Here is a 230,686-nt window from a genome sequence, read left to right on the forward strand (position 1 = left end):
ATACTTACAAGACCAATAATTGCAAAAAATGGAACTTCAGTCTTAGTTGAATAAAATTTAACAATTTGTGCAAATGCTGCTTGCCCTACGGCGTCACATAAGAACCATAAACTCATCATCTGTGAACTAAAGGCCTTAGGTGCTAAACGACTAGTTGCAGCTAATCCAATAGGTGAAATGAGCATTTCCGCAATTTCAACAATGAACCATGATCCTACAAGCCAGAATGGACTTACTCGACCTGCTGGATGCAAAAGACCTGGAAGGGTCATAAATAAGTATGAAAGACCAGCAAACACCAAACCAGCTGCAAATTTACCTGCTGCAGATGGCTGATTCTTCCAAGTATCCCATAGCCAAACGAAGAATGGTGTCAAGATCATGATAAATAATGGGTTCAAAGTTTGGAAGTTGGCAGCTTCAAAGTGCCATGCACCAATGTGAAGCACTGTTCTATTTTGAGCAAATAACGCTAAAACAGTAGAACCTGATTCTTCAATTCCCCAAAAGATTGCACCAGCAATAAACAAAGGAATATAAGCCAAAACTTGTTTGTGTTCCTTCTTAGTAACTTTAGGGCTACGTAACATAATTACAAAGTAGTAAATTGGAAAAGCAATGGCTAAGATAGTTATGATATTAATAATATTTTCAATATTTAAAGAATTGAAAACAGCCATAATTCCAAAAATTATTCCTACTAAGATAATAATTAGAAGCGTTTTCCAAACAATTGAACGTAACTTATCAGCAGGAATTGGATCAGCAGGATGCAAACTCTTTTCTGAAAGAGTCTTCTTTCCACCAAAATAATACACAACCAAACCAATAAACATTCCAATTGCCGCAAGTGAAAAACCAGCATGGAAGTTAGCTACTTTACCAAAAGCATGAAAACCAAAACCATCTTTAGCCCATGGAACTAAAATAGGCGCGATTGCTGCTCCTAAATTAACCCCAAAAACGTAAATACTGAATCCAGCATCACGTCGATTATCATTCGGACCATAAAGATGTCCAACCATATCAGAAACGTTTGGCTTCAAAAGGCCAGTACCCAAAACAATAAATACAATTGAAGTATATAAAGCACCGACACCCATTGGGAATGAAAGGACAATATGGCCAATCATAATTAAGACACCACCATAAAACACAGTTTTACGTGGTCCCCAAATACGGTCAGAAACCCACCCACCGAGAATTGATGCCAACATTACTGATGAACCATAAATTGACATAATAGATGCGGCGGTGGTTTGATTCATTCCTAATCCACCCTGACTAATTGCATAGTACATGTAGAATAGAAGAATGGCACGCATTCCATAATAACTGAATCTTTCCCATAATTCAGTCTGGAATAAGACGGACAGTCCTTGAGGTTGTCCGAAGAATGTCTTTTCTTTTTTTGTATTTTCCATTAAATTTTAACCTAACTTTCTTTAACTTTAATAAATTATAAAGTAAGATTGTTATATTTTATAACTTTATCAAGGTTTTAGTCAAGTTTATTACTATTCACGTATATAATAATTATGGTGCTATTTTAATATTTATCTCACAAAAAAGAGATTAAGTAACCAACTCAAACTCTTTTAATTTAGGCTTTTACAGGTAATTTTATCTTTGCTTTTTCCAAAATATGGCCTTCAGCTTTTTCTAAAAATTCGTTGAGCCAATATCCTGAAGGTAGCGCCAGCTTTTTATCCAAGGCGTAAACAGTCAAAGTATAATTATGGGTACCATCTGGTGGTTGTGGCCCAGTATATCCAAGCTTGGGTCCAGTTTCGCCACTCAAAAACTTGCTTGCATTACTATTTCTGCCCTGAACTAAATCAAATTGCGGATCTAAACTGGTATTTTCAGGAATCAAATGATGGCTAGGATCTATATTAGCCGCTAACCAATGAATCCACACAAAGCCACACACAGGGACAGAATCAAAATCATCTAAGTAAATTGCTAGAGATTTAACACCTTCCGGAACATCAATAATTTCAATTGGAAAAGAAACAGCTGGTTTGCCATCAACCTTCAAATTTTCAGGCGCATGCTTAGTATATTTATCAGGTAAATATCCCTCACTATTTAAATTTACTTTTACTTTCATTTGTTTCACCTAAATAAGTTTAAAACTATCTAATTTTTCCTTAGTCATATCACGAATAATTGCAGTAGCCAGATCCACTGAAGCCTTAAAATCGCTATAAGCACTAAAACAATATGGAGAGTGCTCATAACGTACTGGAATTCCAATTACAATAGTTGGAGCTCCATATTCATAATAGATAGCCGCCCCATCTTGACCACCACCCGTTCTTACTGAACGAGTGTAAGGAATATGATTTTTATCTGCTAAATCACACGCATACTGTTGAAACTTAGGATTTGGTAAAAATGTTGTATCCATGTCTCGTAGCATTGGACCACGTTTCAACCCAGTTTGAGATAACCATTCTGGCTCAAATGTATCATCTGCTGGACAACTTTCTAAAACAATACAAAGATCCGGCTTAACTTTTCTACCAGTAACATAGGCTCCACGTAAGCCAACTTCTTCTTGAGCAGATAAAGCAGATACAACATCAAAGTTAGTCTCTTCATTCTTTAAGTTATCCAAGACATCTATCATCGCTCCTGCTCCAAACCGATCATCAAAATCTTTACCAAAAAATAGTCCTGATTTTTCATGATATTCACATTTTACATCTACAAAAATTGGACAACCGGTATCAATTTGATAATCATTGATAGTTTCTTGACGACTAGAGGATCCTACATCAATCGACATTTCTGCTATATCCGGAATTGAATTTCTTTCAGCTGCAGTCATAAAATGTGGTGGCTTAGTTGCTACCACGCCTGAAATATAGTCACCTGCACGGTTTCTAATCTTTACCTTAAGAGCAGGAATATTATATTTTACCCAACCTCCAAGTGGAACAAACTTAATTAATCCATTTGGTCTTACTGCTTGAGTAATAAAACCAACTGCATCAGAATGAGCATCCATTTGAATAACTGGGCGATCTCCCTTATTTTCCTTCCTGGAAGCATAAACATTTAACATTCCATCAGTCTCAATATTAGCTGTACCTTTAGCATAACTTGAAAAAAGCTTAACAAATTCTTCTTCAAAACCTGATGTTGAATTAGCATCAGAAAATTCTTTTAACATTTCTATTTCTTGCTCTTTTTTCATGACGACTCCTATTACAAAATACCTATTTTTACCTTTATTCTAATCATCTATTAGAAATTAATCTATAAAATAATCCCTAAAATTACCCTTAGCTAAACTAAAAAATAAGCGTAAAATAGAATTCAGTTTTAAAAGAGGAAGTGGAGTACGTGAAAAAAGAGAAGCCCATTTGGAAACGAAACCTTTTTGTACTATCAATCGCTGTCTTTATCGCAGGAATTGCGTTTTCAGAAGTCATGCCTTTCTTGCCCTTATATATTAAGACTTTAGGTGAATTTTCTAAGCAGCAATTAAATTTCTGGTCTGGTTTAGTTTTTTCTGGAACCTACTTTGTTTCAGCCATTGTTTCTCCTTGGTGGGGGAAACTTGCTGATAAAAAAGGGCGTAAGTTAATGATTTTACGTGCCTCTATTGGAATGGCTATTGTTATGGCAGCCATGGGATTAGTTCAAAATGTCTGGGAATTGTTTGGTTTAAGAATGTTCCAAGGAGTATTCTCTGGCTATGTTTCTAATTCAAATGCTTTAGTAGCAACTGAAACACCAAAGGAGAAATCAGGACAAGCCTTAGGTACAATGGCTTCATCATTTACTGCAGGCAACTTATTAGGACCATTTGTTGGTGGTGCCTTAGCTTCTATTTTTAGTTATCGAATTACCTTCTTTATTACTGGTGGACTTTTAACGCTTATCTTTTTCCTTTCACTTTTCTTTGTTCATGAAGATGACTTTAAGCCGATCGAAGACAAAAAACTAGAAAGCACCAAAGGTGTAATTCAGGCATTGCGCTCTCCTGCTTTGATTTTTGGTCTGCTATTAACTACTTTAATTATTCAAGCTGCTAACAATTCTATCAACCCGATTGTCTCCCTCTACGTTGCCCAGTTGATGCAGAATCATGGTAATATTGTATTTATTTCCGGGGTAATAGCTGCATTACCAGGAATTGCTACTTTTTTAGTTGCATCTCGTTTTGGTGTTTGGGGTGACCGGATTGGGACTCATAAAATTATTGTTGGTGGTTTTATTGCTGCAACTATTTTTTTCTTTTTAACTGCTTTTGTCCAAAATACTATCCAACTAGGAGTTTTAAGATTTTTAGTAGGATTTTCTGATGCTTGTCTAATTCCACAAGTCCAAACTTTATTAACCAAAAATTCACCTGCACAAGTTACTGGAAGAATTTTTTCTTGGAACCAAAGTGCGATGTACATTGGAAATATTGTCGGACCTTTATTAGGTTCAACTGTTGCTGGTATTTCGAGTTATAGTATGGTTTTCCTTGTTACTGCAGGCATTGTGGTTCTAAATTTAAGTCTCTTCCAACTAAACGTCATTCATAATTTGGATCGTTAAAATTTAAGCTAACTAAAAAATGGTATGGATAAATTGATTTGTCCATACCATTTTATTTTGTCATTATTTAAAGCTACTTTTTTCTTTATTATAGTTAAAGTAAAAATTAAAGATCACTGCTAAAATCAACAAAATCAAAGATACTAACATAATTTGATGGATCCCCTTATGAAAGATTTCACGCATCAATGGTAATAAATGTTGCGGCAATAATTTAGCAGTTTTAGCATCACTTAATTCATTCAACATTTTCATCGTAATATTATGATGTTGCTTGATTCCATTTCCTAAAGCAAAGTTCATAATAACTCCATAAACCGCGGCCATAATCGTTTGAGCCAAGATTCTAATTAAATATGAAGTAGAAGTTGCAGTAGCCATGTTTTTGCTGCCAGCATCCATCTGTACTTTAACTTGAAGGGCAACGAAAATAAAACCTACTCCTATTCCAGAAAAAGTACCAATAATTACCAGCATATATAAAGGCGTTTGAAGAGTTGAGAAAAATAGTCCTGCTACTGAGATTACCATTGTAATTAATCCAATCAAGACCAAAGCAAAAGTTCGCAAGTGCTCTTGAATCGTAGCCACCATCTGGGAAGCAATAATTTCAAAAATCGAGTTAGGAATTAAGGTCATTCCACCTAGCAAGGCTGACAAGCCAAGCAAAGCCTGTGCCCACATTGGTAAATAAGTATTTACTGCCAAGAAGGCACCCCAACTTAAAGCAAACAGTAAAAAGTCACCATTTAAATCTTTATTTTTAAATAATTCTAACGGAATAATCGGGTTATCTGCCCGACTCTCATGATAAAAGAATCCAGTCAGAATTCCCAAGCTTACCACAATTAAAAGAATTACTAACCAAGTTGCAGTTAATCCCAACATTTGAACACCAAGTAAGAAAAGAATTAAGCCACAAACCAATAACAAGGCACCTGGTACGTCAAACGTTACCGGTGCTTGTGGAGTAACTGGCTTATAAAAGATTAAGCTAATAATCAACGCGATTAAGCCAATTGGAATATTAATATAGAAGACCCAATGCCAAGAGATTGCATCAATTAACCAACCACCAACTAGGGGTCCCATAATCGCTGCTCCATTAAAGCTTGCAGTCAAATAGCCCAAAATTTGAGTTCTCTTCTTAATATTTGGAAAAATATAACCAGCAATAATATAAGGTAGTGATCCCATACCACCTGCACCAATACCCATAACAAATCTCGCTACTAGGAAGAAGAAAATATTAGGAGCTAAACCTTCAAGAGTTGATCCCACAATGAAAAAAATTAGTGAGATTTCAAAGGCTAGCTTATTAGTAATTTTCTCACCAATTTTGGTCCAAATCGGAATTGAGATTGACATCCCCAACAAGAAAATCGCTACAATCCATCCCATAAATTGAATCCCATGTAAGGCAGATACAATTGCTGGAATCGCAGTATTGATTATTGTGCCATCTAAACCTGACATTACATTACCTAACATCAGGGCAACTGTAACCATTGTCACTTGCTTTTTATTCATTCTTCTCCGCTTTCTTTGGTACTACATACAACTTTTTGCTACTTTATTATGCAAAATTTTTCTAAAAATTACCAAGACTTTTTTAAATTATTCTGACTAAAATGCAAATTACTTGAAAAAGTTCTATCTTTGTGAATGTTACTCATGTATAATTGTGTTTGCTGTTATTTTTCACTTATTTTTTCAGGAGGCATAGAAAAAATATGGCACACACTTGGTTTGCAAAATATGTTGCAGAATTTCTAGGTACCATGATTCTTGTTATGTTTGGTAATGGTGCTGTAATGAATACCGTTTTGAAGAAAACAAATGGTAACAATGACGATAGTAAAGGCAATGGTGGTTGGCTATTAATCGCAATCAGTTTTGGTTTTGGGGTAATGATTCCTTCAATGCTCTTTGGTTCCGTTTCTGGTTGTCATATTAACCCTGCTGCTACGTTAGCTCAAGCTTTTGCTGGCGTCTTTCCTTGGACTCATGTAGCTCAATATATCATTGCTCAGTTCCTTGGTGCAATGGTTGGTCAGTTAATTCTTCTTGCAGTTTACTGGCCAAGTTTTAAAGAAACTACTGATGCAAATATTATCTTTGGTTGTTTCTCCACTTCTGATACCCACAACAGCAAGTTAAATGGTTTTATTTCTGAAGTTGTTGGTACTGGTGTTTTAATGTTTGTTGCAATTGGACTTTACCATGGCTTATTCTTCCACAACGCTATGGATATAGCTAACATTGGTGTCGGATTTATGATTATGGGTGTGGTTTTAGCACTCGGTGGTGTTTCTGGTCCATCTCTTAACCCGGCACGTGATTTAGGTCCACGTATTCTTTATGCAATCTTACCAGTACCAAACTCAGATCGAAATGCACATTGGAACTATAGTTGGGTTGCATCACTTGGCCCAATCGTTGGTGCAGCAATCGGTATTTTCCTTTATAAAATTCCGTTTGGACTTTAATTAAACTAAAAAATATGGCTCATTGAATTCAATGAGCCATATTTTTTTACAAAATTTTTATGCATAAACTTCATGCTTTAAGACACCGATATATGGAAGGTTACGATACAATCCATCATAATCTAACCCATAACCAACTAAAAATTCATTTGGAGCATTAAAACCAATATAGTCACCTTGTAATTCTACTTCATGACTTTGTGGCTTATCCATCATGGCACAAATCTCCACGCTTTTAGCTCCACGCTTTAAGAATAAGTCCTTCAAAAATTTTAAAGTGCGACCAGTATCAATAATATCTTCCATGATAATCACCGGACGATTTTTTACATCATATTTAACATCTTGAATTAAGTTAACTTTTCCAGTTGAATGAGCTCCCTCATAACTTGAAGCCTTAACAACATCAAGGTTCATCATAAAGTTTAAACGTTCTAACATTTTGCCACTAAAAATCAAAGCTCCAGTCATGACTGAAACTACTAATGGCAATTCTTCACTATTAGCATATTTTTGGTTTAATTCGTCTGCTAATTCATCGAGACGCTTATTCATCTTATCTTGGCTAATTAATACTTTTTCAATATCGTTATTCATGTTTATTTCCTTACTCAAAATTGTCAACGATAAGATTTTAACACATTTTAAAGATAAATAAACTATTTTTATCTAAAAAATTACGTAATTTACTAACTTTGTAAAAAGATTCAGTTAATATTGTTCGTATTTTAAAATATAAGTTGTTTTTGCGTAATTATTTATGGCAACAAATATCTTTTTAAGGAGTAGTAATGAATAAATGGTATGGTTTTACCCAAGATTTAGTATTTGGGGAAGTAATGAAAAATAAAGAATTTTGCAAGTATATGATTCAAGCTACAATCCCTGAGCTTGATGAAATCAAAATCATCAATATTGAAACCCAAAAAGAATTTAAGGGTACCGATACTGATGAAAAAGGCATTCGCCTTGATATTTTTGTTAAAGATAATAAAGGCAACCTATTTGATGTGGAAATGCAAAATACTAATGAGCATAATTTAGGTAAACGTATGCGCTACTATCAATCTAGAATTGATACTTTTGCATTAGATTCTGGCAGTACGTATAATAATCTTAAAAGGTCTTACATTGTGTTTTTATGCATGTTTGATTATTTCAATCAGGGAAAAGCCAGCTATAGTTTTCACGAATATGAAGATTCAAACAGAAAATTACAATTAGATACTGCATCGACAAAAATAATTATTAATGGGACAGCAACTACAGCTGCACATAATTCAAAGTTATTAAGTATTATCGACCTAATGCAAGGCAAAGTTGATTCTTCTAATAAATACATCCGCTATGCTGAAGAAAAAATCAACCAAATTAATAACGATCCTAAGAAAAGGAGAGCAATTATGGAATACGAGACAAAACTACTTGAGAGAGAACAAAAGGGCGCGACAGATTCCTTAAATTTGTCAAAAGAAATTAAAAAGCTTAAATTAAATGGTTTCACAACTGAGGAGATTTATTCTCAACTAAAGAACCATAATTATTCTTTATCTGGAGCAGAATTAAAAGAACTTATTAATTTAATCAATTAATTACAAAAGGACATCCCTTGGATAATATGTTTTCCAAGAGATGTCCTTTATTTTAAATAAGGATATTGAGCATGTTCAGGTACTTGATCCCAAGTAATTGTATGACCCGCACCATGATAGCAAAAGACAGAATTAGGAGTATTATCAATATCTGACAATGGATCATAGTTTTGGCTCTGGATAATTTCACTACTATTTTGGCAATCCTGATAGCCGCTTACGACACACTCTAAACTTCCCTCACCATGACTATAACTTCTTACTTCCTGTTGATAATTCTTCATTTGGGCCACCGGTGCTTGACCAACTAAAGTGTCTTCTCCTTCAATTTTAAAGTTTCCACCCATTTTCTGAATATCATTAATTGCACGACCAAGCTGGTCAGAAGGAATGGTTAAGCGAAAATCATACCATGGCTCTAAAAGCTTCACAGCTCCTTTAGCCTTTAATTCCATCAACCCCTGACGCACTCCACGCCAACTTGCCTGTCGAAAATCTCCACCAACTGTATGAACTTCACTACCTTTTCCACCAATTAAAACAATTTCAACATCAGTTAAAGGAAAACCTCCTAATACTCCTAAGTGAGTCTTTTCCCTTAATGCATGCAAAATCTGGTGTTGCCAATTACTTGGCAAAATTTCTAAACTACATTCTGATTTCACTTGAATTCCACTACCAGCTGGTAACGGCTTTAACAAAAAGTGAACTTCAGCATAATGACGCAAAGGTTCAAAATGGCCTACTGCTTCTACTTCTTGAGTAATTGTTTCTTGATATAAAACATTACCTTGAACTAATTTAACGTTTAAATTAAATCGTTCTTGCAATAATTGTTCTAATATTTCAGCCTGCATTTGCCCCATTAATTGGACGCTAATTTCGTCTAAATCTTTACTCCACTCTACTTTTAGTAAGGGATCTTCTTGCTCTAATTCTTGCAACGCAACTAAGACTTGGTGCAAATCTTCTGCTGTTTCTACACTATAATTAAGAACAGGTTGTAAATATGCTGTACTTAGATCTTGCTCTGCTCCTAATCCCTGACCAACAAAACTTGAAGTAAGTCCTTTAATTACGCTAATTTGTCCTGCTTGTAACTCTGAAACGGTCTTAAATTTTTCACCATTATATTGGCGAAGCTCGTCGGCTTTTTCATCTCCTAAAGACTGTTTTGCTTTTAAAATTCCACCTGTGACTTTTACCCAAGTTAAGCGTTCATTTTGAGAAGAAGAAATCTTAAATACACGTGCACCAAATTCATCCGTAAAATTAGGCGCAAGTGTATATTGGTCAAGACCAGTGAGAAATTCAGTAACTCCATTAAGTTTCAGTGCTGAACCAAAATATGTTGGAAAAATCTTTCTCTTCTTTATTAACTTTTTAATTTCTCCAAGAGAAATTACCCCATTTTCTAAAAATTCTTCTAATAAGTGCTCATCGACGGTGGCCATATTTTCATCTATTTCTGCCTTTGGCGCAGTAAAATCCACAAGGGCATCACTTAAGTCTTTTTGCAAATTTGAAAATATCTTTGCCTGATTGTCTACTTGATCAATCTTATTAACAAAAATAAACGTAGGAATTTGGAGTTTATCCAAAAGGTGCCAAATAGTCTTCGTATAAGCAGTTACCCCATCAGCAGCCGAAATCACTAAAATGGCATAGTCTAACACACTTAAACTTGACTGCAATTGGTTCACGAAATCGATGTGTCCTGGTGTATCAACCAAGGTAAAATGAGTATCTTGCCAATCCATTTGTGCTACATGAGAAAAAATTGTAATACCTCTCTTTTTCTCTAAGACATCAGTATCTAAAAAGGCATCCCCATTATCCACTCTTCCTAATTTGCGTAGACTGCCAGCTTTGTATAGCATCGCTTCTGAAAGCGTAGTTTTACCAGCATCCACATGAGCTAAAATACCAATATTTATCTGTTTCATAAGTATTTTCCTTTAGTTAATTACCCATTACTTTATTAAAAAATATTCTTTTACCCTTTAATGATATCTTTTCTACCACATAACCATAGTTTTGGGCCTCTTTTTTATAAGTCAAAAAGGCATGATCAATCTCAAAACCTAAAATTTCTTTAATTTCTTCAAAACTCAAATCATAATTTTCTTTATTATTAGTACTTAAATATTTCCAAAGTGGTTCGTATTTACTCATAAATTATCCTTTAAATTATGTTGTTTTTCTTACTTACTAACAATTTTATCACGATAACTTTGAGCCTATAGTACAGTTATTGCAATTAAACAAAAAAATATTCTAATTCAGTCACATAATTTTATAGCACTGATAATAGAAAAAAAGAAAGTTATAACTTATAAACACTAAGTTCTAAGTTATAACTTTCTTTTTTCTTAAAACCACCCTAAACATAGTCTTATCAATTGTAATACGATGTTTAATAAGAAGAATACAATTACTACTATCCAGAATACTTTATTTTTCTCTGGTCGATTAACCAAGGAATTCATAGCAATCTCTACTAACATCAAAGACGCAATTATGCTTATAATTGAACCTGAACTATTTTTAATCCAAAAAGTGGCTACTAGCATAACAACAGCTGTTAAGTCTAGAATCAAATTCTTTATTCTTTTACTCATCTTTCTTCCCCCCCTTCATAATTAATTTATAATTCAGGATCGTTAGGCCACTTCTCATCTTTGAGATGCAGATACAACATACCTTCTATTTTCTAATTAGCAGTCAGAGGGTATTTTTGATCTAATTTTGGATTTACTTTATTTACAATTAACCAGCGTCTTACTGGAATCATTACCATCCAGCCACCTATCCACAAAATTTCTAAAATATCATAGACATTATCCGAAATAGAAAGCATGGAAATAAGCGTATATATAAGTAACATTATTACAATATAGATGCTACTGTAAAATAGTTTAAACGTATGAAATTCGGTATAACGTTTATCCTCTTGCTCTTGTAATTTTTCTTGCTGCTCATCTGGATCAAGCTCGAATAATAGATCATCTACACTTACTCTCAACGCTTTTGCAACTAAATTCAAGGTAGAGCTACTTACGTCTTCTTCATTTTCTAAACGCTGAATAGTTCTAACAGAAACATTTGCCTTTTCAGCTAATTGTTCTTGAGACAAATGTTGGGATAAACGTAGTTCTTTTACTTTATTTTTCTTCATTTTATTGACCTCCCACCATTTTTAGCTTAAGTCTAATAAAACAACCTATCATTTCCCAGGTAATGCTTATGACAATTAGCCGCCAATTGTCCGCCACAAATAGTGGCCACGTCATCAATAATATATCCTAACTAATTATATGTTTCTTTCTTAATTTCCTATCTTTATGATTGGTTTCATTACTTCTTTTTCAACACACTAACTGCTTCAACATGTGGTGTTTGTGGGAACATATCCACAGGATCAATTCTATCAAAGCTATATCCAGCATCTTTAAACTGTTCTAAATCACGTACCATCGTAGCTGGATTACATGAAATATAGACAATCTTTTCTGGACCGGTTTTGACTGCCGCTTCAATAAATTCAGGAGTTAAGCCCTTACGAGGTGGATCAACAAAAATCACGTCTGTCTTTAAGCCATCGGCTGCCCATTTAGGCATGATGTTTTCAGCTTTTCCGACTACATAATGAGCATTATCAATTCCATTTAAAGTAGCATTATTATTTGCATCTTCAACAGCAGGCTTGACTATTTCCATCCCCCGAACTTCTTTGACGTGTTTTGCCACAGATAAACCAATCGTTCCAATCCCAGAATATGCATCAATTACAACATCATCCGGCTTTAATTCAGCCTTATCAATCGCTAATTGATATAAGCGAGGAGTTTGCAATGAATTAATCTGGAAGAAACTTTGTGGTGAAATTTTAAATTCGACATCCCCAATTTTATCCACAATATAATCTTTTCCCGAAAGCAAATAATCCTTTTTCCCCAGAATTACATTGGTCTTTTGTGGATTATGATTCAAAACAACGCTAGTTACACCATCAATTTTGCTAATTTCTTCAGTCACCTTGGCTAATTGTGGAAATTCTTTGTGCAAAGTTACCAAAATCACCATAATTTCCCCAGTTGCCTTAGAACGGCGGACATCAAGATAACGCACTTCACCTTTATGATTCCTTTCATCATAAGCAGGAACCTGATTCTTACGTAAAATATCACGAACTGCTAAAAGAGTACGGTCAATTTCAGGATCAGTAGTAAAGAAATTAGTCAAAGGCATCAAATCGTGTGAGTGACGGCGGAAAAAGCCAATCTCTAATTGACCATTTACGTTTCTTACTGGGACTTGGCCCTTATTACGGTAACCAACTTCTTCGGGACTAGCCAAAGTTTGTCCTACTTCGACATCATCCATGTGTGCTTTTTGCAAAAGATTAACTACTTGCTGACGCTTAAATTCAAGTTGCTTGTCATAATTTAGATGTGCTAAAGAAGCTAGTCCTGTTTGCACCCATTGGCGCAAACCAACCTTCATTCGATCCGGACTTTCCTTCACCATTTCTTCAATCTTAGCAAAAGCAAAATTTTTCTTTACTTTTAAAATCTTGGCTTTAACCACTTCACCTGGTAAAGCATTATTTACAAAAACAGTGAGCCCCTCATGATGAGCTACACCCATTCCTTCATAAGAGAGATCAGTAATTTCTAATTCTACAATTTCGTTCTTTTGCATAAGTATCCTCTTTCTCTTACTTTTTTCTTTCTACGACGGTATTTTTAATAATTATACCATCAAATTTTAAAAAAATATTGACACCAAATTTCTCTCTTGCTATTATGTTGATTAACATAAATCAATCGTCCTAGTAGGAGCTTTGTTAGGCGTCAGAGAGCTGGTGGGGATGTGCGAACCAGTCAGGCAAAGAATTCTGAATTACAGCGATTAAATTACATTTATCGGTACTAACAGAACCGTTATCTTCTGTAGAGATCGAGTCTTGTGCTTGAATTTGGGTGGTACCGCGATTTCAATCGTCCCGTTGATTAATTTCAACGGGACTTTTTTATTAAGGAGGACTAAAAATGAAAAAGAAAGTCTCTTTTGGTGAAGCTCTCACCATTTTGGCTATTTTACTAATCATCTTAGGTTGGTCAGTAATTAAACTCGGCTTAATGCCAGAAGTACCCGTCTTATTCACTGTCTGTTTATTAATTTTCTGGGCAAAATTTAGAGGTGCCTCATGGACAGAAATCCAAGATGGAGTGAAAGAGGGAATTAGCGTCGCCATTATTCCAATCTTTATTTTTATCCTAATTGGCGCCTTAATTGGGTTATGGATTAAAGCCGGAATTATCCCTTCAATTATGGTTGCCGGATTCAAACTAATTAACGGTCAATTCTTTGTTCCTTCAGTATTCATCGTTTGTGCTATTGTTGGTACAGCAATCGGTAGTGGTTTTACGACTATTTCTACCGTTGGAATTGCTCTGTTTGGAATTGGCGTAAGTATGAATCTGAATCCTGCTTTAATGGCTGGTGCAATTATTTCTGGAGCAGTTTTTGGTGATAAAATGTCTCCTTTATCTGATTCTACTAACCTTTCTTCTGCGGTAGCTGAAAGTGAACTATTTGCCCATATTAAAAATATGATGTGGTCTACTATCCCTGCCTTCATTGTTTCTTTAATTCTTTTCTGGTTTTTGGGAAATAGTGGCCAGATGCATGCTTCAAAAATTCAACGTACAGTTCATATTTTACAAAGTAACTTCTCTATTAGTTGGTGGGCCATTGCACCAATCCTATTGATGATTTACTGTGCTTGGCGTAAAATCCCTGCAATTCCTACCTTATTCCTTAATATTGTTTTGAGTGTAGTTATGATTTTTATTCAAAATCCTCATCAATCTATTACTGCTTTAAACGATATTATAATGAATGGTTTTGTAGCTAAAACTTCTGATAAATCTGTTAACCTTTTATTAACTCGTGGTGGAATTTCTAGCATGATGGGCACAGTGGCCTTGATTATTTCTACTCTTTCTTTAGGTGGATTACTGATGAAATTTGAAGTGGTACAAAATGCAATGAAGCCACTTGTTGACCATTTGAAAAAGCCAGGTCGCTTGGTTATTACCACTATTCTTTCCGGGATTTGTATCAACCTTTTCGTTGGTGAGCAATACCTTTCAGTAATTTTACCAGGACGTGCTTTTAAACAGGCTTACGACAAAATGGGCTTATCTTCCTTAGCACTAAGCCGTGTCTTAGAAGATGGTGGTAGTGTTATCAACTACCTAATTCCTTGGGGCGTTGCCGGATCATTTGCGGCATCAACTTTAGGAGTGCCCGTGCTTGACTTTATCCCATTTACCTTCTTTAGTCTACTTTCACCAGTCTTTTCTATTTTATCTGGAGTAACTGGTATTGGTTTAAAGTGGAACAAAAAAAATAAGTAAGGTTTAATAAGATAGCTTTATTACTTCTTTTTCCTTATACTAGTAATATGTAAAAGTTTAATATTCTCTTGTATAAAATAATTGTATTTAGAAAGAGGTTGTAAAATGGATAATTTTTCCAATCAATCTGAGCACCGTCAAATCGTTGACAATGCTGCTCTAAATAAGTTTTTAAGTAAAATGTACGGTATTATGACCTTAGCAGTCTTTGTTTCTGCTCTCACTGCTTACTTAACAATGACTGTATTTGCTGTACCAATGAGTCGCTTTTTATCCCATTCTTGGAGTGTGTGGCTTCTATTATTATTACCTTTTGCTTTAACTATTGGAATAAGCTTTAAAGCTACTCGTAATCCCGTTGCTAGTTTTGTCATGCTTATGATAACAGCAATTGCTTATGGCATTACCTTTGCCGTTATTGCTTCAGCTTATACTGGTGCCGACATTGCAGCTGCCTTTCTTTCATCAGCTGCTGTCTTTATCACAATGGCAGTTATTGGTACTGTGACTAAAAAGAATCTCTCAAACCTAGGTTCTTATGCTTCAGCAGCTTTAATTGGTTTAATCGTAGCTTGGATCATTAATATGTTCCTCAGAAACCCAATGGTTGACTACGTCTTTTCATTTATTGCAGTAATTATCTTTACCATTTTAACTGCTTGGGATGCTCAACAAATGAAAAAGCTTTACCTCCAATATGGTAATGAAGTTTCTACTACTGGATTGGCCGTTCAAGGTGCTTTAATGTTATATCTAGATTTCATTAACTTGTTCCTCCAATTCTTAGAAATTTTCGGTTTTAGTGACCGCAACTAAACTTAAATACTAATAAAACCTCGAGATTTGTATTTTGAATCTCGAGGTTTTTCTTATCGTAATTTATTATTGTAATTTACGTATTAAATTTTTTACAAAAATATCTTAACTCTGCAAATAAATTAAATAATCCTGGTTTATACAAAACTGCATTACTATTTCTCTTACAGTCAATAATAAACCAAAACTTTTTAATTAAACTTTGACAAAAGAAAAATCACTTACCAATTTTTAAATATTAATTAGTAAGTGATTTTTAGTTACTCCACACCTTTTAAAGCTTGTACCATATCAATGTTCTTAATTCTACGACTAATAAATAAAGTGGTTGATAACGAACAAATCCATACGAATAAAGATGCAATTACAATAGTTTCCCAGTTATAATATCTTGTATATTCCAAATTAATAGTTGAAAATGTTTTAACGTACTGTCCTAAGAACCATATTCCAGCCGGTATACCTATTAGCCAACCAATAAAAGTAGTAATCAAATTCTCAATAAGTGTTAATCTACGTAATTCTCTCTTATGTATTCCCAGTACACGCAAAGTTGCATAGTCTCTCATTTTTTCGACAAAACTTAATGATCCTAAATTATAAAGAACGATAATAATTAATAATGCACCAAATATAATAATTAAAGCGAAAATACTCATTAGGCTATTTACAAAATTATATGCATTCTTTTTTTGTTCATTAATGGAAATTGTTGAATTAATATCTTGTTTATGATATTTATAATTCTTACCAACTAGTAATGTTGTTGGCTGGTAAAATCCTTTAGCTTTCTGCCAAGTATGGGCAGTTATATAGGCACCTTGATTAGTTTCTGTAGTGATAATACCTTTAACTTTGAAAGAATATTGCTTATTACTTCCAAAAGTTCTAACCTTTAAATTGTCGCCTTTTTTAATATTTGCCCTCTTTGCAAATCCTTGAGTCACATACAAGCCACCATTCTTAATACCCATGCCATTTGTTGTTTTCATATTAACGTAATCACCCTTATCAACTATAATTAATAATCTATTATAGCCATCATCGGGTGAAAAATGAGCCTGACTAATTTGTACCCATTGCTTAGCTTGAGGATGTGTCCTTGAATATGATTCATAATTATTAACATACAGTCGTTTATTATACGAAAAGTCTGTATTATATGCTTTATCCACAAGATGTGTCATCGACTGTGGCATACCAATTCCAGCAATTGTTAACATCATGCCACCAGCTACACCAATAATTCCCATTAATGTTCTTGTACGATTGATAAAAGCATCTCTAATAGCCCAGCGTCCAGAATATGGTAAGTGTTTCCACAGATTTTTCCAGTGCTCAAGCCATATTTTTTTTGCTTTTGTTTCTTCATTTCCCCTCAGATAAAGAGCAGGTACTCCTTTTGATCCACTCCTAGCTGCTAAATATGCAGAGAAAACGCAAATTAAAATGACCAATATCATTACCATCCAGGCAGAAAAACTATATGAAACCTGCCAACTAGGAAGAGAAAACATATTCTTTTGTGATGATAAAACATACCAAGAAATTAGTGGAGCCACTAAAGCACCAACAATTGTTCCAAGACTACCCACTAGCAAGCCAAAACTTGCATAATGAATTTGAATTCTAAAATTTGAAAATCCTAAGGCCTTCAAAGTAGCTATTTCCTCTGTTTGGCTAGTAATCAGGCGTCTAATTGTAGTATACATTGCCAAAATTGCCAACAAAAGGAAAATAAAGGAGAACATATACGAAAGGTTCTTAATTTCTCCAACTCTTTCTATTGCCGTAGAAACATCTGGTAAAGTGTGTCGATTATAATATGTTAATAATCTAGCACCAAATATTTTCTCTATTTCTTTTCTAAAATTTTTATGCTTTCCATCAATCTCAACAATATTTTGAGGTCCTTTATAATTAAATACTTTTCTTAGAGCTTTAGGTGAAACATAAGCATAACCATAATTAGAATAGTTAGGAGCAATAAACTCCTGCGTTCCAGTGAAATATATTCGACTAGGACTTTGGACAATACCTCTTACTTTTAAATGTAAGTTTTGATTGGTATAGGTTAATGATAAATTATCTCCAACTTTTAAAGAATGAGCTCTAGCATATTCTTTATTAATCCATATTCCATTCTCACTCTGGCTATTGTATTTTTCGCCTTTTACCCGGTATAACTTAATTAGCGGTTTTTGAAATGAATCGATAATTAGATAATGGTTATCCTGCTTAACTTGTAACCTAGTTCCAAAACTTAATTTTTTTATACCTGAAATATCTTTTAACTTACTTTTGTCATCTTTAGTAATATAACTTCCCTGAATCCAATAATTAGGTAAATTATTTTTTGTTAAGTAACTATTTAAGCTTTCCTGTAATCCATGCCACGCCCCTTGTAAACCGACAAATACAATAATAGACAGTGCAGCCATTAAAAAGACCGACATAAATTGAGCCCAATTATGGCTTATATCTCGAAATAATTTACGATTTAATAATTTCATTTGTTAAACTTTCTCCACAATTTTCGGACTTTTATTACCATATATCTTTTCTATTTGACCATCTTTTAGTCTAATAACATGATCTGCATACTGTTCAAATTTTGGATTATGGGTCACCATTACTACAGCAGTCTCACTTGATTTAGAAATATCCTGCAGTATTTTCATAATTTTTATGCTCGTTTTTGAATCTAAAGCTCCCGTAGGTTCATCACATAATAATAATTTTGGCTTTTTTGATAAAGCTCTTGCAATCGAAACTCTCTGCATTTCACCGCCAGACATTTGGTTAGGAAAATTATTGAGCCGCTCAGACAATCCAACTTGACTTAAGTAATCTTCTGCCTGATGATCGTTATTATTTAATTGTGCCGCAATTGCAACATTTTCTAGTGCAGTTAAACTCGGAATCAAATTATAAAATTGAAAAACAAAGCCAACTACTTTTCTTCTATAATCCGTTAATTCATGATCATTTAACTTAGAAACTAATTGATCATTAAACTTAACTGCCCCTCTAGTTGGTCTGTCCATACCACCTAAAATATTTAACAACGTACTTTTTCCTGAACCAGACGGTCCTAAAATTATCGTTAATTTTCCTTGTTCTATCTTAAAACTCACTTCATGAAGAGCCTTCACTACTTGGTCACCAACGTGATATTCTTTATCAATTTTTTCAAATTCAATCATTAGATCAACTTTCCTCTTCTTAATTAGATAGTTATTTTTAAAATACATGACATATCATGTATTTTATGTAATGTATGATATGCCATGTATTTTATGATGTCAATAGATTTTAGTCTAGAATTGCATCAACTAAATTAGTAATATAAAATTATTCCTACAAGAAATACGTTTAGAGAGTGTGTGATAAATGGATAAAAAAATTGAAATTTTAAGATTTTTAATCAAAAGTTGTGAACGTGAATCATTATATGTTTTTAATAATTTACTTAAAGATTTAGAATTAACATCAAATCAAGTTGAAGTAATAACTATACTAAACTCATACGGTGCAATGTCTTTAAAAGAATTAGGTAATTTACTAATTTGTGAAAAAAAATCTCCTAGTAGATTAGTACAATCTTTAATTAAAAAGAAACTATTGATTAAAAAAATTGACGAAACAGATAAAAGAGTTAGTTTAATTGATTTAACTTCCCAAGGAAAAAAATTAATTCCTAAAATAAATGCTGCTAATGAAAAGTTTAATAGGATTATTGAAAAAAAAATCAATGATTCAACTCAAGTCGATGAATTAATAGCCATTCTCAGTGAATACCTAAAGGGCACAGATAGTCTTTCTAAAATACAGAGAAGATATTACAAAGAAAAATAGATATCCTTTATTTTAGTAAGTCCCGTTAATGTCATTACTTTAAAATTAGAATGAACTAAAGAATGAAAAATTGAAACTAGAATAATTAATATACTTAATAATTAAATGTTAATTTTAAGAACAAAAAGACGATGAATAAAATTTAAATTCATCGCCTTTTTAAACTGGCATTATAAATTAAAATATTTCCGTAACTTGATTCATAATAGAATATAAAGAGTTCAAGTTAATTTTACAATCAACCAAGAAATTATTTTTAATTAATAATAGCAAAAAAAGCCGACCTTTATTGGTCGGCTTTTTCAGTGGCTGTCATGCATTGTTTTAAGGTATCTAAAATATGATTATATTTTTTAATATATTCTTTTGCTTGTGTTTCTTGATCAGAAGTTAGGTTTGGCTTAACTTCTAAAGGAAGGTAAATTTCTTCACCTTCAGAATTTTTACCAATTTTTTCTTCAATATAATTTTCTACACCACTTTGTTTCAACTTAGCCAATTCTTGACACTGTGGACGTAAAGAATCTACTTTTTCATTAATCTCTTGTTTTATTTTTTCATCATCTAGTTCATCAACTATTATATAGAGCATATCGACAGTATCGAATAGTCTATCTGATACTTTAAACTCTGCAAAACGTTTCTTACTTTTCTGTGCATCAATTAAAACAGAAATTACTATCAAAGCAATAACTATAGCAATTATAAAAATTAAAAATTTCACTTACTTATACCCTTTCTTTCGCTTATAACATACTTACTTATTTTAAAAGTATACCTAAGTCAACTGGGCAAATCTACTATATTTTTAATTTATTACTGATTGATAAAGCTAAAATTTATTCTTCTACAACAAAGCTTGAAACTCTTTTTCTTCTTACATAGTGTACGGCTAGTCCAATTACTGCTCCAACCAAAGCTGGAACTAACCAGGATAATCCCATATTAGCTAATGGTAAACTACTTCTTAAATGTGCTACAGTTAAGCCAAAAGCGCTTTGACTTACTACACTTGGAAATGCGACTACCATATCTCCTAATGCTGGTACAACAGTAAAGACGATTACGAAGAAATATACAACACCATCTTTATTAAATAATGGTGAAAAGACAGATAAAAGGATCAAAACCATTGATAATGGATATAAGAACATTAACATTGGAGTAGACCAAGCGATGATTTGATCTAACCCAAAGTTTGCAGTTAAGAATGAAGCACCACAGCTAAGTGCAAGCCAGGCATGATAGCTAACCTTTGGAAAATGTTTGTGAAAATCTTGAGCAAACGCTGCAACCAATCCTACGGCAGTAGTTAAACAAGTAATTGTTAATAAAACAGCAAGTAAAGCTTGTCCGAAGATGCCAGCGTATTGGTTAACGATTTGACTAAAGGCTACTCCACCATTATCTGAGACTTTAAAATGACCTAAAGACATTGCACCCATCAAGATTAATAATAAGTAGATTAATCCGATTGCACTAACTGCAAGAACACCAGATTTGGCAACAACTTTAGATACGCTCTTAGCACTCTTTTGTCCCATTGAACGAACAGCAGTAACAACGGTAACGCCAAAGGCTAGACCAGCTAAGGCATCCATTGTGTTATATCCTTCTAAGAAACCATTCACTAAAGCTGAATGCTTATAGGCAGCAGTTACAGGAGCCACTTGCGGGTTACCTAAGGGATTGGCAAAAGCAACAACAAATACTAAAAATAAAAGGGCTAAAAATAGAGGGTTTAACACTTTACCGACATTAGATAAAATGTCATTTTCATGATAAGAAAAGGCAAAGGCTGCTAAAAAGAATAAAGCAGAAAATACTAATAAGGCAACAGTTTGCATATTTTTAGGAACGAATGGGGCCACTCCAACTGTAAATGAAACAGTTGCGGTTCTTGGAGTACCAAATAAAGGCCCGATTGTTGCGTGAATTAAAACCATAAATACTACTGCAAAAGTGGCTCCTAGTGGTTTACCAATATCATAGACACCATTTGCACGTGTGATTGCCACCGCTAAAACAGATAGTAATGGTAACAAGACACCAGTGATCAAAAATCCAACAGCTGCTGTTCCCCAATTTGAACCTGCTAATTGACCCAAATGAAGTGGAAAAATTAAGTTTCCGGCTCCAAAAAATAGTCCAAATAATAGGGACGCAACAACTAGATATTGCTTCCAAGATAACTTACGAGATTTTTGGTCTTTCATTTTTCTTCCTCCCAAAAATATTTACGAGAACAAAAAAAGTCCCTCAACCAACCTAAGTTGATTGAGGGACGCTCGAGCGTGGTACCACCCTTTATTTATATTGCTATTACTAACAATACCTTCCACGTACGGCTACACAATAGCGATACGCTGACACTGTAATGGGTGCTCCCACTATTTCTTACTAACCTATTAAGAAATAGAACTCGAAAGTGATTTTCACTTAAACTTAAAATTTATCTTCTTCCACCTAACAAGACTCGCTGTTAATTAAGAATAAGTTACTCTTCTTTCTCTTTGTTTTCATATTAATTTAACTTTGTTAATAATTATTTTAATTATTTCTATAGTAATGTCAAGACAAAATTTAATTTTTTATTTTTAAATTTTTAAGTATACAGAAAAGACGCCAAAAGATCTTTTGAAGTGCTACAAAAAAGTTAGACATTTATAAAAATTTAAATATTATTTGCTAATACACGATTTCTGTATTTTACAGGAGTCGTGTATTTTAGTTTGTTTGAACGTCTGATATTGTTGAACCAATATATATAATCCTTTAAGATTTCTTTCATTTCTTCTAAGGTGCTAATCTTTTCTCTATTAAGTCGCTCACGTTTTAAAAGATTGAAAATGGTCTCTCCAGGTGCATTATCATGACAATTTCCTTTTCTAGACATGCTTTGAGTAATATTCATTTCTTTAAGACGGGCTTGATAACCAGCATTTTGATATTGAAAACCTTGATCTGAATGTAGGATTGGATTGGCATCTTTGGGTAATTTTTCTTCCAGTTCATCAAGCATTTGATAAATAGTTTTCATTTCAGGTGAGTAGCTAGTGCAACAAGCTAATATTTCTAAGGAAGCTTCATCTACTACTGGGGAGATATATACTTTTTTACCTGTGGTCAACTTAACTTCTGTTACATCAGTATGGAGAACGCGATATGGAATTTTTTCATCAAATTTTTGCTTTAAGATATTGGGTGCCTTCTTACCCACACTACCTTTATAAGAACTATATTTACCAGTATTTTTATGATATAGAGTAGTTTTGATACCTAACATACGCATTAATTTGCGTACTGTTTCTTGAGCAAGATAAATACCTTCATCTCGTAATGCTCCCCACATTGGGCGATAGCCATATGTTTCGCGCCCTTCATCGCCATAATAAATAGCCTTAATTCTTTCTTTTACCTTTGCATATTTATCAGGCTTATTAAGACGATTATTTTTATTGTCATAGTAAGTTTTTCTATTTAAATTAAGTAAGCTTAATAGTATTTGAAGCTTTACTTGTGGTTGTTCAGCCCGAATATCCAAGATTAATCTTGTTTTTTCTTTGTTGGATAACGAGGATATCGGGCAGCCACTTTTTTTAAGACAAGATTCTCCAGTTTTAATTTTTCTATCTCAGCTTCTTGCTTAATAATCTTTTCTTCATATTTTTGTTTTTCGCTAAGTTTTATCTTTTGAGCTTGTTTCTTTTTAGTTTTCTTAGGCATTTTAGATGGACGTCCTTTCTGCTTAGGAAGTAATCCAGCCATACCTTCTTTTTTAAATTTTTTAACCCAAGTGTAAACCTGAGAAACGTTTATATTGAACTTGGTAGCTACTGGAATTTTTCCTAAATTAGGATTATTTAAGTAGTAGCGTATCACATTTAACTTAAACTCAGGAGAATAGATCATTTTCTTATGTTTAACTTTAAGAGAGTCAAGGCCATTTTCTTCAGTTTGATGAATCCAGGTACGCACCATAGATAAAGGAACATTGTATTTTTTACTTAATCCTGTCATTGAATTTTGATGATCAAAGAATTCAGAAACAATCTGTATTTTAAATTCATTAGAATATTTAGTCATAAAAAAATACCTCATAATCGTTAGATTTATGTCTAACAATTATGAGGCACTTCACTTTTACTTTCAGCGTCTTTTCTAGTTTTTATTAAACAAGATTATTCTCCAATATAGAATTCAATGTGTTGCTTTAAATTCTTAAAGTCCATTGGCAAATAACCACCAATTTCACCATCTAAATTGATTGGTACCTTGGCATTCTTGTCTTCATCAAGTAATTCTACTTTTAGAGACTTGGTTTTGGTATAAATAATTCTCGGATCATTAACATGCTTACCACTTAAGGCCATAGCCATTAATTTGACCATTTCAGTTGTTCGATCGGTCTTCACAACAATTAATTGGAATAAACCATCTGACAATTGAGCATTTGGCATAATCCGCTCAAATCCTCCGATGGAATTAGTCATCCCCAATAAGAAAAGAGATAGATTACCCTCATATACACCATCATCATAGGTTAAACGCATTTTTTGATTGCTAATCTTAGGTAACATTTCTGCACCTTTAACAATATATGCAGTATATCCTAAAACAGATTTAGCTTCAGAAGGTACAGAATAAGTAATTTCACTCAATGAACCACTAGCGGCAATATTCATAAAATATTTATCGCCAGCTTTACCAATATCCATTTTTTGTGTTTTACCATTCAAAATAACCTTAGCTGACTCCACTAAATCATCACGGGGAATTTTTAATGCCCGTGCAAAATCGTTAGTAGTCCCAGCTGGAATAACTGCCATTTTAGGACGTTTTTCTAGGGGTGCAATACCATTAACAACTTCATTAATTGTCCCATCCCCACCAGCACCAACTATTAAGTCAAAGCCTTCTAAAGCAGCACGCTTAGCCTCGTTTTGTGCAGATAAGGGCGCCGGACTGGTTCGGAAGGCACTAGCTTCATAGCCTGCTTGTTCCATAATATTTAAAATATCTGCAACACTATTAGTCATTTGTTCATGACCAGCTACAGGATTATAAATCAATCGCGCCTTCTTTACCATAGCCTACACCTTTCTCCCACTAGCGACTTTGTAATTCCTTATTTAATAATTCATTAACAACTTTAGGGTTAGCCTTACCACGAGTTTCTTTCATAATTTGTCCAACTAAGAAACCAATAGCACGATCCTTACCATTCTTAAAGTCTTCAACAGATTGTGGGTTGTTATCAACAACTTTCTTAACCATTGGTTCAAGAACAGAAAGATCTGATAATTGAACCATACCCTTATCTTCAACGTACTTCTTAGGTTCAGTACCATTTTCAATACTTTCCTTGAAGACTTTCTTAGCAATCTTAGATGAAATAGTTCCATCTTTAATCATTTTAATGATTTGAGCTAAGTTTTCTGGTGTTAACTTAATATCTTGGATTTCTACTTGTTCTTCGTTCAAGTATCCATTTACTTGCGTATTTAGCCAGTTAGCAGCAAGCTTAGGATCCGCACCAGCAGCTACTGTTGCATCATAAAAGTCACTTGATTCTTTAGTTTGCAAAATAACGTCAGCATCATATTCTTTGATACCATATTCTTCAACATAGCGTTTACGACGTGCAAAAGGTGATTCTGGTAAACTTGCCTCAATTTCATCAATCCATTCTTGACTGATGTGGTCTGGAGCAATATCAGGTTCTGGGAAGTAACGATAGTCAGCGTCCCCTTCCTTAATACGTTCCAAAACAGTCTTACCAGTAGCATCATCAAAACGACGAGTTGATACTTGAACACGACCACCAGAAAGTAAAACTTGTTGTTGACGTTGTTCTTCATATGCAAGTGAACGACGTACGTGATCAAATGAGTTCAAGTTCTTCATTTCAACCTTGTTACCCAATTCTTTTTGACCAGCAGGACGGATAGAAATGTTAGTATCAACACGCATTGATCCTTCTTCCATCTTAACGTCAGAAGCACCAGTAAATTGAACAATTTGACGTAACTTAGTTAAATATGCGTAAGCTTCTTCTGGATCTTCCATATCAGGTTCAGAAACAACTTCAAGAAGTGGTACCCCTTGACGGTTTAAGTCAACATAAGAATAACCATTGGTTCCGTGAGTGTTTTTACCGGCATCTTCTTCAATGTGCATTTCATGAATACCGATACGTTTCTTTTTACCACGAACTTCAACTTCAATATAACCATCACGAGCTAATGGTTGGAAGAACTGCGTAATCTGATATGCCTTTGGGTTATCAGGGTAAAAGTAGTTCTTACGATCAAAATGAGTAGTTGGAAGGATGTGTGAGTGGGTTGCTAAAGCAACCATGATTCCTAAACGGTAAACATCCTTATTTAACTTAGGTAATACCCCAGGCATTGCCCAGTCAATAACATTAGTTTTGGTATTAGCAGGTGCTCCATAACTTACTGGTGATGGAGAGAAGATTTTACTTTTAGTCTTTAATTCAAAGTGAACTTCAAGACCGATAGTTGATTTAAAATTCATTAATTAGTCCTCCAATCCAGTTGGTATTTTTTCATAGAATTTATTTTGACGTTCAATAAAATCAGCTACTTGGAAAATGCTTGATTCATCAAAACGCTTAGCCATAATTTGGAATCCAACAGGCATGCCATCTACCAAACCAGCAGGAACACTGGCTGCAGGAATACCAGCCATATTAGCAGAAATAGTTAAAATATCATTTGCATACATCTTAAGTGGATCTTTAATTGAAGAACCAATCTTAAATGCTGGAGTTGGTGTAGTTGGTCCAACAATTACGTCATTTTCTGCAAAAATCTTATCAAAGTCTTCGCAAATTAAAGTTCTTACTTTAGCTGCTTGTCTAAAGAAACGATCATATGAACCTGCAGATAAAGCAAAAGTACCTAACATAATACGACGCTTAACTTCATCACCAAAAGCTTCACTTCTTGACTTTACATAAACATCTAGTAAGTTCTTAGCATCTTTAGCACGGTAACCATAGCGGATACCATCATATCTTTGTAAGTTTGATGAAGCTTCACTAGAAGCAATGATGTAGTAATCCGGAACAACATATTTAGTATGTGGCAATTGTACCTTGTTAATAATTGCACCATTATCTTCTAAGATTTTGATTTGTTCATTAATTAAATCTTTAACTGCTGGTTCAACACCTTCGCCAAAGTATTCTTCAGGAACTGCTACGCGTAAGCCCTTTACATCTTTACCAATAGCTGCAGTAAAATCAGGTACTTCTTTTTCTGAAACAGTTGAATCATGTTCATCGCTACCTGCAATTACATTTAAAATCTTAGCTGAATCAGCAGCACGCTTAGTCATCACACCAATTTGATCAAGTGAGGAAGCAAAGGCAATTAATCCCCAACGAGAAACACGACCATAAGTTGGTTTAATACCAAAAATACCATTAAATGCAGCTGGTTGTCTTACTGAACCACCAGTATCTGAACCAAGAGCGGCTACAACTTCACCACTGGCAACAGCAGCAGCTGAACCACCAGATGAACCACCAGTAACTCTAGTTAAGTCCCATGGGTTCTTTGGGGCACCATAGTAAGAATTTTCACTTGATGAACCCATTGCAAATTCATCCATGTTAGCCTTACCAACAATAGTCATTTGCGCATCTTTTAACTTTGAAATAACTGTTGCATCATAAACTGGCATGTAATTGTAAAGAATATGACTTGCCGCAGTAGTCTTAATACCATTAGTAATGATGTTGTCCTTGATAGCAATTGGAATCCCAGCTAATTCATTTGATAAATCTAAATCTTCTGCTGGCTTGGCATCATCAACAACAGTAATCATTGCATTAAGCTTTGGTTCTAACTCTTTAATACCTTTGAGAGTATCTTGAGTTAATTGATCTGCAGTTATCTCGCCATCTTTTAGTTTTTTATGTAATGAGTCAATATTTTCATTTAAGTAATTCATTAGGCATTATCATCCTTATCAATAATCACAGGAACTTTAATGTAACCGTCAGCCTTTTCAGGAACATTTTCCATTAATTCTTCTCTAGTTTCCCAAAGTTCTGGCTTATCTTCTCTAAAGACAGTATCACGATCAACAACTTGGACTGTTTCTGGTACATCCTTAGTATCAACTTCAGCTAATTGGTCAGCCATGTTGATAATATCTCCCATTTGTTCAGTGAATTTTTCAAGTTCATCTTCACTAAATTCAAGTCTTGATAAGCCCGCAACGTGCTTAATATCTTCTTTTGTAATCTTCACCATTTGCCTCCTATTCTCCGCCAAAGATGTGGATTGTGTAACCATCATCTGCTGAATTCTTCGCAATTAATGCCTGAACATCATTTACCGACGTGATTTTTATTTCAATTGGTGCATTCGTAGGTAAATACTTTTTAGCTGAGGATGCAACTAAACGAGTAAAACTTTCAACTTGTGCATAACCATAAAATTGAGTAGTTACTGTAATGTTCATCTGACTTAATTTATCATTTTGGTACTGAACATTAGCTGTTACTCCACTAATATTAGGGAAGTAATCTTGAATGGCCGCTTTAAAATCACTGAATGCTGTAGCATCAGATGAATTAATTGCTTTTTCATTACCAACAACTGGTAATATTTGACTGCGATAATTAACAGTCTTCCATTGATTTATTTTACTACTATTTGCATTCGCAATGCCATAAGCAAAATAATTTCCTCCGACAAGTGAATCTTTTGAAGTTTTACTAAATAAACCAATTAAGATTGGGATGTTTTTCATCCCTTTTTGTTTACGAATTCGTTTAACTATTTTATCAGCCGCTTCTTTACCAAAACTCTCCTGCCTATCGCGAGAAATTTTCGCTTGGTATTCCGCACCACCATCTTTTTTATTGTAGTAATCAACTGAATTCAATGCTAGTCCTAGACTCATACCACCAAGCTTATAACCTGAACCACTTTTTGTAAGATAATCTTGTTCTAAAACCTGATCCAAAATTATAGGAGAATAAGCTTTTCCCTTTTTGCTTTTTTCTGGATTTAATCCTTGCTTATTACTTTTTGAATATCTACCTAACCAATCTGTCACGGTAGCTTGATTTAACTCTTGTCCTTCTTGGAAAACATATTTACCAGTTGAAAACTGATTATGAGATAAATTCATAAGTTGAGATTCTAGTGACCGTTCATCTACATTATTGTCATTATCATTTGCCGTCAGGCCAGCGATAGGACTAGTTAAATATCTACCATTTTTTAATAAGACATTATAACTATTATCATTGGTACTTGTGGTTTGGTACTTCTTCTTTTGGCTTGTTGAAGTGGTCGGGTTATTGGCTAAGTCTGAATCTTTTAAATTACCACAGGCACTTAACGTGATTAAAGCACCTAAGATAGCCGAAATTTTTAAAAATTTTTTCAACTTATTGTGTCCTTCTTAATTATTTTTATTCATTTGAGCAATTGCATCTTGTTCAGTTAATAAAGGTACTTCAAGTTGTTGAGCCTTCGTCAACTTCGAGCCTGCATCATCACCATAGATCAAGTAGTCGGTTTTCTTTGAGACAGAACTCGTAACTTTTGCCCCCAATGCTTGTAATTTCTTCGTAAATTCACTTCTAGTAAAATCAGCTAGTTTTCCTGTTAATACCACTGTTTTATCTTTAAAGAAATTATCTGTAATTTCACCTTCATCAGTGCCAAGATAGCCCATGTTAACGCCACTATCCATTAACTCTTGGATTAATTTTCGAGCTTGTGGCTGAGCAAAATAAGCTACCATTGATTCTGCAATCGTCTCTCCTATTGTATCGATAGTTGTGAGTTCTGGCACGCTTAAATTCATAATCTTTTCCAAGTCTTTATATTTTTCGACTATTAATCGCGCCGCTTTTGCTCCAACATGATCAATTCCGAGACCAAAAAGTAATAATTCTACAGAATTTTCTTTACTATTATTAATCGACGTTAACAGATTATCAATTGATTTTTCTTTAAAATGATCTAGTTGACCTAATTGCTCAGCACTTAAATGATAAAGATCAGCTACATCTTTAACAAAGCCCTTATCAATTAGTTGCTTAACAATCTTGGGGCCTAGTCCTCTAATATCCATCGCTTGTCTTGAGGCAAAGTGAGTAATTCGCTCTTCCACTTGAGCAGGACACATTGGATTGACACATCTTAAAGCCACTTCGCCTTTTAAATGAACTAACTCTCCACCACACGATGGGCACTTAGTTGGAATTTGATAAGGCTGGCTATCAGCAGGACGTTTAGATAAAACTACTTCAGATATTTCTGGAATAATATCTCCTGCCTTATGAAGCTTAACTGTATCGCCAATTCGCACATCTTTTTGCTTCAAGAGCTCCTCATTATGTAGAACTGCTCTTGATACAGTCGTTCCTGCTAATTGAACAGGGTCCATGATAGCAGTTGGAGTGACAACCCCCGTACGGCCTACAGTCCATACTATCTCACGCACAATAGTTTCTTGTTCTTCAGGTGGGAATTTATAAGCAATCTCCCAGCGCGGAACCTTTACTGTATTTCCTAAGTCATTTTGTAAACTTAAATCGTCTACTTTTAAAACAATACCATCAATTCCGTAAGATAAACTATTACGTTTTTCAGTATATTCATCAATAAAATCAAAAACTTCATCCATTGATTCAAAGCGTCGACCAGTTTGATTAGTATGAAAACCTAACTTATTCAATTCATCAATTGCTTGATGTTGACTGGTAATATTTTTGGGTGGATTTACCCACGTATAAATAAAAGTACTTAAATCTCTTTTTTTGGTAATCTGCGCATTTAATTGCCGCAAGGAACCTGCTGCAGCATTACGCGGATTAGCAAAAGCTTGTTCACCTTTAGCGTCTCGTTCGCTGTTTAATAAAGCAAACGATTCTTTCCCCATATAACACTCACCTCTAACTTCTGTTGTTAAAGGTACAGGTAAGGTTTGGGGAATATCTTTAATAAAGCGAGCATTGGCAGTAACATCTTCACCTACTGTCCCATTCCCACGAGTAGAAGCTCTAACTAATTTTCCTGCTTCATATTCTAAAGACAAAGATAAACCGTCAATCTTTAATTCGGCATTATAAGCAACTGGATGGCCAATTACCTTTTGGATGCGCTCATCAAATTCTTTTAATTCAGCCTTTGAAAACACATCCCCCATTGAAAGCATTGGCACAGCATGTTCTACTTTAGAGAAACTACTTTTAATTTCTCCCCCTACACGCTGAGTAATGGAATCTGAAGTAACTAAGCTAGGAAATTCTTTTTCTAATTTAACTAACTCATTATAACTTTTATCATAAGTTGCATCTTCAACTACTGGGGCATCCTTAGTATAGTAGGCATCCGCCCATTTATTTAACTGTTCTCTTAGCGCTGTAACTTTTTCTTGCGCCTGTTCAAGTGATAACTGAGTCATAAAATACCCCCTCTAAAACTACTTTCTTCTTAATTATAGCTTTTTAATAGGAGCAAATGCAGCTAAAAGGCGTTTTATCCCTTTTCCAGAAAAAGCAATATCTAATTCCATATCTTCACCGCTACCATTTACTTTTACAACTACACCTTTTCCCCAGGCTTTATGTTCTACTTGATCCCCAACTTGCCAGCTTTCTTTATCAGCGCCAACTGCTCCTGCTGGCTTTTTAGCCGTATAGACTTTAGCATGTGCTCGCTCATTTTGTCTGGCAAAAGGAATGGTTTTAGAGTACGAGCGTGCAGAAACATCAATAATTGTATCTGTATCCTTATTTAACTTCTCAAGATCCTCATCATCAATTTCATCTAAAAAACGTGAAGGTGGATTATTTTGTGGACGACCATAAAGCATGCGTGAATAGGCATTAGTTAAGTAAAGCTCTTTTTCTGCCCGAGTAATACCAACATATGCTAAACGACGTTCTTCTTCTAATTCACTATCATCAGTTAAGGCTCGGGATAATGGGAAAATTCCCTCTTCCATGCCAATTAAAAAGACAACAGGAAATTCTAGCCCTTTAGCAGCATGCAAGGTCATTAAAGTTACTTGATTATCAGCATTTTCTAAATCATCTTGATCACTTAATAACGTAACATCAGCCAAAAAATCTTCTAATACTGAAGAATCTTCATCTTCAGGTTCATACTGATCATCGAAGCGCTTAGTCACCGTTAAAAATTCATCTAAGTTTTCTAAACGACTATCACCTTCAATTGTATGTTCGTTTTTTAAGGCATCAACATAACCAAAATCGTTTAATATCTTCTCGGTTAACCCTGTAACGCTATGCTCTTTAGCAAATTTGAATGCTTCTTCAAAATTACTGCCAAATTCTTTCAACGTTGTTCGTGCCCGTCCAGTTATTGGTGCTAAATCCAAATTTTGAAATGCTTCTAACATACTAAAATTGTGTTCTTGCGCAAAACTCATAAACTTAGCAATCGTTGTTGGTCCAATTCCGCGTTTAGGTGTATTAATGATTCTATTTAAACTCATTGAATCAGCTGGATTCGCAATAATTTTTAAATAAGCTAAAATATCACGAATTTCCTTACGGTCATAAAACTTATGACCACCAACGATTTTATAAGGAATATTTGATTTAACAAGCATTTCTTCAATATTACGAGATTGTGAGTTTGTACGATATAACACCGCAAAGTCTTTATACTGGAGCTTATTATCTTTTATCTTTTCTTTAATTTTGGAAACAATAAAGTAACCCTCATCGTTACCGCTTTGAGCACGATAATAATTTACCTTTTTTCCTTCTCCTCTATCAGTCCAAAGCTTTTTAGGTTTACGGTTAAGGTTATTTTTAATAACCGCATTAGCTGCATTTAAAATATGTCCAGTTGAACGATAATTTTGCTCTAACATTATTGTTTGAACTTCATCATCTTGATAATCTTGTTCAAAATTCAAAATATTTTCCATGTTGGCACCACGCCAACCATAAATTGATTGATCAGCATCCCCAACAACACAAATATTTTTATACTGTGCAGCTAATTCATGACACAACTCATATTGCGCTTGATTAGTATCCTGATATTCATCAACCATAATATATTGAAATTTATTTTGATAATAATGTAATGTTGCCTTATCTTTTTTAAACAAGACCAATGTCTGCATGATTAAATCATCAAAATCCATAATTTGATCACGCTTTAAACTCTTTTGATATTCATGATAAATTTGTGCAGTTATTTTTTCAAAAGGACTTTTTGCTAACTCATCATAAGCTGCCGGAGTAAGTAAATCATTCTTTGCATTTGAAATTGTGCTTAAAATAGCTCGCGGATCATACATTTTAGGATTTATGTTTAAATCTTTTTCAATTCTCTTAACTAAAGTTAATTGTTCACTTGAATCAGCAATTGAAAAATTAGATGAATATCCTATTTTATCTGCATCTCGTCTCAAAATTCGTACACATAAGGCATGAAAGGTTGACATCCAAACACTTTCTGCAACTGGTCCAAGTAAATTTTGGACACGCTCTCTCATTTCAGTTGCGGCCTTATTTGTAAACGTAATTGCTAAGATATTCCATGGAGCTACTCCTTGCTCTTCAATCAAATATGCTATGCGTCGTGTTAAAACGGATGTCTTACCACTTCCGGCACCAGCAACAACTAATAAAGGGCCATTGGTAGTTTGGACCGCCTTAATTTGTTGTTCATTTAAGTTTTCTAAAATTGAATTTTCACTCATTTCGCTCTCCACTAGTTAATAATTCCAGCAATTTTGACTTATTAATTATAGCAAAAAAGGAGCTAGCTTTTTAGCTAACTCCTCTAATTATCATAGTGAGTTAAATTATATTGCTTAATAAGACTAATTAATTTTGTAGCATAGGTGGGATCTGTTGCATAACCATCAGCCTGAAGCGCCTTAGCCTGTTCTTCATAATTTTTTGCAGCTAAAACATCTGCATATTGATTCTTATTCCAATTTGTTCCATTTACAATCAACATCGTATGAGCTTGAATTGAAGCCTCATAAGAATCATATACTTGAAACCTGCCGTGAATAGTTTTCCACCGTCCATTGACAAATTCTTGTGTTGTTAACACCTTAGATGTAGCTTTATTCACACCCTTAACGCCAAATAAATTATTATATTCCCGCGCTAAAGTACTTTGACCGAAATTACTTTCTAAACATGCCTGAGCAATAGTAACACTTGGAAAAAGCCCATATGGTTTATCCTGAGCTTGCGCAATCGGACCAACTATAGAAATAAATTCATCCTTTGATACATTTTGACCAAGATGTTTAGTATTCTGACTACTATACATTTTCAAGCCAACAAAAAGAATAAATATAATTAAAAAAATTCCAAAAATTTTGAAAAGTAGAAAATTAAATTTCTTTTTGTAAGATTTTTTTCCCATTATCAATTAATTCTCTTGAGTAAATATTTTTTTACTGGTAAGGCAATAAAAGGTGTTACAAATCCAGTAAAAATTGCTTCAGTAATCCCATTCATTCCTAAGACGGTTAGTAAAATTCCAATTAATGGAGTTTGATTCTGGTCTTGACCTAAATTATGTAAAAGAATTCTAGGATCGCGCATAAAGAATAAACTAGTCAATCCAATCACTAGTAAAGTGTTAACAGCCGAAGTAACTAATCCTGCCATCACATAAACAAAAATTGTTTGACCTCTTTTTTGTAAATTGGCTGCTTGTCCAATCATTCCACCGGCAAATCCAGCAGCTGCCCTAGGAATAATCGCAATAATGGGATTTTGAAAAAGCATTAAGCTAACTAAATCACCAGGTTGAGTATAAGCTAAAATTAAACTCAAAATACCCCAGACTAATCCCATAGCAGCACCAAATCCTGTTCCTAGCAATACCCCAGCCAATGCAACGGTTAATGGGATAATTGTTATCGAAGGTAAGCCCGGCAAAATTCGAATATACCCCAAATAGGGTACAAAAGATTGGATAATTAATATCGCAATAAAAATAGCCCCAATAGTGATCGTCTGCACTCTTTTTTGTCGCATATTTTACTCCTTATGTACATTTCTAACAAAAAAAGGAAGCCGTATTTACGACTCCCTTAAGTAATGCGGGCGAGAAGACTCGAACTTCCACGATCAAAAAGCGATCACAAGATCCTTAGTCTTGCGCGTCTGCCATTCCGCCACGCCCGCGTTCCTTAATAATATATCAAAGATTCAACTAATTCGCAAATACAATAATACTTTTTTAGTAGCTTTTTTCAATTAAGTTTAATGGTCCATGACATTTTCCACACCGATAACGTCTTGTATCAATTCGCCTAACTCTAGGATAAAGTAGATGACAATCCTGACACTGATAAAGATATTTGATCTTTGGTCTTCTTCGCAAACCAATATCGGGAGTATAACGTGAGCCACCAACTTGTTTTAGTAAGTTTTTAAAATCTGCATCACGATGTCGATATCCTTTGCCGGCTAAGTGCAAATGATAATGTGTAAGTTCATGCTTAATTATTCCTATTAAATCCTCATGATACTTTTCATCTAAAAAATGTTCATTAACTTCGATATGATGATCTTGTAAAAAATATCTTCCTCCAGTAGTCCGCATTCGCTTATTAATTTTTACCTTATGAGAAAAGGGACGATGAAAATTCTTAAGTGAAATTTGTTCTACTAAAATCTGTAAATCATTTTCATTCATGTTCCATATTTTAACGCAAAATAAAAGAGAGACAAGACAAATTTTCTTATCTCTCTTCAAAACTATTTATTAGCTAATTTACGTTGGAAAAACTTAATAATTTCAACAATGAAAATCATCAAGAAACCAGCTACAATTACGACTAACCATTGCATGCCGTCTAATTCATTTACATCGAATAATTTGTTTAAGAATGGTAATTCAACGGCTGCCATTACAATAGCTGCACCTAAAATAGCCCAATTAAACCATTTATTCTTTAAAGTTTCCTTACGGAAAATTGATTGATGAATGTATTTAGAGTTAATAGCATGGAACAATTGAATTAAACCTAAGGTTAAGAAGGCCATTGTTAAAGCATCAGCATGTTGCATAGTTGGATTATCCACATGCGGTCCAACGTGCAAGCCGAATTGATATGCTCCTAATACTAAAATACCTTCCAAAATACCTTGATAGATAATTGAACTTGCAACTCCACCACTAAAGAAGTTTGAATTCTTACCACGTGGTTTACGCTTCATTAAGCCCTTTTCTGCCGGTTCTAAACCAAGCGCAATGGCAGGAAAAGTATCAGTAACTAAGTTAATCCACAATAATTGAACTGGTTCTAAAATATCCCAGCCAAGCATTGTCATCATAAAGACTGTTAATACTTCACCTACGTTACAACTCATTAAATAAAGAATTGCTTTTTGAATATTAGAGAAAACTTTTCTCCCTTGCTTGACGGCTTCAACAATTGTTGCAAAGTTATCATCAGCTAAAACCATATCACTAGCACCCTTAGAAACTTCAGTACCAGTAATACCCATACCAATTCCGATATCAGCTTGTTTTAAACTTGGAGCATCATTAACCCCATCACCGGTCATTGCAACTATCTTATCATTTGCTTGCCATGCCTTCACAATTCTAACCTTATTTTCAGGTGAAACACGAGCATAAACACTGTAGTCCTTAACGTGCTCAATAAAGTAATCATCCGATAACTTATCTAATTCAGCTCCAGTTAACACAGCATGACTTTGATCTGGACTTTCTTCTAAAATCCCTAAGCGAGAAGCAATAGCTGCGGCTGTGATTTGGTGGTCACCAGTAATCATAACTGTTCTAATACCCGCCTTTTTAGCTTCAGCAACGGCGGCTTTTGCTTCTGGACGTTCAGGGTCGATCATCCCCACCAAACCAGCAAAGATGAGATCTGATTCAACATTTTCGCTTGTTGGATCGGCATAAGGCTCTGCCACATACTTATAGGCTAGACCTAATACACGTAAAGCGCCTTCGGCTAAATCCTTGTTAGTATCAAGAATATTTTGCTTTTGAGCTTCAGTGATTGGACTTACCTGACCATCCTTATCAATTTTTGTAACTCGCTTTAATAATTCATCCGGAGCACCTTTAACAGCAACGTAGTATTTGTCCCCAAATTTATTCACAGTGGACATTAATTTACGAATTGAATCAAAAGGTACTTCTTGAACACGCTTGTATTCATTCAATAAATTCTCTACCTTAATATTTTGATGAAAAGCATATTGAATTAAAGCTGTTTCAGTTGGATCACCTAAAAGTGCTCCACCATCTTGAATTTGAGTATCATTGGCTAACACCATTGAAAGTAAGGCAGGATTAGTAGCACTAATTTCTTCACTATTATTGTGTAAGGAAGCATTATAGAAAACTTTTTCAACGGTCATTTGATTTTGGGTCAAAGTACCAGTCTTGTCAGAACAAATGATATCAGTTGCTCCTAAAGTTTCTACAGCAGGTAACTTTCTTACAATTGCTTTATGCTTAGCCATAGTTTGGGTACCTAAAGCTAAGATAATTGTCACAATTGCCGGTAATCCTTCTGGAATTGCAGCTACCGCTAATGAAACAGCTACTAAGAACATATCAATCATCAACTTAGAGTTACGTTGAGCAGGATCAGCCTTTAACACTCCGACCACAAATACAATCACACAGATTGCCAAAATCATGATGGTAAGAGTTTTACCCAACTGGTTCAAGTTCTTTTGTAATGGGGTAGTTGTTTCATCGGCATTATTAAGCATAGTAGCAATTTTTCCGACTTCTGTATTCATCCCCGTTTCGGTAACAATACCTTCACCACGCCCATAAGTCACACTTGTATTAGCATAACCCATATTTACACGGTCACCTAAGGCAACATCATCTTCAGGCAGAGTTTCATTACTCTTTTCTACCGGTACTGATTCACCAGTTAAGGCAGATTCTTCAATCTTCAAACTTTCTGCCACGGTCCAACGCAAATCAGCCGGAACAATATCCCCAGCCTCTAATAACACAACATCTCCTGGTACAATTTCTGTACTTGAAATTTCTAAAATAACTCCATCTCTACGTACATGAGCATTAGGAGTAGACATTTCTTTCAAGGCATCAATTGCTGCTTCTGATCTACTTTCTTGGAAAACACCCAAAACAGCATTCAATAAAACAACTATTAAAATAATTGCTGCATCTGTCCACTCATTAGCAACAAATCCTGAAAGTAATGCTGCTACGATCAAGACGATAATCATGAAGTCTTTAAACTGATCCAAAAAGCGAGCTACTAAACTCTTCTTCTTACCTGCAGCTAATTCATTCAGGCCATCTTTTGCTAGTCGCTGTTCAGCTTCTTGCTTAGATAGACCAGTTGCCGTCGAAGTATGTAACTCCTTTTCTACTTCAGGAATAGATTTATCATAAAATTTCACTAACATTTCCTCCGTAACAAAAAAAAGACTTATGTCCATCTCTGGTACATAAGTCTCACTCATTAAGACAAGTCCAGAGAGATAATGCTCTCGGTTGTTGGGCTTGTCGCAATCGCTTGCCGTTACTCCCTTATTACAATACTATTATATTAAAAATCTAATAAGAGATGCAAGGTCTAATTTTTATAAAAATCATCAAAAATAGTTACTGGCAAATGGCGCTTGTGTTCACTCTTTTTCCACAATTTTTCAATTTGTTCTGCAGCTTCATCGCTTACTTCACGACCTTCAAGGTAATCATCTACGTCCTGATAAGAAACACCCAAAGCTACTTCATCTGGTAAAGCAGGACGATCTTCTTCCAAGTCTGCAGTTGGTGCCTTCAAGTAAAGGTGTTCAGGTGCACCAAGTTCTTTAAGCATTGCTTTGCCTTGACGCTTATCTAAGCGGAATAATGGGGTAATGTCAGCTGCACCATCACCATATTTAGTATAAAAACCAGAGAAGTTTTCGGCAGCATGATCTGTTCCAATTACCGCACCCTTGTTAGCTCCCGCAATTGCGTATTGAACCACCATTCTTTGGCGCGCTTTGATATTACCTTTATTAAAATCAGTAATCTTTTGACCACTTGCTTCTACAACCTTAACCATAGCATCAACTGGTTCTTTAATATTAACAATTAAATCTTGGTCAGGCTTTTGAAAAGCAACCGCATCTGCAGCATCACTAGCATCAGCTTGAACTCCATACGGAAGACGAACAGCGATAAATTGATAAGAATCATCGCCAGTTTCTTCACGCATTTCTTCAATTGCCATTTGGGCTAATTTTCCAGTTAAAGTGGAATCTTGTCCGCCTGAAATTCCTAAAACATAGGATTTTAAAAAGGGATTTGCCTTTAAATAATCCTTTAAAAAGTCAATCGACTTTCTAATTTCTTCTTTAGGATCAATTTCAGGTTTTACTTTTTCATATTCAACGATCTTTTTTTGTAAGGGTCTCATTTTTTACCTTCTTTAATTAATATGGGAACGAATTTCATTAATTAGATTCATCTTGTGATCATACAATTTTTGTGATAAATCAACCGGATAATCTTGGGGATTTAAGCTCCGTTTATACTCATCCCACAAGCTATCAAGATTATTAGCCGCAAATTGCTTAATTTCTTGCAAGCTTGGTTCCTTATAAACCTGTTTTCCTTTTTCAAAGATAGGTTGGAGCAATGGACGCGCAGTAAAGTCAGTAACAACTTTATTAATATAAGTATATTGTGGGTGGAACATAAAGAGTGAATCAAAATTACGTGGATCTTCATCTACTCTTGATACCCAGTCACCTTCATTTTTCTTTACTTGGTTAGCAGAAATGCGCCAAACTTGCTTCTTACCAGGGGTCGACACCTTCTCAGCATTAGATGAAATCTTTAAGGTATCACGCATATTACCATTTTCATCTTCCATTGAAACTAACTTATAGACACCACCCAAAGCTGGTTGATCAAAAGCAGTAATAAGCTTTGTTCCTACGCCCCAAACATCAATCCGGGCATGTTGCATTTTTAAGTTTTGGATAGTTTTTTCATCCAAATCATTTGAAGCAAAAATCTTAGCATCTTTAAAGCCGGCATCATCCAATTGTTTACGAACTTTCTTAGAGATATATGCCATATCGCCAGAATCAATTCGAACGCCTAAGAAATTAATCTTATCACCCATTTCCTTAGCGACTTTAATTGCAGTAGGAACTCCACTACGCAAAGTATCATAAGTGTCAACCAAGAAAACACAGTCTTTATGAGTTTCAGCATATGCTTTAAACGCTTCATATTCATTGCCAAAAGCTTGAACTAAAGCGTGGGCATGTGTCCCTGAAACTGGAATACCAAATAATTTACCTGCGCGCACATTACTTGTCGCATCAAAACCACCAATATAGGCTGCACGCGTACCCCAAATAGCAGCATCTGTTTCTTGAGCTCGACGAGATCCAAATTCCATCAACTTATCGTTGCCAACTGCAACCTTAATTCTAGCAGCCTTAGTGGCAATCAAGGTTTGGAAATTAATAATATTCAAAAGTGCGGTTTCAACTAATTGTGCTTGTGCTAATGGTCCTTCAATTTGCATAATTGGTTCATTAGCAAAGACCAACTCTCCTTCAACAGCCGCTTTAACACTTAGCTTAAGTTTTAAGTTTCTTAAATAATCGATGAAGTCATCATCATAATTTTCTTGTTCTTTTAAATATTTTAGATCGCTTTCCTTAAAATGTAAGTTATTTAAGTAGTCAATTGCTCGACTCAGACCGGCATTAACCGCATAGCCATTACCAAACGGTTCTTTTCTAAAAAACAACTCAAAAACAGCATTTCTTTCACTAATGCCCTTTTTAAAATATGTGTACATCATATTAATTTCATACAAATCTGTATGTAAGATCAAGGAATCGTCTTGATCGAGTTCTTTGTTTAACATTTTTTCCTCACATAAATCTAAATTATTCTTGTGTTTAATTATAATCATTTAATCAAATATAGCAAAAAAGCATCGCTAATTTGCGATACTTTTAACGAAAAATTTTTGCATATAATCCTGCTTGACGCGGAGTTTTAATCTGTAACTTTAATCCGGTAACGATTTTGCGCTTCAGAGGTTTAGCACCCTCCATCCATGTACCAGTAAATACATGGATGGTCTTAGAATCTGACGATGGATTACACAATACCCCATCTGGATAAACATGAATTCCATAATTTAACCATTGTTCTTGATTATTAGGCTTAGCATGATATTTATCCTTCAAAATATCTGAAACTGAGACAGTATTTACGCCTGCCATTTGATTCTGACTATCAAATTCGAAATTTCGGTCATTATAGTAATCAAGCATGTCTTTTATTAACGGATGACCTGCTTCAGCTCCAAATACTGCAGTGAAAGGATTTTCCTTATTTTCAAATCCTACAAATGCACGATTATTCAGTAAACTGTGCAAATCATCTAAAACTAAAACATCAGTATCAAGATAAATTCCACCTTGCTCATAAATTGCTTTAGCTCGAATATAATCAGAAACAAAAGCCCACTTTTTTGCCTTATATGCTTGCTCAACATACTTATTTTCATGAATATCGAAATTATTTTCATTCCATTCGATAATTTCATAATCAGTTAAGTGTTTCTTCCATGTCTCCATGCACTTTTGAATTTTTTTAGGTTTTGGATTACCGCCAACCCAAACATAATGAATTTTTTTAGGAATCATTTTTTACCTCTATATTTACAAAATCTTTAATTGTAAAAAATTCTAAGATTTCTTCTAATTTTCTTTTGTTTTTATTTGCCACAATCATTGTTGCAGCTCCATCACCGATAATTTTCATTAGTTTCCAATAAAAATCATCTAATTTATTCTCTTTAATATATTTATTATAGAGCCTAATATCGGCACCAGTAAAAATCTTTAATTCTATAGGAATATCAATTTTAACTTTTTTAGTCAAATCATAATTTTGGGTAAAGTTAACAATCGCTTTTAAATAGGGGCTATCTAGACTCCTTACTCGACGACTGACAACATTTGGCGTAATGGCTCTAAGTTCTGTTTTTCCATGCCAAAATATTACCGGACAAATGCTAGATAAATGAAGTTTATTCATAATTCGATAGTAAAGCGACTGATATTTAAATACGGGAATTTTCAAATTACCAAGTATATGGTGTAATGTACGCAATTCGCCCGATAGGACATTAACACTACCATCGCTTGAATTTAAATAATTTCCTTCGAATACGCGATACTTTAACCCAATAAAATTAGAATTAATTACTTTTAATCCACTATTAGTTTGTGCATTATACCAGGCCGGTAAATTATTAGTTAAGTAATTTTCTTTTACTACAGTTTCAAATATTTCTCTACGCCAATAAGTAAAATCAACATATGGATTTCTTCCCAAGCCTAGGGCAGTCTTAGCTATGACTGTTTGACTATCATAATATGATTTAGTACGAATTATTTTTCCAGGGTGACCTTGCCCATCAATAGTTTGAATACCGATAAAAATACCATCACATTTTTCTCCCATTAAAGCCGCTGTGGCCCGATAAAAAACATTATTATCATATAACACATCATCCGAATGGAGTATATAGCAAATGTTTCCAGTAATATACTTTAAGCCATTTTTTACTGCATTTAATTGGTCTTGGTTACTTTGCTTAATATACCGTACTGGTAACTTATTATATTTCAAATAGCGCCTTATTACTTCCTCTGTATTATCAGTTGAGCCATCATCAACAATGACTACCTCCCAATCTCGGAAAGTTTGCTTCTTGACTGATTCTAGTGTCTCTACAATCGTAGACGCTCCATTATAAGTTGGAATGATAACAGAAATCTTTTTACTTTTAGTATTTAAATTAATATTTCCAAAAAAATTTATAAATGCAAGATAAATCAAGAAAAATATTACTAAAAGTGCAACATTAAAAATTTTAGGAGAAACGATGATAATGCTACTTTCAGCAATAAATAGATAAGCAAGACTTGTAATAATTACATGAATATTAAAAGTAAAAAGTTCTTTATCCGCAACAAGCAATTTTGCCAAGGGTACGACAATGATAATTCCAATTGCTTCAACTCTCCATGCTAGTTCAGAAGCATCAAAATCAGGTAATTGCGGCGTAAACCATATCAATCCTACAAGTAAAGTAATTACATAAACAATTAAAAGAGCTAATCGCAACTGTTGTGTATGCGTAATTACTACTTGAACTAAATAGAAAATAATTGCAAATAGTGAAATAAATATAATCAGCCAATCTCCTGCAGGTTCCATATTATTAGCAAGAATATTGAGGTTAAGTAGAACTAGTAAGATATTTTTAACTGTGAAATGTTTATTTAGAAAATAAAGACTAGCTGCAAAACATCCAATTCCTAAGCTGTAAACAAATGAAGACTCATTTAACGGATACCATTGGAAGAATTTAAAAACATTTAATATGCCAAGAGATACACTTAAAACCGTTATTGTTCTTTCGGTAAACCATTGATCTAAGCTACTTATATCACAAAAAAACAAAACAATTAACAGTAATAATGAGAGACTAGTTTCTAAAAGAAATTCAGTAAAAGTTGTCGTAAATGGCTCTAAAAATTGTAAAACTAAAGGAATTAAAAATAAAATTCCAATTAATATATTTTGTCTTCGTTTTTCTATAACCATTAAATCTCACCTAATAAAATTTTATAGTAATTTTCAATTGCTGCTAGTTGATTCTTCATAGAAAAAGTATTTGCAACATATTCTTTTTCACGTTTAGCAATCGCTTGTAAATCCTGGTTACTCATCTTATAAGCCTGTAAGATTTTATTTTCTATTCCTATTTGATCACCAATCTTAACTACAAAACCATGTTGATCATCAGGAATCATTTTTTTAATATCACCAACACTAGTAGATAAGATTGGAACTAAATTATCACTTGCTTCTAAAAGTACTAAAGGAAAGCTTTCAGAATAAGAAGTTAATACTGCTAAATCCATTTTTCGGTAAAGTTCGATTATTTGTTTATGGGTCAAAAAGCCATGGAATGTAACTTGATCTGATATACCCAAATCTCTAGTTAAAGCCCGTAAATTATTTAGTTCATTGCCATCGCCAACTATATGCAAATGGATCTCTTTATTATTAGTTTCTTTAAGAGCTTTTAATAAAAGGTCTTGTCCCTTAATTTTTTCTGCTCGTGCAACATTAATAATATTAAAAAAGGGGTGATCATATTTAGGTAAGATATGATCGTGGAAAAATATGCCATTGTAAATTACACAAATATTAGTTCTCAAAACATGAATTTTATTAACTAACAAATCTGCAAAATTCTGTGTTATTGCAAAAATTCCGTCCGCATTTTTTAGAGCATGAATATTTAATTTGGTAAATATATCCCCCATAATGCCTCGTCCTGCAAAATCTTTTAAAGGATCTGAATGAACAGTTATAACCCATTTGGCATTAATTTTTTTATGAATCATATTCAAAAATAAATTTGCTCGTGCTCCATGAGTATGGACAACATCAAATTCATTCCGATTAATATAATTAATCAGCCGTTTTAACACGGCTAAATCATAACGATTTTTTGCTCCTAAAATTGTAGTTTTTATACCAGCTTTTTTTGCTGCTTCAGCAACAGGGCCTCTGCTTAATGTTAGTAACTCAAAATCTTTATTTTCTAATTTAGCTTCAGTTAAAAGATTGACAAGATGATAGAGTCCGCCACCCTTTTCTAAACCTGCATTAATATGTAAAACTTTCATTAAAGTAAAATCTTTCTAATAATTATCAGTACAAAGATACTTATTTTTGCTTTTTGTTTCTTCGAACTTCTAAAACAAACTGTGGCAAAACTAACATCCTCTTGAATCGCGTAGGTTCTTTTAAAAGACGGTAAAACCATTCAAGATGAGCTTTTTGAAAAATTAGCGGAGCTCTTTTGGTTTTACCCGAAAAGACATCAAAACTTCCACCAACTCCCATCATTATTGCAGGCAAGTTATTTTTCCGTAAGATTGATAATAACTGCTCTTGCCGCGGAAAGCCAATTGCAGCAAAAACCATATCAGGCTTTTTTGCTGCAATTCTATTAGCTACTTTATCTAAATCATCAGTAAAATATCCATCTTCGTATCCAACGAGTTCAATATTTGAATACTCAGAGTCAATCTTATTTTTTACAGCTTGGATAACTTCGGGTTTTGCCCCAATTAAATAAACTTTTAACTTGCGCAAATTAGCTACATGGAGTAACCAGACAAACAGATCATATCCTGTTACTCTTTCATTAATTGGCGTTTTTTGCATCTTACCTGCTAAAACTATTCCAATTCCATCCGCAGTTACAATATCAGCTTTAGAATTGATAATTTTTAAAAATCTTTTATCCTTTTGAGCTAACATTACAATTTCAGGATTAGCAGTCACGATAAAAGTTGATAATCGTGAATCAATTCGTGAGATCAATTTATTTTTAAATTGTTCTAGAGAATAATTATCAAAATTAATCCCTAATACTTCCACTTTACTCATAAATACTTCTTTCTATTTTTAAGCCCTTTTTAGCATTTTCTTAATCATAAAGGCAATATCCTTATTAAGATCTAGCTTAAACAAAATCATCAATAAAGCATACAAAACCATTATTAGAATAGACTTCACTGCCATATTAATAAAAGCTGATGGAATTATATTGGGTAGTATCAACCCCACAACCAAGCAAAGTAAAGCTATTCCACCATATTTTGGAATATCTTTAAATACATAGGTAAATGAATAATCATCGCGGACAATCCAAACACGAAGGATACAAACAACTAATTCAACAATTAAAATTGCAATTAATGCTCCAGTTGCTCCATAGTGTTTATCTAAAAAGTAAGTTAAGATCAACTCACAAATAGCACCAATTACTACTGGAAGAGCATACTCTTTATCTCTTTGATTTGCTAAAGCAAATTGATTAGCAAAAACACCTCCAAGTGGAATGATAATAATCGTTAAAGTAAACCAAAACATCAAATTTGTCATTGGAATATATTGCTGACCAAAGAAAAATGGTACAAATTGTTTAGTATTAATCATAACAACTACTGCAAAAATACAGCCTAACATTACTGTAACTTCCAATGATTTTTTCAAAACTACCTTCTGTTTTTCTTTACCCTCAGCGGCCATTTTGGGCATCATCACTAAAGTAATACTAGTTATAACACCCAGGATCATATTTGAAATTCTTTGCGAGTTGTCATAAAAAGAAACTTGAGTTGAATTTTGGTACCAACCCAGAATCGGTTTATCTAATGAAGTATAAACCTGAGTCGCAATTTGAGGAATTAAGAGTGTAACAATTGCAATAGCAGATTCTTTAAACTTATAGAAATGTGGCCTAGGTTTTCCAACATAATTTTTGATATTTATCCAAAATACAAATGAACCTAGTAAGGTTGATAAAGACATGATCAACATATATTTCCAAAGATCACTTGGATTTTTGACTAGCATAAATATTAATCCAACTGATAATAATTTTACAGTTGTATTTCTTAAAACGACTTTGCCAAATTCTTGTAATCCCTGAAAAAACCAAGCAATATCCAACTGAGCTGATATCATAAAAGGAATCATTAATAAGATATAGTTCCAATACTGAACCTTAGCAAAATAGACTATTACTATGGTTGCCACAATCATTATGACGCTTGCTAAAGCCTGGAAATACCATAATCCCCAAAATGCTCTTCCCAATTCTTCTTTAGTACTTTTGGCTCTAATTCTGGAAACAGTACGCATTCCAATATATGATACAGATATAGAACAAAATACCATTAAGAACTGAATTGTATTATTGACACTACTATAGATACCATAAGTACTAGGTCCTAAATTTCGTGACAAATATGGTACTGTGACCAATGGCACAAGTACTAAAAAAATCTGATAAATCGCATTATAAAAAATATTTAATAATGTTCGTTTCAAAACAATTTCACCTTAACTAAAGATTATCAAAATTACGTTTACAATTATTTTGCAAAGGTGCAGTATAGGAAAGTTTTAGCCAGTATTTTCGTTTTTCTTCAAAACTTTCATTACTTAAGGTTGCAATCTGACTAACCAATTCTCTTTGATTATTAACGGTTGGACCCGGAACCACATCTTCATATGGATCAATTAATAATCCACGAGTTTTTTCGTATTGCTCTAAATAATTAGTAATGAAAATTATTGGTTTATTTAAATGTAGATAATCAAAATATATTGAAGAAAAATCAGTCATTAAATAATCAGTTAATCCTAATAATTCGTAAAGATCATAATTATTTTCTTCCAAATAACTGTTATTTAAAAATACAATATTCGAATAATTCTTTCCCTTATTCTCGAACAATTTCATTTCATATGGATGTAATTTGATAATAAGGTAATGATGAAGTTTTCGTAACTCTTGATTTAACTTTTCTCCATCAAAATCAGCAAAAGCAAAAAAATTACCCATTTTAATTTTATTCATTACTTCTTTATCATCCAATTCAAAACGAAAAGTTGGCATATAAATTCCGACTTTGCCATCTTTATCATTAGTATTAAAAAGTGAATTTAAAAGCTCTTTTTTTGAAACTACAGGTGCATATAAGGCATCGATTCTTGGAAAACCATTATTAATATATTTTTTACCCTCAATTCCTACGCACGCACTCATCAAAGTATCATATAAAGCACTACTGGAGATTACTCGATCAGCTATATTTTGCCAAATTTTCATATTATGCAGGTCATTTTTATAACTATCGTTAGCAGCCATGAAACCCATCCGTTTTAAAGGAATTCCATGCCAAAAATTTGTACATATTTGTTTTTTCTTTATCTTAAAAGGTTGATGGGTAGTAAAAAGGTACTTGGCTGCTGCAATTTTCTTCCATGTTTGCCAAGATAAATGGGAACTTGGCCATGGTTCCACTAAAACTGTTTCAACTTCGGAATGGTTAACTTTTAGATATTTATAAAAAATATAACCATTCGAACCTGAGCGACCACTACCGTTCAATATTACATATAAATTATCATCTGTTGGAGTCCAACGTAAAATAAACTTAATAAAATTCAAATATATCTTAAATAAAAAATTTTTCATGTTTTCTCCTATAATATAGTTATTTTAACAAACTACATCAGGATAAAATAAAAAAAATTTAAACTTTTACTATTTCTTCACTTATATGTTTTGTTAAAATTGAATTATTATAAGGAGACAACAATGAAAAAAATTATTACTTACGGTACTTTTGACCTCTTACATTATGGACATGTACGTTTGCTTAAGCGCGCTAAAGAATTGGGAGATTATTTAATTGTAGGCTTATCGACCGATGAATTTAATGAATTTAAGAAACATAAGCAAGCTTATAATGATTATGCAGAAAGAAAATATATTCTTGAAGCTATCCGCTATGTAGATGAAGTAATTCCTGAAGAGGATTGGGATCAAAAAATCAAAGATGTCCAAAAATATGATATCGATACATTTGTAATGGGTGATGATTGGAAGGGGCAATTCGACTTTCTTAAGCCATATACCAATGTTGTTTATTTACCCCGTACTCCCGGCATCTCTACCACTAAAATAAAAGAAGATCTTAAATAAAAAGTGCATTACTTAAGTAATGCACTTTTTATTAGTTATTATTTTTGGAAAAAGTAAATTCAAACCTATCAGCTACATAAGAGGCAAGAACATACTCAAAAGGTTGTCCATTACTTAACTCCGTTATTTGCCGACGTGTAACTAAGGGATCACCTTTATTAATCGATAAAAGTTTAGCATCATTCTCATTTGCAACTGCAGCTCCGATATTTTCAATAACATTTCCGATCTTATAACCTCCAGCATTTTCTAAAGTTTTATATAAACTAGAAGCGATCTCATCTTTGGAAAACTCAGCAATCAAAGGAGAAGGAATTGCTGCCACTTCGTAACAAATAGGAATATTATCAGCTGATCTAACCCGTTCCATCCGCAGTACTGAAGTATCATCATCAATTTTAAGTTTTTCTTTTTCAGATAGAGATGGTTTTGTTATTCGATAAGAAATTAATTTATTAGTTGGTATTTGACCATTAGCACGCATAATTTCTGTAAATGACATGATACCTGACATTTTTTCTTGAACTTTTTGACTCGCTACATAAGTTCCACTGCCAAGTCGTCTTTCTAAAATACCTTCATCTTCAAGTGTCTTAATGGCTTGTCTTAATGTCATGCGTGAAACATTAAATTGCTGCGCCAAATGTCGCTCAGCAGGTATTCTTTCTCCAACTTTATATTTTTTATTTTCAATATCACGTTTTATTTGATTATGAATTTTTATATAAATAGGTTCTTGCATAAAAAATCTCCAGGTCTTTACTAAATTTTATTCTCTAGACCACAAGTTTTATTTTTAAAACTAATCGTTCTTTTTTATTTTCCATTTCAAACCAATTATATCAATATTTGATTCACTAAGTCCTTCAATATCTATACTTTCTTGACTGGCAGAAAGTACTTTTAGTTTTATTCTTGAATTATCATGCACTGCCATAAGTGAACCATTAGGATTTAAAATTAGATCTTTTCCTTTTAAAATAGCATTTTTATTAAGAGCTAAAAAGTATTCAAAATGATTTCCTCCCGAAAAAGCTGTTCTTGTTGCATCAGCCTTCACTTGATCCTGAAAATCTGCATGACTGAGAATTGTACAATTGTTCAAAGTTATTTGCGCTTGATCACATACAATTAAGCGATCCATTCGGCAATTTTGCATGATAAGTTTTACTTTTTTATCAACAAAAACTCCCCCGGCAAATGTGCATCTAATTATATTAGCCCAGCTTTCATCTGATAAATAAAGTGCTGTATCATCGCGCGCTAAAATACTAGAATTAATCATATTCATCCAGGTTGAACCATGAACTAATAATTTATCAATTTGACTATTATTAATATCCAATTCACTGTTAGAGCCAGGATAAGTACTGACACTGCCATTTATTTTTGAACTAGAAATAATGGCTGTCCCTTTTCCTTGAATACCTATAGCGGCATATTTATCCGATGGATAATCAATTAAGCTATCATTCATTGTTATTCTAAAATCAGCACTTTCAAACAGAGACAAACTTGCTCCAACAATTTTCGTTGAAAAAAGCTCAAGAGTACATTTTCCATTAATTGCAATTCCAGCAGTATCATCATTGCCACCATGAATCACTGCGTTTCTCATTGTTAGATATGTATTTGCTGCGTATTCTACAAAGATAGCATTATTTTTAGTTTTAGTATTAAGAGCAATATTTTCTAAAGTAAAAAAACTACAATCTTCGCCTAACACAAAATATCCTTCTATTACAGTATCTTCAGGACTAGAACCCGTTCCCTTAATAGTTAGATCAACTACATTAAATCCTGGTTCTATTTGATAATAGCCCGGTTCTAACAATAAAACGTCATCAGGTTGAATATTCTTAAGTGCTTCTTTCCACTCTACTTCATCTCCAGCAGATCCTACCTTAACCAACCTTGTCATGACTTGTTTCCTTTCTTCCAAAATTATTCATAATTAATTCCACTTTCCTCCAAAAAATATCTATAAAATTTAACTTATGGAGGTATAAAATATGACTGTGATTTCAATTAAAAGTATTAATCAACATCTAAAAAACAATCCTAATAGCTATTTGATTGACGTCAGATCTTCAATCGAGTTTGCCACTGGTCATATTCCAGTAAGTATTAATTTTCCTCTTGATGAATTAATTCATTTTAATTTTCCAAAACATCATTCATATCTTCTAATTTGTAATACTGGTCGACGCGCAAAAGAAGCTTATGATTATTTAAAAGAAAAAGGATATGGGAATATTTTTCATATAAAAGAAAACATATTTTCTTGGCACGGCAAACTCGCACATGATTTTTAAATAAAGAAATAAAAAAAGACCATCAGAGATGGTCTTTTTTTCGGGTTGGGTGTTCTTTAAGAACAATTGGGTTAGCTGGATTCGAACCAGCGCATGATGGTACCAAAAACCATTGCCTTACCACTTGGCTATAACCCAATAACGATGGAGGCCAGTGGATTCGAACCACCGAACTCAGAGAGAGCGGTTTTACAGACCGCCGCGTTTAGCCACTTCGCTAGGCCTCCTTAACGTTACTCAACTATAATACAAAAATTAATTGAGTAATGCAAGAAAAATTATAACTTTTCTTCTACTTTTTTACTAAAGCCCAATATACTTATTAAAGTTAGCATCATCCCTATTATCGATCCAATAAGTTGACTATTTTCTTTAACACCAGTTTGAGGAAGCTGTCCTTTTTTACCATCAGCAGCAGTTACGACAGCATTTTCACTTTTTTGGTTAGTATTAGATTCAGCTCCACTTGAATTATTATTTGAGGTATTACTCATTTCAGCCCTCTCTTCAAGTGGTGTATAAATAACTGTAAATATTAGATTTTGACTATCAGGATTTATAGTTTGAGGATCAACGATATTCATATTAGCTTTATAACCTGAAATTTCTGGTGAAGGCACAGCATCAAAGGTTTGGCTTCGAGTATTCCAACCACCACCTGGATTTACAATCATCCTATTTGCTTTGTTTTCAATATCCACTCTTGAAAAAGAACGAGTAACAGTTTTAGTAGGGGCAGCTTGGCTTCCATCCTCATATACATAATTAATAGTTTCAGTAACATTATGTATTTGCGTTACATCTTCGTCTGCTCTATTAACTTTTATATTTTCTGAATGTAAATTATTACTACTATTAATAGTATCGGCATGAGCAGTAGAACCTAAAAACAGCGTCCCCATTAACATTCCCAGGGTAATTGTAGGTAAACTAACTTTTTTTAAAATATTATTTTTCTTTATCATAAGTATCATCCTAATCCCTCTAATTCACTTTACCTACATTGTAGACCCTAATTTAATAGAAACAAAAAAAGAGGTATTAATACCTCTTTTTATTTTAATTGAGCAATATGTTTTTTGATAATTGATGCTGAATCTTGTAATTTTTGTTCTTCAGCTTCAGTCAACTCAAGTGCTGGAACTTCTTCAATCCCATCTTTTCCAATAATTGCAGGATAGCCAATATAGGTACCTACTTCATCTAAGAATACTGATGTCGGTGCAAATAAACGCGCATTTGCAAAGACAGCCTGCATTAATCTAACTCCGCAGGTAGCTATAGCATAAGAAGTATATCCCTTTCCAGCTGCGACTCTCATCGAGTTCTTATTGGGCTGCGCACCCAAAGTTTCTTCTTCAGATTTAGAAAAAAGCTCATTTGCACTTTTACCATTTACTCGTACAGTTGACCAAGCAGTAAACTGTGAGGCGCCGTGTTCTCCTAACACAAATCCTTCTACACTTCTTGGGTCTTCGTTTAACTTTTCACCCACAATTCGTTGCATCCGTGCTGTATCTAAAAAAGTTCCGGTGCCAAATACTTGGTTCTTAGATAATCCTGTACTCTCTTGTAAAAGAGTAGAAATTGCATCACAAGGATTTGAAATATTAATTATTACACCATTAAATCCACTTGCTTTAATTTGTTGACCGACTTCTTGAGTATTCTTAGCATTAATGTCAAATTCTCCAAAACGATCACCAGTTTTTACTGTAGCAGCAATATCACCGAAAGCTGTAATAATTACATCAGTATCTTTTAATTCTTTCCAATCTTGCCTTACAACATTTACATAATAATTATTGCGTGCCAAAGTATCGCGTAAATCGTTATACTCGGCTTCTACTTTAGCTTGATTTTTATCCAATAATACTAAGGTATCAGCATAACCATGAGTAAAAATTGTATAAGCTACTGTTGCACCAACATGTCCTAATCCAATAATTGCTACTTTTCTCATTTCTCCTCACACTCTCTCGTTCCAACAAATGATTGACTATTCTCTTTCCTAATAGTATAAGACTAAAAACTCCTAAATAATGCTATTAGCTAACAAATATAGTATTCTTAGCCTTCCAATCACGTAGTTTTATTCCTACCCAAAAACTATAAATCCCTACGGTAATAATTGATAGAACTAGCCATTTAATCCAATTACCAAATAAACCTACTGCACTACCTACAAATTTCATTCGATGTCCTTCAATGACTGTGTGGTTAGTTTCCCAACCATATATTAAACATAAAGCCCAAGGAAAACAGATCCCAAATGTACATACTGTTAAAATAAAGCCTAATATTCTCCAGCCAATATAAGCAAATAGGCCACCATCAAAAAAAGAATCTCTACCATGTCTAGTTTCCACTATCATAACCTCCATTTTTTATATCCATAATTATCGTACTTTTTAAGTAAAAAAAAGCTAGGTCCTTCTGACCTAGCTTAAATATTGGGTTAGCTGGATTCGAACCAGCGCATGATGGTACCAAAAACCATTGCCTTACCACTTGGCTATAACCCATTGTCCAGTTAAACTTTTTACTTGTCGTTCAACATATATAAATATAAGGGAATTTATTTCACAAGTCAATATTAAAATATAAATTTTTTCCTAACTCCATGTTTTTAGTGTTTTCTACCTTCATAAACTTACTTTTTTTACAATTTTATCTATTATTTTTACCTGATTATAATATTTCCGTCCCTATTCTGTAATAACTCTGCAATATTAAGCTTGTATTATTAAAACCATCAGATAAAAACAAATAACTAATATTTTTGATTAACATAAAAGGAGAATTTAGTTTGAATAAGTTCAAATCTACTTTAGTAAAATTATCTGCAGGTGTCGCAATTGCATTTTCTGGTTTAGTTGCTGTTAATACTGTTAACCCAACTACACAAGTACAAGCTGCTACTCAATCAGTTACAATCAATTATGTACCAGGATACGGAATTGCTGTTTGGAGCAACTACCAAGGTGGACACACAACTGGTCAATACTTGAAGCATGGCGATAGCTACAAGGTAATCGCAACTGCAACAGATTCTCAAGGTAATACTTGGTATGATTTGGGTCTTAATCAATGGATTATGGCTAAATATACTATCGATTCTGCCAAAGTAACTACTTCTACTCAAGCTACTTCTTCTGCTGAACAAGCTGCTAAGAACTGGATTGCAAATCGTGAATCAGGCGGTTCTTATACTGCTCGTAATGGCCAATATGTTGGTAAGTATCAATTATCAGCATCATATTTACACGGTGACTACTCACCAGCTAATCAAGAACGAGTTGCTAATAATTACGTAAAAAGTCGTTATGGTTCATGGGTTAATGCCAAAAACTTTTGGATCCGTCACGGCTGGTACTAAAATTTAGATAGTTAGACAAAAAAGACTAGGAATAATTCCTAGTCTTTTTTTGCATTTACTACTCGTAACTTTTATGTTTTTTAAATCTAGAAACACCATTTAAGTAAGTTTCTTCTACTTCTAAGTTATGATCTAAAACAATAAAATCTGCATCATGATCTGGCTTGATAACTCCACACTTCTTGGCCATATTTACGCTATTAGCCGGTACATAAGAAGCCATCATAATTGCATCTTCTGGTGTTACTACATTCCAATTAACCAGATTTTTTACTGCATCTTTTAACAATAAAATACTTCCAGCTAAATTATTATTTTCTTTTAAGCGAGCCATTCCATCTTTTACATAAACTGGCAATTCTCCTAACATGTAGTCACCATCTGGCATTAAACCCGCTTCCATACAATCAGTGATTAAAGCAATATGTTCTGGGCCCTTTGCATTAATTAACGCACGGACCGCTGGTTCTTCAACATGGTGACCATCACAAATCAATTCATCTGTAACTAAGCGTGCTGAATATGCTGCACCAATTATATTAGGTTCATGCTGAGATAATTGATTCATCCCATTATACGTATGGCAAAACATTGAGGCACCTGCTTCAATACATGCAATTGCCTTTTCAAAATTAGAACTAGAATGTCCTAAAGCAATCGTTATTCCATCTTTTACAGCTTCTCTAACAAATTCACGTGCTCCTTGTCTTTCAGGTGCTAGCGACATTTTAACCAGCATCCCTGCAGAAGCTTCTTCATATTCATGTAACTCTTTAATTGATGGATCTCGCATGTATTTTGGATTTTCTGCTCCACCATGTTCTGGAGTAAAATATGGACCCTCAAAATGAATTCCTTGGATTTTAGCACCGGTCTCTTTTCCCTTATTAGCCGCAAACATCTGACAAATTTTAATTAATTGATCATGACCAGCAGTAATAGTGGTTGGTAACCAACTTGTTACCCCAGCACGTAATAAACCTTCAGAAATTTTATTAATTCCTTCCCAGTTGCTCTTCATTACATCCTCTTCCAAAAGACCATGAATATGCGTATCAAAATAGCCTGGTGCAATCCATTTATCATTGTATTCTTTAATTTTTCCATCTACTGGCTTTTCATTTTCTGGATAGTAAAGACTAAACTTACCGTTATCTTCTACCTTTAAATAGCCACCGATTTCAGTTCTATTTTCTAAGAAGAATTTACTTGCATGAATATAATAAGACATTTTATTTTCTCCTCTTTAAGAATCCAGCTATTACATTTTACAGTTTAACTTTTTTTAGCAAAAAACAATATATCTAGAACACAAAAAAGGATATCTTTGGGATATCCTTTCTGTGTTTGTTTGAAGTATATTATTAAAGTGTTAGAACTAAATATTCTATTTAATTTTAGTACCAACCGTTAGCTTGCCAGAAACTTTGAGCAGCAGTCCATGAACCGTAACGACTCTTTACGTAGTTGTCAGCAACACGTTCTTGGTTAGCTGCTGAGTAGTCACCATTTAAGTATGCTGCTGATAATTGGTACTTACCTACATATTGACCATTACGAGCAGTGTAAGAACCGCCTGATTCACGACCAGCAATCCATGCTTTAGCAGCAGCTTCAGAACCACTTACACTTGAAGTGTAGCTTGAGTTGTTACTTGATGAACTAGTTGTAGCTTGACTACTGTAAGTATTATTAGTAGTTTGAGCTACTGGAGCTTGAGTTTGTGGAGCAACGTAATCATAGGCAACATCTGGATCTACAGAATTAAGTCCAGCACGTACCCATTTTGCCATTACCCATTGATTCTTACCAAGGTCATACCATTTATTACCTTGAGCATCATATGCTGAATCAATCACTTTCCATGAAGTTGCGTGTGGTAAATATTGACCAGTTGTATGTGATAAAGTATTTGCATGATTCCAAACCGCAATTCCGTAATCTGGAACATAGTTTACAGTCACAACTTCTGGGTCATTTGCAGTGGTTGCTGCGTGTACATCTTTATTTGTAGTAGTAGTTAATGCAACAAGACTTGCAAAAGCAACGCCTGCTGCCATAAGTGATTTAGTTAGAACAGATTTAATATTGATGGATTTAAAATTCTTCAAAATTAATTTTTCTCCTTCTAATTAATAAAATAAATATAATTTATTTCTCTCAATCGACAGTATCTATAGTACAAGGTTTATATTGCAGGTCTGTTTCATAAGTAATGGATTTAGATTAAGAAAATGCGCCATTCTGTTACATTGCTGTAATAAAGAGTACTTATGTTACATTGGCTTAACATTGTAACTTTGTCGTGATAAAAAGTTCCGTAAAGCTATCCTCATCTGAATAACTTCTTATAACTAACTTGATACGTAATTAATCAAGGCTCAGTATAAATGATACAAATACAAGAAATAATAAAACCGTTACCCATTTTCATTTACAGGGTAGCGGTTTTTATTCAGACATTTATAGATCTTTTATTTATCCAGCCAAGTATAGCCTAGATAGCTAGTTTTTATGAATAATTTTATTGATGCTTGGAGTAATTAGACTCTCTTCTAAGTTCATATCAACAGGTTTATAGGTTTCATCGATGCATTCGTCCCAGTATTCATTATGCTTTTTATCGATATAATTTTCTGATTCTTCTACAGGTTGCCCACCTTCACCTTGAATAGAATACCAGTAGAAATACATATATCCATCTTTAGACTTTTCAGCAAAAACTGTTTCAATAAACATTTTCTCAGCAGCCATAGTGCCTATTGTATCCTCATGATGATTATTGAGAAAGTCCATCCATTCCTGTGCCCTTTCCTCTTTTCCTTTTTTAATTCTAAAACGTGTTAACTCAATTTTTACCATTATTCCTCCTTATTATTTTTTCTTTTATAAATTTACGGTTTTAAACCCACTATTCAGGCATTAGTTTGATATTGTCAGTCTAAAACCATAATATTTTTCCATTATTTAGCTTAAATTACTAAAATTAACTATATCACTTCATATAATTAATCATTTACCTATTGTTTTTATAAAAAAAGCATAATCATAGATATTTTTAACTATATCTACAACTATACTGCAACTAAGTTTATAACCTCCCCAACACACTGCAGATACACAGATTTTTTTGTGTGTCTGTAGTGTGTCTATTTCATTTAATTTCAATTTAAATCAATATTTTTCAAAACATTTCAAATTATTACAAATCAAATAAAAAAGCCTTATCATAGACTTTTTTATTGCCCTAGATAAGACCACAATTATATAAAAAATGCTGAATGCCAGGATCGAACTGGCGACCTCTTCTTTACGAGGGAAGCGCTCTACCAACTGAGCTAATTCAGCTACTTTTAACAATCAAAATTATAGCAAAAAAGCTCAGTTAAATTCAAATTTCTATTTTAACAAACCATGTTTAATTAAATCTTGCTTCAAATTATTGAAGTGCTTTGTATCATTAAACTTCATTTTAGTGTAGCTTCGTAATAAACGTCTTTGGTTCCAAGTTAAATGTTCTTTAGGACGAATTTCATCAATATGCTTAATCATATCTTCACGCCAATTTTCCATTTGTTTTCTAACTTTCCAATTTTCAGTTACATGGTCAATCTCAGCATGCATCTTGTCTAAGCGAGCATTGATTCTTTCGTTCCACTTCTGAGTAGTATTGTGGAATTTTTCTACACTGATAATGGTACATACAAGGTCGGTCCCCATTACAATGACAATAATAAGAGCCAATGCCCCATGGGTTTTCATTTCTTCCCAGTTAATTACTCTTTGAACAACTGGCTGAACAAATTTTACTAAGAGAACCACTCCAATTCCCCAAAACAAGGAAATAATTGGAGCTACACGACCTTGGATATTTCCCCATAGATGAGAATAATCCCAAAGCACTAGATGGAATACTTTTTCTAAAAATAAACTAGCAATGAATTCGAATATCGTAGCCACGACCATCCCTACAATAAATAGAAGTAAAATATTATCTTGTACTTTATAAGTACATACTAAAATTGTAGTTACTGCAAATCCATACACAGGACAATATGGTCCAAATAAAAAGCCACGATACTCATAGTGTCCGTCTTTAATGGAACAATAGAACGTTTCCCAAATCCAGCCGATAACTGAATAGGTAAAAAATAAGACAATAATTTCCGAAAGTGAATATGGCATAAAAACCTCCTGCAATTATTGTCTCATATACTTTATAAAATTATTAGCTATAATTTTGCTTTACTTCCAATCTAAGCAAAGTTCTTGTTCATGTAAAAGCTCAGGCAATTCATCACGATCAGTTTCATGATTATCTAGCTTTGCTCCAGAAATTTGTTTAGTGAAAGAATCAATTCTGCGATTAGCATCACGTAAATCATAATAAGTAGTAACAATTTGATCATAATCAGCTAAATCTTTTACATCAAAGTCCTTCTTATACTCATTTTCAAAGCAAGAAAATTCAAGTGGTAATCTAGGTTTTAATTGTGGCTCTTGATCAGGCACTCCTACTTGCATCCCTAAAACAGGAAAAGTAAGTTTAGGCAAATCTAGTTCTTTTAACATCGCTTTAGGGTGATCATTCACTGTACCAAGAGCAACATAACCTAAACCCATACTTTCAACGGCATTAGCAACATTTTGAAAAGCTAACAGCGTATCTTCCATTGCTTGGAAGAAAATATCAGTTGTATGAACTCTGCCATCATCGTGACCTAATTGTTTACGAATTTGCTGATTACGGTACAAATCAACTACAAAGATAAACAAATCTCCTTCTGCACCTACATATTTTTGATTACAAAGTTCCTGAATTTTCTTCTTTTTAGCAGGATCGGTTATATGTATTAAGGAAGCATTTTGCATAAACATACTTGTAGAAGTATGCTGAAAAACCTTATACAAAGTAGTTAACTGCTCTTCACTTAAAGTTTGATTTTTATATTTTCGAATTGAGCGGTGATTAACCTGAGCATCAGTAGTTAAATTATGGATCATCGGGATTCTTCTTTCTTTAATTTACTTACTAAAAGTATATAACATAAAAAAAGTACTTGGCAAAATTCCAAATACTTTTCTTCTTATATTTTCTTTATTTGAAAAGGTCGTTGAACGCTTCACTCATTGTTGGATGAGTGTAAATTTGATCTCTTAAAACAGTGGCTGGAATATTCTGATTAATAGCTAAAGAAATGGTATTAATTAGCTCATACGATTCAATTCCATATAAGGTTGCACCTAAAATTTGATTATTTTTAGGATTTACCAACGCCTTAAATAATCCGCGAGTATCCTTAGCTACACGAGCTTTAGGAATAGCAGCCACTGGCAATTTGTGTATTTCATATTCAATTCCTTGAGCCTTTGCTTCTTTTTCAGTTAGACCAACTTCTGAGAGAGCTGGATCAATAAAGACACTATAAGGAATATTCTTTCTACTTTCTAATGTATATTCACCATTACCGAATAATTGACTTTTAATAATACGATAATCATCCAAAGAAATATAAGTAAATTGGAGACCACCCTTTACATCACCAATTGCCCAAACATCCTTTACACTTGTCTCTAAATGTTTATTTACTTCGATTGCTCCACGACTATTAACTTTGATATTAGTATTTTCCAAGCCAAGATGAGCAGTATTTGGCTTACGACCCGTAGCAGCTAAAATACGATTTCCAATAGCTTGTTTTTCTTCCCCACTTTTAGTTTTATAAATAACGCTAGTGTAGTCATCATGATCAACTACTTTTTCGATTTCCACGCCTAATTCAAACTTAACTCCTAGATCTTCTAGATCCTTTTTTACCACCTCACTAATATCATCATCTTCACGAGGAATAAAGTCAGAATTATGATCCAAAACCGTAACTATTGAACCATATTTAGCAAACATTGCCGCAAACTCTAAGCCAATGTACCCTGCTCCAATAATTACTAATTCTTTTGGTAAAGAGGTTTGTTCCATTGCTGCCGTAGAATCTAATAGGAACTTACTTTCCTTTAAACCTGAAATTGGAAGCATTACTGGAACTGCTCCCGTATTAATAAAGATTCTTTTACCCCGATATTTATCGACTCCACTCGCAGTTTTTACTTCTATTTCGTGATCATTAATAAATCTAGCTTCTCCATCTAAGACAGTTATCATCTTTTCATCAGCTAACATGTGATAATTTTTATTTCTTAGAAGCGTGGTCATTTCATTTTTTCCACTAACCGCATCGACAAAATCCATGCCATTACCAGCCTCAATAATAAGACGCTTAGAAGGCAAACATGCGATATTGATACAAGTTCCTCCGTACATCTGATTAGATTTTTCCACAACTAAGACTTCTTCGCCCTTTTGAGCTAAAAATTTGGCTAAAGTTTTTCCACCTTTACCAAAACCGATAATAATATTTTCAATAGTTTTCAATATTAGCACCTCGCTTTTAAATAGTAACCTACTTAATTGTTACTATCATAATACTTTGCCTAACCACTGTCATCATTCCTGCTTAATTCTTCTTTACTTTATGATCTTTCATGATCTTTTAAGTTTAAGTTGTTCTTCATATGATATGATTAACATAACAATTCAATAATTTTAAGGAGTTATGTTTATGAAAGTATTAGTTATCGGTGGAGCCGGTTATATTGGTTCGCATGCAGTTAAAGGCTTACTTGAAGATGGCAACGAAGTTGTTGTTCTTGATTCTCTTTACACTGGTCACAGAAAAGCTGTTGATAAAAGAGCTAAGTTCTACCAAGGTGATATTGAAGATAAATTTTTAGTAAGTAAAATCCTTCGTGATGAAAATATTGATGCAGTTATGCACTTTGCTGCTTATTCTCTTGTTCCAGAATCTGTTAAAAAGCCTTTGAAATATTACGATAACAATGTTTCTGGCATGATTTCTTTATTACAAGCTATGAATGATGCTAACGTAAAATACTTAGTATTTTCTTCCTCTGCTGCAACTTATGGTATTCCTAAGTCATTACCAATTACTGAAGATAGTCCACTTGATCCAATCAATCCATATGGTGAAACCAAGATGATGATGGAAAAAATTATGCACTGGGCTGATAAGGCTGATGGCATCAAGTCTGTTGCCTTACGTTATTTCAATGTTGCTGGTGCTTCTAGCGATGGTTCAATTGGTGAAGACCATGGTCCTGAAACTCACTTAATTCCAAATATTTTAAAGAGTGCTATTGCGGGTGATGGTAACTTTACTATTTTTGGTGACGACTATGATACTAAAGACGGTACTAACGTACGTGATTACGTTCAAGTTGAAGATTTAAGTGATGCTCATATTCTTGCTTTAAAGCACTTAATGAAAACCAATAAATCCGATGTCTTTAACTTAGGTACTGCTCATGGTTACTCTAACTTAGAAATTCTTGAAGCAGCCAAAAAAGTTACTGGAATTGATATTCCTTATACTATTGGGCCACGTCGTGGTGGTGATCCAGATAGTCTAGTTGCCAATTCAACTAAAGCTAGAACTGTTTTAGGGTGGCAACCTAAACATGAAAATGTTGAAGAAGTAATTGCCTCTGCTTGGAAATGGCACCAAAACCATCCTAACGGTTACGAAGATAAATAAGCTAATTTATTCAAACAAAAACGGAAAGTTCAATTGAACTTTCCGTTTTTTATTATGCCATTGATTCTACACATTTACGCATTTCTGAAACATCTAATACACCATTAGCAAATTCTTTTTGACAAGCTCATCAGGTAAAAATTCATCGTATTTATCAAATACTGGAACTTCATTTGGAAATACTAGCTCTAAGGGATCAAATTTTTCTCTTGCTTCTCTGCGTAACACTTCAAAGAACTGATCTTCATTTGCATCCATTGTAAAGGTCATAAAATAAGGCCTAGTTGATTCGAAATTTTTAAGCTTTAATTGATCCTTACATTTGATTCTTAATAATCTCTCTAAAGCTAAAAATGCATAGCTGCCTGTCCAAGGGAAAAATGCCCACATTTTTCCACCTAGATTAATTAAAGAATGCCGATCCAAACCGGCTTGTTGTGCGGTTTCGCGCAATTGTGCTAATCGTGCTTGCGCATTTTTCATCAGATATGGATACTGCTTATCTTCAAAAAGAATCTGCTTCATTCTTTGTAAAATTTTAGGATGAATGTCTCCTGCTACATCCCCAAAATATGCTCCAATATGTCCTTTTACGCCGTGACAATATACTTGATGCCGTTTACGATCGATCTCATCTACTACCCATACACGTCCAGCAATGGCAATCTTATCTCCTACCGGCGGTGGCTTAACAATTGTCCCTAATTCTTCATTTGCAGCATGAACACTAAACTCTTCATTTTCCATAAATACTGCATAGAACTTAAAGTTATTAACAATCTTTTCCCCAGCTAAGCCTAGAATCAGACCACCATTTTCAGTCTTTTGGATATGATCGATTTTTAGGAGGTACCGTAATAAAACTTGATAATCCTTTTGGCTGACATTATGAAAGTAAGCTAATGACAAAACCCGACTTGCTAATTCAGCCGGACTCATTTCACCACTTGCTGCTAAAGTAGACATAGTTTGATGATAAAGCAAACTGTAAGGCAGTCGATTCGGCTGAGGCGGCTCAACCCAATGTTCTTCTGCATAAAGTTGAATTAAGGCAATCCCTTGTAATAAGCTCCAAGGAATAAGTTCTGGTAACATTGCTCTTGATTCTGGATGTTCTTCACGCATAATAAAATGCATTTCAGGCGGTGTTCCTCTACGCCCAGTGCGTCCCATCCTCTGTAAAAAGCCAGAAACTGTGAAGGGTGCATCTATTTGATATGCACTTTCTAATTTTCCTACATCTATTCCCAGCTCTAATGTCGCCGTAGCACAGGTAGACACATAGGCATCCGGATCTTTCATAGCATCTTCAGCTGTTTGGCGCAATGCGGGAGATAAGTTACCATGATGAATCAAAAAACGATCAGGTTCATGGCTATAGCTACAATATTCTCGCAATTCTTGGCAAACTGATTCACATTCCTCGCGACTATTAGTAAAGATTAAACTTTTCTTTCCACGAGTATGCTCAAAAATGTAGCCAATTCCTGGATCAGCTAAAGCAGGCGCAATGTCAGTTTTAGGTTCAACAATTTCTGCCGGATCAAAATTATCACTTGTTGCTTGAGGATCAGTTTGGTAAAAGTGTTCCATTGATAGTCGCCAAACTTGTTTACCATTTTGAACCTTCGGTGCACTAGTTTTACGCCCACTACCAGCACCTAAAAATTTGGCGGCAGCCGTCATATCTCCAATAGTAGCCGATAAACCCACTCTCCGAGGTTTAACTTGTGCTAATTTAGATAATCTTTCAAGCAAACAGAAAGTTTGTCCACCTCGATCACTCCGCAAAAATGAATGCAGCTCGTCAATTACAATATATTTTAAACCATGGAATAAATCAGGAATGGCCATATGTTTGTTAATCATCAAACTTTCCAAAGATTCTGGCGTAATTTGTAATATTCCTGATGGCTTTTTTAATAATTTACGTTTCTGCGTCTGGGCTACATCACCATGCCAACGCCAAATCTTGATCTCGGAATCCCTAGTTAAATCATTTAACCGATCAAATTGATCATTAATCAAAGCTTTAAGAGGGGCAATATAAAGCACCTGAGCTGAATCAGCTGGATTTTCACTTATATCTGAAAGAATGGGGAAAAAAGCTGCTTCTGTCTTACCGGAAGCAGTCGAAGCAGCTAATAAAACATTATTTTCGGTATTAAAAAGCTCTTGCGCAGCTGCTACTTGAATGGGACGCAAACTTTGCCAACCTTGTTCATAAATATAATCCTGAATAAATGGAGCATATTGCTCAAATACATTCATCTGCTTCATCCCTCCCTTTATTAAAAAATAAACTCACAACTAAATTGTAAATTCAGTGTAATCTGCTCCTTTTTCATCGGACACTGCTTCCGACTTAGTGTAGCTAAACTCATCTGAATTGAGCAAGTCGCTAATTTGTTTGTCTGGATGTTGTAAGGTAATATCCAACAACTCAATAAAATCACGAATTACTTCACGCGGTGTAATATTACTATCTGCACCAACACGCCCATATTCAATCTTAATAAAAGTAGCTAGATCTTCGTCACTAATTGTCATTTCATAGCCATAAAGTGAAGCATGCATCTGGGCTAATTTCTCAGTTAAAACCAACATTTCTTCTGCATTTAAAGGTTCTAACTTAATCACAGGTGCATACATATCACTGGCACCTGCTTTTGAAAATTTTCCATTTGCTAAACGTGATCGCAAGGCTTCATAACTGTAAACTCCTCGTCTTCTATCTTCCACAGCTTGTGGCGTTGCACCCATAATAATTCCGAGGTACTTTGCTTTTCCTTGTAAAGCATCATTATACATCGTTAACATTTTTTCATAATTATATTGACGACTAATGCTATTAGGAATCTTATAGATATTTACAAGTTCATCAACCATTACCATTAATCCCGTATAGCCTGCTTGTCTAAAGAACATTGCAAATAGCTTAATATATTCATACCAATCATCATCTGAAATAATGATGTTAACTCCTAATTCGTTTTTAGCCTCTGTTTTGCGCGTGTATTCACCTCTAAACCATTTAATTACTTTTGCCCTAGTCTCTTCATCATTATTTATATAGGCCTCATAGTACATCTTTAAAAGCTGCGCAAAATCAAAACCATGCACTAGTTCGTTCAGACTTGAAATTACCTCATAGATTTTTTTGTCTACTAACTCAGAAAATCTACTATTTTCCTGACTCAAGCCGGATTCTTCCGCCACTTGTGCTTGAACTGAATTAATCCAGCGATCTAAAATTAACGGTAAAGCTCCACCTTCAGGACGAGTCTTAGTGGCTAAATTTTGAATTAACTCACGATAAGTTGCAAGGCCCTGTCCCTTAGTGCCCTGCAATCTTCTTTCAGGAGAAAGATCGCCATCTACTACAACAAAATTCTTATCCATTACATAGTTACGAATCGCTTGTAGTAAAAAGCTTTTTCCCGAACCATATCGGCCCACAACAAAACGGAAAGAAGCTCCACCTTCACTAATAATATCAACATCATGAAGTAACGCTTCTATTTCTGCCTTTCTTCCAACCGTAATATATGGCAAACCGATTCGTGGCACTACGCCACCCTTTAAAGAATTTAAAACAGTTTGAGCAATTCTTTTAGGGATTCTACGCTTTTGTTCAGTCATAATTACTCCTCACTAAATAAATCTGCTAAATCTGGGAGATAGTCTGAAATAATTTGAGGCTCTTCTCCATCAAATTCGATTATGCTATCCCCAATTTCATCAAATAATTTTTCATTAATAGCATCTGCCAAAATAGATGGCATTAAATGTTTTTGCTGCAAGTTTTCTTTCCATGAGGTTTGATGCCACAAAGACATTAAGAAAAAATACTCATCTGCAGTTAAACCATAAGGTAACGCTTTACTTGTTATTCCTTCAACAGTTTGTTCTTTTTCACTAACCTTTTCTTGTTTTTCTTCTGTTTCTAATTCATTTTTAGCCTGACGCTCTAGCTCTTTTTCTTCCTGAGTTAATAAGCTTTCTCGAGTCTCAGAGGCATCACTACGAATTTTATTTAGATGTTCAAAATTAATCCTAATTTTTGGTCGCTGAGCTTCAATTTCAGCTTGATGAAAGTCTTTTACAGCTTGTTCTATTACCAATACCATGGCTTGATTTAAAGTATTAGCTTTTAGCTTTCTTCCTCTCTGGTACTCTAAGCGACTTAAGCGATCAATTTCATGAAGTACTGCGTTTAATTTTGTTTTTTGACGCGTAACTGGAGAAAGGTATTGATAATAAGTCCGCCCATCCTTTTGATAAAATTTTCTATTTTCTGTAATTGAAAAAACTTCAAATTTTGGTTTTCTCTTGTAAAGAAGCGCACGTGAGAAAAAATAATATTCTCTTGTCGTCGTTACAAATAATACTTCTCTAGCAAAATCAAAATATTCTTTATGGGATAAAAGTTTATTCCAAACAAAAAAGATTAAATCTTGGTATTTATCTTTATCAAGTGGACTTTTACCATGATAAGTAGATATTTTCTCAAGATTTGCTATTAGCTCAGTTGAATCCTTAGGAGTTAGTAATTCTTTTGTTAATTTATCTTCCTCTATTTCGGTAGATAATACCTTACTTTTATAATCTGTCAAATTATAAAAGACCACATAATCTTTAATCCAACGCTTGAGATAAGAGGCAATTTCAGGGTCAAACTGTAAGACATAATTGTTATATAAATCAGTTAATAATTTATATCCTTCCTCAGGTTGTTTAATACCTATTTGGTTGAGTAATTCATAAATATAAATAAAGACATAGGATCGACTAGTTGCATCATAAACTCCCTTTCTTACTTTAGTACGCCAAGTAAAATAAGTTCTGAGTTGATGAACTGTCATATCATGATAAGTCGGATAAAAACGATTAAACACGTAATTCTGTTCATAATTATCCTCATAGCCAGCCATTAATTGACCTTGATAATAAAAATTCTTTTGGCGACCTAAAGCAGGTAAAATCGTATAGTCGTAGCTTTGCAGCATTTTTTCAATTTCCGGGGGAATATTATTTATACTATTTTTACCTTTAATTGGCTCACTTGTTTTATGAGTCTTACGTGGTGGAATTCTTTCAGCATGATAAGTTTCTGATGCTGAACTTTTTTCTTCTTCTGGAATTAAGAGATACTGGCCTGTAGTTTTAACTTCACCATTAAGAGCTAATTTATAAGCATAATCTACTGTCTTTTTAACTTCTTCATCATTTACTTGATTAAGCCACATTCCAACCCAATTATTACTTTTAATCCTAAATGATTTGGTAAATCCAGGTAAATCAACTAAAGTTTGAGAAAAATCTCCACATTTCAAATCTAAAGTAACAGCATGTCCATCTTCACTAATTCCGATTTGTTGATTAGGTACACGAGAAAGAATAGCAAAAAAGTCATCACTATTAGGTGGCATTAATACAAAAATGTTTCTATTGTTAGCCAACATTTGCTTAAAAGTTAAACCATATTTTTGCCTTAAATATTTAATTAAGTCATTTGTTAACATCTTCTCACCTCATTTCTTTTTAGTTTATACGAACATATATTCTAAAATTATACCAAGATAGTTGATATAACGCAAAAAAGGGAGTGTTTTATCTTCCTCCCTTTTAGCGTTGCTGTTTAGCCTCTGTTAGTACTTCTAGTGCAACTAAAGAATGCTCAAATGCTTTATCAACAGCTTTTTTATCTTTTTCTTCAAGCATACGACTAAATTCCACGAATTCCGCTACCATTCGATGACTATACTTATTAAGTTTTAAAGCTTTAGGTTTTTGCCCCTTGAGATCAACTTCTATCTCGTTTAATTCATTAATCGGCCCTTTAATTTTTAGACTGCCTTTTTCGCCCTCAATATAACTCCATTGATCAGTTACATATGAATCCTTTGAAGCTAATAAACTAGCTTGTAATTGTGGATAAGTTAAAATCAAATTACCTGAGGTATCAATTTCTTTTTGCATAACTGGAAAATAATGAACTCCAGTAGGTTTGCCAAATAAGCCTACTGCCACATGGATATTATAAATTCCTAAATCCATTAACGCTCCACCATCTTTAGTCGGATCAAAGACCGGTTGAATAATCCCCTTTAGGAAATTATCGTATCGACTAGAATATTGAGTATAGTTCAATTCAACATTATGAATAGGTGCTATTTTATCTAAGTGTTGTTTCAAATATAAAAAGTTAGCTAAATAAATATTAGTTATTGCCTCTACTATGAAAACATGATGCTCATCCGCAATTTTCTTTAATTCAAGTGCTTGTTCAGGTGTAGCAACAAAAGGTTTCTCACAAATAACATTCTTATCATGTTCAAGCGCCTCTTTTGCAACCTCATAATGTAAGTTATTTGGCACCGCTACATAAACTGTATTTACTTCTCGATCATTAAACAGATTATTGTTATTTACAAAAGTTTTCCTTATTCCATATTTAGCTTGTAACTCTTTTCCAACTTTTTCACTTCTCTTAGTAGTAGCAATTGCTGTTAACTCTAAATTAGGTATTTGATCAGCAATTTGTAAAAAATCATGAACAATCATCCCTGATCCTATAATTCCTAAATTAATCATATTAATCCTTCCTTTAAATTCTTTCTCTTAAATTTTATTTTACAACAAATGTTGTTATTTCGGGCTTCATCTCAGTTCGATAAAAAAATTTATAATTTTGAGTGCATTATTTTTGTAATTCGAAAAATTAAGCTTTATATTAAAGATGTCTTAAGTGATTATATTAAGTTTGTTTGGAGGTAATTATTATGGCAGATTACACAAAGAGAGAATTAAAGGCTTTAGACAGAATTTCTAAGAAGATTGCTGATGCTGAAGAGCATTTAACTAAGATTGAAGAAAGCGAACCTGACAAACGTCACCGTACCGCTCAGCACGAAACCATTAAGGATATCAAGTCAATCTTAAAGCACGCTAAGAAAGTTTCTGAAGAAGAATTAAAGGCTGAAGAAAAAGGCAAGATGGAAGATCCTGTTTATACTGAAGCTGAAGAAAAGGTTGTTAATGACCTTAAGTCAGAATTCAAGCAATTAGAAGACGATCTTAGCAAGTTACCTGAAGAAGATGGTTCAGATATTAAACGTTACAGAGCTGAAAACCACACTTTAGAAAGAGCTAAAGAAATTTTGAAGAAAGCTGATAGATTTTAATCACTAGCTAAGAATTCAAAAATAAGACTTTATTTTTGAAATTATTAAATAAGAGTTCTATATTAAAGATGTCTTAGATAAGACATTAAGTTTGTTTTGGAGGTAATTATTATGGCAGACTACACTAAGAGAGAATTAAAAGCATTGGATAGAATTTCTAAGAAGATTGCTGACGCAGAAAGTCACTTAACTAAGATTGAAGATAGTGAACCTGACAAGCGTCACCGTACTGCTCAACACGAAACTATCAAGGACATTAAGTCAATCTTAAAGCACGCTAAGAAAGTTTCTGAAGAAGAATTAAAGGCTGAAGAAAAAGGCGAAGTTGAAAACCCTGTTTACACTGAAGCTGAAGAAAAAGTTGTTAAGGACCTTAAAGCTGAATTTAAGGAATTAGATGATGACCTTAGCCACTTACCAGATGAAGATGGTTCAGACATCAAGCGTTACAGAGCTGAACACCACACCTTAGATAAAGCTAAGGAAATCTTGAAGAAAGCTAAGAAATTCTAAGATTAATTATTTAAACCTATAAAAACTCATCTATTAAAGATGAGTTTTTATTTTGCCAAAATTTATAATACATATTTTTTGTAATCACTCTTTTTGAGTTCTATATTATAAGTGTCTTAAGTGATTATATTAAGTTTGTTTCGGAGGTAATTATTATGCCTGATTATACTAAAAGACAATTAAAAGCATTAGATAGAATTGCTAAAAAAATTGCTGATGCTGAAAGCCACTTAACTAAGATTGAAGATAGTGAACCTGACAAGCGCCACCGCACTGCACAACATGAAACTATCAAGGACATCAAGTCTATTTTAAGACATGCTAAAAAAGTTTCTAAAGATAGCATTGAATTAGATGCTAAAGATGAATCTAAAGAAGCTCTCTATACAGAAGCTGAAGAAAAAGTAATCAACGATCTTAAAGCCGAATTTAAGCAATTAGATGAAGACCTTAGTCATTTATCAGATATCAGTGGCTCTGATATTAAACGCTATAGAGCTGAACACCACAGTTTAGATAAGGCTAAAAAGATTTTAAAGAAAGTCGATAAACTTTAAATTAACCAAAAATGTGCAAACAAAAAGATTATCCATGGTAAAGTGGATAATCTTTTTTAGTTATAAAAATGTAATGCTCCTAAAATTAATTTTTAGTGATTGATAATTCAGGAAATTCTTTCATTCTGAAAGCAACCGTCTTAATATTCATTAAATCATCTATTGAAATATTATGAGACATTGAGTTAGCCCCGTACGAACCTGTACCTAAAGTAAGTGATGGAGTCATACCATTAAATACTCCTCCAATACCACCTAATGCGGATGGAGTATTTACCAAGATACGACAAGCAGACATAGCTAATGCAAAAGCTTTAATTACATCATTATCCTCTGAGTGAATTCCTGCCGTATGGCCACGACCGCCATAATTTAAGAGGTCTGTACAGATCTTAAAGGCATCTTCACGATCTTTTGCCTTATATAAGGTAAATACTGGTGATAATTTCTCTGCTGACAATGGATAATCTCTTCCGACGCCATCATATTCAGCCACTAACACTTTAGTATTAGCAGGTACATCAATACCACAATATTTAGCAATTTCTACTGCGCTCTTACCTGCGATAGGACCGGCAACAGTCCCACGTTTAGGATCAATAAATGTTTTTTCAAATTGCTTTATTTCTTCTTTATTTAAGAAATAACAATTCCAAGACTTAAATTCATCCTTTACCTTATCATAGATATCTTTATCTACTACTACAGAGTTTTCAGATGCACAGATCATTCCATTATCGAAAGTCTTCGATAACATGATGTCATAGACCGCTTTTTCGATATCTGCGCTTTTTTCAATATAAGCTGGTCCATTTCCAGGGCCTACTCCCAAAGCTGGTTTACCAGAAGAATATGCGGCTTTAACCATGCCTGGACCACCAGTTGCTAAAATAGTTTGAATACCAGGGTTATTAATCAAGGCAGTTGTAGCTTCTAAACTTGGCTCTTCAATCCATTGAATACAATTCTCTGGTGCACCAGCTTTGATAGCAGCATCACGTAATATCTCAGCTGTTTTAACACAAGATTTTTGAGCTTGTGGGTGAAAACCAAAAATAATCGCATTACGAGTCTTCATAGCAATAAGTGATTTAAAAATAACTGTGGAAGTTGGATTAGTTACGGGAGTTACTCCAGCAATCACACCCTTTGGTTCGGCAATTTCTACTAAGCCATTTTTCTTATCTTCACTAACAATACCAACAGTTTTCTTATCTTTAATATCTTCCCAAATGGTTTCACTTGCAAAAGTATTCTTAATAACTTTATCTTCTACTTTACCTCTACCAGTTTCTTCAACAGCCATTTTTGCTAGAAGTTCTTTATTATCTAAAGCAGCCTTGACCATTGCTTCACAAATTTTATCAACCTTTTCCTGACTAAAACTTGCCATTTTATCAAGAGCAATATGAGCTTTGGCTACATAATTATCAATAACTTTTTCAACATTATCTTCTTTTGTTTGCACCATTTTGTGCCTCCTAAATTATAATGCTTGTGATTAGCTGATCAATATCAGTATACAGCTTAATTCCCTATTTTGTAAATATGATTGCTCAAATTTTCTCAAACTTATTATTGTAAATATAGTAGATTTAGCTATGAAAAAGAGTATATATCGGATATATTGCTTTATTTTTCACAAATAACTAATTATATTTAATTTTTGTAAATTCGCTTAATGCACCATATTTAATTATGGATCATTAAAATATTATGGTAGAATTTTAATAAGTCCAGAAAGGAGTTTTTTATGGCACATAAAAAGTCTTCTTCCGCTGAACAAGAAAAACAGACGATGAAAAGGTCACTCTCAAATACTCATATTCAATTGATTGCCCTTGGTGGAACAATTGGAACGGGATTATTTTTAGGAGTGGGAAATAGTATTCATCTAGCTGGTCCATCAGTAATTTTAATCTATGGACTAGTAGGATTATTTCTATTTATTTTAATGCGAGCTTTAGGAGAATTAATTCTTTCTGATCTGCATAAAAATACTTACATCGATTTCATAACTGAATATTTAGGAAAAAGCGTTGGTACCGTATCAGGCTATCTTTATTGGTTTAGCTGGTTAACTTTAGCAATGGCGGAAGTTACAGCCTTAGGAATATATTTTCAATTTTGGTGGCCTAAATTACCGACTTGGATCCCAGGAACCATTACTTTAGTAATACTATTAGTAATAAATTTAGTTTCAGCTAAAGTATTCGGAAATTTAGAATTTAGTTTTGCGATCATCAAAATAGTTACCATAATTGCCTTCGTTATCTTAATTCTGTATTTGATGTTAACAGGCAATAAAGGGCAATATGGCACAATTGGTTGGTCCAACCTAATAACTGATGGTGGTTTCTTTGCTCGTGGAGGAAAAGGCTTTTTGCGTGGCTTTCAGATGGTTATCTTTAGTTTTATTGGTGTAGAACTAGTAGGTTTAACCGCATCAGAAGCTCAAAATCCTAAAGCAACCATTCCTAAGGCAATTAATCAGCTACCTGTCAGAATTATTTTATTCTATATTTTTGCAATTATTGCGATTTTATTAGCAATTCCTTGGGACAAAGTTTCTACTACAAGCTCTCCTTTTGTTCAAGCCTTAGAAGGGACGGGTATTAAAGACGCAAGTGCAATTATTAACTTCGTAGTTATTAGTGCAGCTGTTTCCGCAACGAATAGTTTTATTTATAGTGCTGGCCGATTGTTATTCTCTATCAATTATGATGGTAAAAATAAATTATCTAAGTTTTTAGGTAAATTAAATAATCGCCAATTACCAGCTAATGGATTGATTGTTTCGACTCTTATTATGGGCCTTGCACCAATTTTAAACCTATTTTTAGGTGATAATGCATTTGAGTTTATTTCCTCGGTAGCTACAAGTATGTTTTTAATTATCTGGTCAATCATGATAATTACTCATATTACCTATAGAAAGAAAACACCCAACACATTACTTCCATCATATCGAATGCCACTTTTTCCATATCTCGATATAATAGATCTATTGTTCTTTATTGGAATGATAATTCTACTTTTATGGTTACCTACTTACAGAATATCGATGATCAGTGCACTAGCAGTATTTATTCTTTTATGTTTAATTATTAATCTTGTTAGGGAAGAAAAAGAAAAGAGTCAGTAATAAACTGACTCTTTTAATTTTTAGTTAATAAAATAAAAAAAGAGGAAGAACAAAATGTTCTTCCTCTTTTACTCTCACCACTTACTCCGGCTGTCAGACTCGAACTGACGACAGCCTGATTAACAGTCAGGTGCTCTACCAACTGAGCTAAGCCGGAATATTAAAAAAGAGCACGGCAACTTCCTATCCTCGCAGGCAGTTTCCCACCAACTACTTTCGGCGTGGAGAAGCTTAACTTCTGTGTTCGGCATGGGAACAGGTGTATCCTTCTCGCTTTCGCCACCGTACTCTTTTGAGCTTTTACACTCAAAACTAAATATAATCTCTCGCAAAAAACCGCTGAGCTCTTCTTGCTTGGTCAAGTGCTCGACTGATTAGTACTAGTCCGCTCCATACATCACTGTACTTCCACTCCTAGCCTATCTACCTCATCGTCTTTAAGGTGTCTTACTGCTTTCGCATCGGAAATCTCATCTTGAGGGGGGCTTCGCACTTAGATGCTTTCAGCGCTTATCCCTTCCATACATAGCTACCCAGCGGTGCCGAAGGCTCGACAACTGGTACACCAGCGGTATGTCCATCCCGGTCCTCTCGTACTAAGGACAGCTCCTCTCAAATTTCCTACGCCCACGACGGATAGGGACCGAACTGTCTCACGACGTTCTGAACCCAGCTCGCGTGCCGCTTTAATGGGCGAACAGCCCAACCCTTGGGACCGACTTCAGCCCCAGGATGCGACGAGCCGACATCGAGGTGCCAAACCTCCCCGTCGATGTGAACTCTTGGGGGAGATAAGCCTGTTATCCCCAGGGTAGCTTTTGTCCGTTGAGTGATGGCCTTTCCATTCAGTACCACCAGATCACTAAGCCCGACTTTCGTCCCTGTTCGAGTTGTAACTCTCACAGTCAAGCTCCCTTATACCTTTACACTCTGCGAATGATTTCCAACCATTCTGAGGGAACCTTTGGGCGCCTCCGTTACATTTTAGGAGGCGACCGCCCCAGTCAAACTGCCCACCTGACACTGTCCTCCAGAACGCTCAGCTCTGTGAGTTAGAGGATCCATCAAACAAGGGTAGTATCCCAACATTGCCTCCGATAAAACTAGCGTCCTATCTTCTCTGGCTCCTACCTATCCTGTACATGTTTAACAAATACTCAATATCAAGCTACAGTAAAGCTCCATGGGGTCTTTCCGTCCTGTCGCGGGTAACCCGCATCTTCACGGGTATTATAATTTCACCGAGTCTCTCGTTGAGACAGTGCCCAAATCATTACACCTTTCGTGCAGGTCGGAACTTACCCGACAAGGAATTTCGCTACCTTAGGACCGTTATAGTTACGGCCGCCGTTTACTGGGGCTTCAATTCAAACCTTCGCTTTCGCTAAGCTCTCCTCTTAACCTTCCAGCACCGGGCAGGTGTCAGCACCTATACGTCATCTTACGATTTTGCAGATACCTGTGTTTTTGATAAACAGTTGTTTGGGCCTCTTCACTGCGACTGATATTTTACTATCAGCACCCCTTCTCCCGAAGTTACGGGGTCATTTTGCCGAGTTCCTTAACGAGAGTTCTCTCGCTCACCTGAGGATACTCTCCTCGACTACCTGTGTCGGTTTGCGGTACGGGTAAAACTACTCTGGCTAGAAGCTTTTCTCGGCAGTGTGACATCATGACCTTCGCTACTTTTATTTCGCTCCGCATCACATCTTGTACTTTTAGAAGCAAGCATTTGACTCACTTCAATACTTAATGCTTACACATGGATTTCCAGCACCATGCGTCACTAGCCTACTGCGTCCCTCCATCGCTCATATCGATTAGTTTCAGTACAGGAATTTCTACCTGTTATCCATCGGCTACGCCTCTCGGCCTTACCTTAGGTCCCGACTTACCCTGGGCGGACGAGCCTGCCCCAGGAAACCTTAGTCTTTCGGCGGATAGGATTCTCACCTATCTTTCGCTACTCATACCGGCATTCTCACTTCTAAGCGCTCCATTTGTCCTCTCGATCAAACTTCGCCGCACTTAGAACGCTCTCCTACCACACATATATAAATATGCATCCACAGTTTCGGTACTATGCTTAGCCCCGGTACATTTTCGGCGCAGCGTCACTCGACTAGTGAGCTATTACGCACTCTTTAAATGGTGGCTGCTTCTAAGCCAACATCCTAGTTGTCTACGCAACTCCACATCCTTTTCCACTTAGCATAGATTTGGGGACCTTAACTGGTGATCTGGGCTGTTTCCCTTTCGACTACGGATCTTATCACTCGCAGTCTGACTCCCGTGCATTGATATATGGTATTCGAAGTTTATCTGGATTCAGTAACCCATGACGGGCCCCTAGTCCAAACAGCGCTCTACCTCCACTATCATTCACACGAGGCTAGCCCTAAAGCTATTTCGGAGAGAACCAGCTATCTCCAAGTTCGTTTGGAATTTCACCGCTACCCACAACTCATCCCCGCAATTTTTAACTTACGTGGGTTCGGTCCTCCAGCATGTTTTACCACGCCTTCAACCTGGTCATGGGTAGGTCACTTGGTTTCGGGTCTACGTCATGATACTCTCTCGCCCTCTTCAGACTCGCTTTCGCTCCGGCTCCGTCTTTTCTGACTTAACCTTGCACCATAACGTAACTCGCCGGTTCATTCTACAAAAGGCACGCCATCACACTTTAATGTGCTTTGACTATTTGTAGGCACATGGTTTCAGGTTCTCTTTCACTCCCCTTCCGGGGTTCTTTTCACCTTTCCCTCACGGTACTGGTTCACTATCGGTCACTAGTTAGTATTTAGCCTTGCGAGATGGTCCTCGCGGATTCAATCGGAATTTCTCGTGTTCCGACCTACTCAGGATCCTACTGGGTCTCTCTGAAATTTCGCCTACAGGGCTCTCACCTTCTCTGGCTTATTTTTCCAAATAATTCTGCTATCTCTTCGAGTACCGTGTCGTAGTCCTACAACCCCAACTGGCAAGCCAGCTGGTTTAGGCTCTTTCCGTTTCGCTCGCCGCTACTTGGGAAATCGATTTTTCTTTCTCTTCCTGCAGCTACTTAGATGTTTCAGTTCACTGCGTCTTCCTTCAATTACCTTAACAGTAATTGATAATACGTCTTCACGTATTGGGTTCCCCCATTCGGATATCTCCGGATCTCTGCGTACTTACCGCTCCCCGAAGCCTTTCGTGGTTAGTCACGTCCTTCATCGGCTTCTAGTGCCTAGGCATTCACCATGCGCCCTTTTCTACTTGACCTATTTCAAGTCTTCTTTTTGAGTTTTCTCTCTCTCGGTCGCTCTTGCAATCTGTTTTACGATTGTCTCGGTTTTTTGCTAGATTATATTCAGTTTTCAATGTACTAACTCTTTGAGGTATTACCCTCAAAACTAAACAAAGTTTCTCAAGTGTGCTTCCGTTTGGCTTTTCGATGACTTCTATTAGTGCTCTCACACTCTCCATCATCTTCGCCTTCCTTAGAAAGGAGGTGATCCAGCCGCAGGTTCTCCTACGGCTACCTTGTTACGACTTCACCCTAATCATCTGTCCTACCTTAGACGGCTGACTCCTATAAAGGTTATCTCACCGGCTTTGGGTGTTACAGACTCTCATGGTGTGACGGGCGGTGTGTACAAGGCCCGGGAACGTATTCACCGCGGCGTGCTGATCCGCGATTACTAGCGATTCCAGCTTCGTGCAGTCGAGTTGCAGACTGCAGTCCGAACTGAGAATAGTTTTCAGAGATCCGCTTGCCCTCACGGGTTTGCTTCTCGTTGTTCTATCCATTGTAGCACGTGTGTAGCCCAGGTCATAAGGGGCATGATGACTTGACGTCATCCCCACCTTCCTCCGGTTTGTCACCGGCAGTCTCATTAGAGTGCCCAACTTAATGATGGCAACTAATGACAAGGGTTGCGCTCGTTGCGGGACTTAACCCAACATCTCACGACACGAGCTGACGACAGCCATGCACCACCTGTCTCAGCGTCCCCGAAGGGAACTCCTAATCTCTTAGGATTGCACTGGATGTCAAGACCTGGTAAGGTTCTTCGCGTTGCTTCGAATTAAACCACATGCTCCACCGCTTGTGCGGGCCCCCGTCAATTCCTTTGAGTTTCAACCTTGCGGTCGTACTCCCCAGGCGGAGTGCTTAATGCGTTAGCTGCAGCACTGAGAGGCGGAAACCTCCCAACACTTAGCACTCATCGTTTACGGCATGGACTACCAGGGTATCTAATCCTGTTCGCTACCCATGCTTTCGAGCCTCAGCGTCAGTTGCAGACCAGAGAGCCGCCTTCGCCACTGGTGTTCTTCCATATATCTACGCATTCCACCGCTACACATGGAGTTCCACTCTCCTCTTCTGCACTCAAGTTTAACAGTTTCTGATGCAATTCTTCGGTTGAGCCGAAGGCTTTCACATCAGACTTATTAAACCGCCTGCGCTCGCTTTACGCCCAATAAATCCGGACAACGCTTGCCACCTACGTATTACCGCGGCTGCTGGCACGTAGTTAGCCGTGACTTTCTGGTTGATTACCGTCAAATAAAGGCCAGTTACTACCTCTATCATTCTTCACCAACAACAGAGCTTTACGAGCCGAAACCCTTCTTCACTCACGCGGCGTTGCTCCATCAGACTTTCGTCCATTGTGGAAGATTCCCTACTGCTGCCTCCCGTAGGAGTTTGGGCCGTGTCTCAGTCCCAATGTGGCCGATCAGTCTCTCAACTCGGCTATGCATCATTGCCTTGGTAAGCCGTTACCTTACCAACTAGCTAATGCACCGCAGGTCCATCCAAGAGTGATAGAAAACCCATCTTTCAAACTCTAGACATGCGTCTAAAGTTGTTATCCGGTATTAGCATCTGTTTCCAGGTGTTATCCCAGTCTCTTGGGCAGGTTACCCACGTGTTACTCACCCGTTCGCCGCTCGCTTGTATCTGGTTTCATTTGGTGCAAGCACCAAAATCATCCAGGCAAGCTCGCTCGACTTGCATGTATTAGGCACGCCGCCAGCGTTCGTCCTGAGCCAGGATCAAACTCTCATTTCCCATAAGAAATGAGCTTGAAATAGCTCATGATATTTTTTAATTTGTTATCACAAATTTATTGCTTGCGAATTGACTTCGCTTATTGATTGGGGTTAAAAACCCCGCACACTTTTCAGCGAAACTTTGTTCAGTTTTCAAGGTACTACCAGCTGACTAAGTCAGCTTATTAATTATAGCACACATAATTTATAAAAGCAAGAACTTTTTTAAATTATTTTTTCGAAAGAAGTAATAAAACTTGCAGTCGAATCAGTGCTTTATAATTGTAACAAAATTGTAATATATTTGTCAAGAACTTTTTTTAATTAATTCTTTTAATCACAATTTTATTGCTTCTCAAAAATGAAGCTTATTAAATATAGCATCATTTTTAACATTTGGCAAGCACTTTTTTGAAATATTTTTATTTTTTTGCTTACCTCTCGTTGAAGCATTTAATACTTTACATGCTTTTAGAATAAATGTCAACACTTTTTAGCATTTTTTTGCTTAGAGTGCTAGTTTTTCTTCCTAAGCCTTATCATACCGCTTTTTTACAATAAAAAACAGAGAGTTTCCACTCCCTGTCTACTTTATAATTTTTCAATTTCCTTCTTAATATTAGGTAAACTATCTAGTTCATCAATATCAACCTTATTTGAGATTGTATGGTCTTCTGATAAAATAACTAACTTGTTTATTGAGTCTTTAATTTGCAAGAAATTATGACTTGAGATGATAATTGTTTTCCCCGCCTCATTTAATTGACGAATAACACTTGTAACCAGTTTACTATATTTTGGTGATAATCCATTAAAAGGTTCATCAAATATGATTACATTTGGGTTCATTGATAACACACTAGCAATAGCAACTAGTTTCTGTTCTCCTCCTGATAAATGATATGGAATCCGATCTCTTAACTTATTTATTTTTAATAGGTCTAGACAATCTTCAGTTCTCTTTTTAACTTCTTCTTCATTCAGTCCTAAATTTCGTGGTCCAAAGGCAATTTCTTCGTATACACTTGTATTAAAAAGCTGAATTTCACTATTTTGAAAGACTAAACCAATTTGTTGATAAAGCTTTCCAATCTCTTGTTGATTTTTTAAAAAGTCCTTATCAATCTTTAAATCATTAAAACGATAACTCCCCTCTTCTAAAGCATAGATTCCCACCAAAATCTTTAAAAGAGTTGACTTCCCTGAACCATTAGGTCCCATTAAACCTACTGCTTCACCTTTATCTATTCTTAGATTTATATCAGTGATGCCATTTTCATGATTAGAAGTATAATAATAACTTCCATTTTTAATTTCTATCATTATTTCTTACCTCTAAATACTATACTGATAATAATTATAAAAATAAATACTCCGCTTTGTATGGCATCAATTTTATTAAATGTTAGAGCTGTCCTCTTTTTCTTAAATGAATGATACCCACGTAAAACCATAGCCTGATACTGCTCGGTTGTTCTATGTCGAGCGAACAAATAGAGCTGTCCAATGATAGTTCCTAATAATTTGGAGCTTACATTTTGTCCAAATGTTCTTAATCTTACACTATAGAGTATTTCTATTAAGTAATTCCCCAAAGTATAAACATACTTAATCGTTATATCAATAATCAGAATTAATGTTTGCGGAAAGTGTAACTGATCTAAAGCAACCACAAATTCTTGCCATGAAGTACATACTAAAAATATTGATAAATTTATTAATACTAAACCAATTCTTATCAAGAATAGCTCAATATTCTGATTATGGAACAAGATGCTTGGAACCAGTAAAAATAATGAAATAATAATCAGTTTCACTAGTTTCTTTATAATAGATAAGATGATATCACCAGGAAACATTACTAGTTGAATGCCAAATGTTATAAGTATAATCCACAGAACTATAAAATTGGTTTGCGTAAGAATAAGGTATGTATACGCAATTAATAGGACTAATCGTACCCATGGTGAACTCCCTATCTTCACAGGAGATTCAACTTTAGTGAAATAGTTCAAAATTTTTATAACATTTTTTATGTTAGCCAAAACATAATTCTTTTTACCAGCTGGAACCGGATTATTACTGTCATTTTTTAACCATTTTGGAATATTTTGCTTATTTTTTACGTCCATAGAATGTCGTCAAAACCTTACCGATGATGATAAATATAATAATTGCAGAAACTCCACTTAGAATATACCCTAGTGATACGGGGGTTCCTGGAATTGTATAGTCGCTAAAAGGTGAGGCATAGTTTAAACCGTGCGTCATTCCTTTTGGTAGGGTATTTGCTAAGTGCTGTTGCTTCAAATTCTCTAATAATTCGCTATTTGACCATTCACCAAACGCAGTTCCGTCAGCCAATAAACCAAGGGGAGTTAAGATGAGTAATACTATAATAAAATAGTAGAAATATTTCTTCAATTTATTTGTCTTTTTAGTATTACTTACTTCTACACTGGAACTACCATATAGTTCTTGTGGTGCCACCTGTTTAACAAACCTATAGACTACATACGTAAAAAAGGCTTCGATCCATCCGGCCACTGCCAAGTGCGCAACCATCATCGCTGGAACAGTCACTGATAATGGATAAGGATTATACAAGGGCTGATTATTAGCTGTATGTGCAATAAGAGGCTGAATTCCCAACTCTATTCCAGCAAACAATGCAGCTAGATTAATCCCAATATATGATCCACTTATTGCCCCCAAAGATGGATGACCATGTTTTCTCAAGAAGTTATAAATAAAATAGCCACTAAATGGCATTACGCAGGCCATATTAAAGATATTGGCTCCTAAAGCCAAAATACCTCCATCACCAAACAGAAATGCCTGCAAAATTAGTGCTACTGTGACCGATAGACACGCGGCCGCCGGTCCTACCAATATTGCCAATAACGTCCCACCTACAGCGTGAGCAGTTGTTCCCCCAGGAACTGGGACATTAAACATCATCATTAAAAAAGACAGTGATGATGTAATTCCCAACATTGGTGCAAGTTCCTTTTTTTCATTTAATTGCACTTTAACTTTCTTAATTGAAAGTCCTACCACCGGAGCGGCTAATGCAAACATTGTTCCACAAGTTGCCGGACTTAAATAATTATCTGGCATGTGCATAATAAATTTCTCACTTTCTAAACTTTTTCGACCACAGAAATTTCCTTTTTTGAAGTTAGATGTGTAAACAAAGATGCTGGAGATATTCCTTTATCTAAATCTCCTCTAATATAAAAGGATAAAATTCCATCATGATAGCCATTTAATGAGTATCTAGGTTTATTTCTAAAAAAATCTTTTCCTACACTATTAACTAAAGCTTCGATATCTTTTTCATTCATATCAGCTTTAATAAATAATGAAATCTTATTATCTCTTCTAATAGAGAGTGTATCGGTCTTTTCTCCTAAAACTTGAGTTACTAGGACAAAAATCGTTCCTACCACACCCATAACATATAAACCACTACCATAAGCCAAGCCTATAGCACCGGTAACCCAAATACCTGCAGCAGTTGATAAGCCACTAACACGATTATGTTTATTAATAATCACACCAGCACCTAAAAAACCAATACCACTTACTACTTGGGCTGCAATTCTGGATGGGTCAACTTCCCAGTTTAAATGAGTGATACGTAAAAGATCAAAGAATCCGTACTTAGAAATCAACATTACCAGTGCTGCACCAAGTGCAATTAAGGCATGAGTTCTTGTCCCAACCTCTTTTTGAGATCTGATACGTTCAAAACCGATTAAACCACCACAAAAAGCGGCTAATAATAGCCGCAAACTCCAATCTAATTCTTGATTCAAATGTATCCTCCAAATTGTATCCGTTACTTATAGACTTCTTTAATATTCTTGCCATAAATCACATACATACCAAAATACAAAGCAGCTAATCCAATAATCATAGTTGCTAAAATATATATGATTACTAGGACAGGATGTGTCGTAAATCCAATTAAATAAGTACTTTCAGCAAATTCAGAAAAGGTAGTTAATCCACCACAAAAACCTGTAGTTAGAAAGGGTAAAACATTAGTACCGATCTTCTTTTTTAGTCCCAATGCAGTAAAAATACCCATAATAAAACAACCTAAAATATTTACAGTAATAATAGCTGTAGGATCTTGGAAAGCTTTACCAATTGTATCAATACAATAATATCGAACTAAGGCACCAAGTGAACATCCTAAACCAATAATAATTAACTTAACTCCGTTTTTCATAAATCTCTTCCTTAATATAAATGACTTAATCCATAGTCCAACAAAAAACATTATTATACATGCAACTGCTGTACCACACCAGTAAAGCCAAGCGCGCCATTTAGCTGCATCTTTAAACATTTTAAAAGATTCACTTGTAAAAGTAGAAAACGTAGTTAATCCACCTGAAAAACCAATAGCAGCAATTAATTGTGTAATATTGGATACCTCATGACGTTGAGCAGCACCAATAATGATTCCTAAAAAGCAAGAACCAATTAAATTAGCCATTAATGTACCCCAACGAAAATGAACATCTTTTTGGTTTAATACACTTGATAATAGACTTCTTAATGAGCCACCAAAAAAGGCACCAACACCTACTGCAAGAGAATTAATTAGTATTTCCATTAATTATGTACCTCCAAATGGTCATTCTTTCTCAAATTGATTGGAGCTTCTTTCCAGATATTTTCGCGATAGTAATTGATAAATTTCCACATGACTCTGCGATTTTCATGAGCACTATCTCCCATTAATCTGAAAATTAATCCATTACTTTCTAAAAGAGAAATACCATAAATAGCATCGGTATCGATTGAATCCATATACTTACGCAATTCATCTATCAATTCTTCACTACTATTTTCATCAATAATAAGCACTGAATTAAATGTGTTTTTATCTTCGAAAAAGCCTAGTTCTCTCATTTTTTCAATTTCTGGATTGACTAATAGAAAATCATTATAAATTAATTTATCTTCTATTGATACTTCAGTTTTAATACCTACTTCGCGATATTGAAATGGTTTTTCGTCTGGTGACCAGCCTGAAGTCAATCCATCCGTTAAAATTAATCTAGCACCCTTCTTAAGATTAACCTTATTAGTCTGTCTATAATATGCATAGCGGTATGGAATCGTTTCATCTGCATAAAATTCCAAAGTACTATTTTTACCAACATTTATAATATCATCTTGAGTAGTGAGAATATTATTTTCACACTTATAGACATAATTAGGAGCTTGTGTGGTAAGAATGGCATGTGTATTATCATCTAAGGAAATATTTTGAAGATACTTTTCTCCTTCAACATAACCTCCCCCAGTGGTAATCAAAAAGTAATAAGGAATATCACCAGTAGTAGGAATATTGCCGGACAATCTGGAATTACCAGTATGGTAGGTGTCCTTAGCCACTGTTTTACCGTCTCGAGAAATAAAACTAAGTTTTACTTCTCCATCAAATTCTTCATTCACTTTATAAATCCTCTAATAAGCAGTCTTTCTGTATCCAATCAATAACTTTATCTAGACCTTCATCAGTCTTCAAATTGGTAAAGACAAACTTACCATCACCACGGAAGATTTCAGAATTTTTCTTCATTTTTTCAAGATCTGCCCCTACATATTTAGCAAGGTCAATCTTATTAATAATGAACAAATCAGACTTAATCATACCTTGACCTGCTTTACTTGGAATCTTTTCCCCTTCAGCACAGTCAATAATATAAATTGAAAAGTCAACTAATTCTGGACTAAAAGTAGCAGCTAAGTTATCACCACCACTTTCGACAAAAATAATATCTAAATCATTGTCAAAGCGCTTTTCTAGTTCATCAATAGCTGCCATATTCATTGAAGCATCTTCTCTAATGGCGGTATGAGGACAACCACCAGTTTCGACGCCAATGATACGGTCTTTATCCAAAACAGAATTATCTGCCATATATTCAGCATCCCATTTTGTGTAAATATCATTTGTAATAACTGCCATATTATATTTGTCATTTAAATGACGAGTTAATCTTTCAACTAATTGTGTCTTACCTGAACCTACAGGTCCACCAACACCAATTCTTAAAGCTCTTTTCATTGTTAGCCTTTCTAACTAGGACATAAATAACCTCGTTGGTTGTGCTTCATGATTAATTTGTGCCATTTCCAAACCTGGACTATTAGCACCCAAATATGAAACATCTAAGTTCTTTTCTTCTTTGAACAATTTTCCTAGTAATTTAATAATTTTATTTAAAACAAGTTGTCCTTCACGTTGACCTAAAGGTACTGCTCTTACGGCATTTTGTACTAATGTTGACGCAACACTATAACCATACATAAAGTAACTTTCAGTAATGGAAATATGCTTATAATGTGCAAGCATTGTAAATGCAATTGCTGGATTACCAAAAGCTTTCCCATCTTTAATATCATCTTGATATTTCTTCAAAAATGGAATCTTATCACCATAAAGTTTTTCAATTAAAATTATCATTTGATTGGCAATAAGTTTAGCCGCATTTCTTGTTTCTCTAGCTGCAGTAGATCTGGTTATGATATTATCCATCTTCAAGATTTCTTCATAATCGTCATTTTTTAACGCATGATAAGTTAAGAGGGTTAATAAACCCTCTCCATACTTAAACTGTGATAAATAATAATTTTTTAACCAAACTTCAAACTCAGCTGCACCATTTATTTTTTGATTCCGCAAATAGTTTTCCATTCCAAAAGAGTGATTAAACGTACCAATTGGGAAGGTCGAGTCACATATTTGCATTACCTCTAAATGATCAACGATTTTATCTATTTTTTTATTGTCCATTGCTTAAATCCACATATTTTAGAGGTTTATCAAACTTAATCTTTTCAATAGAGTAGTCAATGTTTTCTTTCTCCAGAGTATTTACGACTACTTTATCTAAGAGCAACGTAATTTCCCCATTCTTAACTTCAACGGGCTTGTGTAAATTACCTAGCAAGTGAGCAATTACACCCATTTGGTCGATATCTTTAGGTCTAATTACAATTGCTTCATCTGCAAGTACACTTAAGACTAAAAGGTGTTTATCACCTAGCAAAAATGCACTTCCATTTTCTAAGACATCATTTTTATTCTCTAATCTAATACCATATTCATTTCCATGGTCAGACTTTACTCTTAAAATTGATTTTAATAAATCATCACTTTTAACTACTGCAGTTTCAATGTGATATGAATCAATTTTAGGAATATCATCTACATTTCGATATATTTCAGTTAAAATCATTTTTTAGTATCTTTCTACTTTAGAAGAGGTAATAGCGTTGTGCTAATGAAACTCTTGGTACAGGTTCACAAGTAATTAACTTATCATCTACATATACGTTAAATGTTTGTGGATCAATCTTAATAGTCTTTGGAAGATAGTTATTAAGTTTCATATCACGTTTAGTTAAATTACGAGTGTTGTGAACTGGTAAAACAATCTTATCCAAGCCAAGTTCTTCTTTAATACCATGGTCATAAGCGTATTGAGAAACAAAAGTAATATTTGTATGGTAAGCAGCTTTACCATGTGCTGCGTATAAGTCACGCATCAATACAGGTTCAGGAGTTGGTAAACTAGATGAAGCATCACCCATTTCACCGTAAGAAATCATTCCACCCTTAAGAACCATTGTTGGTTTAGTACCAAAGAATTTTGGATCCCAAATTACTAAGTCAGCGAACTTACCTACTTCAATAGAACCAATGTAATCAGACATACCGTTCATAATTGCTGGGTTAATAGTGTATTTAGCAATGTATCTCTTAATACGGTTATTATCTGAGTGTTCTGAATCGCCTTCTAATGGTCCACGTTGAGCCTTCATCTTGTCAGCTAATTGCCATGAACGCATCACAACTTCACCAACACGACCCATTGCCATAGCATCAGAAGTCATAACACTTAATGCACCAACATCTTGTAAAATATCTTCGGCAGCAATAGTTTGCTTACGGATACGTGATTCAGCAAAAGCAACATCTTCTGGAACCTTTGGATCCAAGTTGTGACAAACCATAGTCATCCAGAACAATTCACTCATAACGTTAGAAGTGTATGGGTTAGTTGGGTCAGTTGAAGATGGTAAAACATTGTTTTGACCAGCAACAACCATGATGTCAGGAGCGTGACCACCACCGGCACCTTCAGTGTGGAATGTGTGGACAGTCCTACCTTCAAAGGCATCAATAGTATTTTCAACGAATCCACCTTCATTAAGTGAGTCGGTGTGGACAGCAAATTGAACGTCGTACTTGTCGGCAGCTTTAAGTGAGTTATTAATACCTGCAGCAGTTGCACCCCAGTCTTCATGAGTCTTGATACCTGCGGCACCTGCTTCAATTTGTTCACCAATTAACTCTGGACTATCTCCGGAACCTTTTGCTAATACCCCAATGTTTAAAGGAGTGTGATCAAAAGCTTCAAGCATACGGTGAACATAGAATTTACCTGGAGAAGTAGTTGCTGAACGTGAACCATCAGCAGGACCAGTACCACCACCAAATAAAGTAGTAATACCGTTATCAAGAGCAGCGTGAGTTAAGAATGGTGATAGGTAGTGAACGTGAAGGTCAATACCACCAGCAGTAACAATCATACCTTCACCAGAAATGGCTTCAGTACTTGCACCGACAACAAAGTCAACATCATCCATGATATCTGGGTTACCACCCTTACCAATAGCAAGGATCTTTCCGTCACGAATACCAATATCAGCCTTGTAAATACCGGTGTAGTCAATGATAATTGCATCAGAGATGATAGTATCTGCAACTAATGGGTTATCTGAACGCTTTTCAGTGGCGTTTACACCCATACCATCACGAAGAACTTTACCACCACCAAATTTACTTTCATCACCATGTACAGTTAAGTCTTTTTCAACTTCCGCAAATAAGTTAGTATCACCTAAACGGATACTATCGCCCTTAGTTGGTCCAAACATTTGCGCAAATTGTTTGTGATCCATATTAAAACTCATATTTTTCCTCTTTCTTTTTATCCTAATAGGTTAAATCTTATTCATGTCCTTCAGGTTTTTTGTCCATGTTGAAGTATACGCGGTCTTCTCCAGTATCAACTGTAACTTCTGCACCTTCAGCCTTCTTATCAATATCTAAGAAGCCATCAACACGGTCGTTAAAGCCAAATACACGACGCTTACCACCGTAATCGATTAAGTTTACAGTCTTTTCTTCGCCTGCTTCAAAACGTACAGCAGTACCTGCAGCAATATCTAAGTGTTTGCCGTAAGCTTTTTCACGGTCAAATTGTAAACCTTCTTCATTAGCTTCATAAAAGTGGAAGTGTGAACCGATTTGTACAGGGCGGTCACCAATATTCTTAACCTTAATTGAAATAGCTTTACGTCCCACATTATATGGAACTGGCTCTTTTGATAAAATATATTCTCCTGGAATCATAATTATCTCCTTTAACTAAATTAACGAATAGGGTCAGTAACAGTAACTAACTTTGTTCCATCTGGGAAGGTAGCTTCGACTTGGATCATTGGAATCATTTCTGGAACACCTTCCATAACATCTGCACGAGTTAAAATTTGAGCTCCCTCGTTCATTAAGGTTGATACTGTCTTACCTTCACGAGCACCTTCTAAAATATGTCTACTAATTAAAGCAACACTTTCAGGTTGGTTTAATTTAATTCCTCGTTTTTTTCTGTCTTCTGCTATCATTCCTGCAAATGCAATTAGCATCTTTTCTCTTTCACGCTCTGTAAGTTTCATAATAAGTTCCTTTCTTTACTTTTACTTACTTTGGCCATACATTTAAAAGCATCATAAAGCCAGGTATCCATGCAGTACATATACCTTCAATAATTCCAAGCCAACCTGGGAATTTTCCAAGGTTAAGTTTTAAGTTATTGGTAAGGAATCCTGTTAACCACAAAATTCCCCATGCCCACCAGATAATGCCATAAATCCAATTCCCACCAAAACCTTGGAAACATAAAATCCCAGCAGGAATTGAGTTGATAGCTACAAATAAGCTGTACCATCCATATAGGCGATTATCCAAATTAAAAATTGAATTAAGTGCTACATAAAGATAGGTAAAGGCAAATAGTAATCCAGTTGCACTCGCATAGAACCAGCTCTGTGGGGCGTTATGAATAATTCCCCAGGAAAGAGCCACAATATTCAAAATCAAACTTAATCCACCGGTAAAGAAGTTCATTACCACAATGGATTTATCTTTCATGTCTTGAACAGAATATAAACCATTGCTGATCAATACCATTCCGACATAAAGTAAAATTGTACCTAGCATTTTAATCTTCTTTCTTATACTTATTTAATATCATAGGTATCTTCATTCAATAAGACTTTATCCAAGCCTTCTTGAATTACTTCGTCAGATGGACGAATGTTTGTGAAAATACTTAATACTTTCAAAATGATTAAGGTTACAACAAATGCATAAACAGCTACCAATACAACTCCACCAACTTGAATGAAGAATTGGTGCCAGCCAGCACTTACGCCATTAATTGAACTAGAAGCTAAAATGCCGATTAAAATGGTTCCAGTGAAACCACCAATACCGTGAACACCCCATACGCCAAGTGCATCATCCCAGCCAATACGTTCTTGGAAAGAAACGGCAAGATTACAAATAATTCCTGCGACGATTCCGACAATAATTGCAAGACTTGGAGAAATATATCCTGCACATGGAGTAATTGTTGCTAATCCAGCAACTGATCCAGTCAAGACATCAACAAAATCAACTTTGCCTCGTACAAATTTCGCATATAATAACCAAACGATCATTCCGCTTGCTAAACCAACAATAGTGTTGGTAAATGCAGTGGCAGCTAATTTACCAGCTTTTAAAGCACCACCGGAATTAAATCCGAACCAGCCAAACCAAAGCAATCCGGTACCAATAGCTGCAGCCATTAAATTACTTGGCTTCATTCCTTTTTGCTTTAATTGACGTTTGCCAAGGAAGATGATACTTGCCAAGGCAGCAAAGCCGGCTGTGGTATGAATAACTGTTCCTCCAGCAAAGTCAACAAAACCAATCTTTTGAAGGAAGCCGCCACCCCATACCCAGTGACACACTGGAATATAAACTAAGAGAGTCCAGATAATTGATAGCCAAATGTATCCCTTCATGTTTAATCTTTCAGCAAAAGCTCCACTAATTAATGGCACTGTAATAACACAGAACATTAATTGGAATAAACAGAATAATACAAATGGAATGGAGGCAGCGTGAACTGCGTTTGGAACTAAGCCAACATGACTTAATCCAAAGTAATCAGTGAATCTACCAATTACCCCTCCCATATCTTTTCCAAAAGCTAAACCAAATCCTCCATAAATCCACAATAAGGTAATGATCCCCATTGAGATAAAGGATTGCATCATAATATATAAAACGCTTCGTTTACGTGCTAATCCACCATAAAAGAATGCTAATCCAGGTGTCATTAGACAAACTAAAGCGGTACACAACATCATGAATGTTGTATCGCCGGCGCTAAAATTCATAATTACCTCCATTACTCATTAATTAATAAACCTAGTTTCAAGGAGAGCCCAACTAATTCTAAATTCAAGTAAAAGCACTTACAAAACTAAAATACTGAAGATAGAGTACTAATAAAAAAGGAGCTAGAAAATGCTTTATAAAGCATTTTCTAGCTCCTTTTAAAATTAATTTTATTTACCTAATTTTGCTTGTTTAGTAATAGTCTTCATACCATTCATATATGGTACTAAGACATCCGGTACTGTTACACTACCATCTTCATTTTGGTAGTTTTCCAAAATTGCAGCAACTGTTCTACCAACTGCTAAACCTGAACCATTTAAGGTATGTGCTAAATGAAGCTTACCATCTTCATCACGGTAACGAATTTGAGCACGACGTGCTTGGAAATCAGTACAGTTAGAACAACTCGAAATTTCACGATACTTATCTTGTGCTGGCATCCAAACTTCCAAGTCAAAAGTTTCTGCACTAGTGAAACTAGCATCCCCAGTAGAAAGTGCAACTACATGATATGGTAAACCAAGTTTTTCTAGTAAATCTCCTGCATTCTTAGTTAATTTATCTAATTCATCCCAAGAATTTTCAGGCTTTACTACTTTAACCATTTCTACTTTTCTGAATTCGTGCATTCTAATCAAACCACGAGTATCACGACCAGCAGAGCCGGCTTCACTTCTAAATGCTGGTGATAAAGCAGTTACATTAACTGGTAATTTATCACCATTCAAAATTTCTCCACGGAAGTAGTTAACTAGTGGTACTTCAGCAGTAGGAATTAAGGTTAATTCACGTGGCTTATCTGGATCATCATTATCTACAATTGTGTAAACATCTTCAGTGAATTTAGGGAATTGTCCAGTTCCTTGCATTGAATCTCTGTTAACCAAATATGGAGGAATAACTTCAGTATAACCCGCCTTCATATTTTCATTTAAGAAGAAGTTAAAGACAGCACGTTCTAACATTGCACCTGCACCAATGTAGTAAGCAAAACGTGCACCTGATACTTTAGCAGCAGTATCCCAGTCCAAAATATTTAAATCAGTACCAATTTCCCAGTGTGGCTTTGGCGTAAAATCAAATTTTGTAGGTTCATTCCACTTGCGCACTTCTTGATTATAACTTTCATCTGGTCCTACTGGGACGCCATCTGCAGGGAAGTTTGGTAAACGTAGCAAGATATAATTTTGCTTTTCAGTCAATTCATCAACTTCTTTATCAAGTTCCTTGATTTCCTTACCTACTTCACGCATTTGTTTAATTGCATCACTAGCATCTTCTTTATTACGCTTAGCTTGAGCAATTTGGTCAGAAACTTCATTACGCTTTTGCTTTAAGGTCTCACTCTTGTTTAGAGTTTCACGTCTCTTTTTATCAATTTCTACCAATTCATCTAATTCTTCTGGCTTAACTCCACGAGTAGCTAATTTATCTTTTGCCCAGTCAAGCTTTTCACGAATAACTTTAATATCTAACATATTTACCTCCTAAAATACAAAAAAGTCGATTCATCCCTCTATGGGACGAATCGACTTAACACGACTTCGCGGTACCACCCAAATTTGGTATACAACCACACTCTAAAAGCGATAACGGTGCCAGCCGTGTAGCATTACCTACCCACTATTGAAATCTGGAAACGACATTCACTTGCTCTCACCAACCGCAAGCTCTCTGAAGCTGTCTTAGGATTTCGTGTTTAATTGCATTTTATCATACCAATCATCCGGTGTTAATAAAAAATATTTTTCTTCAAAGCCAATTGTTTCTGAAACTTGCTTAAAGTCTGCAGTATAAATATATTTAAAACCGAGTTTTTCTAAAATATGTTGTGATGCTTCATTATTTGAAAAGGTGCCGGCCCAAATTTGCTGCTGCTTTAAATCATTAAAAGCATAATTAATTATTATGGTTAAAGCCTCAGTCATTAAACCTTGGTGCCAATAATCTTTATCTAGCATAAAGCCCAAATCTTTTGTCACTAATAAGCCGGCTTGTTCGTCTAATCCTCGCTCATATAATTCAACTAAGCCGATCATTTTTTGAGACTTTTTCTCAATGATAGCAAAACTATATAAGCGTTTTTGATATTGGTCTGCCGCTTTTTGTGCTTGCCCTAGATCAGTAAATCTTTCAAAACCAGCAGTTTGATGATAAAGGTCATCTTGTCCCCATTTTAAGAGTGTCTGGGCATCTTCCAATTTAATTTTTCTAAGTAATATTCTTTTACTTTCTAGCAACTTATTTACCCACTAATTTCATTATCCATTTTGCTCCATACATCAATCCAAAACTATAAGCAGCAATGGTCCACGGCTTCCCTAGCAAAATTATCCATATGTACGTTGAAACCTTCATCTCGGTCAATCCTGAAATCATACATAAAACGTCATCAGGCGCCATCGGTGCCACAATACAAATTGCAAAGAACCAATTATATTTTTTTTGATTCTTAGTCCACTTCATATACTTTTCATAAGTTTTTTCAGAGACTAAATGTAAAATAAACGGTTTTCCATAATAACGGGCTAAAAAGAATAGAATAATTGATCCTAAACAAATCCCAACATAATTATAGATAAATCCCCACAAAGGGCCAAAGAAAATAACACCACCTAACAATGAAACTCCGCCTGGAATAATTGGAATCACTACTTGAATAATTTGAATTAAGACAAAAATAAGGGGACCAACGATCTGTTTATTGGCTAAGTATGTCTTCATTTTGACTTGATCAGTAAAAATACCAAGCTTATACCAATAAATACATAACAAAATTAATATTATTGTAGTAACGATAGTCAATATATTAATTAAACGTCGACTTGTTTTGGTAGACATTTTTTCACTCCCTTAATATTAAATTATTATACTAGAAAAAGGCTTTAAATAAACTAATCATGGGTCATTTTTTATACTTAAAATTTCATATCTAATAAAATATTTTTGGTCAAACTACTATCTTTTCTATTTTTATTTTATAATATACATAAGTTATTAAATAACAAAAAAAGGATAAGCCTATGGTAGTGATAAAAAAAGACATCGTATATGACCTACGTCATAACATAAAGACTGATATTTATTTTCCAAACAACACTACAACCGAAACAAAAATACTTGTTTTCTGGCATGGTGGGGGCTGGTTTCGCGGCGACAAAGCTGATATCAAATGGTTAGGAATCAAATTAGCAAATGCCGGTTTTATGACCTTAATTCCTAATTACCGCTTAGCTCCAGAAAATAAATTTCCTACTGCGCATGATGATGCCAAAGCGTTTATTAATTGGTTGCTAAAATCACAATATACCGATGAAAATGATCATGACAACATCGTACAAATTGGTGCAAGTTCTGGAGGAACACTTGCACTCTATTTAGCCGGTCTTTACGGTTTCCCAACTGTGACTTGGTCTGCTCCTGTTAATTTTTCTGCCTGGATTAAAAATCATCAAGATGTTCAACCATCAAAAGATGCAAAAAATGAGCTTAAGCTTCAAGATCCTAAAGAAATTAGAGCATCCTTTTATAAATATTTCACTCTCACATATGCCGATTCCGCTAATCTGACAAGTTTAGATGCTGACAGTTATGATTATTCAAATTTAAGACAATTGTTTATGATTAATTCTGCTCATGAACTAACAGAACTCTCAGATGTATTAACACTAATTAAAAAGTTGGCCGCACTTGATCATTCCATTCAACTCTTAGTTGTAAAAGGATCAAGACATGCAATGGATTATGCTAATGATTATCTAGATGAATCACTAGATTTTCTTTTTCAAGCTTTAAAGGGATAAAAAATGGTAGATATTAAAAAATTTATTTTAACTAGAAAAAAACTGGGTCTTTCTCAAAATGAACTATGCGATGGCATTTGTACACAGTCAACGTTAAGTAAATTTGAAAATAATGGGCGAATTCCTTCTTTAAAGATTCTAAATAGCCTATGTGCCCGAATGAATCTGAACCTTAGCGATATTATGAACGATGCTTTAAGTAATGATATTGACAACAAACTAGCTGCTGCGGACTACGCTAGTGATGTTTTTGATTTTCCTAAGGTTGCTCGCTTACTTAGTCAAATTCCAAAAAATGAATTAATTAAACAAGAAGATATATTTCATTATGACTATTTAAGAGGCTTACTAGCATTAGAGCTTGAACATAATCAGACCGATGCTTTGTACTGCTTTACTTTAATCTTGGAGTCACCAAAATTAAAAAGAGGAAGTATTTATCATTTATTAGCTTTAAGTGGTTGTGGTCAAGTTTACGAATTTCAAGGTGAATTAGAGAAAGCACAACAATATTATGATTTAATTACTTCTGAAATTCGCGAAGATACTATTTTAGATGCTCCTAAAAATCTTCAAATTCTTTCTATTCTTTACCATGCTGGTAAATTTTACAGTAAAGAAAAAGATTACCAAAAATCGAATAAATTACTTAACTATGGTTATCAAATCTGTGCTACCCAACACATTACTTATTATCTTGATCGCATTCTCTTTTGTCTTGCTGAAAATGGAAAGGCTCTTGGTATTAACGTCAAGCAAATTGAAACTTACATTAATGATGCTGCTGCCTTTGCTAGACTTTATAATAATCGTGTTTTATTGCAAAAAATCAATCAATTCCAAATAGCAGGCTAAAAAAGAACTAGTTACTAACTAGTTCTTTTTTAGTCGATTTTTTTATTCTTTAAGCTTCGCCAAGCTAACCAAGTAGTTAAAATGCTTGATATTAACAACAGATAAGCTGAAATTCCAAAAGAAACAAAATTATTCACTAGCTGTTTGACATATCCCGTCCCAGAAACATTAATAATGCCCAATGATGCACCAGCGTTTCTAAAAACAAGTTCAAACGCAACCAACACTAAAAATATAGTTTCAATTAGGGATAATATAAAAACCAAGTGTTTATCATTATGCTTATTCTTAACTGTGAATACAATAATAGCAAGAGGCATCGTGATAAAAAGTAATAATAAGCCATACCCGATTAAACTATCTTTACCACCCAAGCCAGCCACATTTAATAATACTTTCGTAATAGAAGCAGACGGCATTCCATTTAATGATGTAGTGGCAAAGGGGCCAAAAAATATTACAAATAGACTAACAAGCGCCAATAATAATACGCCTAATTGTGTAAAAGTTAGCTTTTGGTTGCTGTCATGATGTACTTCTTGACTAAGGGGCTTTTTGCCATGAGCCATTCTCTTAGTTTTAACTTTTTGATGTTGGGCTTCAACAGAATTCGCAACACTCGAACCAACTTGGTTAACTTTCTCAGCCAATCTTTGATCTACTGTATATTGCTGCGGTTCTGGGTGACTTCGACATACAATAAATAGCCAAATCATCAATACTAAAAAAGTTATCCAAGCTAAAGGACGAGAAAAACTCATTAAAATGAGTAAGCCAATTCCACTTAAAAAAACAATAATTGCATTTGCTTGAATCCAGTTAACCATTGCTGCAATAGTCGAATTTTGTTTCCCCGAAATCGAAACATTCTTAGATAGTGATGTCTTATTATTTTCACTATTTACTTTAGAATGATTAGACTCTTCACTATTAGTAAAGTATGAACTATTAAATTTCTTTAGATCAAAATCGCAATACGGACAACGTTCGTCGTTAGCACTAACTTGTCGCCCACAGTTTGGACATTTCATCGATATCTTCCTTGTTACTTTTAAAATATTTAAATAAATTATAGCATGGTTATAGTACAACAATGATAATCAAAAATGAGGATCAAAATGAAAACTAAAAAATTTTTTATACTTTTACCACTATTGTTACTAACTGCTTGTCAAAACCAAGCATCCCATAACAATCACATTAGCAAAAAAGAGAACTCAGCTTTAATCGCAAAAAATAAACAGAAAAAATTAAAAGAAAAAAGAGAAAACTTTATTTATCACGGCAAACTTTCACCTCAAGATAAGAAAAAGTTAGCCAAAATGAATATTACAGCTTTTGGTGATTCAATTATGGAAGGTTGTAAAGAGGATTATCAGATTCTATTTCCAAAAATCCAAGTTGATGCTGGAGTCTCACGTCAGGTTAGCTCTGTCATTAGTGAACTTCAAAATAAATCTCTGCCGAACACAATTTTGATTGGTCTTGGTACTAATGGTCCATTTTCTAAAGATCAGTTTGATACAATCATGCACTTAATTGGAACTAAACGTGAAATTTACTTTATCAATACTAATGTTGATCAAGACTGGCAAGAAGAAGTTAATGATGTATTGGCCACCGGAAGTAAGCAATATTCTAATGTACATGTAATTGACTGGAATCAATATGCAGCTGGACATGAAGATTGGTTCTGGGATGGGATCCACCCTAACATTGAAGGTCGCCAGATTATGGTTGATTTTGTAGGTCGAAATATTATTGCAGATGAGAAATATTAAGTATTAATTAACCATTTTATTGACTTCCCCTCTTTAAAGCATATAATAGCAATTAAATTAGTTAGATATTCTAACTAATTTTTATTTTGGATAAAGAGGTACTTAAATTGGAATTAAATTCAACTCAAATAAAAACAATAACAGATTATGACTTACCCTTGTCTTTTTTAGATAAAGTAACTTATCTTGATAACAATCAGCTCCAAGCAATCGCTAATACTACTATGGGAGAAAGTTTCTTTCAGGGTCATTTTCCAGGTAATCCAGTTATGCCTGGAGTCTTAACAATCCAGGCTATGGTACAAGCAGCCGAAGTATTTTGTAAAGAAAACAAAAAAGGTACCCCTAACCTAACCAAATTACAGAAAGCTCGCTTTAAAAAGATGATCTTACCTGGCAATCAACTAAAGATTATTCTCAAACAAACTAAGTTTGAAAAAGATAAAATTGAATTTTCCGGTGAAACTCTTGTCAATGATGAAGTAGCTTGCAGTGCTAATTTAAGTTTTTTATTAAATGATTAACTCTTTTAGCTTATAATTAAAGATGGATTTAATTATCAAGCTAAAGGATTTTTTACATGAATAAATTATACAAAGAGATTAGTGATGCTCTTTACAATAGCTATTATGGTATTGAAAGAATTGAACAAACGGAACTGAAAAAAAGTAAATTTAAAGATTTAACTCCAAATGAGTTACATGCTATAGATGCTATTGGCCTTCATAATCATTTGACTACTTCACAATTAGCTGAAAAACTACATGTTACTCGTGCTACTATCTCTACTCAAGTCGATCGCTTGGTTCGTAAAGGCTACGTAGAAAGAGTAAGAGACGAAAAAGATCGTCGTATCATTCGTCTTAAACTTACTCATCGAGGCAAACTAGTATGCCGTGCATATCATGCTTATCATAATTTGATGGTTAAGAGCTTTTTAGAAAACTTAAATGAAGACGAACTTCAAACTATTTATCGCGCTTTTAAGAATTTAGAAAAATTTACTAATTCTCATTAAAATAATTAAAAATGCAAGACCTGTTAGTCTTGCATTTTTTTATTTTAAAGCACTCCTGCGCCTGCTTTGGCAACCTTATCTACTTCTTCATTGTAAGTAACGTTAGTATGAGCTGGAACATGAACAAATTCTATCTTTATTTCTTTTTGCTTGTCTTGAATAAATTTTGCATATTTTTTTGTAAGTGGTAATTTAGCTTGCCAAGTCTTGGTAGGCCATGCCGATACACCTAAATAATCATGATATATCGTGACTTTTTGATAACCATGTTGAAGCGCCCAATTTACCGCATGACCTGCTGCTTTTAATTCACCAATAACATTGCGAGTTTCAACGTTTTTGATATCTTTAATTGGTCCATTAGCATGAATCTTTTTTATTTTTCCATCTTGGTTGTAAAGTACTACCATTCCCCAACCAGCAACATTAGTGTTTTTATTAAAACTGCCATCAGTAAAAATTATTACGCTAGACTTATCAAGATTATTAATTGCATCAGTAATTTCCTGATTAATTTCATTGATATTTTTTCCTGCTAAATTTCGCCCACTTTTTTGGTGGAGGAAAGTTTCCGCATCTGCCTTACTCTCAAAACTTTTATATTCAGCTCCCGGATAGCCGCTAATTAATTTTTGTACTTCACTCCAAGCAGTTTGAAATACTCCAATTTTTCTTCCTTTACGAATTGCATAATATTTTGTTTTAGCCATATCTTCACCTTTTCTATCTAATTGCTTGGGCTTTTTAGTTTTTCCACCTTAATTCCACAACGCTTAATTGTTAAAGGCAATTTTGTTAATTCTTCATAACACGAATTTATCTTTTGCAGTGTTTTCTCCACATCTAGTCCCTTTTCATTTAAAACTGCCTTAGCGGCGGCAAGATAATCGCGCTTAAATTTTTGGTTAACTTTATTCCAATTTACCCCGGCTAGGTCATGCGCCAAGGAAGGATCAAACGGCAATCGTTCTTGTAATATCAACACAGCAATTATTGGATAGCCCGGATATCCTTGCCAATATGTTGCATTATCATTGGACTGATAAATATCTCCTTGCCATTTTACCGTATATTTTTTTGCTCCATTAGACGAAATGACCTTTGCCTCATCTCCATTAATTTCCACATGATGATCACCAATAGCAGTATAAACCTCTAGAATCTTTTCTTTTGGTGGTAATTTTTTCATTTTAATCACTCTTTTTACTAACTATTTTTAAAATTATGCCAAATTCTTTAATCGCTTTAACCAATTTTCTACTAAAGCAGTAAATATCTTGGGTGCCTCGATTTGTAAGCTATGGTCAGTAGCATCCAAGACTGCAAATGATGCTCGTGGAAAAATCTCCAATAATTTCCATTGGTCTCTATAGCCCACAATCGTATCTTGCCTGCCAGTAATTATTAAACTTGGTTTATCATAATCCAAAGCTTTAATAACCTTATCCACATCCACAATAAAACTGTAATTATTTTTTAGGGCTTTTAAAAATCCTTTATTAGCTCTTTGGATTCCAGCAATAACTTCTTTTTGCCATCTTTCTACAGTCTTTTGATTAGCCACAAGTAAATTCTTAGTAACTCGCTCTGCTTTTTGCGGATTAAGGCCAGCTAAATAATCTGTATCTGTAAAACTCAAATATTTTTTAGGAACTTGTCTTTGTTTTCCATCAGGCACCACCATCGGACAAGTAAGTTAAGACCATCAACTTGGAACTTATAATGTGCTACTAGTCCTTGAGCCAAATAGCCACCATAAGATTGTCCAACCAATAAAAAATGTTCTTGACCAATAATTTTATCCACAAAGCCTTCTAAAATAGCCAATATTTTATCTGAAGAAGCATAGGCCAACGTATGACTAGACTCACCCATTCCTGGTAAATCAAGATAAATTCGTTTATACATCTGACCTTCTTTTTCAAAAATTGGTTCAAAGGCGCCAGTCATTAAATTAATGTCGCATCCCAGACCATGAATCAACAAAATTGGCTGTCCCATTCCTTTAATTTCATAGTGCAACTTCATATCTGGTGCATACTCATAAAACATCTAAATTAGTTTTCCTTTCTCCTTGTATCCTTCATCTTTCAAGGTAATTTTAGCGCTTGAATTAACAATTTTAAAATATTAGTTTTTATTACTCAGAAGGAATGAAATTTGGTGAAAATCTTCTTTTTATTTGACATCATAAATTTGAGTAATATAATTTGATTATCAAATAGTTTGATTATCTAATTATTTGATGTACTAAATATAAGTAATACCTTATTTTGCACAGAGATAGGACTGAATATACCCGTGAAGGATGTGAAAATCACTGCTACTAGCAAGGTAGCAGCTAACAATCTAGTTACTAATAACCAACTTAGTAAGATCATGGATACCAGCGATGAATGGATCACTAAGCGCACTGGAATCAAAACACGTCACATTAGTACTGATAAAAATACTTCAGACTTAGCAACAACTGTTGGAAAAGATTTGCTTGAACAAGTATCTTGGACACCAGATAAATTAGATTTGATTATTGTGGCGACGATGTCACCTGATTATCTAACACCTAGTGTTAGTGCCCAAATTCAAGGAAAATTAGGTGCACAACATGCTGTAGCTTTTGATCTTTCAGCGGCTTGTTCCGGGTTTTCTTATGCTCTTTCGGTGGCTCGCTCAATGTTATTAGCTAATAACTGGTCGAAGGCATTAGTTATTGGGGCAGAAGTTCTATCCAAATTAATTGATTGGGATGATCGCTCTAGTGCTGTTTTATTTGGTGATGGAGCTGGTGGAGTAATTTTAGAAACTGCAGCTGAAAGACACTTTGTGGGACAAGATTTACAAACTTTTGGTGAGTTAGGCAATCAATTAACTGCAGGCCATATTAAAAACAACACTGAATTAAGTAATAATTCTTTTACCTATACCCCCTTTCAAATGAATGGTCGTGAAGTTTATCGTTTTGCTACTCATGAAGTACCCCAATCAATTGAAGCTGCTTGTAAACAAGCAGGCATAACGGCTGATCAAATTGATCACTATTTACTTCACCAAGCTAATAGCCGAATTATTGAACATGTAGCTAAGCGCTTGAATCAACCGCTTAATAAGTTTCCAATTAACATTAATGAATATGGAAATACCGCAGCTGCTAGCGAAGCTATTTTACTAGCAGAATGTGCAGAAAAAGGACGAGTAAAAAAAGGTGAAACTATTGCTTTAAGCGGATTTGGTGGTGGTTTAACTTGTGCCACTGTCATTTTCAAATACTAAAAAGCAAATATTAGATAGAAAAGGATTAATAAAATGACTAAAGAAGAAATTTTAAAAGACGTACAAACTATTGCTAACGATGAATTAGATGTTGATACAGATAAAATAACTTTAACTACTAACATTAAAGAAGATTTAGATGCAGATAGCTTAGACTTATTCGAAATTTTAAACGAATTAGAAGATAAATATGACATTGAACTTGATCCTGACGACAGCATCGTAACAATCGGCGACTTAGTTGATTTTGTTAGTGCAGAAATGGACAAACAAAAATAATGAGTATTGGAATTCTCTTTAGCGGTCAAGGTGCACAAAAAGCAGGTATGGGATTAGACTTCTTCTCTGATCCCCTCTTTAAAGAGACGATTCAAACTGCCAGCGAAGCTAGTAAACAAAATATTGAAGCTATCTTTACTAATAAACATGAAGAGTTAAGTAAAACAATTCATGTCCAACCAGCTTTAGTTGCCTTTGAACTTGGAATATTTCGCATGTTAAAGCGTGACGTTGGTAAGCTTGACATTGGCGGAATGGTTGGTTTGTCATTAGGTGAATACGGCGCAATGGGCGCAAGTAATGCCCTTGATTTGGCTAGTACAATTAGTCTCGTAACTGATCGGGCTAGTTATATGCAAGCTGATGCTGACAAAATTGATAATGCTATGGCAGCTTTAATTAAGCCAAACTTGCCTAAAGTTGAAGCAATTTTAACTCAGCTTCAAGATCAAGGAAAACAAGTCTATCTTTCCAACTTTAATTCACCAAAGCAAATTGTAATTGGCGGAGAAAAGGACGCAGTTATTCTTGCCAGTAAAAAGATTAAAGAAAATGAAGCAGCCCATCGCACCATTCTTTTAAATGTTAACGGAGCTTTTCATACCCCGCTTTTCAATGATGCCAGTAAGCAGATGCATAATCGTTTAAAAGATATTTCCTTTAAACCAACAGCTGTACCAGTTATTTCCAATACTACGGGGCACCCTTTTACAAATGACTGGGCACAAATTATGGAAAGGCAACTAGCAGTCCCAACACATTTTGGCGATTGTTTGCAGTACTTAATTGATCATAGTCATATTTCTGCAACTTTAGAAATTGGTCCAGGCAAGACCTTATCTACTTTTGCTCGACAAATTGATCGCTCACTAAAAAATTATCGTATTGGAACGTATGACGAATATCAAGAATTCATTGAGGAAGCAAATGGAATTAAAGGATAAAGTAGTTTTAATTACCGGTTCAACACATGGAATTGGCAGTGCAATGGCACTCGAATTTGCAAAACATGGTGCTAAAGTCTTGTTAAATGGCCGCAAAGAGCTACCTAGTGAGTTAGCGGGGGAACTTGATAAACTTTCAGCAACTTACCATTACTTACAAGCTGATTTGGCTAATACAGATTTGAAAGATTTTGCTGCAGATGCTTGGAATGTCTACGGACAAGTAGATATTTTAATTAATAATGCTGGGTTAAATCGTGACAAGATGTTTATTGGCATGAAAGAAGCAGATTTTGATCAAGTCATCGATTTAGATTTGAAAGTTCCCTTCTTTTTGAGCAAGAATCTTATCAAAAAAATGAACAAGAAGCGCTCAGGAGTAATTATTAATCTATCATCTATTGTCGGGATACATGGAAATGCTGGGCAGGCTAATTATGCAGCCGCAAAAGCTGGCTTAATTGGATTAACCAAATCAATTGCTCGCGAAGCAGCGATGCGTAATATTCGCGTCAATTCGATTGCTCCAGGAATGATTGATACTCAAATGACGGCAGTACTTTCTGAACATGTAAAAAAGAATATTTTAGAGCAGATACCGCTTAAGCGTTTAGGTAATCCTAGCGAAGTGGCACAAACTGCTATTTTTTTGGCCCAAAATGACTATATTACGGGGCAAAACATTGTAGTTGATGGCGGAATGACGATGTAGGAGAAATTATGCAAAGAGTTGTTATTACTGGAATGGGAGCAATCGCTCCTAACGGAAATGGTTATCAAAATTTTGTTAAGAATAGTTTAGCAGGAAAAATTGGAATAAAACCTATCACAAAATTTGATGCAAGTGAGACTGGGATTACAGTTGCCGGAGAAATTGATGATTTTGATCCTCAAGATTATGTTGGTAAAAAAGAAGCTCGTCGGATGGACTTGTATTCTCAATATGCCATGCAAACTGCTGCTGAAGCAATGGAAATGGCTGGAATCAATGAAGAGAATACTGATCCAGAAGATCTCGGCGTTATCTATGGTTCCGGAATTGGTGGTTTAACTACTATCCAAGATCAAGTTCTTAGAATGCATGAAAAGGGCCCACGGCGCGTCTCTCCCTTTTTTATTCCAATGGCCATTTCAAATATGGCAGCTGGTAATATTTCAATTCGTTTTAATGCACAAAATATTTCTACCTCAATTGTTACTGCATGTGCAACAGGAACGAACAGTATTGGTGAAGCTTACCGCCAAATTAAAGCTGGGCGTGCCCAAGTAATGATTGCTGGTGGTGCCGAGGCTACTGTTAATGAAACGGCAATTGCAGGATTTGCGGCTTTAACTGCTCTATCCCAAAGTACTGATCCAAAGCATGCATCCCTCCCCTTTGATAGAGATAGAAATGGTTTTGTCCTTGGCGAAGGAGCTGGTGCAATGATTCTTGAAAGTTTGGATCATGCTAAAGCTCGAAACGCAAGGATTCTTGGCGAAGTAGTTGGTTATGGCACTACAAGTGATGCTTACCATATCACTTCTCCTGATCCTGAAGGAAAAGGGGCAATTCGTGCTATGAAGATGGCTATTGATGAGGCCGCTATTTCACCAAATGACGTGGATTATATCAATGCTCATGGAACAGCTACTCATGCCAATGATTCTGGCGAAGCTCACGCCATTAACAATTTATTTGGTGCCAATAATCATGTCCTAGTCTCTTCCACTAAGGGAATGACTGGTCACCTTTTAGGAGCAGCTGGCGCAATTGAAGCAATTATTACTGTGGCCAGTCTAAATGAAGGAAAACTACCAATAAATGTTGGAGTTTTTAATCAAGATCCTGAATGCAATATTACTTTGGTTAATCAAAATAATCGTGATACAGATGCTAAGTATGCTCTTTCCAATTCTTTCGGCTTTGGGGGACATAATGCAGTTCTAGCATTTAAGAAATGGAGTGAAGAATAATGGAATTAAAAGATATTCAAACCTTAATGGACCAATTTGAAGATTCAAATGTTCGTGAACTCAAAATTGATGATGGCGAATTTCACTTATATTTAAGTAAAAATAAAAAGAACAATGCTGTCTCAGTAAATACTGAAACTCCTAGTCCTGATACCGAAGTTACTCCCGCAAAGAAGGTTAATGAGAAGCAAACTCCTTCTTCTGAGAATACTTCAGCTGTTAAAGCACCAATTGTTGGAGTGGTTTACCTTCAAGCAAAACCTGATCAACCACCTTTTATTAAGGTTGGCGAACATATTAATACTGGCGACACAGTTTGTGTAATTGAGGCCATGAAGATGATGACCGAAGTAAAAAGTAAGATTAGCGGCACTGTTACAGCGATAAACGTAGAAAATGAAGATTTAGTTGAAGTTGATCAACCATTGATTTCAGTGAAAGAAGATTAAGATGACACACTTAAATATTGGTGAAATAGAAAAAATTATTCCTCATCGTTATCCAATGCTTCTAATTGATCAAGTACTAAATTTAAGTTCTGGTCATAGTGCTCAAGCACTACATAGTGTTTCAAATAACGAATTATTTGTCAGCGCCAGTTCTAAAACAAATCCAGTCTTTCCTTCCCCATTGATAATTGAAGCCATGGCACAAACTGGTGCGGTAGCTTTATTATCGATGGCTGATTTCAAAGGAAAAACTGCTTACTTTGGTGGTATTCAAAAAGCTGCTTTTTTTGACCAAGCGTATCCTGGCGACCAACTACTTTTAACTACTGAACTGACAAAAATCAAACGTAATATTGGCCTTGGTAAGGGGATTGCACAAGTCGGTGATAAAAAAATTGCTGAAGCTGAGTTAACTTTTATGATTGGTTAGGTGAAAATTCATGTTTAAAAAAGTATTAATTGCAAATCGTGGTGAAATTGCCGTTCGCATTATTCGTTCCTTAAAAGAGATGGGGATTAAAACTGTAGCTATTTACTCCACCGCTGATCGCGAAAGTTTACATGTACAATTAGCCGATGAAGCTGTTTGCGTAGGTACACCGCAACCAGGTGATTCTTACTTAAATATTAAAAATATTTTAGCAGCTGCTGTAGGAACTGGTGCTGAGGCTATCCATCCAGGCTATGGCTTTTTATCAGAAAATGCTGAATTTGCTAAAATGTGCAGTAAATGTGGTCTAACCTTCATTGGCCCTGATGCTGAAACCATCGATAAAATGGGAAACAAAGAACATGCCCGTCAAACTATGATGGCTCATAATGTCCCAGTCACTCCCGGTAGTAAAGGATTTATTACTTCTGCCAAAGAGGCAGAAGAGCTAGCCGATAAAATTGGATATCCAGTCTTATTAAAAGCTGCTGCTGGCGGTGGTGGTAAAGGAATCCGTCAAGTATCCAAAGCTAGCGAAATGGGTGCTGCCCTAGCCTCAGCTCAAGCTGAAGCAAAGGCTGATTTTGGTGATGACCGAATGTATTTAGAAAAAGTTATGCAAAATGTTAAGCATATTGAAGTTCAAATCTTCCGTGATAATTTCGGCCATACTGTTTATTTCCCTGAACGTGACTGTTCTCTTCAAAGAAATAAACAAAAAGTCATGGAAGAAAGTCCCTGTGAATTAATTACTGAACAAGAACGAGCTCATTTAGGCGAAATTGCAGTCGCTGCAGCAAAAGCGGCTAATTATACTAATACTGGAACAATTGAGTTCTTAATGGATCAAGAGCATAATTTTTACTTCATGGAAATGAACACCAGAATTCAGGTCGAGCATACTGTTACTGAAATGGTAACCGGTGTCGACCTCGTTAAAGCACAAATTCAAGTAGCCGCTGGTGAAAAACTACCTTTTGAGCAATCAGATTTAATTCCTAAGGGTCATGCAATTGAATGTCGTATCAATGCCGAAGATGCAACTAATAACTTTATGCCCTCAGTTGGTAAAGTTAATTACCTCTATTTACCAATTGGAAACCCTGGTATGCGTATTGATACTGCTCTTTATCAAGGGCAACAAATTTCTCCATTCTATGATTCAATGATTGCTAAGGTTGTTGCTTTTGGCAATACTCGAACTGAAGCAATCGTAAAAATGAAACGTCTCCTTCAAGAAATGGTTTTACAAGGAATTACAACTAACCAACAATTCCATCTGGCTATTCTTGAAGATCCAGGATTTCTTAAGGGGAATTTTACCAATACTTATTTAGAAACAAAGTTCTTGCCAAGATGGAAGGAGCAAAACAATGAAACTATTTCAGCATGAAAATACTCCTAGTCAAACCCACATTAAAGCTGACAAAGTAGCTGATGATAAAGTTCCTGATGGCCTAATTTTTAACTGCCCTAAATGTAAAACAGAAATATTTGCCGACAGCCTAGACCAATATGCCACCTGTCCAAATTGTGATTATGGTTTTAGAATTTCAGCACGTAAACGTCTTCCCTGGCTAGTTGATGACTTTACTGAATGGGATGCTAAAATTTCTCCTTCAGACCCTCTTAATTTCCCTGATTATGATAAAAAAATCACCAAAGCCAAAAAAGCTAGTAAACTTAATGAATCTGTTTTAACTGGTAAAGCTAAAATTAAGCAAACCGAGTTTGCATTAGGAATTATGGATCCTACTTTTATCATGGGTTCGTTAGGCCAAATGACGGGAGAAAAACTTACTCGACTTTTTGAAAATGCAACTAAAGATACTCTACCAGTAGTTCTTTTTACTGCTTCTGGCGGAGCTAGGATGCAAGAAGGAATTCTTTCTTTGATGCAGATGGCCAAAGTTTCAAATGCTGTTGCTAAACATAGTGCAGCGGGGCTACTTTACATTGTTGTTTTAACTGATCCAACTACTGGAGGAGTCACTGCAAGTTTTGCTAGTGAAGGTGACATAACTTTAGCTGAACCACATGCCCTAGTGGGCTTTGCTGGCCGGCGTGTAATTGAACAAACAATTCATGAAAAAATCTCTCCCAACCTTCAAAGCGCAGAAAATGTTTTACACCATGGTTTTATTGATCATATTGTTAAACGTCAAGATGAAAAGCATATTCTGGAATGGTTGTTAAAAAATGGAGGTATGATTAATGACTAAATCAGCAATGGAAGTAGTTAAAGCTGCTCGATCCCAAGACCATATTTCTGATCATGAAATTAGAACACAGCTTTTTAAGGATTTCTTTGAACTTCATGGTGATGGCCTAAATAGTGATGATCCAGCAATTGTTGGTGGTTTAGCCACTTTTCATCATCATCCTGTTACCGTTATCACCACTAGTCGCGGAAAAAATTTAGAAGAGAGAATGAAGAAGCATTTTGGTCAAGCAGAACCCGGTGGCTACCGCAAAGTACTTCGTTTAGCAACCACGGCTGCTAAATTTCATCGTCCCGTAATTTTATTTGTTGATACTGCTGGAGCTTTTCCTGGTAAAAGTGCTGAAGAAAATGGTCAAGGCCAAGCAATTGCTCAAAACTTATTAAAACTAAGCCAGCTACCAACACCAATTATTTCTATTTTTTATGGGGAAGGTGGTTCTGGTGGCGCCTTAGGTCTAGCATGTGGTGACCAAGTATGGATGCTCGAAGATTCCATGTATACAGTTCTTTCACCAGAAGGTTTTGCTTCCATTTTGTGGAAAGATACTAGCAAAACTAGTCAAGCCGCTGAAGTAATGAAGCTTACTCCAAAAGAATTATTAAAGCAAAAAGTTATTGAGGGAATTATTAAAGAGCCTAGTAACCATCAACAAGTACTTCAAAATATTACTGAAGTTTTAGCAAAACAAATTCCTGCTTTGGAAAAACTATCGACTGAAGAATTATTAAATAAACGCTATGCTCGTTTTAGAAAATTTTAGGAGAATAAGATGTCTGGTATTTTAAATGGAAAAAAGATTTTAGTTATGGGAGTTGCCAATAACCGCTCTATTGCTTGGGGATGTGCTCAAGCAATGGAAAAACAAGGCGCTGAAATTATTTATACTTATCAAAATGAACGACTCAAGAAGTTTATTAATAAGTTAGTTACTGATGAAAATCATCTTATCGAATGTGATGTTGCAAGTGATACTAGCATTGCTAAAGCTTTTTCAACTATTGGTGAGCGTTTTGGCAAAATCGATGGAATTGTACATGCCATTGCTTTTGCCAAAAAAGAAGAACTTGGCGGTTCAATTTTAAACTCTACACGTGAAGGCTTTGCCCAAGCTTTAGATGTTTCTTCTTACTCCCTCTTAGCTGTTGCGAAAGAGGGAGTAAGAATCTTAAATAATCCTGCTAGTATTGTAACTTTGACCTATATGGGCTCAACACGTGCCTTGCCAAATTACAATACTATGGGAATTGCCAAGGCTGCTCTTGAATCAACCACACGTTATCTTGCTCGAGATTTAGGCAAAGATGGAATTCGCGTAAATGCTATTTCTGCCGGTGCAATGAGAACTTTGGCAGTTTCAGGAATTAAGGGTCACTCTTCATTAATTAAAGAATCGGAAAGCCAAACAGTTGATGGTGTAAATGTTACTCAAGAAGAAGTTGGAAATACTTGTGCATTCTTGATGAGTAATTTAGCTAGTGGTGTGACTGGTGACGTGATTTTTGTTGATAAAGGTGTGCACTTAAGATAATGAAAATATTTACTTTTGACCAAGTAACATCTACTCAAGATTTAGCGCGCTCTTACTTAGCTACTCACGCTCACCAAGCAGCCTTTGTCGCCAATAGCCAAACTAAAAGCTATGGTAAGCGTGGACGCAGTTTTTTCTCCCCACCGAATACTGGAGTATATTTTAGTCTTGCTGTTCCTGACTTTAAGCTCAATAAAGAAAAATCAGAGTTGCTTACTCCAGCTATTGCTACCGCCCTCGTTGACATTCTCCAATCCCTTTTTTCTTCAATCAAATTAAAACTCAAATGGGTAAATGATATTTACCTTGATAATAAAAAGGTCGGTGGCATCTTAACTGAATATTCTACTAACGGATTAATTATTGGTGTTGGGATTAATATCTCCACTCAAGTATTTCCAAACAACTTACAAGAAAAAGCTGGTTCAATTATTAAGCAAGACTTTAATCGTCAAAAACTAATAAAATCTCTTCTCAGAGCTGTTTCTACTTGTTTGGGTGCTTATGAGTCTGGAGCCTTTTTACCGCAATATCGCCACTTATCATGCCTTCTCAACAAAAATATTACTCTCCAACTTGGGAAAAAAGTTGTGCATGGTATTGCAGTAAATATTAATGAACGAGGTGAATTAGTAGTAAAAAGTAATGGACAACTTCATTCATATTCTAGCGGTGAAGTTATCAAAGTCGAAAGTAAATAAAATAGGACTAGCGATCGCTAGTCCTATTTTATTTATTGTTAATTTATTTATTAAAAATATTAGCTGAAATCTGTGCTAAGTACTTTTCATCTACTTCATTAAAATTATTTAACTTCGGTGAGTCAAAGTCAAACACACCCCATAAATTACCTTTACTATCCAAAATTGGTAAAACAATCTCTGAATTAGTATTGCTATCACAGGCAATATGACCAGAAAACTGATGTACATTAGGTACTATTTCACTTTTTAAGTTTTTTGCAACTGTACCACAAACACCTTTACCAATTTGGATATGAACACACGCAGGTTGTCCTTGGAAAGGCCCTAAAATCAGCTCTCCATCTTTAAGACGATAGACTCCTGCAAAATTAACTTCATGCAGATTATTAAATAAAAGAGCTGAAAGATTAGCAGTATTAGCAACCCAATCATCTTCACCAGCAATTAAGGCTTGCGCCTGTGCTACTAATAATTGATATTCTTCTTGTGTTGCTGCACTCATAATCTATCAACTCCTTATTTATATTCAATTAATCAACATCAATTACTGAAATATCGCCGCCAAGTTTTCTAATTTTTTCTTCTACGCGATCATAACCTCGTAAAATATTACCAGCATTAGAAATAACAGTTTCACCTTGAGCCATTAAACCAGCTATCATTAAACAAGCACCGGCACGAATCTCCCCAGCAGATACATGAGCGCCCTTTAACTCTGCAGTTGGATGAATCAAAATAAAATTATCTTCTGCTTGAATATCTGCGCCCATCTTTTGCAATTCAGGAATATGTCCAATACGTTTGGGATAAATCGTATCACTGATAATACCTTCACCTGATTTAGCACTTAAAAGTAGCGGAGTAATTGGTTGCTGCAGGTCAGTTGCAAAGCCAGGATAAGGATCGGTTTTAATTTGAATCATCTTTAAATCTCCAGCTGGATAAACATAAAGCGAATCCTCATCAACTTTGGTTACAACACCCATTTCTTCAACTTTAGCTAAATAACTATCAAGATGCTCTTCAATAATATTATGGATTCGAATTCCATTACCAATAGTAGCAGCCAGTGCAATATAAGTACCAGCTTCAATTCGATCGGGAATAATAGTATGAGGTGCTTTCGCTTCTAACTTAGCTACTCCCTCAATTCTAATCGTTTCAGTACCCGTTCCACGTACAACTGCACCCATATTATTCAAAAAAGTTGCTAAATCAATAATTTCTGGTTCTTTAGCCGCATTATTAATAATAGTCTGACCTTTAGCAGTTACTGCCGCTAACATTATATTAATCGTAGCACCAACCGAAGGCATGGCTAAATCAATTACAGCACCTTTTAAACCGTCTTCAGGGGCAGTGATAATTATTTGATCATTTTCATTTTTAACTGTAGCACCAAGTGCTTCAAAGCCCTTAATATGCTGGTCAATTGGTCGTGGCCCAATGTCATCCCCACCAGGGAAGCCAACCACAGCCTTTCCAAAGCGACCCAATAATGCACCCATAAAGTAATAAGATGCTCGCAATGACTTAATTTTACCTGCTGGTAATGGGCTCATATGAATATGCTCTGGATCGATTTTCAAAGTTGTTTCACGAAAATCACATTTCACATCCATCTCACTAAGCAGGTCCATCAAGTTATCAACATCTGCTATTCTGGGTACTCCTTCAAACGTTACCGGAGTACGCGAAAGTATTGACGCAGGAATAAGAGCTACGGTTGAATTTTTTGCTCCACCAATCCATACGTCGCCCTTTAAGGGCTTTCCACCATGAATAATCATTTGCTTCATTGGGGAAACTATCCTCTTCATCTAATTGTATTACACAAATATATCATTCAATATGATATATAAAATTACACAAAAAAACAAGAGGAACAACCGTTGCTATCCCTCTTGTTAACTAATTTTAATAATTGATTCTAATCAAATTTTGATTCTGGCAAATTACTTGCTGCACCAATAAATGCTTTAAATAAACCTTCAGGTCTTTGCGGACGACTGAGGAACTCTGGGTGATATTGGGCACCAATAAAGAATTTATGGTCTGGAATTTCAATAATTTCAACTAAACGATTATCTGGTGATACTCCAGAAAATACCATACCAGCTTTTTCAAAGGATTCACGATATTTATTATTAAATTCAAAACGGTGACGGTGACGTTCTTGGATAACATCTTGATCATCGTAAGCAGCACGAGTCTTAGTACCAGCTTTAAGAGTAGCAGGATATAGACCTAAACGTAATGTACCACCAATATCTTCAATATCACGCTTATCATCCATGATATCAATAATATTATTTTTAGCATTTGGTTCAGCTTCTGCACTATTTGCATCTTCTAAGTTTAAGACATTACGTGCAAATTCAACAGATGCCATTTGCATTCCTAAACAAATACCTAAAAATGGTACATCATTTTCACGAGCATACTTGATAGAAGTAATCATACCTTCTAAGCCACGAGTACCAAAACCACCAGGTACAATCAAACCATCAGTATCTTTCATAATTTCAGCAATATTATCTTCAGTAATATCTTCTGCTTGTACCTTATTTACTTCAATTTTAGTGTTGTATAAGTAACCAGCATGTTGAAGGGCATCAGTAACAGAAATGTAGGCATCTTCTAATTCAACATATTTACCTACTAAAGTAATTTTAGTTGTGTGTTCAAGATTCTTAGCACGTTCATCAAGCTTCTTCCAAGCCTCCATATCAGCTTGTGCTTTTGGACTTTCAAGACCTAAGTAATCACATACTAATTGATCCATTCCTTGTTCTTGGAATGAAAGTGGGACATCAAATAAAGATGGCTCATCAATTGACTCAATAATACGATCTACAGGAACATCAGTAAAAGTAGAGATCTTATTCTTTAATTCTTGTGGAACCGTTTTTTCAGCACGTAACACTAGCATATTTGGTTGGATCCCAATACTTCTAAGTTCTGCCACGGAGTGTTGCGTAGGCTTAGTCTTCATTTCTTGTGCTGCATGTAAGTAAGGAACTAAAGTACAGTGAATGTACATCACATTTTCTTCCCCTACTTCACGACGCATTTGGCGAATTGCTTCCATGAATGGTGTTGACTCAATATCACCAACAGTACCACCAATTTCAGAAATAACTACGTCTGAATCAGTAGTTAATCCCGCACGCATGATCTTTTTCTTGATTGCATCAGTAATATGTGGAATAACTTGAACAGTTGCTCCATGATAATCACCGCGACGTTCTTTTTCTAGAACTTCTTTATAGATCTTACCAGTAGTAACATTAGAATATTTACTAGTTCGAACGTCTACAATTCTTTCGTAGTGACCTAAATCAAGATCAGCTTCAGTACCATCATCAGTAACAAAAACTTCTCCGTGTTGGTATGGATTCATAGTTCCTGGGTCAATATTAATGTAAGGATCAAATTTTTGCATTGTGACCTTTAAGCCACGATTTTTTAGTAAGCGTCCTAAACTAGATGCAGTAATACCTTTACCTAATGATGATACAACTCCACCAGTAACAAATATGTATTTAGTCATGCGTGCTTCCTTTCTTCAAAAAATAAACTTGTAAAAACAAAAAAAGCTCCCGCTTGGGAGCTAAAATGAAATGCACATAAAGTGCCCATACAAAATATTAAAGGGAAAAGTTATTTCCGTCAAGCACTTTATTCATCATCGTCATCGAGATCATCATGATGAAGTTCTGATAACTGACCTTCAATACCATCATCAAGATCATCATCACTTGCATCATCTAAATCATCGTCATCTGAATATTCATCATCACTGTCAGAATCATCAATTTCTAAATCATCATCTTCAGGATCATCATCGTCATAATCGATTACATCATCGTCATCACTATCGGCAATAAAGGCATTAACCTTCTTGTGGTGCTTCTTACGATTAGTTCCTTCTTCATCTTCATCTTCTGGGTGATTTACTTCTTCATCAACAGAATCAAATGGGAACCATGAACGTAAAGCCCAAACATTATCCCCCATTGAAATAAATTCGCCGTCAGTGTTCATATCAGTATAAAACTGAGGTAATTTTTCACGAATTTCTTCATCGCTTTTGCCTAAATAGTTTTGAACAGCATTTACGATGTCAGCAAAGGCCATTCTTTTGCCACTATCTTGTAAAATTGCCAAAGCAACTTCAATCATTGATAATTCGTCTTTATTTTGACCTTTAAAATCATCTAAACCCACTAATGGCACGTCCTTTCAATTTTCACTTTCATCGTTTAGTTAAGCTTCACGATAAAATTTAATATCAATTGCATAGTTACCTATTAAGTATAGACCAGAAAACAGCTCATATTCAACTGTTAGTTGTAGATTATCATTATTTTCATCAAAAAATTGTAATTTTTGCGTTAAACTAGTCAGATCCATAATTCTAGAAGCCGCAATTATCCGACAATTTTTCTTTTCGCCAACTGCGAATTTCATCATCGTATAATCATTAGCTTCAACAGAACCCCGCTGCATTACCATCTCATCATTTTTAATCATAATTTTAACAGGGACATCACCAGTTTTATTTTCTTCATCGTATTGAAAACGCCAACCGCCTTCAATTCGTTCCATTTTTCCATGACCCTTGCGCTTAATTGTTTCGCTCTGATCTTCTTGGGTAATTTTACTAGTAATTTCTACTCTTAATTTTTCCATAATTTTATCCTAAAAAGTCTGCTAGATAGCTATCCTTCACCAATATTGTTATAATCAATTTTAGTAAAGAAATAAAGTATTATAATCTATAATTTTTATTATCGAGGATTAATTATAAGGAAAAATGACTAAATTTAAAAGCAAGAAGTTAGATCATGAAAAAGTAATTCGTGATCCGGTACATAATTATATTCATATTCGAGATAAAGTTATTTATGATGTAATTAAGTCTAAAGAATTTCAACGTCTCCGTAGGATTAAACAATTAGGTCCTGCTAGTTATGTCTTCCCAGGTGCTACTCATACACGTTTCGAGCATAATCTAGGCGTTTACGAACTTACTCGTAGAATTTGTAATATTTTTAATGATCGCTATGTAAGTCAGACACCTGGTGATGGTTTATGGAATCCAGATGAAACCTTACTTGCTGAATGTGCAGCATTATTACATGATATTGGACACGGCCCATATTCGCATACCTTTGAACATCTATTCAATACTGATCATGAAAAGATGGGCCAAAAAATTATTACTGACGAAAACACTGAGGTAAACAAAGCTTTACGTCAAGTAAGTCCCGACTTTCCAGAATTAGTAGCCCAAGTTATTGCAAAAACTTACCCTAATCCACAGGTAGTAAAATTAATTTCTAGTCAAGCAGATGCTGATCGGATGGACTATCTCTTAAGAGATGCATATTTTACTGGTGTAACTTATGGATCTTTTGATTTAACTCGCGTATTAGAAGTAATTCGTCCCTATAAAGATGGCATTGCTTTCACTGATAAGGGAATCCATGCAGTCGAAGACTACATCATCAGTCGTTACCAAATGTACCAACAAGTATATTTCCACCGAATTAATCGTTCAACTGAAGTGATTTTACATCACCTCTTAAGTCGCGCCCAAAGTCTTTATCAAGAAGATAAACATCAATTGCTTGTTACCCCACAATTAGCGGCCTTTCTTGCTGGTGATTGGAACTTGAATGATTATTTATCTCTTGATGATGGAGTCATGGAAACTAATTTCTCAATGTGGCGTAACTCCAGTGACCAAATCTTAGCAGACTTAGCCACTAGTTATTTAGACCGACATCCATTAGAAAGTGTAAAAGTAAACAAAGCTACCGAAGAATTAATTCCAAAATTAAAAGATCTGATTAAAGAAGCTGGATTTAATCCTGAATATTATACAGCTACCAACTCTGCTTTTGATGAACCTTATGATGCTTATAAACCAAGTGGCAAAAATGCTCATAGTCCAATTGAAATCATGCAAGAAGATGGTAGTCTCATTGAGCTTTCTGAAGTTAGTCCTTTAGTTAAATCTTTAAATGGTACCCTTCAAGGTGATGAACGTTTCTTCTTCCCCAAAACAATGGTAGAGAAAAACGATGATCTTGAACTTTTTGATCCGATTTATCATGAATTTCAGCGTTACATTAAAAACAATGAATTATATTATCCTGACCACTAAAAAAGTTTTGATCTTTTAGATCAAAACTTTTTTTTATTTATTAACTTTTTCTGTTTGGAAACGAGTATTAAATAATGGACTTAATGGCTTATGTTCTTGAATAAACTTAATTGCCTGACCCATTAATGGACCAACTGATACAAGTTCCACTTTATTTAATTGCTTATCTTCAGGTTGATTAATTGAGTCGGTTAAGACTAGCTTTTTAATTGGTGAATTATTCAATCTCTCAACAGCTGGTCCTGATAAGACCGCATGAGTAGCTGAAGCATAAACTTCTGTTGCTCCAGCGTCAATTAAAGCTTGTGAAGCTAAAGTAATAGTACCCGCAGTATCAATCATATCATCAATGATAATTGCACGTTTACCTTTCACATCACCAATAATATTCATGACTTCAGCAACATTTGCCTTTGGTCGACGTTTATCAACAATGGCAATTGGTGTTTTTAGAAATTCTGCTAACTTACGAGCACGAGTTACCCCACCATGGTCCGGTGAAACTACTACAGCATTTTCTTGCAGTCCATTTCTCAAGAAGTAATCAGCTAATAGTGGAGCTCCCATTAAATTATCAACTGGAATATCAAAGAACCCTTGAATTTGCGGAGCGTGTAAATCAAGTGAAAGGACACGATTTGCACCAGCAGCTTGAATCATGTCTGCTACTAATTTAGCAGTAATTGGTTCACGAGCACGAGTCTTACGATCTTGACGCGCATATCCATAATAAGGTAAAACGATGTTAACAGTATGAGCTGAAGCACGTTTAACAGCATCAATCATAATTAATAATTCCATCAAGTTATCATTTACTGGTGCGCTAGTTGATTGAATTAAATATACATCTTTTCCACGTACTGATTCATCAATGTTAATTTGGATTTCTCCATCACTGAATCGCTTAACACTAGATTTACCTAATTTTACTCCAACTGCATCGGCAATCTTTTCTGCTAATGGCTTGTTAGAGTTGAGTGCAAAAATTTTAATTTTATCGTCTACTTTAGACATTGTTTCCTCCACAAAAAACTTACATTCTTACCTAATAATAGCAAAAAAATACGTCTTGTGCGCAAATTATACAAAAAAAGCGTCAACAGTTTGACTCTTTTTGAAATTATTTGATTATTCCCAGTCTTTATCCTTTGATAAAGGTAATTTGTGCCAATAATCTGGCTTATTAGTCTGACGACCACGGGCAATCGCCATCTCATAACGATCTACATCTTTAGTAATAGTTGAATCAGCTGCAATAAATGCATGATCAGCAATGTTTACTGGTGCAATAATAGTTGCTCCCGCTCCAATAAATGCGTGATCACCGACATTAGTATGGAACTTCTTAACACCATCATAATTTGAAAAGATCGTACCACACCCAATATTAATGTCCTTACCCAAAGTTGCATCCCCAACATATGTTAAATGACCAACTTTAGTATTCTCACCAATTTCAGCTTTCTTAACTTCCACAAAATTACCGATATGGGCCTTTTTACCAATCTTTGCCTTTGGACGTAGGTGTGAGTTAGGACCAATATCTGAATTATCATCCATTTCAGATTCTTCAATAGTTGAGGACGTAATAGTTACCCCATTACCAATCTTTGAATCAATAATACGAGATCCATTAGTAATATAGCATTCACTACCAATAACTGTATCACCTTTGATAACTACATTACCTTCAATAACTGTATCGTTACCAATCTTTACTCCAGCATCAATATAAGCTGTATCAGGGTCAATAAATGATACACCATCACGCATGTGTGCTTCATTGATCCGTTTTTGCATAATTTTAGTTGCTTGAGCTAAAGCAACTCGATCATTGACACCCAAGCTTTCACTAAAGTCTGGCATTTGGTAAGCACCAACTTTTTTACCAGCTTTACGCATGATTTCTAACACATCAGTAAGGTAATATTCACCTTGAGCATTATTATTACCAACTTGTTTTAAGGCTTCAAATAATTCTTTATTATTAAAAGCAAATACTCCAGTATTAATTTCATCTACTGCCAATTCTTCAGGAGTACCATCTTTTTGTTCTACAATACGTAAGACATTACCATTTTCATCACGGATAATGCGACCATAACCAAATGGATTAGGTGCCTTTGCAGTTAAAACAGTCGCACTATTGCCATCTGCTTCATGCTTAGCAAATAAATTATTAAAAGTTTCACTTGTAAATAAAGGAGTGTCTCCCGTAGCTACTAAAGTAACTCCATTTTTGTCAGCAAGCAACCCACTCGCTGCCATTACAGCATCTCCAGTACCAAGCTGTTCTTTTTGGAAAGCAAACTCTGATTGACCAGCTAAGACATCTTTTACCTTAGCTGCTCCAGTACCAACTACAGTTATAATTTCAGTAGGATTAGTTCCCTTTGCAGCATCAACAACATGCTCTACCATAGCTTTGCCACAAACCTTGTGTAAAACTTTATAAAGCTTAGACTTCATTCTAGTACCTTTTCCAGCTGCTAGAATTACAACATATTTATTCATTTAATTCATGATCCCTTCAGTAAAGTTAATACAGTCTCCATTATAGCATTTTCACTATAAAAAACGCTCAAAGTTTATCTGATCTACAATATTGCCAGTTTGTACTTTTATTAATTTTTTATTTCGGTCAACTTCAGCGATCTTAATTAAAGATTGATAGTCATCTACGACTTTACGTGACGCATACTTGCTTTCGCAAAGTACTGCCATACCAGCCACATGACAATTAAATTCTTTAACCAATTCTTCCATTCCAGTTAGTGTTCCACCACCGCGCATAAAGTCATCAACAATTAAAACATTAGAACCACTTGGTAAACTACGTTTAGCCAACTCCATTTTTTCCACACGTTCACTTGAAGATGCAACATAATTTACCGAAATCGTTGCTCCTTCAGTAATCTTGGGCTTTCTTCTTACTAGTACGAAAGGCACATTTAAGAAACGACTTACTGCTTGGGCAACCGTTAAGCCTTTAGTCTCAACGGTCATTACATAATCTACCTTACTAAATGCATATTTAGTTGCAATCAGCTTACCAATATTTTGTAAATCTTGAGGTGAGCCTAAAATATCAGAGAAATAAACAAAATTGCCAGGTAAAATACGGTCTGGATTTTCTACTCGGTCAGCAAGATCTCGTAAAAAACTCATTGCTGCTTGCTTGCCCATAAAAGGAATATAGCGTACACCTCCAGCAGCTCCTGCTACAGTCTCTAAGATGCCATCTCTATTATTAGCTAATGTGGTTCTCAAGATAGTTAAATCTTCTGAGATTGATGATTTTGCTGCATCATAACGATCTGCAAAAAATGGTAATGCAATCAAAGTATGAGGGTGATCCATTAAATATTTCACCATATCTACTAATCTCTCTGATCGTTTCATTGCTTCACCTTCCTAAAAAACAAATATTTTTATTAAATAATACTCTGAATATAGAGAAAAATCACCAGAATTGCATAAAATTCTAGTGATCATTCGTAAAATATTCAATTTTTAATTAAAGAAATTATTACTACATTTCTTCAAATTCAAGTTCAATATTCTTAGTTAAAAGATCAGTATAGCTGTATGAAACACGTTCAAAGTTGTTTTGATCTTGATCTAAATCAACTACGAATACGGCACGATAAGTTTTGGTTAAAGTACCTCTTCTACGAGTAACCTTTTTACGACCTGCTTGAGCTACAACAACAAGGTTTTCACCTAAGTGAGAATCTAAATCAGCTTTAATTGTATTGAGTGTTATTGGCACTTTATTTCACGCTCCCTTTTCGGGAGTATTTTACCATAATATTTGATATTCATCAAGAAATTAGCTAATACTTTTTAAAGCATGTGCCAATTTAATAAAATCAGTAATCGTTAATTCTTCTGGACGAACTTTAAGATCAAAACCAAGCCTTGTAATCAACTCTTCTCTTTTATCTTTATCTTTTATAAAAGCCTTTAAGTTATTAGCTAAAGTCTTTCGTCTCTGAGAAAAGCAACCTTTAACTACCTGATTAAAGAACGTTTCATCTTCAATGTCATATTTATGTACCAAAGGGGTAAGTACTACAACTGCAGAATCGACTTTTGGCCTTGGCATAAAAGAAGAACTTTTTACATCTTCGGCTAGCTCAACTTGCATCCGTGATTGAACCGCAATTGTTAGCGGACCATAGGCCTTAGTCTTAGGCTGCGCCACCAAACGATCAGCCACTTCTTTTTGCATCATCAAAGTTAAACTAGTGAAACTAAGCTTACTATCAATTAAATCAAAAATAATTGGAGTGGTAATGTAATACGGTAAGTTAGCCACTATCTTAACTGGTTGATTTAAATCAAGAAAGCCAGCTGTATCTTCCTTAAAATTAGCTTTTAAAACATCTTTCATCACTAATTTAAAGCGATCAGCTAAAGGTTCACCATCAATAGTTTGGGGTAATTCATTATGTAATATTTCTGGTAAGTCTTTATCAACCTCGTAGGCTAAGACTTTGGCTCCAGCTAATAATAATTGCTCTGTTAAAGAACCAATTCCCGGACCAATTTCAATCACCTGATCTCCTGGTTTAATATCGGCTGCTGCTACTATTCCTTTAATTGCAGGAATATCTACCAAGAAGTTCTGCCCTAAATTTTTCTTTGTACGCATTAAATAGCGATTGACAATTGCACGAGTTCTCACTGGATTAGCAATCGGCATATTATTTGACATGGTTAACTGCCTCCTCTAATTGTGAATAAGTAATCCCAAACATCCTTAGGCGACGTAAAAATTGTTTTGCATTACCATAACCTATTCCTAGTTCAATACCAACTTGTTCTCTTAATTTTCTTGCATTTGGTCCCATTCCTAAGCCTAATGCAAAATATTTTTCCCGGGTAATATCACTCGGCTCAGGCTGGCTTTCATGCAAATCTGCTAAAGCTCGCTCCAAAGCTTCTTTTGAAGCATGCTCTACACCTAAACTATTTCCCCTTTTGGTTGGTTCGCCCTCTTTACGCGTAATAAAGGCCTGTTTTGCAGTTGGCACAACTGCCGTTACTAAACGACGAATTCTTTCACCATTGTAATCAGGATCAGTAAAAACAATTATCTCTCTTTTTTGAGCCAAATTTTTAATTTCAGCTAATGTTTGTTCTGATACTTCAGACCCATTAGTTTCAATTGTCTCGATTCCTGGGAAAAATTGTTTTAGTCTCTTAGTATCATCCCGGCCCTCAACAATAACTACAGCATTAAAATGTTTTATATTATTTGATTCCATATATTTTCATCGCGTTTTCATAAGTATGAGTAGCAACCTCATCGAGTGATACATTACGTAAATCAGCAATTGCTTGAGCAACATAATGTACGTATCCTGTTTCATTTTGCTTACCACGGTAAGGCTTAGGAGTTAAATAAGGTGCATCAGTTTCAATCAGCATCCGATCCCAAGGGACAGCCTTAGCTGAAGCATGGACATCGGTTGCCTTAGTAAATGAAACTACTCCTGAAAATGACATCATCATCCCCAAATCTAAAAACTTTTTCATCCATTCAGGATCACCATTAAAGTTATGCAAAATGCCACCATATTCACCAACTTTGCTATTCTTAAGAATCTCATAAGTATCTTCAAACGCATCGCGGGTATGAATGTTAACGGGCATTTTTAAGTCATGTGCAATTTCTAATTGTTCAGCAAATACCTGGCGTTGAACATCACGGGGAGATTCATCCCAGTAATAATCAAGGCCAATTTCTCCTAGAGCTACTGTCTTATCTAATTGTAATTGCTCAATTAACTTATCTTTAGCTGCTTGATCAAAATCTTTAGCTACATCAGGACAAAAACCCACAATTGCATATAAATTATCAAAACGATCGCTCAAATCAATCGCACGTTCATTAAACTCAGGATCTTGCCCTGCTACGGCTGCTCTCGTTACACCAAGTTTTTCAGCACGTTCTAAATAAAACTCTTCTTTTCCTCTAAAAGGTTCATCATTCAAATGTGTATGTGAATCAAAAAGTTCCATTAACCTAGAATCGCTCCCACTTCATGTTCATCGCCAACAAGACTCAACTTAACTTCACCATTCTTTTCACTTGATAAAAGCATTCCTTGACTCAAGTGACCTAACATCTTTCTTGGCTTCAAATTAGTTACCGCTAAGACCTTTTTATCCACTAATTCTTCATAGTTAGGATAAAACTTAGCAATCCCACTTAGAATTTGACGTGGCTTGTCTTCGCCAAAGTCTAACTTAAAGGCTAATAACTTATTGGAGCCCTTAACTGGTTCGACACTTAAAATTTGGCCGACTTTCATTTCTACTTTATCGAAGTCATCGATAGTAATAGTTTTAGCCTCTTTTTGCGCTTCCTTTTGCTGACTACGAGTTGCCTTCTTAGGCTTAGCCTTAGCCATCTGTTCTTTGATGTACTTAACTTCTTCGTCATTTTTTAAACGAGGGAAAATTGGCGTTGGTTTTTCAGTTACTTTACTATTCCAACCATAAGCACCCCATTCTAAAATATTGGCTGCTTCGTTATCTTGGTCTAATCCCAATTGAGCAAACATCTTTGCAGGACTTTCAGTCATGACCGGCTGAATTAAGAGTGCCACCAAACGTAAACTCTCAGCCAAGTTACTCATTACACGTGAAAGTTCTTCTTTTTTACCCTCTTTATTCAATACCCATGGGGTAGTTTCATCAATATATTTATTTGCACGTGAAATAAGCTTCCAAATCTCATCTAAAGCTTGTGAGAAATGCAATTGGTCCATTTTCTGATAGTAATTATCAATTGTGGTTTGAGCAGTTTCACGTAAACTTTGAGCAAATTCATCTTCGCTATCACTTACTGGGGCAACCATACCATCTTGATATTGATTAATCATTGAAACCGTTCTATTCAAAAGGTTACCAAGATCGTTAGCTAGATCAAAGTTAACTCTTTCAACAAAATCTTCGGGTGTAAAAATCCCATCGCTACCAAATGGAATTTCACGCATTAAGTAGTAACGCAAAGCATCTAGTCCATAACGATCAACAATCATTTCAGGATATACAGCATTTCCCTTAGACTTAGACATTTTGCCGTCTTTCATCAAGACCCAGCCGTGACCAAAGATTTGTTTAGGCAGTGGCAAACCTAGAGCCATTAACATAATTGGCCAATAAATAGTGTGGAAACGAACGATTTCCTTACCCACTAAGTGAACGTCTGCTGGCCAATATTTTTGGAATAAAGAATCATTATCAGAACCATAGCCTAACGCAGTAATATAGTTTGATAGAGCATCAATCCAAACATAAACTACGTGCTTTGGATCGCTTGGTACAGGAATTCCCCAGTTAACAGTAGTTCTAGTTACTGATAAGTCTTCAAGGCCTGGTTTAATAAAGTTATTGACCATTTCCTTTTCACGTGAATGAGGCAAAATAAATTCAGGATGTTCATTATAATAATCAAGTAAACGATCTGCGTATTTGCTCATCTTAAAGAAGTAAGATGGTTCTTTAATTAGTTTAACTTCATGACCTGATGGAGCTTTACCACCAATCACTTTACCCTTATCATCCTTATAAACTTCGGCTAACTGTGATTCAGTAAAGTACTCTTCATCTTCTACTGAATACCAACCTTGATATTCGCCAAGATAAATATCGCCCTGTTTTAATAAGCGTTCAAAAATCTTTTGTACAGCAGCCACATGTTCTTTATCAGTAGTACGGATAAATTTATCATAAGAAATATCTAGCATATTCCATAATTTTTTGTATGAAGCTGCCATATCATCCACAAATTCTTGCGGTTTAATCCCCTTTGCTTCAGCCTTTTGTTCAATCTTTAAGCCGTGTTCATCTGTCCCAGTTAAAAAGAAAGTATCATAACCTTGAGCGCGTTTGTAACGTGCCATTGCATCTGCAGCAACAGTAGTATAAGCATTCCCAATAGTTAATTTACCAGATGGATAATAAATTGGAGTTGTAATGTAATATGTTTTCTTTTCTGCCATAATTAATCGCTCCCTCTAATTCTCTTCTTGCTAGTATATCATAGCATCTTACGTCTAAAATTTAGCACTAATATACAAAAAAGAGGAATTTCTCATAAAATTCCTCTTTCTTCGTTAAAACTATTTGACTAAATCTTATAGTAAGAATTTTTCTTGCTTTAAGTAACAATGTTTCACTAGCGTAGTAAGCGCAATATATAAAATTAATAAAACTCCCACTAAACCTAAATAATATATCGGTAATGGACCAAACTTCATAATTTTAGCTAACGGCTTAATAAACGGAATCGCTCCACCAATTATACCTGCTCCTAAAGTTGCCCAGGCAACTGCTGCAGAAGAATGTTGCTGGATAAATGGAATTTTTGGATCACGTAAAACCTGAATAACCATTTCTTGCGTCCAAAGTGATTCCACAAACCAACCTGCCGCAAAGACAGTAATAAACAAGGTTCGCTGTCCTACATCTGCATTAGTCCAAGAACTTCCCACTACTTGTGGACCAATCCAAAAGAAAAGTAATGCAAAAGTAATCACATCAAAAATTGATGAAATTGGGCCAAAATAAAGCATAAATTTTGGTAACTTCTTCGTACTCCACTTTCTTGGAACTTGAAGATAATGTTGGTTCATTTTATCAAACGGAATTGATAAACAAGATAAGCTATAAATCAATTCTAGAATCAGTAATTGAACAGGTGACATCGGTAGAAATGGCAAAAAAATTGACGCAATCAAAAGGGACAAAATATTGCCAAAATTTGATGAAAGCGTGGTTTCAATATACTTCATCGTATTACCAAATACTCGACGCCCAATAGTCACACCATTTTCTAAAATAGCCAGATCTTTTTCGAGCAAAATAATATCGGCTGATTTTTTAGCAATATCCACAGCGGTATCCACAGAAACTGCCACATCTGCTGCCTTCATTGCCGAAGCATCATTAATCCCATCCCCCATATAAGCAACTGTATGATCATTTTTCTTTAGTAAATCAATAATCTCGGCTTTGTCTTCAGGAGATAATTTAACAAAGATATTACATTCTTCGACCATTTCTTCTTTTTCAGCTTGAGTTTTATCAACAAAATCTTGAGCCGAATAAACAATATCAGCATTAATCCCGACATCAACCGCAATCTTACGCGCAACAATTGCCGTGTCGCCAGTTAAAATTTTGACCTTAATTCCATCTTCGTTAAGCACCTTAATTGTATCTTGAGCTCCCTCTTTTGGTGGATCTAAAAAGGCCAAGAAACCAGTTAAGATCAAATCTTTTTCATCGGCCGGTGAAAAAGCTCCTACCGCAGCAGGGTCCTTTTTATAACCTAATAAAATAATGCGCATCCCATCCGCACTCATACGATCAATTTCCTCCATGATCTTAGTACGGCGTTCATCAGTTAGTGGCTCTATTTTTCCATTAACTTCTATCCTAGTAGAGCAAGCAAGCATTTCTTCAGCTGCTCCTTTTGTAACTAAAACATGCTCATTTTCAGCATTAGCTACTACTACACTTACGCGTCGCCGCTTAAAATCAAAGGGAATTTCATCCACTTTACTATAATCATGATTAATCTCATTTACGTCCAATTCATTATTAGCAGCATTAATAATTGAACGATCAATCAAATTTTTCATACCAGTTTGGAAATAAGCATTTAAATAAGAATATTTCAAAATATCTGGTTGTTCTTGTAGATTCAGATCATAATGCCGTTCTAGCATTACTTTATTTTGTGTTAAAGTTCCCGTCTTATCTGTACATAAAATATCAGCTGAACCAAAGTTCTGAATTGAACTCATCGTCTTTACAATGGTGCCTTGTTTAGACATTTCAATCGAACCTTTAACTAGGTTGCTTGTGACAATTACCGGTAACATTTCTGGTGTTAAACCAACTGCAGTCGCTATTCCAAATAAAAGTGCATCCAACCAATTTCCCTTAGTTAACCAGTTAATAACAAAAATAGTTGGTGCAATAATTGCGGTCATTGTGAGTAATAATTTAGAAATTTCTTTAATTCCTAAATCAAAACTTGTCTCCTTAATTTGATTTCTAGAAATATTTTGCGCTATCTTACCAAATACAGTTTTTTCTCCTGTAGCAAATACCACTCCAACTCCAGAACCAGACACAATTGTTGTTCCCTCATAAACGATATTTGGATAAGCCAAATAATTTTTTAAATCATCAGCCTTAGGCTTAGCGTTAGCAATTTTTTCAGTTGGTTCAGATTCACCATTTAATGAACTGGAAGAACAAAATAAATCTTTGGTTTTTAATAAACGCATATCAGCTGGCACCATATCTCCTGCTGATAAATTAATAATATCGCCAATTACAACTTCCTTAGTTGGTAACTCCAAATTTTTACCACTACGCCGAATATTGGTAGTAACTGAAACCATTTCAAGCAGGTCTTCTACAGCATCATTGGTTTTAATATTTTGAATATAACTAGTAATCCCAGAGATTAAAACCATTATTATCATGATGATTGAGGTACTCGGATCTTTTTGGGCTTGTGGTACAAACAAAAAATCAGAGAAAAACGAAATGGCTGCCAAAATCAATAAAACAATCGTGAAAGGCGTTAAAAATGATTTGACTAAAAATTGAATTCTAGTATTACTCGGTTTTTTTGCGACCTCATTAGGACCAAACTTCTCTAGTCTTTGTTCTGCATCTGCACTATAGAGCCCATTAATTGAGGTATGAAGTCGCTGTAAAGTTGCAAACTTATCTTCTTGTGCAATCTGACGAACAAGCTTAATATTATTCATCATTTTTTTGCTAGGGTTTGTAATTTTCAGCATTTTAACTTCCTTTCTTTTTATCAAAAGAAAGCAAACAAACAAAAAAAGACCAATGCAAAAACTGCGTTGGTCTTTATATCCAAGCGATAATAGTACTCGTCGTTCAGTTTTAACACTACATGACGTAAAGTTGCTGCATCTTCTGCATAACTAGCTGTCTGGGGAGGGCCTTAAGTCGACGATCCCTGTTTGACCCGTTGGCATCTCTGGATGTTGCTGGGCGACAGCATATATTCATGTAGGAGTCTCACCTAACAGTTCATTTGCCTCATATTTAACTTCTATAACCACTTTAAAAGGAATTATTATATTCGTCAACCATAAATTAAAAATTATCTTTTATTTCGTTTTTTCTGCCAAGAGAAGAAGAATGTCACTATCAAAACAACAACCAGTGCCCAAACCAAATTTAAACTTTGGGGATGATTAACCCTTTGGAGTTGTTCACTAGACAAGGTATTTTTGTCAGCTGGTAAATTTAATTCTTGATCGATTAATGTTGTGCAAGCATTAAAGACTTTGAGAATCCCTTTATTAAAGGTCTTATTTTGCTTACTTCGCAAATCATCTCCTGCATAACGAATAATATTGTTAGTAGTAGTTACCGGTAAAACTTTTTTAAACTTACTCCCTACTAAAATTTGTACATTATTCTTTTGCTGGTGAATAGTAACAATGATAATTTGATTTTTTCGTGGCTTTAATTGTTTAAATGCCCGATTACTTGTAACACTAACTAGGTTAACAATTGGCTTCTCTTTTAGCTTAGTCTTCTGATAAGTTTCATTTTTTTGAGTAACTAAATTATTAGTTGCTTGATTAAAAATATGAGCCTGATCAATCACACTTGCTTGCGTCATTGCTAAGCTGAAAAAAGCTAATAAAGATAAAATTGCTAAAAATAATTTATTCTTCGTCATAGCTAACTCTTATAATTCGCTAGGTTTAATTTTTCTTAAAATAGTTTAAACCGATAGCATCTCTAACTTCTTCAAGCGTCTGATTTGCTACTTCATTAGCCTTCTTTGAACCTTCTAAAAGCATTTCATAAACAGCATCTGGATCTTGAGCAAATTTTTCACGACGCTCTCTGATTGGTGCAAGTTCAGCTTCAAGCACTTCATTAAGGTAACGTTTAATCTTCACGTCACCTAAGCCACCTTTTTGATATTGCTCTTTTAATTCAGCTACTTTATCTTTATCTGGTGCAAAGACATCAAGGTAGGTAAAGACAGTATTGCCTTCAACTTGGCCAGGATCTTCAACGTGAATATGGTTAGGATCAGTGTACATTGACATTACCTTCTTTTGGACAGTCTTTGCATCATCTGATAAGTAAATTGCGTTTCCTAAAGACTTAGACATCTTTGCGTTTCCATCAAGACCTGGTAATCTACCTTGACCCTTTGGTGGAAAGTAACCTTTAGGTTCAACCAAAATATCTGTATTGTAAACACGATTAAAAGTACGAACAATTTCACGAGTTTGTTCAAGCATTGGTTCTTGATCGTCCCCAACAGGAATCAAGGTTGCCTTAAAAGCTGTAATATCTGCAGCCTGAGATACTGGATAATTCAAAAATCCAACTGGAATTGAATCCTTAAATCCCTTTTGCTTAATTTCAGTCTTAACGGTTGGATTTCTTTCTAAACGAGCAACAGTTACTAAATCCATGTAGTATGCAGTTAATTCAAATAAAGCAGGAATTTGTGATTGGACATAGATTGTTGACTTTTCTGGATCAAGACCAACTGCTAAATAATCAAGCGCAACTTCAATTAAACTCTTTCTAATTTTTTCTGGATCACGAGCATTATCGGTTAATGCTTGCGTATCTGCAATCATAATGTAAGGATCATATTTTCCTTCATTTTGTAACTTTACACGATTTTTTAATGAACCAATATAGTGACCGATATGAAGCTTTCCAGTTGGACGATCACCTGTTAATAATATTTCTTTTGTCATAATTATCTCCATTATTAATTAACATCTTATATATTAGCTATTCTAGCAAAAATGCTTATTTCTTTAAACTCATGTTTAACTTGATACAATAATTAACAAAAGGGAGTGAATAGCATGTGTAGTCATTTTCAATTACCACCATTACATAAAATCGAAACTTACCTAAAGAAAGACCTTAAGTTACCATTAGTACCTGTTGACTTTCCTAAGGAAGAATTTAAAGATGCAACGGAAATTTTTCCCAAACGTAAATCTCTAGTATTACTTTACCAAGATGATAAACTCCAACTGCAAATCATGGATTGGGGTTATCCGAGCCCATTTAAACCAAATCAAGTGTTAAATAATGCTCGCGTCGAACGTTTTTTTGAGCCACAAAGATCAATGTGGGACAAGTCTTTTGCACGTCAAAGATGTATTATCTTAACTAATCAATTCTTTGAAAGCAGTCGTAATACTTATACATTAGCAAATGGTAAAACGTATCATGAAGAATTTAGTTTTAAATCTGCTACCCAGCCACTCACAATGTTAGCTGCAATTTATGATGAAAAACATTTTGCCCTTGTCACTACTGATTCCAATGAAACTGTCTTAGCTGCCCATCCACGCATGCCACTAGTTATTACGCCAGATGAATTAAGAAAGTGGCTCTTCCAAAACTTCACTTCGCTAATTGATCGTAGGCAAGTTAAACTTGAACGTACCCTATTGCCCCACAGAGAAAGTGTGTGATACAATTCTTATATCCCGCGGGTATAGTTTAATGGTAGAATGTCAGCTTCCCAAGCTGAAGATGCGGGTTCGATTCACGCTATCCGCTTAAGCTAAAATAAAATGGATCTTACTTTATAAGTAGGATCCATTTTTTGTTCCATTCAATTAAATTAAGATAATCATTAATATTCCATTTAGAATCGATAAATATACTGGCATCCAAAGGGATTGAGTATACAAATAACTCCAAGCAAAAAACATGCCAAACAAAAAATTTGCTATTAAGATTAAAAAAGAAAATTGAAAGTTGAGTAAGCTAAAAAATGCGCCCGATGCCATAATTCCTAAAGCACTGTTGATCATAGTGCTGTCTCGAAAAAAATAATTAAAGAAAAAGCCATTCGTTAAATATTGTTGTAACGCTGGGAATACTATTCCGATAGCAAAAATTAAAAACCAATATAAAGAATTAGATTCATGATTAATATAATGTAATTGGAAAGACAACTTTGGCAGACTACCTTTAGCTTGCAGATATGTGAATAAGATTCGAGCTGCAATAATAATTAAAGTTGCACTAAAAGTAAAAACATAGTCTCCTAATAAAGATAATTTAAAACCTTTAACAAAATACTTTTGCTCATGATTAAATTGTCGGATATAAAAAAGTAAACTTGCTGCCGCTACTATGACAAATAAAAGCATTCCAAAAATATGAAATTTATTATGAAAGGTTGCTAATCCCTTGCACCCTAATACTATTAAATATAAGACTAAATATACACCATAGCGGGTAAAATTCCCTTGTTGAGACGCTGGAGTATTCAAGCTGGCCACATCCTTACTTTTTTCTTCTTTTGCCTTTTCGATTATAACAAAAAAAGCCTTCTAAAGATGTGGTCTAATTAAAATTTAAAGTAAAATGTTATTTATTTCTGTAATTTTTATCCTTTGACCCGATACGATTATTTCATCCTCATTATAGCCTTCAACCCGACCCTCAATATCTGGTTCATACTGGGCTTCTATATTCTTAATTTTTAATTGAATCTTTACTTTTTGATGACTAACAAACGCCTGCAATAATTGTTCACTAATTACTGATAGCGGCATTGCAGGTCTTGGCCTAATTTTCTTCGTTCTTCTTTGATAATCAGCATTTATTTTTGCCGTATGATCACTCAAATAAAAGCCAGCCCACTTCACCATGCCACGATCGTGATAATTTTTAAAGAAGCTCTTGATCCGCCTATCAAAATCATCACTCATAAGCGTTGCCCCCAGTATGACCTCCAACTAAATTGCTGCGCTTAATTGCAGTTGCACCTGGTAATAAGCTAGAAGCCTTCACTACACTTGTAAAACCATGATCTTTTCGAATTTGATCAATTAGATGATCAATTTTAAAGGCATTAATCTGATGTTGGGGTGACGTAAAAAAATCTAATTGCTGTAAATTTTCTGGCGATAATTTATGATAACCTACGCTAATTCTTCTAACTGGTTCTCCCCGCCAATTCTTGCGAAAAATCCCAATCAATTCATTAGTTAATTTTTTATTATTATTGGTAGGAGCAACCTTTTCATTTTTGGTAAAGCCACGTCTACTACGACAGCTTAAAGCATAACCAACATGAAGAGAAATCAAACTTGTCTGTAAGTGCCTTTTTCTAATTCTAGCTGCTACCTGCTCTCCTACTTCACGTAAAATAACCTCAATTTCTCGCTGATTTTTATAATCTCGTTCTAATACTTGAGAATTTGAATAACTTTTATCATTGACTCTAGGTTTTTGACTAATGATACTTCGATCAACGCCCCAACTCATCGCAAATAATTGATCACCAATCACGCCAAATTCACGATGTAATTGGTCAGGATTAGCATGCGCCAACTCGTACATATTATAAATTCCCAATTTATTTAAATGATTTGCAGTATTTTTATTAATTCCCCATACTTCTTCTAAATTTTTAATCTTCCAAACAGTGTCAGGAACTTCAATGTAGTGCCAAAAATCAATCATTGATGTCCGGTGTTTAGCAGAAATATCCATTGCTAATTTAGCTAATAAGGGATTCTCTCCAATCCCGCACGTAGTATAAAGGCCAAGCTTATCATGAATTTCTTTTTGAATTTTTCTTGCTACCTCATAAGGATCATTTCCAAAAAGACGCCAAGATCTAGTCATGTCAAGCATACTCTCATCAATTGAATAAGTGTGTAGGTCTTCTTCAGCACAATATTTCAAAAAAATTTGTTTAATTTCAAGAGCCTTATTTATGTAAAGATTCATGTGCGGATCAACGCGGTATAAATCTGGGGTTTCAGCTTCTTTGGGTAATTGTCGCACACGCATCACATTCTTTAACCCATATTTCTTTTTTGCTAAGGGTGAAGAAGCTAAAATAAGTCCCCCATTAGTATTGGGCTGTCTAGATATAACACATAACGCAGTTGTCATTGGATTTAATCCTAAGCGGATGCACTCACAACTAGCATAGAATGACTTGTTATCAATCATAAATATTAATCTTTTAGGCTCATACCGATAATCATACATCTAATCGCCTCTCACATTTATTGAACATATGTTCGTATAAATTCTACACTTTTTAAATATCATTTTTCAAGTGGCAAAAGAGTAATATTTATTTTCTACCCTAACCTTGCTATAATATGACTCATTATTTTAAGTTAAAATTGTCAACAAGGAGCAAACTATCATGGCCCAAAAAACTATTCTAATTGCATGTGTTTCAGGAATGTCTAGTTCCTTACTAATTTCAAAATTAGCTCAAGTAGTTGAGCAAGCTGGAAAAGACTATGGCTTTATTACAAGTCCAGCTAGCAAACTTAAAACTGATATTCAAGCCGTGAAGCCAGATGTAGTCTTGTTAGCCCCGCAAATTCAATATTTAAGGGATGAAGTTCAAAAAACAACAGCTTTATTTAAGATTCCTTTATCTGTCATCAATATTCAAGATTATGCAATGATGGATAGCCCCAAAATTATCACAACTATCGAAAATTTATTAAATAGTGAGAAGTAATTAGAATGGCAAAAGAACAAGAAAATAATTTAACAGTAATTATGCAAGTTATGACGCAAGCAGGCGAAGCTAAAAATGATGCTATGCATGCTATTCAAGCAGCTAAAGCTAATGATTTTAGGCAAGCTCTGTCCTACCTCGATCAAGCAAATATTGAGCTAAATAAGGCCCACACTACTCAAAGTAAACTTTTAACTCAAATAGCTAATGGCCAACACACTAAATTGGATCTTTATTTAATTCATGCAGAGGATCACCTCATGGGGGCCATTACTTTTATAGATTTAGCTAAAGAATTTGTCGACTTATATCAAAAATTAGCTAACAACTACTAAGAATTTGATATTTTTACTTTTCTTAATGAAAAGGTTTAGACTATTTAGTCAATTAAGGTTAAAATAATTAATGAAAACTCACATCACAAAAAGAGGCTTAGCAATTGCTAAGCCTCTTTTTTATCACTTACCATAATAATTATTCCTAAGACATATCATTTCGAAATTTTTAATTTTCGTCCTACAATTAATAAGGACCTTACTTAGGTAGAAAGGGAAGGTGAACCTTAAATGATTATTTATTATCGTCCAAACTAATTTTACGTTTATACTATACTCAACCGGAAGAAAAAACTTATTTGGTAATTTATAATTTTAGAATCCACTATATAATCTACTGACCTTGTTCAATTGATCAAGGTCTTTTTAAATGTCCTAAAATACTAACGTACCCCAATAATTTCAACTTGATAACTGCCTGCCGGCGCTTCAACAGTAACAGTTTTCCCTGCTGTTTGTTTCATAAGTGCTTGGCCTAAGGGTGAATCAAATGAAACTTTATTTTTAGTTAGATCTGCTTCCATGCGTCCTACTATCTTATAAGTTTCTGCTTCATCATCGTCTTCAAACTTTAATTTAACTTTTGAACCCAAATCAATTGTTCCATCATTTTTTTGTTCAATAATTTCGGCATATTTTAATTGCTTATCCAAATAACGTAAGCGACTTTGCAGGTGCCCTAATTCTTGCTTAGCGGTCGTATATTCTGAATTTTCGGATAAATCCCCCATGCTTCTAGCTTCTTGCAAAATCTTGATTCTACGTGGACGGTCTTTTTTTAAACGCTTAATTTCTTCTTCAATTTCACGGTAACCCTCTGGGGTCATTTTTTGAAAATACACCATTAACTTCTTTCCTCCATAATTCTAGTCAAGTGTATCATTTTTAGAAAAATAAGAAAATTTATTGCTTATTTAGTAACTGGTAAATATTAAAATTTGATGTAAAATAGGAGCTATAAATTATAAAAAAGTTAAAAAGGAGTTTCATATGTCTCACGAATTATCCTTCCAGGAATTAGAAGAATTCCGTAATGATTTTCATAATGCTAGAAATGAAGTTGTTGCCCGCGCTGCGATGCGTAACGGTCTATTAGAGGCTTCATTCAATCCCGAAGTTGTTGGGCGTTTAACTGATACCTTCTCAGTTGAAGTTGAAACCGATAATGTTACTAACCAAAAACAATCCGGTCGTTGCTGGTTATTTGCAACCTTAAATACCTTACGTCATGATTTTGGTAAAAAATATCATGCCAAAAACTTTACCTTATCCCAAGCCTATAACTTCTTCTGGGATAAAATTGAACGAGCAAATATTTTTTACGATGCAATAATTGCTTCAGCAGATAAACCTTTATCTGATCGAAGTGTACAAGCTTATCTAGATTTTGCCGGTGCCGACGGCGGTCAATGGGCAATGGCTGCTTCTTTAGTTAAAAAATATGGTGTTGTGCCATCTTATGCCATGCCAGAAAGTTTTAACACTGACCATACTTCTGCTTTACGTGATGCGCTAGCTCGCAAGGAAAGAAAAGATGCTTTAGTTTTACGTAAACTGGTAAACGCTGGTAAAACTGAAGAAGTAGAAAAAAAGCGTAAAGAATTCTTGAGTGAAGTCTATCGCATGACTGCAATTGCTGTCGGTGAACCACCAAAGAAATTTGATCTTGAATATCGCGATGACAATAAAAAGTTACACTTAGATAAAGACCTGACCCCAAGTGAATTTTTCAATAAATACTGGGATGTCAACTTTGATGACTATATCTGTCTCACTAATGCTCCCGACCATGAATACAATAAGTTATACTCTCTACCATTTGAAGATAATGTTAATGGTGGCATCCCTATTACCTTCTTAAACGAACCAATGGAATACTTACGTAACGCTGCTATTAAGCAATTAAAAGATGGTGAAGGCGTTTGGTTCGGTAATGATGTTTTGAAGGAAATGGACCGCAAAACTGGCTATTTAGATACTGAACTTTACAAGACAGACGATCTCTTTGAAGTTGATACTCAAATGACTAAAGCAGAACGTTTAGCTACAGGTGAAGGTAGTGTTAGTCACGCCATGACTTTAGTCGGTGTAGACGAAGATAATGGTGAAATCCGTAAATGGAAAGTTGAAAATTCTTGGGGCGATAAATCTGGCCGTAAAGGTTACTTTACCATGAGCAATGATTGGTTTAACGAATTTGTCTATGAAGTAGTTGTCAGAAAAGAATTCTTAACTCCAGACCAAAGAAAATTAGCTGAATCTACTCCAACTGAACTTGCACCTTGGGATTCTTTGGCCTAATTAATAATTAAATCGAACAAAAAAAGCTAGTAGTTTATGAAACAGCTCATAACTCCTAGCTTTTTTATTGCCGACATTTTTTGATCATAATTCTAATTGCCAAGAAAAGTAAGGTAAGACCTGAAATAATCCAACCAATGATTGCTACACCAGTTTGCTTATATTTAACAATAATCTCTTTTTTGTTTTACTTGGCGTAAGTTTAATTATTCCTAATCCTTCTTTATTTTCCTTTAATTCTCTGAAAGAAGTGACTTTCTTTTTTGTTTTTATTTGATATTGATAGCCAAAATAAAAAATCTTTGGCACTACTACTGACTGAACTTTTCCGTCCACTAGCAAAACTAATTCATGATAATTGTTCGCTTTTATTTTTACTCCAGGTTCTTTTTCGACTACCTTTTCTGGCGTCATCTCACGCCAATTAGGATATGCTTTTACAAATGATTGAGGCAAGTATTCTCCCCGACTAATTCCATAATTAGTTTGATAATTAATTAGTAATGACTGATAGCGGTCATAAACGAACTTAAGGGTTACCTTAGAAGTAAAGGCAAAGCTGATTAGTAAAAAAATAATACTGATGCTTCCTACTATTTTACCAGTCTTTAGCTTTAATGTAGTAGCCCAAGTAGCAATTAGAAGTAGATATAATGGTATCAAAAGTAAGTTTAAGCGCCACATTTCTTGCATCACATTTATACTTTTTAGATGGCTACTCAAAAATAGCACAATATTTCTTCCGTATAACACAACCGAAATAATTAATGCTGAAATTAAAATAGTCCTACTTTTATTACTAATTTTTCTTATCTTTACCAAGCTCGCAATAGTTGCAACCAAAAATAAAACTATAATTAAAGGTCCAACATATCCTTGTTGCAAGATATTAATTGATTTGGGATTAATCGCAGTAAAGAGATGTAAACTTGAACTTGGAAGAAGCAAATTACCTTGATCGTCGATACTAGTATCCCTAAATTTTTGAAATAAATATTGTTGAATTAAAGGAAAAAGAAAAACAGCTCCGATTCCAGCTCCTACTATCCCAGCTTTAACTATCTCTAGTAGACTTCGTGGTTGTCGGATTAATGACCGTAAATTTAATAATAGAATTAAAATAATTAATCCTACCATCATCATGAAACTTAAAAGATGACTAACTAATAAAGCTGCCATCAATAATCCATACTTTACATAGGAAACTTGCTTCCCAGTCACAAGATTTAAAGTCTCAACAATAATAAGCGGGATAAAAACATAGGCCAAAGCTTCGCCAATTGCTGCTCGACCAAATACCATACTAATATAATAATTATTCAGCACATAAAATGGCATTATTACTGCGGCAATATCTTTTCTATTGGTTAATTGATAAGTAGCCCAGTAAATGGCTAACATTGCTCCAATAGTCAAAATAATTATTAATAAGCGATAAACTAAATAAACTGGAAAGCCCCAAGCAACTAAAATCGCAAACGGATAAAGCCAAAAATTACCATAAAAAAAGCCTACTCCATACCCCATGCCACCTAAATAATTAAACCCAATCGGATTGGGAAAGTGACCTGCTTTAAGATTATTAGCAAGCGTATGAATGCGTGCCATATGGAAGTTAGGATCATATCCTCCCGGAATCGCACGTAACCCTATCAATAATAAAATCGCTATTAAAGTTAATAGAAATACTACTTCTCCAAAAAAATTACTTTTTATCCAACTCTTAATTTTATCCACTTTAAACTTCCCACTCATTCATAAATTCTTTGATAAAATCACGCATATATTCAGTTCTGCGTCTTGCTTCAAGTTCACCAGCAGAAGTATTCATCAGTTTTTCTAAATTAAACAATTTTTCATAAAAATGATTAATTGTTGTTTTCTCATGATTACGATACTGATCGTGATCAGTTAAAGTTACTGGTTTAATTTGCGGATCATAAATCAAATTACCATGCTTACCACCATAGGTAAAAGCCCGAGCGATACCGATCGCTCCGAGGCTTTCTAGCCTATCAGCATCTTGGACATATTTTCCAGATAATGGTAACTGATGACGATACTCAATATTTGCAGAAAAAGAGATATGCTGAATTGTAAATAAAATATCTTTAACTTCTAAATCTTCAAAGCCACTTTGAGCTAAAAGTTCTTTAATCTCCTCAATAATTATTTTCGGTTCAGCACTTATTTTTTCATCAATTGTGTCATGTAAATAACCAGCCGCATTAATAATAGCAACTAGGCGACTACTTTTATGCGCTTGTGGATTATCATTTAAGTACATTTTTTCAGCTAAATGCGCTACTCTTTGACCATGATAATAATCATGCCCAGTTCGCTCATCTTGCAGTGTCTTTTTAGTAAAAGCTTTTATTCTTTCTAGATTAATCATCAGTCAATTCCTATACCTATATCCCTTTAAGTATAATATAAACAACGTAAAAATCTAAACTTTAATTATTAAGCTGCTTCCCAGATTTGAACTGGGGACCTCCTCCTTACCACGGCGGTGCTCTACCTCCTGAGCTAAAGCAGCATGTAGCAATATTTTAGCATATTGTTACTATCAAAAAAATGCAAGTAATCATTCCAATCACTTGCATTTCTATTTAGCGTTTAATTCTAACTAAAGTATATTTCTTTTTACCCTTACGGATAATTACAAATTTACCATCAAAGGCACTATCTGGTTCAACAATAAAGTCAGTATCCTTTTGACGCTCACCGTTAACATAGATAGCACCATTTGAAACATCTTCTCTGGCTTGACGTTTTGATGGTTCAATTTTAGTTTCAACTAAAAATTCAACAATATTTTTTGCATCCCTAGTTGCTTCCACACTTGGTGCATTCTTAAAGCCTTGTTCAATTTGATCAACAGTCAAATCTTTTACATTTCCCTTAAATAATGCTTGGGTGATGAATTGAGCTTCATCTAAGCCTTCTTGACCATGAACAAACTTAGTAACTTCTTCAGCTAAACGACGTTGTGCTTCACGCTTCCAAGGTTCTTTTTCAACTTTTTCAGCTAAGTCTTCAATTTCTTCACGTGATAAGAAAGTGAAGTACTTCAGGTATTTAATCACATCACGGTCATCTTGATTTAACCAGAACTGGTAGAATTCATAAGGACTGGTCTTTTCTGGATCAAGCCAAACTGCTCCACCTGCTGATTTACCAAATTTTGTACCATCTGCTTTTAACATTAATGGAATAGTTAAACCAAATGCTTTACGATCTTGACCTTCAAGTTTGTGGATTAAATCGATTCCAGCAGTGATATTCCCCCATTGATCACTACCACCGATTTGTAATTGCACACCGTGATCTTTATTTAAATGGAAAAAGTCAATTGCTTGCAAAATTTGGTAGGTAAACTCAGTAAATGAAATACCATTCTCTAAACGTGAAGCAACAACATCTTTGTTAAGCATATTGTTAATTTGGAAAAATTTACCGTAATCACGTAAGAAATCAATTAAGTTTAATTTTCCAAGCCAGTCAGCATTATTAACAATTTCAAAGTTTTCGGTACCGAATAACTTCTTCATTTGAGCAGTAAGTTTTTCTTCATTCTTCTTAACTTGTTCTGCAGTTTGTAATACTCGTTCTGTCTTTCGACCAGATGGATCACCAATTGCACCAGTTCCCCCACCAATTAAAATTACTGGGTGATAACCTGCCATTTGAAATCTCTTCAAAATCATAAATGGAATTAAGTGACCAATATGAAGTGAATCTCCAGTTGGATCAGTACCACAGTAAAGGGCCAAATCATCATGATCCTTTAAGTAATCACGTAAACCTTCGGCATCAGTTTCTTGGTTAATGGCACCTCGCCACTCTAGGTCTTCCAAAATATCAAATTTTGCCATAATTTTCCTCCAACAAAAAAACGTCCCCAGTCATAACGACCAGGGACGACTAAATTACATCATTAGCCGTGGTACCACCCACGTTTGCGCTATTGCGCCTTAAGCTAGTTGCTACGGAAACTACCCCATTAAGTATTTCAACCAAATAGCCTGCCTAGCTCGCACCACACGCTAGTTCTCTGAACACTGAACTATTTGTTTACTTCGTTAATTAAGATAATAAGCGACCTTAACAATTAAGTCAACATTAATTAGCCGACTTATAAAAACTCTTATTAGCTTTTAAGGTATAGCCTTCACCTTGAGACATATCATATTGAATTAATTCATAGTCATGTAATAATTGCCTTTGCTTTTTAGTTAAGGATTTTTCTGATACTTCCTTCCCATTTTGATCAACAAATTCAATTCCTGTTCCAGCCTTGTAATTAACTGTTATTGCTGGTAACTCTTTTTGCACTTGCGTTAGCAATGCTTGGAATGGTGAAACTTTGATATTTCCTTGCTCTAAAGCCATTGGAATAAAGTCAGCCGTACTTACATAGTTGCTATCACCAACTTTATTCTTAGCCCCATGTTCTCGAGCATACTTATTAGCATAAATAAAATAATTAGTCGCATGCAACTGAATAGGATAATTATTTAATTTACTTTGATCAATAATAGCAGGATAGTGATCACCATAGAAGACAAAAATAATTGGGCGATTTAATTTATCAATCTGCTTAATAAAATCTTCTACAGCCTGATCAGTATACTGAACTCCCTTAGTGTACGTAGCAAGACTCTGACTATCAATCCCCTTAGTTTGAGGTAAATCTACTTTTATCTTATTAAGATATTCGTTATTTGAATACCAATTATTGTACGGTAAGTGATTCTGCATGGAAATCAAATTGATGAATTGTGATCCTTTATGAGAAGATAATTGATCTTCAGCATTGCGATAAAGTGTTTCATCAGATAAATACCAAGATTCACCCAGCTTTTTTTGATGGTGAATCTTATATTTCGATCCAATAAAGACAAACTTGTCAAAACCTAAAGTCTTATAGACACTCTGGCGGGAGTAATAAGTACCAAAAAATGGATGGATCGCACTAGAATATGCATAATTCATCCCTAGAGAAGGATAAAATGGATAACTTGGCACAATTTGTTGATAAGGCATAATTTGTCCCTTTAAAGTACCAATATTAAATCCTGTTAGTGATTCATATTCCATTTTAGCTGTACCACCACCATAGCCACCGCTAAGCATTTTTCCGCTGGTGGTCTGCTGACTTAAATGACGAATAAACTTCATTGGGTCAGCAACACCAGATTTTAATTTTACCGTTGGAAAATCAAGTGGATCAGTAAAACTTTCACTCAAATTAAAAATCATAGTCTGATCGCCTAATTTATTAGTTCGATCTTGGTTAATAACTTTAGCTTTTTGACGATACTTTTGCTCTAACCTAGTAATTGCAGCTTGTGAATACCCTGCAGGTTTATCCATAGTTGCCACATTACTATAATCAAACAGCATTAATAATGGTCCATTAATTTCTGCATCAACGGTAGGCGCACTATAAATTGGCGAATTATCAAAGGCTCGACTAAGATAATAAATTGGTGAATTAAGATTATTAAATTGAGATGGCGTGCACCATAACAAGAATCCTAAAACTAAACCAATTAAACGAGATTTAATGGTGCCTACATGCTGTGGAAACTTAATTTCAAGAAAAATTGTAATTGCAACAATTATTAATAACCCAATAACAGCAGCAACAATGATACCAGGATTAATCATTCCTAGTAAGGTATTAGCATTTAAAGCTTCCCTTAATTCTGTTGGATAAATTGGTTCTCCTCGTAAAGAGATTTTAATTTGGTCTGCTATAGCCAAACCAATAATAAAAACCGTAACAAGCGAAAGAGAAACCCAATAACGAGTTGTAATAAATACAAAAATACCAAATAGTGCTAGTAAGAATAGCGCAGTCAGAATCGGTACAAACATGCGTTGCGCCAAAATGTACCAAAAAATATTTTGACTATTTAAACCATTAATGCGACCTTGCTTACTTACAATAAAAATTGATAGCCAAGCCAAAATCAACAAGTATAGGCAAGTCCAGAAAAATAATTTATGCTGCTTGATATAAGCTATCACTTTATCCCATGCAACAATAATTATCTGACCAAGACTTTTTTGATCAAAAATATTAACTATTTTTTGCATAAAGACTAATTTTTTAAGGCCATAATTAATAGCTATACTGTAAATTGCTATCAATACTAGGCAAATTAAAATTGCAAGTAAACGCGCTTTTTTACCACTAGGCAGGTAATTAAAATAAGTAACAAAAATTGGTGACTCGGTAATAATTAGTGCCAAGTAAATATTATTAAACAGATACTGATTAACAAATGGCACAAAAAATTTAAGGCTATACAGTAAAAGGCCACTGCTTAATAACATTACTGCTGAAGGTGGGTAATCTAAAAAGGTCATCCCTGCCGGCATGCTTTTTTGTACATCGGGGAATTGTAATAATAAAGTTTGATTAGACCAAACAATAAAAATACTTAAGAATATAAATGCAACAAAAGAAAAAATTGCCCAATTTATTTTATATTCTTGACGTTTGAGCCACATTCCCCAAACTCCGGCAATAATTAATAATAGCCCAAATAAATTCGAAGCTAGACCGATTCCAGACCCACTGACTGCCCAGATTACGAGTGAAACAAAGACTAAAATAATTCCACTTTGGCGCTTACTAAAATGGTCCAAAAAGTAATCAAAATATTTCTTCAATAAGAAGAAAATTACTATGCCAGTAAAAATTGGGCTCACTCCTGCAATTAATGGGAGCAACATGCCAAATACTTGCCACATTTTAAATTGGCTATAATTAATTGCACAAATTATTACTTGCAAAATAAATAAGCCAATATACCCAGTGAGCCATACTTTGCCTGCTTGCTTAAATTTAGCTGGTAAGTTAATTGCTCCTAACAGCATAAAGCCAAATACGATTAGAAATAGTTGACCATACTTACCGGTCTGATATAAACCAATATTATTAGGATGATAGGGGCGATTAAAAAATAAACTAACCCAAATAGCAAAAATCAATCCTAAACTTAGTAACCAAGTAAAATATTTTGTGATTCTTTTAGACATATAATATCCTTTTACTTTTTAGCTTCATTTAAAATATCAACCCTTTTATTATACAATATCAACTCATTACAAAAAGGTATCATTTTATAGATGATACCTTTTAAAACTATGATACTTTTTTACCTAATTTCTTCTTGATCGTCGTTAAAATATCAACTTTCTTACTTTGACCATGGAAAAAGTCCACAATATCATGACGATATTTATAAATCATTACTGCGGTTCCTAGCAAAAAGACACTGCCACAATACCAGTTAACCGTAAACCCAACATAGAGGCTGTAACCTAACATAAAAATAATTGGTGGCCAAGTAAGATCTTTCATAATAATTACTAAAAGTAATCCTACTAGCAAAGCCACTAAAGCTGGCCAAAAATCAAAGAAGAGAATCCAAACAATCGAAACTGCTACTCCCTTACCACCTGAGAAGTTATTCCAAATTGGAAAACAGTGGCCTAATACTACCCCTAATCCACAAAAGGCAATGGCATCAGGATTTCCATGATACACAAAAAATACAATTAAGAGAGCAACTAAAGTTTTACTTAAATCGCCGATACAAGTAATGATCCCGTATTTTTTGCCAAATACTGCTCCTACATTAGCTGTACCAGGATTTTTTGAACCATACTTTGTTGGATCTTTATGTAGTAAAAACCTTCCTACAATCATTGCAAAAAGGATATTACCAAAAACATAACCAATGATGAGCGAATAAATTCGAAACATTACTCATCGTCTCCTTCCCATAGGCTATCACTATCAGGTTTATAAATATAATAAATCTGATTTGGATCGCCACTACTCCAGTCAAAATTAGGATTTTTTGAATTTTGATAAGTTTCATTATTATCAAGGTCAACAGCCTCTAAGCCTAATTGTTCTCTCACAATATTAGAAGTTCTTTGTAACTCTTCATCACGCATTACCTGATATGAAGCTCCACCAATCATTGCTCCAGCGCCATGTAAATAATCGCTCTTCATATTATCCGTGCAATGACGATAATTTTTAGCAATGGCTACCATAGAATCAAAAGTTAAATTAGTTCTAACACTATTGGATGTTGAATCTAAAACAGAATCTAAATTTTCAATTGTCTTTAAAGAAAATGCATGTTTCAGGATCGACATAATTACTTGTCTTTGACGCTTTTGACGTCCGTAATCTCCTTCAGGATCATCATAGCGCATGCGCGAATATGCTAAAGCTTGGCTTCCGTTTAAATGCATTGTCTTACCCTTCGTAAAGGTATAACCACCATATGAAAATGTTAATGGCACCTTAACATCAACGCCACCAACACCATCAACAATTTTACGCATTCCACCCATATTCATTACCATGTAATATTTAATGGGGACATTAAGCACTTTACTGGTGGTCTTCATCGCCATTCGTGCGCCACCAATATTATAGGCTGCGTTAATTTTGTGTACTTGGAAAGTTTCAGTGCCAATCATCTGCGCCATCGTATCTCGCGGAATCGACATTAAGGTAAGTTTATTTTGCTTAGGATTAACAGTTGCCAGAATCATAGTATCTGTATTTCCTCGTTTTTCATGACGCCCAAAGGCTCCAGTATCAGTTCCTAAGAGCAGAATATTAAATGAATTTTGGCCATTAAAATTATCTTGAGTTACGGCATTACTTGGGTCATAAGTTTTATTGATCGCATTTCTGGTTTTAGTATATAAAGAAAAACCGTAGATACCAGCCCCTGCAATCAACAACGCAAGGATAATAAAGAACCATTTCCAAGGATGATGTTGCCTTTTTCTTTTATTTAATTCAACCCTTGATTCTGTTGGTTTATAATCCATAAATTGTGTCTCAAACTTTCTTCAATATAAATTATTAGCTAAAATCGCTTAATAAATCGAGATAATATTATTACTAATATAGGATAATACAAAAAAAGCACAATACAAACCTTAATATTGTGCTTTTTATAGTAATTTTAATTATTTAAAAGTCATACTCGTAGTTAACTTAACTTTTTCTCCTGGCGCTACCAGTTGTTTCTTATCTTGCTTGTCTGGTATTTCATTCATCAGCTTAAAACCAAGACAAGGGGCCTCTAAATTAGATAATGTTGTAATAGCCAGATAAGGAAATTCTGTTAAGGAAAGTTGAATTTTATGCTCAGATTGTGGGCTTGCTAAACTCACCTCAGTCAAGCCAAGATTTGAAATTATCATTGGCTCTGCTTTTAATTTCTCTAGCACCAGTGGGAAGTCTCCACTTGTAATTTTATTAGTAGTAAGATCATTTACTTCTATGAGCGATAATTCTTGCCCTTCAGGTGAGAATTTTAGTTGATAATCATCAAAAAATAAATCTTCTCTATCAGGAACAAAAGGTAAGTTAAAGAAGGACATAAATCCTAAACCAAATGGCAATGATTGAGTATTAGGATTTTTAACTAAAAATTCTAACTCTAGCTGGTTACCAGTTAAACTATAAGTTACCATTAAGCTAAATTCATAAGGAAAAAACTTTAAGGTACTTTCATTTTGTGTCAAAGTTAAGCTTAAACGAGCATCTCCCTTGTCCACCACAGTCCATTCACTAGTTTCAACAATCCTCTGATCCGCTGTTTTATCACCTTTGCCCGGGAAATAATTCTCAATATTTTCAATTGTTGGGAATTGAATCATATTTAATTTAAGACTCTGTTCACCATTCCAAATATAGTCAAAGTTACCTACTTTATCAATTACATGTGCGAGTTGAGCTGTATTCTCATCAATATCTACTCTCAACAATGCATTTTCAATCGTTAACATTAACGATCCTCCTAACACTACTTACGTGTATACTTACGTTGAAAAAGTATCACGGATAACTTAATATGTCAATTTGTGCTAATCCTCAAATAAAAAAGGCATCCGGCTGGATGTCTTTTTTATTTAATAACTGTAGTAAGGAATGCCCCAATAACAATTAAAGCTAAACCAATTAAAGTGTAAATCAAGCCACGCTTGCTTTTCTTTTCGTGAAGGAAGATTAAACCACCTAAAGTTGAAATAACTACACAAAGCTGTGATACAACAAATGCAGTATTTACACCCCAAGGTCCAATGGAGTAAATGTAAGCCAAGTTAGCAATACCATAAAGAATACCAGCAGTTCCAGAGTAAACAGTAGTCTTTTGAGCCCATGCCTTCAAATTACCAGTTACCAAGGTATAGATAAAGACCGAAACCATCATTCCGATAGTTTCACCAAAGAAGATAGAGATACTTGAACCATGTAAAGCTTTAGGAATTGAACTCGAAGCAATATAACCGAAGGTAGTTAAAATCAAAAGAATTAAAGTTGCCCATTGATTCTTAGACTTACCTTCACTAGTTCCTTCATCAGAACGTGAAGTGAAAACCACACCAATAATCAAAACTATAATTCCGAAAAATCCCCAAAATCTTGATGAAGTTGTTTGCCATTCATGAAAGGCAATCACCCCTACTAAAGGAACACCAATCAACTGTAAACCAGTTGAAATTGGCATTGTGGCTGAAACACTGATTCGTTCATAGGAAATATATTGTCCCACTTGACCAATCACCCAACAAGCACCTGCTAGTGCTGAAAAAAGAAATAGTGGCCAGTTAAGAGCTGGGTGGGCAATTAACATAACTATGATCGCAAATAGAAAAGCGGCAACTACAGTTCCGACAATTTGATTATAAACATTACTATTCTTAACACTAGCAATAGCAAGTGGCATAAGCCCCCAACCAATTGCGGGTAAGAATAAAATAAGGATATTTAAGTAGTTCATATATTCTCTCCCTAACTTTTTGTAACTGCTTTATTTTATCAACTATTGGCCCACTTCGCAAATTCAATTAAAAATAAAAGGAAGACTTTCCCAAGTCTTCGCTTATTTCTTCTCTTGCACAATATAGATTGGTCTATTTTTAACTTGTAAGTATATCCGACCAATATATTTGCCTAAAATACCGATGCAGAGCAACTGTAATCCTCCAATTAGTAAAATAATACTTACTAAAGAAGCCCAGCCAAACACACTTGATCCTGGCTCAACGAAGTGGCGAATTATTACAAATAAAAATCCCAAAATTGAAAGGACAGCAGAAAAAGTTCCAATCCAAACCGCAAGATTAAGAGGTGCTTGAGAAAAATCAGAAATTCCATCCATCGCATACTTAAATAAAGACCAAGTATTCCAGTCACTTTCTCCAGCAACGCGCTCAACATTATGGTAATCAAGATATTTGGTTCTAAAGCCTACCCAGGAAAAAATTCCTTTTGAAAACCGGCTATATTCAGGCATATCTAAGACGGCATCAACCATCTGCCTAGTCATCATTCGATAATCACGTGCACCAGGGACAATCGAGGTATTAGAAATCTTGTTAACCACCTTGTAAAACATATCCGATAAAAAGGATTTAACTTTTCCTTCTCCAGTACGATCTACACGTCGGGTACCAATACAATCGTATTTACCTGTTTGCAATAATTGATACATTTCAGGTAAAAACTTTGGTGGATCCTGTAAATCTGCATCCATCACAACTACATAATCTCCCGTTGCCGACTGTAATCCAGCGTAAAGGGCAGCTTCTTTACCAAAGTTTCTAGAAAAAGAAACATAGTGAACATGCTCTGGATCTTGTTTTTGTAATTTACGTAATTCTTCTAAAGTATTATCTTTTGAACCATCATTAATAAACCAGTATTCCGGTTCAACTCCGGGCATAGTGGCAAGCACTTTATTAACTTCAGGATAAAAATAAGGGATAGCTTCTTCTTCATTATAAGAAGGAACTATAATTGACAATTTACTCATCAGAACTCCTCTATTCTAATTTTGGTTAAATCGGTAATTAACAATTACCTTTAAACCATAAAGAAACAAAACCAACCAGCCAACTAAACTAATAATTACTAAGCCCCAGAACCACATTGGTACTATAAAACTTAAAATAGCCGTATTGTTCCCTTTTCTTTGGTTAACTGTCGGTGAACCAATTGGGTTTAACTTCTGCGGTTGAACTATTTGATTGTTAACTTGCAGACGCGATTGATGGTACATCACTAAGGGCAGCTGGACTTCATCACTCTTCTTAGCAACCCAACTTAAATACAAAGAACTTCCATGTACAGAATAATTATACCTCATTGATTGATCAATAATATCGGTTCGATATAATAAATTCACCATATCTGGGCTAATATGCTTTTTATAGATTGGCAAATAATCTGGCTCAGTTCGGTTAATCAGTTTAAACAACAAACCTTTATCTTTACCATTAACTGCCCCTTTGATATCTTGACGCTTATTATCAATTTGATAATAAGTAGTTAAAACAGCAACACGATTGGGATCATTATACATTTTAGTTAGAGCAACATTTGTCCTGATCGTACAAACTGTAGTCTGAACTAGTGCTGCCACCAGAACTGCTAAAACAATTAATTTTTCTTTTTTATATTTAACTAATGCTTCTAAAGTTAATCCCATCCCTAAGAACAGTAAAGGATAAGCTGCCACAATTAAGCGATATGGGAACTGAAACGATCTTCCCAGTCCAGGAAGTAAAGTTTGAATAAAATGCCACGGCATAAATCTTGAAGAAACTAGTAATAAAACAGCACCCTCAAGTGTGACAAAGGTATTTAATTTGTTTTCTCGTAAGTGAAACAAGACATAACAGATCTGGGCAATGAACAAACAAAATACCAAAATAGTTAACTGTCCGTGCTCACTACCACTAGCGCTGATATGGACAGCACCTGAATTCAAACCAAAGCTCTTAGGTAAAGCAATCTTATTAGTACGATAAAGTAATAAAAATGCGCCCCAAAAATTCGCTGTTAAAACAATTGTACCAGCTACTGCCTTAATAAAGTTTAATAGAATAGCCTTTTTATTTTGGTTCACTACAAAGGAATAAATGGCAAATGGAACCAAACTAAGAGCTAGAATCACAGTACTTAATAAGTGAATTTGTGCAATAATTGCCATAATCAGCATTAATTTAACCCAGTGAACCGGATTATTCTTATCTTGGATCATATCAATCCCGCACATCACTACATAAGGTGCTAGTGCTGCTCCCCAAGCCATAAAATTATCGGCTCTTAACCAGCCTGGCATAATTCCTAAGGTTAAATATAATAATGCCAGCAAAATAGCATTAACTTCTCTTACTTTTACCTTGGTCATCATGCGATAAACAGCCATCCCACCGATTAAGTAAACTAAGTAATCCATAATAATCTGGTAAGTAAACCAACTACCAGATAACAGTACTAAAAGCCCATTAAGATAAGCAAAAAATGGGCCATAAAGAGCATTGATAATACGACCACTTTGCATTGCCGTAATATTATTTTGAAAATAACTGAAATTACCAGTTTTTATTTGCTCAGCCGCATCATAGAAACGGCTAAAATGAAAATAGCGATCAGCAGTAATAAAAGTCGCATGGGAAACTAATTGCGTTGAAATTATAATCGTAGTTAAAAGCAAAATAGCAAAATAAGGGGCAAAAAATTTAAATATTTGATGCCAATTAATTGTTGTCTTTTTCATTTTTCACCCTTAATTAAGCTACTGAATCGCTTTGATCTTTTCTAAAAGTAATAACCTTATTAATTACAAATTGAATTAAAGTCGCTACAAAAGTTGCAATTACTTTGACAATAAATTTATCATATCCCAATTTAGTTACAAAAATAAACAAACATAAGGTAGTAAAGAGGGTCGTTACTTGTCCAACTAGATAATAAGAAATAAATCTTAATAGTAACTTATCATGCACTTTGAAGTTGGCAAATGAATTCCAAATAAAATTATTTAATAAACCACAACTAGAGCTAATAAAATTGGCCCACTCAACATTAAAATTAAAAAAGTGAGTCAAAATCAGAAAGACTCCAAAATCTACTACTAATCCCAGTAAACCAATCAAAATATAGCCTACTAATTGTTTAAAATCTTCAGAAGCCCGCAGCTTTTGAATTTTTTCCTTCATCAAATATTAACCTCATTAATTACATCAAGAATATATAGTAACTATTTTACTCTACAATTTTTTATGCAACAATTATTTCCTATTAGTTGACATTTATTAAAATACCTACTACAATATACTTACTTTTTATTAGCAATATAAAAATTTAAGACAGAGAGGAAAGATATATGGCTAAAAAATCAAAAATTGTTAAAGCTGCAAAGCAAAGAGAATTAATCAAAAAATATTATGAATTAAAAGAAGCAGGTAACATCGAAGCATTGGCAAAATTACCACGCAATGCTCGTCCAACTCATTACCATAACCGTGATTTATACGATGGTCGTCCTCACGGCTACATGCGTAAGTTTGGAATGTCACGTTTACGCTTCAAAGAACTTGCTCACAAGGGACAACTTCCTGGTGTGAAAAAAGCTAGTTGGTAATCATTAAAAAATAAATTTATTAAAATAGTAAGCAAAAAAGCTTCCGAATTCGGAAGCTTTTTTTATTTACTTAATAATTACTTATCAAGCTTTTCTTTGTTAACAACATTTAATTGGTCGTCAAATGTGTAAACAACTGGTTCACCAGTCTTCATTTCAACATCCATGATATCTTCATCAGAAATGTTTTCAATGTACTTAGTTAAAGCACGAAGTGAGTTACCGTGAGCAGCAATAATTACGTTCTTGCCGTCAAGTAAATCTGGAGCAATGTGATCTTCCCAGAATGGCATAACTCTTTCCAAAGTTACCTTAAGGTTTTCTGCCTTAGGAACAATATGTGGATCAAGGTCTGCGTAACGACGGTCATGTGCTTGACTGTATTCTGAATCATCTTCGATTTCAGGTGGTAAAACATCGTATGAACGACGCCAAATGTGAACTTGGTCGTCACCGTATTTTTCAGCAGTCTTCTTCTTGTTTAAACCTTGAAGTGCACCGTAGTGACGTTCGTTTAATCTCCAAGTCTTAGTTTCAGGAATCCAAAGTTGACCACTTTCTTCTAATGCGAAGTGCAAAGTCTTGATGGCACGAGTTAATAATGAAGTGTAAGCTTGATCAAATTCAAGACCGTGTTCCTTAATTAACTTACCAGCTCTCTTAGCTTCTTCTACACCCTTATCTGAAAGGTTAACATCTACCCAACCAGTAAATTGGTTAGAAAGGTTCCATTCACTTTGACCGTGACGGATTAATACTAACTTAGACATGAGCAATATCTCCTTTTAAATCTTTTGTACAACCATTATTTTACACGTCTAAGCTCAAAATTCCTAGTTAATGTGAAAATTATTCTTAATCCACGTGGTACAATAGCATTAGAAATGAGGTATAAATAATTATGGATCAAAAAGAAGAAATCAAATTAAAGGGTGGTCACCTCAATCTAGAGATGCTCAATGCAATTTTTAAGACTATTCCACAAGAATTTGACGTTTTAGATGAAAATGATCGTGTAGTTTGGTCTTCAATGAATGAACACAGACTATTCAAGCGCACTGAAGACGATATTGGTAAAACTGTTTACGAAGTTCACCCTGGTCATTCCCAAGGACATGTTAAACAAGTATTAGAACAAATGCATGATAATAAGCGTGGTTCACTTTCATTAGTGATTCACCATGACGATAAGCCTGTCAGCATTTCATTTTATGCACTTCATAATGATGATGGTGAATATATTGGCTGTATTGAAGTAACCCAACCAGTAGATAAATACCAAGTTAAAGGTAGTAAGTGGCGTAATATTTTAAATGTCTTAAAGAAAAAATAGTTTTAAAATAAAAGACTGCAAAAGCAACTGATTCATACTTGAATCAAAATAACTTTTGCAGTCTTTTTTTACTTGGACTTTAATCTAGATTTACTAAATTGACAGATAGAAAATACTATTACTATTAACCAGCTAATAATACTTACAAATAGTAACGTCATAAACCATTTTGGAATGTTAAAGGATAAAATAGCTTCGTTTTGCCCTACTTTACTTCTAACAACCGGCATCCCGATGGCATTAAATTCTTTAATTTGGCCTTTGTCTTTTCCATTTACAACGAGTTGTGACTGGTGGTACATCACAATTGGTAATAAAACGTCCTTCAGCTTTTCATCACCTTGCCAAATAATTTTTAATTTTCCATGCGCAAGCACTTCTTTATGAAAATGATCCCGATTAGGGATATACAATTTTTGATAGAGCATCATATTAGCACGTGCCATCGTGATCTTATGCCGCAAAGACAAATATTCCGGATTAAAACTAGGAACATTAATCAGAAATTGGTTTAGATCTGGCTGCCGACTCCATTTTGCAATATGAGTTGTCGCAACAATTCCCATTGTTTGTTGTTCATTTTTAATCATATTTGATCTTGTATTATAGGCAAAAGTCAGCAATATCAAACATGAACCTACTATTCCAATACTCTTAATTCCCCAGTTTTTATTATTCAATAAATGCGTTAGAGAGATAGCTATTCCACTATACAATAAAGGATAAGCAATTACAGTTAAACGATTCGGAAACTGCAGATATGTAGCTAAACTTGGTAGTTGTCTTTCCAATAATTGCCATGGAAATAATTGCGAACTAATTATTAAAAATACAAAGCCTTCAACAGTTAGAAATAAATTTATCGGCTGGTTTTTCCAGCAAAAGAAAACATACCCTAACTGAAAAATAAATACTAATAAAGTAGAGATAAGAATTGTACCTTTGACTGTAATTGCTCCTAAATGCACAGCACTTTGCGCTAAAGGATATGAAAATGTTGGCGATATCGTATTAGTAGAATATAAAAGAAGGTATGCACTCCAAACGTTAGCTGAAAGTACAACAAATAATAAAATTGCTTTTCCAACATTAATTAACAGTTCTTTTTTATTTTCACTAATAATCAGTCCATAAACAAAAAATGGAATTAAGGCCATGACCGATAAGACAATGCTCAACATATGGACCTGGGCAATAATTCCCATTACTGTCCCTAGTTCTAGCCAGTTTACCTGTCTGTCTTTAGTTTGGATCATTTTGATACCCTCAATTAATACATAGGGCATTAGTGCTGCGCCCCAAGAATTAAAAGTATCTCCTTGAATCCAATAAACAACATAACCTGTAGCTAAGAACATTAGCATACTTAAAATAGCAGCCCAATTCGAAGCTTTTACTTTTTTAGATAAACGATACATTCCTAAACCGGCTAGGATAAAAAGCAAATAATTAGTTAAAACTTGAAATCTAAACCAAGAACCAGCTAATAATAATAGTCCACCTAAAAAATATGAAAAAAATGGACCATAAATTGGATTAATAATCCTACCACTTTGATAAGCACCATAATTCATTTGAAAATAGGAAAAATTGTGATGCAAAAGCTGCTGTGCTGTATCATAAATGCGATTTTCATGAAACAAGGTATCAGATAAAATCAACCCTACATGATGCTTTAATTGGAAAAACATCATTAGACTTGCTGTTAAAAGAATAAGTGAGATAACTAGCAGATACTCACCTATTATCCTTGAGCATCTTATCCTAATTTTTTTATTCATTATTTCCTCCAAAATAATATATTTTTTGATTATATCATATTCTTTAAATCCGACATGTGCTAATCTTAATATTGTAAAGATTAAGAGATTACAGAATGAGAAAAGAGTTAAGAGGATAATTATGCGTAAAAAAATACTAACAATAGCAGCACTAGCAACTACCCTATTTATTATTTTGGGGGTTAGTGGCTGTGGCAAAAAATCTAGTTCTAATAATTTGCCAAGTGCAAAAAGTTTAATTACCAATAATTTCAACAAGGGTATGAAAAATGGGCATTTTACTACTGACATTAAGTCAAAAGAATTAAACGAAAATGCCTCATTAAAGGGTTATTTTAAAGACACTTCTTTAATCAATACTGATTACTCACTTACCAACAAGGGTAAAACCCAAACTGAATCTATTTGGTTAACCCCAGACACAATGTATTTATTGTTAGAACAAAATAAGGGTAAATGGATTAAAACTGGTGCCTCAGCTAATAATTTCGATCCTGAACAGGTTACTAGACGTTTCAAGCCAGCAACCTTTAAGTCACTTAATAAGGCTGTGGCAAAATCAGCTTTGGTTACTGTTCACACTAACACTTACCAAGTTGCTTATAGCGGCACTAGTAGCGACGTCTGGAAAGGCATTAAGAATTTAATCATTGATACTTTAAACACTCCCGGAACTCAAAATATGCAAGTGGTCCAAATGATTAATGCCGGTCAACCACAAAATATTTCTGTAACATACACTTTTGATAAAAATACTAAAGCCTTAACTAGTATGACCATTAAGACTAACTTCACAGTTAACGGCAGCTATGATTTCAACTGGAACTTAAAATACGATCAACTGGGGCAACATGCCGATCTCGCTGTTCCTTCTGACATCCAAAAAAATGCTGCAGATGTAAGTAAACAATCAAAATAATTATTTTTAGGTATTCGTATGCTAAAATAATAAATATTAAGTCCCAAGTTAATAGCTTGGACTTTTTATTTGTTTTAAACTTGGAAGAATGAATGGAGAATTATATGGACCAAAATAACCAAAACAAGCAAGAAGCAAAACAAAGTAATATAGGAAAAATTATTGCTGGTATCATTGCTGGTATTGTAATTGTCTGTGGGGTTGTTTTCTTAATCTTAGAGATGACTAAGCCATCTGGGGCACAAGCATTATCAAGTGCTAAAAATGAAAAAGTTAGTTCTATTCGTGCTCGTGCCAACATTAAGACTGACGAGATTAGTGATAATACCCTTATCGAATACAATGACCAAGCAGTTCACTCTCACGTAGTCTTAAAATCAGGAGATGATACCAAGAGAATCAATACTTGGATTTTAAAGAATAAAACTTATGCTCAAGTTGATGGCAAATGGTACTACAAGTCTAGCGATACTACTGATTTTAAGGATGCTCGCAACGAAGTTAAAGAAAGTACTAACATTAAGCAATTCCTTGATTTACCAACATCTGCAGCTAATTTATTCAAGGTAAGCCTAGATGGCATTACAGGTTACACTTTAACTTACAGTGGTAGCAACCAAAAAATTATGGACAGTGTGGTCTCCGATGCCAAAAAGGTTAACATTACTATCCACATGGACCATACCAAGAATTTACATGATATTAGTGCGACAGCTAAGCTTAAAAATGGCGGTTCAACCTCAATTCAAGTTTATGATGTAAATAACGTTAAGGATTTGAACGTACCAGCTAACGTCAAAAAAGCAGCAAATGCCGACGAATAAGTTTCTTTAATAGCTCTTACACTTAAGCTGTAAGAGCTATTTTTATTGACTAATATTTTATTTAAAGTTAAATTTTATTTATTAGAATTTCTTTAGGAGAATATATTTATGGATGAAAAACAAGAAGTTGTAAAAAAAAGTAAGAAACATGTTGGTGCTATTATTAGTTGGATAATTGCTATCCTAATTATCATTATTATTGGTGGAGTTTTATATTTCCATTTTTCTAAACCTAGTGCAGCTGACGCCTTAAATTCTGCGGCAAAAACCAAAATCAACTCTGTCAATTCAACCATTGTTTTGAAGCAAAGTAAGAACAACAGTGAAACTTTAACCTATCAATTAAAGGGTGATACGATTCACCTTACTAATCGCTTTACTCCAGCAAATAAAGCTCAAGAACAAGAAACTTGGATTACTGGCGACAAGTTTTACTTTTTAAACAATAAAAAGTGGAATTACATGAAGCGTAACACTTTAACTAATACTTTTATTGCTAATTCTACAGCTACATATAAAAAGTTATTTACCAGTCATAATTTTAGTAAATTATCTAACTCAGCCAAGAAAAAGTTTAACGTTAATTACGACGGTTTAACTGGTTATACCCTCACCTACCAAGGGAATGACAAAGATGTCATTAAGGGAATTCAAAAAGCTATCAGTGATAGTGATACTAACGATAGTAGTCAAATTAAGAATGCTGATGTCACTATTAAAATAAATCGTCATAAAGAACTTCTTGATTACAAAGTTTTATATACTTTTACTAATGGCAAAGAATCAACGGTTATCCACGTAACTGACATTAACAAGGTAGCGAGCCTTACTCTTCCAAAAGAAGTTAAAAATGCTACTGAAATAGCCACTCCCAACTTACGTTAATTAAATTTATTATATGCAAAAAGGCTTCTGCATTAAGCAGAAGCCTTTTTATGTTACTTGGTATTAAACTTAATTTCTTTTCTTTTTATCAACAAAACCTAATGCTAGACTTGCTGCTAAGAAGATAGAACCTAATAATACACCAGCCACTGACTTGCTTCCAGTTTGTGGAAGGGTCTCTTCATCTTTTTCATTATTTGAATTTGATGAAGAATCCATTGCAACCAAGTTTGAAGATTTTGCTGGGGTATCTTCGATAAATGAACTTGCATCATGCTTATGAGTAGCATGAATGCCTGCAGTTTCAGTTTTTGGCGTTTCTGAGTTTGAAACTACTGGATCTGGAAGATCTGAAACTGGAGTAGTTGGTTCATTTGGAGTTGGATTTGGTTGAGGTGTTGGTTGTGGATTTGGATCAACTGTTGAAGGTTGAACAGGATCTGAAGGTTCAGGAGTAGCTTTAGTTACATAAACTACAATTGGCTTCATGTCACTAGTTACTGTTACTTCTGGTAACTTATCAACTGGTGTATAACCTTCTGGAACGTTAAATTCTACCTTTTCGCCGGGTTCTTGTTCCCTTACATCAGTCTTAACTACTTTACCATCTTTAGTCTCGTAGATTACTACACTAGCCACTTTGGCTGCTGGAGTATCTGTTGGTGGTACTGTATCGGTTTGCTTCTTAGCTACAATAACGGTAATTGGAGACATGTCGCTACTTACTGTTACTTCTGGTAACTTATCTACTGGCACGTAACCTTCTGGTACGTTAAATTCTACCTTTTCTCCAGGTTTTTGTTCTTTAATATCAGTCTTAATTACCTTACCATCTTTAGTTTTGTAAATTACTACACTAGCTACCTTATTGTTTGCAACTGTTTCAGGAGTACCAGTGGCGGTTTCCTTCTTAACCACGATAACCTTAATTGGACTCATGTCCCTATTTACTGTTACTTCTGGTAACTTATCTACTGGCACATAGTCTTCTGGTACGTTGAACTCTACCTTTTCTCCTGGATTTTGTTCCTTAATATCAGTCTTAATTACCTTACCATCTTCAGTTTGGTAGATTACTACACTAGCTACCTTATTATTTGCAACTGTTTCAGGCGTACCAGTGGCGGTTTCCTTTTTAATCACAAGAACATTAATTGGTGCTGGATCATCTGCGCCAAATGTTACTTGCGTTGGATACTTACCACTAATTACCCAACCTTCTGGAACGTTCTTTTCAATATTAGTAGCTATAGTTTCACCGGTCTTACCAGTTACAGTGTAACCATTGCCAACCTTATTACCAGCTTTATCAACATAGTTGATTACTTGATCATGAGTATTAGCAGTGTAAGTTACAGTTACCTCAGCATTTTAATCATTTAAGTTTACATCTTTAGGAGCAATCTTAGTTACATCTGGAGTATAACCAGCTACTTTTGGAACCCCAAACTCATCCCAAGTATTTTTATCTGACTTCCAAGCAATTGGTTCATCGACATAAGTTTGTTCACCACTTTGAGTATAAGTTACATCTTGTGTAACTGAATCCGGATTTTTTGGTAAACCAGTAAAACTAATTGTTCTTGTAATAGTCTTTGAATTATTTAAAGGAATTGGATTTACCTTAAATAAGATCAAATTACCAGTAGTGTCATTATAAGTAAAAGCACCGAATGTATAACCAGCTTGTTGAGTATTTGGTGCTACTGTCCACTTAAAGGAATCCTTGAATGCTTGAACATTATCAGGTGCATTATCTGATTTCAAATATTGGTCTAAGTTGGTTACATAGTCTAATGGAGAGCCAACTTTTTCACCAAGCTTGACAGGGTTATCTGACTTAATCAATAAAGTACCATTGCCATAATCTGGTAAAGTTGCAATTTCTTTTAAAGAAACGTTATCAGGGGCAGTATCTGGTTCTTGGGGATCTCTTACTGCACTTATGCTATCCAAAATAATTGGCTTTTGTCCTGGAATAGTTACACTAATGCTTGGATCATTAGTTGGTTCAAGATTTGTATAATTACCAGCTTCATTTTTAGTGAAATCATACTTTGGTGCTACTTTCCATTCAATCTTAGTTCCAACTGGTAAAGCACCTAAATTTCCAATGTAACTTGCTGGATCTGGAGATTCATTAACGTTATCAATATTATTTTCACCATTTGCATAAGTGAAATATGGAGTATCCGTAAGAGTTGGAGTAGTTGAAGTAGGATGAACAAATAAAGTTGCTACTTTGTTCTTGGTACCAAAATTGGTAATGTCACCTGGGAAGTATGAGCCTTCATCCATTTCAAAACCGAGGGATTGAAGCATACTAGTAATATCTTCAGAAACAGAATCACTATTTGGAATAGGGGTTTCTTCATCGTCATTCTTCGCCTTAGCTCCGACCCATTCATAGTGAGCCACTAAAGAATTATTATTACTGTTAATAATATTTAAAGTATTTTGAACTTGACCTGCACTAACTTCTTGTTCAGCTTTTCTAACTAAAACTGGTACATTAACAGTGACATTCTTTGATGGATATACGTCTTCACCTTGATCATTAGTTGTAGGATCGGCATCGTAATTTGGATAGCTTAAATTTGCGATACCAGAAGTATTACCAATCTTTGAAACATCTGGTTTTTGTTTCCAAGTTAAACGAGTACTTGGATCTTCAGTATCAATTTGAGCTTGTTCTAATTGATCTGGTGTAAATAATGAATTAATATCCAAAGTAGGTAGTTGACCTTGAGTAGTATATACTGGAGCACTAGTGATAGTTTGTTCAGTAGCATCTTGAGAAGTCTTTTTAGGAGTCTCGTTCGTTTCATTTGAAGCTTTTGAAGCTAAAGTAGGGTCTGTTACTGCGTCCTTATTTAAATCAGGGGTATCATTTGTAACTTCACTAACTTCATCTGCTGACTTAACTTCAGCCAATACATCGTTACTTCTTAAACCTAAGTAAACGCTAGTAGAAATAAGTACTGAAGCGGCTCCAATACTTAATTTTCTAATTGCAAAACGAGCATTTTTATCCAACATTTGTTTTTTCATTCTTTTCTCCTTGTTGTTTTTCCTAATACATATTATATTATATGCCACTTTGTTATTATTTCAATGATAAATATCTTATAAATTCATAACACTAAGCATATTCTTATGTGTAGCTATTTTTAGCAGATGTGTTATTTAATTACATTAAAAAAATAAAAAATACGCTGTTTTAACAGCGTATTTTCCAATTATATAATCCAATTATGATTACAAAAATCCAACTCAAGCTAACAATCCATAATAATGGTTTCCACCACTTAGGTGCAATAAAACTTAGAACAGCTTCATTATTGCCTTTTACTTGACGAATAGTTGGTACCCCAATTTCATTTTTATGCGGATGTTTAACCACCTGGTTATTCACAACTAAGTGCGAATCACGGTACATAACAATTGGTAACTTGACTTTTGAAGCTTGGGGACTGGTCCATTTAATTTCTAATTGCCCACCTGGCAAAACTTCGTGTTCAAAACGATACTGCCGTTTGATTACATCTCGCTCATAAATTGCCGCCTTTTTGGTTCCAGATACATTCTTAACCTGGGGTAAGTAATCAGGTGCAGGGATATTATAATAATAAAAAATATTGCTATTATTACTTGCACGAGCCTGGTTTTGCATTGGCATAGTATATTTTATTGAATTTTTTGTATAAAAATTGTTTACTGTCAGCTTACTATTAAACCCAGCTAATAACATCACAATTAGAAAAGCACACCAATTTCCAACATCATTATGGTCTCTTTGAGCCATAAATTTGATTGTAAGTCCTACCCCCAATAATATTAAGGGTACGGCTTCAATCATTAATCTTCTTGGAACTTGAAAGGTACTTTTTAAGACTGGGTAGGCAGTTTGAATTGCATTCCAAGGCAATAAATTAGTACTTACCACTAAGAAGATCGCTCCAGTTAAAGTAACAATATCATTAAGCAGTGATTCTCTGAAATGGAATAAGACATAAATAATTTGAAAAATTGCTAGTCCCCAGAATAACTCACTCATATTAGCCCAACCAACTGCAGAAATAGCCATGTTAGTCTCTATTGGATTAGCAATGACATCATGAAGATGGAAATAAAGCAAGGCTCCCCATACATTAGCAGTTAATACTAGCGTTAATCCAATTGCCCCAAAAAAGTTATAAATCATACTTTTCTTATTTTCGGTATGACAAAAACCCGCGATTGCAAACGGAATTAGCATAATAGTAAAAAGTACAGTACTCATGAGATGAATTTGAGCCACAATGCTCATAGTTAGCCCTAGTTGAAGCCAGCTAATGGGTTTTTTCCAGTTTTGAATCATCCTAATGGCTACCAATAATACATAAGGTAACATCATGGCACTAATTGAACCAAAAGTAGCACCTTGATTCCACCAAGATATTAGCCCTAAATAAACTAAACTAATTAAAGTATCAACTAGTAAGTTATTATTAACTTTCTTCATAAGCTGATACATTCCGCTTGCTGCTAGAAAACCAATTAAAAAGCCAGTTAAAATTTGAAACTTAAACCAGGTTCCACTAATTAACAGTAGAAGCCCCATAATATACGCAAACATTGGACCATAAACTGCGTTTACGATTCTACCCGATTGGTCAAAGCCCCAGTTCATCTGAAAATAACTAAAATTATGAGTTCTTATTTGTTGAGCTGCATCAAAAATTCTTGTGAAATGAAAATATCCGTCCCCCACAATAATTGTCACATGATGGCACAATTCTGACTTCATAACTAAAACAATAACAAGGGCAAAAACTAAATATGGTAGCCAATAAAGTAATTCTTGATAATTCTTTTTATTTTCCATGCATTACATCCTAATTAAAATATTCTTTTATATTTTAACAAAAAAAGCTGAATTTTATTTAGCTTCTTCAAAAGTTATTTTCTCTGCCATAATTAATTTTTGTAATTCTGCAACTTCTTTAAAGTCAGTTAAGTCATCTTTACGTGCAGTATCACTAGCAGCTGCAATGCTATCAGCCAGATTACGAACGGGCACATGATTTTTGAGCATTCCCGCTAAGAATGTCGCCAAAATTGTTGCTCCCGTTCCTTGGTTATTCTTAAATTCAATTTCTGGAGCAGCTGCAAGATAAGCATGCATTAAGTTAACAATTGCCGCACCATCTTTTCCCAAAGATAATAAAACATGATCAGCACCTTGCACTACCATATCATGAGCTAGTTCAATTTCATCTTTAATACTCAAAGTTTCGTCTTGTTTACCATACCAAGCCTTAAGTTCAGTTCTATTTGGCTTAACAAGTAAAGGATGTAAAGGTAAAATATCCAACACTCTTGCATACGGCACATCTACAACAGTATGAACCATATTCTTTGCCGCAACAGTGGCCAAATCTATTAAAAAATCTGGGTCTATTCCAACAAATTTTCCTGCTACTACAAGAATATCGCCCATTTTCAAATTATCTTTTAAATAATCTAATAATTCTTGCTGTCCTATTGTCGTATTTTTTTCTTCAATAAATTTAGATTCAATCTTAGCCTGTTTCAAAGCTTGTTTTGCTTTCTGAGCATCTATTGAAATACCAGTTACTATCGAGTCAAGATTCAATTTTTTCAAGACAAGAGCTATCTGGGTACCCTCACCTATTTGCTCTTTATTTGCATCTAGATTAGCTATATATATCATTTCTGTGCACCTAATTTTCTATTAAAAAAGCACTCCTTCTTAATGAAGTAGTGCTTTTAATTATTTTCTTTAGTCAACTACAAAGTATGAACCATCAATCCATTGGTTACCACCTAAATTGTACCAAGTCTTACCATTAACAGTTACCTTATTGTAGAACTTCCATCTAGTACCATGTGGTAAGCGACGGCCTGACCAATGTGCATCACTACCATAACCAATCCATAAGTTAATACCATATCCAGGTACATAATTAATATGTCCAACACCTGAAGTAGCATTACTGTTTGAACTAGTCTTGTTAGAACTTGAATTATTTGAAGTAGTAGTTGAATTTACAACTGGAATTGAACTTAAACCAGTTACGTATAAACTCTTACCATCGATCCATTGGTTAGTACCTACACGATACCACCATGAGCCGTTTACTTGTTGTCTACCTGTTACCTTCCAGCTTGAGCCAGTACCTAAGTTTTGGCCGGTTGTTGCACCATTTGGTGTCTTGTGGACTGCAACGCTGCCTGAAACAACTTTTGCTACTGGGCTACCTGCGTTATTAGTACCTGCTTTAACGGTACTATTAGCACTAGAATTATTTGCCGCAGCTTGAATAACTGGGATTGAACTTAAACCAGTTACGTATAAGCTCTTGCCGTCAATCCATTGGTTAGAACCAACTTTGTACCACCATGAACCGTTAACTTGTTGTCTACCGGTTACTTGCCATCTTGAGCCAGCACCTAAAGTTTGGCCGGTTGTTGCACCATTTGGTGTCTTGTGGACCGCAACACTACCTGAAACAACTTGAGCTACTGGGCTGCCTGAATTACTTGTTCCAACTTTAACAGTAGGAGTAGCTGGCTTAGATGCTGGAGCTTGAGAAGCAGTACTGTTGTATGAAAGTGGTAGTAATGAAATATTACCATCTACATATAAACCTCTCCAGTTATCAGTAAATTGCCAAATAGCAATTCCGTCCATTGATGGGAAGTAATTGAAGTCCGGTGTATCAATTCGACCCATAGTAGCGTATGAAGCTACCCATAAAGAATTAGGATACTTAGCTAAAATAGTGTTGGTATTAATATTATTCTTTAATAAATAAGCACCTGAATAAAGCATTGGTTGATAACCAGAAGCTTTAATAGTGTCCATAAAAGCAAGAATAGCATTAGTACTTGAAGTAGCACCACCACTAACATTGTTACCGTCACCAGTTTCCCAGTCACAGACAATGTATGAACCCTTTGGTAAGCCATATGCTTGCGCTGAACTTACAGCATAACGAGCTTCTGCTTGCGCTGCTGAAGCATTGTTACCAAAAATAGCAAAGTGATATGCCATTGGTAACATGTTATTTGCCTTAGCACTAGCAATTTGACCAGAAGCATTAGGATTGCGGTAACTAGTACCTTCTGAAACCTTAACAATCGCAAATTGTGCTCCTGCTTGGGCATGAGCAGATAAATTAGTTCCTTGGAAACTTGAGACATCTACTCCATATGAACGTGATGCAGCATAATTAGTAGCCGCCTTAACAACTGACTTAGGTGAATGATTATTTACATTAGCTGCAACACTCACACCAGCTAAGGCAGAACTACAAGCTAAAACTCCTAATAATTTCTTTGAAAAACGCATGAATTCCTCCATAATTTATCTTTTAAAATGCATTTTTTATCTTACATAAACATATTGAGCAGCTACCCATTGATTACCACCCAAGTTATACCAAGTTGCACCATATTCTTCTTTGATTGCAAAGAATCTCCAACTTGTCTTATTAGTTAAATACTTACCTGTTGGTTGACCACCAGGCTGGTTCCAAACTGTTACCGCCTGATCATCACGATAATTAATAGTTAAAACACCCCTACTCTTAGTTTGATTAGAACTTAAAGTAGTAGATTTTGTTTTTTCAACTGTGGTTACCTTATCAGCAACAGATTTTTGGCTATCTAAAGTTACATGGTTGGAATCAATCCACTGGTTAGTACCAACGCGCAACCAGCGATGATTATTAACAGTCGTAATTCCAGTAACTTTCCAGCGAGTAGTGGTCTTTAAAATTTGTCCCGTTGTCTTTCCTTTTGCTTCGCTTGGAGCATTCCAAACTGGCACACTATTATTCGCTACTGTAGCTACATCAGTGACATTAGTAACTGTGTACTTAGGTGTAGCTGGAGCAGTTTCATTAAGATGTGAACAATATACATCATTAATCCATTGGTTGGTACCTACTTTATTGTAGCGGAAACCATCATCAGCAATGACATAACCACTAACCTTCCAGCGAGTACCTTCTTTTAGCACTTGACCAGTTGCAGTACCATTTGGCGTACTACGTACTTTTAATCCAGCTGAACCAGTACCTGCAACAGTAACAACTTCGCTTACTGGATGAATAGTATATTTATTCTTATCTACTGTATTTTGAGGTGAAGTTGGTTTTGCAGGATTAGTTGGAGCTTGAGAAGTAGTCTTTCCCATGCCAAAGGCGGTCGCATTAACCCAACCTAAATTAGTTAAAGCATGACTTACACCATTACCATAAGTAATGTATTCCGTTACTAAGAGTTGTTGGCCCTTTTTAGCTGTTCCAACTGCACTAGCAACATTAGTATCAACAGGTGCTTTAGTGATAGCTGTATCCTGAATAACAGTTTTGGTTTCATTAACCTTTTTAATCACTGGATCATATTGGGTTAAATTATTGGCTTGAATAACTTGGTTAAGCTTAGCAGCATATTGTGGATCAGTTGCATACTTACCTTGTAATCCTTGAGTAGCTTGCGTACCAGAATTGTTATTTTCTACCCAGGTACCTGAATAAAAACTATTTGAGCCACTAATTCCATTTCTTAATAAAGCGCCATTATCATTGAATGATTCAGTGTAAGATGGATACTTTCTAAATTGACTAGTAGTATCGTAATAACCATTAGAGCCATATTCAGTAGTTCCCATATTAACTGATTGGCCGTTGTAAGAACCTTTAATTCCAAACAAGTTATTATTAGGCTCTTGAGCTAGAGTAGACTGACCCCAACCAGATTCAAGTGCAGCTTGAGCAATCATTACAGAAGTATAAGTTCCATAATTAGATGATGCAGTAGTAGCCGCAGGAATCGCCTTATTCAAAAATTGTTGTTGTGGGGTTTGAGCCTGCGTGGTTTGTTGCGTTTGAGCTGCTTGTGTTGCCTGAGCAGTTGTTGCAGCTTGAACTACGCCTTGAGAAGGGTTTGCCTTCTTTTCAAGACTGTTGGTAACCGATATACCAGCAGCGGTCAATGCTGCGGCGGTAGCCATACCGGTGAATGTTCTTTTCTTCATTTTTTATTTTCCTCCTAGGACACATACATTACTATTTTAGAGGCATCGCTTAGCTTATACAACCGAACAGACGTTTTGCAATAAAAAAGTAATATAACGATAAATTTTGTAATTTTAAAACGCTATCAACAAAAAAACTCAGTTAAATAACTGAGTTCTTACTATTATCTTTTTGATTGACGGTAACCAGCAGCTTGTGCTTCAGCTACAGAATGGAAATAAATACGGTTAGCGGGACTAATTCTATAAGCTTCTTGTCCAGCTAAGTGGTAAACCTTAGTGCGTTTATTACCTACCAAAGTAACATTATTGCCATGACTAGAATGCGTAGTATTCTTCTTGACAGCTTTAGCAACTGACTTAGTAGGAGCTGCAGTTTCAACGTTCGCATAAGTAGCTGGAATCCATTGATGTTCATTACCAATGCGATACATTAATCTACCATTGATGTTTGCTTTAGCAAAGACCTTCCACTTACTATTACGTTTTACATATTGATTTTGATATTTACCCTTACTATCAAGTAAGTTAACGCCACCTCTACCATTATACTTTACAGTTAAAATACCTGAGACAGGTGTTTCAGTGGCAGCATGAGCAGTATTTGTAGTCAATCCAATTCCTACTCCTAAGATGGCGATTAATAATGTAAGGAAACTTGCAATTTGCTTTTTCATTTTTCTCCTCCAATGTTAATGATGAGTTTATCTTATTACTTTTACATCTTTGCTGTCAATCCACTGATTACCACCTAAATTATAATATTCCTGCTTTTTATAAGTCATAATCGCAAAATATTGCCATTTAGTATTTCGCTTCAAATTCGAATTTTTATGTCCTTTACCTTTAGGAGAATTATAAACTTTAACTCTTTTAGAAATTACTTGTAACATACCTATTTTTAATTGTGGCGCTGATTTGCTTTGGCAAGAAGGCGGATAAAAACTGATATCTTCGGCCTTAACCCATTGATTTTTGCCAAGTTCGTACCATAAATTATGATTACGAAACGCTATCTTAAATAACTTATAGGGATGATTAACTTTCAGATGTTTTTGTATAGGATGCTGTCTACCTCTCTTCATAAATTTTTGAGGTCTAGCATTTTTAGTCGCAAGATAGATATTTCCATTAATAGGTAGCCAGAGCTGTCTTTTTTCTCTTTTAATCCGTGCAAGTTTAATTGGATAATTCGTCAATACACCTTCAACCATCTTATTATTTATGAAATAGTTCATCTGATTTTTAGTATCAACGCCCCAAACTAAATACTTTTTATGATGATCTTTTAGATAGTTAGCAATTTTTTCTGAATAATTGCCATTGGCATAATAATCATTCTCACCAACCTGAGTATACTGATTACCTAAAAGACAGGTCTTAATCTGGGGATCAAGCTTTTTGACCTGCTTCAATGATTGAATAGAAAATGATTCAATTAAAACTCTATCAGTAAAATGATATTTTTGGATTAAATCAACTAGTTCCGGCTCCATTCCTATCTTCTTAGTTTTGTTTTTAGTTTCAATCATAAATTTTAATTTAGGAACAGACCGATAACGCTCAAAAACTTCCTCTAAAGTATGAAGAGGTTCATTTGCACGATTACGGTAGTTCTTCAAATCTTTATAGTCAGTTAGAGTAATTACCTTATCTACGCCAAAGACTCGACTTAAATTATCATCATGACTTACCACTAATACCCCATCTTTTGTCTGGTGGATATCTAATTCCAAGTAATCAGCGCCTCCAGCAGCTGCACGATCATACGCTTGATAAGAATGCTCCACATACTTTCCTTCTTCATTATCACCACGATGAGCAATATTAGAAAAGCCAAATACTATTGGCAAGATCATTAATCCTAATAATAACTTTAATACCTTCATCACTATCTCCAAGCATAATTTAATCTGTGCTCACTAATTATATCTCACTTTGTTAGACTACTTATTATTTAATTTAAGAAAGGAAGTAGTCCAATTATGGGTATCTATAAAGCTCAAAATGGCACCTGGTTTGTTAACAAATCATGGACTAATGAACAAGGAATTCGCAAATACAAAACCAAGCGTGGTTTTAAAACAAAAGGAGCAGCTAAGGAATATGAACTTTTGCTGCTCAACCAAATAGCTAGCGGCATCGATATTTTTAACAATCCAATTTTTGTCGATTACTTTGACCAGTGGGTCAAAACCTATAAAGGTACGCTTCAAGATCCTCGCGGATCAATTCGACCAAATACTTTAAGAGAATACCTCCTCGACAGCAAACGAATTCATCAAGGATTCGGGCAAACCAAGTTAAAACAAATTAATCGTTTGCGTTATCAGAATTTTATTAACGAATTCGGTAGTAACCATTCAAAGTCCACCGTCACCAAGCTTCATAATCATATTCGAGCTTGTGTAAATACCGCAATTGAAGATGGCCTAATCACCAAAAACTTCACCCAGGGAATTGTCCTCAACTATAATCCCGATAAAAAACGCAAAACAACCTACCTAGAAGACCACCAAATTAAGCAATTACTCCATTATCTCATCCAGCACCGTAATCCAGCCAGTTCAGGAAGCTACATGATTATTACAATCCTTTACACTGGTTTAAGAGAAAGTGAAGCCGCCGGCCTCACTTGGGACTGCATTGACTTCGATAATCTTACCTTAACCATTAACAAGTCATGGGATTATAAGGCCAAAACCTATGGACCTACTAAAAATCTCGCTTCTAATCGAATAATTGGTATCTCTCAAAAGTTAGCAACCCTTTTGCAGGAGTTACAAGGCAATCATCCGACCAAAGTGTTTTGGTCAAAAAGTCACCAAACTCTGCCCCAATCTCACAGTTTAATCAATACATTACGTCATGTATTAAAAAAATTAAACATTGATGCACCAGGAGTTCACATTCACTCACTTCGGCACTCTCAAGTAGCCTTATTACTCAATGCCAACATCAACCTTTATGACATTGCGCAGCGATTAGGTCATAGTGAGATCAACACCACTCAAAAATTTATGCCTATGAATTTAAGAAATATCAGGCTTTAGTAAACCAAAAAATTAGTAATGCCCTCGACCAACTCTAATAATTGAGGTCATTTTGAGGTCAGCACTAGGTACTTGGCCGTAAATTGTATTTCCTATCTAAAAATTTAGCGGATTTATAGACCTCTGATCTTTAATCAAGAGATTTTGTACAATTATGGGCTATGTCACGTAGAGCTCTTTGCCTATTACATATTTATGATTTATATCAAGGAGGAAAAGACCACATGAAGAAAAATGTTAAATATTTAGGTATGGCTGCTGCTGCATTATTAGCAGTTGCTCCAGTTGCAACTACTGGTGTTGCTAACGCTGCTACTGTTGTTGGTGGTAACCAAGCTACTGGTAGTACTACCACTCCAGCTTCAGCACCATCTCTTACTTTTAATGGTAGCGTAAATGCTACTGTATCAACTAAACCAGCTGACTTAACTACTTTAAGTGCTGTTCAATCAGATCTTAAAGTTTCAGGTGTTTCAGGAGCTTCAATTGTTGGTATTGGTAAGACTGTTGTTGCTGATCAACAAAGTGGTGGTAACGTTGTTTCTAGTTTTGAAGCAGGCCACACTTACTGGGTACAAACTACTGTTGCAGTTGCAGGTCTTAAAGCAAATGAAACTTACAGTGTAAATGGTAAGAGCTACCCTGCTAACAGAAATGGTGTTATTGAAAACATTCCTGTAGCCTACAGCTTTGTTACTGTTGACGCTGCACTTCAAGGTCAACCATACTTCGTAGATAACACTACTACTAACCACGTTAACCTTGGAAATGGTGCATTTGCTTACAAGCCACAAAGCTTCACTGCTGGTGAAACTATTGATGCTTTAATGAGCACTATTAAGGGTGCAGTTAGTCCAATGGTTAACATTGATGGCCAAAATAAGCCATTAACTATTATCACTTCTTCAGCAGAAATTGCATCACAATTAGCTAACCAAGGTGTTACTGTTTCAAACGGTAAGATTTCAGCTAGTGCAACTAGTTTCTACGTAACTGTTGCAACTGTAAACCCAGCAAATGGTAAGACTGCTACTGCTAAGATCCAATTTAATAAAGAAGTTAACCAAAACGTATACCCAGCAATTTACCAAGAGGGTAATGCTAAGAATCCTATCAAACAAGGTAATGCTGGTATTGGTTTATCAACTGTTAGTGTAGGTAAAGGTTCTAAAGAAGCTATTGCACTTGCTAAGAACCCAATTTCTTACCTTAAATTAAAGGCTTACACTATTAATAACACTGCTTCAGGTCAAATTGACTTAAGTGTCCTTTCAAACAAGATTGATCCTAATACTGTTGGTGTTTACCCAGTAACTCTTAGAGCTACTAACCCTAATGGCTACACTACTGATTTAACTTTCAATGTAATCGTTAACCCAGTTGAAGGTAATGGTTCACGTACTGCAACTGTTCAATACAAAGAAGGTTACGGTGTTAACATTTGGAACGTATTGAGCTCAACTAACGTTTCATTCTCAGGTCACCGTGCAATGGCAGGTTCTACTGTAACTATTTACGGTGAAAAGACTGTTAACGGTGTTAAATACTACCAAATCGGTTCAAAGGATAGTAACGACTACATCCAAGCTCAATACATTGATGGTGCTTCAGCAGAAACTACTACTAAGCCATCAACTGACAACAAGGGTGAAGAATCAGTTAGCGGTGTATTAACTGTTCGTTACGATGGTAAGGGTAAAGTTGGTCTTACTAACGCAGAAGGTAAATACACTGGTCAATACGTATCAAAGAACTCACGTTGGAAGGTATTCGCTAAGAAGACTATCAACGGTCGTGAATTCTACCGTATTGGTAACCAAAACCAATGGATTCCTGCACAATACTCAGAATTAGAAGACTAATTTTAAGTTTGTGAATAATTAAAAAGAGTTACCTTAATTGGAGGTAGCTCTTTTTTGATGCCGTGGAGGAATAAGAATATCATGAACACAAAACGCATACACTACTTGGACTTATTAAGAGTCTTAGCAATTATATGTGTCATTATTATTCATATGTCTAGTCAAAGCCCATTTTATGCTAAGAATTTACATACAACATCTTGGATTGGGGTTAATTTTTGGGATTCAATGGTCCGATTCAGTGTACCAATATTTGTTATGATCTCTGGTGTCCTTTTCCTAGATCCAGAACGAAGAATTAACATGCACCGGGTATATAAGAAAAACATTGTGCGAATAGTTACGGCCTTCATATTTTGGGATTTATTCTATGCTTTTTATACGTACTTTTTTGAGACGCATACTATAAAAATGCTATTAACTCTTATCTTTAGAGGTTATTCCCACTTGTGGTTTTTACCGATGATTGTTGGGCTTTATTTAATTGTGCCATTATTAAGAAAATTTACTACAGATCAAAAACTAATGCAGTACTATTTAGCATTGGCACTCTTCTTTTCAATTCTATTACCAACATTCTATACCACTTATTATGCCTTAGCTGCACATCACACAATGCCTTACATGGTACAACTTTTTATATATAATTTTCAAAAGGTGACTGATAGTGTCTATTTTAGATTTACGATGTTCTTTTCAACATATTTTGTTGCTGGATACTATTTCCACCAAGCAAAACTTACTAAGAAAAGACGCTATATAATATATTTATTAGGCTTGATTGGTTTAATTAGTGGTTGGGCGTTTTCTAATTTCTTTTCATTGAGATACAATACGCCAATTACTCCTTTGTATGATTACATGAGTTTACCAGTAGCTTTGACCAGTATTGCAGTTTTTGTGTTGGTCAAAGAACTAGGAGAAAAGATTAACTGGACCAAATATTCTCGAGCTGATAAGGTTCTAATCCTTCTATCAAAGTTAACATTTGGAATCTACCTCGTGCACTTCGTCTTTGTTAGAATTCTCGTGGTTTATTTCCACTTATTTGATCATTTCCCAAATACATTTATTTCAGTTCCTTTAGGAACATTAATTGTATTCATTTTGGCAACGATAGTTATGTATTTTGTCTCTTATATTCCTTGGTTTAATCGCCATATTATGTAGTAAATCTGCATGACAAAAAGAGCTCATCTTTCGATGAGCTCTTTTTTAATTTATTTGAACTTTAAATCAATACTATTTATGAATTAGTCAGCTAATTCTGAGTATTGTGCAGGAATCCATTGTTTTTGGTTACCAATACGGTAGAATTCACGACCGTTGATAGTCTTCTTAGCGAATACCTTCCAACGTGAGTTCTTTGATACGTATTGACCAGTGTATTTACCGTTTGCATCAGTAAGACCAACTTTACCTTTACCATCGTACTTAACAGTTAATACACCGCTAACTGATTCTTCACCCTTGTTGCTAGTTGATGGCTTGTATGAACCGTCAACGTATTGAGCTTGGATGTATAAATCACTGTTAGCAATCTTAAGGTACTTAACGCCACCAACAGTAACGCCTTCACCTTCAGTAGTTACAGTTGCACCATCAGGGTATTTAGTATCACTGATAGTTGCACGGTTACCGTTGATAGTCCATGCAAATACGTTGTAACCAGGTACGTATTTAACAGTTCTTGCAGTAGTACCGTTTGAAGTTACAGTAACGTTAACAACAACCTTGTTAGTTACACCTGCTGGGTTAGTTGCACTAAGAACAACTTGGTAGTTACCAGGTACTGCAGTATTAACATTGTTTGAAACTACAGTTGCGGTAGTTAACTTAGCACCATTTGATTTTGAGAAAGTTACGTCAAATGCTTTTACTAAATCGTTAGCATTAAAGTTAGTACCTTGCTTAAGTGATAAGTTGTACTTACTATCTGAAACTCTAGTAATAACTTTTTCACCATTAGCAGTTAAAGCAAATTGAGGACCATTATCAGTGTATTCTGATGGAGTAGTAGAAGTAACTTTAACAATTACGTTAATAGTTGCACTTGAGCCGTTAGGGAATTGTGCAGTATATGGAACAGTAAAGTTAGTTACTGGAGCAACAAATGAACCGTTTGCGTTAACTGCAACACCAGCATTTGCCAATGCGTTCTTAATTTGACTTTCTAATGCAGTCTTATTTGATTGTGTTAATGAACCAGTATTTGCAGCTACAACTTCACCTTGAATTTTAGAAGCTAATGCTTCTACAGTGTTAACGCTACCTAATTCAATTGAAGTAGTACCACTTACAACAGTGTTGTTTTGAGTGAAGTATGCATTGCCTTGAGCAATTTCAAAAGTAGAACTTACAACTGGTACTACATTTGAGTTGCCATAAGGATCAACAGTTAACTTACCACCATTGAAAGTGTAGTTTGCTTTAGCATCAGTGCTTAAGCCAGTGAAACCCACTTGTGGAACAACAAGTTTATATTCAGTGTTAGCCTTTAAAGTCTTAACTGCAACATTTTTTACATTAGTAACGCTGTAATCAGTAGTATTTGCAGGAACAACGTAAGCTTTGTTGTCACCAAAAACCTTAGGGGTAATTGCTTGACCGTTTAAAGTTGCAGATAAATCGGCTGCAACAGTATCAGCGTTAGAACCATCTTTTAAGCTAGCAACGTTAGTTGCAGTTAAGTTAGCAAGAATAGTACCTTGAGTAGCTGAAGGTTGTGCAGTACCGCCTTGAACTTGAATAGTTGCAGCGTTAGCAACACCAGTTACAGCAACTGGGGCAACTGCTAATAATGCAGCAGCAGCCACACCTAAATATTTAACATTTTTCTTCATGTGGTCTTTTCCTCCTTGAAATTATCAATCATCGTAATAGGCAAAGAGCTCTTCGTGACATAGCCCATAATTGTACAAAATCTCTTGATTAAAGATCAGAGGTCTATAAATCCTCTGAGGTAGTCAGTCTTTAATAAGAAATCCGCATGCTGTACAGGCATCACGCCTGAAGCATTTGTCCTATTACCACCACGAGAAATATTATATCTTGTTTTGCCGGATTTGCAAAGGTCTCTTGCTTTTTTTCGTGACATTTAACATCCCTGTAACAAACCAATTTCCTTCATTCCCTTAAATTTTATCTTGAATTGTATATAGAAAAAGCGCGTTATTACGCGCTTTTTCTTCTTATTATCAAATAAATAACACTTTAATTTTTGAAATCATTTATATTTCAAAATAATTTCAAAGTAATAGATGATTTTTATTATTTCATCTTTTATTTGGGATATTTCAGTTAAAATGATCTTATTTTGCTGCAGAATCATCAAAAACAGAAGTAACAGTTCGTTCAATATATTCAGCAGAGTTAGTTTGGGTATAAAGATCAACTCCCTTTCGGTTAAATACATTTGCTTGGGCAATTGTATCCATTGCTTGACGTACTTGTTCTGGAGTTAAGTCTCCAGCTGCATCGGGCATTGTCAATGATGCTTTCTTGTTTTGGCCGTTGATAAAGGTAAGTTTTAAAGTTTTTGTGGTAGTCATGTTTAAGCTCCTTATTTTTTCTCCTATATTATTAATGTAAATTCTTGTCAGTTAAATGTGGTCGAGTGGCATTATTCAGCAGTGCTTACTTCTAATTCATGATGTTGGATTAATACTGCACTAACTAAGCCATCATCTTTTTGTAAACTGGAAATTGCTTTTCCTACCTTAATTAACTTTTCGTTTTCTGCATTTACATTAACGTTCTTTAAGACACGCTTTTTCTTGTTGTCCTTGTACTTGTCGCCTGCAAAAGTGTATTGGATTGATTGTTCTACTAAATTCATTTTTTACCTCGCTAGTTTATCTAATTATTTTTGTAAGTTGCTCACCGGTGATTTGCCTTACACTATTACTAACGAATTAAATCTTAAATTTGTATCAATATAATTGTAAAAAGTTTAATTTACGTCAATTTTGGTATAATGAAGTTGCAAGAATATTGAAGGAGGATTTACTTATAATGAAGAAATCTAGATTATGGGCTGGACTTGTGGCCTTATTACTTGTATTTGTTACTACTGGATGTGCTAATAACGCAAGCAAGACCTCTTCAGCTGATTACAATACCTTAATGAGTCAAGGTAAGGATTACGTTGATGATCAAAATTACTCTAAGGCTGAGGATAAATTTGAACAAGCTCACCAAATTAAGGCAACTAAAGAATCTAAGGCTTATGCTGATCAAGCTGAAGATATGAATGATGCTAAAGATTCAATTAGTGATTATGAATTCGGTGCAGCCCTTAAGGATCTTAACAAGGCTCAAACTAAGAACAATGGTTATGCTGTCATGACCAAACAAGCTAAGAAGCTTTACAACACCATTGATGAAGTAAACAACAATATAAAGAACGAAATTAATCCTTTATATAGAAAAGCTAAAAACGCATATAAGAATAATGACTATTCTGAAACTGAAGAATTATGTAACCAAATCTTAGACTTACCATACTTAAACGGTAAATACGCTAAGTACTACAAGCAAATTAAGAGTGACGTTAAGGATTTACTTAATGATGCTCAAGATGCAGCTGGTGATTCTGATTCTTCATCTTCTAAGAAGAGTAATTCCAACAATTCTAGTGAAGACACTAACTCAAACGAAGATGCTCAAACTTCAAGTAAAAATAGTAGCAGCTCAAATCAAGCTTCAAGTAGCAACAATGGCAATAGCATGACCGTTGGTGGTCAAGCCGTTACTGCTCGTGTAATCGCACAAGTACGTGAAAAATTAGGTTCAATTGGTGTTAATACTTCATCTTGGACTGACCAAGATGTTGCTAACTTCATGAACTCTGCTGCTCAAAACGGCCACACTACTATTGATTCTTACACTCAAAGTGACGCCAACAACTTCACTAAATAATAAGAAAAGTTGATTTTAAGCTTATTTCAAGGTAAAATCATATTGATTTTGTACTAGTACTACATATTAAAGGAGCTCTTAACTTTGACTGAAGAAAGCAAAAAGAACACCGAAGAAGAAAACGTAGAAGAAGAAGACGAAAGATTCAAGGTTGTTATTCCAGAACCTAACCGCGTTGAAATGCCTCAACCTGAATTTTCAGAACAACCTGATTATTTAAAGGTTTTTGCTGACTTTTACATTTCTCGATTCGAAGCAGCTGATCTTGAAATTATGGATTCCTACGATGGTAACCATAATATGATCGAAATTAATTCTTATATTACTAACAATGATTCATTCAATCGTTCTAACTTGGTTAAACATGTTTTAAATATTCATGCTAAACGTTTTGAAGAAATCTTAGCTAATATTAAAGATCAAACTGGAATTGATCCTGAAAGCATGAAGACTTATGAAGATTGGAATCAATGGTACATTGATCGTCGTAACGATATTCCACAATCAATGTCTTAATTTAAACGAAAAAGAGTCCTTACGGACTCTTTTTTTGTTAATTATTTCTCTGGTTAGGGTTGCAACATTACTCAATCTATTAGAAAATATACTCGTTTAACAATTAGAATGTCCAAGGGCATTCTTTTTTGGTTGAGAGATAATTACTATATTTCTTAAGGAAGTACAAAAATGCATAAAGAAAAAAGCAAACGTATCTCCGCTGCAGGATTATTAATTGCAATCGGAATCGTTTATGGTGATATTGGAACAAGTCCTCTGTATGTAATGAAGGCTATTGTTGCTGGTAATGGCGGGATCGGAAATGTTAACCGTGATTTTATTGTCGGTTCAATTTCTCTAGTACTTTGGACTGTTACATTACTTACTACCCTTCAAACTGTGTTCATTGCTTTAAAGGCTACTAACCATGGTGAAGGTGGGATTTTTGCCCTCTATACCCTGGTCAGGAAACTTGCCAAATGGCTTGTTTTGCCTGCTTTACTAGGTGGAGCGGCAATTCTAGCTGACGGTACTTTAACACCTGCAGTTACCGTTACAACCGCAATTGAAGGATTAAAGGGGATTAAGTTCGGTAACAGCATCCCCGTTGATACCCAAAACATGGTAATCATCATTACCGTCATCATCTTATTGATCCTTTTTTCTATTCAAAGAATGGGTACTAGCTTCATTGGTAAAGCCTTTGGTCCAATCATGTTCATCTGGTTTACTTTCTTAGGTGGAATTGGCCTTTTGAATATGGCGAAAGATTGGTCAATTCTCCAAGCTATTAATCCATACTATGCAATTAAATTACTTGCTAGTCCATATAATAAAGAAGGAGTCTTCATCTTAGGTTCAGTCTTCTTGGCAACTACTGGTGCCGAAGCACTTTACTCAGATGTAGGTCACGTTGGTAAAAACAATATTATCGGATCTTGGCCATACGTATTTATTTGTTTAGCTCTTAATTACTTTGGTCAAGGTGTCTGGATTTTACAACACCCTACTTACCACACAACAGGTGACTTTAACCCCTTCTACGAAACCGTTCCTAATGATATTCGCTTATTAGCAATCGTCTTAGCAACTATTGCCGCTATTATTGCTTCTCAAGCCTTGATTACCGGTTCATTTACCTTAGTTGCCGAAGCAATCGGGATGAAGTTCTTACCAAGAATGAATATTATTTATCCCTCAAATGAAAAGGGACAAATTTATATCCCTTCTATCAACAAAATGATCTGTGTTGCAACCATTGCCATTGTGCTTCTCTTTAGAACTTCTGCCCATATGGAAGCAGCTTATGGTCTTTCAATTACAATTTCAATGTTGATGACTACGATCTTGCTCTTTGAGTGGCTTATCTTAAAGGGTGTTCACCTTATTTGGGATTGGATTTTCTTACTCTTCTTTGGTCTTTTAGACATCATCTTCATGGTAGCCAGCTTAAGTAAATTCTTCCACGGTGGATATGTCTCACTCGTAATTGCCGGCTTTATCTGCCTCATCATGTATATCTGGTACTACGGAAACAAAATCCGTGATAAACGTGAAGCACGTAACGCTTACGTGCGTTTAGATGATTACATTGACATGTTAACGCAATTAAGTCACGATGAGGATTATCCTACTTATGCTTCAAACCTTGTTTACATGGCCAAAGTTAAGTACAACAAATTCATCAAACGCGAAATTTTATACTCAATTTTAGATAAACGTCCTAAACGTGCCCAAGCTTACTGGTTCGTAACAGTTAACGTAACTAATGAACCTTACACTGCAGAATATGCTGTTAATACTTTTGGAACAAAAAATGTAATTAACGTGCAATTATTCTTAGGCTTCAAGCAGCAACAGCGAGTTAACGTCTACTTGCGTCAGATCGTCCATGATTTGATCGCTGACGGGACTATTGAAGCTCAGCCCCAAGAATACACTACTACACCTGGACGTGATGTAGGTGACTTCTCATTCGTTCTTGTAAATGACGTGATTAGTCCACAGACGCAATTACGTGGTTACGAAAAGGCATTAGTTGAAGCGAGAGTTTGGCTTCAAAACCTATCTTCTAACCCAGCTTCATGGTTTGGCTTAGATTACTCCGATACAGTGGTTGAACGTGTTCCATTAATTCTGGGAGACCAACGCCGCATTCATATTACGCACATTCCTAATGACAAATATGAAGTTGAAAAACGTAAACTTAAAACCAAGGGCGAATTAAGCAATTAGAGTAAATAGAAAAGCAAGTAACTAATTAGTTACTTGCTTTTTTGATAGTTAATTTCTATTCATCAATTCTCATGCTAGCTGGCCAGCCATCAATTGGTTGACGTCGATCTAATTTTTTAATTTCTGCTCTTTCTTCTGGAGTTAATTCAAAATCAAATATCTCAAAATTTTCTTTGATATGAGTAGGATTAGTAGATCTCGGAATCACCATAATATGCTCTTGATTTAAAAATCGCAATAAAGCTTGAACTCCATTTTTATGATATTTTTCACCAATTTGCTTTAAGACTGGATGTTTTAACAATACTGGAGCATTTTCCATCAAAGGAGAATATGATTCATGGACAATATCATTCTCTACCAAAAACTTATGCATTTTTCCTTGTTGCAAATATAAATGAGTCTCAATTTGATCAAGGACAGGTTTAACTGGACTAGAAGCCATAATTTCTTTAGTTTGATTAATATTGAAATTAGATAAACCAATATTCTTTAATTTACCTACTTGATAAGCTTCAGTTAAGGCACGATAACTACCGATTGAATCATCCATTGGCCAATGCAAAATCATCAAATCAAAATAATCTAATCCCGCTTTTGCCAATGATTCCTCAATACCAGCTTTAGTAGTTTCATATCCATCGGTCATCGCTTTAGTAGTTACAAAAATTTCTTCACGTGGAATTTTACTTTCTCTAATAGCTTCTCCTACTTCACGCTCATTCTGATAATATTGGGCTGTATCAATATGACGATAACCAATTTCAAGGGCAGTTAAAACTGCGCTTTTTGTTTCACTAGGTGGAATTTCATAAGTTCCAAAGCCAATCATCGGAGCATTTATACCTGTATTTAATTTTATTTCTTTCATCATTACCTCTTTAAGCAAAAAAGAATTTCCTAACCGGAAATTCTTTTTCTTTTACCAAATAACTACACGTTTTTCGGGATCAAGCCACATACCATCTTCTGGCTTAACGTCAAATGCTTTATAGAATTCTTCTTGGCATTGTGATTGCACGTTAGCTCTCTCTGGACCTGGTGCATGAACATCAACGGATACTTGTGTCTTAATTGATTCTGGTAATTGTTTAGTAGCCCAAACACGAGCGAAGTTTTCAAATACTTCTTTCATGTTGCCACCTTCACCCTTATTAGCTTCAACTGCTGCAGTCAAACCACCTTGGTCGGCAATATTTTCAGAAACAATTTGCTTTCCATTCAAAGTAACTGGACCATATTCAATGCCATTGAAAAGATCAATTTCTTCTTGAGTGCGCTTTTCAAATTCTGCAAAGTCTTCTTTGGTCCACCAATTCTTTAAATTACCAAATTCATCAAATTTAGCCCCATTATTATCAAAGGCATGGGAAATTTCGTGAGCAATAACTACCCCAATACCACCATAATTCAAAGCACGTGATTGCTTTAAATCATAGAATGGCTTTTGTAAGATGGCAGCTGGGAAAGTAATGTCATTTCTTTGAGGATCATAACATGCATTAACAAGGTTACCTGGCATCAGCCAAACAGTACGATCAACATTTTGTGTTAATTTTTCCAAGTTATACTTAATTTCTTCTTTACCTGCAGCAGATTCATTAGCATACAAGCTACCACCCTTAGATTCAGGGACAATTTGGAAACGATCATAGATTTTTTCAATCTTATCTGGGTAACCAATCTTTAAGATTAAAGCACGTAATTTAACAATAGCCTTTTTCTTAGTATCTTCAGAAAGCCAATCATTATCAGTGATTCTTTGTTCATAAACATCAATCATCTTATGAATCATATCTTCAACATCGGCTTTAGCTTCAGCTCCAAAGTAGGTTTGACCATAGTAAACACCTACTACTTCAGAGAACATCCCGTTAGCAATTCGGTAAGCTTGTTTAACACCAGAACTTAATTCCGGTTGACCTGATAAAGCTTGTGAAAATGGGAAAGCTGCCTCACGGAAGTCTTGTGACAAGTATGAAGCTACTGAATTAATAAAACCTGAAATCATCCAGCCTTTAATTTCTTCAAAATTATCAGGATTGATTAGCTCTTCAAAATGATCTAGGTACCGAGGTTCAGTAACAATAATTCTTTCTGGTTTTTGATCAAATAATTCACCTAGGAATTGATCAAACTTGAATGACTTAATTTTACTTTCAAAATCAGTAATTGATTCTGGATTATACATTGCTGGATAGTCAGCCCATTCTTCAGATGACTTAACTACCTTAGATAACTTCTTATCAAAAGCAAGTGCTTGGGCTACATACTTCTTGGCATCAGCTGCGCTAACTCCAGCCATGGTTAAAAGCTTTTCAGTTTGATTTTGCCAAACGTTCAAAAGATCACTCGCTGCTGGATTTTCATAAGTAGTGGTATCAGGCAAAATCAAGCTTGCACCACCAAAGTGTAAAGCGTGAACTTTAGTGTTTTTCATATCTGCTTCGACATATATACTAAATGGTAACCCAAAACCATTCTTATATAAGTTAGCAGCTTTTAAATTCAAGTCAGCAAAGTCACGCAAACCAGTTAATTCTTCAAGATCAGCTTGGATTGGCTTGGCACCATCCGCATTTCTTTTATCAAAATTATTAGCAAGCTTATATAATTCTACTGCCTTATCAAAGTTAGGCACATCAGGTAAAGCCTTTTTCCCGGCTGCAAAATCAGCAAAGTCACTCATTAACTCTTTTTCAATGTTGAGGTCAATACCATCAAAACTTGAAATACGAGAACGGTCAGAAGGAATTTTTGCATCTTCTAACCACTTTGAATTCACGGCTAAATACAAGTTATCTTGTGGGCGAGCATTTACATTAGGTTCAATAATATTGCTAGCTCCACCACGAACATTTAATTGTTTCATATTTTGTCCTCCCTTTTACGGTAAAACTTTCAAATTAAATGGTAACATTATTAAAATTTTTAGTCTATTTTTCATAAATAAAAATGCATAACTTTAAATTTCTTTAACTAAAAAAGAAGCAAGCAATTTGTACTGCTTACTTCTCCATAAATTAATGACTAAATAAAGTAATTTTATCTTTAAGGTGAGCGTGAAGCGGAATTAGGTAGGCTACTAGCACAAAAATCCCAATCGCAGCTACGACAAAGAACGGTATATAGCCAAATTGATCAATCATTAAACCACCAAATAAAGGTCCGACTGCTCGTCCAATTGATTGTGAAGATAAGGTAAGGCCTTGATATTTTCCTTTAGAAGAAATTGGTGATAACTCATTAACGTAGGCTGGCATCGCTGGCATAGCAGTTGCTTCTCCCAATGTTAAAGTAATCATTGAAAAGACAAAGTGAGGATAATCTTTAGCAAAAATCAAAGTAATAAATGAAATTGCAAACATCACGATGCCAAACACAACCTGATGGAAAAGAGTTTTAAATAAATTAGGATACTTGGCTAAGATTGCCTGAACAACCACAATTGTTCCCGCATTAATTGTCCACAATAAACTATAAAGATGAAATGGAATGCCTAAAGAAACCATATAAACTGAAAGGTTAGATTCCCAGTTCATGTACATCAGCCAAATTACACCCAAAGCAACATAAAAGCCAAGGGTTAAGTACCAATTAGGACGTGGCATTGATTCTGCCTTATGCTTTACTTCTTCACCCTTATCTGCCATTCTCTCCTTGTGGTATTGAATAATTGGGCGATAGTTAAAGACAGTATTTAAACAAACTACTACAAAGAGCGCCCCAGCAATAATAAATAAGAGTGTTACAGAATAATCATAGACATATCCGACAATTAAAGTACCAATAACTACTCCCAAATTCTGGAAGAAGTATAGCATATTAAAAACAAATCTTGGTTGTTTAGATTTTAAAGATGTAGCAGTGGAATTAATCAAAGCACCATTCCAACCACCTAAAAATCCCGTCAATGTCATCCAAAGCCAATAAATTGGCCAAGTATGGTTCGCTGCCATTGAAAATAAAACAGCCGCATCCAAACCAGCTCCAGCAATTAATAGATAATATGGATTAAACCTATCATAGGCCCAGCCGGCAATAAAGGAACCAATCATGTTGGCAAGACAATTAAATAGTAATACTACACCTATCATGGCTAAAGATACATGTAGTCTCTTATTCAGAAATACTGATGTCAGTGGCCAAATGAAACTAGCTCCAATCCAGGTAAATAATTCACCTAATAAAAGCCAAGGCATTTTTATTTCATCATTTGGTTTAGCACCAAATTGTGTCTTCATGAAATGTCCTCCTTTAAATTAAATTCTGCTCTCTAGTCTATCAGGAATAAATTTTTTTGCACGTTTTGTTGACAATCAACATTATCAATTGATATTATATTTTTGTTGATAATCAACATTATTTACGATTTTATACTTAAGGAGACTTTATTATGACAACAGTTTTAGTTATTCAAGCTCATCCACATACAAAAAATAGTTTATCGGTAACAGTAGGCAAAAAATTTATTGATACTTATCGTAAAAATCATCCTAATGATAAAATTATTATTCGTGACTTATATGCCAATAGGGGTGTACCACCCTTAAACGACTTAACTATGGAAGCCTGGCGTAAAAAGAAATTTCAAGAAGAACTTGCCCCTGCAGAAGAAAAATTACTTACAGACCATGAAACATGGCTCGATGAATTCATGAATGCTGATAAATATATCTTTATTAATCCAATGTATAATCATTTTTTACCGGCCGAATTAAAGCAATATTTAGATTTAACTGCAGTAGCACATAGGACCTTTAAATATACTGCAAAAGGCCCAGTAGGATTATTAAAAAATAAAAAGGTAATCCATATTCAATCTTCTGGCAGTATTTATCATCAAGAAGGCAAGTGGGGAATTATAAAATTTGCTTTTAAAAAACTATTTCATATTTCAAGTTCTCAAAGTTGTGCCTTAATGGATTTAGGCAGTCTTTATCTTGTTAATATGTTAAAATTTTATGGTATAAATGATATTGATAGTATTTATATCGAGGGTGCTGATGCTAATCCAAGTCAAAGAGAAAATACATTAGCTGCAGCGCAAAAAATGGCTACACAAAAGGCAATAAACTTTTAAGATAGGAATTTTATCATGTCCAATTATTCGGCTAATGACTTGCTTAATCTTATTAAACAATTACGAACTCATACTGATTCAAGCTCAAAAGAAAAAAGATGGATTCAGTTACATTTATCTGATCCACAATTAACCAAAATTATCCCTTCGCTTTCAGTTGTAGCTCTACATATTCTTTCTATTTTAGAAAAAAAAGATCTAACCGGAATTGATTTAGCTAATAAATTGAATGTTACCCGTGGAGGTATTACTCGGGCGGCTCAAAAATTAATTACTAATAATTTAGTTCAAACTTTTAAACATGAAGATGATCAAAAGCGCATTTATTATTCCCTCACTTCACAGGGAGCCAAAATTGCCAAGGTTCATGATCAAATGCATATGAGAATAAATAATAAATTTGAACAATTTATTAAAAATAAATATTCTTCAGCTGATCTAAATCTTATCGGAGGCTTTTTAAGCGATATTTTATTAATGGAAAATAATTTTGATACCGAAAAAGCTGAGTCTGATTAATAGACTCAGCTTTTTTTACTTCTTAAAATATTGACCCTTATTTACTTCATAGTATTTCTTATAACGATCAATATAATTGTGGAACATGTAATGCATTAACAGCCAACGCTTAAAGTTACGATCTTTCTTATAAAAGACAGTTGTACCATAACGTCCTTCACTGATTAACTTTTCAGCTTCTTTTTTAGCTGGATTATCAAAAGCATATTTCTTAAAGATCTTAACTGGCACACCTAACCAAAGCATGTACTTGCTCTTATCTTTATTCCCATACACTGTTGGCTTATCCTTAAGACTATCTTCAACGTAGTCTTCAACATACCATTTAGCTAAGTTATAGCCATTTAAAGTTACATAAAAACTTGACCGACCTTGACGTAAATTGATTTCGAAGAACTTATATTCTCCATCACGTTCATCATACTTGATATCAAAGTTAGCCATTCCTGTATAATTTAATTTTTCAAGGAAAGCTTGAACAGTATCATAAAGCTTTTGATTATATTCTGGCAAAATAGCCATATAGTTACCAATTGATTGTGGAGTTGGATCTTCAAGAAGTGGATGACCCATACACATCATTTTAACCTTGTGATCTTTATCAACATAAGCGTTCAATACTCTCATATTAGAATCATCACCAGGAATAAAGTCTTGTAAAATTAGATCTTCAACATAGCCATGAGTATAGATCTTAGTGACAATATCAATTAATTCAGCTTCATCATGAATTGTAAAGGCCTTTTTACGTCCTTCGAATTGGCAGTTAAGCCATGAAACAGGATCTTCAGGCTTCAATTCCACTGGATAATCAAATGGTATTTTCATGAAAGTATTATTCTTATAATCATCCATGGTGATGATCTTAGTACCAGGATATGGCAAGCCATATTCTTCAGCAATTTGGTAAAAGCCTTCTTTAGAAATTAACTTTTCTAGTAAATCATAATTAATGTAAGGAACAATAAAAGTGCCTTCTAATTCTTTCTTATGCTTAGCTAACAATTCTGCATAACCATCACCACAAGCAATTAAAATAACCGGTTCTTTGTGATCCTTATATTCTGCAATTTTTTGGTTCATTACTTTCATGAAACCTGGATCTTCGGCGAACCCTGGGTGCACTTCAACATTAACAATACTTGAATAACGAGTAGCTGCTAATTGCGTAGCTGCCCAGGCTTGTACAGTAATTCCGTAAGCTTCGTTAAAAGAACGAGCCATACCATATACATTAATATCGCTACCTAAAAGAATAGGGGTAAACTTTGGTTCCACAATAAATTCCTCGATTTTATTTAAATTTTTATTTTTATACTAACTTACCAGATTCGATTAATTTCGCTACTTCTGGTTGAACACGTTGATACTTCTTAACAGTATTTTCGTAATCCACAAAGTATAGTTTATACCAAACTAAGAAAGTATAAATAGCCCAAATTTGACGACGAGCTGAGCCATCACCCTTGTAGTTGTCATCAAGTAATTTTACAATCTTTTCTTGATCAAATATGTCATTTACAAAGTCTTCAGTAAATAACTCTCTAACTTGCTTGTAAAAACGTGGTTCCTTAAGCCATTGTTTAATTGGGGTTGGGAAACCAAGCTTTGGACGTTTTGCCCATTCATCTGGTAAGACTCTTTCAGAAGCCTTTCTCAACGCATACTTCGTATCATGACGATTCATTAAGTACTTAGTTGGAATTGAATTAGCAAGTTCAGCAATCTTTTTATCAAGATATGGCACACGTAACTCAAGTGAGTGGGCCATTGAGATCTTATCAGCTTTTTGTTCAATATCGTTAAGCATAAAGTGGTGTAAATCAATGTATTGCATTTGCTTTACTTCATCAATATCCTTAACTTTCTTGAAGTCTTCTTGATAAATACCATTAACTGTTAAATCATTTTGGTATTTTTCACGTAAGATACCGTTAGCATCGTCAGATGAAAAGATAGTTGGGTAATCCATGTCGTAAATAACTGATTGACCAACGTAGAATTCACTTGGCTTAGCTAAATTAGTGTACATATGAACTTTACCTGGGAAGTTAGGCATCTTCTTAATACCATGAGCTAATTTCACACGAGCACCCTTTGGCAGCTTCTTTAAGCCAGAAGTGAATACTTTAATGACATTGTTGTGAGTATGCATACCATAGTTGACGTAACCAGCGAATAACTCATCAGCACCTTCTCCAGAAAGAGCCACGGTAACGTGCTTACGTGCTAATTTACATAAGTACCATAATGGAATAATTGATGGGTTAGCATCTGGTTCATCCATGTGGTATTGCATTTCTGGGAAATCTTTCATAGCTTCATCAGCATCTACCTTATCGGAGAAGAAATCCCAACCCTTAATGTCTGCTAAAGCCTTTGCCTTTGATGCTTCATCATAAGTTGAATCATCAAATGAAATTGAAAAGACATCTTCTGGATTAAGCAAACTTGTAATGTAACTTGAGTCGACCCCTTCTGATAAGAAGGCACCAACTGGTACATCAGCATTGTGATAAAGTTCAACAGTTTCCTTTAGATCTTCGTTAATCTTATCTAAAGTTTCTTCGAAAGTAAGATTATTTTCTACATATTTAGCATCCCAGTACTTGTGAGTCTGCATCTTACCATCTTTATATTCAAACCAGTGTCCTGCTGGGAAACGGTAAACACCCTTAAAGAAAGTTTCCTTCAAGTCATTGTACTGGTTCATTAAGTATGGCTTAACTGCTTCAGTATTAAGTTCCTTTTTAAAGTTAGGGTAAGCTAAAAAACTCTTTAACTCTGATCCAACCAAAAGTTTACCATTTTGATCAGAATAATATAGCGGCTTAATACCAAAGAAGTCACGTGCACCATAAAGAGTTTGCTTTTCATCATCCCAGATAACAAAGCCAAACATTCCACGTACACGCTTAAGGATACCGTCCATCCCCCACTCTTCATAACCATGAAGTAAGACTTCAGTATCAGCTTTGGTAGAGAATGTGTGACCTTTTTCAATTAATTCTTCTCTCAATGGCTTAAAGTTATAAATTTCACCGTTGAAGATGATTGCCTTACTTTTATCTTCATTGAAGATAGGTTGGCTACCACCGCGTAAGTCAATAATTGAAAGACGTCTAAATCCAAGCGCCACTTTGTCATTAACATATTTACCATCAGAAGATGGACCACGGTGCTTGATAGTATCCATCATTCCTTGAATAGCATGATCTTTATCCTTTAATTCCGGATCAAAGATAGCACAAATTCCGCACATAAATTTATTTCTCCTCAAATATATTTATAGTTTTGTGTTGTTCTAAATTCGATAAATTCTTCGTCTTGAACTTGCTCCATAGCCAAAAGCCTGCATAATATGACGCTTAGGGTCAATATTTACAACATATCCAGCTGCTTCATTTGGATGGTCAATCTTACGTTTCCAACGTTTATTATACTGCGTTGTTAAAGCATGATTTGGCCCCATTAAAGCTGAACAGTTAAACAAAACGTACTGAATTCCATTAATTCGATATTGGTCTTCATTATGACGATGACCACAGAAATAGGCAATTACCTTAGCATCTTTAATATTAGTAAAGTCAAAGCTATTAGATAATGAAAATTCTGCCGGTACATCATGTGAGTCTAAGTAACCCTTTTCTCTTTGATTAAAGGCTACCAAAAGTTCATGTAATGAACGACCATTATATTTCAAGGCATTGCTACCATGACGATTAATCGGATTAGCATGACTCATAAAGACGATCTGTTTACCACTAGATTTTTCTAAAATCTCGATAATTTCCTGCATTTGATCTTCACGAATCGCTAAACTGATTTTTGTATCGTACTTCTTTTTGCCATTTTTATCAAGCTCATATGGGATATCAGAAGTATTAATCGTAATAAAGCGTACATTATCTTTATCAAAATAAGCTACTCCATGTTGACGGGAAATATAGTGAATTCCCTTCTGGAAGTACATGGTTGGCCACATAATGTTTTCAAACTCACGTTCAGGGAAAGAAGCCTTTAAGTCATGATGCTCATCAAACTTATCATTTTCATCATGATTTCCCTTAATAATAGCAAAATTGGTTTTATTTGAACGAAAAGCCTTACGCAAAGAAATTAATTCTTGCTCACCCAGCATACCCGGATCAGAACCATCCATCCAATCACCTAAGTGGGCTTTAAGATCCAAGATATCAAGATCTTCTAAGTAATTAAACTCTTTAACATGAGTTAAGCCATTATAGCCATAAAAATCAATACTATCACTATCTTTATAGTGAGTATCGGTTAAGATTCCAATATTTACTGAATCTTCTCCTTGACGAATATGTTTTTTGGCAAATGCAACAAAGTCTTCTAGTTGTTGCTCAACAATATAGCGTCGCCCTGTTTCTTTATTGGTGAAAGCCCGAAAACGTCCCAGACGTTCATCATATGTACGCACATATTCTGGTGCCAAATCCTTTGCATCAATTGAACGCAATGCTTGATGCAAAACCCCATCATCATCTTTATAGACAACTAGGTCAAACTCTGCACCATTTGGAGTCCCTTGTGCCTTACCTACCCGGTACTCTCCGACTGTCATGTATTGTTGCATTTCATCAAAAGGACGGTTTCTCTTTGGCTGCTTAGCCTTGCGCAGCGTTCCTGAAAACTGATCTATTAATCCTTTTGTTTTTGTAAAAATTCCCATAAAAAGCTCTTCTTCTTCGTAAAAAAAGAGGTCAGCAATTTGACCTCTTAAATTAATTATTTGCCAAAGTATTTGCTGCTAAGCCTAAAGATAAGACCGCATCTTTTGACAAAACTTTTCGCAAATCGGTTTCGTCAATCGCACGTACTGCTCCGATCACCTTTAAGCTGTAAAGTAAAACATGTAAATCAGTTGCACGATCATAATTGCCATCTTCAAATGGTGCTTCATGATTATAAGTTAAGTTGATTTCGTTTTTATCAACATAACCATCTACGTGATTAGTTAAAATTCGGTCTTGAACATCACTAATAGTTTGGTTCATGTCGAGCAAAGTCAACTTACCATCACTTTCGCCATCATAGTAATCTTCAACCTTCATTGATAAATAATCTTTGATTGGCTTATCTAAAACTTTTAAGCTATCAATTTCAGCAAAGATCTTGTTTAGGTCTAATTTTTCTTCTCCACTAATAATTTTGTCTTGGGATGCGGCTAATTCATCAGCCAAATTCATGGTAGTTAAGTTTTCCATTTTATCCTCCTTGAAATACAGTTTTCATTATAGCAAAAAACCTAATAAAAGTCGGTTAATCTCGCAATATTATCTAATTATTAATAATTATACTTTCAAATTATAATTTCAGAACAAAAAAGAACTATTTTATAAAAAATAGTTCTTTTGCTAGATTATTTAAACAAGACGTTTTCTAATGGCACCTGAAATCCAATCAATTACAATTACCATAACCACAATTCCCAATAAAATAATTCCTACTCGGTTCCATTCACGGTATTGCAAAGCAATAATTAAAGGATAACCAATTCCTCCGGCTCCAACCAAACCAAGGATTGAGGCTGAACGAACTGAGACGTCAAACCGATAAAGCGTATTTGAAATTAAGGCTGGCATTAAGTTAGGCATTGTTGCAAAAGTAATCGTATTCCACTTCGAACCTCCAACAGAAGCAATCGCTTCATCGGCACTAGTATCTAAACTTTCTATTGCTTCTGAAAAAAGCATGGCTAACATCCCAACTGAGTGAAAGCCAAGAGCAAATACACCAGCAGCCGATCCAGGGCCAACAGCTTTAATAAACATTAAAGCCAAAATAATTTCTGGGAAGGAACGAATAACTGCTAAAACAATTTTGCCACTTCTAGATAAATACCATTTTTTATGCTTAGTATTAGCAGCCCAAAAGGCAAAAGGCAACGAAATCACTGCCGAAATAATTGTTCCCAAGAAGGCAATACAGATTGTATCCCAAAGCTGTGAAATCAGATCTTCGCCGCTCCCATTCCATACATATGACCAGTCTGGATGGAAAATTCCAGAAATTATTGCCCCGGTAATTTGAGCTGCACTTGACTTAATTCCGCCAAAATCAATGCCTGCTGCAGACCAAACAATTAAGACAACTGTCACAATTCCAATTAACCAATGAATTGTGCGCGTCCGCTTATTAACTGGTTTTGGAGGTAATTTTTTTAATTTACTAGTATTCATTATTTAGTCAATGCCTCCCTTGATGCTGATGAAATATAATCAATAATTACGACAGCGACAATGATCACAATTAAGATGGTTCCAGTACGATTGTATTGGAATAATTGTAAGGTCTGTTGTAAGTACAAACCAATACCACCGGCACCAATATAACCAAGAATTGTTGATGCTCTGACATTAATTTCAAATGCATAAAGTACATATGAAACAAAGTAAGTCATTACTTGCGGTAAGACAGCAAAATGAATAATTTGTAATTTTGATGCTCCGGATGCTGTCAAAGCCTCTATTGGTCCGTAGTCAATCGTTTCGATAGCTTCATAAAATAATTTCACTACCACACCAAAAGTAAATACCGACAAAGCGAATACCCCAGCAATTGGTCCGATTCCCACTACAGCAACAAAAAGTGCACCTAAAAGCAAATCAGGAATTGTTCTGATAATGTTCATTATCAATCTGAGAATACCAGTTAAAGCCTTATTTTTAACGATGTTTCTCGCAATTAAGAAGGAGTAAATAAAAGCAATTGCTGAACCAATGACAGTTCCCAAAATTGCCATCTTGATGGTTTCAATCAAGTATGGCCAAATTACGTGGGCATAACTCCAATCCGGCTTACACATTTGGACTAAGACATCCATGAATTGACCAAAGTTATCTGGAGCTAGCAGGACACTTAAGTGGGTATTAGTTACATTAATCGAAATAAATAAACCTGCGACTAAAACAATCAACCAGATGATAGTTGACCACTTTAGCTCTTTTTTCGGCAATTGCTTAAGTTGATGCTGTTTATCTGTCATTGTCAGCCTCCTCAAGTTGTCCCTTGTAAATTTTGTCAAAAATACTTTCTGGAGTTTCGCTCATCTGACCATCATAGATAATTTCACCACTTTTAACTCCAAGTACTCGATCTCCAAATTTTCGTGCAAGTTCAATACTATGAAGATTAGCTACTACGGTCATGCCATATTTTTGATTTAACATTTTCAAATATTGCATTACACTTTCAGCAGTTTTGGGGTCAAGTGAAGCTGTTGGTTCATCAGCTAAAATAATTTTCGGATTTTGAGTTAGTACTCGTGCAATTGAAACACGTTGTTGTTGTCCACCTGATAATTGATCTGCGCGAACATATACCTTATCTGCCAAATCAACTTGTTGAAGTGCTTCATAAGCCTTTTGTTTATCTTCAGCACTAAATAAGTTAAAGGTAGTTTTCCAAGAAGAATAATAGCCTACTTTTCCTGTCAAAACATTTCTTAAAACACTAGAACGTTTTACTAAATTAAAATTTTGGAAAATCATCCCAATATCACGGCGAATATTACGCAACTGCTTCCCCTTCGCATGCGTTATTGACTGACCATCAATCAAAATATCTCCTTCAGAAATATCTTGAAGACGATTAATTGAGCGAAGCAAAGTGGATTTACCGGCACCTGAAAGACCAACTACAACCACAAATTCACCTTTATTAATGTTGAGATTGATATCCTTTAAACCCTTAGTTCCATTTGGATAAACTTTAGTCACATTTTTTAATTGAATCATTGGTTGATTCTCCATGAGTTCTAACCCTTTCTTTTTACTAACTTTTATTGTTGTGTCTCGTCTACTAACTTGTCATACTTACGTACAACATTAAAATCACTATTTTTAGCTATCACATAGCCTTCATGACCATAAATTGATTCTAATAAGGCTCTTCCTTTTTTGGATTCACCTATTTCAATAAATGCCTTAGCTAATTTCTTGCGGAATTTTTTAGACATATTCGGTTGCACACAAATCGTGTCATTTGGAATTGGCTTAGTAAAGTAAATTGGTACAACTTTTTTCATAATATCAGGTTCATCGGCCTTAACATTATTTCTCGCATCTTCAAAGACAAAAGCTGCATCAGTATCGCCGTTTAAAACATTAAGAACAGCTTGATCATGACCGGTAACAGTAACCAACTTACATTCTTTTGGTACATTTAGTCCCTTTTCATATAATTCTGCTACTGGGAAAACATAGCCAGAACTAGAAGTAGGGTTTTGTACTGAGATACTTTTACCCTTTAAGTCTTTCCAAGATTTTATCTTAGAGCCCTTTTTTACTAAGATTTCAGCCCGATAAGATTTGACAAACTTCTTGCTAGGCATCCCATTTGGCTGCTGCACTCCATATCTTTCGGCCTGTAATAAAATATCAGCTGCACCTTGTTTATGACCCAATACATAACCGTCGGGAGGTAAAAAACCAACATCAACTTTTTTAGACTTCATTGCTTCGACAACAGTCGTATAATCTGTTGACATAGTCACATGAACTGGTATTCCTAGCTTCTTAGATAGCATCTCTTCCAGTGGTTTTGCTCGGCCTTCAAGCTTATCAGCAGCTTGGCTAGGAACAAACTGAACATTTAAAACTTTAGGCGTATAAGTTTTTTTACTATCAGTCTTTTTGGAACAAGCACTTGCTACAAGGGTAAGCATTACGGCTAATCCAATTACTAAAAATTTTTTTATTTTTTTCATCATGCCCTCCTACTGACACAATTAAAATCCGACAAAATACTTACTTTTTTCACAAACTTATAAAAAAAGACTTAATATGTGGTCGTTAAATACGACTTCATATTAAGTCTCTAATAGAACTCAAATTAATGAGCAAAGCAGCTATCACTAGGAATCTTTTCTTGCTAAATCCAGCTCCAAACATGTTGCTGCTCCTTTCCACCAACCCGCTACCGTTTGTTCTCTTGTATAATACCAGAAATATTCGTTATTGAGTATGTAAATTTTGTAAGAAAGCGTTTTACCATGTAGATTCTCTAATTGGTGCGTTCCAATTAAAATAAAAAGAATAGACCATTATTTTTAATGACCTATCCTCTTGCATAATTGATGCTCTTTATCTGAAGAATTTCTTTTTCTTTTTACTGATTTTTTCGTTCTCAACACCAGTCTTAACAATTAAGACATCTGCTAAAGCATGTTGATTTACGTATTCAGTTACACTACCCATTAATAAACGTTCGACTGCATTTAATCCAGTAGCACCCATGATGATCAAATCATTGCCATGATCTTCTACAAACTCAGTGGCAATAATGTGCTTTGGCGAGCCATAACGAATGTGATAACTTAAGTTGGTAAAATCTTTATTTTCCTTAGCCCACTCTTGCAAACTCTTTAGATAATCTTCTGAATCTTGGGTCATTTTATAAATTGTATCGCCAGAAATTAAAGTATCTTGCATCTCACCCATAAATTGACGCGTATCAATTACATTTAAAATATCTAAATGAGCATTATTATCAATTGCAATTTGGACAGCCTTATCAAAAGCTCTTTCTGCATTTTCTGATCCATCTACAGGTACTAAAATATTATTATAATCTTCAACCATAGTTACTCACTCCCGCTTCCTAAGTCTTTCTTTTCATGTTAATTCTACCATAATTATTGCTATCACAACCGTTTTAAACTACCAAACTTCATCAAAAATCTTTTTATCCAAAGTGATTTTTTTAGTTTAATTACCACTATTCTCCAATAACGTGATAAAATCATTAATGAGATAATATATTAAGTTTAGTGCCTTACTTAATATAGTGCAATCATTTTATCGATTTTTAAATTAAGGAAAGTACTGAAATGAGCGAAAAATATGAGACTAAATTAATTGGCGTTACATCTGGTCGCAATTTCCGCGAATTAGGTGGCTACAAAACAATAACTGGTCAAGAAATTAAAAGTCACAAACTTATTAGAAGCGGAAATTTAGCAGAGCTTTCTGATCAAGACGTAACTTTGTTAAAAGATTATGGTGTTAGGTATGATATTGACTTCAGATCAACTAAAGAAGTATCAGAACACCCTGATCGGGTTCCTGATGGTGCTCACTATGAGTTTGACCCCGTCTTTAGTGAAGATCTTACAAATGCTTCTAAAGGAATTTTTGCTTTAGAAGAAAACGCCGAAAAAGATCCTCAATTTGGCTATAGGCACATGTTTTATGCCTATGAAGATATGATCAAAAGTGATAGTGCCCAACAAGCATACCGAAAGTTTTTTGACCTTCTACTAGCAAATAGTAATGAGCATGAAGCTCTCTTATTTCATTGTACTGCCGGAAAAGACAGAACGGGATTTGGAGCGTTATTAATCCTTTCTGCTTTAGGTGTGCCATTTTCTACAATTAAATATGATTATACTTTAACTAATATTACTACTGCCGACTTTATTAACAATATGTTAAAGCAAGCGGCAGCCAGTGGTGCAAGCGAGCGTGTTTTACAGTCAATTAAAGATATTCAATCAGTTCATCCCGAATATTTGGATCATGCTGTATTCGTGTTAAACCAAGAATATGGCGGTATTAACGAATATCTCAGAAAAGTAATGAAATTATCAAGTAATGATATTTTAGATTTGAGAAAGATATATCTTAAGGACTAAAAATGAGTGAACCAAAATATTTACAAATTGAAAACACATTAAAAAACGAAATTCGTAATAAAAAATTTAAGTATGGCGAAGTTTTTTACAGTGAAAAAGAATTAGCACAAAAATTTAATGTCTCATCTATCACTGTTATTAGAGCAGTTAAAGATTTAGTAGCAGCCGGTTATCTAATTCGTTATCAAGGAAAAGGAACCTATGTTTCTTATTCTCCTAACAATCGCCTTGTCCATTATCAAGATGTAACAACCTATCCTGAATTAATTGAAGACAAAAATAAAAATGAAGAATCAATGGATGTTGTTAGCTTAGAAAAAGAAAGTGATCCAATTATTAATACGATCTTCAAAACGCCTAAGACTAATTTTTATTATCACCTTAAACAGATTAGAAAAGTCGATAATAAGCCTTTCATGTTTTATAACATCTATGTTCCACTTTCAATGATTAATCCAGTTAAGGCACAAAATAAAGATAACTACAAAAATATTTATTTAAATATTCAAGAAGATTGTAACTTTTATCTTTTGGATGAACCTTTTAAAGAAACTCACTCAATTATTCCTGCATTTAAGGAAGTAAGTGAAGCATTGGGGGTTGACCTAAATACACCAATCATTCGACAAGAGAGAACAATCGCTTCAGAAAGAAGTGGTGAAGTTTTACTTTATATGAATAATTACAAATTAAGTGATTATGGTGTTATTACTTTAACTTCAGCTAATTTTCCTGAAGACTAAAAACTAAGAATTTAAAAATAAGCTCCAAAAGTTAGATACTTTTGGAGCTTATTTTTTATAGTCAATTCCAAAATACATTAAGTATTTTGGACCTAGAAATTATTATCTAAAAAATCATAAATATAATTAGGATCGTCACTAGCAAATAATTCATTTAGATCAGCAACAGGTGTTTGAGCTAAGAAATCCATTATTTTGGCCAGCATATTAGAATGCATTTTAGGATCTTTGTTAAGTAAAATAAATAAAAATTTTACTTCTAATTCTTCAGCAGGATTTACCATATTATTAAACTTAATCGGAGTCTTAAGTCCAACAGGAATAATTAAACGCTTATTTACATATTGCCCTTCAGTATGAGGGATGGCAATATTAGGCAAATCCTTTGAAAGTGGCCGAGTAGAGACGCCCGTAGGATATTTTTCTTCCCTTTCAATAATATTATTAATAAAATCTTCTTTTACATAACCTTGCTTATATAGTTTGTCATAAACAGCTTTAAAGATTTTATTGCGATCAGTTTCATCAGTTACAAAGACCATTTTGGGTTCAAAAAGACTAATAGTATCCGTAATGAGCTCCTCCTTTTCTCATGGTGTTGATATATTTTTATTATAGCCCAAAGAACATTTTTTAAACATTATTAACTTAAGAGAAAAATTATTTCAACTCTGTTTTTAAAAATATTTTTTTGTTAAAGTTAACTTGTACATTATTAGGTTTAAACGAAAGGACCCTACGATGACAAAAACAAAAACCGTTTATTTTGGTGCTGGCTGGTTCAGCGATACTCAAAACAAGGCCTACAAAGATGCAATGAGTGCCTTACAAGCAAATCCAACAATTGACTTAGAAAATAGTTATGTCCCACTTCAAAATCAATACAAGGATATTCGCGTTGACGAACATCCAGAATATCTTCACGATAAAGAATGGGCACAAGCAACTTTTAACGGTGATTTAATTGGTATTAAGACAAGCGATATTATGCTTGGTGTCTATGTACCCAAGGAAGAAGATGTTGGTCTTGGGATGGAATTAGGCTATGCCATGAGTCATGGTAAATATGTTCTTTTAGTTATTCCTGATGAATTATTCGGTGAATCAATTAACCTAATGAGTTGGGGCGTTGCAGATAATGTTATCAAAATGAGTGAATTAGCTGATTTTGATTTCAACAAACCACGCTTCAACTTCTATGATGGTGCTGTTTACTAAAATTATATTTTGATCAAGCTTTTGCTTGATCTTTTTTTATTTGTTTCAAAGGCAGAACTTTTAGTTATATTCGGTATAATAGAGATAATGAAGTAAAAAATAATTACAAAGGAATATTTTATTTAAAATAGTGAATTATTATGACAGAAAATATGACACAAAATTTACACTCCTTACAACGTATTATTAGAGTTGCTAAGGGAACTCGTTTTTATGAATTAGAATTTGCTAGTGGTGAAAAAGCCCGTTTTTACATTATAGCTCCAGGAATTTTTCGCTTTATTGTTGATCCTAGTGGCGAATTTGCACCTCTTAATCCAGAATTAACTATTCCTGCTAATAATTTTAGTTTAGAATCATTCGAGGCTTCACAAGTCTTAGTCACTGATGAAACTTTCACAATTAAAAGTGGTCAATATTCGATACGTTTCCATCGTAATCCGGCTACTTTTAGCATCTTCGATGATCAACTACACCGTTACCGCTTAATGCAAGCAAGTCCGTTAGAACTGGGACCTAACGAAAGTCGTGAAATTTTACACCAAAGTAAAAATGAATTTTACTATGGTGGTGGTATGCAAAATGGCCGTTTTAGTCATAAGGGAAAAATCATCCAAATTCACAATACTAACTTAAGTGGAGACGGAGCAGTGGCAGTACCAATTGGATTCTTTTGGTCAAATGCTGGCTTTGGTGAATTACGTAATACTTGGCAAAATGGTACTTATGATTTTGGTGCAACTAATACTGAAGAAACTATTATTAGTCATCAGAGTCCTATTTTTGACAATTTTTACCTTCTCGGCGATTCTCCCGCTGCAATCATTAATCAATATTACAAGATTACCGGCCATCCCCTATTTTTGCCTAAGTATGCCTTAGGTTTAGGCTATATGAGTGATTTCGTTAATACTAAATGGGCTGAAGCCGATCCAAAAGAAGCAAGCGCCGTCAAGTTTGAAGATGGTAATAGTTATCGCCCTACTAGCGACGAAAATGAAGTTTATGCACAAGCATCTTTTAATGGAGAAGAAAAATATCAATTCTCTGCTCGTGCAATGGCAGAAAGGTTCATTAAGCATAATCTTGATTTGAACTGGTTGGTACCTAATTATAATGATGATCATGACTTACCTGAGAGCTCAGTCGAACATTTAACCGAATTTGCTAATGATCACGATTTAGTAATTGGCTTTTATAAAAAATTACCAGCAAATGCAGCCCCTAACTTTTTGGTAGCTGCAAAAGATAAAGCAACCATTGGTAATGCCAAGATTATTCAAAATATCGCTCAAGCTACTGATCCTTTAATTAAAGCAAGCAAAGACGAACGTCCATGGACTATTGCTGAAAATGGCTGGACTGCAATTCAAACCTTAAGTGCTTCAATCACTAATAATGTTGGTGGTGAGTGGGACGAACTTGCTACCCAAGTTGCCAGTTTTCTAGGTTTATCACTTTCTGGTCAACCAAATATGGGTAGTGCAATTGATGGCGTATATGGTGGGAATAATGCTCAGGTAAATGTGCGTGATTTTGAATGGAAAATTTTCACTCCCCTTTTATTTAATATTGACGGCTGGGGGAATATTCAAAAAACACCATTTGCTTTTAATACTAAAATTACTCGTATTAATCGCGCTTATCTTGAATTAAGAAAATATCTTACCCCTTACCTCTATGCCTTAACTCATGAAGCACAAAATGGTAATCCAGTAATTCGTCCATTTTTCTTAGAATTTCAGCACGAAAAAGTTAACTATACCGAACAAGTTAAGCATGAATTTATGTTGGGGAATAATATTTTAGTAGCACCAATTATTAATGGGCGAGAAGATTATCAAGGTAATTCAATTAAAGATAATCTTTATTTACCAGATCACCGAACATTCTGGGTTGATCCGTTTACTGGTAAAAAGCTTATTGGTGGCCGCGTTTATGACAAGCTCCATTATCCTCTTTGGCATTTACCAATTTTCATTAAAAGTGGCAGCATTCTTCAAGAAGACTTGCGTCAGGCTACAATCTTCCCACAAGGCAAGACTAAGCAAGTTCTTTATGCTGACGACGGCCATACCAATGCCTACGAACACAATGAATTTGCTACTACTACTATTACTAGCGAGCTCAACGATAATAAATTGAAGGTTACCATTTCTCCAACCAAAGGAGAATACGAGGGTCTCGAAAAAGAACAAGCTACTGAGCTTAACTTATTAGTAGATAAATATCCAGGTGAATTAGTTTTCCGTGTAAATGACCAAGTAACTCAACTCAATGAATTTGGTAATTATGAAGAATTTGCCACCTCTGACTCGGGCTATTTCTATAATCCAGACTACTTAGTCTTTCCACAATTCCAAAAATTTACTCAGGCAGCGCAACCTGCACTTCAAATTAAATTACCAAAAGCTGATATCTCAAACACTAAATATGAAATTAAGATTGATAACTATCATTATGGTGATGAAGTTGAACGTCATGCTATCACTGATTCAGCCTTGAGTGCTCCTCATAGTGCATCAATTAGTAGTGAACGTTTAACCTCTCGAAGTATTTCTGTTAACTGGGTTAATCCAACTGATTTTGCTGGTAAAAACATTAAAGCTGATATTGAAGTTAATGGTATTATCCATACTAATATTGATGGCAATAGTTTTACCTTCCACTCTTTAGAGCCTAATACCCGTTATCGCTTTAGAATTAGAAATAAATTTGGAAATAAAGTTTCTGATTGGACCGAATACTTTGGTGCCAAAACAAAACGTGATCAAATGGATTACGCTATTCCTGATATTAAAGTAACAACCAATTTTGAAAATGGCACAGATAGTTCTTTAGCTAACTTAGTCGACCATAGTTTAGCTTCAGAATGGATTACTAAAGCTCAAATTAGTCCAGATCACCCATTAGAATTGACCTTTACCTTTGATCAAGCTTATAAGTTAAGCCGTATGGTTTATGTACCACGTTCTCGTGATCGCAAGGGACATATTTTAAGAGCTCAAATTGCTATCTCTACTGATGGTACTAACTTTGGTAGTTGGAGTGACGAATATAATTGGCCAAACGATGCCAAAAATAAAGTTATTGGTTTACGTGATGTCGTTGCCAAGTCAATTAAAATGCGTATTCTAAAGACCAATGATGATTATGTGTCTGCGAAAGAAATTTTATTCTTTATTGCTAAACAGCAATAACTTGTTGATAATTTCATAATTAAAACAAATTAAAAGGAAGCTTTTAAGCTTCCTTTTTACTTTCTTCAGATTTTTTTGCCCAATCATAATGATCTGCTAAACTGCAGCCATCAGGCCCACAGACCATCCCTTTTTTAATATTGAGGTTTGCAAATGCAGCTTGCTTTACATTTTTCTTTTCTTCACTCATTTTTCTCTCTCCTAAACTCTAATACCATAATCTTCAGCTAAAATCGTCTTTACCCCTTCAACTGTCATTGGTGCCGTATGACCAGTTAGTAATTCGGTATTATCAGGTAAAGTAGCTATCTTTTTTGAAATTGAATCTATAATTTGTTCTTTATTGCCACCTGGAAATTCAGTTAAGCCAATATCGCTGTTATAAAGCATGTCGCCTACTAAGGCAAAACCATATTTCTTTGAATAAAAGATTTGTGAATCAGGTGTATGTCCTGGAGTAGCAATAGCTTCTAGCTCAAACGAACTATCATTACTTTTAACCACCGTATGATCTTTGATTAATTCAACTCTTTCAGGCCACTGAACATGTTGTTGGTAGCGAGCGGCCAAATTTAATTGATCATTTTTCATAAAATTCACTGCATTTTCATTAACAACACAGGCTACGCCAAGAGCATCTGCCACTTTTGCAGCTTGATAAGAATGATCAAAATGACCATGAGTCAAAAGTACCTTATCAATTTTCCAACCCTTATCAGCAATTTTTTTAAGTAATTTATCTCCTTGAGCACCAGGATCAATTAAAAAGCCATGTTTAGTATTTTCATCAATAAAGAAGTAAGCTGCTGTTTGAAAAACATTTACAACTGGTTGAATAAATAATTGCATTTATTCCTCCTCACTTGCTTCTGTAGCTAGGCTTTCTTTAATTGCCTTTTCGAACACTTCACGTGGTTGTGCACCCATGTAGCCCTTACCATCAATGACAAAGAAAGGAACTGCGTGCACTCCATTTTGTTGAACAAATAATTCATCACTTACTACCTTGTCATAGTAATCTTTAGAATCAAGCAATTTCTTAGCATCTGCTACATTGACTCCGGCCTCTTTAGCAGCTTCCAACAAAACATTCTGATCCGCTAATTTCTTGTTATCACCAAAGTAAGCTTGGAAAAGTAAATCTGAAAGCTTATCCACTACTGCTTGATCATAATTATCCTTAACCCATTGAGTTAAGCGGTGAGCATCCATTGTATTAGTATTTAAAGTTGAAGCGTAGTTGAATTCTAGGCCTTCTCCTCTACCCATTTGTGAAATTTGCTCAATTCTTTGAGCGGCTTCTTTTTCTGTTAGCCCATATTTTTTGGCAAAACGTTCAAGTGTAGTTTCGGTAACATCATTCTTAGCATCAGGATAAAGTTGGAAGGCATGACGATCAAAGTGAACTTTATCTTCTACCTTTAAGTCTTTCAAGATATTATTAATTCTTCCTTCTGCAATATAACAAAAAGGACATGCATAATCTGACCATACAGTTATTTCCATTTTATTTCTCCCTTTTCACTTACATTTAGTTAGTTATCTTTTGATATTTATAATTATAATTGCTAAACTTAGCGTGACAAGTAGGCACTTTATTAATAGTTAGTATCTAAAAGGATAGTATGCAAATGGATGAAAACCTCAAAAATTTTAAAACAAGCGAAATGATACCTTTTAACGAAGCTCTAGGCCTAATTTCAGGTAAATGGAAAATGAATATTCTTTACGCCTTATCACGTCTTGGTAAACTTCGTTATGGTCAAATTAAGAATTTGCTCGAAAGCATTACTCCCCATGTTCTAGCTACTAAGTTAAAAGAACTTGAAGAAGAAGGATTAATCAAGAGAACCGTTTATCCTGAAATCCCGCCAAAAGTTGAGTATGCAATTACAGCAAAGGGAGAAAGTTTACTTCCTATTCTTAAGCAGCTCTGTGATTGGGGCAAAATTAACTGCAATAAAAAAGATCAATCTTCTAATATTTAAGAGAGATTGATCTTTTTTTCTAATTAAAACTTTTATAGCTAGGAATAAAGTTCAAATGTTGGAGCCATTCAATACTTAATTTAAACCAATGTGCTGTATGCTCATCAACAACCCACGGGCGTCCTTCAACAGCTAATTCTGGTGTTGCTAAAGAAAAACCATGACCACCCTTATCAAAAATGTGAGCTTCAAATTGCACATTATGTTTACGCAATGCAGTCATATATTCTAAAGAATTATCAATTAGGACAGTTGGATCATCATAAGCCTGAAAAATAAAAGTTGGCGGAGTTTGATCAGTTACGCCTTTTGCACTATCTAAGAATTCTCTTTCAGCAGCATCATCTACTTCTTCTTTTTCAGCACTATTTAGTTTAAATCCAATTTTAGCGAAATTAATTAATGGATAGCCTAATATCGTAGCATTTGGTGCTACTTCTTCACGGCTATATTTAAATTCTTTTTGCCATTTTTCACTTTCAGCCATCATATTCATCACGCTAACAACATTTCCACCAGCAGAGAACCCAATTGTTACGATCTTTTCTGGATCAATACCCAAGCGTCCCGCATTTTCTCTAAAATACTGAATGGCTCTTAATCCTGATAAAGCTGCATCAGGATAAATATCACCTGGGTCATTAATTAAATTATATGAAACCACGGCACTATTAAATCCTTTATTAGCATAAGCTAAAGCTACCGGTTCCCCTTCTCGTAGAGAAAGATGATTAAATGAACCACCTGGAAAGACTAAAATTAAAGGACGTTTTTTCATTACTAGATCTGGATTCTCTTCAAGACCATAATAGGTCACTTTAAAATCACGCTCATTAAAATTTGTCAGTACTAAATGTCTAACATCCATCAAAAAACCTCCTATTTCTTGTTTTTATCTTTCCTACTTAAATTATTGGTTAACAGCAGTGTACTTAATGGTACTGTCAATAAAACGCCAATAAATGAATAAACAATAATTAAACATTCACCAACGAACAGTTTATCATTTACTACTTCAAAAAGTGAATAATGTAGTCTCATATACCAAATAAATAACGGCAAAAAACTACCAAAGAATCCAAACAAGATGGTATTCATCGCTGTGCCCAAAATATCACTACCTACCATGTTGCCATGCTTAAGTAATTGTTTGCGATTAATTGCCGGGTCATGTCTTTTTAATTCTAATAAGCCAGCACTCATTGCTACACTTGCTTCGGCAATTGCTCCAAGAGTTGAAAAAATAGCTACAATAATTGAAATCTGTGGAAAACTAATTCCTGCTTGTAAAGATAAGCCAACTAATTCTTCTCCTGCTTGGTCCCCAAATCCAGCCGTTTGAGCAAAATATTGAATAATTACAATCAATACAATAATTATCAAACTAACTACTAAAGCACTTAAAAAGGAATTTCTTGCTACTACATAATCATGAGTTCCCAGATAAATAATTGTTAATAGCTTTAGGGGGATGAATACTAATGCTACCGCAATGACGTTCACACCCCAAGAAATTAAGAGAGCTACCAAAATTATCAAACTTGCATTAATTATTACACTCAAGTAAGACTTGAGTCCGGTTTTTCCCCCAACAATAATCATTAAAACTAACAATAATAGTAATAAGGCAGATAAAGTTGTCATTAGTTTGCCTCCTTACTAGTTACATGCTTATGTAAAAATACACCTGATGCTAAAGTGGCAAATATTACTGTTAAAACAATTCCTACTGCCGAAATTAGACTTTGAATTACACCTAAAGACAAGGCAAACTCAAAGGTATAAACCAAAGTATTATTATCTCGCAGATATAAAATCGTCATTGGCAATGCCTCAGCCATAAAAATCAGTACTAAAACATTAATCAGCGGTCCCATTATTTCTTGCCCAAGTGTGCGCCCACTAACAAATAGGACTTTAAAAGTTAAATCTTTCTTATGTTGGCATAATGCATACAAGCTCGAAACAATATCCGTTGCCTCATCCATTACTGCACCTAGTACTCCAAGCAAAGTTTGCGCCAAAAATAAGGCCCTTGGATCTTGAGTGGCATAATCAACTGCTTCATATTTTATGCCACTTTCTCCAGTCACGCGCATAATTGCATAACAAATCCCAAATGATACAAAAACTCCTAAAAGCGTAGCTACAAGGGTAACCCACATTTTTGTGTTTAGGCCTTGAACAATTAAGAGCGAAACCAAAGTAAATATCACGACCGCACTACCATAAATTAAAAATATTTTAGTGCCATTTTCAGCAATATCGAATTTGATGACAAAATAAAAAATAATTGAATTGATGATCATTGAAAAAGCAAGAAGACTTGCATGTTTTCCCGTAATTGCTACTAGCAAACTTAAAACTAAAGTAATTGCAAAAATTACAACCCAATCTCTTTTTGGACTCATCAATTTTGCTTTTTTATTAATAAAGGAAAGTACCACTCTTTCATGGGGATAATATTTTTGGCTCATTGCCTGTGAAGGCGAATATGTATTGCTTAGGGAATAAATTTTTCCCTTATTTTTTCCCGACAACACTTTTATATGAAGAGTTTGCGTACGCACTTCATCTTTATTTTGATAATTATCTTCAGTCTTATTAACTAGCTCATCTTTAATGTGACTATCAGTGATTACTCCAATTGGCTTATCAGTAAAACTAGTTGAAAAATATATCCAAACAGTTAATCCTAATCCAATAAAGAAAATTATTAAACTAATCCACGTTTTTGTTTTAATATGCAAGATTATTTTGGCCTCGTTTATTATAGTTTATGCTAATATAGTAGCATCAATTTAAGCAGTAAATTTTAAATTTTAACTAAAGTCTACTTGTTAATTATAAGGTTGGTATGAAATGGAATTAATGAATTCAGCATTTACCTTGGCATTAGCATCTGCCATAAGCATAATTATTGCCCAGGCATTATCTCGAATTTCTGTCAATTATATTAGTATGATCATTGGTATTATCATTGCTTTAATTCCCTTACTTAATGATCAAGTTGCTCCATTTGATTCTCACGTCTTCATGGAATTAATTGTGGCACCTCTTTTGTTCTTTGAAGGACAAAAAACTCATATTCATAATATTCGAAAAAATATTTATCGTATTTTAGGCATTACGGTAATTATGGTTGTGATCGCCTTAATTGTTGGTGGTTTCGCTGCTGCTTGGATTGGAAGTTTAAGTTTACCCATAGCCTTTATCATTAGCAGTATTAGTACCCCAACTGATGCCACAGCTACTCAATCAGTTACCGAAGGATTAAGAGTTCCACGTAGAGTTAATGCTTCTTTAAAAGCTGAATCACTCTTTAATGATGCATCTGGAATTATTTTACTTAATATGGCATTGCTGTGGTTTACTAATGGCTATATTAATTATGGCCAAACAATATTTCAATTTCTCTATGCTTCAATTGGTGGTGCCCTAGCAGGACTTATTTTGGCCTGGGTTATTGTGATTTTTCGGCAATTTTTGGTCCGTACTCGTTTTAATTCATTAAATGCCCAAAATATTCTTTATATTTTTACACCTTTTATTATTTATATCATTGCCGAACACTTTAAATTTTCCGGTATCATCGCTGTGGTAGTGGCAGGGTTAATCCATAATGCCGAAACACAAGAAAGTTTACTAATTAACTCTCGCCAGATTCATATGGGGATTGACCTTAGAGACTTAATTTCAGAAATTTTCAACAGTATGGTTTTCGTTATTCTAGGAATTATGATGGTTAGAATTAGCCGCAATCGACTGTTTAATCATGCCGCCGGAACTTGGTTTTTGGTTGGCCTCGCTATTTACTTGGCTAACGTAATTGTTCGTTACTTCTATAGCTTGCTAATGCTTAAATTTAATAATCGCGAGGCCGTTGTTTTCGCCCTTGGTGGGGTTCATGGAGCAGTGACCCTTGCCTTAGCTTTGACCCTTTCAGCTTCAACTTTAGGCAGTAGTAATTACAATATGGTTATTATGTCTGAGGGTGTGCTGATTTTACTAAGTATGTTAGTTGCGACTATTATTTTTCAATTTATTTTGCCTCATCTTCCTTCTGAACACGAAGCATTAAAGGCTGTCAATAAAATTAGAAGTGAGATGGTTAAACAAGCTTTAGTAGAAATTCATCATATGTATTTGCCTGCTCGGGTCCGCCGTTACGTTATCTACATGTTATTAACTCAAAAACGTTCAATTTCAACCCGTGAATCACTTAAAACTCTGATTAAGTCACTTAATCAACCAACTTTTACTGACCAAGAAGAATACTTAATGCGTCTCGCCTTTTTTAGGGCATTTGCGATTGAACGTAATTATCTAGAAACAATCAGTCAAAAAAATAAAGAGTACGAAGATTATCTTCGTGATTTATATGACAATATTTTATTAGCTCAATCATTAATTATCGAACCTTATGATGAAGACTAAGATATAGAAAAACTCCTGAATTATTAATTTCAGGAGTTTTTTCTTATTTAAAAAATTTTTCCCACCAGTGTCTTTTTTGTGGAATTTGCATATCAGCAAGAGTCCGATGAACATTTTGTTGCGCACGTTTTTCTTGATTTTCTCGTGCCTTACGCAAAATTTCTTCATGAATATCTTCTGCTTTTGTTTCTTCAATAACCTGGTCCTTTTCTTCTGGTTGCTCATTACTTACTATTCCAGAAATATCAGGCATTGCAGCAATCTTAGGGTCAATTTCTTGATCTTTTTTTGTATCAGTTTCTGGCTGGGCCAAACGATGATTTTGATCGATAAGCTGTTGATTTTGCTTTTCTACACGCGTGACTTGGGCTTGTAAGGCTTGAATCGCTTCATTTTGACTAGCAATTGTTTGCTGTAACATTTGTAGTAAATTAACTACTTGTTGTGCATCAATACTAGTATTTAATTGAGTCTGCGGTTCGACCTCATTTTTAATTTTTTTAGTATCTGCTTCTGTTTTATCACTAATTGCAAAAATTTGTCGTGCAGCTTCTTGTAAGGTAATATCTTTTGTTTTAGCTAATTTTTTAAAAGCCTTTAATTCATCAATATTTTTATGGGTATAAAGACGAGATTTTTGCTTTGTTCGAGCATAATAAGATCTATTACTAGTTACCTTTTCTACAATTAAAGAATATTTTCTTAAGGTAGCCACACTTATTTTTAGTTCTTCAGCCACATCTGCAGGTGCTATTAGCTCTTCAAATTCACGCTTACTCACAGTTTAACTCCAACTTTCCTGATCCCTCTTAATCATGCTTATGTAACAAGGTCTTTTTATGGTTAAATCTTTCCATTCCCAAATTAATTAAACGAGTAATAAGTTCAGAATATGGAATCCCTACTTCTTCAAATAGCTTTGGGTACATACTAATATTAGTAAATCCAGGTAGGGCATTAACCTCAGTTAAGATAATTTTCTGATCTTCATCACGAAGCATAAAATCAGTTCTAGCTAATCCTGCACATTCAGTTGCTTGGTATACCTTTAAAGCATTTTTACGGACAGTTTCTACGATGCCTTCTGGAAGTTTAGCAGGAATTTGTAAGGTTGAAGTTGAACTATCATCATATTTATTTTCGTAAGTATAGAATGAATCTGATGCATTAATAATTTGACCAACACCAGCAACAATAGGCTTATCATTCCCCAATACCGCAGTTTCTACTTCACTACCATGTACAGTTTCTTCAACTAAAACTTTGTCATCATACTTAAAAGCTTCCGCTAATGCTTCTTGATATTCTTGGGCATTAGTTACATGGCTTACCCCAACAGAAGAACCTTGGTTTGAAGGTTTAACAAATAAATCTTTACCCAACTTTTCCGCAACATAATCATAGTTTACTTTTGAATTATCTTTTTCATCGTATTCAAAACGCTTGATTGAAATCCAGTCGGCTACAGGCACACCAACACGTTGGGCCAAAATTTTAGTCATTTCTTTATCCATCGTGACAGCTGCGCCTAAGATATCATCCCCAACAAATGGCTTATCTAGAATGCGGAACAACCCTTGTAAACCACCATCTTCTCCCAAATTACCATGCACAATTGGGAAAAAGATATCAATGTTTGGGCGGTCTTCAAGATTAGCTATATTTGAAATATTTGCTACCTTATGAGGGTTTTCAACTGTCATCTTAGGATTATCCAAAACCTTGCGTGAATCTTCATCGCCAGCTAAATAACCATCATTAGTAATCCACATTGGATAAACATCAAATTTGTTAGTATCAATAGCATTAAAAATATTATGGGCTGATTGAATGGATACCTCATATTCTGAAGAATTTCCACCAAAAACTAAGCCTACTGTTGTCTTGTTTGTCATTTTTTATCTCCTTAATAGTCCTCAAACTCTTATTATAAACAATGCAGTCCTACCTGTATCCACTTTTTTATTAAAAATTCTAAAAATCTAAAATTATACTTAAAAGTAGCCCTAGGATTTGTCATAATATAGGCAAGTGAAAGGAGTAAAGTAATGAAATTTCAACAAAGACTTACACTTTTGATAACCAGTATTACTTTGATCTTACCCTTTGAAGTTGCCGATCATTCTTATGCAGCTACCTTCACTAGTAGCGAAATCAATGAAATCAAGCAAGTACAAAATAAATATGCTGCCCTACCCAAACTACCATATACTAGCGCCAATCTTTATGCCGTCCCACCTCACCTAACAGCACCATTTTCCGTAGGCCAAGTAACCGATAGTTATATTTCTAGTACTTTAGCTTATATTAACTTTTACCGTCAGCTTTTTGCTTTACCTACTATCTCAAGCAATAATGCTGACAATAGTAATGCACAAATTGCCGCAAGTGTAATGGCTGCTATCAATGCCAATCCATTTCATAATCAACATGGGCTACCTAATGAAAAACAACCAAGCTATATTAATGATATGGATTGGAATTTGGCAAAAACAACCACAGCAAGTTCTAACTTAAATTTCAATGCCAGTAATGAATCAGCTGGTGATGTTGTAACTGATCTTTTAACCGACCGCTTCAATTTAGATGGATCTGACACTGGTCACCGTGCTTGGCTTTTATCAACTAGAGCTACTACTACTGGAATTGGCGCAGCTTACGGTGGTAATGGCTATCGTTACACAGTACAACAAGTAGTATATCCTGGAGATACCTTCAATGCCCCAGCCAAATCGAGTGTTACTTATCCTAGTAGCGGAATTTTTCCAATTGAACTTGTCCAAGGTAGCAATATTGCCTGGTCAGTCTATCTTTCTGATCAGACAGTCAATGGTACTCCTAGTATCAAAATCACCGATCTTGATACCGGACAAACAAGTTATGGCACTAATGTAAAAAATTACTCTAGTCAAGGATTTGGAAATTTTGCCACAATTCTTACATATTATCCAGGGAATATTAATCTAGTATCTGGTCATGCTTATAGCGTCCAAATTGACGGTGTAACTTCTTACACTTTTAAGCTATTCAATGAAGTAGCAAGCAATCAGCCAACTCTTAATCAAGCTACTAATAAACAAGCGGCAACTAATGATTCTCCAATGACTTCCACTGACGTTACAACTAATCAAAGTGATACACCACAAGAAGCAGATATTAAAATAAAATCTGCACTACTATTAAAAGCCCAAAAATTAGCAGATTCACTTAATAAAGGCCGAATTTATAATCCTCTTAACTTTGGTCGTTCTTACCAAAATGGTAAGCGCTACTTTAATCTAGGTTCTAATCAGTGGTTCCATAATTTTTACTTAGTAAATAATCCTGAAATTGAGGCCGGCATCATTAATATTTCTGATACTGCACTTGACACTAATATTTACACTAGTCCATATCATGATCTCCAAAAGGTAAGTACAACTCATGTTAGTCGTGGTAAAAGTTATGCTTATGGTCAAACAATTAAAATTGGAAAAACAAGATGGTTCTACCTCGGGCCAAATCAATGGATTCAACAACCAGCTTCTCGTAAACTTAATCTAAAATCTTAGCCAAGGTTAATAACATATGTTCTTTTATTTTCATTATACTTATCCCTTATACAATTATGGAATATATGAAAAAAGTACTTGATTTTGTTTTTTATGACAGTAAAATATAGATAAAGAAATGGTTAAGGAACCTGCATAAATACTTAGATTTATGCATTTTCACAATTATTTATACCCTAACTACTTTATACTTACTTAAATACAATTAAGATCATCCTTCCGATGCCATTTCCTAATAAAATAAAAAAGAAGCACTAGAAAAATCTAGTGCTTCTTTTTTATTCTTCTTAATTTGTTATTTATTAAACTAGTTTATTTAGGATCAGATAATTCCCAAGTAATCGTTGAAATAATAAATAAAGCAACTCCTACGATTACTAATTCTAAAAAGATTCCACTAGCTATTTCTAAGAAGTACCCAATACTAAAAATTAAGCCTTCAACATTGAAAATAAGTGGAATCAAGGCGAGCAAAGCATAAATTACAATTAATAAAGTTCCTGTCCACATCCCTGCTGCAGTAATAATATGGGTTAATTGTCGCAGAGCTACCTGCTGTTTTAAATTTTTAATCAACGACCAGCCAGCTAATAAACACATAAAAATTATTACTAGATTTATTACTAAAAATAGCGTTTCAATGTTGGCACACAAAGTAACTGCTGCCAAATCAAATCCTGTAATAATTGTATAGGTTCCACTACGACTGAACTTTTTCAATTGCTTTTGTACTGATTTTGCTTCTACAGAAGAATTATCATCAATTTTATGTAGAATTACATATCTAATCTCATTTGCTAGGCTAGCATTCTCAGCTTTAAACCAATGCACACCTAAAGTATAATCAACGAGCGCATCAGCAATTGGCTGTGTTTGCTTAGTAGTTAAGAGGTTATTGGCATCACCATTTCGATCCGCTCCAACCAACTCAGCAAAATCATCAAACTTTTCGTTTACAAATCTTTCTACTACTACACTATTACTCTCCTTGGCAATTTGCTTTTTCATAAAAGCAGGATTCATAAAAGTAAAAAGACTAAACACCAAAGTTATAATCGTAAACATGATAAAAATTAGGGCTCTTTTGTCATGTCTACTTTCTTCTTGATCGATTCTACGCAATTCTACGCGTGAACCTTCCATAACTACTTATCCTTTCCATCTTCTTTTTCATCAAACATATGATTAAGAAGATTAAAAATCTTACTAATATCAAAATTTTTAATTATTTCATGACCCTCACTCAAGACATGTTTAATTTCACTTTGTGATGCTCCAGCAAAAGTCGCCATATAACTTTTAATCATCATATCAGTAATTTGTTCAGGATCTAAATTTAATTCTTCACGCTTCAAAAAGAGAGTCACGGTTCCAGGAATTACAAAAGTTAATCCTAATTCCATTGCTTTGCTTCCGCCTAGTTTATCTACCACTTCTTCTTGCTCAAGCCAATTTTGCAAGCGCTCAAGCCATTTAGCAGTTGAAGCTTGGTCTTTGATGCTACTTTCTAAAACTCTTGCAGTAGCCTCATCTTCTGCGCCTAATTGCATAATAATATAGGTGAAGACCTTCATTCTAACAAATTCATTATTAAAATTAATTTCATCATATGAGAGAGCATTTAAAACTGTACTCATATATGTTGTTACAATTTCAATAATTAATTTACTCTTATGGGGATAGTAAGATTGAAGTAACGATTTAGAAATACCAGATTTATCAGCAATTTTTTGTAAAGAAACACGTTGCATCCTATCTTCTTGCAATAAATCAAAAGTATTTCTTAAAATCGTTCTACGTCTTTTCATGTTTTTTTGTCGTGCCATATTATTTCCTCTAATCTAAAGTCTAGTATCGCAATTATATCAAGCAATAATATTTTTGTATAGAAAAAGCCGCCAAAAAGGCGGTTTTCTTTGAATAATTTTAATTATCCTTGAATTCTGTTTTGTTCATCAAAAATTTGGTGAATTGATTTGTCATTATAAATATAATCAATTCCACGAGCAAGTAAACGATCAACAGATAAACGTACCATTCGATCAGGGTACTTCTTATGCTTAATTGTATCAGTTACTACAATTTGTTCGATAGGTAATTCATTCAAGACAGCAGTAGCATTTTGAGAAAGTAAAGCATGGGTTGCAGCAACATAAACTTTCTTTGCTCCTGCAGCCAAAACTGATTTAGTAGAAGAAGCAATCCGTGAACCAGTATCAATCAAATCATCAACAATGATAACCGTTTTACCCTTCACGTCCCCAATCATATCGTGAACATCTGTATCATATCTTTCACCACGTTGATCAACAATTGCAATTGGCGCATCAAAATGAGAACCAAATTGACGAGCTAGTTTTGCACCAGAATGATCTGGAGAAACCACCACAACATCATCTGTATCCTTGGTTGCAATTCCATTATCAATGAAGTATTGTGCCAGAATTGGCATTGCATGCAAGTGATCCACAGGGATGTGATAAAATCCTTGAATCTGTGAGGCATGTAAATCAACAGCAATTAAATCATCAATTCGGTTTAATTGTAATAAATTAGCTAGTAACTTAGCAGTAATTGGCTCACGTGAACGATTTTTAGTATCTTGACGTGAATATGCCATATAAGGAATTACAACATTAATGGAATGAGCTGATGCTCGATGGAGCGCATCTAAAGTAATCATTAACTCCATGAAGTTTTCATTAACGGGATCCTGAATGGATTGAATAACGTAAACATCACAACCTCTGACACTTTCAGGGATGTTTACTTGAATTTCACCATCACTAAAGTGTTGTACTGCGGTTTCTAATAACGGCTTATCAAGCGCTGCTGCAATTCGTTCAGCCAGAACCTGATTTCCTGCAAGTCCAATAATTTTCATTGGATGCAACATTTCATGTAATTCTTCTTTATTCATTTTTTCCTATCCTTCTTTTGAATTACCGGTTGTCATCATCATTATAACGGAAAATGATAATAATTAAAAAGAACCGAGTAAAATTTCGGCTCTTCTATCAAATTAATTCTCTTTATAAAAGTTTTTAATTAAATCAAGTAGTTTAAGACTATGAACAACATAGCTTTCATGATTTTGTCGCGGCATAATAACTAAACGTGAATTTGGTAAAAATTGACTATACCAGCGAACATGGTCTACTTTTACCCAATCCTTTTCACCAACAACACATAAAGTAGGAATGCTAATCTGCTGAAGTTTTCGCGGTTCAATGAAGGTTTCTTTAAGAGCTACTTTACTATCACGGTCACCAATTAAAATTCCACGCAAACTGTTCCAAGTGATATGACTTGCAGTTACACCGTTACCATTAACATAAGTTCCAGCAACAATTAATTTAGCAATTAATCCTGGGTATTGACTCGCTAATAATAGAGCAGCTACTCCGCCTGCTCCATATCCCAAAACATAGGGATCTTTTAAATTTAAGTTTCTAATAAATTCAGCCAGGTCCTCTACATCAGTTTGATAGTGTTCACTAGCTTCACCACCACTTAAACCATGACCACGCATATCAGGCACGTAAACAGTATAATATAGCGAAAGTGGAGCAAGTAACTTATCAAAGATAGCTCCATCTTGGTGGTGACCATGAATCAAAATCAAGGGGTGTCCTTGACCTAATTTTTGATAGTAAATTTCAATATCATTTACTTTAACTTTCATAATTCTCCTCCAGCATAAAACTAGTTTTTGACCCTACTTTCCTGGTAAAATATAAGTATAAATAATCAACAAATATTTTTATTAAGGAGTTGTTAATTATGACTAACCAATCAATCTTTTTTAACCCTGGCGACGCCATTGCTTCAACTCATGATTTTAAAGAAGCACGTCGCAGTGCTGAAATTTTTAAAGCAAAAACTGATGCTAATAACAAATTAGTGATTGCTCAAAATGACAAAAATGGTGAGTTTACTATCTACTATGCAGACAAAGTAGCTGACAAAGCTCACGGTATTCCGCATCATCTTAAAGATGAAATTTAATTTTTATAATTTCCATCACTTAAAGCTGCTTTTTTAGCAGCTTTTTTGTTGCTTTTATTTTTATCTCTTTCAGCTAGGAGACTTTTAATAATCTGACTCCAAACACGATAATTAGCCTTAAAATTGTCAGGTACCTTTTTTAAATCAATTGTATGCACCATGCTATCAGCTCTTTGCCAATAATGATACAAAGGCTTAGACGTGAAATAATATCCATCCGTTAAAGCCACATACTTCACATTAAAAATTTGATCTTCCATAAAGGCAAGATTTTTTACAAAGTCTAAATTATATTTACGTACAACTTCAGTTCGATAACCTTTATTCCAGGTATAGCCTTTTACTGGAGAACTAAAAATATTAGTCATTTTTAAGTAAGTATCGCGCTTACTTAATAGTCCATTTTCTTTTTTCTTATCTACAGCACGACTTGAATGATGTCTTTGAGAATCAATCCAAAAGCCACATGAAACCATAGCAACCTCTGGGTGCTTGGCAAATGCATCTACAAAAAATTCTGTATAACCTGGATCGACCCAGTCATCCCCATCATGGAAAGTAAAGTATGGTGTATCCACCAAACTCATTCCTAAATTACGCGCATCAGATAATCCACCATTAGGCTTATCAACTATCTTAAAAAATCTAAATTTATCACGGTATGATTCGGCTATTTCATGAGTTCTATCACTAGAACCATCATTGATAATTAACAATTTAAAATTTTTATCTTTTTGAATTGCTAAATGGTCAAGGGCACGACCTAAATACTTTTCCATATTATAAACCGGCATAATTACAGTTAATAATGGCTGACGTAACACAAGCTCTAGCCTCCTTTGCATTATTTGATTATATCATCTTAAGAGAATATTACATAATTAGAGTAGTTTTTTAGGGTATAATGAGCATAAGATTTATCTATATTTATATTTGCTAAATAATTATAGGAGAAAATTTTAAAATGAAAAAATTAATGACCGTCTTTAGTGCATTTTTAGTTAGTGGTTTACTTAGTATTTTTGCATTACCTACTTCTAGCCACGTTAAAGCTGATGATGATACCCCTGTTGTTACTTTAGGTACTTCTTTAACCAATTCTCAAAGACAAGGCACAATCGATACTCTAACTCAATCCTTAAATGGTGCTAGCTACCGCACTATTACTATTACCGGGTCAGATTTAGTCAAGTATTTAAATCCTTCAGGTGCAGACTTCACTAATAATTCTGGTGTTTGGTCAAGTGCTCTAATTCAAAAGACTGCTTCCGGAAGTGGTATTAATGTTCACATCTTACCTTATAATGGCCATAACAACATTACGACTATTACTGCTAACCAATACAAAAATGCCGCTTTAACTGCTGGTATTAGCGATGCTAACATTTATGTTACTAGTGCTAACCCAATTGATGGTTCAGGCGCTTTAGCTGGTGTATATGCAGCTTATGCCAAAACCGGTGACTCTTTAAACCAGAGTCAAATTAATGCGGCTCAAGATGAGATGAATACTTTAAGTGGGATTACAGAACAAAACAAGGGCAAAGATGGCTATTCAGATGCGCAATTAAATAATGCAATTGCTGGTGCTAAAGCCGAAATGGCAAAACAAGGTAGCAATATTTCTAACTCTGAAATCAGAAATATTGTTAATAATCAAATCAATATAAACCATTTAGGTGACACTATTACTAATAACCAAAAAGAACAAATTATTAACTTATTAATTACCATTAAAAATTCTGGTGCTTTAAAGAATAAGAATTTTGCTCAACAAGCTAATAAATTAACCGATCAAATTCAATCCGGTGCTAAAAATATCTTTAGTAAATTCAACACTCCCGAAACTCGTAACTGGTTCCAACAAATCATTGATTCTGTTGTCAATTGGTTTAAAGGCTTATTTGGTGGGGTCATCATTTTTAATTAACTAAACCAGATAAAAAGACTTATTTCTTACTGAAATAGGTCTTTTTTTTGATATGATAGAAAGCAAGTAATAATTTTTTTGGAGGAAGTAATTTGAGTTTAAAATACGCCCCTAAATATCGTGTTTTTCTATTTCTTATTTTTTGTATTATCAAAGCTTGTGATGTTTTATTCATCGCCTACATGATTAAATTAATGCTCAACTTAGCCTCTAGTGGCAGCAAAGATGTTAACGAGCTAATTAAATTAGCTATTATTGCTGGTATAGGTCAACTCGGTTTTACTTGTTCTAACTTTTTCTATGAACATTTAAAAATGACGATCATCAAAAATGTTAACCTAGTGCTTAAAAATGCGAATTTAAATTATTTAGTAGCACAAGCAAAAAATGATACTAAATCTGGTTTAAGCTTGATGACAAACGACTTAAAACAAATTGAAACTGGTCGTGTTACTGCTCAGCTAGATATGTGTTACCAAGCCATCTTATTTATTGGATCTATTTCATTTGCTTTCATTAATTCTTGGCAAATGACAATTATTTTTATTGTAACCTCAATTGCACCTGCACTTGTTCAAATTCTGACTAGTCGCCTGATTACACGCAAGGCCAAAGTTTGGACCGATGCCAACGCTGATTATACTCAACACGTTTCTGATAGTTTAAATGGGGCTGAGGCCGCTAAATTATATAATGTGCAACCCACTATTATTTCGCGAGCAGTAGCTAGTGCTCAACGAATGGAAGAAGCACTTCGGAGTATGAATTTCACTCAGGCATGGGCTTTAGAAGTAATTTATACTGTTGCAGAACTGTTCTGCTTCATTATTCCATGTACTATTGGTGGAGTTTTGATGATGCATGGACAATTAAAAGTCGGAACCTTGGTGCTAATGGTTGACTTAGCCATGAATTTTATTACTCCTGTGGTAACTATTTTCCAAGAATTTAATCAGGTTAAATCCACTGATCCAATGTGGAAAAAGACTTTATTGGCTCTCAACTATCTTGTTAGACCTCAAGAAAAAAACAGTAATAACTGCAATGAATTTGTCGACCTCAGAATTAAAGACTTAGCTTACAAAACCAATAAAACAAATACTGAGATTTTCAAAAATGTTGATTTTTCAGTTACTCCAGGCAAGAAAACGCTCTTAATGGCTCCTTCAGGCTGGGGTAAAACTACCCTCTTAAAATTAATGATGGGAAGTAAGACTCCAAGTGATGGACAAATCTTAATTAACGGTCAAAATCTTACTAATAATTGGCTTCAACTTCATAACTACTTCTCCTACGTCAATCAAAAACCATTCATGTTCGATGATACTTTACGCTTCAACATTACTTTAGGCAGAAAAGTTAGTGGAGAAAAATTAAAACAAGTAATTCACGAAGCTGGCTTAGATGAATTAGTCAAAGAAAAAGGGCTTGATAGTCCTATTGGAGAAAATGGAAATCAATTATCTGGTGGTCAAATTCAACGAGTGGAAATTGCACGCGCCCTACTTTCTCAACGGCCAATTTTACTTGCTGACGAAGCTACGAGTGCCCTAGACCCTCATTTATCACTGGAAATCCATGAGACATTACTCAAGAATCCTAATATAGCAGTAATTGAAGTTGCTCATAAGATTTCTCCAGCCGAAAAAGCTATGTTCGACCAGATTATTCATTTAGACCAAACTTCTAACAATTAAAGCAGTTGCTGAGCAACTGCTTTTTAGCTTATGACAGATTCTGAGATTAAATGTTAAAATGATTCTATTATTTATTTAACTATGGCATTTTAAAAATACCTTTCAAAGAAAGGAGGAACTATGTTTTTTAGGCAAAAAAAATATGCTGAAGAAGCAGAAAAGAATCGTAAAACTAACCCTAACGAAGCCAAGCCTAATGTTGTCTTCCTAACTATTATTGGGCTCTTAGGTACTTTTACTCCTACTCGCTGGCTTTTACGCTTACATCCTCGCAAGATTCACGACACTTCAATAACTGAACCTTTGACTTCATCAATTAAACAAACACCAATCATTTACATGCATGGCTTTCGTGGCGGAGACTATACCACTCAACTCATGGTCCAAGAAACCACTAAGCTAAAACCCAATCATGCCTATCTCAAAGTTAAAGTAGATTTATTTAATAACTTTGAAATTTCTGGTACTTGGACTAATGATTCTCATCCAATTGTCCAACTTGTTTTTAAACAAAATATTGTAGGCGTATATGCCATTTCTTACATGCAAAGACTAGCTCTTGCCTTCTTAAAGAAGAAATATCACTTCGATCATTATGATGCGATTGCGCATTCTTTGGGAGCCCCCTCATTAGTTAAAACTGAAATGCGTGTTCACAAGCATAAGCGTTATCCTCATCTAGACAAATTTGTCTCAATTGCAGGTCCTTTTGATGGAGTAATGTATTTAGGTGATATCCCTAATATTAATCACCTAACTCCCAATGGACGTCCCTTATTTATGACTTGGTCTTACGCTGGGATGTTGCTTCAGCGAAAAAGATTTGATCCCCAGATCAAGGTATTAAACATTTACGGCAACGTGTTAGACGAAACTAATAGCGATAAATTCATCTCTGTTACTTCAGCAAAATCAATTCGTTACATTCTAGCTCCAGTAGTTTCATTTTTTGAAGAAATTGAAATGCGTGGGGAAATGGCTGAACACAGTAATATGCATGATAATACTTTAGTAATTAAAATTATTAATAAATTTTTGGGGTTAATTCCTGAAAATAAATGATCATTTTTAGAAGGGAGGAAAAACATGTTTTGGGACAACGATTGGCTCAAACTCTTAATCGCAGTTAACACAATTCTAGCTTTTTATGTTGTCTTTCACCGGAAACGATCAGTTGCTGCTTCATGGGCCTGGTTAATCATCTTAATCATTTTCCCCATTGCGGGCTTTATCTTATATGGCTTTACCAGTCGCGGTCTTTCGCAGGAAAATCTTTTTGCAATTAATCACCAGAAACATATCGGTCTATTCAAAGTCAATCGAATGATTCCAAAAGCGCCAATCAAGGCAGGTCCTTCTGATACTTCTAATATAGATCCAATCTTAATTGACTATTTCAATGATCAACATGAAGCTCCTCTATCTAAAAATAATAAAGTTAAGATCTTTACTAATGGTGAAGATAAGTTCCATTACTTATTTAAAGATATTGAAAATGCCCAGGAAACAATTAATGTTGAATATTATTCCTTTATGAATGATGACCTGGGAAATACTTTTTTAGAGTTATTAGTTAAAAAGGCTAAACAAGGAATTAAAGTGCGCGTAATCTATGATCCCTGGGGCTCTCCTGGAGCTCATTTAGCTTGGTTTCAGCCACTGATTGATCAAGGTGGCGAGGTAATTGCCTTTATCACTGCTCAAAATATGATTACAAAGTACCGTATGAACTATCACTTGCACCGCAAAATTGTAGTAATTGATGGCAAAATCTCTTGGACCGGTGGCTATAACGTAGGGAACCAATACGTTAATAAGAGCAAACGATTTGGTTTTTGGCGTGATACTCATGTACGAATTGTCGGGTCCGCCTCATTACTTCTTCAAGAAAGATTTGCAATGGATTGGAATGCTTCAATCAAAAATAAAAACCAGGCAATCATTTTCTCACAGCGGCTTTTTCCAAAAATTGAAGAAAAATATCTTAGCGATGAAAATGTTGCGACTCAAATTATAAGTGATGGTCCGGACCAAGAAACACCATACTTACGCAATGGAATGATGCGATTAATGATGGCAGCTAAAAAAAGTATCTGGATCCAAACACCTTATCTAATTCCCGATGATCCAATGCTGGCCACTTGGGTAACCGCTGCTCATTCAGGAGTTGAAGTTAAAATCATGATTCCTTCCATGCCTGACCACCCTTTCATCTACCGAGCTACCCAATGGTATGCACGCTACTTATTGCATGAGGGAGTTAGAATTTATATATATAACAACGGCTTTCTTCATGCTAAAACAGTGACAATTGATCATAACTTTGCTGCAATCGGTTCCATGAACCAAGACTATCGATCTTATGAACTGAATTTTGAAACTGACGCAATTTTTTATGATCGCAATGTTACTAATGAGCTACGAGAAATTTTCCTAAATGACTCTAAATACTGTCATGAGTTGACAATTGCTGATACTGAGCGCTGGTCACGTTGGCTTCGATTTAAACAAGCTTTTTCACGCTTACTTTCACCAATTTTATAATTAAAAAAATGAGTAGAACTTCTACTCATTTTTTTAAATTAATTTTCTTATTTCGATTGGCGTTTCTTTTCCAATATATCTTTGAATTGCCACTAGAATTACTTCTAAACCTTGTGAAAAGCGTAATGTAAAGGCCGTACGCTTATGTGTTTGAAAGATTACCATTGTCGTTGGCTTACGCGAAGTAGGGAGAGGAATGAGCGTTACTCTTTCAATCTCCGAATATTTGACTGTTCGTTTAAAATATCCACTCACTACTAAGCGATTTTTAGCAAAACCTGAAAAGCCATCCACAATGCTCATTAAAATAAAGGCAGCAATTATTGCATTTAGTCCTAGAGTAGGATTAGAAAGATAATCCATACTAAAAAATATTACTAAAAATACTAAAGTCCAGAATAATGATGCAATACGATAATGAGCCTTCAATTCAATTACAGCTTGCCAGTACCAGCTATAAAACAAGTAGCCAACAATATAAATATCAATCAGAATATATAATAATAACATTTAACTTCCCCTATTTACTTTTTTTAATTATATCAAAGAGCTAACTATCAACAAAAACTTATCCTACTTGTTTTTAAAATTTTTTTGTTATTTTTATTTTTTTAATACAAAAGCTATAGCTTCGTTTTCTATTGCACCTCAGTCTTATTGAAGTTTTAATAAAAAAGTGATACTTTGTCACTTTTATAATTAAATATGTTATTGTTATAGTTAGGTAATAAAAAGTTGTTAATGCAAAAAAAGAAAGTTGGAAATAGATGGCATTAAATAATAATGTGTACTATTATGATACAGTCCAGATTTCTCCTTGGACTTACCAAATTGTCGTAAGTACTGAAGGATTGGTATTTGTTGGACTAAAAGAAGACAAAACCTATTCTTCATTTCATAATTATTATCCAAATCAAATGCTCGTCCAAGATCCAAAACGAGTATCACCATATATTGAAGAACTAAAGGAATACTTTGCTGGTAAGCGTCGTAAATTCGACTTACCAATTGACTATAGTGCGTTTGGGACCTCTTTTCAGAATAAAGTAATTCAAATGGTGCAGAAGATTCCTTACGGAACTACAGTTACATATGCAGACCTTGCTTCAGCTATTAATGGTTCTACTTCAGTTAGAGCAGTTGCTCACGCAGTAGCCTTGAATCCAAACTTAATTTTTATTCCAAGTCATCGAGTGATTTTGACTAAGGATAATGTTGGTGCTTATCGCATGGGATCAAAAGAAAAATTACGTTTAATAAACTTAGAAAAAGGATATTTGCATGCAACTTCTTAGACTTTATGCCCCATTTTTTGACTTAAATAATTGGGGCTATGTGCTGACAAGTGGTAAAGATTGGATCATGATCTTTACCTTGATTCTTATGGAATGTTTGCTCTCAGTTGATAATGCCGTGGTATTAGCGGCACAAACTCAAGTCCTACCCACAGAAAAAGAAAAAAAGGAATCTCTAATCTATGGTTTATGGGGAGCTTACCTTTTTCGTTTTATCGTAATTGGGATCGGAACATATTTAATTCACTTCTGGGAAATTAAGCTTTTAGGTGGAATTTATTTATTTTACCTGGTTTATCGCTACTTTTATGATTTACGCCATCCTAAGGAAGATAAAGTCGAATCATCACACCCAAAAAAGCAAAAAAAGTCTAACAAAAAGCATCATCTATCACTATTTTGGCGTACTGTAATTTCTATTGAATCGATGGATATAGTATTTTCAATTGACTCAGTTCTAGCTGCTCTGGCAATGTCAAATAATCCAGTTGTCGTCTTAATTGGTGGGATGATAGGAATTTTATGTATGCGAGGAGTAGCCGAAGTTATTATTAAACTTATGAAAATTATTCCTGAGTTGCAAACTATGGCTTATATTTTAATTGCTATTATCGCAGCTAAGCTTTTAGTCTCACTTCCGCCAATCAATTATAAAGTTCCAGACGTAGTATTTGCTATTATTGTTTTTGGTACTGTTGGCTTAACTGTTCTGATTCATTACTTGCGTCCTCAAAACCGTAAACACAAATCATCTAATTAATCTTATCTTTTAGATATTCTTTGAGTACAACTGCTTGGTTGTGCTCTTTATTTTTAGCACCATAAAGGAAAAGGACATCCTGCTTAGCCAATTGTTCTTTAACATTTTTAATAAAATCTGATAAAGCAGGATTATCATCTAATTCTTGTTCATATTTTTGTTTAAATTCTGCGTATTTTTGATCATCATGATTGAACCATTTACGCAATTCATTACTTGGACCAATTTGTTTATCCCATTCATCTAGGTCTGCTTTCACCTTACTCATACCACGTGGCCAAAGTCGATCTACTAAAATTCGGTAACCATTAGGTTGTTCGTGATCATAAATCCGCACTAATTTAATTTTATTCTTAGTCAATTTATTTACCTTCTTTCTTTAAGTTCATTATACTTTTACTAAAAGGAGTTTGACATGAACTACGATTCATTTTTTAAAAATAGACCAACCGAAATTATTGCTCAAGACCTTCTAGGCAGAACACTATCTTTTAATAATGGAAAAGAAATTTTAAGCGGGACTATTGTTGAAACCGAAGCATATTTAGGCCAAAAAGATCGCGCTGCTCACTCCTATAATGGCCGACGCTCACAAGCTAATGAAGGATTATATCGCAGTGGTGGTACGCTTTATATTTATGCTCAACGTCAGTACTTTTTCTTTGACGTCGCTACACAAGAAGAAAACATCCCTGAAGGAGTGCTAATTCGTGCTATTGATCCAATTAGCGGTATCAAAACAATGGAAGCCAATCGTAACCATAAAACTGGTATCCTCTTAACAAATGGTCCTGCCAAAATGATGCAGGCTTTTGGAATTGATAGTCGTAAATGGGATCTCCATTCTCTAGCTCAATCTCCTTTTGATATTGATTTAAATCATAAAAAGCCAATTGAAGAAATAAAAGCTGTCCCGAGGGTTGGCATTAACCAATCTGATCCTTACTGGGCTAAAAAAGAATTGCGCTATATCGTCGCAGGTAACCCCTACGTTTCAGATATCAAGAAAAAAGATTTTAAGAAAAATCACGGATTTTATTGACAAAAGATTAAAAATCGTTTAATCTTTTCATCAGTTAAATAATTCCCAATGCAATAGAGGTTGCGGTAAGTACAAATTTAAATTGAGTGCGCGAAGACTATGAACTTTAAATTTAGACTTATCACCGAAATAAAAGAACTTTTCGCGAAGTGATTTTATTGGGCTGCAAGAGAACATCTTGTAGACTGTCCTGGTAGTCCCCAGGGAGCGCTATATGATTTGGTTTAAATACTGATGAATTTTACGCCTCGTTGTTTTTGGTAACAACGAGGTTTTTATTTGCGTTTATTGTATTGGCTTTATTTGAAATTATTTTTGGAGGTATTTCAAAGTGAAGTCAAAAGCAAAATGGCTAACCGCGCTTTTGTTGTTAGTAATTAGTCTTATTATTAGTAATCATGCTGGCTTATCAACTGTACAAGCCGCTAGCAAAGAACCTGTTTTAAAAATAGGAATGGAAGCAAATTACCCACCTTACAACTGGACTCAAACCAATGATGCTAATGGCGCTGTTCCAATTGATGGTTCAAAGCAATACGCTAATGGTTACGATGTTCAGATTGCCAAGATTATTGGTAAAAAATTACACCGTAAAGTTGTCGTTGAAAAGACCGAATGGGATGGTTTACTTCCCGCTTTAACTTCAGGCAAGATTGACTTGATTATCGCTGGTATGTCACCTACTCCTGAGCGTAGAAAAGCAATTAACTTTACTGAACCTTACCGTAAAGGGACTTTCGTTGTTATTGTTAATAAAAACAGTAAATATGCTAAAGCAAAAACTCTTAATGATTTTGATGGGGCAAAATTAACTGCACAACAAGGTACCCTTCACTATGACTTAATTAAGCAATTAAAAGGGGCAAAACGTCAACCTGCAATGCGTGACTTTTCTGCCATGCGTCAAAGTTTAAATTCCGGTACTATTGATGGCTACGTTTCTGAAGATATTGAATATACTAGCTACAAGGCAGTAAATCCTAATGTCGTAGCCATTAATTTAAATAAAATGTCCGGTTTCCATGTAGATGCTGACGATTCTGAAACTTCTATTGGAGTTAAGAAGGGTAATACTCAACTTCTTAACCAAGTTAATGCTATTTTAGCTACTATTTCTAATAAAAAGCGTGCTCAATTAATGAACGCAGCTATTCGTGAACAACCACAGGCTACTTCAAAGCATGAAAATTGGTTCATTTCGATGATGCATCGCTACGGTAGTATGATCCTTGGTGGTGTAGGAATGACTTTACTTCTTGCCTTAGTTGGTACGATTGTTGGTTTCTTCATTGGTTTATTAGTAGGTATTATCCGTACCATCCCTACACCAAAATCAACTGGTAAGAGATGGTTCATGAAGGTTATTGACTGGATCTTAGCAGTCTACATTGAAGTCTTCCGTGGAACTCCTATGATGGTTCAAGCCGCCGTCTTCTACTATGGTATTGCCCAATTATGGCACATCAACTTAAACAGAACTGTTGCCGCTTTAATTATTGTTTCTATTAATACTGGAGCTTACTTATCTGAAATTATTCGTGGTGGTATTAATGCAACTCCTAAGGGACAATTTGAAGCTGCTCAAGCCCTTGGAATGAAACACTCACAACAAATGTGGCAAATTATCTTACCACAAGCTATCCGTAACTGTCTTCCATCAATTACGAATGAATTTATTGTTAACATTAAGGATACTTCAGTATTGAGTATTATTTCTGTTTCAGAATTATTCTTTGTTGGTACAACCGTTGCGAGTCAAACCTTCCAATTCTTCCAAACATACTTAATCATTTCTGCTATTTACTTAATTCTTACCTTCTCAATTACTCGTATCTTTAACTTTATCGAAAAGAAACTTGAAGGTCCTAGAAATTACAACCTAATGGCAAACCAAATTCAATTAGCTGATCCAAAGGAGGCTGGTCTTGAACATGAACAATAATGAAGAAAACATCTTAAAAGTAGAACACTTGCAAAAAAGCTATGGTGATCACCAAGTTTTACGTGACATTTCATTTGATATTAACAAGGGTGAAATTATGACAATCATCGGCCCTTCCGGTGGTGGTAAATCTACGATGCTTAGATGTATCAACCTCTTAGAAGATCCAACTGAGGGAAAAATATTATTTCATGGTGATAATATCTTAGCGCCCAAATATGATTTGAATCATTATCGTTCAAAAGTTGGCATGGTATTCCAACAGTTCAACTTGTTCAACAACAAGAATGTACTTCAAAATTGTATGATTGGACAAGAATCAGTTTTAGGTCGTTCAAAAGCAGAAGCAGAAAAAATCGCTCGTGAAAATCTTAAAAAAGTTGGTATGGAAGCATATGCCGAAGCAAAACCAGCCCAACTATCAGGGGGACAACAACAACGTGTTGCGATTGCACGTGCAATTTCAATGAACCCAGAAGTACTCTTATTTGATGAACCAACTAGTGCCCTCGATCCCGAGATGGTTGGTGAAGTTCTAAAAACTATGAGTAATCTAGCAAAAACCGGATTAACAATGGTAATCGTTACTCACGAAATGGGCTTTGCTCGTGATATTTCTAATCATGTTGTATTTATGAGTGATGGTTATATTACTGAACAAGGAACACCAGATCAAATTTTCAATCACCCACAAGAAGAAAAAACCAAGAAATTCTTACGTAATTTCAGAAATGAACAGTTCTAAAAAAATAAGGTCTCGATATTTATCGAGACCTTATTTTTTATTATGTATTATTAATACTATTCATTTTACTGATTACATCTTCAGAAAGTGGTGCAGCTTTTTTAATATTTTTTGGCACATCTAACTTAACATACTTACCAATTTTATTAATTACTTCTTTTTCTTTAATTTTTATTCCCTTATAAGTCATTTCAAACGTAATTATCAGTTCTTCGACGTGATAATTACGTCTATTAATACTTTCTTTCATTGTTAAATTTTTCAAGCTGGCATCTTTTAAAATTTCTTCATTCATACCTAAACCTTCAGAATTCTGTCCCGTCATTTCTAAGATAGCGCGGACAAAATCACGAAAATCATTCTTCTCTTGAGATGAAGTAGCCAAAGATAAAATGTATTTATCCTTAGTATTTGTCAATTTCATCTTTTGCTGAATTTTAGGTGAAGGATTAACGAACTTACTAGTGTTAGTAGCAAGATTATTTTTTAATGCATTAACATCGATAATCTTGCTTGCTGTTTTGGCCTTATACCATTGACCGCCAGTTAGTGCTAAATAAATATTCTTGTCATCAGTCCATTCTTTACTACTACCTTTTACTTCACCAGCACTATTGGTCGTGACCATTTCCATAATAAATGGTTGCCTGCGAAAAGCTCCTTGTAAATTGCTTTTCATCATACTATTATTTCCATCCGCTAATTCAATATTAAGCGTTAAATAACCATTTTCAATTGGATGCTTTTTCACCTTAGCAACAATAGCAGCAACGGTATTCTGATTTTTAGAAGTTTGATCGACTGATGAATTAGACGTTTGCTCAGAATGTGAGCCAGAAGACTTACTGCATGCACTTAACGGCAACAAAAATGCAATTAAGAGCAGCCATCCTATTCGTCGTATCTTCAATTTTTGCAACTCCTTAACTTAAATTTTCTCAATTTTATTATACCTAAAATTTCTCAACTTAAATTACTTATCAAAAAAGAGAGGTCCAATTCCTCTCTTAAATAATATCGTTGCTTTGGTTTTCTTTAGCCAATTTCCACCCAGATTCAAAATAATTTTTTCTCGTATTGCGCAAAGCATCATAATCACTCTGCAAACTGTCAATTGCATCATGTAACTTTTTATTTTGCTTCCGCATTGCATTTAATTCTGGATCATTAATCACACCACGTAAGTGAACCTGACCTGCCAAGTCACGTTTCGCTTGTACAAATTCTTCTTTCAAATTTGCTAGAGTATTCTCATATTGAACTAAACGCTCATTAACTGTCGTTAAACGATTATTTAGTTCTACAAACAAGTCATAAGGCATATTAGACTTAATGCGATTACATTCACTGCATGATAGGATCAAGTTTTCTGGATCATTGTTTTGCGATAAAGAAACCGGATCTTTATGGTCAACACTAGTGCCCTTACGTCCACAATATTGACACCGATAATTATATTTACGCCTAATTTGTTCCCGCTCAATATAATCTAATTCATTCAAAGAAAAATTAATTTCTAAGCCTAAATTTTGCATATTAACTGCAAAATCTACATTATTTCTCGGGACATAATCAATTATTTGATCTTCACTCTTTGCGACAGCCTGATTAAAGCTGTCACGTGTTACTTGCTGTTGAGCCACTTCATTACCATCATAATCTTGAATAAAGGCTTCATACGCTTTTCGCTGGTCCGGCTTAACTAAGAAATTTTCTTCTTCTAAGTTTAGACTAGTAGTTTTCTTCCCCGTGTAGCCATATAGCATAATTAAAGCTAAGTCTTGAACTACTTTATTTTCATAGTCATTTGGTTCTAGTCCTCGTGAAAGGCAGATATCGCAAATACTCGTTAATTTTGGATTAATCAATCCATCTTGTTTAAAATGTAAACTATTTATTCTTAAGCCACATGAAGCACACTGTAACTTCAATTAATCTTGATCTCCCATTAATAAAATACTAAAAGCAATTCTTTGCATCTTATCTTTAGCTGCAAAGTCTCCTTCAAAAAGGTCTGGTAAAATTTTTTTGATAAAGTATTGAACACAAACTAGATCATCAAAAGCCTTAATTGTCTCTAAGCTTTCTCTAAACATTTGCATATACACTGGATTAGGATTTCCGAGCTCAATTTCACCATATGCTTCATACAATAGATCTAACTTATCACAAACCGATAAAATCTTTCCTTCTAAAGTATCATCTTTGGCTTCAGACAAACGTTTACGATAAATTTCTTGGAATTCTTCAGGTATTTCATCCTTAATAAACTTATCGGTCATCGTTTCTTCAACTTCACCAATCATTTTTCTAAGTTCTGGTGTAGCATATTTAACTGGTGTCTTAATATCACCAATAAAACGTTCAGTATAGTCATGATTAAGACTTTTTTCATATAAAGATTTCCAATTAACTTCTTTACCACCAATAACTTCTTCAATATCACCCATCATTTGAGCAAGTTCAGCAGTTCTGAATGAGTGATCAGCAACTGAATGATGTTGATACTTAAAATATCCTGGTGCACGGTCAATTGATTCCAAACTATTAAATCCTTGAATATATGCATTTAAGCCCATTTTATTTACTCCCTTTCATTACTACTAATCAATATAAAATTTTCACTATATTATCAAAAGTAATAAATCAATGCAAATAAAAAAAGAGAGAATGTAAAAATTACATTCTCTCTTTTTTGTAAAATTAATTACTTGTTTTCATCAGCGGCAGCTTTGTTTAAGAAAGCAACAACTTCTGCAGCTCTCTTTACACGTGCCTTGGAGTTCTTCTTGTTCTTAGGTCTTAAGTTAGGAGTAACACCAGTGTTATAGTTTTCACCTTTACGCATAGATCTATACTTCCTCTCAATTAAAATTTTCGAAAATCTTTTATTATCTTATCATGAACAAGACTCAAATAGCAAGAAGACTTTGAAATTAAAGGAAATTAGCAGATTTTTCCACCTAAATTTTTCATTTCTTCCTTAGTTAACTTCTTATTAGCACTGTCCGTATTAATAGTAACTGCCCCATCAATAATTCCCTCATCACTTGAAAGAGATAAAACTGCGTTTCTAGCATTTAATACTAGTCCATTTTCGAGAAATTGTAATTCATCCCCGGAAGTATAAAGATCTAAGTCCATATTATTCTTTACCTTAATATCGTAATGAGGATCTTTTTCATTTAAAACTACTAATTGAAAATTGGCACCAATAGTACAAGTTCCACCAAGTTTAGAATAAGCATTTGAACCATCATTAAGAGCGAGTAAAACGATTGAACCTGGTTTAATTTTAGATTTAATCAATTCTTGAGCTGGTTCTTTAATTTTAAGTTGTACATTATTTTTATCAATCATATAATCCCTCCTTGGAACTATGTCATTTACTAACTAAAGTATAGCAACAAATAGTGAATTATATTAGCTTTTTGCCTAAAAAATTCCTTAATTCATAATTTGTATCATAAAAAAGCGCTGAGAACTGTTGCGAACTGAGGCAAAAGAGTTCAAAATAGAATATGTTGATTTAAGTTATTAAGAGGGGAACTCAATGACCGTCATCAAGAATATCGCACGGGACCGTATCCTTCAGGTAACGGCCGTACTGACAATTGTCAGTCTTTTTTTTGCTAGACCACGAATACAGGATATTAATTTTCATACCCTATATTCAATTCTTGCAATGCTGGCAATTATTCAAATCTTTTCTTATCTACACGTTCTTGATGTACTAGCATACAAATTAACTACTAGTGCACGAACAACGAGAAGATTAACTGCTATCTTTACATTCTTATCAGTAATATCAGCGATGTTCTTAACTAATGATATTACCGTTTTAACCTTAATACCTTTATATTTAACAATTGCTCACAAGCATCATTTGCCTGAAATTTTGCCAGTTACTTTAATTGGTATGGGAGCAAATATTGGGGCTGCTTTTACACCATGGGGTAATCCTCATAATATTTTTATTGTTAATACTTATTCTGTTACTCCTCAGAGATTTTTTGGTTGGTCTATTCCTCTTTTAATTGCGAGCTTAATTTTAATTACAGGACTGCTTTTTGGAGTAAAAAATTCTCCTATCTCTTCTGTTCCTTTGGAAAATGTGCGCATTAGTTGGCGTCCAACTATTTTAACCATCTTGGTAGCAATCTTTTTCTTTTTTGGAGTTTTTAATATTGTACCCGCCTATGTTCCTGCAATTATAGCGATTATTTTAGCAATCATTATTAATCCCAAAATCTTATTGCATCTAGACTATGCCTTACTATTAACTTTCACTTGCTTCTTTATCTTTATTAGTGATATTCAACAAGTGCCTCTTGTAATAGCAATCGTACGTCACACCATGTTCTCTGAACATTCTGTTTACTTAACCTCCATCATTTCCAGTCAATTTATTTCAAACGTACCTTCAACCATCTTAATTGGAAAATTTACTGGTTTTGCTGAATCTTTATTCTTAGGTTCAAATATTGGTGGTTTTGGTTCAATTATTGGGTCAATGGCCAACATGTTAGTCTTTAAGTCATTTGCAGAAAATGGTACCGTTTCAAAAAGTAGATTTTTCTGGATCTTCTCTGCACTCCAATTCTTCGGCTTATTAGTGCTGACAATTTTTGGCTGGTTAATATTAGATTTTATATACTAGATTTTAATTTATTTTAAAGACATACTAAGTATGTCTTTTTTTATACAGCTAGATTAGGTAAAATATAATAAATTTTTACCATTATAATATATGGAGGAAACTATGACTTTAATGTGGATTATTATTATCATTTTAATTTTAATTATTGGTATTTACATTGGTGTATATAATGGTTTACAAAAATCAAAAATTCATGCACAAGAAGCTTGGAGTCAAATTGATGTGCAACTAAAGCGCCGTAATGATTTAATTCCTAACTTGGTTGAAACAGTAAAAGGATATGCCAAACACGAAAGTGAAACTTTTGAAAAAGTGGTTCAACTACGTAATCAATTAACCCAGATTCCAGCTAGTGATCATACTGAAAAAATGAAAGTTTCTGACGAATTAACTAATTCATTAAAGACAATTTTTGCTCTTTCAGAAAATTATCCTAACTTAAAGGCCAATCAAAATTTCTTAAACCTTCAAGAAGAATTGACTAATACTGAAAACAAAATTGCTTATTCTCGCCAACTTTACAATTCATCAGTTGCTTTTTATGATGAAAAACTAGTAACTTTTCCATCAAATATTGTGGCTAACCTTCACCACTTCCAAAAGATGGACTATCTTGAAACCCCAGCTACAGAAAAGGAAGTTCCACAAGTTAAGTTCTAATGTTATACCAACAAATTGCGCGTAATAAACGTAAAACAACCTTTTTATTAATTATCTTTATACTTATCTTAGCTTTAGTAGGAGCTGGGGCAGGATATATTTTTGCTAATAATGCTGTGGTAGGTATAATTTGGGCCGTTTTAGGTAGTTTAGTTTATTTAGCAATTGTCTTACATAACCCTGCTAACTTAGTCATGAGCATGAATCATGGTCGCGAAATTCATGAACAAGATGATCCTGAGCTCTGGCACATAGTTGAAGATATGGCACTGGTTGCTCAAGTACCGATGCCAAAAGTTTATATTATCAATGATCCTAGTCCAAATGCTTTTGCTACTGGACGTGATCCAAAGCATAGTGCGGTAGCAGTGACATCTGGGTTGCGAGAAGGCTTAAATCGCGAAGAACTCGAAGGTGTTTTAGGTCACGAATTTTCTCACATTCGTAACTATGATATTTTAGTTTCTACCATTGGAGTAGTCTTAGTTGGAGTTATTTCCTTTATTTCAAGTTACGCTGCTAGATACGTTTGGTGGTTTGGTGGCAATAATAAAAGAGATAATGACGAAAAGAATATGAGTCCAGTAGAAGCAATCTTCAAAATAATTGCAGTTGTTTTTGTTTTTATTCTGGGGCCACTCTCTGCTTCATTAGCCCAAATGGCACTCTCGCGAAATAGAGAATATTTAGCTGATGCTGGTTCTGTTGAGCTAACAAGAAATCCTCACGGCTTAATCTCTGCTTTAGAAAAAATCTCGGGTGGTAAACCTATGAAAAAGGCGGATCGTTCAAGTGCAGGTATGTATATTGAAAATCCCTTCCATAACCAAGGTTGGTCTCATTTATTTGATACTCATCCCCCAACTGCAGATCGAATCAAACGCTTAGAAAAAATGTAATAAAAAAGGACAACAGCCATAGTACCAAAAATAGGTACTATGGCTGTTGCCTTTTTATTTATTAATTAAAATAGCTTAAGTGAACTTAATAATTGGTTAACAACTGTCATAATTGCTGATTTAGCAATAAAGTAGGCAATTAAACTACCAATAACTAAGCCTAAAAAGGTAATTAATGTACCCCAAACTTTATCGTTCTTCTCTTTGCCATTACCAATAACTGGGACTAAAACGGCAGTTAAGAAAACGTAATATAAAATTACAAACAAAAATCCAATAAATTTAACTGAATCTACTGAAATTAATGCTAACAAGAACATTAACAGACTTATTGCAACATTATAGTTACTGTATTGAGCAATTGAATTAATATAAGCTAAAACATCAATTTGTTCGCCATAGATAAACTTACGTCCTAAAATACCAAAGCCGATAAAACAAGCAACTCCAATTAAAATAGCAAAGAAAATACTGATTGAAATATTTGCAATGCTACCACCTAAAGCATTATTGGCATAATGTTCTGCTGTTTCACTGATATCTCCCATGGAACCACTCATAGAATTAATACTCTTAGTTACAATTCCAGATAAGAGTCGCCAACAAGTTAAAGTAATCAAAAGAATTACCACTAAAATATTAGTAATTCCATACCATTTTTCAGTATCTAACTTAGCTGTTGGTCGCTTCCAAGAATCGACTAACCACTTCCAATATAAGGTAAAACCATTTGGTTGAGCTGGGACTGCTCGTTGTGCTCCTGGTTGAGGTTGAGCTGAAGCTGATTCTGGAGCTACATTTTCTTGTAGTTGGGCACCACAATTTGTACAAAATTTAGAATCTGCTTCAACTTCTGCACCACAATTCGGACATTTTTTCATTTTAAAACTCCTCAATATAATATAATTTTTACTTTTTTGATT

At 34.7% G+C, this 230,686-nt stretch carries 217 protein-coding genes, 8 tRNA genes, 3 rRNA genes, 4 pseudogenes, 1 riboswitch and 1 other annotated feature (1 of these 234 cut by a window edge); of the genes and pseudogenes, 70 read left to right on the forward strand and 162 right to left on the reverse strand.

What is annotated here, in order from left to right:
* The 3 genes from FP432_RS04515 to FP432_RS04525 all read right to left on the reverse strand — a co-directional run.
* Positions 1 to 1,424, reverse strand: partial view of a peptide MFS transporter gene (locus FP432_RS04515; protein WP_265488140.1) — the 5' portion only. Its footprint begins 67 nt before the window's first position; 1,424 of the gene's 1,491 nt are visible here — the first part of the coding sequence; it begins with the start codon at positions 1,422 to 1,424; the stop codon falls past the left edge of the window.
* Between the two features lie 179 nt (positions 1,425 to 1,603).
* A complete protein-coding gene (locus tag FP432_RS04520) occupies positions 1,604 to 2,113 on the reverse strand; it encodes a YbhB/YbcL family Raf kinase inhibitor-like protein (protein ID WP_265488141.1) in 510 nt (169 codons plus the stop codon).
* A gap of 9 nt (positions 2,114 to 2,122) precedes the next feature.
* Entirely contained in the window at positions 2,123 to 3,205 is a 1,083-nt protein-coding gene (locus FP432_RS04525) for a M42 family metallopeptidase (RefSeq protein WP_265488142.1), read from the reverse strand.
* A gap of 149 nt (positions 3,206 to 3,354) precedes the next feature.
* Between FP432_RS04525 and FP432_RS04530 the strand changes: the two genes are divergently transcribed.
* Entirely contained in the window at positions 3,355 to 4,560 is a 1,206-nt protein-coding gene (locus FP432_RS04530) for a multidrug efflux MFS transporter (RefSeq protein WP_265488143.1), read from the forward strand.
* Between the two features lie 63 nt (positions 4,561 to 4,623).
* On the opposite strand, the gene FP432_RS04535 is transcribed toward FP432_RS04530, so the two are convergent.
* A complete protein-coding gene (locus FP432_RS04535) occupies positions 4,624 to 6,090 on the reverse strand; it encodes an MFS transporter (protein ID WP_265488144.1) in 1,467 nt (488 codons plus the stop codon).
* A 203-nt stretch (positions 6,091 to 6,293) separates the two neighbouring features.
* On the opposite strand from FP432_RS04535, the gene FP432_RS04540 reads away from it, so the two are divergent.
* Positions 6,294 to 7,049, forward strand: coding sequence for an MIP/aquaporin family protein (locus tag FP432_RS04540; protein WP_265488145.1), 756 nt, complete (start codon positions 6,294 to 6,296; stop codon positions 7,047 to 7,049).
* A 57-nt stretch (positions 7,050 to 7,106) separates the two neighbouring features.
* On the opposite strand, the gene hpt is transcribed toward FP432_RS04540, so the two are convergent.
* The gene (hpt, locus tag FP432_RS04545) at positions 7,107 to 7,646 is read right to left on the reverse strand and encodes a hypoxanthine phosphoribosyltransferase (protein ID WP_265488146.1); all 540 of its coding nucleotides are present in this window, start codon (positions 7,644 to 7,646) and stop codon (positions 7,107 to 7,109) included.
* A gap of 194 nt (positions 7,647 to 7,840) precedes the next feature.
* On the opposite strand from hpt, the gene FP432_RS04550 reads away from it, so the two are divergent.
* Positions 7,841 to 8,641 carry an Rpn family recombination-promoting nuclease/putative transposase gene (locus FP432_RS04550; protein ID WP_265488147.1) on the forward strand — a complete coding sequence of 267 codons (801 nt, stop codon included), beginning with the start codon at positions 7,841 to 7,843 and terminating at the stop codon, positions 8,639 to 8,641.
* Between the two features lie 47 nt (positions 8,642 to 8,688).
* Here FP432_RS04550 and FP432_RS04555 read toward each other — a convergent pair whose 3' ends face one another.
* The 5 genes from FP432_RS04555 to rlmD all read right to left on the reverse strand — a co-directional run bounded on the left by FP432_RS04555 (position 8,689) and on the right by rlmD (position 13,345).
* Positions 8,689 to 10,587, reverse strand: a complete 1,899-nt coding sequence (locus FP432_RS04555) for a GTP-binding protein (protein ID WP_265488148.1) — start codon at positions 10,585 to 10,587, stop codon at positions 8,689 to 8,691.
* A gap of 16 nt (positions 10,588 to 10,603) precedes the next feature.
* Complete coding sequence (locus FP432_RS04560; protein WP_265488149.1) at positions 10,604 to 10,816, reverse strand: hypothetical protein; 213 nt, start codon at positions 10,814 to 10,816, stop codon at positions 10,604 to 10,606.
* A gap of 197 nt (positions 10,817 to 11,013) precedes the next feature.
* Positions 11,014 to 11,262, reverse strand: coding sequence for a hypothetical protein (locus tag FP432_RS04565; protein WP_265488150.1), 249 nt, complete (start codon positions 11,260 to 11,262; stop codon positions 11,014 to 11,016).
* A gap of 92 nt (positions 11,263 to 11,354) precedes the next feature.
* The gene (locus FP432_RS04570) at positions 11,355 to 11,819 is read right to left on the reverse strand and encodes a helix-turn-helix domain-containing protein (RefSeq protein WP_265488151.1); all 465 of its coding nucleotides are present in this window, start codon (positions 11,817 to 11,819) and stop codon (positions 11,355 to 11,357) included.
* 179 nt (positions 11,820 to 11,998) lie between these two features.
* Complete coding sequence (gene rlmD / locus FP432_RS04575; protein ID WP_265488152.1) at positions 11,999 to 13,345, reverse strand: 23S rRNA (uracil(1939)-C(5))-methyltransferase RlmD; 1,347 nt, start codon at positions 13,343 to 13,345, stop codon at positions 11,999 to 12,001.
* 350 nt (positions 13,346 to 13,695) lie between these two features.
* Between rlmD and nhaC the strand changes: the two genes are divergently transcribed.
* A complete protein-coding gene (gene nhaC, locus FP432_RS04580; RefSeq protein WP_265488153.1) occupies positions 13,696 to 15,069 on the forward strand; it encodes a Na+/H+ antiporter NhaC in 1,374 nt (457 codons plus the stop codon).
* A 105-nt stretch (positions 15,070 to 15,174) separates the two neighbouring features.
* Positions 15,175 to 15,885 carry a Bax inhibitor-1 family protein gene (locus FP432_RS04585; RefSeq protein ID WP_265488154.1) on the forward strand — a complete coding sequence of 237 codons (711 nt, stop codon included), beginning with the start codon at positions 15,175 to 15,177 and terminating at the stop codon, positions 15,883 to 15,885.
* Positions 15,886 to 16,145: 260 nt separating this feature from the next.
* Here FP432_RS04585 and FP432_RS04590 read toward each other — a convergent pair whose 3' ends face one another.
* Entirely contained in the window at positions 16,146 to 18,398 is a 2,253-nt protein-coding gene (locus tag FP432_RS04590) for an ABC transporter permease (protein WP_265488155.1), read from the reverse strand.
* 3 nt (positions 18,399 to 18,401) lie between these two features.
* A complete protein-coding gene (locus tag FP432_RS04595; RefSeq protein ID WP_265488156.1) occupies positions 18,402 to 19,091 on the reverse strand; it encodes an ABC transporter ATP-binding protein in 690 nt (229 codons plus the stop codon).
* A gap of 187 nt (positions 19,092 to 19,278) precedes the next feature.
* Here FP432_RS04595 and FP432_RS04600 point away from each other — a divergent pair, with 187 nt between their 5' ends.
* The gene (locus tag FP432_RS04600; protein WP_265488157.1) at positions 19,279 to 19,743 is read left to right on the forward strand and encodes a MarR family winged helix-turn-helix transcriptional regulator; all 465 of its coding nucleotides are present in this window, start codon (positions 19,279 to 19,281) and stop codon (positions 19,741 to 19,743) included.
* A gap of 286 nt (positions 19,744 to 20,029) precedes the next feature.
* Here the strand turns inward: FP432_RS04600 and FP432_RS04605 are convergent, their stop codons facing one another.
* The 23 genes from FP432_RS04605 to FP432_RS04715 all read right to left on the reverse strand — a co-directional run bounded on the left by FP432_RS04605 (position 20,030) and on the right by FP432_RS04715 (position 47,892).
* On the reverse strand, positions 20,030 to 20,467 hold the full coding sequence (locus FP432_RS04605; RefSeq protein WP_265488158.1) for a hypothetical protein: 438 nt from the start codon (positions 20,465 to 20,467) through the stop codon (positions 20,030 to 20,032).
* A gap of 115 nt (positions 20,468 to 20,582) precedes the next feature.
* Entirely contained in the window at positions 20,583 to 21,959 is a 1,377-nt protein-coding gene (brnQ, locus tag FP432_RS04610) for a branched-chain amino acid transport system II carrier protein (RefSeq protein WP_265488159.1), read from the reverse strand.
* A 61-nt stretch (positions 21,960 to 22,020) separates the two neighbouring features.
* Positions 22,021 to 22,266, reverse strand: a binding site (T-box leader).
* Positions 22,267 to 22,417: 151 nt separating this feature from the next.
* Positions 22,418 to 23,829, reverse strand: a protein-coding gene (locus FP432_RS04615) for an IS3 family transposase (RefSeq protein WP_265488160.1) whose coding sequence is annotated in 2 segments (ribosomal slippage) — positions 22,418 to 23,349 and positions 23,349 to 23,829 — 1,413 coding nt in all. Because the reading frame shifts where the segments join, the coding sequence is not laid out codon by codon here.
* Between the two features lie 95 nt (positions 23,830 to 23,924).
* Positions 23,925 to 24,833: a diacylglycerol kinase gene (locus FP432_RS04620; protein WP_265488161.1), complete on the reverse strand. Its 909-nt coding sequence runs from the start codon at positions 24,831 to 24,833 to the stop codon at positions 23,925 to 23,927.
* Between the two features lie 19 nt (positions 24,834 to 24,852).
* Positions 24,853 to 26,283 (reverse strand): Asp-tRNA(Asn)/Glu-tRNA(Gln) amidotransferase subunit GatB, encoded by a 1,431-nt coding sequence (gatB, locus tag FP432_RS04625; protein ID WP_265488162.1) that lies wholly within the window; start codon positions 26,281 to 26,283, stop codon positions 24,853 to 24,855.
* Positions 26,284 to 26,286: 3 nt separating this feature from the next.
* Positions 26,287 to 27,726, reverse strand: a complete 1,440-nt coding sequence (gene gatA / locus FP432_RS04630; protein ID WP_265488163.1) for an Asp-tRNA(Asn)/Glu-tRNA(Gln) amidotransferase subunit GatA — start codon at positions 27,724 to 27,726, stop codon at positions 26,287 to 26,289.
* Positions 27,726 to 28,028 carry an Asp-tRNA(Asn)/Glu-tRNA(Gln) amidotransferase subunit GatC gene (gene gatC / locus FP432_RS04635; RefSeq protein ID WP_265488164.1) on the reverse strand — a complete coding sequence of 101 codons (303 nt, stop codon included), beginning with the start codon at positions 28,026 to 28,028 and terminating at the stop codon, positions 27,726 to 27,728. Before gatC ends, gatA begins: the two co-directional genes overlap by 1 nt.
* A 10-nt stretch (positions 28,029 to 28,038) precedes the next feature.
* A complete protein-coding gene (locus tag FP432_RS04640) occupies positions 28,039 to 29,178 on the reverse strand; it encodes a CamS family sex pheromone protein (RefSeq protein ID WP_265488165.1) in 1,140 nt (379 codons plus the stop codon).
* 15 nt (positions 29,179 to 29,193) lie between these two features.
* On the reverse strand, positions 29,194 to 31,206 hold the full coding sequence (ligA, locus tag FP432_RS04645) for an NAD-dependent DNA ligase LigA (RefSeq protein ID WP_265488166.1): 2,013 nt from the start codon (positions 31,204 to 31,206) through the stop codon (positions 29,194 to 29,196).
* Between the two features lie 33 nt (positions 31,207 to 31,239).
* Complete coding sequence (pcrA, locus tag FP432_RS04650) at positions 31,240 to 33,486, reverse strand: DNA helicase PcrA (RefSeq protein WP_265488167.1); 2,247 nt, start codon at positions 33,484 to 33,486, stop codon at positions 31,240 to 31,242.
* Positions 33,487 to 33,569: 83 nt separating this feature from the next.
* Positions 33,570 to 34,175, reverse strand: a complete 606-nt coding sequence (locus tag FP432_RS04655; protein WP_416202876.1) for a glycoside hydrolase family 73 protein — start codon at positions 34,173 to 34,175, stop codon at positions 33,570 to 33,572.
* Complete coding sequence (locus FP432_RS04660; RefSeq protein WP_265488169.1) at positions 34,172 to 34,789, reverse strand: ECF transporter S component; 618 nt, start codon at positions 34,787 to 34,789, stop codon at positions 34,172 to 34,174. Before FP432_RS04660 ends, FP432_RS04655 begins: the two co-directional genes overlap by 4 nt.
* Before the next feature lie 64 nt (positions 34,790 to 34,853).
* Positions 34,854 to 34,939 (reverse strand) — tRNA-Leu (locus FP432_RS04665).
* A gap of 55 nt (positions 34,940 to 34,994) precedes the next feature.
* Positions 34,995 to 35,453: a SprT family protein gene (locus FP432_RS04670; RefSeq protein ID WP_265488170.1), complete on the reverse strand. Its 459-nt coding sequence runs from the start codon at positions 35,451 to 35,453 to the stop codon at positions 34,995 to 34,997.
* A 62-nt stretch (positions 35,454 to 35,515) separates the two neighbouring features.
* Complete coding sequence (locus FP432_RS04675) at positions 35,516 to 38,185, reverse strand: calcium-translocating P-type ATPase, PMCA-type (protein WP_416202877.1); 2,670 nt, start codon at positions 38,183 to 38,185, stop codon at positions 35,516 to 35,518.
* Between the two features lie 176 nt (positions 38,186 to 38,361).
* Positions 38,362 to 39,192: an ammonia-dependent NAD(+) synthetase gene (gene nadE / locus FP432_RS04680; RefSeq protein ID WP_265488171.1), complete on the reverse strand. Its 831-nt coding sequence runs from the start codon at positions 39,190 to 39,192 to the stop codon at positions 38,362 to 38,364.
* A gap of 12 nt (positions 39,193 to 39,204) precedes the next feature.
* Positions 39,205 to 40,665 carry a nicotinate phosphoribosyltransferase gene (locus FP432_RS04685; protein ID WP_265488172.1) on the reverse strand — a complete coding sequence of 487 codons (1,461 nt, stop codon included), beginning with the start codon at positions 40,663 to 40,665 and terminating at the stop codon, positions 39,205 to 39,207.
* Between the two features lie 91 nt (positions 40,666 to 40,756).
* The gene (locus tag FP432_RS04690; protein ID WP_265488173.1) at positions 40,757 to 41,455 is read right to left on the reverse strand and encodes a glycosyltransferase family 32 protein; all 699 of its coding nucleotides are present in this window, start codon (positions 41,453 to 41,455) and stop codon (positions 40,757 to 40,759) included.
* Entirely contained in the window at positions 41,445 to 43,427 is a 1,983-nt protein-coding gene (locus tag FP432_RS04695) for a glycosyltransferase family 2 protein (protein WP_265488174.1), read from the reverse strand. Before FP432_RS04695 ends, FP432_RS04690 begins: the two co-directional genes overlap by 11 nt.
* Complete coding sequence (locus FP432_RS04700) at positions 43,427 to 44,521, reverse strand: glycosyltransferase (RefSeq protein ID WP_265488175.1); 1,095 nt, start codon at positions 44,519 to 44,521, stop codon at positions 43,427 to 43,429. Before FP432_RS04700 ends, FP432_RS04695 begins: the two co-directional genes overlap by 1 nt.
* A gap of 40 nt (positions 44,522 to 44,561) precedes the next feature.
* Positions 44,562 to 45,290: a WecB/TagA/CpsF family glycosyltransferase gene (locus tag FP432_RS04705; RefSeq protein ID WP_265488176.1), complete on the reverse strand. Its 729-nt coding sequence runs from the start codon at positions 45,288 to 45,290 to the stop codon at positions 44,562 to 44,564.
* Positions 45,291 to 45,308: 18 nt separating this feature from the next.
* Entirely contained in the window at positions 45,309 to 46,739 is a 1,431-nt protein-coding gene (locus FP432_RS04710) for an oligosaccharide flippase family protein (protein ID WP_265488177.1), read from the reverse strand.
* A gap of 16 nt (positions 46,740 to 46,755) precedes the next feature.
* The gene (locus FP432_RS04715; protein WP_265488178.1) at positions 46,756 to 47,892 is read right to left on the reverse strand and encodes a CDP-glycerol glycerophosphotransferase family protein; all 1,137 of its coding nucleotides are present in this window, start codon (positions 47,890 to 47,892) and stop codon (positions 46,756 to 46,758) included.
* A 123-nt stretch (positions 47,893 to 48,015) separates the two neighbouring features.
* Here FP432_RS04715 and tagD point away from each other — a divergent pair, with 123 nt between their 5' ends.
* Positions 48,016 to 48,402 (forward strand): glycerol-3-phosphate cytidylyltransferase, encoded by a 387-nt coding sequence (gene tagD, locus FP432_RS04720; RefSeq protein WP_265488179.1) that lies wholly within the window; start codon positions 48,016 to 48,018, stop codon positions 48,400 to 48,402.
* A gap of 31 nt (positions 48,403 to 48,433) precedes the next feature.
* Here tagD and FP432_RS04725 read toward each other — a convergent pair whose 3' ends face one another.
* Positions 48,434 to 49,144, reverse strand: a complete 711-nt coding sequence (locus FP432_RS04725) for a GntR family transcriptional regulator (RefSeq protein ID WP_265488180.1) — start codon at positions 49,142 to 49,144, stop codon at positions 48,434 to 48,436.
* 60 nt (positions 49,145 to 49,204) lie between these two features.
* On the reverse strand, positions 49,205 to 50,323 hold the full coding sequence (locus tag FP432_RS04730) for a hypothetical protein (RefSeq protein WP_265488181.1): 1,119 nt from the start codon (positions 50,321 to 50,323) through the stop codon (positions 49,205 to 49,207).
* A 91-nt stretch (positions 50,324 to 50,414) separates the two neighbouring features.
* On the opposite strand from FP432_RS04730, the gene FP432_RS04735 reads away from it, so the two are divergent.
* On the forward strand, positions 50,415 to 50,717 hold the full coding sequence (locus FP432_RS04735; RefSeq protein WP_265488182.1) for a rhodanese-like domain-containing protein: 303 nt from the start codon (positions 50,415 to 50,417) through the stop codon (positions 50,715 to 50,717).
* Positions 50,718 to 50,783: 66 nt separating this feature from the next.
* On the opposite strand, the gene FP432_RS04740 is transcribed toward FP432_RS04735, so the two are convergent.
* From FP432_RS04740 to FP432_RS04765, 6 genes are all read right to left on the reverse strand, one after another.
* Positions 50,784 to 50,855, reverse strand: a tRNA-Gln gene (locus FP432_RS04740).
* 7 nt (positions 50,856 to 50,862) lie between these two features.
* Positions 50,863 to 50,944: transfer RNA gene (locus FP432_RS04745), tRNA-Tyr, on the reverse strand.
* Positions 50,945 to 50,995: 51 nt separating this feature from the next.
* A complete protein-coding gene (locus FP432_RS04750; RefSeq protein WP_265488183.1) occupies positions 50,996 to 51,682 on the reverse strand; it encodes a mucin-binding protein in 687 nt (228 codons plus the stop codon).
* Between the two features lie 89 nt (positions 51,683 to 51,771).
* Positions 51,772 to 52,680: an L-lactate dehydrogenase gene (locus FP432_RS04755; protein WP_265488184.1), complete on the reverse strand. Its 909-nt coding sequence runs from the start codon at positions 52,678 to 52,680 to the stop codon at positions 51,772 to 51,774.
* Positions 52,681 to 52,765: 85 nt separating this feature from the next.
* Positions 52,766 to 53,086, reverse strand: a complete 321-nt coding sequence (locus tag FP432_RS04760) for a DUF898 family protein (RefSeq protein WP_265488185.1) — start codon at positions 53,084 to 53,086, stop codon at positions 52,766 to 52,768.
* Between the two features lie 84 nt (positions 53,087 to 53,170).
* Positions 53,171 to 53,242, reverse strand: a tRNA-Gln gene (locus tag FP432_RS04765).
* A 332-nt stretch (positions 53,243 to 53,574) separates the two neighbouring features.
* On the opposite strand from FP432_RS04765, the gene FP432_RS04770 reads away from it, so the two are divergent.
* A complete protein-coding gene (locus FP432_RS04770; protein ID WP_265489606.1) occupies positions 53,575 to 54,096 on the forward strand; it encodes a peptidoglycan-binding protein LysM in 522 nt (173 codons plus the stop codon).
* A 58-nt stretch (positions 54,097 to 54,154) separates the two neighbouring features.
* Here FP432_RS04770 and nagA read toward each other — a convergent pair whose 3' ends face one another.
* From nagA to FP432_RS04805, 7 genes are all read right to left on the reverse strand, one after another.
* The gene (gene nagA / locus FP432_RS04775) at positions 54,155 to 55,327 is read right to left on the reverse strand and encodes an N-acetylglucosamine-6-phosphate deacetylase (RefSeq protein WP_265488186.1); all 1,173 of its coding nucleotides are present in this window, start codon (positions 55,325 to 55,327) and stop codon (positions 54,155 to 54,157) included.
* Positions 55,328 to 55,493: 166 nt separating this feature from the next.
* Positions 55,494 to 56,156: a hypothetical protein gene (locus FP432_RS04780; protein ID WP_265489607.1), complete on the reverse strand. Its 663-nt coding sequence runs from the start codon at positions 56,154 to 56,156 to the stop codon at positions 55,494 to 55,496.
* A gap of 445 nt (positions 56,157 to 56,601) precedes the next feature.
* A complete protein-coding gene (locus FP432_RS04785; protein ID WP_265488187.1) occupies positions 56,602 to 56,958 on the reverse strand; it encodes a DUF6176 family protein in 357 nt (118 codons plus the stop codon).
* 413 nt (positions 56,959 to 57,371) lie between these two features.
* Positions 57,372 to 57,444 (reverse strand) — tRNA-Thr (locus FP432_RS04790).
* Between the two features lie 51 nt (positions 57,445 to 57,495).
* Positions 57,496 to 58,281, reverse strand: a complete 786-nt coding sequence (locus FP432_RS04795) for a putative ABC transporter permease (protein WP_265488188.1) — start codon at positions 58,279 to 58,281, stop codon at positions 57,496 to 57,498.
* A 60-nt stretch (positions 58,282 to 58,341) separates the two neighbouring features.
* Complete coding sequence (locus tag FP432_RS04800; RefSeq protein ID WP_265488189.1) at positions 58,342 to 59,100, reverse strand: NADPH-dependent oxidoreductase; 759 nt, start codon at positions 59,098 to 59,100, stop codon at positions 58,342 to 58,344.
* A 94-nt stretch (positions 59,101 to 59,194) separates the two neighbouring features.
* Entirely contained in the window at positions 59,195 to 60,526 is a 1,332-nt protein-coding gene (locus FP432_RS04805) for an FAD-dependent oxidoreductase (RefSeq protein WP_265488190.1), read from the reverse strand.
* A gap of 187 nt (positions 60,527 to 60,713) precedes the next feature.
* Between FP432_RS04805 and galE the strand changes: the two genes are divergently transcribed.
* Positions 60,714 to 61,706: a UDP-glucose 4-epimerase GalE gene (gene galE, locus FP432_RS04810; protein ID WP_265488191.1), complete on the forward strand. Its 993-nt coding sequence runs from the start codon at positions 60,714 to 60,716 to the stop codon at positions 61,704 to 61,706.
* A gap of 52 nt (positions 61,707 to 61,758) precedes the next feature.
* Here the strand turns inward: galE and FP432_RS04815 are convergent.
* From FP432_RS04815 to FP432_RS04830, 4 genes and pseudogenes are all read right to left on the reverse strand, one after another.
* A pseudogene (locus FP432_RS04815) lies at positions 61,759 to 63,977 on the reverse strand (DEAD/DEAH box helicase).
* Positions 63,978 to 64,016: 39 nt separating this feature from the next.
* Entirely contained in the window at positions 64,017 to 65,348 is a 1,332-nt protein-coding gene (locus tag FP432_RS04820) for an ATP-binding protein (protein WP_265488192.1), read from the reverse strand.
* Positions 65,349 to 65,350: 2 nt separating this feature from the next.
* Complete coding sequence (locus FP432_RS04825) at positions 65,351 to 67,231, reverse strand: TerB N-terminal domain-containing protein (protein ID WP_265488193.1); 1,881 nt, start codon at positions 67,229 to 67,231, stop codon at positions 65,351 to 65,353.
* A gap of 103 nt (positions 67,232 to 67,334) precedes the next feature.
* Positions 67,335 to 68,300, reverse strand: a complete 966-nt coding sequence (locus FP432_RS04830) for a Gfo/Idh/MocA family protein (RefSeq protein ID WP_265489608.1) — start codon at positions 68,298 to 68,300, stop codon at positions 67,335 to 67,337.
* Positions 68,301 to 68,491: 191 nt separating this feature from the next.
* On the opposite strand from FP432_RS04830, the gene FP432_RS04835 reads away from it, so the two are divergent.
* The 3 genes from FP432_RS04835 (at position 68,492) to FP432_RS04845 (ending at position 69,963) form a co-directional block, all read left to right on the forward strand.
* Positions 68,492 to 68,893 (forward strand): hypothetical protein, encoded by a 402-nt coding sequence (locus FP432_RS04835; protein ID WP_265488194.1) that lies wholly within the window; start codon positions 68,492 to 68,494, stop codon positions 68,891 to 68,893.
* A gap of 111 nt (positions 68,894 to 69,004) precedes the next feature.
* Positions 69,005 to 69,406: a hypothetical protein gene (locus tag FP432_RS04840; protein ID WP_265488195.1), complete on the forward strand. Its 402-nt coding sequence runs from the start codon at positions 69,005 to 69,007 to the stop codon at positions 69,404 to 69,406.
* Between the two features lie 155 nt (positions 69,407 to 69,561).
* On the forward strand, positions 69,562 to 69,963 hold the full coding sequence (locus tag FP432_RS04845; RefSeq protein WP_265488196.1) for a hypothetical protein: 402 nt from the start codon (positions 69,562 to 69,564) through the stop codon (positions 69,961 to 69,963).
* 91 nt (positions 69,964 to 70,054) lie between these two features.
* On the opposite strand, the pseudogene FP432_RS04850 reads toward FP432_RS04845, so the two are convergent.
* A pseudogene (locus FP432_RS04850) lies at positions 70,055 to 71,434 on the reverse strand (aldehyde dehydrogenase family protein); the annotation flags it as partial.
* Between the two features lie 282 nt (positions 71,435 to 71,716).
* Here FP432_RS04850 and FP432_RS04855 point away from each other — a divergent pair.
* Positions 71,717 to 73,108 carry an amino acid permease gene (locus tag FP432_RS04855; protein ID WP_265488197.1) on the forward strand — a complete coding sequence of 464 codons (1,392 nt, stop codon included), beginning with the start codon at positions 71,717 to 71,719 and terminating at the stop codon, positions 73,106 to 73,108.
* 84 nt (positions 73,109 to 73,192) lie between these two features.
* On the opposite strand, the gene FP432_RS04860 is transcribed toward FP432_RS04855, so the two are convergent.
* The 21 genes from FP432_RS04860 to FP432_RS04960 form a co-directional block, all read right to left on the reverse strand.
* Positions 73,193 to 73,265, reverse strand: a tRNA-Asn gene (locus FP432_RS04860).
* Between the two features lie 13 nt (positions 73,266 to 73,278).
* Positions 73,279 to 73,395: ribosomal RNA gene (gene rrf, locus FP432_RS04865) — 5S ribosomal RNA — on the reverse strand.
* A 67-nt stretch (positions 73,396 to 73,462) separates the two neighbouring features.
* Positions 73,463 to 76,369 (reverse strand): 23S ribosomal RNA (locus tag FP432_RS04870).
* Positions 76,370 to 76,591: 222 nt separating this feature from the next.
* Positions 76,592 to 78,164: ribosomal RNA gene (locus FP432_RS04875) — 16S ribosomal RNA — on the reverse strand.
* Together the 16S, 23S and 5S rRNA genes with 1 tRNA gene alongside form the textbook arrangement of a ribosomal RNA operon.
* 572 nt (positions 78,165 to 78,736) lie before the next feature.
* Entirely contained in the window at positions 78,737 to 79,468 is a 732-nt protein-coding gene (locus FP432_RS04880; protein ID WP_265488199.1) for an energy-coupling factor ABC transporter ATP-binding protein, read from the reverse strand.
* A complete protein-coding gene (locus tag FP432_RS04885; RefSeq protein ID WP_265488200.1) occupies positions 79,468 to 80,277 on the reverse strand; it encodes an energy-coupling factor transporter transmembrane component T in 810 nt (269 codons plus the stop codon). The genes FP432_RS04880 and FP432_RS04885 overlap by 1 nt, the downstream gene beginning before the upstream one ends.
* A complete protein-coding gene (cbiM, locus tag FP432_RS04890) occupies positions 80,261 to 81,271 on the reverse strand; it encodes a cobalt transporter CbiM (RefSeq protein ID WP_265488201.1) in 1,011 nt (336 codons plus the stop codon). Before cbiM ends, FP432_RS04885 begins: the two co-directional genes overlap by 17 nt.
* 17 nt (positions 81,272 to 81,288) lie before the next feature.
* On the reverse strand, positions 81,289 to 81,966 hold the full coding sequence (locus tag FP432_RS04895) for an MgtC/SapB family protein (protein WP_265488202.1): 678 nt from the start codon (positions 81,964 to 81,966) through the stop codon (positions 81,289 to 81,291).
* A 23-nt stretch (positions 81,967 to 81,989) separates the two neighbouring features.
* The gene (locus tag FP432_RS04900; protein WP_265488203.1) at positions 81,990 to 82,775 is read right to left on the reverse strand and encodes a CrcB family protein; all 786 of its coding nucleotides are present in this window, start codon (positions 82,773 to 82,775) and stop codon (positions 81,990 to 81,992) included.
* Positions 82,775 to 83,623 carry an urease accessory protein UreD gene (locus FP432_RS04905; RefSeq protein WP_265488204.1) on the reverse strand — a complete coding sequence of 283 codons (849 nt, stop codon included), beginning with the start codon at positions 83,621 to 83,623 and terminating at the stop codon, positions 82,775 to 82,777. The genes FP432_RS04900 and FP432_RS04905 overlap by 1 nt, the downstream gene beginning before the upstream one ends.
* A gap of 1 nt (position 83,624) precedes the next feature.
* Positions 83,625 to 84,239 (reverse strand): urease accessory protein UreG, encoded by a 615-nt coding sequence (gene ureG, locus FP432_RS04910; RefSeq protein WP_265488205.1) that lies wholly within the window; start codon positions 84,237 to 84,239, stop codon positions 83,625 to 83,627.
* Positions 84,240 to 84,254: 15 nt separating this feature from the next.
* Entirely contained in the window at positions 84,255 to 84,968 is a 714-nt protein-coding gene (locus FP432_RS04915) for an urease accessory protein UreF (RefSeq protein WP_265488206.1), read from the reverse strand.
* The gene (locus FP432_RS04920; RefSeq protein WP_265488207.1) at positions 84,958 to 85,413 is read right to left on the reverse strand and encodes an urease accessory protein UreE; all 456 of its coding nucleotides are present in this window, start codon (positions 85,411 to 85,413) and stop codon (positions 84,958 to 84,960) included. The genes FP432_RS04915 and FP432_RS04920 overlap by 11 nt, the downstream gene beginning before the upstream one ends.
* A 19-nt stretch (positions 85,414 to 85,432) precedes the next feature.
* Positions 85,433 to 87,154, reverse strand: a complete 1,722-nt coding sequence (gene ureC, locus FP432_RS04925) for an urease subunit alpha (protein ID WP_265488208.1) — start codon at positions 87,152 to 87,154, stop codon at positions 85,433 to 85,435.
* A gap of 37 nt (positions 87,155 to 87,191) precedes the next feature.
* Positions 87,192 to 87,596, reverse strand: a complete 405-nt coding sequence (gene ureB, locus FP432_RS04930) for an urease subunit beta (protein ID WP_265488209.1) — start codon at positions 87,594 to 87,596, stop codon at positions 87,192 to 87,194.
* Positions 87,597 to 87,616: 20 nt separating this feature from the next.
* Complete coding sequence (locus tag FP432_RS04935; protein WP_265488210.1) at positions 87,617 to 87,919, reverse strand: urease subunit gamma; 303 nt, start codon at positions 87,917 to 87,919, stop codon at positions 87,617 to 87,619.
* A gap of 25 nt (positions 87,920 to 87,944) precedes the next feature.
* Positions 87,945 to 88,463 carry an AmiS/UreI family transporter gene (locus FP432_RS04940; protein ID WP_265488211.1) on the reverse strand — a complete coding sequence of 173 codons (519 nt, stop codon included), beginning with the start codon at positions 88,461 to 88,463 and terminating at the stop codon, positions 87,945 to 87,947.
* A 20-nt stretch (positions 88,464 to 88,483) separates the two neighbouring features.
* Positions 88,484 to 89,692 carry an ammonium transporter gene (locus FP432_RS04945; RefSeq protein ID WP_265488212.1) on the reverse strand — a complete coding sequence of 403 codons (1,209 nt, stop codon included), beginning with the start codon at positions 89,690 to 89,692 and terminating at the stop codon, positions 88,484 to 88,486.
* A gap of 171 nt (positions 89,693 to 89,863) precedes the next feature.
* Positions 89,864 to 91,174 carry a serine--tRNA ligase gene (gene serS, locus FP432_RS04950; RefSeq protein ID WP_265488213.1) on the reverse strand — a complete coding sequence of 437 codons (1,311 nt, stop codon included), beginning with the start codon at positions 91,172 to 91,174 and terminating at the stop codon, positions 89,864 to 89,866.
* A gap of 207 nt (positions 91,175 to 91,381) precedes the next feature.
* Positions 91,382 to 91,936: a GNAT family N-acetyltransferase gene (locus FP432_RS04955; protein ID WP_265488214.1), complete on the reverse strand. Its 555-nt coding sequence runs from the start codon at positions 91,934 to 91,936 to the stop codon at positions 91,382 to 91,384.
* Between the two features lies 1 nt (position 91,937).
* Positions 91,938 to 92,537, reverse strand: coding sequence for a TVP38/TMEM64 family protein (locus FP432_RS04960; protein WP_265488216.1), 600 nt, complete (start codon positions 92,535 to 92,537; stop codon positions 91,938 to 91,940).
* Positions 92,538 to 92,719: 182 nt separating this feature from the next.
* Between FP432_RS04960 and FP432_RS04965 the strand changes: the two genes are divergently transcribed.
* Positions 92,720 to 93,499: an alpha/beta hydrolase gene (locus FP432_RS04965; protein WP_265488217.1), complete on the forward strand. Its 780-nt coding sequence runs from the start codon at positions 92,720 to 92,722 to the stop codon at positions 93,497 to 93,499.
* A 3-nt stretch (positions 93,500 to 93,502) separates the two neighbouring features.
* Positions 93,503 to 94,354: a helix-turn-helix domain-containing protein gene (locus FP432_RS04970; RefSeq protein WP_265488218.1), complete on the forward strand. Its 852-nt coding sequence runs from the start codon at positions 93,503 to 93,505 to the stop codon at positions 94,352 to 94,354.
* A gap of 29 nt (positions 94,355 to 94,383) precedes the next feature.
* On the opposite strand, the gene FP432_RS04975 is transcribed toward FP432_RS04970, so the two are convergent.
* Complete coding sequence (locus FP432_RS04975) at positions 94,384 to 95,385, reverse strand: zinc ribbon domain-containing protein (protein WP_265488219.1); 1,002 nt, start codon at positions 95,383 to 95,385, stop codon at positions 94,384 to 94,386.
* Positions 95,386 to 95,472: 87 nt separating this feature from the next.
* On the opposite strand from FP432_RS04975, the gene FP432_RS04980 reads away from it, so the two are divergent.
* From FP432_RS04980 to FP432_RS04990, 3 genes are all read left to right on the forward strand, one after another.
* Entirely contained in the window at positions 95,473 to 96,135 is a 663-nt protein-coding gene (locus FP432_RS04980) for a hypothetical protein (protein WP_265488220.1), read from the forward strand.
* 107 nt (positions 96,136 to 96,242) lie between these two features.
* On the forward strand, positions 96,243 to 96,659 hold the full coding sequence (locus FP432_RS04985) for a 3-hydroxyacyl-ACP dehydratase FabZ family protein (protein WP_265488221.1): 417 nt from the start codon (positions 96,243 to 96,245) through the stop codon (positions 96,657 to 96,659).
* A 56-nt stretch (positions 96,660 to 96,715) separates the two neighbouring features.
* Entirely contained in the window at positions 96,716 to 97,153 is a 438-nt protein-coding gene (locus tag FP432_RS04990) for a MarR family winged helix-turn-helix transcriptional regulator (RefSeq protein WP_265488222.1), read from the forward strand.
* 44 nt (positions 97,154 to 97,197) lie between these two features.
* Here FP432_RS04990 and FP432_RS04995 read toward each other — a convergent pair whose 3' ends face one another.
* Genes FP432_RS04995 through FP432_RS05010 form a run of 4 tightly spaced genes read right to left on the reverse strand, consistent with a single transcriptional unit; the run spans position 97,198 to position 99,205 of the window.
* Positions 97,198 to 97,863: a ribonuclease H family protein gene (locus FP432_RS04995; protein WP_265488223.1), complete on the reverse strand. Its 666-nt coding sequence runs from the start codon at positions 97,861 to 97,863 to the stop codon at positions 97,198 to 97,200.
* A gap of 17 nt (positions 97,864 to 97,880) precedes the next feature.
* The gene (locus FP432_RS05000; RefSeq protein ID WP_265488224.1) at positions 97,881 to 98,342 is read right to left on the reverse strand and encodes a hypothetical protein; all 462 of its coding nucleotides are present in this window, start codon (positions 98,340 to 98,342) and stop codon (positions 97,881 to 97,883) included.
* A gap of 33 nt (positions 98,343 to 98,375) precedes the next feature.
* Complete coding sequence (locus FP432_RS05005) at positions 98,376 to 98,831, reverse strand: alpha/beta fold hydrolase (RefSeq protein ID WP_265488225.1); 456 nt, start codon at positions 98,829 to 98,831, stop codon at positions 98,376 to 98,378.
* A complete protein-coding gene (locus FP432_RS05010; RefSeq protein ID WP_265488226.1) occupies positions 98,789 to 99,205 on the reverse strand; it encodes an alpha/beta fold hydrolase in 417 nt (138 codons plus the stop codon). The genes FP432_RS05005 and FP432_RS05010 overlap by 43 nt, the downstream gene beginning before the upstream one ends.
* A 249-nt stretch (positions 99,206 to 99,454) precedes the next feature.
* Here FP432_RS05010 and FP432_RS05015 point away from each other — a divergent pair, with 249 nt between their 5' ends.
* From FP432_RS05015 to FP432_RS05070, 12 genes are read left to right on the forward strand one after another with little or no spacing between them, the layout of a single operon-like run.
* Positions 99,455 to 100,423, forward strand: a complete 969-nt coding sequence (locus FP432_RS05015; protein ID WP_265488227.1) for a beta-ketoacyl-ACP synthase III — start codon at positions 99,455 to 99,457, stop codon at positions 100,421 to 100,423.
* 33 nt (positions 100,424 to 100,456) lie between these two features.
* A complete protein-coding gene (locus tag FP432_RS05020) occupies positions 100,457 to 100,702 on the forward strand; it encodes an acyl carrier protein (RefSeq protein ID WP_265488228.1) in 246 nt (81 codons plus the stop codon).
* Positions 100,702 to 101,646: an ACP S-malonyltransferase gene (locus tag FP432_RS05025; protein ID WP_265488229.1), complete on the forward strand. Its 945-nt coding sequence runs from the start codon at positions 100,702 to 100,704 to the stop codon at positions 101,644 to 101,646. The genes FP432_RS05020 and FP432_RS05025 overlap by 1 nt, the downstream gene beginning before the upstream one ends.
* Complete coding sequence (locus FP432_RS05030) at positions 101,630 to 102,358, forward strand: 3-oxoacyl-ACP reductase family protein (RefSeq protein WP_265488230.1); 729 nt, start codon at positions 101,630 to 101,632, stop codon at positions 102,356 to 102,358. Before FP432_RS05025 ends, FP432_RS05030 begins: the two co-directional genes overlap by 17 nt.
* A gap of 8 nt (positions 102,359 to 102,366) precedes the next feature.
* Entirely contained in the window at positions 102,367 to 103,602 is a 1,236-nt protein-coding gene (fabF, locus tag FP432_RS05035; protein ID WP_265488231.1) for a beta-ketoacyl-ACP synthase II, read from the forward strand.
* A complete protein-coding gene (accB, locus tag FP432_RS05040; RefSeq protein WP_265488232.1) occupies positions 103,602 to 104,051 on the forward strand; it encodes an acetyl-CoA carboxylase biotin carboxyl carrier protein in 450 nt (149 codons plus the stop codon). Before fabF ends, accB begins: the two co-directional genes overlap by 1 nt.
* A gap of 1 nt (position 104,052) precedes the next feature.
* Complete coding sequence (gene fabZ / locus FP432_RS05045) at positions 104,053 to 104,481, forward strand: 3-hydroxyacyl-ACP dehydratase FabZ (RefSeq protein WP_265488233.1); 429 nt, start codon at positions 104,053 to 104,055, stop codon at positions 104,479 to 104,481.
* Between the two features lie 10 nt (positions 104,482 to 104,491).
* Positions 104,492 to 105,874 carry an acetyl-CoA carboxylase biotin carboxylase subunit gene (gene accC / locus FP432_RS05050; RefSeq protein ID WP_265488234.1) on the forward strand — a complete coding sequence of 461 codons (1,383 nt, stop codon included), beginning with the start codon at positions 104,492 to 104,494 and terminating at the stop codon, positions 105,872 to 105,874.
* On the forward strand, positions 105,855 to 106,703 hold the full coding sequence (locus FP432_RS05055) for an acetyl-CoA carboxylase carboxyltransferase subunit beta (RefSeq protein ID WP_265488235.1): 849 nt from the start codon (positions 105,855 to 105,857) through the stop codon (positions 106,701 to 106,703). The genes accC and FP432_RS05055 overlap by 20 nt, the downstream gene beginning before the upstream one ends.
* The gene (gene accA, locus FP432_RS05060) at positions 106,696 to 107,466 is read left to right on the forward strand and encodes an acetyl-CoA carboxylase carboxyltransferase subunit alpha (protein ID WP_265488236.1); all 771 of its coding nucleotides are present in this window, start codon (positions 106,696 to 106,698) and stop codon (positions 107,464 to 107,466) included. The genes FP432_RS05055 and accA overlap by 8 nt, the downstream gene beginning before the upstream one ends.
* Positions 107,467 to 107,475: 9 nt before the next feature.
* Entirely contained in the window at positions 107,476 to 108,234 is a 759-nt protein-coding gene (fabI, locus tag FP432_RS05065; RefSeq protein ID WP_265488237.1) for an enoyl-ACP reductase FabI, read from the forward strand.
* Positions 108,234 to 108,935 (forward strand): biotin--[acetyl-CoA-carboxylase] ligase, encoded by a 702-nt coding sequence (locus tag FP432_RS05070; RefSeq protein WP_265488238.1) that lies wholly within the window; start codon positions 108,234 to 108,236, stop codon positions 108,933 to 108,935. Before fabI ends, FP432_RS05070 begins: the two co-directional genes overlap by 1 nt.
* Before the next feature lie 43 nt (positions 108,936 to 108,978).
* On the opposite strand, the gene FP432_RS05075 is transcribed toward FP432_RS05070, so the two are convergent.
* The 5 genes from FP432_RS05075 to FP432_RS05095 form a co-directional block, all read right to left on the reverse strand.
* Positions 108,979 to 109,440 carry a GAF domain-containing protein gene (locus FP432_RS05075; RefSeq protein WP_265488239.1) on the reverse strand — a complete coding sequence of 154 codons (462 nt, stop codon included), beginning with the start codon at positions 109,438 to 109,440 and terminating at the stop codon, positions 108,979 to 108,981.
* A 28-nt stretch (positions 109,441 to 109,468) separates the two neighbouring features.
* Positions 109,469 to 110,737 carry a UDP-N-acetylglucosamine 1-carboxyvinyltransferase gene (locus FP432_RS05080; protein ID WP_265488241.1) on the reverse strand — a complete coding sequence of 423 codons (1,269 nt, stop codon included), beginning with the start codon at positions 110,735 to 110,737 and terminating at the stop codon, positions 109,469 to 109,471.
* A 131-nt stretch (positions 110,738 to 110,868) separates the two neighbouring features.
* Complete coding sequence (locus FP432_RS05085; protein WP_265488242.1) at positions 110,869 to 112,491, reverse strand: CTP synthase; 1,623 nt, start codon at positions 112,489 to 112,491, stop codon at positions 110,869 to 110,871.
* 128 nt (positions 112,492 to 112,619) lie between these two features.
* Positions 112,620 to 113,168 carry a DNA-directed RNA polymerase subunit delta gene (gene rpoE / locus FP432_RS05090; protein ID WP_265488243.1) on the reverse strand — a complete coding sequence of 183 codons (549 nt, stop codon included), beginning with the start codon at positions 113,166 to 113,168 and terminating at the stop codon, positions 112,620 to 112,622.
* A gap of 39 nt (positions 113,169 to 113,207) precedes the next feature.
* A complete protein-coding gene (locus FP432_RS05095) occupies positions 113,208 to 113,633 on the reverse strand; it encodes a DUF1934 domain-containing protein (protein WP_265488244.1) in 426 nt (141 codons plus the stop codon).
* A 124-nt stretch (positions 113,634 to 113,757) separates the two neighbouring features.
* Between FP432_RS05095 and FP432_RS05100 the strand changes: the two genes are divergently transcribed.
* Positions 113,758 to 115,113, forward strand: coding sequence for an HD domain-containing protein (locus FP432_RS05100; RefSeq protein WP_265488245.1), 1,356 nt, complete (start codon positions 113,758 to 113,760; stop codon positions 115,111 to 115,113).
* A gap of 33 nt (positions 115,114 to 115,146) precedes the next feature.
* On the opposite strand, the gene FP432_RS05105 is transcribed toward FP432_RS05100, so the two are convergent.
* From FP432_RS05105 to trpS, 11 genes are all read right to left on the reverse strand, one after another.
* Positions 115,147 to 116,127 (reverse strand): ribose-phosphate diphosphokinase, encoded by a 981-nt coding sequence (locus tag FP432_RS05105; RefSeq protein WP_265488246.1) that lies wholly within the window; start codon positions 116,125 to 116,127, stop codon positions 115,147 to 115,149.
* A gap of 114 nt (positions 116,128 to 116,241) precedes the next feature.
* Positions 116,242 to 117,627, reverse strand: a complete 1,386-nt coding sequence (glmU, locus tag FP432_RS05110; RefSeq protein WP_265488247.1) for a bifunctional UDP-N-acetylglucosamine diphosphorylase/glucosamine-1-phosphate N-acetyltransferase GlmU — start codon at positions 117,625 to 117,627, stop codon at positions 116,242 to 116,244.
* A 54-nt stretch (positions 117,628 to 117,681) separates the two neighbouring features.
* Positions 117,682 to 118,515: a pur operon repressor gene (gene purR, locus FP432_RS05115; protein ID WP_265488248.1), complete on the reverse strand. Its 834-nt coding sequence runs from the start codon at positions 118,513 to 118,515 to the stop codon at positions 117,682 to 117,684.
* Positions 118,516 to 118,645: 130 nt separating this feature from the next.
* The gene (locus FP432_RS05120; protein ID WP_265488249.1) at positions 118,646 to 118,885 is read right to left on the reverse strand and encodes a Veg family protein; all 240 of its coding nucleotides are present in this window, start codon (positions 118,883 to 118,885) and stop codon (positions 118,646 to 118,648) included.
* Positions 118,886 to 118,945: 60 nt separating this feature from the next.
* Entirely contained in the window at positions 118,946 to 119,833 is an 888-nt protein-coding gene (gene rsmA / locus FP432_RS05125) for a 16S rRNA (adenine(1518)-N(6)/adenine(1519)-N(6))-dimethyltransferase RsmA (protein WP_265488250.1), read from the reverse strand.
* Positions 119,823 to 120,386 carry a ribonuclease M5 gene (rnmV, locus tag FP432_RS05130; protein WP_265488251.1) on the reverse strand — a complete coding sequence of 188 codons (564 nt, stop codon included), beginning with the start codon at positions 120,384 to 120,386 and terminating at the stop codon, positions 119,823 to 119,825. Before rnmV ends, rsmA begins: the two co-directional genes overlap by 11 nt.
* A complete protein-coding gene (locus FP432_RS05135) occupies positions 120,373 to 121,143 on the reverse strand; it encodes a TatD family hydrolase (RefSeq protein WP_265488252.1) in 771 nt (256 codons plus the stop codon). Before FP432_RS05135 ends, rnmV begins: the two co-directional genes overlap by 14 nt.
* Positions 121,143 to 123,131 carry a methionine--tRNA ligase gene (gene metG / locus FP432_RS05140; RefSeq protein WP_265488253.1) on the reverse strand — a complete coding sequence of 663 codons (1,989 nt, stop codon included), beginning with the start codon at positions 123,129 to 123,131 and terminating at the stop codon, positions 121,143 to 121,145. The genes FP432_RS05135 and metG overlap by 1 nt, the downstream gene beginning before the upstream one ends.
* A gap of 135 nt (positions 123,132 to 123,266) precedes the next feature.
* Entirely contained in the window at positions 123,267 to 125,954 is a 2,688-nt protein-coding gene (gene mgtA, locus FP432_RS05145; protein ID WP_265488254.1) for a magnesium-translocating P-type ATPase, read from the reverse strand.
* Positions 125,955 to 126,041: 87 nt separating this feature from the next.
* Positions 126,042 to 126,220, reverse strand: a riboswitch (M-box (ykoK) riboswitch).
* 66 nt (positions 126,221 to 126,286) lie between these two features.
* Positions 126,287 to 126,874, reverse strand: coding sequence for a TPM domain-containing protein (locus FP432_RS05150; protein WP_265488255.1), 588 nt, complete (start codon positions 126,872 to 126,874; stop codon positions 126,287 to 126,289).
* A gap of 25 nt (positions 126,875 to 126,899) precedes the next feature.
* A complete protein-coding gene (gene trpS / locus FP432_RS05155) occupies positions 126,900 to 127,922 on the reverse strand; it encodes a tryptophan--tRNA ligase (RefSeq protein ID WP_265488257.1) in 1,023 nt (340 codons plus the stop codon).
* A 114-nt stretch (positions 127,923 to 128,036) separates the two neighbouring features.
* Here trpS and FP432_RS05160 point away from each other — a divergent pair, with 114 nt between their 5' ends.
* Both FP432_RS05160 and FP432_RS05165 read left to right on the forward strand, forming a co-directional pair.
* On the forward strand, positions 128,037 to 128,657 hold the full coding sequence (locus FP432_RS05160) for an SOS response-associated peptidase family protein (protein ID WP_265488258.1): 621 nt from the start codon (positions 128,037 to 128,039) through the stop codon (positions 128,655 to 128,657).
* A gap of 17 nt (positions 128,658 to 128,674) precedes the next feature.
* Positions 128,675 to 128,745: transfer RNA gene (locus tag FP432_RS05165), tRNA-Gly, on the forward strand.
* A gap of 59 nt (positions 128,746 to 128,804) precedes the next feature.
* On the opposite strand, the gene FP432_RS05170 is transcribed toward FP432_RS05165, so the two are convergent.
* From FP432_RS05170 to FP432_RS05180, 3 genes are all read right to left on the reverse strand, one after another.
* Positions 128,805 to 129,467 (reverse strand): CPBP family intramembrane glutamic endopeptidase, encoded by a 663-nt coding sequence (locus FP432_RS05170; RefSeq protein ID WP_416202878.1) that lies wholly within the window; start codon positions 129,465 to 129,467, stop codon positions 128,805 to 128,807.
* 84 nt (positions 129,468 to 129,551) lie between these two features.
* The gene (locus FP432_RS05175; protein ID WP_265488260.1) at positions 129,552 to 129,908 is read right to left on the reverse strand and encodes a hypothetical protein; all 357 of its coding nucleotides are present in this window, start codon (positions 129,906 to 129,908) and stop codon (positions 129,552 to 129,554) included.
* Positions 129,901 to 131,202: a Y-family DNA polymerase gene (locus tag FP432_RS05180; RefSeq protein WP_265488261.1), complete on the reverse strand. Its 1,302-nt coding sequence runs from the start codon at positions 131,200 to 131,202 to the stop codon at positions 129,901 to 129,903. The genes FP432_RS05175 and FP432_RS05180 overlap by 8 nt, the downstream gene beginning before the upstream one ends.
* Before the next feature lie 163 nt (positions 131,203 to 131,365).
* On the opposite strand from FP432_RS05180, the gene FP432_RS05185 reads away from it, so the two are divergent.
* The gene (locus FP432_RS05185; protein WP_265488262.1) at positions 131,366 to 131,692 is read left to right on the forward strand and encodes a PTS sugar transporter subunit IIB; all 327 of its coding nucleotides are present in this window, start codon (positions 131,366 to 131,368) and stop codon (positions 131,690 to 131,692) included.
* A 5-nt stretch (positions 131,693 to 131,697) separates the two neighbouring features.
* Complete coding sequence (locus FP432_RS05190) at positions 131,698 to 132,027, forward strand: PTS lactose/cellobiose transporter subunit IIA (RefSeq protein WP_265488263.1); 330 nt, start codon at positions 131,698 to 131,700, stop codon at positions 132,025 to 132,027.
* Positions 132,028 to 132,410: 383 nt separating this feature from the next.
* Here FP432_RS05190 and greA read toward each other — a convergent pair whose 3' ends face one another.
* Positions 132,411 to 132,872 (reverse strand): transcription elongation factor GreA, encoded by a 462-nt coding sequence (gene greA / locus FP432_RS05195; RefSeq protein WP_265488264.1) that lies wholly within the window; start codon positions 132,870 to 132,872, stop codon positions 132,411 to 132,413.
* 145 nt (positions 132,873 to 133,017) lie between these two features.
* Here greA and FP432_RS05200 point away from each other — a divergent pair, with 145 nt between their 5' ends.
* Complete coding sequence (locus tag FP432_RS05200; protein WP_265488265.1) at positions 133,018 to 134,328, forward strand: C1 family peptidase; 1,311 nt, start codon at positions 133,018 to 133,020, stop codon at positions 134,326 to 134,328.
* 144 nt (positions 134,329 to 134,472) lie between these two features.
* Here FP432_RS05200 and FP432_RS05205 read toward each other — a convergent pair whose 3' ends face one another.
* The 12 genes from FP432_RS05205 to FP432_RS05260 form a co-directional block, all read right to left on the reverse strand.
* Positions 134,473 to 136,065: a hypothetical protein gene (locus FP432_RS05205; protein WP_265488266.1), complete on the reverse strand. Its 1,593-nt coding sequence runs from the start codon at positions 136,063 to 136,065 to the stop codon at positions 134,473 to 134,475.
* A 1-nt stretch (position 136,066) separates the two neighbouring features.
* Positions 136,067 to 136,723 carry an HD domain-containing protein gene (locus FP432_RS05210; protein ID WP_416202879.1) on the reverse strand — a complete coding sequence of 219 codons (657 nt, stop codon included), beginning with the start codon at positions 136,721 to 136,723 and terminating at the stop codon, positions 136,067 to 136,069.
* 71 nt (positions 136,724 to 136,794) lie between these two features.
* Positions 136,795 to 136,867, reverse strand: a tRNA-Thr gene (locus tag FP432_RS05215).
* A gap of 73 nt (positions 136,868 to 136,940) precedes the next feature.
* Positions 136,941 to 138,206: a tyrosine--tRNA ligase gene (tyrS, locus tag FP432_RS05220; RefSeq protein WP_265488267.1), complete on the reverse strand. Its 1,266-nt coding sequence runs from the start codon at positions 138,204 to 138,206 to the stop codon at positions 136,941 to 136,943.
* Positions 138,207 to 138,453: 247 nt separating this feature from the next.
* Entirely contained in the window at positions 138,454 to 141,384 is a 2,931-nt protein-coding gene (locus tag FP432_RS05225; protein WP_265488268.1) for an LTA synthase family protein, read from the reverse strand.
* A 106-nt stretch (positions 141,385 to 141,490) separates the two neighbouring features.
* On the reverse strand, positions 141,491 to 142,114 hold the full coding sequence (locus tag FP432_RS05230; protein ID WP_265488269.1) for a glycerol-3-phosphate acyltransferase: 624 nt from the start codon (positions 142,112 to 142,114) through the stop codon (positions 141,491 to 141,493).
* On the reverse strand, positions 142,114 to 143,208 hold the full coding sequence (locus FP432_RS05235; protein ID WP_265488270.1) for an LCP family protein: 1,095 nt from the start codon (positions 143,206 to 143,208) through the stop codon (positions 142,114 to 142,116). The genes FP432_RS05230 and FP432_RS05235 overlap by 1 nt, the downstream gene beginning before the upstream one ends.
* Before the next feature lie 141 nt (positions 143,209 to 143,349).
* On the reverse strand, positions 143,350 to 144,174 hold the full coding sequence (locus tag FP432_RS05240; protein WP_265488271.1) for an aldose 1-epimerase family protein: 825 nt from the start codon (positions 144,172 to 144,174) through the stop codon (positions 143,350 to 143,352).
* Between the two features lie 119 nt (positions 144,175 to 144,293).
* On the reverse strand, positions 144,294 to 145,169 hold the full coding sequence (locus FP432_RS05245; protein ID WP_265488272.1) for a GRP family sugar transporter: 876 nt from the start codon (positions 145,167 to 145,169) through the stop codon (positions 144,294 to 144,296).
* Between the two features lie 102 nt (positions 145,170 to 145,271).
* Positions 145,272 to 146,204 (reverse strand): glycosyltransferase family 2 protein, encoded by a 933-nt coding sequence (locus FP432_RS05250; protein WP_265488273.1) that lies wholly within the window; start codon positions 146,202 to 146,204, stop codon positions 145,272 to 145,274.
* A 15-nt stretch (positions 146,205 to 146,219) separates the two neighbouring features.
* Positions 146,220 to 147,953: a cell division protein gene (locus FP432_RS05255; protein ID WP_265488274.1), complete on the reverse strand. Its 1,734-nt coding sequence runs from the start codon at positions 147,951 to 147,953 to the stop codon at positions 146,220 to 146,222.
* Positions 147,954 to 147,966: 13 nt separating this feature from the next.
* Positions 147,967 to 148,395, reverse strand: coding sequence for a GtrA family protein (locus tag FP432_RS05260; RefSeq protein WP_265488275.1), 429 nt, complete (start codon positions 148,393 to 148,395; stop codon positions 147,967 to 147,969).
* A 167-nt stretch (positions 148,396 to 148,562) separates the two neighbouring features.
* Between FP432_RS05260 and rpsN the strand changes: the two genes are divergently transcribed.
* Entirely contained in the window at positions 148,563 to 148,820 is a 258-nt protein-coding gene (gene rpsN, locus FP432_RS05265; RefSeq protein WP_265488276.1) for a 30S ribosomal protein S14, read from the forward strand.
* 77 nt (positions 148,821 to 148,897) lie between these two features.
* Here rpsN and FP432_RS05270 read toward each other — a convergent pair whose 3' ends face one another.
* Positions 148,898 to 149,590, reverse strand: a complete 693-nt coding sequence (locus tag FP432_RS05270; RefSeq protein ID WP_117118734.1) for a 2,3-diphosphoglycerate-dependent phosphoglycerate mutase — start codon at positions 149,588 to 149,590, stop codon at positions 148,898 to 148,900.
* Positions 149,591 to 149,721: 131 nt separating this feature from the next.
* Here FP432_RS05270 and FP432_RS05275 point away from each other — a divergent pair, with 131 nt between their 5' ends.
* The gene (locus tag FP432_RS05275) at positions 149,722 to 150,153 is read left to right on the forward strand and encodes a PAS domain-containing protein (RefSeq protein WP_265488277.1); all 432 of its coding nucleotides are present in this window, start codon (positions 149,722 to 149,724) and stop codon (positions 150,151 to 150,153) included.
* A 68-nt stretch (positions 150,154 to 150,221) separates the two neighbouring features.
* Here the strand turns inward: FP432_RS05275 and FP432_RS05280 are convergent, their stop codons facing one another.
* Positions 150,222 to 151,934 (reverse strand): cell division protein, encoded by a 1,713-nt coding sequence (locus FP432_RS05280; protein WP_265488278.1) that lies wholly within the window; start codon positions 151,932 to 151,934, stop codon positions 150,222 to 150,224.
* A 121-nt stretch (positions 151,935 to 152,055) separates the two neighbouring features.
* Here FP432_RS05280 and FP432_RS05285 point away from each other — a divergent pair, with 121 nt between their 5' ends.
* From FP432_RS05285 to FP432_RS05295, 3 genes are all read left to right on the forward strand, one after another.
* Positions 152,056 to 152,853, forward strand: a complete 798-nt coding sequence (locus FP432_RS05285; protein ID WP_265488279.1) for a DUF6612 family protein — start codon at positions 152,056 to 152,058, stop codon at positions 152,851 to 152,853.
* Between the two features lie 92 nt (positions 152,854 to 152,945).
* On the forward strand, positions 152,946 to 153,677 hold the full coding sequence (locus FP432_RS05290) for a hypothetical protein (RefSeq protein ID WP_265488280.1): 732 nt from the start codon (positions 152,946 to 152,948) through the stop codon (positions 153,675 to 153,677).
* A 108-nt stretch (positions 153,678 to 153,785) separates the two neighbouring features.
* On the forward strand, positions 153,786 to 154,562 hold the full coding sequence (locus FP432_RS05295; protein ID WP_265488281.1) for a hypothetical protein: 777 nt from the start codon (positions 153,786 to 153,788) through the stop codon (positions 154,560 to 154,562).
* A 69-nt stretch (positions 154,563 to 154,631) separates the two neighbouring features.
* Here the strand turns inward: FP432_RS05295 and FP432_RS05300 are convergent, their stop codons facing one another.
* The 10 genes and pseudogenes from FP432_RS05300 to FP432_RS05340 all read right to left on the reverse strand — a co-directional run bounded on the left by FP432_RS05300 (position 154,632) and on the right by FP432_RS05340 (position 165,500).
* Entirely contained in the window at positions 154,632 to 155,705 is a 1,074-nt protein-coding gene (locus tag FP432_RS05300; RefSeq protein WP_265488282.1) for an LPXTG cell wall anchor domain-containing protein, read from the reverse strand.
* Positions 155,706 to 155,738: 33 nt separating this feature from the next.
* A pseudogene (locus tag FP432_RS08015) lies at positions 155,739 to 155,885 on the reverse strand (hypothetical protein); the annotation flags it as partial.
* A gap of 48 nt (positions 155,886 to 155,933) precedes the next feature.
* Positions 155,934 to 157,613 carry a YSIRK-type signal peptide-containing protein gene (locus tag FP432_RS05305; protein WP_265488283.1) on the reverse strand — a complete coding sequence of 560 codons (1,680 nt, stop codon included), beginning with the start codon at positions 157,611 to 157,613 and terminating at the stop codon, positions 155,934 to 155,936.
* Positions 157,614 to 157,782: 169 nt separating this feature from the next.
* The gene (locus FP432_RS05310; RefSeq protein WP_265488284.1) at positions 157,783 to 159,429 is read right to left on the reverse strand and encodes a hypothetical protein; all 1,647 of its coding nucleotides are present in this window, start codon (positions 159,427 to 159,429) and stop codon (positions 157,783 to 157,785) included.
* Positions 159,430 to 159,483: 54 nt separating this feature from the next.
* A complete protein-coding gene (locus FP432_RS05315; protein ID WP_265488285.1) occupies positions 159,484 to 160,278 on the reverse strand; it encodes a PfkB family carbohydrate kinase in 795 nt (264 codons plus the stop codon).
* 69 nt (positions 160,279 to 160,347) lie between these two features.
* On the reverse strand, positions 160,348 to 160,938 hold the full coding sequence (locus FP432_RS08020; protein ID WP_416202889.1) for an SLAP domain-containing protein: 591 nt from the start codon (positions 160,936 to 160,938) through the stop codon (positions 160,348 to 160,350).
* Positions 160,915 to 161,919: pseudogene (locus FP432_RS05325) on the reverse strand (GH25 family lysozyme); the annotation flags it as partial. The pseudogene FP432_RS05325 and the gene FP432_RS08020, both read right to left, overlap by 24 nt.
* Positions 161,920 to 161,955: 36 nt before the next feature.
* Positions 161,956 to 163,611 carry a glycoside hydrolase family 73 protein gene (locus FP432_RS05330; RefSeq protein WP_265488286.1) on the reverse strand — a complete coding sequence of 552 codons (1,656 nt, stop codon included), beginning with the start codon at positions 163,609 to 163,611 and terminating at the stop codon, positions 161,956 to 161,958.
* 164 nt (positions 163,612 to 163,775) lie between these two features.
* On the reverse strand, positions 163,776 to 164,288 hold the full coding sequence (locus FP432_RS05335) for an SLAP domain-containing protein (RefSeq protein ID WP_265488287.1): 513 nt from the start codon (positions 164,286 to 164,288) through the stop codon (positions 163,776 to 163,778).
* A gap of 27 nt (positions 164,289 to 164,315) precedes the next feature.
* Positions 164,316 to 165,500, reverse strand: coding sequence for a glycerophosphodiester phosphodiesterase (locus FP432_RS05340; protein ID WP_265488288.1), 1,185 nt, complete (start codon positions 165,498 to 165,500; stop codon positions 164,316 to 164,318).
* A 96-nt stretch (positions 165,501 to 165,596) separates the two neighbouring features.
* Here FP432_RS05340 and FP432_RS05345 point away from each other — a divergent pair, with 96 nt between their 5' ends.
* The 3 genes from FP432_RS05345 to FP432_RS05355 all read left to right on the forward strand — a co-directional run bounded on the left by FP432_RS05345 (position 165,597) and on the right by FP432_RS05355 (position 169,696).
* Complete coding sequence (locus FP432_RS05345; protein WP_265488289.1) at positions 165,597 to 166,664, forward strand: tyrosine-type recombinase/integrase; 1,068 nt, start codon at positions 165,597 to 165,599, stop codon at positions 166,662 to 166,664.
* A gap of 224 nt (positions 166,665 to 166,888) precedes the next feature.
* The gene (locus FP432_RS05350) at positions 166,889 to 168,526 is read left to right on the forward strand and encodes an SLAP domain-containing protein (RefSeq protein WP_265488290.1); all 1,638 of its coding nucleotides are present in this window, start codon (positions 166,889 to 166,891) and stop codon (positions 168,524 to 168,526) included.
* Between the two features lie 81 nt (positions 168,527 to 168,607).
* A complete protein-coding gene (locus tag FP432_RS05355; protein ID WP_265488291.1) occupies positions 168,608 to 169,696 on the forward strand; it encodes an acyltransferase in 1,089 nt (362 codons plus the stop codon).
* 83 nt (positions 169,697 to 169,779) lie between these two features.
* Here FP432_RS05355 and FP432_RS05360 read toward each other — a convergent pair whose 3' ends face one another.
* The 3 genes from FP432_RS05360 to FP432_RS05370 form a co-directional block, all read right to left on the reverse strand.
* Positions 169,780 to 171,369, reverse strand: coding sequence for an SLAP domain-containing protein (locus tag FP432_RS05360; RefSeq protein WP_265488292.1), 1,590 nt, complete (start codon positions 171,367 to 171,369; stop codon positions 169,780 to 169,782).
* A 468-nt stretch (positions 171,370 to 171,837) separates the two neighbouring features.
* Complete coding sequence (locus FP432_RS05365; RefSeq protein WP_265488293.1) at positions 171,838 to 172,077, reverse strand: DUF2922 domain-containing protein; 240 nt, start codon at positions 172,075 to 172,077, stop codon at positions 171,838 to 171,840.
* A gap of 71 nt (positions 172,078 to 172,148) precedes the next feature.
* Positions 172,149 to 172,364, reverse strand: a complete 216-nt coding sequence (locus FP432_RS05370; RefSeq protein ID WP_265488294.1) for a hypothetical protein — start codon at positions 172,362 to 172,364, stop codon at positions 172,149 to 172,151.
* Positions 172,365 to 172,540: 176 nt separating this feature from the next.
* Between FP432_RS05370 and FP432_RS05375 the strand changes: the two genes are divergently transcribed.
* The 3 genes from FP432_RS05375 (at position 172,541) to FP432_RS05385 (ending at position 176,179) form a co-directional block, all read left to right on the forward strand.
* Entirely contained in the window at positions 172,541 to 173,446 is a 906-nt protein-coding gene (locus tag FP432_RS05375) for a hypothetical protein (protein ID WP_265488295.1), read from the forward strand.
* 84 nt (positions 173,447 to 173,530) lie between these two features.
* Positions 173,531 to 173,962 carry a hypothetical protein gene (locus tag FP432_RS05380; protein ID WP_265488296.1) on the forward strand — a complete coding sequence of 144 codons (432 nt, stop codon included), beginning with the start codon at positions 173,531 to 173,533 and terminating at the stop codon, positions 173,960 to 173,962.
* A gap of 171 nt (positions 173,963 to 174,133) precedes the next feature.
* The gene (locus tag FP432_RS05385; protein WP_265488297.1) at positions 174,134 to 176,179 is read left to right on the forward strand and encodes a KUP/HAK/KT family potassium transporter; all 2,046 of its coding nucleotides are present in this window, start codon (positions 174,134 to 174,136) and stop codon (positions 176,177 to 176,179) included.
* A 55-nt stretch (positions 176,180 to 176,234) separates the two neighbouring features.
* Here FP432_RS05385 and FP432_RS05390 read toward each other — a convergent pair whose 3' ends face one another.
* From FP432_RS05390 to FP432_RS05400, 3 genes are all read right to left on the reverse strand, one after another.
* The gene (locus tag FP432_RS05390; RefSeq protein WP_265488298.1) at positions 176,235 to 177,050 is read right to left on the reverse strand and encodes an aldo/keto reductase; all 816 of its coding nucleotides are present in this window, start codon (positions 177,048 to 177,050) and stop codon (positions 176,235 to 176,237) included.
* A 51-nt stretch (positions 177,051 to 177,101) separates the two neighbouring features.
* Positions 177,102 to 179,051, reverse strand: a complete 1,950-nt coding sequence (locus FP432_RS05395; RefSeq protein WP_265488299.1) for a M13 family metallopeptidase — start codon at positions 179,049 to 179,051, stop codon at positions 177,102 to 177,104.
* A 151-nt stretch (positions 179,052 to 179,202) separates the two neighbouring features.
* Entirely contained in the window at positions 179,203 to 180,423 is a 1,221-nt protein-coding gene (locus tag FP432_RS05400; RefSeq protein WP_265488300.1) for an MDR family MFS transporter, read from the reverse strand.
* Between the two features lie 152 nt (positions 180,424 to 180,575).
* On the opposite strand from FP432_RS05400, the gene FP432_RS05405 reads away from it, so the two are divergent.
* Together FP432_RS05405 and FP432_RS05410 are read left to right on the forward strand one after the other, a co-directional pair.
* A complete protein-coding gene (locus FP432_RS05405) occupies positions 180,576 to 181,262 on the forward strand; it encodes an FMN-dependent NADH-azoreductase (RefSeq protein WP_265488301.1) in 687 nt (228 codons plus the stop codon).
* A 15-nt stretch (positions 181,263 to 181,277) separates the two neighbouring features.
* Complete coding sequence (locus FP432_RS05410; protein ID WP_265488302.1) at positions 181,278 to 181,781, forward strand: MarR family transcriptional regulator; 504 nt, start codon at positions 181,278 to 181,280, stop codon at positions 181,779 to 181,781.
* 15 nt (positions 181,782 to 181,796) lie between these two features.
* Here FP432_RS05410 and FP432_RS05415 read toward each other — a convergent pair whose 3' ends face one another.
* The 9 genes from FP432_RS05415 to FP432_RS05455 form a co-directional block, all read right to left on the reverse strand.
* Positions 181,797 to 183,059: a carboxylate--amine ligase gene (locus FP432_RS05415; RefSeq protein WP_265488303.1), complete on the reverse strand. Its 1,263-nt coding sequence runs from the start codon at positions 183,057 to 183,059 to the stop codon at positions 181,797 to 181,799.
* A gap of 34 nt (positions 183,060 to 183,093) precedes the next feature.
* Positions 183,094 to 185,043 (reverse strand): asparagine synthase (glutamine-hydrolyzing), encoded by a 1,950-nt coding sequence (gene asnB / locus FP432_RS05420; RefSeq protein ID WP_265488304.1) that lies wholly within the window; start codon positions 185,041 to 185,043, stop codon positions 183,094 to 183,096.
* 42 nt (positions 185,044 to 185,085) lie between these two features.
* On the reverse strand, positions 185,086 to 186,480 hold the full coding sequence (locus FP432_RS05425; RefSeq protein WP_265488305.1) for a metallophosphoesterase family protein: 1,395 nt from the start codon (positions 186,478 to 186,480) through the stop codon (positions 185,086 to 185,088).
* Positions 186,481 to 186,532: 52 nt separating this feature from the next.
* Entirely contained in the window at positions 186,533 to 187,015 is a 483-nt protein-coding gene (locus FP432_RS05430) for a hypothetical protein (protein WP_265488306.1), read from the reverse strand.
* 159 nt (positions 187,016 to 187,174) lie between these two features.
* Positions 187,175 to 187,990 (reverse strand): phosphonate ABC transporter, permease protein PhnE, encoded by an 816-nt coding sequence (phnE, locus tag FP432_RS05435; RefSeq protein ID WP_265488307.1) that lies wholly within the window; start codon positions 187,988 to 187,990, stop codon positions 187,175 to 187,177.
* On the reverse strand, positions 187,990 to 188,796 hold the full coding sequence (gene phnE / locus FP432_RS05440; RefSeq protein WP_265488308.1) for a phosphonate ABC transporter, permease protein PhnE: 807 nt from the start codon (positions 188,794 to 188,796) through the stop codon (positions 187,990 to 187,992). Before phnE (FP432_RS05440) ends, phnE (FP432_RS05435) begins: the two co-directional genes overlap by 1 nt.
* A complete protein-coding gene (gene phnC / locus FP432_RS05445) occupies positions 188,786 to 189,562 on the reverse strand; it encodes a phosphonate ABC transporter ATP-binding protein (RefSeq protein ID WP_265488309.1) in 777 nt (258 codons plus the stop codon). Before phnC ends, phnE (FP432_RS05440) begins: the two co-directional genes overlap by 11 nt.
* Before the next feature lie 29 nt (positions 189,563 to 189,591).
* On the reverse strand, positions 189,592 to 190,518 hold the full coding sequence (locus tag FP432_RS05450) for a phosphate/phosphite/phosphonate ABC transporter substrate-binding protein (RefSeq protein WP_265488310.1): 927 nt from the start codon (positions 190,516 to 190,518) through the stop codon (positions 189,592 to 189,594).
* A 376-nt stretch (positions 190,519 to 190,894) separates the two neighbouring features.
* Positions 190,895 to 191,392, reverse strand: coding sequence for a universal stress protein (locus FP432_RS05455; RefSeq protein WP_265488311.1), 498 nt, complete (start codon positions 191,390 to 191,392; stop codon positions 190,895 to 190,897).
* A gap of 248 nt (positions 191,393 to 191,640) precedes the next feature.
* Between FP432_RS05455 and FP432_RS05460 the strand changes: the two genes are divergently transcribed.
* Together FP432_RS05460 and FP432_RS05465 are read left to right on the forward strand one after the other, a co-directional pair.
* Positions 191,641 to 192,444, forward strand: a complete 804-nt coding sequence (locus FP432_RS05460) for a tyrosine-protein phosphatase (RefSeq protein ID WP_265488312.1) — start codon at positions 191,641 to 191,643, stop codon at positions 192,442 to 192,444.
* A 2-nt stretch (positions 192,445 to 192,446) separates the two neighbouring features.
* Entirely contained in the window at positions 192,447 to 193,187 is a 741-nt protein-coding gene (locus FP432_RS05465) for a GntR family transcriptional regulator (RefSeq protein WP_265488313.1), read from the forward strand.
* A gap of 92 nt (positions 193,188 to 193,279) precedes the next feature.
* Here FP432_RS05465 and FP432_RS05470 read toward each other — a convergent pair whose 3' ends face one another.
* Entirely contained in the window at positions 193,280 to 193,762 is a 483-nt protein-coding gene (locus FP432_RS05470) for a PTS sugar transporter subunit IIA (RefSeq protein WP_265489611.1), read from the reverse strand.
* Positions 193,763 to 193,928: 166 nt separating this feature from the next.
* Here FP432_RS05470 and FP432_RS05475 point away from each other — a divergent pair, with 166 nt between their 5' ends.
* Both FP432_RS05475 and FP432_RS05480 read left to right on the forward strand, forming a co-directional pair.
* Positions 193,929 to 194,405: a nucleoside 2-deoxyribosyltransferase gene (locus FP432_RS05475; RefSeq protein ID WP_265488314.1), complete on the forward strand. Its 477-nt coding sequence runs from the start codon at positions 193,929 to 193,931 to the stop codon at positions 194,403 to 194,405.
* Between the two features lie 140 nt (positions 194,406 to 194,545).
* Entirely contained in the window at positions 194,546 to 197,605 is a 3,060-nt protein-coding gene (locus FP432_RS05480; RefSeq protein ID WP_265488315.1) for a DUF5110 domain-containing protein, read from the forward strand.
* A gap of 43 nt (positions 197,606 to 197,648) precedes the next feature.
* Here FP432_RS05480 and FP432_RS05485 read toward each other — a convergent pair whose 3' ends face one another.
* The 3 genes from FP432_RS05485 to FP432_RS05495 are packed head-to-tail and all read right to left on the reverse strand — an operon-like array spanning position 197,649 to position 199,111.
* The gene (locus tag FP432_RS05485; protein ID WP_265488316.1) at positions 197,649 to 197,795 is read right to left on the reverse strand and encodes a hypothetical protein; all 147 of its coding nucleotides are present in this window, start codon (positions 197,793 to 197,795) and stop codon (positions 197,649 to 197,651) included.
* A gap of 11 nt (positions 197,796 to 197,806) precedes the next feature.
* Positions 197,807 to 198,454: an MBL fold metallo-hydrolase gene (locus FP432_RS05490; RefSeq protein WP_265488317.1), complete on the reverse strand. Its 648-nt coding sequence runs from the start codon at positions 198,452 to 198,454 to the stop codon at positions 197,807 to 197,809.
* Positions 198,455 to 199,111, reverse strand: a complete 657-nt coding sequence (locus FP432_RS05495; protein WP_265488318.1) for a DsbA family oxidoreductase — start codon at positions 199,109 to 199,111, stop codon at positions 198,455 to 198,457.
* Between the two features lie 119 nt (positions 199,112 to 199,230).
* Here FP432_RS05495 and FP432_RS05500 point away from each other — a divergent pair, with 119 nt between their 5' ends.
* On the forward strand, positions 199,231 to 199,593 hold the full coding sequence (locus tag FP432_RS05500; RefSeq protein WP_265488319.1) for a winged helix-turn-helix transcriptional regulator: 363 nt from the start codon (positions 199,231 to 199,233) through the stop codon (positions 199,591 to 199,593).
* 19 nt (positions 199,594 to 199,612) lie between these two features.
* Here the strand turns inward: FP432_RS05500 and FP432_RS05505 are convergent, their stop codons facing one another.
* The 3 genes from FP432_RS05505 to FP432_RS05515 are packed head-to-tail and all read right to left on the reverse strand — an operon-like array spanning position 199,613 to position 202,343.
* Complete coding sequence (locus tag FP432_RS05505; protein ID WP_265488320.1) at positions 199,613 to 200,461, reverse strand: alpha/beta hydrolase; 849 nt, start codon at positions 200,459 to 200,461, stop codon at positions 199,613 to 199,615.
* Positions 200,462 to 200,472: 11 nt separating this feature from the next.
* On the reverse strand, positions 200,473 to 201,237 hold the full coding sequence (locus FP432_RS05510; RefSeq protein WP_265488321.1) for a YibE/F family protein: 765 nt from the start codon (positions 201,235 to 201,237) through the stop codon (positions 200,473 to 200,475).
* The gene (locus FP432_RS05515; RefSeq protein ID WP_265488322.1) at positions 201,237 to 202,343 is read right to left on the reverse strand and encodes a YibE/F family protein; all 1,107 of its coding nucleotides are present in this window, start codon (positions 202,341 to 202,343) and stop codon (positions 201,237 to 201,239) included. Before FP432_RS05515 ends, FP432_RS05510 begins: the two co-directional genes overlap by 1 nt.
* A 112-nt stretch (positions 202,344 to 202,455) precedes the next feature.
* Here FP432_RS05515 and FP432_RS05520 point away from each other — a divergent pair, with 112 nt between their 5' ends.
* A complete protein-coding gene (locus FP432_RS05520) occupies positions 202,456 to 204,030 on the forward strand; it encodes a cation:proton antiporter (protein ID WP_265488323.1) in 1,575 nt (524 codons plus the stop codon).
* Between the two features lie 43 nt (positions 204,031 to 204,073).
* Here the strand turns inward: FP432_RS05520 and FP432_RS05525 are convergent, their stop codons facing one another.
* Both FP432_RS05525 and FP432_RS05530 read right to left on the reverse strand, forming a co-directional pair.
* Positions 204,074 to 204,811, reverse strand: coding sequence for a MerR family transcriptional regulator (locus FP432_RS05525; protein ID WP_265488324.1), 738 nt, complete (start codon positions 204,809 to 204,811; stop codon positions 204,074 to 204,076).
* 28 nt (positions 204,812 to 204,839) lie between these two features.
* Positions 204,840 to 205,925: a D-alanine--D-alanine ligase family protein gene (locus FP432_RS05530; protein ID WP_265488325.1), complete on the reverse strand. Its 1,086-nt coding sequence runs from the start codon at positions 205,923 to 205,925 to the stop codon at positions 204,840 to 204,842.
* A 153-nt stretch (positions 205,926 to 206,078) separates the two neighbouring features.
* On the opposite strand from FP432_RS05530, the gene FP432_RS05535 reads away from it, so the two are divergent.
* Positions 206,079 to 207,581, forward strand: a complete 1,503-nt coding sequence (locus FP432_RS05535) for a CAP domain-containing protein (RefSeq protein WP_265488326.1) — start codon at positions 206,079 to 206,081, stop codon at positions 207,579 to 207,581.
* Positions 207,582 to 207,893: 312 nt separating this feature from the next.
* Here FP432_RS05535 and FP432_RS05540 read toward each other — a convergent pair whose 3' ends face one another.
* The 4 genes from FP432_RS05540 to FP432_RS05555 all read right to left on the reverse strand — a co-directional run bounded on the left by FP432_RS05540 (position 207,894) and on the right by FP432_RS05555 (position 211,266).
* The gene (locus FP432_RS05540; protein ID WP_265488327.1) at positions 207,894 to 208,724 is read right to left on the reverse strand and encodes a hypothetical protein; all 831 of its coding nucleotides are present in this window, start codon (positions 208,722 to 208,724) and stop codon (positions 207,894 to 207,896) included.
* A gap of 2 nt (positions 208,725 to 208,726) precedes the next feature.
* Positions 208,727 to 209,407, reverse strand: a complete 681-nt coding sequence (locus FP432_RS05545; protein WP_265488328.1) for a TetR/AcrR family transcriptional regulator — start codon at positions 209,405 to 209,407, stop codon at positions 208,727 to 208,729.
* Between the two features lie 104 nt (positions 209,408 to 209,511).
* Positions 209,512 to 210,501: a ribose-phosphate diphosphokinase gene (locus FP432_RS05550; RefSeq protein ID WP_265488329.1), complete on the reverse strand. Its 990-nt coding sequence runs from the start codon at positions 210,499 to 210,501 to the stop codon at positions 209,512 to 209,514.
* Positions 210,502 to 210,603: 102 nt separating this feature from the next.
* Positions 210,604 to 211,266: an alpha/beta fold hydrolase gene (locus FP432_RS05555; protein ID WP_265488330.1), complete on the reverse strand. Its 663-nt coding sequence runs from the start codon at positions 211,264 to 211,266 to the stop codon at positions 210,604 to 210,606.
* Positions 211,267 to 211,364: 98 nt separating this feature from the next.
* Here FP432_RS05555 and FP432_RS05560 point away from each other — a divergent pair, with 98 nt between their 5' ends.
* Positions 211,365 to 211,589 carry a hypothetical protein gene (locus tag FP432_RS05560; RefSeq protein WP_265488331.1) on the forward strand — a complete coding sequence of 75 codons (225 nt, stop codon included), beginning with the start codon at positions 211,365 to 211,367 and terminating at the stop codon, positions 211,587 to 211,589.
* Here FP432_RS05560 and FP432_RS05565 read toward each other — a convergent pair.
* Positions 211,586 to 212,413: a glycosyltransferase family 2 protein gene (locus FP432_RS05565; protein ID WP_265488332.1), complete on the reverse strand. Its 828-nt coding sequence runs from the start codon at positions 212,411 to 212,413 to the stop codon at positions 211,586 to 211,588. The genes FP432_RS05560 and FP432_RS05565 overlap by 4 nt on opposite strands.
* Before the next feature lie 140 nt (positions 212,414 to 212,553).
* On the opposite strand from FP432_RS05565, the gene FP432_RS05570 reads away from it, so the two are divergent.
* The 4 genes from FP432_RS05570 (at position 212,554) to cls (ending at position 217,760) form a co-directional block, all read left to right on the forward strand.
* Positions 212,554 to 213,519 (forward strand): DUF1002 domain-containing protein, encoded by a 966-nt coding sequence (locus FP432_RS05570; protein ID WP_265488333.1) that lies wholly within the window; start codon positions 212,554 to 212,556, stop codon positions 213,517 to 213,519.
* A gap of 92 nt (positions 213,520 to 213,611) precedes the next feature.
* Positions 213,612 to 215,216, forward strand: a complete 1,605-nt coding sequence (locus FP432_RS05575) for an ABC transporter ATP-binding protein (RefSeq protein ID WP_265488334.1) — start codon at positions 213,612 to 213,614, stop codon at positions 215,214 to 215,216.
* A gap of 120 nt (positions 215,217 to 215,336) precedes the next feature.
* Complete coding sequence (locus FP432_RS05580) at positions 215,337 to 216,278, forward strand: alpha/beta hydrolase (protein ID WP_265488335.1); 942 nt, start codon at positions 215,337 to 215,339, stop codon at positions 216,276 to 216,278.
* Positions 216,279 to 216,302: 24 nt separating this feature from the next.
* Positions 216,303 to 217,760 carry a cardiolipin synthase gene (cls, locus tag FP432_RS05585; RefSeq protein WP_265488336.1) on the forward strand — a complete coding sequence of 486 codons (1,458 nt, stop codon included), beginning with the start codon at positions 216,303 to 216,305 and terminating at the stop codon, positions 217,758 to 217,760.
* Between the two features lie 33 nt (positions 217,761 to 217,793).
* Here the strand turns inward: cls and FP432_RS05590 are convergent, their stop codons facing one another.
* Complete coding sequence (locus tag FP432_RS05590; RefSeq protein ID WP_265488337.1) at positions 217,794 to 218,270, reverse strand: hypothetical protein; 477 nt, start codon at positions 218,268 to 218,270, stop codon at positions 217,794 to 217,796.
* 257 nt (positions 218,271 to 218,527) lie between these two features.
* Between FP432_RS05590 and FP432_RS05595 the strand changes: the two genes are divergently transcribed.
* On the forward strand, positions 218,528 to 219,055 hold the full coding sequence (locus FP432_RS05595; RefSeq protein WP_265488338.1) for a methylated-DNA--[protein]-cysteine S-methyltransferase: 528 nt from the start codon (positions 218,528 to 218,530) through the stop codon (positions 219,053 to 219,055).
* Entirely contained in the window at positions 219,042 to 219,815 is a 774-nt protein-coding gene (locus FP432_RS05600) for a TerC family protein (RefSeq protein ID WP_265488339.1), read from the forward strand. The genes FP432_RS05595 and FP432_RS05600 overlap by 14 nt, the downstream gene beginning before the upstream one ends.
* On the opposite strand, the gene FP432_RS05605 is transcribed toward FP432_RS05600, so the two are convergent.
* The gene (locus tag FP432_RS05605) at positions 219,808 to 220,176 is read right to left on the reverse strand and encodes a DUF488 domain-containing protein (RefSeq protein ID WP_265488340.1); all 369 of its coding nucleotides are present in this window, start codon (positions 220,174 to 220,176) and stop codon (positions 219,808 to 219,810) included. The two genes, FP432_RS05600 and FP432_RS05605, sit on opposite strands and share 8 nt — an antisense overlap.
* Before the next feature lie 54 nt (positions 220,177 to 220,230).
* Here FP432_RS05605 and FP432_RS05610 point away from each other — a divergent pair, with 54 nt between their 5' ends.
* From FP432_RS05610 to FP432_RS05620, 3 genes are all read left to right on the forward strand, one after another.
* The gene (locus tag FP432_RS05610; RefSeq protein ID WP_265488341.1) at positions 220,231 to 220,857 is read left to right on the forward strand and encodes a DNA-3-methyladenine glycosylase; all 627 of its coding nucleotides are present in this window, start codon (positions 220,231 to 220,233) and stop codon (positions 220,855 to 220,857) included.
* Between the two features lie 331 nt (positions 220,858 to 221,188).
* On the forward strand, positions 221,189 to 222,799 hold the full coding sequence (locus tag FP432_RS05615; protein WP_265488342.1) for an ABC transporter substrate-binding protein/permease: 1,611 nt from the start codon (positions 221,189 to 221,191) through the stop codon (positions 222,797 to 222,799).
* The gene (locus tag FP432_RS05620) at positions 222,789 to 223,544 is read left to right on the forward strand and encodes an amino acid ABC transporter ATP-binding protein (RefSeq protein ID WP_265488343.1); all 756 of its coding nucleotides are present in this window, start codon (positions 222,789 to 222,791) and stop codon (positions 223,542 to 223,544) included. Before FP432_RS05615 ends, FP432_RS05620 begins: the two co-directional genes overlap by 11 nt.
* A 40-nt stretch (positions 223,545 to 223,584) precedes the next feature.
* On the opposite strand, the gene FP432_RS05625 is transcribed toward FP432_RS05620, so the two are convergent.
* From FP432_RS05625 to FP432_RS05645, 5 genes are all read right to left on the reverse strand, one after another.
* Positions 223,585 to 224,454, reverse strand: coding sequence for a DUF6612 family protein (locus FP432_RS05625; protein ID WP_265488344.1), 870 nt, complete (start codon positions 224,452 to 224,454; stop codon positions 223,585 to 223,587).
* A gap of 97 nt (positions 224,455 to 224,551) precedes the next feature.
* Complete coding sequence (locus tag FP432_RS05630; RefSeq protein ID WP_265488345.1) at positions 224,552 to 225,475, reverse strand: HNH endonuclease; 924 nt, start codon at positions 225,473 to 225,475, stop codon at positions 224,552 to 224,554.
* Positions 225,476 to 226,123 (reverse strand): YfbR-like 5'-deoxynucleotidase, encoded by a 648-nt coding sequence (locus tag FP432_RS05635; protein ID WP_265488346.1) that lies wholly within the window; start codon positions 226,121 to 226,123, stop codon positions 225,476 to 225,478. It lies immediately after the preceding gene.
* 128 nt (positions 226,124 to 226,251) lie between these two features.
* The gene (locus FP432_RS05640; RefSeq protein WP_117118807.1) at positions 226,252 to 226,392 is read right to left on the reverse strand and encodes a hypothetical protein; all 141 of its coding nucleotides are present in this window, start codon (positions 226,390 to 226,392) and stop codon (positions 226,252 to 226,254) included.
* A gap of 98 nt (positions 226,393 to 226,490) precedes the next feature.
* The gene (locus tag FP432_RS05645; RefSeq protein ID WP_265488347.1) at positions 226,491 to 226,904 is read right to left on the reverse strand and encodes an iron-sulfur cluster biosynthesis family protein; all 414 of its coding nucleotides are present in this window, start codon (positions 226,902 to 226,904) and stop codon (positions 226,491 to 226,493) included.
* A 193-nt stretch (positions 226,905 to 227,097) separates the two neighbouring features.
* Between FP432_RS05645 and FP432_RS05650 the strand changes: the two genes are divergently transcribed.
* The 3 genes from FP432_RS05650 (at position 227,098) to htpX (ending at position 229,763) form a co-directional block, all read left to right on the forward strand.
* Positions 227,098 to 228,204, forward strand: coding sequence for an SLC13 family permease (locus FP432_RS05650; RefSeq protein ID WP_265488348.1), 1,107 nt, complete (start codon positions 227,098 to 227,100; stop codon positions 228,202 to 228,204).
* Positions 228,205 to 228,306: 102 nt separating this feature from the next.
* Positions 228,307 to 228,864, forward strand: a complete 558-nt coding sequence (locus FP432_RS05655) for a LemA family protein (RefSeq protein ID WP_265488349.1) — start codon at positions 228,307 to 228,309, stop codon at positions 228,862 to 228,864.
* Complete coding sequence (gene htpX, locus FP432_RS05660) at positions 228,864 to 229,763, forward strand: zinc metalloprotease HtpX (protein ID WP_265488350.1); 900 nt, start codon at positions 228,864 to 228,866, stop codon at positions 229,761 to 229,763. Before FP432_RS05655 ends, htpX begins: the two co-directional genes overlap by 1 nt.
* 65 nt (positions 229,764 to 229,828) lie before the next feature.
* Here htpX and FP432_RS05665 read toward each other — a convergent pair whose 3' ends face one another.
* The gene (locus tag FP432_RS05665; RefSeq protein WP_265488351.1) at positions 229,829 to 230,644 is read right to left on the reverse strand and encodes a zinc ribbon domain-containing protein; all 816 of its coding nucleotides are present in this window, start codon (positions 230,642 to 230,644) and stop codon (positions 229,829 to 229,831) included.
* Positions 230,645 to 230,686 lie beyond the last annotated feature (42 nt).

The organism is Lactobacillus sp. PV034 (genome assembly GCF_014522305.1).
GTDB lineage: Bacteria > Bacillota > Bacilli > Lactobacillales > Lactobacillaceae > Lactobacillus.

Excerpts from the sequence above, each read along its gene's own strand:
- FP432_RS04785 (WP_265488187.1), bottom strand. The coding sequence starts at position 56,958 with ATGGTAAAAATTGAGTTAACACGTTTTAGAATTAAAAAAGGAAAAGAG.
- FP432_RS05340 (WP_265488288.1), bottom strand. The coding sequence starts at position 165,500 with ATGAAGGTATTAAAGTTATTATTAGGATTAATGATCTTGCCAATAGTA.
- FP432_RS05285 (WP_265488279.1), top strand. The coding sequence starts at position 152,056 with ATGCGTAAAAAAATACTAACAATAGCAGCACTAGCAACTACCCTATTT.
- tagD (WP_265488179.1), top strand. The coding sequence starts at position 48,016 with ATGAAAAAAATTATTACTTACGGTACTTTTGACCTCTTACATTATGGA.
- rpsN (WP_265488276.1), top strand. The coding sequence starts at position 148,563 with ATGGCTAAAAAATCAAAAATTGTTAAAGCTGCAAAGCAAAGAGAATTA.
- FP432_RS04565 (WP_265488150.1), bottom strand. The coding sequence starts at position 11,262 with ATGAGTAAAAGAATAAAGAATTTGATTCTAGACTTAACAGCTGTTGTT.
- FP432_RS05475 (WP_265488314.1), top strand. The coding sequence starts at position 193,929 with ATGACAAAAACAAAAACCGTTTATTTTGGTGCTGGCTGGTTCAGCGAT.
- FP432_RS04970 (WP_265488218.1), top strand. The coding sequence starts at position 93,503 with ATGGTAGATATTAAAAAATTTATTTTAACTAGAAAAAAACTGGGTCTT.
- FP432_RS04690 (WP_265488173.1), bottom strand. The coding sequence starts at position 41,455 with ATGATTCCTAAAAAAATTCATTATGTTTGGGTTGGCGGTAATCCAAAA.
- FP432_RS05570 (WP_265488333.1), top strand. The coding sequence starts at position 212,554 with ATGAAAAAATTAATGACCGTCTTTAGTGCATTTTTAGTTAGTGGTTTA.
- FP432_RS04670 (WP_265488170.1), bottom strand. The coding sequence starts at position 35,453 with ATGAATGAAAATGATTTACAGATTTTAGTAGAACAAATTTCACTTAAG.
- FP432_RS05310 (WP_265488284.1), bottom strand. The coding sequence starts at position 159,429 with ATGGAAAATAAAAAGAATTATCAAGAATTACTTTATTGGCTACCATAT.
- FP432_RS05150 (WP_265488255.1), bottom strand. The coding sequence starts at position 126,874 with ATGACGAAGAATAAATTATTTTTAGCAATTTTATCTTTATTAGCTTTT.
- FP432_RS05505 (WP_265488320.1), bottom strand. The coding sequence starts at position 200,461 with ATGGATGTTAGACATTTAGTACTGACAAATTTTAATGAGCGTGATTTT.
- FP432_RS04880 (WP_265488199.1), bottom strand. The coding sequence starts at position 79,468 with ATGATAGAAATTAAAAATGGAAGTTATTATTATACTTCTAATCATGAA.
- gatB (WP_265488162.1), bottom strand. The coding sequence starts at position 26,283 with ATGAATTTTAAATCAACTATCGGTCTTGAAGTTCACTTTGAATTAAAG.
- FP432_RS05480 (WP_265488315.1), top strand. The coding sequence starts at position 194,546 with ATGACAGAAAATATGACACAAAATTTACACTCCTTACAACGTATTATT.
- FP432_RS05640 (WP_117118807.1), bottom strand. The coding sequence starts at position 226,392 with ATGCGTAAAGGTGAAAACTATAACACTGGTGTTACTCCTAACTTAAGA.
- FP432_RS04990 (WP_265488222.1), top strand. The coding sequence starts at position 96,716 with ATGAATAAATTATACAAAGAGATTAGTGATGCTCTTTACAATAGCTAT.
- FP432_RS05210 (WP_416202879.1), bottom strand. The coding sequence starts at position 136,723 with ATGATTAATCTAGAAAGAATAAAAGCTTTTACTAAAAAGACACTGCAA.
- FP432_RS05395 (WP_265488299.1), bottom strand. The coding sequence starts at position 179,051 with ATGAAACAATTAAATGTTCGTGGTGGAGCTAGCAATATTATTGAACCT.
- FP432_RS05490 (WP_265488317.1), bottom strand. The coding sequence starts at position 198,454 with ATGCAATTATTTATTCAACCAGTTGTAAATGTTTTTCAAACAGCAGCT.
- FP432_RS05245 (WP_265488272.1), bottom strand. The coding sequence starts at position 145,169 with ATGAACTACTTAAATATCCTTATTTTATTCTTACCCGCAATTGGTTGG.
- FP432_RS05530 (WP_265488325.1), bottom strand. The coding sequence starts at position 205,925 with ATGACAAACAAGACAACAGTAGGCTTAGTTTTTGGTGGAAATTCTTCA.
- FP432_RS05405 (WP_265488301.1), top strand. The coding sequence starts at position 180,576 with ATGACAACAGTTTTAGTTATTCAAGCTCATCCACATACAAAAAATAGT.
- galE (WP_265488191.1), top strand. The coding sequence starts at position 60,714 with ATGAAAGTATTAGTTATCGGTGGAGCCGGTTATATTGGTTCGCATGCA.
- FP432_RS04540 (WP_265488145.1), top strand. The coding sequence starts at position 6,294 with ATGGCACACACTTGGTTTGCAAAATATGTTGCAGAATTTCTAGGTACC.
- FP432_RS05665 (WP_265488351.1), bottom strand. The coding sequence starts at position 230,644 with ATGAAAAAATGTCCGAATTGTGGTGCAGAAGTTGAAGCAGATTCTAAA.
- brnQ (WP_265488159.1), bottom strand. The coding sequence starts at position 21,959 with ATGAAAGACCAAAAATCTCGTAAGTTATCTTGGAAGCAATATCTAGTT.
- purR (WP_265488248.1), bottom strand. The coding sequence starts at position 118,515 with ATGAAACGATCAGAGAGATTAGTAGATATGGTGAAATATTTAATGGAT.
- FP432_RS04705 (WP_265488176.1), bottom strand. The coding sequence starts at position 45,290 with ATGAGTAAAGTGGAAGTATTAGGGATTAATTTTGATAATTATTCTCTA.
- ureC (WP_265488208.1), bottom strand. The coding sequence starts at position 87,154 with ATGAGTTTTAATATGGATCACAAACAATTTGCGCAAATGTTTGGACCA.
- cbiM (WP_265488201.1), bottom strand. The coding sequence starts at position 81,271 with ATGCACATGCCAGATAATTATTTAAGTCCGGCAACTTGTGGAACAATG.
- FP432_RS05135 (WP_265488252.1), bottom strand. The coding sequence starts at position 121,143 with ATGGAACTTTTTGATTCACATACACATTTGAATGATGAACCTTTTAGA.
- FP432_RS05075 (WP_265488239.1), bottom strand. The coding sequence starts at position 109,440 with ATGAGTGCAGCAACACAAGAAGAATATCAATTATTAGTAGCACAGGCG.
- fabI (WP_265488237.1), top strand. The coding sequence starts at position 107,476 with ATGTCTGGTATTTTAAATGGAAAAAAGATTTTAGTTATGGGAGTTGCC.
- FP432_RS05545 (WP_265488328.1), bottom strand. The coding sequence starts at position 209,407 with ATGGCACGACAAAAAAACATGAAAAGACGTAGAACGATTTTAAGAAAT.
- FP432_RS04825 (WP_265488193.1), bottom strand. The coding sequence starts at position 67,231 with ATGTTAACAAATGACTTAATTAAATATTTAAGGCAAAAATATGGTTTA.
- trpS (WP_265488257.1), bottom strand. The coding sequence starts at position 127,922 with ATGACAAAAGAAATATTATTAACAGGTGATCGTCCAACTGGAAAGCTT.
- FP432_RS04695 (WP_265488174.1), bottom strand. The coding sequence starts at position 43,427 with ATGGTTATAGAAAAACGAAGACAAAATATATTAATTGGAATTTTATTT.
- phnC (WP_265488309.1), bottom strand. The coding sequence starts at position 189,562 with ATGGAGAATCAACCAATGATTCAATTAAAAAATGTGACTAAAGTTTAT.
- FP432_RS05430 (WP_265488306.1), bottom strand. The coding sequence starts at position 187,015 with ATGGAAAACTTAACTACCATGAATTTGGCTGATGAATTAGCCGCATCC.
- FP432_RS04840 (WP_265488195.1), top strand. The coding sequence starts at position 69,005 with ATGGCAGACTACACTAAGAGAGAATTAAAAGCATTGGATAGAATTTCT.
- FP432_RS05450 (WP_265488310.1), bottom strand. The coding sequence starts at position 190,518 with ATGAAAAAAATAAAAAAATTTTTAGTAATTGGATTAGCCGTAATGCTT.
- FP432_RS04800 (WP_265488189.1), bottom strand. The coding sequence starts at position 59,100 with ATGATCCATAATTTAACTACTGATGCTCAGGTTAATCACCGCTCAATT.
- FP432_RS05185 (WP_265488262.1), top strand. The coding sequence starts at position 131,366 with ATGGCCCAAAAAACTATTCTAATTGCATGTGTTTCAGGAATGTCTAGT.
- metG (WP_265488253.1), bottom strand. The coding sequence starts at position 123,131 with ATGGCAGAAAAGAAAACATATTACATTACAACTCCAATTTATTATCCA.
- FP432_RS05495 (WP_265488318.1), bottom strand. The coding sequence starts at position 199,111 with ATGGAAATAACTGTATGGTCAGATTATGCATGTCCTTTTTGTTATATT.
- htpX (WP_265488350.1), top strand. The coding sequence starts at position 228,864 with ATGTTATACCAACAAATTGCGCGTAATAAACGTAAAACAACCTTTTTA.
- FP432_RS05510 (WP_265488321.1), bottom strand. The coding sequence starts at position 201,237 with ATGACAACTTTATCTGCCTTATTACTATTATTGTTAGTTTTAATGATT.
- FP432_RS04980 (WP_265488220.1), top strand. The coding sequence starts at position 95,473 with ATGAAAACTAAAAAATTTTTTATACTTTTACCACTATTGTTACTAACT.
- FP432_RS05330 (WP_265488286.1), bottom strand. The coding sequence starts at position 163,611 with ATGAAGAAAAGAACATTCACCGGTATGGCTACCGCCGCAGCATTGACC.
- FP432_RS05410 (WP_265488302.1), top strand. The coding sequence starts at position 181,278 with ATGTCCAATTATTCGGCTAATGACTTGCTTAATCTTATTAAACAATTA.
- FP432_RS05280 (WP_265488278.1), bottom strand. The coding sequence starts at position 151,934 with ATGAATAAAAAAATTAGGATAAGATGCTCAAGGATAATAGGTGAGTAT.
- ureG (WP_265488205.1), bottom strand. The coding sequence starts at position 84,239 with ATGAAAAGAGCTTTAAGAATTGGTGTTGGTGGACCTGTAGGTTCAGGT.
- FP432_RS05010 (WP_265488226.1), bottom strand. The coding sequence starts at position 99,205 with ATGTTTTATGAGTATGCACCAGATATGAAGTTGCACTATGAAATTAAA.
- FP432_RS04535 (WP_265488144.1), bottom strand. The coding sequence starts at position 6,090 with ATGAATAAAAAGCAAGTGACAATGGTTACAGTTGCCCTGATGTTAGGT.
- FP432_RS05645 (WP_265488347.1), bottom strand. The coding sequence starts at position 226,904 with ATGATTGATAAAAATAATGTACAACTTAAAATTAAAGAACCAGCTCAA.
- FP432_RS05455 (WP_265488311.1), bottom strand. The coding sequence starts at position 191,392 with ATGGTTGAAGATTATAATAATATTTTAGTACCTGTAGATGGATCAGAA.
- FP432_RS05260 (WP_265488275.1), bottom strand. The coding sequence starts at position 148,395 with ATGAAGGAAAAAATTCAAAAGCTGCGGGCTTCTGAAGATTTTAAACAA.
- FP432_RS04835 (WP_265488194.1), top strand. The coding sequence starts at position 68,492 with ATGGCAGATTACACAAAGAGAGAATTAAAGGCTTTAGACAGAATTTCT.
- FP432_RS05460 (WP_265488312.1), top strand. The coding sequence starts at position 191,641 with ATGAGCGAAAAATATGAGACTAAATTAATTGGCGTTACATCTGGTCGC.
- FP432_RS05345 (WP_265488289.1), top strand. The coding sequence starts at position 165,597 with ATGGGTATCTATAAAGCTCAAAATGGCACCTGGTTTGTTAACAAATCA.
- ligA (WP_265488166.1), bottom strand. The coding sequence starts at position 31,206 with ATGACTCAGTTATCACTTGAACAGGCGCAAGAAAAAGTTACAGCGCTA.
- FP432_RS05425 (WP_265488305.1), bottom strand. The coding sequence starts at position 186,480 with ATGGGAATTTTTACAAAAACAAAAGGATTAATAGATCAGTTTTCAGGA.
- FP432_RS04935 (WP_265488210.1), bottom strand. The coding sequence starts at position 87,919 with ATGAAACTTACAGAGCGTGAAAGAGAAAAGATGCTAATTGCATTTGCA.
- FP432_RS04945 (WP_265488212.1), bottom strand. The coding sequence starts at position 89,692 with ATGAATTTTAGCGCCGGCGATACAACATTCATGATGTTGTGTACCGCT.
- FP432_RS04585 (WP_265488154.1), top strand. The coding sequence starts at position 15,175 with ATGGATAATTTTTCCAATCAATCTGAGCACCGTCAAATCGTTGACAAT.
- FP432_RS05200 (WP_265488265.1), top strand. The coding sequence starts at position 133,018 with ATGTCTCACGAATTATCCTTCCAGGAATTAGAAGAATTCCGTAATGAT.
- FP432_RS04845 (WP_265488196.1), top strand. The coding sequence starts at position 69,562 with ATGCCTGATTATACTAAAAGACAATTAAAAGCATTAGATAGAATTGCT.
- FP432_RS05025 (WP_265488229.1), top strand. The coding sequence starts at position 100,702 with ATGAGTATTGGAATTCTCTTTAGCGGTCAAGGTGCACAAAAAGCAGGT.
- tyrS (WP_265488267.1), bottom strand. The coding sequence starts at position 138,206 with ATGGCAAAATTTGATATTTTGGAAGACCTAGAGTGGCGAGGTGCCATT.
- nagA (WP_265488186.1), bottom strand. The coding sequence starts at position 55,327 with ATGTCTTATTATATTCATGCAAGTAAATTCTTCTTAGAAAATAGAACT.
- ureB (WP_265488209.1), bottom strand. The coding sequence starts at position 87,596 with ATGATTCCAGGAGAATATATTTTATCAAAAGAGCCAGTTCCATATAAT.
- FP432_RS05180 (WP_265488261.1), bottom strand. The coding sequence starts at position 131,202 with ATGTATGATTATCGGTATGAGCCTAAAAGATTAATATTTATGATTGAT.
- FP432_RS05305 (WP_265488283.1), bottom strand. The coding sequence starts at position 157,613 with ATGAAAAAACAAATGTTGGATAAAAATGCTCGTTTTGCAATTAGAAAA.
- FP432_RS04600 (WP_265488157.1), top strand. The coding sequence starts at position 19,279 with ATGGATAAAAAAATTGAAATTTTAAGATTTTTAATCAAAAGTTGTGAA.
- FP432_RS04855 (WP_265488197.1), top strand. The coding sequence starts at position 71,717 with ATGGCACATAAAAAGTCTTCTTCCGCTGAACAAGAAAAACAGACGATG.
- FP432_RS05000 (WP_265488224.1), bottom strand. The coding sequence starts at position 98,342 with ATGAAAAAATTACCACCAAAAGAAAAGATTCTAGAGGTTTATACTGCT.
- cls (WP_265488336.1), top strand. The coding sequence starts at position 216,303 with ATGTTTTGGGACAACGATTGGCTCAAACTCTTAATCGCAGTTAACACA.
- FP432_RS05375 (WP_265488295.1), top strand. The coding sequence starts at position 172,541 with ATGAAGAAATCTAGATTATGGGCTGGACTTGTGGCCTTATTACTTGTA.
- accB (WP_265488232.1), top strand. The coding sequence starts at position 103,602 with ATGGAATTAAAAGATATTCAAACCTTAATGGACCAATTTGAAGATTCA.
- FP432_RS04885 (WP_265488200.1), bottom strand. The coding sequence starts at position 80,277 with ATGGACGTAAAAAATAAGCAAAATATTCCAAAATGGTTAAAAAATGAC.
- FP432_RS05240 (WP_265488271.1), bottom strand. The coding sequence starts at position 144,174 with ATGTTAACGATTGAAAATGCATTGTTGAGAGTAGATATTGATGAGAAT.
- FP432_RS05235 (WP_265488270.1), bottom strand. The coding sequence starts at position 143,208 with ATGGATTATAAACCAACAGAATCAAGGGTTGAATTAAATAAAAGAAAA.
- FP432_RS05595 (WP_265488338.1), top strand. The coding sequence starts at position 218,528 with ATGGCATTAAATAATAATGTGTACTATTATGATACAGTCCAGATTTCT.
- hpt (WP_265488146.1), bottom strand. The coding sequence starts at position 7,646 with ATGAATAACGATATTGAAAAAGTATTAATTAGCCAAGATAAGATGAAT.
- FP432_RS05590 (WP_265488337.1), bottom strand. The coding sequence starts at position 218,270 with ATGTTATTATTATATATTCTGATTGATATTTATATTGTTGGCTACTTG.
- FP432_RS05360 (WP_265488292.1), bottom strand. The coding sequence starts at position 171,369 with ATGAAGAAAAATGTTAAATATTTAGGTGTGGCTGCTGCTGCATTATTA.
- FP432_RS04570 (WP_265488151.1), bottom strand. The coding sequence starts at position 11,819 with ATGAAGAAAAATAAAGTAAAAGAACTACGTTTATCCCAACATTTGTCT.
- pcrA (WP_265488167.1), bottom strand. The coding sequence starts at position 33,486 with ATGAGTGAAAATTCAATTTTAGAAAACTTAAATGAACAACAAATTAAG.
- FP432_RS04965 (WP_265488217.1), top strand. The coding sequence starts at position 92,720 with ATGGTAGTGATAAAAAAAGACATCGTATATGACCTACGTCATAACATA.
- FP432_RS04620 (WP_265488161.1), bottom strand. The coding sequence starts at position 24,833 with ATGGTAAAGAAGGCGCGATTGATTTATAATCCTGTAGCTGGTCATGAA.
- gatA (WP_265488163.1), bottom strand. The coding sequence starts at position 27,726 with ATGAATTACTTAAATGAAAATATTGACTCATTACATAAAAAACTAAAA.
- FP432_RS05290 (WP_265488280.1), top strand. The coding sequence starts at position 152,946 with ATGGAGAATTATATGGACCAAAATAACCAAAACAAGCAAGAAGCAAAA.
- FP432_RS05315 (WP_265488285.1), bottom strand. The coding sequence starts at position 160,278 with ATGATATATATAGCTAATCTAGATGCAAATAAAGAGCAAATAGGTGAG.
- FP432_RS05400 (WP_265488300.1), bottom strand. The coding sequence starts at position 180,423 with ATGAAGACACAATTTGGTGCTAAACCAAATGATGAAATAAAAATGCCT.
- FP432_RS05620 (WP_265488343.1), top strand. The coding sequence starts at position 222,789 with ATGAACAATAATGAAGAAAACATCTTAAAAGTAGAACACTTGCAAAAA.
- FP432_RS05635 (WP_265488346.1), bottom strand. The coding sequence starts at position 226,123 with ATGGGCTTAAATGCATATATTCAAGGATTTAATAGTTTGGAATCAATT.
- FP432_RS04595 (WP_265488156.1), bottom strand. The coding sequence starts at position 19,091 with ATGATTGAATTTGAAAAAATTGATAAAGAATATCACGTTGGTGACCAA.
- FP432_RS04700 (WP_265488175.1), bottom strand. The coding sequence starts at position 44,521 with ATGAAAGTTTTACATATTAATGCAGGTTTAGAAAAGGGTGGCGGACTC.
- FP432_RS05610 (WP_265488341.1), top strand. The coding sequence starts at position 220,231 with ATGAACTACGATTCATTTTTTAAAAATAGACCAACCGAAATTATTGCT.
- phnE (WP_265488307.1), bottom strand. The coding sequence starts at position 187,990 with ATGAATACTAGTAAATTAAAAAAATTACCTCCAAAACCAGTTAATAAG.
- rsmA (WP_265488250.1), bottom strand. The coding sequence starts at position 119,833 with ATGTCAAATAATATGCCGATTGCTAATCCAGTGAGAACTCGTGCAATT.
- phnE (WP_265488308.1), bottom strand. The coding sequence starts at position 188,796 with ATGACAGATAAACAGCATCAACTTAAGCAATTGCCGAAAAAAGAGCTA.
- serS (WP_265488213.1), bottom strand. The coding sequence starts at position 91,174 with ATGTTAGATATTAAAGTTATTCGTGAAAAGCTTGACTGGGCAAAAGAT.
- FP432_RS05270 (WP_117118734.1), bottom strand. The coding sequence starts at position 149,590 with ATGTCTAAGTTAGTATTAATCCGTCACGGTCAAAGTGAATGGAACCTT.
- rlmD (WP_265488152.1), bottom strand. The coding sequence starts at position 13,345 with ATGCAAAAGAACGAAATTGTAGAATTAGAAATTACTGATCTCTCTTAT.
- FP432_RS05485 (WP_265488316.1), bottom strand. The coding sequence starts at position 197,795 with ATGAGTGAAGAAAAGAAAAATGTAAAGCAAGCTGCATTTGCAAACCTC.
- FP432_RS05560 (WP_265488331.1), top strand. The coding sequence starts at position 211,365 with ATGACTAACCAATCAATCTTTTTTAACCCTGGCGACGCCATTGCTTCA.
- FP432_RS05520 (WP_265488323.1), top strand. The coding sequence starts at position 202,456 with ATGGAATTAATGAATTCAGCATTTACCTTGGCATTAGCATCTGCCATA.
- FP432_RS05535 (WP_265488326.1), top strand. The coding sequence starts at position 206,079 with ATGAAATTTCAACAAAGACTTACACTTTTGATAACCAGTATTACTTTG.
- FP432_RS05335 (WP_265488287.1), bottom strand. The coding sequence starts at position 164,288 with ATGAAAAAGCAAATTGCAAGTTTCCTTACATTATTAATCGCCATCTTA.
- greA (WP_265488264.1), bottom strand. The coding sequence starts at position 132,872 with ATGGTGTATTTTCAAAAAATGACCCCAGAGGGTTACCGTGAAATTGAA.
- FP432_RS05080 (WP_265488241.1), bottom strand. The coding sequence starts at position 110,737 with ATGAAGCAAATGATTATTCATGGTGGAAAGCCCTTAAAGGGCGACGTA.
- FP432_RS04725 (WP_265488180.1), bottom strand. The coding sequence starts at position 49,144 with ATGCAAGAACCTATTTATATAAAAATTCATAATCAAATAAAACGTGAT.
- FP432_RS04590 (WP_265488155.1), bottom strand. The coding sequence starts at position 18,398 with ATGAAATTATTAAATCGTAAATTATTTCGAGATATAAGCCATAATTGG.
- FP432_RS04755 (WP_265488184.1), bottom strand. The coding sequence starts at position 52,680 with ATGAGAAAAGTAGCAATTATTGGATTAGGACATGTTGGTGCAACAGTA.
- FP432_RS05465 (WP_265488313.1), top strand. The coding sequence starts at position 192,447 with ATGAGTGAACCAAAATATTTACAAATTGAAAACACATTAAAAAACGAA.
- FP432_RS05255 (WP_265488274.1), bottom strand. The coding sequence starts at position 147,953 with ATGAAAAAGACAACAATTAATTGGCATCAAATATTTAAATTTTTTGCC.
- FP432_RS04685 (WP_265488172.1), bottom strand. The coding sequence starts at position 40,665 with ATGTTAAACAAAGAACTCGATCAAGACGATTCCTTGATCTTACATACA.
- FP432_RS04550 (WP_265488147.1), top strand. The coding sequence starts at position 7,841 with ATGAATAAATGGTATGGTTTTACCCAAGATTTAGTATTTGGGGAAGTA.
- FP432_RS04780 (WP_265489607.1), bottom strand. The coding sequence starts at position 56,156 with ATGGCAGCAGGCGTTGCTTTTGCAAGTCTTGTTGCATTAACTACTACT.
- glmU (WP_265488247.1), bottom strand. The coding sequence starts at position 117,627 with ATGAATAAATATGTTGTAATTCTAGCAGCTGGAAAAGGTACTAGAATG.
- FP432_RS05355 (WP_265488291.1), top strand. The coding sequence starts at position 168,608 with ATGAACACAAAACGCATACACTACTTGGACTTATTAAGAGTCTTAGCA.
- FP432_RS05175 (WP_265488260.1), bottom strand. The coding sequence starts at position 129,908 with ATGAGTGATGATTTTGATAGGCGGATCAAGAGCTTCTTTAAAAATTAT.
- FP432_RS04660 (WP_265488169.1), bottom strand. The coding sequence starts at position 34,789 with ATGCGACAAAAAAGAGTGCAGACGATCACTATTGGGGCTATTTTTATT.
- FP432_RS05275 (WP_265488277.1), top strand. The coding sequence starts at position 149,722 with ATGGATCAAAAAGAAGAAATCAAATTAAAGGGTGGTCACCTCAATCTA.
- FP432_RS04520 (WP_265488141.1), bottom strand. The coding sequence starts at position 2,113 with ATGAAAGTAAAAGTAAATTTAAATAGTGAGGGATATTTACCTGATAAA.
- FP432_RS05100 (WP_265488245.1), top strand. The coding sequence starts at position 113,758 with ATGACTAAATTTAAAAGCAAGAAGTTAGATCATGAAAAAGTAATTCGT.
- FP432_RS05190 (WP_265488263.1), top strand. The coding sequence starts at position 131,698 with ATGGCAAAAGAACAAGAAAATAATTTAACAGTAATTATGCAAGTTATG.
- FP432_RS05500 (WP_265488319.1), top strand. The coding sequence starts at position 199,231 with ATGCAAATGGATGAAAACCTCAAAAATTTTAAAACAAGCGAAATGATA.
- FP432_RS04560 (WP_265488149.1), bottom strand. The coding sequence starts at position 10,816 with ATGAGTAAATACGAACCACTTTGGAAATATTTAAGTACTAATAATAAA.
- FP432_RS05365 (WP_265488293.1), bottom strand. The coding sequence starts at position 172,077 with ATGACTACCACAAAAACTTTAAAACTTACCTTTATCAACGGCCAAAAC.
- FP432_RS05655 (WP_265488349.1), top strand. The coding sequence starts at position 228,307 with ATGACTTTAATGTGGATTATTATTATCATTTTAATTTTAATTATTGGT.
- FP432_RS05555 (WP_265488330.1), bottom strand. The coding sequence starts at position 211,266 with ATGAAAGTTAAAGTAAATGATATTGAAATTTACTATCAAAAATTAGGT.
- FP432_RS05105 (WP_265488246.1), bottom strand. The coding sequence starts at position 116,127 with ATGTCTAAAGTAGACGATAAAATTAAAATTTTTGCACTCAACTCTAAC.
- FP432_RS05350 (WP_265488290.1), top strand. The coding sequence starts at position 166,889 with ATGAAGAAAAATGTTAAATATTTAGGTATGGCTGCTGCTGCATTATTA.
- FP432_RS05580 (WP_265488335.1), top strand. The coding sequence starts at position 215,337 with ATGTTTTTTAGGCAAAAAAAATATGCTGAAGAAGCAGAAAAGAATCGT.
- FP432_RS05095 (WP_265488244.1), bottom strand. The coding sequence starts at position 113,633 with ATGGAAAAATTAAGAGTAGAAATTACTAGTAAAATTACCCAAGAAGAT.
- FP432_RS05650 (WP_265488348.1), top strand. The coding sequence starts at position 227,098 with ATGACCGTCATCAAGAATATCGCACGGGACCGTATCCTTCAGGTAACG.
- FP432_RS04730 (WP_265488181.1), bottom strand. The coding sequence starts at position 50,323 with ATGACAAGGTTGGTTAAGGTAGGATCTGCTGGAGATGAAGTAGAGTGG.
- FP432_RS04975 (WP_265488219.1), bottom strand. The coding sequence starts at position 95,385 with ATGAAATGTCCAAACTGTGGGCGACAAGTTAGTGCTAACGACGAACGT.
- asnB (WP_265488304.1), bottom strand. The coding sequence starts at position 185,043 with ATGTGCGGAATTTGTGCTATCTTTGATCCGGAATTAAAGGATAAAGAT.
- FP432_RS05085 (WP_265488242.1), bottom strand. The coding sequence starts at position 112,491 with ATGACTAAATACATATTTGTTACTGGTGGAGTTGTATCATCATTAGGT.
- FP432_RS05390 (WP_265488298.1), bottom strand. The coding sequence starts at position 177,050 with ATGAAAGAAATAAAATTAAATACAGGTATAAATGCTCCGATGATTGGC.
- mgtA (WP_265488254.1), bottom strand. The coding sequence starts at position 125,954 with ATGCTGAAAATTACAAACCCTAGCAAAAAAATGATGAATAATATTAAG.
- FP432_RS05540 (WP_265488327.1), bottom strand. The coding sequence starts at position 208,724 with ATGGAAGGTTCACGCGTAGAATTGCGTAGAATCGATCAAGAAGAAAGT.
- FP432_RS04915 (WP_265488206.1), bottom strand. The coding sequence starts at position 84,968 with ATGGACAATAAAAAAATAGATAAAATCGTTGATCATTTAGAGGTAATG.
- FP432_RS05225 (WP_265488268.1), bottom strand. The coding sequence starts at position 141,384 with ATGTCTAAAAGAATCACAAAATATTTTACTTGGTTACTAAGTTTAGGA.
- FP432_RS05160 (WP_265488258.1), top strand. The coding sequence starts at position 128,037 with ATGTGTAGTCATTTTCAATTACCACCATTACATAAAATCGAAACTTAC.
- FP432_RS05230 (WP_265488269.1), bottom strand. The coding sequence starts at position 142,114 with ATGTTTCGAATTTATTCGCTCATCATTGGTTATGTTTTTGGTAATATC.
- FP432_RS04960 (WP_265488216.1), bottom strand. The coding sequence starts at position 92,537 with ATGTCTACCAAAACAAGTCGACGTTTAATTAATATATTGACTATCGTT.
- FP432_RS05385 (WP_265488297.1), top strand. The coding sequence starts at position 174,134 with ATGCATAAAGAAAAAAGCAAACGTATCTCCGCTGCAGGATTATTAATT.
- FP432_RS04795 (WP_265488188.1), bottom strand. The coding sequence starts at position 58,281 with ATGCCATATTCACTTTCGGAAATTATTGTCTTATTTTTTACCTATTCA.
- FP432_RS05600 (WP_265488339.1), top strand. The coding sequence starts at position 219,042 with ATGCAACTTCTTAGACTTTATGCCCCATTTTTTGACTTAAATAATTGG.
- FP432_RS04820 (WP_265488192.1), bottom strand. The coding sequence starts at position 65,348 with ATGACTGAACAAAAGCGTAGAATCCCTAAAAGAATTGCTCAAACTGTT.
- FP432_RS05020 (WP_265488228.1), top strand. The coding sequence starts at position 100,457 with ATGACTAAAGAAGAAATTTTAAAAGACGTACAAACTATTGCTAACGAT.
- FP432_RS05250 (WP_265488273.1), bottom strand. The coding sequence starts at position 146,204 with ATGAGTAAATTGTCAATTATAGTTCCTTCTTATAATGAAGAAGAAGCT.
- fabF (WP_265488231.1), top strand. The coding sequence starts at position 102,367 with ATGCAAAGAGTTGTTATTACTGGAATGGGAGCAATCGCTCCTAACGGA.
- FP432_RS04920 (WP_265488207.1), bottom strand. The coding sequence starts at position 85,413 with ATGATTTTAACTGAAATATATCGAAATGTAGATGATATTCCTAAAATT.
- FP432_RS04525 (WP_265488142.1), bottom strand. The coding sequence starts at position 3,205 with ATGAAAAAAGAGCAAGAAATAGAAATGTTAAAAGAATTTTCTGATGCT.
- nadE (WP_265488171.1), bottom strand. The coding sequence starts at position 39,192 with ATGAGACCCTTACAAAAAAAGATCGTTGAATATGAAAAAGTAAAACCT.
- fabZ (WP_265488233.1), top strand. The coding sequence starts at position 104,053 with ATGACACACTTAAATATTGGTGAAATAGAAAAAATTATTCCTCATCGT.
- FP432_RS04555 (WP_265488148.1), bottom strand. The coding sequence starts at position 10,587 with ATGAAACAGATAAATATTGGTATTTTAGCTCATGTGGATGCTGGTAAA.
- FP432_RS04735 (WP_265488182.1), top strand. The coding sequence starts at position 50,415 with ATGACTGTGATTTCAATTAAAAGTATTAATCAACATCTAAAAAACAAT.
- FP432_RS05055 (WP_265488235.1), top strand. The coding sequence starts at position 105,855 with ATGAAACTATTTCAGCATGAAAATACTCCTAGTCAAACCCACATTAAA.
- FP432_RS04900 (WP_265488203.1), bottom strand. The coding sequence starts at position 82,775 with ATGGAAATACTAATTAATTCTCTTGCAGTAGGTGTTGGTGCCTTTTTT.
- accC (WP_265488234.1), top strand. The coding sequence starts at position 104,492 with ATGTTTAAAAAAGTATTAATTGCAAATCGTGGTGAAATTGCCGTTCGC.
- FP432_RS05370 (WP_265488294.1), bottom strand. The coding sequence starts at position 172,364 with ATGAATTTAGTAGAACAATCAATCCAATACACTTTTGCAGGCGACAAG.
- FP432_RS04995 (WP_265488223.1), bottom strand. The coding sequence starts at position 97,863 with ATGGCTAAAACAAAATATTATGCAATTCGTAAAGGAAGAAAAATTGGA.
- nhaC (WP_265488153.1), top strand. The coding sequence starts at position 13,696 with ATGAAAAAGAAAGTCTCTTTTGGTGAAGCTCTCACCATTTTGGCTATT.
- FP432_RS04750 (WP_265488183.1), bottom strand. The coding sequence starts at position 51,682 with ATGATAAAGAAAAATAATATTTTAAAAAAAGTTAGTTTACCTACAATT.
- FP432_RS05030 (WP_265488230.1), top strand. The coding sequence starts at position 101,630 with ATGGAATTAAAGGATAAAGTAGTTTTAATTACCGGTTCAACACATGGA.
- FP432_RS04940 (WP_265488211.1), bottom strand. The coding sequence starts at position 88,463 with ATGCTAGGTACAATTTTACTTTATGTCGGAATGGTATTGATCAGCAAT.
- accA (WP_265488236.1), top strand. The coding sequence starts at position 106,696 with ATGACTAAATCAGCAATGGAAGTAGTTAAAGCTGCTCGATCCCAAGAC.
- FP432_RS05070 (WP_265488238.1), top strand. The coding sequence starts at position 108,234 with ATGAAAATATTTACTTTTGACCAAGTAACATCTACTCAAGATTTAGCG.
- FP432_RS05550 (WP_265488329.1), bottom strand. The coding sequence starts at position 210,501 with ATGAATAAAGAAGAATTACATGAAATGTTGCATCCAATGAAAATTATT.
- FP432_RS05295 (WP_265488281.1), top strand. The coding sequence starts at position 153,786 with ATGGATGAAAAACAAGAAGTTGTAAAAAAAAGTAAGAAACATGTTGGT.
- FP432_RS04715 (WP_265488178.1), bottom strand. The coding sequence starts at position 47,892 with ATGAAAAATTTTTTATTTAAGATATATTTGAATTTTATTAAGTTTATT.
- rnmV (WP_265488251.1), bottom strand. The coding sequence starts at position 120,386 with ATGGAATCAAATAATATAAAACATTTTAATGCTGTAGTTATTGTTGAG.